Annotated in this window: 240 protein-coding genes, 1 tRNA gene and 1 pseudogene (1 of these 242 cut by a window edge); 207 read left to right on the forward strand and 35 right to left on the reverse strand. The window is 43.9% G+C overall.

The annotated features are described in order from the left end of the window. Window positions 1–4,081: PKD domain-containing protein (locus tag WC676_04960; GenBank protein MFA5059957.1), on the forward strand; the 4,081-nt coding region annotated here is incomplete at its 5' end. A gap of 17 nt (window positions 4,082–4,098) precedes the next feature. Here WC676_04960 and WC676_04965 read toward each other — a convergent pair. The 3 genes from WC676_04965 to WC676_04975 form a co-directional block, all read right to left on the reverse strand. Continuing rightward, window positions 4,099–5,073, reverse strand: a complete 975-nt coding sequence (locus WC676_04965) for a class I SAM-dependent methyltransferase (GenBank protein ID MFA5059958.1) — start codon at window positions 5,071–5,073, stop codon at window positions 4,099–4,101. Between the two features lie 18 nt (window positions 5,074–5,091). Further along, complete coding sequence (locus WC676_04970; GenBank protein ID MFA5059959.1) at window positions 5,092–5,466, reverse strand: carbonic anhydrase; 375 nt, start codon at window positions 5,464–5,466, stop codon at window positions 5,092–5,094. Window positions 5,467–5,685: 219 nt separating this feature from the next. Further along, window positions 5,686–5,761 (reverse strand) — tRNA-Asn (locus WC676_04975). A gap of 173 nt (window positions 5,762–5,934) precedes the next feature. Here WC676_04975 and WC676_04980 point away from each other — a divergent pair. The 45 genes from WC676_04980 to WC676_05200 all read left to right on the forward strand — a co-directional run bounded on the left by WC676_04980 (window position 5,935) and on the right by WC676_05200 (window position 45,630). After that, on the forward strand, window positions 5,935–6,909 hold the full coding sequence (locus WC676_04980; protein ID MFA5059960.1) for a hypothetical protein: 975 nt from the start codon (window positions 5,935–5,937) through the stop codon (window positions 6,907–6,909). Further along, window positions 6,909–7,709, forward strand: a complete 801-nt coding sequence (locus tag WC676_04985) for a M15 family metallopeptidase (protein ID MFA5059961.1) — start codon at window positions 6,909–6,911, stop codon at window positions 7,707–7,709. The genes WC676_04980 and WC676_04985 overlap by 1 nt, the downstream gene beginning before the upstream one ends. Beyond that, a complete protein-coding gene (locus WC676_04990; protein ID MFA5059962.1) occupies window positions 7,706–8,077 on the forward strand; it encodes a DUF2203 domain-containing protein in 372 nt (123 codons plus the stop codon). The genes WC676_04985 and WC676_04990 overlap by 4 nt, the downstream gene beginning before the upstream one ends. After that, the gene (locus WC676_04995) at window positions 8,074–9,321 is read left to right on the forward strand and encodes a dicarboxylate/amino acid:cation symporter (GenBank protein ID MFA5059963.1); all 1,248 of its coding nucleotides are present in this window, start codon (window positions 8,074–8,076) and stop codon (window positions 9,319–9,321) included. Before WC676_04990 ends, WC676_04995 begins: the two co-directional genes overlap by 4 nt. A 49-nt stretch (window positions 9,322–9,370) precedes the next feature. Then, the gene (truD, locus tag WC676_05000; protein MFA5059964.1) at window positions 9,371–10,549 is read left to right on the forward strand and encodes a tRNA pseudouridine(13) synthase TruD; all 1,179 of its coding nucleotides are present in this window, start codon (window positions 9,371–9,373) and stop codon (window positions 10,547–10,549) included. 42 nt (window positions 10,550–10,591) lie between these two features. Next, window positions 10,592–10,981 carry a MazG nucleotide pyrophosphohydrolase domain-containing protein gene (locus tag WC676_05005; protein MFA5059965.1) on the forward strand — a complete coding sequence of 130 codons (390 nt, stop codon included), beginning with the start codon at window positions 10,592–10,594 and terminating at the stop codon, window positions 10,979–10,981. Beyond that, entirely contained in the window at window positions 10,978–11,307 is a 330-nt protein-coding gene (locus tag WC676_05010; GenBank protein ID MFA5059966.1) for a DMT family protein, read from the forward strand. Before WC676_05005 ends, WC676_05010 begins: the two co-directional genes overlap by 4 nt. 57 nt (window positions 11,308–11,364) lie before the next feature. Then, the gene (locus tag WC676_05015; protein MFA5059967.1) at window positions 11,365–11,838 is read left to right on the forward strand and encodes a peptidylprolyl isomerase; all 474 of its coding nucleotides are present in this window, start codon (window positions 11,365–11,367) and stop codon (window positions 11,836–11,838) included. A gap of 23 nt (window positions 11,839–11,861) precedes the next feature. Continuing rightward, window positions 11,862–12,632, forward strand: a complete 771-nt coding sequence (uppP, locus tag WC676_05020; GenBank protein ID MFA5059968.1) for an undecaprenyl-diphosphatase UppP — start codon at window positions 11,862–11,864, stop codon at window positions 12,630–12,632. A gap of 53 nt (window positions 12,633–12,685) precedes the next feature. Further along, window positions 12,686–13,645 carry a zinc metalloprotease HtpX gene (locus WC676_05025; protein MFA5059969.1) on the forward strand — a complete coding sequence of 320 codons (960 nt, stop codon included), beginning with the start codon at window positions 12,686–12,688 and terminating at the stop codon, window positions 13,643–13,645. Between the two features lie 4 nt (window positions 13,646–13,649). Then, the gene (locus WC676_05030; protein ID MFA5059970.1) at window positions 13,650–14,144 is read left to right on the forward strand and encodes a YajQ family cyclic di-GMP-binding protein; all 495 of its coding nucleotides are present in this window, start codon (window positions 13,650–13,652) and stop codon (window positions 14,142–14,144) included. Between the two features lie 426 nt (window positions 14,145–14,570). Further along, on the forward strand, window positions 14,571–15,029 hold the full coding sequence (locus WC676_05035; GenBank protein MFA5059971.1) for a peptidoglycan-binding domain-containing protein: 459 nt from the start codon (window positions 14,571–14,573) through the stop codon (window positions 15,027–15,029). 195 nt (window positions 15,030–15,224) lie between these two features. Next, complete coding sequence (locus WC676_05040; GenBank protein ID MFA5059972.1) at window positions 15,225–15,638, forward strand: peptidoglycan-binding protein; 414 nt, start codon at window positions 15,225–15,227, stop codon at window positions 15,636–15,638. Between the two features lie 42 nt (window positions 15,639–15,680). Next, a complete protein-coding gene (locus WC676_05045; GenBank protein ID MFA5059973.1) occupies window positions 15,681–17,414 on the forward strand; it encodes a cation:proton antiporter in 1,734 nt (577 codons plus the stop codon). Between the two features lie 117 nt (window positions 17,415–17,531). Next, window positions 17,532–18,161, forward strand: coding sequence for a DUF47 family protein (locus WC676_05050; GenBank protein ID MFA5059974.1), 630 nt, complete (start codon window positions 17,532–17,534; stop codon window positions 18,159–18,161). 3 nt (window positions 18,162–18,164) lie between these two features. Beyond that, window positions 18,165–19,157: an inorganic phosphate transporter gene (locus WC676_05055; protein MFA5059975.1), complete on the forward strand. Its 993-nt coding sequence runs from the start codon at window positions 18,165–18,167 to the stop codon at window positions 19,155–19,157. A 20-nt stretch (window positions 19,158–19,177) separates the two neighbouring features. Next, window positions 19,178–20,149: a quinone oxidoreductase gene (locus tag WC676_05060; protein ID MFA5059976.1), complete on the forward strand. Its 972-nt coding sequence runs from the start codon at window positions 19,178–19,180 to the stop codon at window positions 20,147–20,149. A 19-nt stretch (window positions 20,150–20,168) separates the two neighbouring features. Next, on the forward strand, window positions 20,169–20,477 hold the full coding sequence (locus WC676_05065; protein ID MFA5059977.1) for a non-heme iron oxygenase ferredoxin subunit: 309 nt from the start codon (window positions 20,169–20,171) through the stop codon (window positions 20,475–20,477). 67 nt (window positions 20,478–20,544) lie between these two features. Further along, entirely contained in the window at window positions 20,545–21,213 is a 669-nt protein-coding gene (locus WC676_05070) for an HAD family phosphatase (GenBank protein ID MFA5059978.1), read from the forward strand. Window positions 21,214–21,375: 162 nt separating this feature from the next. Then, the gene (locus tag WC676_05075; protein ID MFA5059979.1) at window positions 21,376–22,155 is read left to right on the forward strand and encodes an NAD(+)/NADH kinase; all 780 of its coding nucleotides are present in this window, start codon (window positions 21,376–21,378) and stop codon (window positions 22,153–22,155) included. 1 nt (window position 22,156) lies between these two features. Further along, entirely contained in the window at window positions 22,157–22,531 is a 375-nt protein-coding gene (locus WC676_05080; protein MFA5059980.1) for a CbiX/SirB N-terminal domain-containing protein, read from the forward strand. 7 nt (window positions 22,532–22,538) lie between these two features. Next, a complete protein-coding gene (gene mutY, locus WC676_05085) occupies window positions 22,539–23,600 on the forward strand; it encodes an A/G-specific adenine glycosylase (protein MFA5059981.1) in 1,062 nt (353 codons plus the stop codon). 82 nt (window positions 23,601–23,682) lie between these two features. Then, window positions 23,683–24,699, forward strand: a complete 1,017-nt coding sequence (locus tag WC676_05090) for a sulfate ABC transporter substrate-binding protein (GenBank protein MFA5059982.1) — start codon at window positions 23,683–23,685, stop codon at window positions 24,697–24,699. Window positions 24,700–24,701: 2 nt separating this feature from the next. After that, a complete protein-coding gene (gene cysT / locus WC676_05095) occupies window positions 24,702–25,538 on the forward strand; it encodes a sulfate ABC transporter permease subunit CysT (GenBank protein ID MFA5059983.1) in 837 nt (278 codons plus the stop codon). A 1-nt stretch (window position 25,539) separates the two neighbouring features. Then, entirely contained in the window at window positions 25,540–26,385 is an 846-nt protein-coding gene (gene cysW, locus WC676_05100) for a sulfate ABC transporter permease subunit CysW (GenBank protein MFA5059984.1), read from the forward strand. Continuing rightward, window positions 26,382–27,404, forward strand: coding sequence for a sulfate ABC transporter ATP-binding protein (locus WC676_05105; GenBank protein ID MFA5059985.1), 1,023 nt, complete (start codon window positions 26,382–26,384; stop codon window positions 27,402–27,404). The genes cysW and WC676_05105 overlap by 4 nt, the downstream gene beginning before the upstream one ends. Window positions 27,405–27,437: 33 nt before the next feature. Continuing rightward, window positions 27,438–28,364 (forward strand): cysteine synthase A, encoded by a 927-nt coding sequence (gene cysK / locus WC676_05110; protein MFA5059986.1) that lies wholly within the window; start codon window positions 27,438–27,440, stop codon window positions 28,362–28,364. A gap of 56 nt (window positions 28,365–28,420) precedes the next feature. Beyond that, the gene (locus tag WC676_05115; GenBank protein MFA5059987.1) at window positions 28,421–28,852 is read left to right on the forward strand and encodes an Rrf2 family transcriptional regulator; all 432 of its coding nucleotides are present in this window, start codon (window positions 28,421–28,423) and stop codon (window positions 28,850–28,852) included. Between the two features lie 8 nt (window positions 28,853–28,860). After that, window positions 28,861–29,589, forward strand: coding sequence for a phosphoadenylyl-sulfate reductase (locus tag WC676_05120; protein ID MFA5059988.1), 729 nt, complete (start codon window positions 28,861–28,863; stop codon window positions 29,587–29,589). Window positions 29,590–29,607: 18 nt separating this feature from the next. Then, complete coding sequence (cysD, locus tag WC676_05125) at window positions 29,608–30,489, forward strand: sulfate adenylyltransferase subunit CysD (GenBank protein MFA5059989.1); 882 nt, start codon at window positions 29,608–29,610, stop codon at window positions 30,487–30,489. A 1-nt stretch (window position 30,490) separates the two neighbouring features. After that, window positions 30,491–32,308 (forward strand): GTP-binding protein, encoded by a 1,818-nt coding sequence (locus WC676_05130; protein ID MFA5059990.1) that lies wholly within the window; start codon window positions 30,491–30,493, stop codon window positions 32,306–32,308. 121 nt (window positions 32,309–32,429) lie between these two features. After that, window positions 32,430–33,182, forward strand: coding sequence for a 5'/3'-nucleotidase SurE (gene surE / locus WC676_05135; GenBank protein ID MFA5059991.1), 753 nt, complete (start codon window positions 32,430–32,432; stop codon window positions 33,180–33,182). An 86-nt stretch (window positions 33,183–33,268) separates the two neighbouring features. Beyond that, complete coding sequence (locus WC676_05140) at window positions 33,269–34,327, forward strand: HD domain-containing phosphohydrolase (GenBank protein MFA5059992.1); 1,059 nt, start codon at window positions 33,269–33,271, stop codon at window positions 34,325–34,327. Window position 34,328: 1 nt separating this feature from the next. Next, window positions 34,329–36,224, forward strand: a complete 1,896-nt coding sequence (locus WC676_05145) for an ATP-binding protein (protein MFA5059993.1) — start codon at window positions 34,329–34,331, stop codon at window positions 36,222–36,224. A gap of 19 nt (window positions 36,225–36,243) precedes the next feature. Then, the gene (locus WC676_05150; GenBank protein ID MFA5059994.1) at window positions 36,244–36,621 is read left to right on the forward strand and encodes a response regulator; all 378 of its coding nucleotides are present in this window, start codon (window positions 36,244–36,246) and stop codon (window positions 36,619–36,621) included. A gap of 34 nt (window positions 36,622–36,655) precedes the next feature. After that, entirely contained in the window at window positions 36,656–37,231 is a 576-nt protein-coding gene (locus WC676_05155) for a hypothetical protein (GenBank protein ID MFA5059995.1), read from the forward strand. Window positions 37,232–37,246: 15 nt separating this feature from the next. Then, window positions 37,247–37,597, forward strand: a complete 351-nt coding sequence (locus tag WC676_05160) for an Hpt domain-containing protein (GenBank protein ID MFA5059996.1) — start codon at window positions 37,247–37,249, stop codon at window positions 37,595–37,597. A 3-nt stretch (window positions 37,598–37,600) separates the two neighbouring features. Then, window positions 37,601–37,999 (forward strand): response regulator, encoded by a 399-nt coding sequence (locus WC676_05165; protein ID MFA5059997.1) that lies wholly within the window; start codon window positions 37,601–37,603, stop codon window positions 37,997–37,999. A gap of 50 nt (window positions 38,000–38,049) precedes the next feature. Further along, entirely contained in the window at window positions 38,050–39,342 is a 1,293-nt protein-coding gene (locus WC676_05170; GenBank protein ID MFA5059998.1) for a citrate synthase, read from the forward strand. A 37-nt stretch (window positions 39,343–39,379) separates the two neighbouring features. Next, complete coding sequence (locus tag WC676_05175) at window positions 39,380–40,816, forward strand: leucyl aminopeptidase (protein MFA5059999.1); 1,437 nt, start codon at window positions 39,380–39,382, stop codon at window positions 40,814–40,816. Between the two features lie 194 nt (window positions 40,817–41,010). After that, on the forward strand, window positions 41,011–41,412 hold the full coding sequence (locus WC676_05180) for an ACT domain-containing protein (protein MFA5060000.1): 402 nt from the start codon (window positions 41,011–41,013) through the stop codon (window positions 41,410–41,412). 13 nt (window positions 41,413–41,425) lie between these two features. Then, window positions 41,426–42,850: a nodulation protein NfeD gene (locus tag WC676_05185; GenBank protein ID MFA5060001.1), complete on the forward strand. Its 1,425-nt coding sequence runs from the start codon at window positions 41,426–41,428 to the stop codon at window positions 42,848–42,850. 13 nt (window positions 42,851–42,863) lie between these two features. Beyond that, on the forward strand, window positions 42,864–43,616 hold the full coding sequence (locus WC676_05190; GenBank protein ID MFA5060002.1) for a slipin family protein: 753 nt from the start codon (window positions 42,864–42,866) through the stop codon (window positions 43,614–43,616). 145 nt (window positions 43,617–43,761) lie between these two features. After that, on the forward strand, window positions 43,762–45,153 hold the full coding sequence (fumC, locus tag WC676_05195; GenBank protein MFA5060003.1) for a class II fumarate hydratase: 1,392 nt from the start codon (window positions 43,762–43,764) through the stop codon (window positions 45,151–45,153). A gap of 138 nt (window positions 45,154–45,291) precedes the next feature. After that, window positions 45,292–45,630, forward strand: a complete 339-nt coding sequence (locus WC676_05200) for a PilZ domain-containing protein (GenBank protein MFA5060004.1) — start codon at window positions 45,292–45,294, stop codon at window positions 45,628–45,630. A 196-nt stretch (window positions 45,631–45,826) separates the two neighbouring features. Here WC676_05200 and WC676_05205 read toward each other — a convergent pair whose 3' ends face one another. From WC676_05205 to WC676_05215, 3 genes are read right to left on the reverse strand one after another with little or no spacing between them, the layout of a single operon-like run. Continuing rightward, window positions 45,827–47,209, reverse strand: coding sequence for an NAD(P)(+) transhydrogenase (Re/Si-specific) subunit beta (locus tag WC676_05205; GenBank protein MFA5060005.1), 1,383 nt, complete (start codon window positions 47,207–47,209; stop codon window positions 45,827–45,829). Continuing rightward, on the reverse strand, window positions 47,206–47,523 hold the full coding sequence (locus WC676_05210) for an NAD(P) transhydrogenase subunit alpha (protein ID MFA5060006.1): 318 nt from the start codon (window positions 47,521–47,523) through the stop codon (window positions 47,206–47,208). The genes WC676_05205 and WC676_05210 overlap by 4 nt, the downstream gene beginning before the upstream one ends. Before the next feature lie 12 nt (window positions 47,524–47,535). Beyond that, window positions 47,536–48,663: a Re/Si-specific NAD(P)(+) transhydrogenase subunit alpha gene (locus WC676_05215; GenBank protein ID MFA5060007.1), complete on the reverse strand. Its 1,128-nt coding sequence runs from the start codon at window positions 48,661–48,663 to the stop codon at window positions 47,536–47,538. A 175-nt stretch (window positions 48,664–48,838) separates the two neighbouring features. Between WC676_05215 and WC676_05220 the strand changes: the two genes are divergently transcribed. Genes WC676_05220 through WC676_05245 form a run of 6 tightly spaced genes read left to right on the forward strand, consistent with a single transcriptional unit; the run spans window position 48,839 to window position 53,731 of the window. After that, entirely contained in the window at window positions 48,839–48,994 is a 156-nt protein-coding gene (locus WC676_05220) for a hypothetical protein (GenBank protein MFA5060008.1), read from the forward strand. Between the two features lie 3 nt (window positions 48,995–48,997). Then, window positions 48,998–49,489: a DUF2062 domain-containing protein gene (locus WC676_05225; protein MFA5060009.1), complete on the forward strand. Its 492-nt coding sequence runs from the start codon at window positions 48,998–49,000 to the stop codon at window positions 49,487–49,489. Continuing rightward, window positions 49,477–50,805, forward strand: a complete 1,329-nt coding sequence (locus WC676_05230) for a sodium:alanine symporter family protein (protein MFA5060010.1) — start codon at window positions 49,477–49,479, stop codon at window positions 50,803–50,805. Before WC676_05225 ends, WC676_05230 begins: the two co-directional genes overlap by 13 nt. A gap of 44 nt (window positions 50,806–50,849) precedes the next feature. Continuing rightward, entirely contained in the window at window positions 50,850–52,118 is a 1,269-nt protein-coding gene (locus tag WC676_05235) for a hypothetical protein (protein ID MFA5060011.1), read from the forward strand. A 5-nt stretch (window positions 52,119–52,123) separates the two neighbouring features. Beyond that, entirely contained in the window at window positions 52,124–53,125 is a 1,002-nt protein-coding gene (locus tag WC676_05240) for a YhdH/YhfP family quinone oxidoreductase (GenBank protein ID MFA5060012.1), read from the forward strand. Window positions 53,126–53,140: 15 nt separating this feature from the next. Continuing rightward, the gene (locus tag WC676_05245; GenBank protein ID MFA5060013.1) at window positions 53,141–53,731 is read left to right on the forward strand and encodes a DedA family protein; all 591 of its coding nucleotides are present in this window, start codon (window positions 53,141–53,143) and stop codon (window positions 53,729–53,731) included. On the opposite strand, the gene WC676_05250 is transcribed toward WC676_05245, so the two are convergent. Next, window positions 53,709–55,526 carry a nitrite/sulfite reductase gene (locus WC676_05250; protein MFA5060014.1) on the reverse strand — a complete coding sequence of 606 codons (1,818 nt, stop codon included), beginning with the start codon at window positions 55,524–55,526 and terminating at the stop codon, window positions 53,709–53,711. The genes WC676_05245 and WC676_05250 overlap by 23 nt on opposite strands. A 110-nt stretch (window positions 55,527–55,636) precedes the next feature. Between WC676_05250 and amrS the strand changes: the two genes are divergently transcribed. The 22 genes from amrS (at window position 55,637) to ppk2 (ending at window position 75,092) form a co-directional block, all read left to right on the forward strand. Beyond that, window positions 55,637–56,713: an AmmeMemoRadiSam system radical SAM enzyme gene (gene amrS, locus WC676_05255; protein ID MFA5060015.1), complete on the forward strand. Its 1,077-nt coding sequence runs from the start codon at window positions 55,637–55,639 to the stop codon at window positions 56,711–56,713. 24 nt (window positions 56,714–56,737) lie between these two features. Then, entirely contained in the window at window positions 56,738–57,496 is a 759-nt protein-coding gene (locus tag WC676_05260) for an exodeoxyribonuclease III (protein ID MFA5060016.1), read from the forward strand. Window positions 57,497–57,520: 24 nt separating this feature from the next. Continuing rightward, window positions 57,521–57,880, forward strand: coding sequence for a response regulator (locus WC676_05265; GenBank protein ID MFA5060017.1), 360 nt, complete (start codon window positions 57,521–57,523; stop codon window positions 57,878–57,880). A gap of 31 nt (window positions 57,881–57,911) precedes the next feature. After that, window positions 57,912–58,475, forward strand: coding sequence for a superoxide dismutase family protein (locus WC676_05270; protein ID MFA5060018.1), 564 nt, complete (start codon window positions 57,912–57,914; stop codon window positions 58,473–58,475). Window positions 58,476–58,544: 69 nt separating this feature from the next. After that, on the forward strand, window positions 58,545–59,084 hold the full coding sequence (locus WC676_05275; protein ID MFA5060019.1) for a hydrolase: 540 nt from the start codon (window positions 58,545–58,547) through the stop codon (window positions 59,082–59,084). Window positions 59,085–59,090: 6 nt separating this feature from the next. Beyond that, complete coding sequence (locus WC676_05280) at window positions 59,091–59,600, forward strand: O-acetyl-ADP-ribose deacetylase (GenBank protein ID MFA5060020.1); 510 nt, start codon at window positions 59,091–59,093, stop codon at window positions 59,598–59,600. 15 nt (window positions 59,601–59,615) lie between these two features. After that, on the forward strand, window positions 59,616–60,056 hold the full coding sequence (locus WC676_05285) for a YbhB/YbcL family Raf kinase inhibitor-like protein (GenBank protein MFA5060021.1): 441 nt from the start codon (window positions 59,616–59,618) through the stop codon (window positions 60,054–60,056). Then, window positions 60,056–60,178, forward strand: a complete 123-nt coding sequence (locus WC676_05290; protein MFA5060022.1) for a hypothetical protein — start codon at window positions 60,056–60,058, stop codon at window positions 60,176–60,178. Before WC676_05285 ends, WC676_05290 begins: the two co-directional genes overlap by 1 nt. Before the next feature lie 56 nt (window positions 60,179–60,234). After that, window positions 60,235–60,921 (forward strand): succinate dehydrogenase cytochrome b subunit, encoded by a 687-nt coding sequence (locus WC676_05295; GenBank protein ID MFA5060023.1) that lies wholly within the window; start codon window positions 60,235–60,237, stop codon window positions 60,919–60,921. 2 nt (window positions 60,922–60,923) lie between these two features. Beyond that, the gene (locus WC676_05300) at window positions 60,924–62,840 is read left to right on the forward strand and encodes a fumarate reductase/succinate dehydrogenase flavoprotein subunit (protein MFA5060024.1); all 1,917 of its coding nucleotides are present in this window, start codon (window positions 60,924–60,926) and stop codon (window positions 62,838–62,840) included. Continuing rightward, window positions 62,840–63,583, forward strand: a complete 744-nt coding sequence (locus WC676_05305) for a succinate dehydrogenase/fumarate reductase iron-sulfur subunit (protein ID MFA5060025.1) — start codon at window positions 62,840–62,842, stop codon at window positions 63,581–63,583. Before WC676_05300 ends, WC676_05305 begins: the two co-directional genes overlap by 1 nt. A gap of 28 nt (window positions 63,584–63,611) precedes the next feature. Next, complete coding sequence (gene hemN / locus WC676_05310) at window positions 63,612–64,988, forward strand: oxygen-independent coproporphyrinogen III oxidase (GenBank protein ID MFA5060026.1); 1,377 nt, start codon at window positions 63,612–63,614, stop codon at window positions 64,986–64,988. A 12-nt stretch (window positions 64,989–65,000) separates the two neighbouring features. Beyond that, on the forward strand, window positions 65,001–65,543 hold the full coding sequence (locus WC676_05315) for a YbhB/YbcL family Raf kinase inhibitor-like protein (protein MFA5060027.1): 543 nt from the start codon (window positions 65,001–65,003) through the stop codon (window positions 65,541–65,543). A gap of 106 nt (window positions 65,544–65,649) precedes the next feature. After that, entirely contained in the window at window positions 65,650–66,225 is a 576-nt protein-coding gene (locus tag WC676_05320) for a hypothetical protein (protein ID MFA5060028.1), read from the forward strand. Beyond that, complete coding sequence (locus WC676_05325) at window positions 66,222–66,728, forward strand: DNA-deoxyinosine glycosylase (protein ID MFA5060029.1); 507 nt, start codon at window positions 66,222–66,224, stop codon at window positions 66,726–66,728. The genes WC676_05320 and WC676_05325 overlap by 4 nt, the downstream gene beginning before the upstream one ends. Before the next feature lie 53 nt (window positions 66,729–66,781). Further along, the gene (locus tag WC676_05330; GenBank protein MFA5060030.1) at window positions 66,782–67,792 is read left to right on the forward strand and encodes a Fic family protein; all 1,011 of its coding nucleotides are present in this window, start codon (window positions 66,782–66,784) and stop codon (window positions 67,790–67,792) included. Between the two features lie 290 nt (window positions 67,793–68,082). Then, window positions 68,083–68,562 (forward strand): hypothetical protein, encoded by a 480-nt coding sequence (locus WC676_05335; protein MFA5060031.1) that lies wholly within the window; start codon window positions 68,083–68,085, stop codon window positions 68,560–68,562. 14 nt (window positions 68,563–68,576) lie between these two features. Further along, window positions 68,577–69,215: a hypothetical protein gene (locus tag WC676_05340; GenBank protein MFA5060032.1), complete on the forward strand. Its 639-nt coding sequence runs from the start codon at window positions 68,577–68,579 to the stop codon at window positions 69,213–69,215. A 9-nt stretch (window positions 69,216–69,224) separates the two neighbouring features. Beyond that, window positions 69,225–70,952, forward strand: coding sequence for a site-specific DNA-methyltransferase (locus tag WC676_05345; protein MFA5060033.1), 1,728 nt, complete (start codon window positions 69,225–69,227; stop codon window positions 70,950–70,952). Window position 70,953: 1 nt separating this feature from the next. Next, window positions 70,954–73,191, forward strand: a complete 2,238-nt coding sequence (locus tag WC676_05350) for a DEAD/DEAH box helicase family protein (GenBank protein MFA5060034.1) — start codon at window positions 70,954–70,956, stop codon at window positions 73,189–73,191. Between the two features lie 4 nt (window positions 73,192–73,195). Beyond that, window positions 73,196–74,170: a Shedu immune nuclease family protein gene (locus tag WC676_05355; GenBank protein ID MFA5060035.1), complete on the forward strand. Its 975-nt coding sequence runs from the start codon at window positions 73,196–73,198 to the stop codon at window positions 74,168–74,170. Between the two features lie 112 nt (window positions 74,171–74,282). Continuing rightward, the gene (ppk2, locus tag WC676_05360; protein MFA5060036.1) at window positions 74,283–75,092 is read left to right on the forward strand and encodes a polyphosphate kinase 2; all 810 of its coding nucleotides are present in this window, start codon (window positions 74,283–74,285) and stop codon (window positions 75,090–75,092) included. 92 nt (window positions 75,093–75,184) lie between these two features. Here the strand turns inward: ppk2 and WC676_05365 are convergent, their stop codons facing one another. Next, window positions 75,185–75,757 carry a hypothetical protein gene (locus WC676_05365; protein ID MFA5060037.1) on the reverse strand — a complete coding sequence of 191 codons (573 nt, stop codon included), beginning with the start codon at window positions 75,755–75,757 and terminating at the stop codon, window positions 75,185–75,187. Between the two features lie 179 nt (window positions 75,758–75,936). Here WC676_05365 and WC676_05370 point away from each other — a divergent pair, with 179 nt between their 5' ends. From WC676_05370 to WC676_05580, 43 genes are all read left to right on the forward strand, one after another. After that, window positions 75,937–77,553: an ATP-binding cassette domain-containing protein gene (locus tag WC676_05370; GenBank protein MFA5060038.1), complete on the forward strand. Its 1,617-nt coding sequence runs from the start codon at window positions 75,937–75,939 to the stop codon at window positions 77,551–77,553. Continuing rightward, window positions 77,553–77,786, forward strand: coding sequence for a hypothetical protein (locus WC676_05375; GenBank protein ID MFA5060039.1), 234 nt, complete (start codon window positions 77,553–77,555; stop codon window positions 77,784–77,786). Before WC676_05370 ends, WC676_05375 begins: the two co-directional genes overlap by 1 nt. 46 nt (window positions 77,787–77,832) lie before the next feature. Then, on the forward strand, window positions 77,833–79,752 hold the full coding sequence (locus WC676_05380; protein MFA5060040.1) for an ATP-binding cassette domain-containing protein: 1,920 nt from the start codon (window positions 77,833–77,835) through the stop codon (window positions 79,750–79,752). 63 nt (window positions 79,753–79,815) lie between these two features. Next, window positions 79,816–80,334, forward strand: coding sequence for a paraquat-inducible protein A (locus tag WC676_05385; protein MFA5060041.1), 519 nt, complete (start codon window positions 79,816–79,818; stop codon window positions 80,332–80,334). Continuing rightward, window positions 80,324–81,883 (forward strand): SDR family oxidoreductase, encoded by a 1,560-nt coding sequence (locus WC676_05390; GenBank protein ID MFA5060042.1) that lies wholly within the window; start codon window positions 80,324–80,326, stop codon window positions 81,881–81,883. Before WC676_05385 ends, WC676_05390 begins: the two co-directional genes overlap by 11 nt. A 263-nt stretch (window positions 81,884–82,146) precedes the next feature. After that, window positions 82,147–82,347: a cold-shock protein gene (locus WC676_05395; GenBank protein MFA5060043.1), complete on the forward strand. Its 201-nt coding sequence runs from the start codon at window positions 82,147–82,149 to the stop codon at window positions 82,345–82,347. Between the two features lie 233 nt (window positions 82,348–82,580). Next, window positions 82,581–83,843: a CDC27 family protein gene (locus tag WC676_05400; protein MFA5060044.1), complete on the forward strand. Its 1,263-nt coding sequence runs from the start codon at window positions 82,581–82,583 to the stop codon at window positions 83,841–83,843. Between the two features lie 43 nt (window positions 83,844–83,886). After that, a complete protein-coding gene (locus WC676_05405) occupies window positions 83,887–84,228 on the forward strand; it encodes a hypothetical protein (GenBank protein ID MFA5060045.1) in 342 nt (113 codons plus the stop codon). Continuing rightward, complete coding sequence (gene hemE, locus WC676_05410; protein ID MFA5060046.1) at window positions 84,225–85,235, forward strand: uroporphyrinogen decarboxylase; 1,011 nt, start codon at window positions 84,225–84,227, stop codon at window positions 85,233–85,235. The genes WC676_05405 and hemE overlap by 4 nt, the downstream gene beginning before the upstream one ends. Before the next feature lie 26 nt (window positions 85,236–85,261). After that, the gene (hemG, locus tag WC676_05415; protein ID MFA5060047.1) at window positions 85,262–86,623 is read left to right on the forward strand and encodes a protoporphyrinogen oxidase; all 1,362 of its coding nucleotides are present in this window, start codon (window positions 85,262–85,264) and stop codon (window positions 86,621–86,623) included. A 63-nt stretch (window positions 86,624–86,686) separates the two neighbouring features. Continuing rightward, window positions 86,687–87,382, forward strand: a complete 696-nt coding sequence (locus WC676_05420; protein ID MFA5060048.1) for a hypothetical protein — start codon at window positions 86,687–86,689, stop codon at window positions 87,380–87,382. 5 nt (window positions 87,383–87,387) lie between these two features. Next, window positions 87,388–88,512 (forward strand): cytochrome c biogenesis protein ResB, encoded by a 1,125-nt coding sequence (locus WC676_05425; GenBank protein MFA5060049.1) that lies wholly within the window; start codon window positions 87,388–87,390, stop codon window positions 88,510–88,512. Then, a complete protein-coding gene (gene ccsA / locus WC676_05430; protein ID MFA5060050.1) occupies window positions 88,509–90,386 on the forward strand; it encodes a cytochrome c biogenesis protein CcsA in 1,878 nt (625 codons plus the stop codon). Before WC676_05425 ends, ccsA begins: the two co-directional genes overlap by 4 nt. A gap of 53 nt (window positions 90,387–90,439) precedes the next feature. Beyond that, complete coding sequence (gene hemA / locus WC676_05435; GenBank protein MFA5060051.1) at window positions 90,440–91,504, forward strand: glutamyl-tRNA reductase; 1,065 nt, start codon at window positions 90,440–90,442, stop codon at window positions 91,502–91,504. Window positions 91,505–91,519: 15 nt separating this feature from the next. Further along, window positions 91,520–92,149, forward strand: a complete 630-nt coding sequence (nrfH, locus tag WC676_05440; GenBank protein ID MFA5060052.1) for a cytochrome c nitrite reductase small subunit — start codon at window positions 91,520–91,522, stop codon at window positions 92,147–92,149. A 9-nt stretch (window positions 92,150–92,158) separates the two neighbouring features. Further along, the gene (gene nrfA / locus WC676_05445) at window positions 92,159–93,631 is read left to right on the forward strand and encodes an ammonia-forming cytochrome c nitrite reductase (protein ID MFA5060053.1); all 1,473 of its coding nucleotides are present in this window, start codon (window positions 92,159–92,161) and stop codon (window positions 93,629–93,631) included. After that, window positions 93,631–94,962 carry a ferrochelatase gene (gene hemH, locus WC676_05450; GenBank protein ID MFA5060054.1) on the forward strand — a complete coding sequence of 444 codons (1,332 nt, stop codon included), beginning with the start codon at window positions 93,631–93,633 and terminating at the stop codon, window positions 94,960–94,962. Before nrfA ends, hemH begins: the two co-directional genes overlap by 1 nt. A gap of 15 nt (window positions 94,963–94,977) precedes the next feature. After that, entirely contained in the window at window positions 94,978–95,295 is a 318-nt protein-coding gene (locus WC676_05455) for a TMEM14 family protein (GenBank protein ID MFA5060055.1), read from the forward strand. After that, window positions 95,295–95,513, forward strand: a complete 219-nt coding sequence (locus WC676_05460) for an AtpZ/AtpI family protein (GenBank protein MFA5060056.1) — start codon at window positions 95,295–95,297, stop codon at window positions 95,511–95,513. Before WC676_05455 ends, WC676_05460 begins: the two co-directional genes overlap by 1 nt. Next, window positions 95,513–96,280, forward strand: a complete 768-nt coding sequence (gene atpB / locus WC676_05465) for a F0F1 ATP synthase subunit A (protein MFA5060057.1) — start codon at window positions 95,513–95,515, stop codon at window positions 96,278–96,280. Before WC676_05460 ends, atpB begins: the two co-directional genes overlap by 1 nt. Before the next feature lie 105 nt (window positions 96,281–96,385). Then, window positions 96,386–96,601, forward strand: a complete 216-nt coding sequence (atpE, locus tag WC676_05470; protein MFA5060058.1) for an ATP synthase F0 subunit C — start codon at window positions 96,386–96,388, stop codon at window positions 96,599–96,601. 17 nt (window positions 96,602–96,618) lie between these two features. Beyond that, window positions 96,619–97,152 (forward strand): F0F1 ATP synthase subunit B, encoded by a 534-nt coding sequence (atpF, locus tag WC676_05475; GenBank protein MFA5060059.1) that lies wholly within the window; start codon window positions 96,619–96,621, stop codon window positions 97,150–97,152. A 3-nt stretch (window positions 97,153–97,155) separates the two neighbouring features. Then, on the forward strand, window positions 97,156–97,692 hold the full coding sequence (atpH, locus tag WC676_05480; GenBank protein ID MFA5060060.1) for an ATP synthase F1 subunit delta: 537 nt from the start codon (window positions 97,156–97,158) through the stop codon (window positions 97,690–97,692). A gap of 5 nt (window positions 97,693–97,697) precedes the next feature. Next, window positions 97,698–99,212, forward strand: coding sequence for a F0F1 ATP synthase subunit alpha (atpA, locus tag WC676_05485; protein ID MFA5060061.1), 1,515 nt, complete (start codon window positions 97,698–97,700; stop codon window positions 99,210–99,212). Then, window positions 99,212–100,081 (forward strand): ATP synthase F1 subunit gamma, encoded by an 870-nt coding sequence (gene atpG, locus WC676_05490; protein ID MFA5060062.1) that lies wholly within the window; start codon window positions 99,212–99,214, stop codon window positions 100,079–100,081. Before atpA ends, atpG begins: the two co-directional genes overlap by 1 nt. Before the next feature lie 14 nt (window positions 100,082–100,095). Then, entirely contained in the window at window positions 100,096–101,520 is a 1,425-nt protein-coding gene (atpD, locus tag WC676_05495) for a F0F1 ATP synthase subunit beta (protein MFA5060063.1), read from the forward strand. Window position 101,521: 1 nt separating this feature from the next. Further along, complete coding sequence (gene atpC, locus WC676_05500) at window positions 101,522–101,821, forward strand: ATP synthase F1 subunit epsilon (protein ID MFA5060064.1); 300 nt, start codon at window positions 101,522–101,524, stop codon at window positions 101,819–101,821. Between the two features lie 39 nt (window positions 101,822–101,860). After that, window positions 101,861–102,739 carry a HEAT repeat domain-containing protein gene (locus WC676_05505; protein MFA5060065.1) on the forward strand — a complete coding sequence of 293 codons (879 nt, stop codon included), beginning with the start codon at window positions 101,861–101,863 and terminating at the stop codon, window positions 102,737–102,739. 9 nt (window positions 102,740–102,748) lie between these two features. Then, window positions 102,749–103,288, forward strand: a complete 540-nt coding sequence (locus tag WC676_05510) for a ubiquinol-cytochrome c reductase iron-sulfur subunit (protein ID MFA5060066.1) — start codon at window positions 102,749–102,751, stop codon at window positions 103,286–103,288. A 23-nt stretch (window positions 103,289–103,311) separates the two neighbouring features. Next, the gene (locus tag WC676_05515) at window positions 103,312–104,112 is read left to right on the forward strand and encodes a cytochrome b N-terminal domain-containing protein (protein ID MFA5060067.1); all 801 of its coding nucleotides are present in this window, start codon (window positions 103,312–103,314) and stop codon (window positions 104,110–104,112) included. Between the two features lie 20 nt (window positions 104,113–104,132). Further along, window positions 104,133–105,248 (forward strand): cytochrome C, encoded by a 1,116-nt coding sequence (locus WC676_05520; protein ID MFA5060068.1) that lies wholly within the window; start codon window positions 104,133–104,135, stop codon window positions 105,246–105,248. 2 nt (window positions 105,249–105,250) lie between these two features. Then, the gene (locus tag WC676_05525; GenBank protein MFA5060069.1) at window positions 105,251–108,190 is read left to right on the forward strand and encodes a c-type cytochrome; all 2,940 of its coding nucleotides are present in this window, start codon (window positions 105,251–105,253) and stop codon (window positions 108,188–108,190) included. A gap of 149 nt (window positions 108,191–108,339) precedes the next feature. Further along, window positions 108,340–109,050 carry a carboxypeptidase regulatory-like domain-containing protein gene (locus WC676_05530; protein MFA5060070.1) on the forward strand — a complete coding sequence of 237 codons (711 nt, stop codon included), beginning with the start codon at window positions 108,340–108,342 and terminating at the stop codon, window positions 109,048–109,050. Window positions 109,051–109,055: 5 nt separating this feature from the next. Further along, entirely contained in the window at window positions 109,056–110,792 is a 1,737-nt protein-coding gene (locus tag WC676_05535) for a cbb3-type cytochrome c oxidase subunit I (GenBank protein MFA5060071.1), read from the forward strand. Further along, the gene (locus WC676_05540) at window positions 110,792–111,391 is read left to right on the forward strand and encodes a heme-copper oxidase subunit III (GenBank protein MFA5060072.1); all 600 of its coding nucleotides are present in this window, start codon (window positions 110,792–110,794) and stop codon (window positions 111,389–111,391) included. Before WC676_05535 ends, WC676_05540 begins: the two co-directional genes overlap by 1 nt. Window positions 111,392–111,399: 8 nt before the next feature. After that, window positions 111,400–111,720: a cytochrome C oxidase subunit IV family protein gene (locus WC676_05545; protein ID MFA5060073.1), complete on the forward strand. Its 321-nt coding sequence runs from the start codon at window positions 111,400–111,402 to the stop codon at window positions 111,718–111,720. Then, on the forward strand, window positions 111,710–111,910 hold the full coding sequence (locus WC676_05550; GenBank protein ID MFA5060074.1) for a hypothetical protein: 201 nt from the start codon (window positions 111,710–111,712) through the stop codon (window positions 111,908–111,910). The genes WC676_05545 and WC676_05550 overlap by 11 nt, the downstream gene beginning before the upstream one ends. After that, window positions 111,907–112,140: a hypothetical protein gene (locus tag WC676_05555; GenBank protein ID MFA5060075.1), complete on the forward strand. Its 234-nt coding sequence runs from the start codon at window positions 111,907–111,909 to the stop codon at window positions 112,138–112,140. Before WC676_05550 ends, WC676_05555 begins: the two co-directional genes overlap by 4 nt. A gap of 11 nt (window positions 112,141–112,151) precedes the next feature. Continuing rightward, complete coding sequence (locus WC676_05560; protein MFA5060076.1) at window positions 112,152–112,928, forward strand: cytochrome c oxidase subunit II transmembrane domain-containing protein; 777 nt, start codon at window positions 112,152–112,154, stop codon at window positions 112,926–112,928. A 26-nt stretch (window positions 112,929–112,954) separates the two neighbouring features. After that, window positions 112,955–113,953 (forward strand): COX15/CtaA family protein, encoded by a 999-nt coding sequence (locus tag WC676_05565; GenBank protein MFA5060077.1) that lies wholly within the window; start codon window positions 112,955–112,957, stop codon window positions 113,951–113,953. Beyond that, on the forward strand, window positions 113,950–114,846 hold the full coding sequence (gene cyoE / locus WC676_05570) for a heme o synthase (GenBank protein MFA5060078.1): 897 nt from the start codon (window positions 113,950–113,952) through the stop codon (window positions 114,844–114,846). Before WC676_05565 ends, cyoE begins: the two co-directional genes overlap by 4 nt. Continuing rightward, window positions 114,847–115,431 carry an SCO family protein gene (locus WC676_05575; GenBank protein MFA5060079.1) on the forward strand — a complete coding sequence of 195 codons (585 nt, stop codon included), beginning with the start codon at window positions 114,847–114,849 and terminating at the stop codon, window positions 115,429–115,431. Beyond that, the gene (locus tag WC676_05580; protein ID MFA5060080.1) at window positions 115,431–115,844 is read left to right on the forward strand and encodes a DUF420 domain-containing protein; all 414 of its coding nucleotides are present in this window, start codon (window positions 115,431–115,433) and stop codon (window positions 115,842–115,844) included. The genes WC676_05575 and WC676_05580 overlap by 1 nt, the downstream gene beginning before the upstream one ends. Here WC676_05580 and WC676_05585 read toward each other — a convergent pair. The 5 genes from WC676_05585 to WC676_05605 form a co-directional block, all read right to left on the reverse strand. Then, the gene (locus WC676_05585) at window positions 115,824–116,162 is read right to left on the reverse strand and encodes a DUF6787 family protein (protein MFA5060081.1); all 339 of its coding nucleotides are present in this window, start codon (window positions 116,160–116,162) and stop codon (window positions 115,824–115,826) included. The two genes, WC676_05580 and WC676_05585, sit on opposite strands and share 21 nt — an antisense overlap. A gap of 142 nt (window positions 116,163–116,304) precedes the next feature. After that, window positions 116,305–116,469 carry a hypothetical protein gene (locus WC676_05590; GenBank protein MFA5060082.1) on the reverse strand — a complete coding sequence of 55 codons (165 nt, stop codon included), beginning with the start codon at window positions 116,467–116,469 and terminating at the stop codon, window positions 116,305–116,307. Between the two features lie 6 nt (window positions 116,470–116,475). Then, entirely contained in the window at window positions 116,476–116,964 is a 489-nt protein-coding gene (locus WC676_05595; protein ID MFA5060083.1) for a hypothetical protein, read from the reverse strand. Window positions 116,965–117,065: 101 nt separating this feature from the next. Next, window positions 117,066–117,350, reverse strand: coding sequence for a ferredoxin family protein (locus tag WC676_05600; GenBank protein ID MFA5060084.1), 285 nt, complete (start codon window positions 117,348–117,350; stop codon window positions 117,066–117,068). Between the two features lie 95 nt (window positions 117,351–117,445). Continuing rightward, window positions 117,446–118,948 (reverse strand): radical SAM protein, encoded by a 1,503-nt coding sequence (locus WC676_05605; GenBank protein MFA5060085.1) that lies wholly within the window; start codon window positions 118,946–118,948, stop codon window positions 117,446–117,448. A 177-nt stretch (window positions 118,949–119,125) separates the two neighbouring features. Between WC676_05605 and acnA the strand changes: the two genes are divergently transcribed. From acnA to WC676_05635, 6 genes are all read left to right on the forward strand, one after another. Then, a complete protein-coding gene (gene acnA / locus WC676_05610) occupies window positions 119,126–121,831 on the forward strand; it encodes an aconitate hydratase AcnA (protein ID MFA5060086.1) in 2,706 nt (901 codons plus the stop codon). An 85-nt stretch (window positions 121,832–121,916) separates the two neighbouring features. Continuing rightward, window positions 121,917–123,320, forward strand: coding sequence for a 3-isopropylmalate dehydratase large subunit (gene leuC, locus WC676_05615; GenBank protein MFA5060087.1), 1,404 nt, complete (start codon window positions 121,917–121,919; stop codon window positions 123,318–123,320). 1 nt (window position 123,321) lies between these two features. Then, complete coding sequence (gene leuD / locus WC676_05620) at window positions 123,322–123,945, forward strand: 3-isopropylmalate dehydratase small subunit (GenBank protein MFA5060088.1); 624 nt, start codon at window positions 123,322–123,324, stop codon at window positions 123,943–123,945. A gap of 15 nt (window positions 123,946–123,960) precedes the next feature. Further along, window positions 123,961–125,676, forward strand: coding sequence for a dihydroxy-acid dehydratase (gene ilvD / locus WC676_05625; protein ID MFA5060089.1), 1,716 nt, complete (start codon window positions 123,961–123,963; stop codon window positions 125,674–125,676). A gap of 3 nt (window positions 125,677–125,679) precedes the next feature. Further along, on the forward strand, window positions 125,680–126,747 hold the full coding sequence (gene aroC, locus WC676_05630) for a chorismate synthase (protein ID MFA5060090.1): 1,068 nt from the start codon (window positions 125,680–125,682) through the stop codon (window positions 126,745–126,747). Between the two features lie 33 nt (window positions 126,748–126,780). Then, a complete protein-coding gene (locus tag WC676_05635) occupies window positions 126,781–127,668 on the forward strand; it encodes an SDR family NAD(P)-dependent oxidoreductase (protein MFA5060091.1) in 888 nt (295 codons plus the stop codon). Here WC676_05635 and WC676_05640 read toward each other — a convergent pair. Next, the gene (locus WC676_05640; GenBank protein ID MFA5060092.1) at window positions 127,665–128,321 is read right to left on the reverse strand and encodes an MBL fold metallo-hydrolase; all 657 of its coding nucleotides are present in this window, start codon (window positions 128,319–128,321) and stop codon (window positions 127,665–127,667) included. The genes WC676_05635 and WC676_05640 overlap by 4 nt on opposite strands. A gap of 148 nt (window positions 128,322–128,469) precedes the next feature. On the opposite strand from WC676_05640, the gene WC676_05645 reads away from it, so the two are divergent. The 5 genes from WC676_05645 (at window position 128,470) to thiC (ending at window position 133,066) form a co-directional block, all read left to right on the forward strand. Continuing rightward, window positions 128,470–129,024: a thioredoxin family protein gene (locus WC676_05645; GenBank protein MFA5060093.1), complete on the forward strand. Its 555-nt coding sequence runs from the start codon at window positions 128,470–128,472 to the stop codon at window positions 129,022–129,024. 7 nt (window positions 129,025–129,031) lie between these two features. Continuing rightward, window positions 129,032–130,375: an Nramp family divalent metal transporter gene (locus tag WC676_05650; protein MFA5060094.1), complete on the forward strand. Its 1,344-nt coding sequence runs from the start codon at window positions 129,032–129,034 to the stop codon at window positions 130,373–130,375. A 16-nt stretch (window positions 130,376–130,391) separates the two neighbouring features. Next, window positions 130,392–130,820 (forward strand): universal stress protein, encoded by a 429-nt coding sequence (locus tag WC676_05655; GenBank protein ID MFA5060095.1) that lies wholly within the window; start codon window positions 130,392–130,394, stop codon window positions 130,818–130,820. Window positions 130,821–130,882: 62 nt separating this feature from the next. Next, a complete protein-coding gene (locus WC676_05660) occupies window positions 130,883–131,239 on the forward strand; it encodes an iron-sulfur cluster assembly accessory protein (protein MFA5060096.1) in 357 nt (118 codons plus the stop codon). A 6-nt stretch (window positions 131,240–131,245) separates the two neighbouring features. Beyond that, entirely contained in the window at window positions 131,246–133,066 is a 1,821-nt protein-coding gene (thiC, locus tag WC676_05665) for a phosphomethylpyrimidine synthase ThiC (protein MFA5060097.1), read from the forward strand. 93 nt (window positions 133,067–133,159) lie between these two features. On the opposite strand, the gene WC676_05670 is transcribed toward thiC, so the two are convergent. Beyond that, window positions 133,160–134,992, reverse strand: a complete 1,833-nt coding sequence (locus tag WC676_05670; GenBank protein ID MFA5060098.1) for a hypothetical protein — start codon at window positions 134,990–134,992, stop codon at window positions 133,160–133,162. A gap of 244 nt (window positions 134,993–135,236) precedes the next feature. Between WC676_05670 and bioB the strand changes: the two genes are divergently transcribed. The 18 genes and pseudogenes from bioB to WC676_05760 all read left to right on the forward strand — a co-directional run bounded on the left by bioB (window position 135,237) and on the right by WC676_05760 (window position 154,144). Then, window positions 135,237–136,340, forward strand: coding sequence for a biotin synthase BioB (gene bioB / locus WC676_05675; protein MFA5060099.1), 1,104 nt, complete (start codon window positions 135,237–135,239; stop codon window positions 136,338–136,340). Between the two features lie 110 nt (window positions 136,341–136,450). Beyond that, entirely contained in the window at window positions 136,451–138,268 is a 1,818-nt protein-coding gene (locus WC676_05680; GenBank protein ID MFA5060100.1) for a 2-oxoacid:acceptor oxidoreductase family protein, read from the forward strand. Further along, window positions 138,265–139,182, forward strand: a complete 918-nt coding sequence (locus WC676_05685; protein ID MFA5060101.1) for a thiamine pyrophosphate-dependent enzyme — start codon at window positions 138,265–138,267, stop codon at window positions 139,180–139,182. Before WC676_05680 ends, WC676_05685 begins: the two co-directional genes overlap by 4 nt. A gap of 15 nt (window positions 139,183–139,197) precedes the next feature. Further along, window positions 139,198–140,139, forward strand: a complete 942-nt coding sequence (gene trxB / locus WC676_05690) for a thioredoxin-disulfide reductase (GenBank protein MFA5060102.1) — start codon at window positions 139,198–139,200, stop codon at window positions 140,137–140,139. A gap of 109 nt (window positions 140,140–140,248) precedes the next feature. Further along, a complete protein-coding gene (gene ubiE / locus WC676_05695) occupies window positions 140,249–140,962 on the forward strand; it encodes a bifunctional demethylmenaquinone methyltransferase/2-methoxy-6-polyprenyl-1,4-benzoquinol methylase UbiE (protein ID MFA5060103.1) in 714 nt (237 codons plus the stop codon). A gap of 3 nt (window positions 140,963–140,965) precedes the next feature. Beyond that, on the forward strand, window positions 140,966–142,378 hold the full coding sequence (locus WC676_05700; protein ID MFA5060104.1) for an isochorismate synthase: 1,413 nt from the start codon (window positions 140,966–140,968) through the stop codon (window positions 142,376–142,378). Next, window positions 142,378–144,033, forward strand: a complete 1,656-nt coding sequence (gene menD / locus WC676_05705; GenBank protein MFA5060105.1) for a 2-succinyl-5-enolpyruvyl-6-hydroxy-3-cyclohexene-1-carboxylic-acid synthase — start codon at window positions 142,378–142,380, stop codon at window positions 144,031–144,033. The genes WC676_05700 and menD overlap by 1 nt, the downstream gene beginning before the upstream one ends. Then, the gene (locus WC676_05710; GenBank protein ID MFA5060106.1) at window positions 144,023–144,310 is read left to right on the forward strand and encodes a hypothetical protein; all 288 of its coding nucleotides are present in this window, start codon (window positions 144,023–144,025) and stop codon (window positions 144,308–144,310) included. Before menD ends, WC676_05710 begins: the two co-directional genes overlap by 11 nt. Window positions 144,311–144,333: 23 nt before the next feature. Next, window positions 144,334–145,008, forward strand: a pseudogene (locus tag WC676_05715) (class I SAM-dependent methyltransferase). Window positions 145,009–145,068: 60 nt separating this feature from the next. Further along, complete coding sequence (locus WC676_05720; GenBank protein ID MFA5060107.1) at window positions 145,069–145,923, forward strand: nucleotide-binding protein; 855 nt, start codon at window positions 145,069–145,071, stop codon at window positions 145,921–145,923. Window positions 145,924–145,992: 69 nt separating this feature from the next. Further along, window positions 145,993–147,606, forward strand: a complete 1,614-nt coding sequence (locus WC676_05725; GenBank protein ID MFA5060108.1) for a funZ protein — start codon at window positions 145,993–145,995, stop codon at window positions 147,604–147,606. A 74-nt stretch (window positions 147,607–147,680) separates the two neighbouring features. Continuing rightward, window positions 147,681–148,286, forward strand: a complete 606-nt coding sequence (locus WC676_05730; protein MFA5060109.1) for a hypothetical protein — start codon at window positions 147,681–147,683, stop codon at window positions 148,284–148,286. A 77-nt stretch (window positions 148,287–148,363) separates the two neighbouring features. Then, the gene (locus tag WC676_05735) at window positions 148,364–148,699 is read left to right on the forward strand and encodes a hypothetical protein (GenBank protein MFA5060110.1); all 336 of its coding nucleotides are present in this window, start codon (window positions 148,364–148,366) and stop codon (window positions 148,697–148,699) included. A 163-nt stretch (window positions 148,700–148,862) separates the two neighbouring features. Beyond that, a complete protein-coding gene (locus WC676_05740) occupies window positions 148,863–149,828 on the forward strand; it encodes a permease (protein ID MFA5060111.1) in 966 nt (321 codons plus the stop codon). A 22-nt stretch (window positions 149,829–149,850) separates the two neighbouring features. Continuing rightward, window positions 149,851–150,663: a 1,4-dihydroxy-2-naphthoyl-CoA synthase gene (menB, locus tag WC676_05745; protein MFA5060112.1), complete on the forward strand. Its 813-nt coding sequence runs from the start codon at window positions 149,851–149,853 to the stop codon at window positions 150,661–150,663. A 141-nt stretch (window positions 150,664–150,804) separates the two neighbouring features. Further along, window positions 150,805–151,689 carry a 1,4-dihydroxy-2-naphthoate polyprenyltransferase gene (locus WC676_05750; GenBank protein MFA5060113.1) on the forward strand — a complete coding sequence of 295 codons (885 nt, stop codon included), beginning with the start codon at window positions 150,805–150,807 and terminating at the stop codon, window positions 151,687–151,689. After that, on the forward strand, window positions 151,686–152,651 hold the full coding sequence (gene menC / locus WC676_05755) for an o-succinylbenzoate synthase (protein MFA5060114.1): 966 nt from the start codon (window positions 151,686–151,688) through the stop codon (window positions 152,649–152,651). The genes WC676_05750 and menC overlap by 4 nt, the downstream gene beginning before the upstream one ends. Beyond that, complete coding sequence (locus tag WC676_05760; GenBank protein MFA5060115.1) at window positions 152,648–154,144, forward strand: AMP-binding protein; 1,497 nt, start codon at window positions 152,648–152,650, stop codon at window positions 154,142–154,144. The genes menC and WC676_05760 overlap by 4 nt, the downstream gene beginning before the upstream one ends. On the opposite strand, the gene WC676_05765 is transcribed toward WC676_05760, so the two are convergent. Continuing rightward, window positions 154,122–154,529: a thioesterase family protein gene (locus tag WC676_05765; protein MFA5060116.1), complete on the reverse strand. Its 408-nt coding sequence runs from the start codon at window positions 154,527–154,529 to the stop codon at window positions 154,122–154,124. The two genes, WC676_05760 and WC676_05765, sit on opposite strands and share 23 nt — an antisense overlap. Before the next feature lie 116 nt (window positions 154,530–154,645). On the opposite strand from WC676_05765, the gene WC676_05770 reads away from it, so the two are divergent. From WC676_05770 to WC676_05795, 6 genes are all read left to right on the forward strand, one after another. After that, on the forward strand, window positions 154,646–155,311 hold the full coding sequence (locus WC676_05770) for an MIP/aquaporin family protein (GenBank protein MFA5060117.1): 666 nt from the start codon (window positions 154,646–154,648) through the stop codon (window positions 155,309–155,311). A gap of 28 nt (window positions 155,312–155,339) precedes the next feature. Next, the gene (gene tpx, locus WC676_05775) at window positions 155,340–155,855 is read left to right on the forward strand and encodes a thiol peroxidase (GenBank protein ID MFA5060118.1); all 516 of its coding nucleotides are present in this window, start codon (window positions 155,340–155,342) and stop codon (window positions 155,853–155,855) included. A 29-nt stretch (window positions 155,856–155,884) separates the two neighbouring features. Then, a complete protein-coding gene (locus WC676_05780; protein MFA5060119.1) occupies window positions 155,885–156,499 on the forward strand; it encodes a superoxide dismutase in 615 nt (204 codons plus the stop codon). Window positions 156,500–156,855: 356 nt separating this feature from the next. Continuing rightward, a complete protein-coding gene (locus tag WC676_05785; protein ID MFA5060120.1) occupies window positions 156,856–159,999 on the forward strand; it encodes a ribonucleoside-diphosphate reductase subunit alpha in 3,144 nt (1,047 codons plus the stop codon). Window positions 160,000–160,213: 214 nt separating this feature from the next. Further along, the gene (locus tag WC676_05790; protein MFA5060121.1) at window positions 160,214–161,260 is read left to right on the forward strand and encodes a ribonucleotide-diphosphate reductase subunit beta; all 1,047 of its coding nucleotides are present in this window, start codon (window positions 160,214–160,216) and stop codon (window positions 161,258–161,260) included. A gap of 62 nt (window positions 161,261–161,322) precedes the next feature. Continuing rightward, window positions 161,323–161,733 carry an iron-sulfur cluster assembly scaffold protein gene (locus WC676_05795; protein MFA5060122.1) on the forward strand — a complete coding sequence of 137 codons (411 nt, stop codon included), beginning with the start codon at window positions 161,323–161,325 and terminating at the stop codon, window positions 161,731–161,733. Between the two features lie 25 nt (window positions 161,734–161,758). On the opposite strand, the gene ilvN is transcribed toward WC676_05795, so the two are convergent. After that, window positions 161,759–162,283 (reverse strand): acetolactate synthase small subunit, encoded by a 525-nt coding sequence (gene ilvN / locus WC676_05800; GenBank protein MFA5060123.1) that lies wholly within the window; start codon window positions 162,281–162,283, stop codon window positions 161,759–161,761. Next, entirely contained in the window at window positions 162,283–164,010 is a 1,728-nt protein-coding gene (gene ilvB / locus WC676_05805) for a biosynthetic-type acetolactate synthase large subunit (protein ID MFA5060124.1), read from the reverse strand. Before ilvB ends, ilvN begins: the two co-directional genes overlap by 1 nt. Window positions 164,011–164,182: 172 nt before the next feature. On the opposite strand from ilvB, the gene WC676_05810 reads away from it, so the two are divergent. The 5 genes from WC676_05810 to WC676_05830 are packed head-to-tail and all read left to right on the forward strand — an operon-like array spanning window position 164,183 to window position 169,944. Continuing rightward, complete coding sequence (locus WC676_05810; protein MFA5060125.1) at window positions 164,183–165,202, forward strand: tRNA 4-thiouridine(8) synthase ThiI; 1,020 nt, start codon at window positions 164,183–164,185, stop codon at window positions 165,200–165,202. 1 nt (window position 165,203) lies between these two features. Further along, the gene (gene nadA / locus WC676_05815; GenBank protein ID MFA5060126.1) at window positions 165,204–166,250 is read left to right on the forward strand and encodes a quinolinate synthase NadA; all 1,047 of its coding nucleotides are present in this window, start codon (window positions 165,204–165,206) and stop codon (window positions 166,248–166,250) included. Window positions 166,251–166,256: 6 nt separating this feature from the next. Beyond that, entirely contained in the window at window positions 166,257–167,603 is a 1,347-nt protein-coding gene (locus WC676_05820) for a cytochrome ubiquinol oxidase subunit I (GenBank protein MFA5060127.1), read from the forward strand. 3 nt (window positions 167,604–167,606) lie between these two features. Beyond that, window positions 167,607–168,629, forward strand: a complete 1,023-nt coding sequence (gene cydB / locus WC676_05825; GenBank protein ID MFA5060128.1) for a cytochrome d ubiquinol oxidase subunit II — start codon at window positions 167,607–167,609, stop codon at window positions 168,627–168,629. Between the two features lies 1 nt (window position 168,630). Next, on the forward strand, window positions 168,631–169,944 hold the full coding sequence (locus WC676_05830; GenBank protein ID MFA5060129.1) for a P-loop NTPase: 1,314 nt from the start codon (window positions 168,631–168,633) through the stop codon (window positions 169,942–169,944). 6 nt (window positions 169,945–169,950) lie between these two features. Here WC676_05830 and grxD read toward each other — a convergent pair whose 3' ends face one another. The 5 genes from grxD to gshA are packed head-to-tail and all read right to left on the reverse strand — an operon-like array spanning window position 169,951 to window position 172,988. Then, entirely contained in the window at window positions 169,951–170,271 is a 321-nt protein-coding gene (gene grxD, locus WC676_05835) for a Grx4 family monothiol glutaredoxin (protein MFA5060130.1), read from the reverse strand. Next, complete coding sequence (locus WC676_05840; protein MFA5060131.1) at window positions 170,261–170,554, reverse strand: BolA/IbaG family iron-sulfur metabolism protein; 294 nt, start codon at window positions 170,552–170,554, stop codon at window positions 170,261–170,263. The genes grxD and WC676_05840 overlap by 11 nt, the downstream gene beginning before the upstream one ends. Then, on the reverse strand, window positions 170,547–170,789 hold the full coding sequence (locus tag WC676_05845) for a glutathione S-transferase N-terminal domain-containing protein (GenBank protein ID MFA5060132.1): 243 nt from the start codon (window positions 170,787–170,789) through the stop codon (window positions 170,547–170,549). Before WC676_05845 ends, WC676_05840 begins: the two co-directional genes overlap by 8 nt. A gap of 7 nt (window positions 170,790–170,796) precedes the next feature. Then, window positions 170,797–171,735, reverse strand: a complete 939-nt coding sequence (gene gshB / locus WC676_05850; GenBank protein ID MFA5060133.1) for a glutathione synthase — start codon at window positions 171,733–171,735, stop codon at window positions 170,797–170,799. After that, window positions 171,732–172,988, reverse strand: coding sequence for a glutamate--cysteine ligase (gene gshA, locus WC676_05855; protein ID MFA5060134.1), 1,257 nt, complete (start codon window positions 172,986–172,988; stop codon window positions 171,732–171,734). The genes gshB and gshA overlap by 4 nt, the downstream gene beginning before the upstream one ends. Window positions 172,989–173,086: 98 nt before the next feature. Here gshA and WC676_05860 point away from each other — a divergent pair, with 98 nt between their 5' ends. Further along, window positions 173,087–174,709, forward strand: coding sequence for an SUMF1/EgtB/PvdO family nonheme iron enzyme (locus tag WC676_05860; protein ID MFA5060135.1), 1,623 nt, complete (start codon window positions 173,087–173,089; stop codon window positions 174,707–174,709). A gap of 3 nt (window positions 174,710–174,712) precedes the next feature. On the opposite strand, the gene WC676_05865 is transcribed toward WC676_05860, so the two are convergent. Genes WC676_05865 through dusB form a run of 4 tightly spaced genes read right to left on the reverse strand, consistent with a single transcriptional unit; the run spans window position 174,713 to window position 178,687 of the window. Further along, window positions 174,713–175,510, reverse strand: a complete 798-nt coding sequence (locus WC676_05865; GenBank protein ID MFA5060136.1) for an ABC transporter permease — start codon at window positions 175,508–175,510, stop codon at window positions 174,713–174,715. Next, window positions 175,500–176,267: an ABC transporter ATP-binding protein gene (locus tag WC676_05870; protein MFA5060137.1), complete on the reverse strand. Its 768-nt coding sequence runs from the start codon at window positions 176,265–176,267 to the stop codon at window positions 175,500–175,502. Before WC676_05870 ends, WC676_05865 begins: the two co-directional genes overlap by 11 nt. 54 nt (window positions 176,268–176,321) lie before the next feature. Beyond that, window positions 176,322–177,692 (reverse strand): dihydrolipoyl dehydrogenase, encoded by a 1,371-nt coding sequence (locus tag WC676_05875; GenBank protein ID MFA5060138.1) that lies wholly within the window; start codon window positions 177,690–177,692, stop codon window positions 176,322–176,324. 14 nt (window positions 177,693–177,706) lie between these two features. Next, the gene (gene dusB, locus WC676_05880; protein MFA5060139.1) at window positions 177,707–178,687 is read right to left on the reverse strand and encodes a tRNA dihydrouridine synthase DusB; all 981 of its coding nucleotides are present in this window, start codon (window positions 178,685–178,687) and stop codon (window positions 177,707–177,709) included. 126 nt (window positions 178,688–178,813) lie between these two features. On the opposite strand from dusB, the gene WC676_05885 reads away from it, so the two are divergent. The 39 genes from WC676_05885 to moaA all read left to right on the forward strand — a co-directional run bounded on the left by WC676_05885 (window position 178,814) and on the right by moaA (window position 218,261). Then, window positions 178,814–180,076 (forward strand): anthranilate phosphoribosyltransferase, encoded by a 1,263-nt coding sequence (locus tag WC676_05885; GenBank protein MFA5060140.1) that lies wholly within the window; start codon window positions 178,814–178,816, stop codon window positions 180,074–180,076. Beyond that, window positions 180,077–181,357, forward strand: a complete 1,281-nt coding sequence (gene mtaB, locus WC676_05890; GenBank protein MFA5060141.1) for a tRNA (N(6)-L-threonylcarbamoyladenosine(37)-C(2))-methylthiotransferase MtaB — start codon at window positions 180,077–180,079, stop codon at window positions 181,355–181,357. 79 nt (window positions 181,358–181,436) lie between these two features. After that, complete coding sequence (locus WC676_05895) at window positions 181,437–182,174, forward strand: hypothetical protein (protein ID MFA5060142.1); 738 nt, start codon at window positions 181,437–181,439, stop codon at window positions 182,172–182,174. Window positions 182,175–182,177: 3 nt separating this feature from the next. Then, the gene (locus tag WC676_05900; protein ID MFA5060143.1) at window positions 182,178–183,428 is read left to right on the forward strand and encodes a hypothetical protein; all 1,251 of its coding nucleotides are present in this window, start codon (window positions 182,178–182,180) and stop codon (window positions 183,426–183,428) included. Between the two features lie 95 nt (window positions 183,429–183,523). Then, window positions 183,524–184,072 (forward strand): RNA polymerase sigma factor, encoded by a 549-nt coding sequence (locus WC676_05905; GenBank protein MFA5060144.1) that lies wholly within the window; start codon window positions 183,524–183,526, stop codon window positions 184,070–184,072. Then, entirely contained in the window at window positions 184,069–186,243 is a 2,175-nt protein-coding gene (locus tag WC676_05910) for a von Willebrand factor type A domain-containing protein (protein MFA5060145.1), read from the forward strand. Before WC676_05905 ends, WC676_05910 begins: the two co-directional genes overlap by 4 nt. 120 nt (window positions 186,244–186,363) lie before the next feature. Continuing rightward, on the forward strand, window positions 186,364–187,866 hold the full coding sequence (gene glpK, locus WC676_05915; protein MFA5060146.1) for a glycerol kinase GlpK: 1,503 nt from the start codon (window positions 186,364–186,366) through the stop codon (window positions 187,864–187,866). Then, window positions 187,863–189,365 carry a glycerol-3-phosphate dehydrogenase gene (glpD, locus tag WC676_05920; protein ID MFA5060147.1) on the forward strand — a complete coding sequence of 501 codons (1,503 nt, stop codon included), beginning with the start codon at window positions 187,863–187,865 and terminating at the stop codon, window positions 189,363–189,365. The genes glpK and glpD overlap by 4 nt, the downstream gene beginning before the upstream one ends. A 42-nt stretch (window positions 189,366–189,407) precedes the next feature. Beyond that, window positions 189,408–189,764 (forward strand): GIY-YIG nuclease family protein, encoded by a 357-nt coding sequence (locus WC676_05925; GenBank protein ID MFA5060148.1) that lies wholly within the window; start codon window positions 189,408–189,410, stop codon window positions 189,762–189,764. Continuing rightward, on the forward strand, window positions 189,730–190,179 hold the full coding sequence (locus WC676_05930; protein MFA5060149.1) for a cyclic nucleotide-binding domain-containing protein: 450 nt from the start codon (window positions 189,730–189,732) through the stop codon (window positions 190,177–190,179). The genes WC676_05925 and WC676_05930 overlap by 35 nt, the downstream gene beginning before the upstream one ends. Window positions 190,180–190,279: 100 nt before the next feature. Beyond that, window positions 190,280–191,752, forward strand: coding sequence for a potassium/proton antiporter (locus WC676_05935; protein MFA5060150.1), 1,473 nt, complete (start codon window positions 190,280–190,282; stop codon window positions 191,750–191,752). A gap of 51 nt (window positions 191,753–191,803) precedes the next feature. Continuing rightward, on the forward strand, window positions 191,804–192,208 hold the full coding sequence (locus WC676_05940) for a DoxX family protein (GenBank protein MFA5060151.1): 405 nt from the start codon (window positions 191,804–191,806) through the stop codon (window positions 192,206–192,208). 27 nt (window positions 192,209–192,235) lie between these two features. Continuing rightward, a complete protein-coding gene (locus tag WC676_05945; protein MFA5060152.1) occupies window positions 192,236–192,892 on the forward strand; it encodes a glutathione S-transferase family protein in 657 nt (218 codons plus the stop codon). Window positions 192,893–192,904: 12 nt separating this feature from the next. After that, the gene (locus WC676_05950; GenBank protein MFA5060153.1) at window positions 192,905–193,822 is read left to right on the forward strand and encodes an ABC transporter ATP-binding protein; all 918 of its coding nucleotides are present in this window, start codon (window positions 192,905–192,907) and stop codon (window positions 193,820–193,822) included. A 2-nt stretch (window positions 193,823–193,824) separates the two neighbouring features. Continuing rightward, complete coding sequence (locus WC676_05955; GenBank protein MFA5060154.1) at window positions 193,825–194,586, forward strand: ABC transporter permease; 762 nt, start codon at window positions 193,825–193,827, stop codon at window positions 194,584–194,586. A 103-nt stretch (window positions 194,587–194,689) separates the two neighbouring features. Continuing rightward, complete coding sequence (locus tag WC676_05960) at window positions 194,690–195,379, forward strand: hypothetical protein (GenBank protein ID MFA5060155.1); 690 nt, start codon at window positions 194,690–194,692, stop codon at window positions 195,377–195,379. Window positions 195,380–195,473: 94 nt separating this feature from the next. Continuing rightward, window positions 195,474–195,758: a YHS domain-containing protein gene (locus WC676_05965; protein ID MFA5060156.1), complete on the forward strand. Its 285-nt coding sequence runs from the start codon at window positions 195,474–195,476 to the stop codon at window positions 195,756–195,758. Between the two features lie 347 nt (window positions 195,759–196,105). Beyond that, complete coding sequence (locus WC676_05970) at window positions 196,106–196,396, forward strand: hypothetical protein (GenBank protein ID MFA5060157.1); 291 nt, start codon at window positions 196,106–196,108, stop codon at window positions 196,394–196,396. 194 nt (window positions 196,397–196,590) lie between these two features. Next, the gene (locus tag WC676_05975) at window positions 196,591–197,481 is read left to right on the forward strand and encodes a hypothetical protein (GenBank protein MFA5060158.1); all 891 of its coding nucleotides are present in this window, start codon (window positions 196,591–196,593) and stop codon (window positions 197,479–197,481) included. Between the two features lie 545 nt (window positions 197,482–198,026). Beyond that, on the forward strand, window positions 198,027–198,545 hold the full coding sequence (locus WC676_05980; GenBank protein ID MFA5060159.1) for a cupin domain-containing protein: 519 nt from the start codon (window positions 198,027–198,029) through the stop codon (window positions 198,543–198,545). A gap of 67 nt (window positions 198,546–198,612) precedes the next feature. Continuing rightward, window positions 198,613–199,374 carry a class I SAM-dependent methyltransferase gene (locus tag WC676_05985; GenBank protein ID MFA5060160.1) on the forward strand — a complete coding sequence of 254 codons (762 nt, stop codon included), beginning with the start codon at window positions 198,613–198,615 and terminating at the stop codon, window positions 199,372–199,374. 36 nt (window positions 199,375–199,410) lie between these two features. After that, window positions 199,411–199,731 (forward strand): DsrE family protein, encoded by a 321-nt coding sequence (locus WC676_05990; GenBank protein ID MFA5060161.1) that lies wholly within the window; start codon window positions 199,411–199,413, stop codon window positions 199,729–199,731. 22 nt (window positions 199,732–199,753) lie between these two features. Further along, window positions 199,754–200,536: a TSUP family transporter gene (locus WC676_05995; GenBank protein MFA5060162.1), complete on the forward strand. Its 783-nt coding sequence runs from the start codon at window positions 199,754–199,756 to the stop codon at window positions 200,534–200,536. A 219-nt stretch (window positions 200,537–200,755) separates the two neighbouring features. After that, window positions 200,756–202,108 (forward strand): tRNA (N6-isopentenyl adenosine(37)-C2)-methylthiotransferase MiaB, encoded by a 1,353-nt coding sequence (gene miaB, locus WC676_06000; protein MFA5060163.1) that lies wholly within the window; start codon window positions 200,756–200,758, stop codon window positions 202,106–202,108. A 94-nt stretch (window positions 202,109–202,202) separates the two neighbouring features. Further along, complete coding sequence (gene queG, locus WC676_06005) at window positions 202,203–203,105, forward strand: tRNA epoxyqueuosine(34) reductase QueG (protein MFA5060164.1); 903 nt, start codon at window positions 202,203–202,205, stop codon at window positions 203,103–203,105. 16 nt (window positions 203,106–203,121) lie between these two features. Then, window positions 203,122–206,817 carry a methionine synthase gene (gene metH, locus WC676_06010; protein ID MFA5060165.1) on the forward strand — a complete coding sequence of 1,232 codons (3,696 nt, stop codon included), beginning with the start codon at window positions 203,122–203,124 and terminating at the stop codon, window positions 206,815–206,817. An 85-nt stretch (window positions 206,818–206,902) separates the two neighbouring features. Continuing rightward, a complete protein-coding gene (locus WC676_06015; GenBank protein ID MFA5060166.1) occupies window positions 206,903–208,069 on the forward strand; it encodes a homoserine O-acetyltransferase in 1,167 nt (388 codons plus the stop codon). Beyond that, a complete protein-coding gene (gene metW, locus WC676_06020; GenBank protein MFA5060167.1) occupies window positions 208,066–208,671 on the forward strand; it encodes a methionine biosynthesis protein MetW in 606 nt (201 codons plus the stop codon). The genes WC676_06015 and metW overlap by 4 nt, the downstream gene beginning before the upstream one ends. Window position 208,672: 1 nt before the next feature. After that, window positions 208,673–209,215 carry a molybdopterin adenylyltransferase gene (gene mog / locus WC676_06025; GenBank protein MFA5060168.1) on the forward strand — a complete coding sequence of 181 codons (543 nt, stop codon included), beginning with the start codon at window positions 208,673–208,675 and terminating at the stop codon, window positions 209,213–209,215. Then, on the forward strand, window positions 209,212–210,411 hold the full coding sequence (gene lhgO, locus WC676_06030) for an L-2-hydroxyglutarate oxidase (protein MFA5060169.1): 1,200 nt from the start codon (window positions 209,212–209,214) through the stop codon (window positions 210,409–210,411). The genes mog and lhgO overlap by 4 nt, the downstream gene beginning before the upstream one ends. Before the next feature lie 117 nt (window positions 210,412–210,528). After that, window positions 210,529–211,077 (forward strand): NifU family protein, encoded by a 549-nt coding sequence (locus WC676_06035; protein MFA5060170.1) that lies wholly within the window; start codon window positions 210,529–210,531, stop codon window positions 211,075–211,077. A gap of 3 nt (window positions 211,078–211,080) precedes the next feature. Further along, window positions 211,081–211,422, forward strand: coding sequence for a 4a-hydroxytetrahydrobiopterin dehydratase (locus WC676_06040; protein MFA5060171.1), 342 nt, complete (start codon window positions 211,081–211,083; stop codon window positions 211,420–211,422). An 8-nt stretch (window positions 211,423–211,430) separates the two neighbouring features. Then, window positions 211,431–211,898 carry an Rrf2 family transcriptional regulator gene (locus WC676_06045; GenBank protein ID MFA5060172.1) on the forward strand — a complete coding sequence of 156 codons (468 nt, stop codon included), beginning with the start codon at window positions 211,431–211,433 and terminating at the stop codon, window positions 211,896–211,898. 21 nt (window positions 211,899–211,919) lie between these two features. Next, complete coding sequence (gene sufB, locus WC676_06050; protein ID MFA5060173.1) at window positions 211,920–213,359, forward strand: Fe-S cluster assembly protein SufB; 1,440 nt, start codon at window positions 211,920–211,922, stop codon at window positions 213,357–213,359. 37 nt (window positions 213,360–213,396) lie between these two features. Beyond that, window positions 213,397–214,146: a Fe-S cluster assembly ATPase SufC gene (gene sufC / locus WC676_06055; GenBank protein ID MFA5060174.1), complete on the forward strand. Its 750-nt coding sequence runs from the start codon at window positions 213,397–213,399 to the stop codon at window positions 214,144–214,146. After that, complete coding sequence (gene sufD / locus WC676_06060) at window positions 214,146–215,459, forward strand: Fe-S cluster assembly protein SufD (GenBank protein ID MFA5060175.1); 1,314 nt, start codon at window positions 214,146–214,148, stop codon at window positions 215,457–215,459. The genes sufC and sufD overlap by 1 nt, the downstream gene beginning before the upstream one ends. A gap of 9 nt (window positions 215,460–215,468) precedes the next feature. Continuing rightward, window positions 215,469–216,698: a cysteine desulfurase gene (locus WC676_06065; GenBank protein ID MFA5060176.1), complete on the forward strand. Its 1,230-nt coding sequence runs from the start codon at window positions 215,469–215,471 to the stop codon at window positions 216,696–216,698. After that, complete coding sequence (locus WC676_06070) at window positions 216,691–217,152, forward strand: SUF system NifU family Fe-S cluster assembly protein (GenBank protein ID MFA5060177.1); 462 nt, start codon at window positions 216,691–216,693, stop codon at window positions 217,150–217,152. Before WC676_06065 ends, WC676_06070 begins: the two co-directional genes overlap by 8 nt. Then, window positions 217,149–218,261, forward strand: a complete 1,113-nt coding sequence (gene moaA, locus WC676_06075) for a GTP 3',8-cyclase MoaA (protein ID MFA5060178.1) — start codon at window positions 217,149–217,151, stop codon at window positions 218,259–218,261. Before WC676_06070 ends, moaA begins: the two co-directional genes overlap by 4 nt. Here moaA and murB read toward each other — a convergent pair whose 3' ends face one another. From murB to ispH, 5 genes are read right to left on the reverse strand one after another with little or no spacing between them, the layout of a single operon-like run. Beyond that, window positions 218,262–219,224 (reverse strand): UDP-N-acetylmuramate dehydrogenase, encoded by a 963-nt coding sequence (murB, locus tag WC676_06080; protein MFA5060179.1) that lies wholly within the window; start codon window positions 219,222–219,224, stop codon window positions 218,262–218,264. After that, on the reverse strand, window positions 219,217–219,756 hold the full coding sequence (locus tag WC676_06085) for a cob(I)yrinic acid a,c-diamide adenosyltransferase (protein ID MFA5060180.1): 540 nt from the start codon (window positions 219,754–219,756) through the stop codon (window positions 219,217–219,219). Before WC676_06085 ends, murB begins: the two co-directional genes overlap by 8 nt. Then, a complete protein-coding gene (locus tag WC676_06090; GenBank protein MFA5060181.1) occupies window positions 219,756–220,145 on the reverse strand; it encodes a molybdenum cofactor biosynthesis protein MoaE in 390 nt (129 codons plus the stop codon). Before WC676_06090 ends, WC676_06085 begins: the two co-directional genes overlap by 1 nt. 5 nt (window positions 220,146–220,150) lie before the next feature. Then, window positions 220,151–220,405: a 2Fe-2S iron-sulfur cluster-binding protein gene (locus WC676_06095; GenBank protein ID MFA5060182.1), complete on the reverse strand. Its 255-nt coding sequence runs from the start codon at window positions 220,403–220,405 to the stop codon at window positions 220,151–220,153. Window positions 220,406–220,425: 20 nt separating this feature from the next. Then, window positions 220,426–221,346, reverse strand: a complete 921-nt coding sequence (ispH, locus tag WC676_06100; protein MFA5060183.1) for a 4-hydroxy-3-methylbut-2-enyl diphosphate reductase — start codon at window positions 221,344–221,346, stop codon at window positions 220,426–220,428. Between the two features lie 190 nt (window positions 221,347–221,536). On the opposite strand from ispH, the gene ispG reads away from it, so the two are divergent. Then, window positions 221,537–222,754 (forward strand): flavodoxin-dependent (E)-4-hydroxy-3-methylbut-2-enyl-diphosphate synthase, encoded by a 1,218-nt coding sequence (gene ispG / locus WC676_06105; GenBank protein MFA5060184.1) that lies wholly within the window; start codon window positions 221,537–221,539, stop codon window positions 222,752–222,754. 2 nt (window positions 222,755–222,756) lie between these two features. Here ispG and bcp read toward each other — a convergent pair whose 3' ends face one another. From bcp to hisJ, 3 genes are read right to left on the reverse strand one after another with little or no spacing between them, the layout of a single operon-like run. Continuing rightward, window positions 222,757–223,227: a thioredoxin-dependent thiol peroxidase gene (gene bcp / locus WC676_06110; protein MFA5060185.1), complete on the reverse strand. Its 471-nt coding sequence runs from the start codon at window positions 223,225–223,227 to the stop codon at window positions 222,757–222,759. Between the two features lie 18 nt (window positions 223,228–223,245). After that, complete coding sequence (locus WC676_06115; GenBank protein MFA5060186.1) at window positions 223,246–223,707, reverse strand: VOC family protein; 462 nt, start codon at window positions 223,705–223,707, stop codon at window positions 223,246–223,248. Further along, window positions 223,704–224,510 carry a histidinol-phosphatase HisJ gene (hisJ, locus tag WC676_06120; GenBank protein ID MFA5060187.1) on the reverse strand — a complete coding sequence of 269 codons (807 nt, stop codon included), beginning with the start codon at window positions 224,508–224,510 and terminating at the stop codon, window positions 223,704–223,706. The genes WC676_06115 and hisJ overlap by 4 nt, the downstream gene beginning before the upstream one ends. 132 nt (window positions 224,511–224,642) lie before the next feature. On the opposite strand from hisJ, the gene folE reads away from it, so the two are divergent. From folE to WC676_06165, 9 genes are all read left to right on the forward strand, one after another. After that, complete coding sequence (gene folE, locus WC676_06125; GenBank protein ID MFA5060188.1) at window positions 224,643–225,218, forward strand: GTP cyclohydrolase I FolE; 576 nt, start codon at window positions 224,643–224,645, stop codon at window positions 225,216–225,218. Between the two features lie 19 nt (window positions 225,219–225,237). Next, window positions 225,238–225,957 carry an SDR family oxidoreductase gene (locus WC676_06130; GenBank protein ID MFA5060189.1) on the forward strand — a complete coding sequence of 240 codons (720 nt, stop codon included), beginning with the start codon at window positions 225,238–225,240 and terminating at the stop codon, window positions 225,955–225,957. Between the two features lie 5 nt (window positions 225,958–225,962). After that, on the forward strand, window positions 225,963–226,316 hold the full coding sequence (locus WC676_06135) for a dihydroneopterin aldolase (protein ID MFA5060190.1): 354 nt from the start codon (window positions 225,963–225,965) through the stop codon (window positions 226,314–226,316). A 183-nt stretch (window positions 226,317–226,499) separates the two neighbouring features. Further along, entirely contained in the window at window positions 226,500–226,913 is a 414-nt protein-coding gene (locus WC676_06140; GenBank protein ID MFA5060191.1) for a septal ring lytic transglycosylase RlpA family protein, read from the forward strand. A gap of 142 nt (window positions 226,914–227,055) precedes the next feature. Next, window positions 227,056–227,796 (forward strand): 3-oxoacyl-[acyl-carrier-protein] reductase, encoded by a 741-nt coding sequence (gene fabG, locus WC676_06145; protein ID MFA5060192.1) that lies wholly within the window; start codon window positions 227,056–227,058, stop codon window positions 227,794–227,796. A 33-nt stretch (window positions 227,797–227,829) separates the two neighbouring features. Further along, the gene (gene acpP, locus WC676_06150; protein MFA5060193.1) at window positions 227,830–228,069 is read left to right on the forward strand and encodes an acyl carrier protein; all 240 of its coding nucleotides are present in this window, start codon (window positions 227,830–227,832) and stop codon (window positions 228,067–228,069) included. Window positions 228,070–228,139: 70 nt separating this feature from the next. Beyond that, on the forward strand, window positions 228,140–229,384 hold the full coding sequence (gene fabF, locus WC676_06155) for a beta-ketoacyl-ACP synthase II (protein MFA5060194.1): 1,245 nt from the start codon (window positions 228,140–228,142) through the stop codon (window positions 229,382–229,384). Window positions 229,385–229,392: 8 nt separating this feature from the next. Beyond that, on the forward strand, window positions 229,393–230,463 hold the full coding sequence (locus WC676_06160; GenBank protein ID MFA5060195.1) for a 3-isopropylmalate dehydrogenase: 1,071 nt from the start codon (window positions 229,393–229,395) through the stop codon (window positions 230,461–230,463). A gap of 26 nt (window positions 230,464–230,489) precedes the next feature. Continuing rightward, window positions 230,490–230,686, forward strand: the 5' portion of a protein-coding gene (locus WC676_06165; protein MFA5060196.1) for an aspartate-semialdehyde dehydrogenase. The gene runs 820 nt beyond the window's last position; 197 of the gene's 1,017 nt are visible here — the first part of the coding sequence; the start codon lies at window positions 230,490–230,492; its stop codon lies beyond the right edge, outside the window.

Genomic DNA, 230,686 nt, shown 5'->3' on the forward strand with positions numbered 1-230,686 from the left:
CAATAATAACAATCCAAGATTTGACAGTTCCACGAATACGGTCAAGCGGCAAATAGGGTTTAATTTTAATCCGATTTACGTAGACGATGATAACACGACCGGCACAGAGGACGGCAGCGTTGAGTATCCGTTTAATACGATCAATGAAGCGTTAACCTTTCTCTATCAAAATCCGGCAGGGGATAATGCCGTTAGAATGATCTATGTCATGGAAGGGCATTATCAAGCGGGCGGTCAAATAGGAATATCGCCCGGCAGTGTCCCCATATACGTTAAAGGCATTGGAAATGCAGAAGATGTTATTATAGGCGACAGTGTTAACATTAACAGTTCGAGCACGGACAATGTCACTTTTGAGAATGTTACTTTTGACAGGAATTATCAATGGCCTACTTTGACTATGAGATACGGAAATATTATTGGGTGTGTCTTTCGTCACAATTTTGTCGGGGCGGTTGCTCGATCTGGCTATTTTGATCGTAATATATTTTATGAAAATCAATCTGCTGTTAAGCTAATGGGGGCAGGCTACTTGACCAACAATACTATCGTTGACAACGATGCCTCGTTTTATGCTTTGCTGGGACCGTTCGAGTGGGGTAGCGGCCTAAGCTCGGCGTTACTGCGCAATAATATCATTTGGGGAAACGGTCTTGCTCAGAATACTGAATATATGAAGGTTCAGGGGGATTACAATGTTTCGGATGACAGTTTTATTTTAGGATTAGGAGCCACTAATTTCTCTGCTGATCCTTTATTTGAAGATAGAGTCAACGCTGATTATCATATCATTCAGCAATCTCCGGCGGTGGATGCCGGGAATCCGGATGCCGCTTATAACGATCCTGACGGTTCTCGTAATGATATCGGTGCTTTTTATTTAGGCCATGTTGAGCCGGCTATTGAAATTCTTGCGCCGGTGGAAGGGGAGAGCGTATCTCAGCGGCGGGTGACGGTGAGCGGCTGGGCGATGTTTAATTTCGGGGCAAATATTAAAATTAACGGCGTTCCGGCCGTTACGACATCAATAGGAAACTCGCTTTATAATTTCAGCGCAGAAAATGTTCCGCTTCACTATATTAATTCGACCACAGGTCAGTTGACGGCGAGACTTGCCGATAGCGTACTGGTTATCGATGTAAAAGAAGTGAATTATGATTGGCCATTAATAGAGATTTTATCTCCGCAAGACCAGGATGTCGTTGGGAATTCTATTGTTGTTAGCGGTTTTGCTGTTGGCCCGCTTCCTAGCTCCGTAGCAGTCAATGGAGTTAACGCGTCTGTTGCTCCGACAGGATCAATCGACGAATACGCGTTTAACGCGCCAATCGATTTGAATTTTATTAACGGCAGTGCTGCTATTCAGGTTATTTCTCGTCAGGGCAATGACATATTGGAAACTCTCACGATCACAGTTTTCGAAGAACAAGAACAAGAGAGCGTGCCGCCAACAGCGAGCGCTTCTGCGGAACCTAATCCGGCTATGGAGGGGCAATCGGTTACCTTAACCGGAGCAGGTTCTGACCCGGACGGAGGATCCGTTTCATATCATTGGACAGTGCCACAAGGAATTACGGTTAATAATCCTGATATTGCGAGAATAACTTTTGATGTGCCGCAGGTTTCCGTAGATCAGGTCTACAATTTTATTTTAACTGTAACCGATGATGAAAATCAGACTGCAACCGCAGATCTTTCGCTTGTCGTTGAGAATAATTTGCTTGCCCCCAGCGTTGAAATAACTGCAGACTCTAATCCTGTTTCCGAGGGAGCCATGGTCACAGTTTATGCGGCGGTAAACGATGACGGCAATATTGTTTCTTACGATTGGCAGGCTTCCGAAGGAATTGTCTTGCAAGTTGTTGATGATTTAACGGTAACCTTTGTTGCTCCGCAGGTAGATCAAGATGCCAATTACACGATCAGCTTAACCGTAACCGACAATGATAATTTGACCGCGACTGACAGTGTTAGGGTAACGGTTAAAGATATACCCGAATCTAATCGGCCTCCGGTTGCCCAGTTTACAGCGACTCCTAATCCGCTTGATGAAAACACCCGATCGCTTTTAGATGCTTCCGCAAGTACGGATCCGGACGGTACCATTGCCCGCTACGAATGGAGCGCTTCCGGCGGAACGATTGTTGTAGAGCCGATGGATCGCAACAAAGCACATTTTATCGCTCCTAGTGTAACAAAAAGTACTGATTACATGATCACCCTAAAGGTTATTGATGACGCAGGTCTAACCGATTCTAAGTCAATAACTATAACGGTGAAAGATGTTCCTGTGCCCAATCTTCCCCCGGTCGCTCAATTCACGGTCAATCCGAATCCCATCAATGAAAAAGAATTCGGGCTTTTAGATGCTTCTTTGAGTTCTGACCCGGACGGAGCCATCGCTCGTTATGAATGGACCGCCTCGAAAGGAATGACGATCACTGGGCAAAGGAATGCTTCCGCAAATTTTATGGCTCCGGAAGTTGATCAAGACACTGATTACGTTATCACTTTGAAAGTCATTGATAGTGAGGGCTTAACCGCTGAAGCCAGCATGACCGTTACCGTTAAAAATGTTGTGGTCTTTGTGCCTCAGCCTCCGGTGGCAGTTATTTCAGCGCCAAGTCTTATTGATGAAGGGCAAATGATCATTTTAGACGGCTCTTCAAGTTTTGACCCTGATGGCAACATTGTGTCGTATACGTGGGTTAGCAAAGAAGGGCTTCCAGTTATTCGTGACCCGTTAATGCCTGCGGTAGTGCAAGTGATCGCTCCCAAGGTGAGTGAAAATACGGGTTTTACCTTTACTCTTAAAGTGGTTGATAATGATGGGTTGGGTTTTAGTGCGAATGCCGTTGTTGTGATCAGGCATGTGGATGAAATTGATTTTGTTCATGAGATGAATAATGCGCCAGTTGCTGACAACTTAAGCCTGTTAACGCAAAAGAATATGGCGCTTAACATTACGTTAACTGCGAGCGATCCAGATGACGATCTTCTGACATTTGCCGTTATTAGCCAGCCCGCTCACGGAGTTGTGAGCGGAGTGGCGCCAAACTTAATTTATATGCCAAGCTCTAATTATGTTGGGGCAGATAGTTTTACATTTAAGGCGAATGACGGAATTTTGGATAGCAACATAGCGGTGGTTTCGATCGCGGTCAATGACAGCATTGGCTCTATGCCCGTTGATGTTGATTTGCCGGAGTCAGGTGGCGGCGATAATTCTGTCCCCATTTTAGGTCAAGATAATCAGAACTCCTCAGGAGACCTTGGAATTTATTTCGGCGGCAACAACACCTCTTTTCTAAATCCTAAGGATGAAACTTCTCAAATGAAAAAGAGAAGCAGCTCTTTGTTGATCAAGAAATATTCACCAATTGATAGTTCGCTTCGAATTGAAGAAGGGCAGAGCATTAGTTTTTCCATTGATCCCAACGATCGAGATCAGATTGAGAAACTTCTTAGTGATGCCATTAAGGCTGAAAAAGACAAGTTTAAGATCGACCGCCGTTTAGTGTTTCAATGGTTTCTAGACGGAAATTTGGTGGAGGGTGCCGATGGATCCAGTTGGACTTACATATCTTCTATGGGAGACATTGGAGAACACAGTATTTTTGTTGAAGCATCTTATGGCGCAATTTATACCGATCGTTCGCTAAGCTGGGATGTTCAAGTTATTTCTTCTGACCGTTCTGGGCCGTTAGTTTTGGGGGCAAGGGCAGATGATTACGGATCTTTTGTACGTATTCAGGCTTTAATTGATGATAGCCTGACCGGTGGTTCACAAGTTGCCAATGCGAGCTTAGAGCTTACGGCAGGAAATAGGATTATTAAATTAGGCAGCATAAAGCCCGTTGATACAAAATTTGATAGGGTCAAAGAATATGTTTCTTACGACTATATTTTACCAGAGAAAAAGTTTAAAACCTTAGCTTTCCGCCTTACAGCCAAAGATGTTTTGGGCAACGAGACTTCTTATCCTCTTAATGTTGATTTACCCCCAGAGCAAAATCAAAAAGAAAATACACAAGCTAATAACCAGCCAGAGAAGCCCACCAAAGAGAAGAGCAAGCACTAAGAAATAATATTATCGACTTAAAGAGCTGTTATTTGCCAACAGCGGTGGATCTTTTTATTGCGGTAATCTTCGGGAATTGTTTTCGGGGTAAGTTCTGTGATGTCGCGGACCTTAAGGTCAAGAAAACGCGGCTCAAATCTTTGATGATTTGTTGAGAAGAAAACTGCTGCGCCTGGGGATGTTACTTTTAAAACGCTCTGGATAAGCGCAGGGTGGTCTCTGTTGATATCGAACGCAGCGCCTTGACTGACATCTTTAGAGAAAGACGGCGGGTCGACAAAAATGAGATTGAACTGTCTTTTTTGACGATAAGCTAATTCCAAATATTTTCCGACATCCGATTGGATGAATGTATGTTGTGGGCCTGAAAGTCCGTTAAGCTTTAAATTATCTTGCGCCCATTTGACATATGTTGCGGAACGATCCACAGTGACGCTTGATTTTGCGCGACCGGCTGCGGCGGCGCAGGTGAAAGCTCCGGTGTAGGCGAATAAATTCAAGAAATCTTTTCCTTGCGCAAGTTTCTTAATTATAACGCGCGTATCACGATGATCCGAGTAAAGCCCCGTATCTAAAAAATCATCTAAATTGATCCAAAAACGCAAATCACGTTCGTGAACTTCAAAGCGCTTATCCTTAGTATCTAATTTTCCGTAACGAGTTTTTCCTTCGCTGGCGGTGCGTCGCCGTTTTGTGTGAACGCGTTCCGGTGGGATATTAAGCACCTGCGCGACAGCTTGCGCCATTTGGGGAAGCCAGTTGGGGCCGGTTTGCAGCCTCTCATATTCGGCAACAACGATATGCTCGGCATACCAATCCACGACGGCACGTACTTCCGGAATATCCCAATCGTAAAGACGGAAACAGTCAATTCCTTCGCGCTTAAATCGTTTTGACAAATGACGAAAACGGTTTTTGACCCGGTTAGATAATATTTCCGCGTGGTGTTTTGTTTTTTCGGGGGTGATGAAATTCTTTGGTTTATATTCCATGAGGAAAAAGTGAGCTGGTCATATTTTTGAAGCGAGTTCAACTTGCCAGTTTTTATTGACCCAAAGCCCGATGATCTCATGGTTAGGCCAATAGCTTTTGAGGCGGTTGACGGCATTGTTGATCTGTTGGCGGTGTATCGCTTCTTCGACAGGATTTCCTCGGCAATCATAGTGGCCGACGACAAAAAATCGAGTAGATTTATTAGCATCGACAGAAATGCGGATACTGCGTAATATTTCACTGACATCTTCTTGGTTAGACAAGACGCAATCCATACCGGCTTCGGTAATGACATCTACAAAATCGACATTGTAGTTTTGCTTGATCCAGTTTAAGACAGGGAACTGCACTCGTCCATCCATACAATTTAGACATGTCGCTCGTGTGTCCATAGGCGCTATTCTACTTAAAAATTATTAAACTTTCAATAAATGTCAAATAAAAATGGGCCGCCCGAAGGCGGCCCATTTACAAAAAAGATCCCCACTGCCGACATATTATATTGCAAGAATTATCTCCCCATCTGCTGATTTGCTCGGCGGAGCTCACAAATCAAAACGCAGAGGGTCGCCATCTAAACAAAACGCCCATCTATTGATGGGCGTTTTAAATGGCTCCCCCGCGAGGACTCGAACCTCGGACCCAGTGGTTAACAGCCACTTGCTCTACCAGCTGAGCTACAGGGGAATGGAAAGCGCTATTAGTTTATAAAGAACAACTTTAAAGAACAGTGGAATTATACTCAAAAATATTAAAAAGTCAACAGGGCAAAGGGGATGTTTTTCATTTCGGTGTTTGACACCCGTTGTTTTTGATAATAGACTATTGCTGTTCATAAGAAAAATAAAAAAGGAGGCGGGATGAAAAATACAAATTGGAAAAAAATTATTATCATTGTTGTTGTCGTTCTTCTGTGTCTGACGGTCGTAAAAGATTTTCTCATTAAAACAACAATAACAACCGTTGGCTCAGCTGTGTTGGGCGCGCCGATTAAAATCGGATATTTCTCTTTAGGGCTTTTTACGCAGGGTGTCGCTATTAACAATCTGAAAGTTTATAATCCTCCGGGTTTTCCAAAAGAAATCATGATCAATGCTCCGCAGATCCGGGTTAAATATGATCTTTGGAAGCTTTTCCAAGGGAAGATCCGCCTACCGTTAATTGTGTTCAACTTAAAAGAAATGATCGTGATTAAAAATAAGGAAGGGAAGCTGAATGTTGACGCGCTAAAAGTTGTGGAAGAGCAAAAATCAAAAACAGAAAAGAAAAAAGAAGGGTCAAAGCCCGCAAAAGAAATGGCGCTTGAAATTGACCTTTTAAAGCTTAATGTTGAGCGTGTTGTTTTGAAAGATTTTACCAAGGGTGAGCCCTTTGGTGTTTATAGCTATGAGATCGCGCTTAAAAATAAAGAGTTTAGGAATATCAAAAGTGTGGAGCAAATGGCGACTTTGATCATGGTTCAGGCTATGGGGCCTACGGCTATTCAAGGCGCGGGCGTGTATGCAGCGGCAACTGTTCTGGGTGTTGGGTTCTTGCCAGCCGGTATCGTGGGCGCTTTGGTTGCTAAAGATTCCGAAACGGCCGAATTTAGCGCCAGCGTTGGAAAGACATATGAAATCGCGCTAAATCTTATAAAGAAAATGGGCGAAGTAAAAAGTGAAGACAAAACTACTGGCATTGTTAAAGGAAAAGTAGATGTGGCGGATGTGACGGTAAAGGTTGAAAAGAATGAAAAAAGAAAAACTCAGGTGACCGTGTCCGCGCGCCAGCTTGTTTTGCCAAAACCGGAAATTGCCGCAGGGATCATTTATCAGCTTAAACAAAAAATTAGATAATGACAAAAACCGTAAGAGGAATCTTTTTAGGTGCGCTTGTGGCTGCTATTTTGTTTGCCACAAGCGCGCCTTCTTTTGCGCTTGATTTTGACAAGCTTTCAGCTTCTGATATTAAAAAAGCGCAAAATCTGATCAATAAGTTAGCGCCTCTTATTGAGGAGCGAGACAAAAAGCAAAATTTGGCGACACTAACCTTTGATGAGCTTTACGCGCCATTAAGCGCCAAAGAACGCCGATTCTTAAAGAAATTCCAGAGCCTAGACGCAAAAAAGCTGAATGTGAAAATCCCTTTTCGAGGGATAGCCACCGGCAAGGAAGAGCTCGTCGTTATCAAGAATCAGAAAATAAAAACGAAAGAAGGGAAAGACAAATATTTATCACCACAATTTCTTCCGCCAAATGTTTACGAGCAATATCTGGTGATGATGAAAGCTATGAAAAAAGATCTAAAAAAACAGCTTTATATTGAGTCCGGCTATCGTTCCAGCGCTTATCAGGTATATCTATTCGTTTATTATTTAAGAAATCACGAATATTCTATTCGCGAAACAGTAAAATTCGTAGCGCTCCCGGGTTTTAGCGAACATGGATCAGTCAAGCACCAAGCCATTGATTTTATCAATGAGAATAATATTAATGGGGAAGATGACCCAAAAGAATTTGAAGATTTGCCGGAATACAAATGGCTTCTAGAACACGCTAAAGAATTTAATTTTGTTTTATCGTACCCTAAAAATGCGGGCAAGGGCATTACCTTCGAGCCATGGCATTGGCGCTATGAAAAACAGGAGAGCCGATGACAAAAAAGATCTTCACGCCACAAGAGGCGAACAAACGTCTTCCGCTGGTTAAGCAGATCGTCGAAGATATTTTATCAAAGGGACGAAAACTGAAAGCGCTGGGCTTGCTTGAGCCGACATCATCGGTTCGCGCGGAATCCCAAGCGCTGATTGATGACATTGAAACACTAATGCTTGAGCTGCAGGAATTAGGATGCTCATTTAAGGACTGGAACTTTGAAATCGGCTTAGTTGATTTTCCCGCGTTGATCGATGAAAAAGAAGTTTTACTTTGCTGGCGAAGCGATGAAAGATCGGTAGAATGGTACCACGGATTTGATGACGGATATATCGGGCGAAAGAAAATTCCTCAACATCTACTGCAATGAAGCCAAATTTCTTCCAAAATACATTTTTTAAAAACTACGGTTTCTCGCTTTTATTGATCGTCTCTATTTTGATCGGATCGCTTTTAGGGATTTTTCTTGAAGAAGGGGCGATTGCGCTTAAGCCTTTCGGTGATATTTTCTTAAACCTTCTTTTTACCGTTGTGACTCCCTTGGTTTTCTTTTCCATTTCTTCGGCGGTGGCAGGCATGTCGGATGCCAAACGTTTAGGAAAAATATTGGGGTCCATGCTGGTAGTTTTTGTGGTAACCGGGATCATTGCTTCCATCATAATGACGATCGGTGTTTTGATCTATCCGCCGGCCCAAGGCGTGCAAATTCCTCTGAGCTCTAACGCTAACATGGAACAAGTTAAAATCAGTGAGCAGATCGTTAAAGCTTTAACTGTTTCGGATTTCGTGAACATTTTCTCCAAGAAAAATATGTTGGCCTTGATCATTTTCTCTCTTTTGATCGGCCTGGCGGCATTGCGGTTAAAAGAAAAGGCAAAGGTCTTTACTCAGTTTCTCGTTGCGGGTAATGACGTTATGATGAAGGTTATCAGTTATGTTATGTTTTACGCGCCCATCGGACTTTGCGCTTATTTTGCTTACTTGGTCGGTGTTTTTGGGCCGCAGCTTTTAGGTTCCTATGTGCGTGTGGTTGTTGTATATTATCCGATTGCTATTCTTTATTTTTTTATCGGATTTTCGTTTTACGCGTATTTTTCCGGACGTGCCCTTGGTGTTAAAACATTTTGGACAAACATTGTTCCGACTTCCTTAACGGCGCTGGCAACCGGGAGCAGTGTTGCCACGATTCCCTCCAATCTAGAGGCAGCCAATAAAAATGGAGTTCCTAAAGATATCAGTGAAGTTGTTATCCCGATTGGCGCTACTATTCATATGGATGGTTCGTGCTTAGCGGCGATCGTCAAGATTGCTCTTTTATTTGGATTGTTCCAGATGGATTTTTCCGGCGCCGCAACGATCATGACGGCTATTGGCATTGCGCTTTTAGCCGGTATTGTGATGGCGGGAATTCCCGGCGGTGGATTTATCGCCGAAGTTTTGATCGTTACTATTTACGGATTTCCCTTAGAAGCTCTTCCTATTATTTCCATGGTCGGGGTTTTAGTTGATCCGCCGGCGACGATGGTCAACGCGGTTGGTGATAATGTTGCCAGCATGATGGTCGCCAGGATCTTGGGCGGGAAAAAGTGGATGGGCGGACACGAGCAAGCGTAATTTAGGAAGAGCAAAAACCGGCATCGCATAGACGATGCCTTTTAATTTTATGAAATTAACGATTAAATCTAGGCCGGAAGATTTTATTGTCGAGGAAGTGGCGCCTTTGCCTTTAACAAAAAAGGGAACGCATGGCGTTTATCTTTTGACAAAAAAAGGATGGAATACTCTTGATGTTTTACGCGACATTGCTAAAAAGCTGCGGATCCATTTTGAAAACCTTTCCTACGGAGGAAAAAAAGACCGGCACGCGCTGACAACGCAGTATATAACGATCGCCGGAGCGCGCATCGGTGATTTTGAAGAGAAGAATTATATCTTGCGGTTTGCCGGTTTTATGGACAGGCCGATGGGCCCGGATCTGATCGCGGGTAATAAATTTGAGATCACACTGCGTAAATTAAAAACGGCTGATATTGAAAGCGCGAAACAGGAAATGGCCGTTGTTGGGCAATTCGGTTTTCCAAATTTTTTCGATGATCAGCGCTTCGGAAGTTTTGACTTGATCCAAGGGTTTTTTGCCGAAAAGATATTAAAAGGGCATTTTAATGGAGCGCTTAAAATTTATTTAACGGCGATTCATTCTGATGACAAAAAAGAAGAGAAAGACCGTAAGAAATTTTTCATCGAACACTGGAAAGATTGGGCGGTGTGCAAGACTTGTGCTAAAACTGAGTGGGAGCAAAAGGCATTTGATTTCTTAGCCCAGAGCAAAAGTGATTTCTTGCCGCTTTTAAGGCAAATTCCCGATGAGGTTTTATCGCTTTATATCAGCGCCTATCAGTCTTTTATATGGAATGAGGTTTTGCGTCGTGTTCTTGCGGCGCGAAAGGTCTCTCCGCTAAAAGCTTACAAAGGCATTGCCGGAGATTATCTTTTCTTTGGGGAGTTAAATGCGGATGATGACAAATATTTTCGAGAGCTCATCATTTCCGGTATGTCAGGAAAAACTAAAATGCCCGATTCGGCCTGCGAAGAAATTTATGCGCAAATTCTTAAAGAGCAGGGGATAACTCACGCGATGTTCAATAAGCTTAAGCTACGGCAAGGCTACTTCAAATCTACCGATCGCAGTGCGGTGATAAAACCGGAAAATCTTTCCTTTGAGGTTGGCGACGATGAGCTTAATCATTCGGCTCAAAAGATGATCTTAAAGTTCATTCTTCCCAGAGGAAGCTATGCGACAATGTTAGTCAAAAGGCTTTTCAGCCATAAATTGAGTAATTAATTTTTTTATTTGCAAAAATCACGCCTACGATATAATACCCCAATGCCAAAAAAGACAAAATTTATTCGCCTGAAGGAAATCTTTAATATTTTGCATGGGCCCAAGGGTTGCCCGTGGGACAGAAAGCAAACCTTTGATTCGGTTATCCGTCATTTGCGGGAAGAGACGCGCGAATATATTCAGGCAGTCAAATCGCGCAATTACCGTCATATGAAAGAAGAATTGGGCGATATTCTTCTTCTCGTTATGTTCAATGCTCAAATGGCGCAAAAGAAAAAGAAGTTTGATATTGAAGATGTGATCGATGGGCTTAGTAAAAAGTTAGTTCGCCGTCATCCGCATGTTTTTGGAAAATTGAAGCTAAGATCAGCGCGTCAGGTTATTATGAATTGGAACAAGATCAAGAAGTCCGAGGGAAAAAGGAAAAAATGAGAACTATTGCGCTATTGACGGTTTCAAATATTTTCATGACAATTGCCTGGTACGGGCATCTTAAGTATAAAAGCGCGCCGCTTTTCACCGTTATCATTATCAGCTGGCTCATCGCTTTTGTGGAATATTGTTTTCAGGTTCCGGCCAATCGGTTTGGACATGGTCAATATACGGCCGCTCAGCTCAAAACGATCCAAGAAGTCGTTACCTTGGTTGTTTTTTGTGTCTTTTCTGTTGTCTACTTAAAAGAAGAAGTCCGCTGGAATTATATTGTCGGATTTCTTTTTATGATCGCGGCGGTATTTTTTATTTTCAAAAAGTGGTAAAGATCATCGGATGAATGAAGGTTAATTTAAACCAGTGCCTATATAAAGGAAAGTGGCATGTCTAAACAAGTGATCAGCTTTAATTATGTCTTAACCGATAAAAACGGACAAATGATCGATGCGTCTCCGGCGGGAAGCCCGCTTGTTTTCTTGGAAGGCGCGGGGCAGATCATCCAGGCCCTAGAAGATATTTTGGTAACGCTTAAAGCGGGAGAAAAAAGCCAAACGACGATTTTAGCCAAAGACGCCTACGGTATTTATGATCAAAATCAGATCTATCGTTTGCCGAAGAATAAATTTCCGGAAGATGCCAAGGCGGGAGATGTTTTTCGTGTCGGCACCGAGCAAGATAATCGGGTCGTTAACGTAATTGAAGTGACCGAAACAGAAGTGGTTTGTGACGCGAATCACCCCCTGGCGGGGCAAGATTTGAGCTTTGCTGTTGAAGTTGTTGATCGGCGCGATGCAACGGCCGAAGAATTAGCTCATGGCCATGCGCACGGCGCCGGCGGCCATCACCATCATCATTGATCCTTTTATTGTAGAGGGAATTCATGGATTTCTTTCACGCCATCATTTTAGGAATTGTTGAGGGAATTACGGAGTTTTTGCCGATTTCTTCTACCGGGCATTTGATATTAGCCCAACGCCTTTTAGGCCTTGCGTCAACGGATTTTATCAAAAGCTTTGAGATTTCTATTCAGCTTGGCGCAATCTTAGCGGTAGTTGTTTTGTACTGGCGCCTTCTTTTGACCAATGTGGTCATTGTCAAAAAGGTCTTAGCGGCGTTTATTCCGACCGCGGTTTTGGGATTGATTTTTTACAAGCTAATCAAGAAAGTTCTTCTGGGCAATGAACAAGTTGTTATTTGGTCTTTGCTTTTAGGAGGGATTTTCTTGATCGTTTTTGAACTTTTTCACCGAGAAAAAGAGGGAAGCCTTGATAATATTTCTGCCATATCGTATCGCCAGGCTGTCTTGATCGGAGTTTTTCAATCGATCGCTATTGTTCCCGGCGTTTCCCGGGCGGCGGCAACGATTATCGGCGGGCTTATTTTGGGATTAAAAAGAAAAACGATCGTTGAATTTTCATTTTTATTAGCTATCCCGACGATGGCGGCGGCAACGGCGCTGGATCTTTTAAAAAGCGCTTCAGCGTTTTCTTTCGAGCAAGTCGGATTGATCAGCGTGGGATTTTTTGTTTCTTTTGGCGTGGCAATTCTTGGGATCAAATTCCTGCTTCACTTTATCAAGAATAATAACTTCATCGGTTTTGGCATTTACCGAATTGTCGTTGCCATCCTGTTTTGGTTGCTTGTTAAATAATTTTTGGTATAATTCCACGTTGATAATACGAGATATTCACAAGGAGGATTAAAATGTTTTCTTTGCATATGAGAATGGGTTTATTATTGGCGGCATTATTTGCCATCATTTATGCCGTGATCACTATGGCCGGAACGATGATGGGTGTGACAAATTTCTATGTTTATTTTGCCATTGCGATCGGAATGATGCTGATCCAGTACATGATCGGCCCGAAAATTGTCGAATGGACCATGCGTGTTCGATATGTTAAAAAAGAACAAGAGCCTCAGCTTTACCGAATGGTTGAAGAATTAGCTGAGAAGGCCGGTGTTCCTGTTCCGAGAGTATGTATTTCGGATGTTAATATTCCGAATGCCTTTGCGTTCGGGCGAGGAGTTAAAGACGGACGTGTTTGCGTGACGCAGGGTATTCGCAAGTTACTGAATGAAGAAGAATTACGTGCTGTTGTCGGGCATGAGTTGGCGCATATAAAAAACCGCGATGTCTTAACGATCACGCTTTTGTCGGTTATTCCAATGATTATGTATCGTATTGCTTGGCATTTTATGTTCATGGGAAGGCGGCGCGATGACCGCGGGAATACCATTTTAATAGGAGTGGCGGCATTCTTTTTTTATTTTATAACTAACCTTTTAGTTTTGTATGCATCTCGGGTTCGGGAATATTTTGCCGACAAAGGTTCTATTGAAATGGGCAATCGGCCGGAGGCTTTAGCGTCGGCGCTTTATAAGCTTGTTTATGGGTCTGCGCGCATGGACCGAGAATCTCTCAAGGAAGCCGAAGGCTTAAAAGCTTTCTTTGTCAATGATCCGTCGAGAGCTCTTCATGAGATCCGTGACTTGGCTCAACTTGATCTAGATCGTAGCGGCACCATTGATTCATCTGAGCTTGCTGTTTTACGCAATAAAAAGATCGCTCTTAATCTTGGCGACCGGTTGATGGAAGCTTTGAGCACGCATCCGAATATGCTTAAGCGTATTCGGCATCTTTCCGAATATACTAATAACTAATTTTATGGCGAATTTTTCCTTTGATATTGTTTCCGAAGTTGACCTGCAGGAAGTTGATAATGCGGTCAATCAGGCTAAAAAAGAATTAGCACAGCGCTATGATTTTAAGGGAAGCAAAGCGTCCATTGATTATAATCGCGCGGAAAATAAAATTACGCTGGTCGGGGATGATGATTACAAATTGCGCGCCTTGTCGGATATTTTAGCCGGAAAAATGACAAAGAGAAGTATTTCACTTAAGGCGCTTGATTTTAAGGAAGCACAGCAGGCGTTTGAAGGCACGTTGCGCCAGGTGATCGAAATTACGAGCGGGATCCCAAAAGAGAAAGCAAAAGATTTAGTTAAGATCATTAAGGATCTAGGTTTAAAAGTTCAGTCGCAAATTGATGGGGACAAGATAAGAGTATCCTCACCTAAGAAAGATGATCTGCAGTCGGTGATCGCGCATTTACGCAGCATTGATTTTCCACTGGCGTTGAGCTTTAATAATTTTCGATAAAAATTTTTTAAAATCACATTGGACATTTTTAGTAATCTGCCTTCAAAAATATCCAATAAAGACGTTGACACGCCCAGACAGCAGCGATAACATTAAATTGTATCCGATTGAAATCACCTGATTATTGTTGGTTTGATAAGTAGATTAAAAGGTTGGTTTTGGCCTTTTTAAAGCGGGATTTTTCTACCCTAGGAGGGGCAAAGATGTTGGTAAATATTATTTTATTCTTCTTGGTGGCCAAGTTGATGTTTTCAGTTTTTGGCCTTCGGGAAGAGCAGGATTATGAGGATTAAAAATTTAAAATTTATTTAAGAATTTAGGAAAGGAGCACAGCCAGGGAAGGCAAGAAAAAATTTTGTTTTGGATTTGGAAAAGAAGTTTAAACCGGATTTATTCATACATATTTTAAGAAAGAGAAGGGGTACCGTGAGAAAAATTTTAGTTGTTCTTTTTGTTGCAGGTATTTTTGTGTACGGTTGCGAGCAGAAAAAAGAGTTGACCGAATCACCATTTGAAAGCCAAGTGATCACCAATGATGCTATTTCATCCAATGAAGTCATTTCTTTAGTGGAAAGTGGACAAGGTGTTATTGAACCGGTGCCTAGCATACCAGAAGAAGCACCGATGGGAGTAATTGAGCCGGACATGTCTGTTATCGGCAAACCCACATCTCAGCAGATCCAGCAGGCATTAAAGAATGCCGGGCTGTATGAGGGCGATGTTGATGGCAAGATTGGCCCCAAGAGCAAAAAAGCTATTCAGGATTTTCAAACACAGAATAATTTAAAAGCTGATGGCAAAGTTGGGCCCAAGACGTGGCAAAAACTTCAGCCATTTTTGAGTATGTCGGCAGCAGGGGCAACAACAGGCGCAATTTCCAATTAATGATGTAGCCGATGTTTTGAAGGATACGCCCTATTAGAAAAGCTGATAGGGCGTATTCATTTAGGGAGCAATTGTATTTTGTGTTAATTGAAGCGGGAAAAGTTCAAGATTTTCTGGAAATATTCAGAAAATGTGTATAATAATGTTTAACATTAGGGTTTTTAGGTGCTTAAGATAACTAAACAGGAGGAGAGAATGCAAAGAGTTATAGGTTTAATGGCTGTTGCTGTTCTATTTCTGGCAGGGTGCGCAACAACACAAAAAGCTCAAGAGTCACAAATGCAGCAGCTTCAAGATCGAATTACCTATCTTGAGTCTGAATTGGATAAGACACATCAGCAAGTTCAGGGGCTTGAATCAGAGCTCGTTAAAACTCAAGAAGCGAGCGTGGTTGCTGCGCCAAAAACAACGCACAAAAATATTCGCGTTGAAGGCGTTTCGGTCAGCGACGTCCAGGCAGCTTTAAAAAATGCCGGACATTATTCCGGGAACATTGACGGAAAAATGGGCCCGCAAACCAAAGAAGCGGTTAAAGCCTTCCAAGCGGCCAATGATCTTAATCCTGACGGTGTTGTGGGAAAAAAGACATGGTCTCTATTAAATAAATAGCTTTGAACACGTTTTAAATCCTTTGCTGCACATCTTTTGTCTATGCACTACTTGACCGAGCAAAACATCTTTATTTTTCTAGTTCAAGTTTTTCTTTTGCTCGGTTTTGCGCGCGGGCTTGGCGAGTTGTCGCGCTTTTGGAAACAGCCTCCTATTACGGCTGAAATTCTCGTTGGTATCATCCTCGGGCCGACGATTTTCGGCCGCTTCCTTCCTGCACTGCATCAATCTCTTTTTCCTGCTGATCCGATCCAAGAAGGTATGTTGGAAACCATTTCCTGGCTTGGAGTTCTTTTCCTGCTTCTTGAGGCAGGGCTAGAGACGGATTTCTCCAGTGCGTGGCGTCATCGTGGAAATGCCCTAAAGATCGCCCTCGCCGATACGATCATTCCGATGGCGATCTCATTTACCTTGTGTTTTTACCTTTCCGATAAATACCTTGCCGATCCCGAACGTCGCTTAACATTTAATCTTTTTATGGCAACGGTCATGACCATCAGCGCCATGCCGGTTGCGGTAAGAGTTTTGCATGATCTGCATCTTACGAAAACCGACTTAGGCTTTCTTATTATTTCCGCGCTCTCCGTTAATGACATTATTGGATGGTTAGTTTTTACGCTCGTCTTGGGGCTTTTCACGCAATCTAATCTTGAGATTTATCGGGTTATCTTGATTTTTGTTATAACGATCGGCTTTACCGTATTTTGTTTAACCGCCGGCAGGAATTTTGCCAATACCGTTATTTCCAAGATCAAAGAAAAAAATATGCCCGAACCGGGCACGTCACTTACCTTTATTTGCCTATTGGGATTACTTGTCGGTGCTATTACACAAAAGCTGGGAATTCACGCATTGTTTGGGTTTTTCATTGCCGGGATCATGGCGGGCCAGGCGCGGGCGCTTTCAGAGAAAACGCGGCAAGTTATTTCGCAAATGGTTTATGCTATTTTTGTCCCCTTATTCTTTGCCAGCATTGGTTTGAAGGTTGATTTCATTGCCAACTTTGATATCTATTTGATTTTGTTTGTAAGCGGCGTTGGGATCGTCGGGCGATTTTTGGGCGCCTATTTTGGTGTTATGTTGACACAGCTTTCAACCGCTAATCGCTTATCGGTAGCTATTGCTCATATTCCGGGTGGTGCCATGGAAATTGTTATTGCCGCGTTTGCATTGAAGCATCAGCTGATCACGGCTCCTGTGTTCGTGGCTGTTGTTTTTGCGGCTGTTATTTCCTCGCTTTTGGTTGGTCCGTGGCTTAGTTTCTCGGTTAAACGCCGCAGGGAAGTCAGCGCGTTGGAATATTTCTCGCCTCGCGCCATTGTTTCTAATTTAAAATCGATCGAACGCAGCCGCGCTATTGAAGAGATTTGCCGGATCACCGCTGATCAAGAAAGTTTCTTGGATGCGGAAAATCTTTACGGCATGGTTATGGCGCGTGAAAATAATATGGGAACGGCCATTGAAGAAGGAGTTGCTATTCCGCACGCGCGCTTACCGCTTTTAAAGCGGCCCATTATTGCCTTTGGGCGTTCGGTGTCAGGAATAGAATGGAACTCTCCGGACGGAAAACCGACACAATTCATCTTTTTAATTCTTACGCCTCGGGCTGACGACGAATTCCAGGTACAGATCTTAACGCTCATCGCAAAAATGATGAGTCGTGTTGAAGTTAGAGAGGTTCTTTTGCAGGCGGCCGACGAGGATACGATTTGGCGTCTTTTGCAGAAAGAATTGACTGCAGAGCGCATTGTTCGACAAAAAACAAACGGCCGATAAAAAATAAAAGACTTCAATTTTAATATGCCGACTGATTTAATAACTTTCCAATTCAAAAATAAATCGTTATAATGTGGTGTTTTTAAAATCAGGGAACCATCATCCAAGGAGAGCGAAATGTTGTTTAATTTTATTCCTCAAGAATTCAATTTTTTTGATATGTTTGAACGCCAGGTTGGTTATGCGGTCGAGGCTTCCGATTATTTCTCCGATCTTGTTAAGGGAGGAAAATTCGACGAAGCAGCGCTTAAGCGAATTCAGATCCTGGAGCATCAGGGTGATGATTGCGCTCATGCGATCATCGAACAGCTCAATAAGACTTTTATCACTCCCTTTGACCGTGAAGACATTTATGCCCTAACTAAGGAGATAGACGATATCATTGACATGATGAATACCATTGTCAATCGCCTGGTTGTTTATAAGATCTCTGGTGTTGATAAAAATCTCGTTGAATTTTCTAGGGTTATTAAAGACTCAGTTTCCGGTATTTCCGCGGCAGTTAAGGCGCTACGTAATAGCAAAAAATCCAAAGTCGCTTTAGAATCGTGCGTTGAAGTTCATCGTTTGGAAAATGTTGGTGACGCGATGAGAGATAAAGTTTTGGCGGAATTGTTTGAAACTCAAAAAAATGACCCCATTGCGGTTATTAAATGGAAAGAAATTTACGAGGATTCTGAAACCCTTTTGGATATTTGCGAAGATGTTGCTCATGTTGTTGAATCGATCCTCGTTAAGCAGGCCTAAACTATGACACCTGAGATCCTTTTGCTTATTGCCTTAGCGTTGGCATTTGATTTTTTGAACGGTTTTCATGATTCCGCCAATTCCATCGCGACGGTTGTCTCGACCAGGGTTTTGTCGCCCAAATTTGCCGTTATGTGGGCAGCTTTCTTTAATTTCGTTGCGTTTCTTTTCTTTGGTGTCCATGTGGCTAATACGATAGGGAAAGGAATCATTGATATCGCCATTGTTGATAAGGCGATAATTTTTTCGACGCTTATGGGAGCTTGTATTTGGAATATCATCACATGGTATTTTGGGCTTCCAACGAGTTCTTCGCACGCTCTTATCGGAGGAATGATCGGTGCTGGCTTGGTTAAAGCGGGATCATCGGCGCTTGTCATGAAAGGGATCCAAAAAACAGTCGTATTTATTTTTGTTTCACCGATTGCCGGGCTTATTCTTGGTTTAAGTATCGGTATTTTGGTTTATTGGCTGTTTCGGCGCAGTAACCCGACCAGGGTTGATCACTTATTTCGTAAAGGGCAATTATTTTCAGCTGCTCTTTATAGTATTGGGCATGGCGGAAACGATGCGCAGAAGACCATGGGAATTATCGCAAGCCTTTTGTTTAGCGCCGGCCTTCTGGGAGATAAATTCTATGTTCCGATGTGGGTTGCGCTTTTGTGTTATGGAGCTATTTCAATGGGAACTATGTTTGGTGGTTGGAGAATTGTTAAAACCATGGGGCAAAAGGTCGCAAAATTAAAGCCGGTTGACGGTTTTTGTGCCGAAACAGGGGCTGCTATTACTCTTTTTACTGCTTCATCATTTGGTATTCCGGTCAGCACGACACATACCATTACCGGTTCAATTATGGGCATTGGATCATTGAAACGTTTAAGCGCTGTCCGTTGGGGTGTTGCCGGACGCATTATTTGGGCCTGGATATTGACGATCCCTTGTTCTGCCGGTATTTCTGCTACTGCGTATTTCTTAAGCCGCTCTTGGATTCATTAAAAATAAAATTAATTTAGGAAATGATGAAAGCAATTCGAATCCATAAAACCGGTGGCCCGGAAGTTTTGACGGTGGAAGAAATTCCGGATCCCGTTGTTGGGCCCAAAGATGTTTTAGTCGAAATTACGGCTAGCGGGTTGAATTTTATCGATGTCTACTTTCGCGAAGGGATCTACCCGATCCCGCTTCCGACAACGCTTGGCTTTGAAGGCGCCGGAGTTGTTGTCGCGATAGGTAAAGAGGTCAAAGATTTTAAAGTTAATGATTTCGTTGCGTACGTTGGCATTCTAGGATCGTATGCAAAACGCAGCATTGTTCCCGAAAGCCGCCTGGTAAAAGTTCCGAAAAAAATTCCTCTCAAAAAAGCAGCGGCGATGATGGTTCAGGGAATTACGGCGCAATATCTGACAATGTCAACCTTTCCGCTAAAAAAGGGCGATGTCTGCCTTGTCCATGCGGCGGCCGGAGGCGTTGGGCTTTTACTTTGCCAGATTGCCAAGTTGTTGGGCGCAAAAGTTATCGGAACGGTTTCGACCGAGGAAAAAGCGAAACTGGCCAAAGACGCCGGATGCGATCACGTGATCTTGTATTCAAAGGCAGACTTTGTTCCCGAAGTAAAACAAATAACAAAAGGTATTGGTGTTAATGTCGTTTATGACGGCGTAGGTAAGGCGACTTTCGAAAAAAGTTTAGATTGCCTAAAGCCGCGCGGCATGATGGTTTTATTTGGCCAAGCAAGCGGCGTTGTTCCTCCGATGGATTTAGGGATTTTGAACCGTAAAGGGTCATTGTTTGTGACGAGGCCCGGTATGAATTCATACATTGAGACAACACAAGAATTGCGTGCGCGGGCAGGGCAAGTTTTTGATTGGGTATTAAAAGGCCAGCTTAATGTGCATATTAGCCGTGAATTTTCTTTTGAGCAAATTAGCGAAGCGCACAAAATGCTGGAAGGGCGTAAAACAACAGGAAAAGTTCTAATTATTCCTTAATGATAAGTGGAGGAAGGTTATGAGCAAAACAATTATTATTGGTAAGAAAAGCGATATTCCGATCGGTAAATCTATATCGGTTGACATAGAAGGAAAAAAGGTTGCCGTTTTTAATGTCGGTGGGAAATATTACGCGATCGGCGATGAGTGTACTCATGCCGGAGCGTCTTTATCCGAAGGCTCTTGCGAGGGGGAGGTTGTTACCTGTCCTTGGCATGGGGCAAAATTCAGCTTAACCAATGGCGCGGCCTTGGAAGCGCCGGCTTTTGAAGGTGTTGCGACATATAGAATTGTTTTAAATGGCGATGATGTTGCCGTAGAAGTTTAAATGTTTTATGGCCTTCACTTAGCCCATATTTATTATGGGCTATTTTATTTTCTTAGGTTTTAAAAAAATGAAAAAAATCATCATTAAGACAAAAGTTGTTATTTTTGACATGGATGGGGTGATTACCGATACTATGCCGGATCACTTTAAAGCATGGAAAATAATCTTTGCCCAGGAAGGTATTCATGTCAGTCACGAAGATGTTTACCGTCGGGAAGGGCAAAGGGGAATTGATAGCGTGAGGGAAATATTTGCCGCGCATGGAAAATCGGTGAGTCGTCAGCAGGCAACGAATATCTTAAAGAGAAAAGAAAAATTATTTAAGAAAATTGTGCGGGTACGCTTTATAAAAGGCTCCCGAAAATTCTTAAAAGATCTTTATCGGCATAATTTTCTTTTGGCGTTAGTGACCGGGACGGCCCGGCATGAAGTTGTTAAAATACTTCCCGTTCATTTAAGCAAGCTGTTCAATGTGATGATAACCGGAAGCGATGTGAAAGAAGGCAAGCCGCATCCGGAACCGTTCCAAAGGGCTTTAAAACTTTTAAATATTAAGCCAGCTGATGCTGTTGTTGTTGAGAACGCGCCTTTTGGAATACGTTCGGCGAAAGCCGCGCGGTTGCGCTGCATTGCCATTGAAACATCTTTGCCGCGTTCGTTTCTAAACGAAGCAGACTATATTTTCTCTTCCGTGGGAGACTTAGAGAAGAAAACTTCTTTCATCTTGCGTGCCTAAGGCGATCGATCAGCCTTTACGGAAGAATATTTTCGTATATAATAGGCACGAGGCTTACAGGAGACCGTTTCAACCGTGCGAAACATACTACTTTTCTATAAAAATAGCGTTTATCGAAATTATTTTTTAAGTCGCTCAAGCTCCTATTTCGGAAAGCAGTATTTGTTTGACCAAAAGGAGCTCAAGCGGTTTAAAGATGCCCACCTTCAACACTACAAGACTCTTAAAGCGGTTGAGGCGATCTTAAAAAGATTGAAATTACCTTATCAGAAGTGCTCCCGAGGATCTTCGGTCAATTATTCGAAGTATGATTTGGTTATTACGATCGGAGGCGACGGGACATTTCTGGAAGCGGCACGGCATGTGCGAAAGCAGATCATGCTCGGAGTAAACTCTGATCCTAAAAGAAGCGTGGGGCGTTTTTCTTGCGCAACGGCAAAAGATTTCAAGTTTGTTTTTCTGAGGATGTTGAATGGAAAAGCGAAGATCAAGAATTTAAACCGGCTTCAACTTGAATTAAGTGATAATCCAAAAACAAAGATAGAAGTTCTCAATGATGTTTTAGTCTGCCATGAAAGCCCGGCGGCGTTAAGCCGGTATTACATTACGGTTAATGGCGCCACCGAAGAACAGCGGGGCTCGGGAGTTTGGGTTTCAACAGCGATTGGATCGACGGGCGCAATTTATTCGGCGGGAGGTAAGCCGCTTGCGCGCACTGATAAACGCGTTCAATATTTGGCTCGTGAACTATTAAGAAGTAATAATGTGAAATATCGCCTGAGGGGAGGCGTTGTGGCCATAAAATCTCCGATCATCATTAAATCGAGAATGAGACTCGGAAAGATCTTCATTGATGGCGCCCACATTAGTCTTCCTCTTTCCTTTGGAAATTTTGCAAAAATCTCTATCTCACCGTATCCTTTAAAAGTAATTACAAAGTAAAATGAAAGCCATTCTTTTAGTAACGCACGGTAGTTTTTCTTCCCAAGCAAAGCGGGAAGTTGTTGCGCTCGCTCGAAAACTCAAGAAAAAAAGTAAATTTCCGATCCTTTGTTATGCATTTTTGGAGATTAACAAACCGTCCATTCCTAAGGGAATCGATCTGTGCGTTGAAAAAGGCGCAAGCCGCATCGTTATTCTGCTCAATTTTCTAAATTCCGGAAAACATGTTTTACGCGATATTTCCGGAATTGTGAAAAGCGCAAAGAAGCGTCATCCAGGTGTTGTTTTTCAAATAACATCTCCCGTTGGCCAACATCCTAGAATTCCAGATTTATTTCTAGAAATCCTCCACAAGGCAAGCAAACCCCGCGAATAAAGTCCATATGAAAACTCAGTTGGAATTTTCTAAACGCCTCATCTCTTGGTACAAAAAAGAATCTCGAGATCTGCCGTGGCGTCACACATCTGATCCGTACAAGATCTGGATTTCTGAGATCATGTTGCAACAAACAGTCGTTAATGCGGTTATTCCTTATTATAAGCGCTGGATCAAAGAATTTCCTTCCGTGGAAGATGTTGCCAAGGCATCTTTGCAGAAAATATTAAAATCCTGGCAGGGGCTGGGATACTATTCTCGCGCGAGAAATATTCATAAGACAGCTAAGATAATTTGCGAAAAATTTAAAGGCCGAATCCCGGATACTTACGATCAATTGCGCAGTCTCCCGGGATTCGGCCCATATACAACCGGAGCTGTTTTAAGCATTGCGTTTAATAAACGCTTTCCTATTATTGATGCTAATGTCCGCCGAGTTATCATGCGGCAATTAGCTTTGAAAGGTTTTGCGGATACTTCTCATGATAAAAAGATCCTTAGGTTTTTAGAAGAAATTATGCCTCAGCGTGAAATGAACATCTTTAATCAGGCTTTAATGGAATTGGGAGCTTTAGTTTGCCGCTCAAAAGAGGTTTTGTGCAATGTCTGTCCGGTCAAAGAGCAATGTCGCGCCTATAAAAAAGGAATTCAGGAAATCATTCCGACTCCAAAATTGAAAAACATTAAAAAGATCGATGTCGCCGTGGCCATTATCAAGCGAGGAGATAAATATTTTATTCAAAAACGGCCCTCCAAAGGTCTTTTGGCTGACCTTTGGGAATTTCCAGGAGGAAAGATCGAAAAGGGGGAAACTCCCTCGATCGCTTTGATCCGCGAGATGAAAGAGGAGCTAAGTTTATCCGTTCGCTCAACAAAGTATCTTTTTAAGGTTGCGCATTTTTATACGCAATTTCGAGTTCGTCTACATGTTTTCTTATGCCATCCAGAAGCTTTTCCGCGGGGTGATTCTACGCATAAGTGGGTGAGTAGCTCGCAATTCCAGCAGTTTCCCATGCCTTCCGGCAGTGCTAAGATCGTCGATAAATTACACAAAAAGATAGCCGCCTAAATTCTCTAAAATAATTCTTGACAAAATCGGTTTTGATTGTATCATTACATTGTTTATAATGTTAGTAATGATTGGAGTTCTTATGAATGCAAGTGCTTTCTCAAAAACAATATTGCCTCTATCCCTTATAGTCTTGCTTGCCACAACGTCTTTTGCGGCCGGCAAGAGCGTTAGATTGCTCAACGTTTCTTACGATCCTACGCGTGAACTGTACGAAGATTATAACCAAGTTTTTGCGCAATATTGGAAAGACAAAACAGGCGAAGATGTTGTTGTTAATCAATCGCATGGTGGAGCGGGAAAACAGGCACGCGCGGTTATTGACGGGCTGGAAGCGGATGTTGTGACACTTGCTTTAGCCTATGACATTGATTCTATTTCAGAAAAGGCGGGGCTTTTTCCAGGAAACTGGCAATCTCGTTTACCGGATAATAGCTCGCCCTATACGTCAACGATCGTATTTTTGGTACGGAAGGGAAATCCGAAAAACATAAAAGATTGGGATGATCTTGTTAAGCCTGGAGTTTCGGTGATTACGCCAAATCCAAAAACATCCGGTGGAGCGCGCTGGAATTATTTGGCGGCCTGGGGTTATGCTTTGAAGAAATGGGATAATGATGAGGGGAAGGCGAAAGAATTTGTAACTTCGCTTTATAAAAATGTGCCTGTTCTTGATTCCGGAGCGCGAGGCTCAACAACAACATTTGTTGAAAGAGGAATAGGTGATGTTTATATTTCTTGGGAAAATGAAGCCTTTCTGGCGATCAAGGAATTAGGCCCGGAGAAATTTGAGATCATTATTCCATCGTTCAGTATTTTAGCCGAACCGCCCGTAACGCTAGTTGATCGAAACGCGGACAGGCATGGAACACGAAAAGTTGCCGAGGAATATTTGAAATTTCTTTATACCGAGCAAGGGCAGGAAATAGCCGCGAAGCATTATTTTCGGCCGCGCCTGGAATCAGTAGCCAAGAAATACTCTGGTCAGTTTCCCGAAATTAGCTTGTTTACGATCGATGAAGTTTTCGGTGGTTGGCAAAAAGCACAAAAGACGCATTTTGCCGACAAGGGAGTTTTTGATCAAATTTATGGAAATTAATTATGTTTAAAATCCTAAAGCAAAAGTCAACACTACCCGGGTTTCATCTTTCTTTAGGATATACGGTTTTTTATTTAAGCCTTATTGTCCTCATCCCATTGTCGACGCTTTTTTTGAGAACGTCGACAATGGGCTGGGGAGATTTCTGGAGCGCTGTAACATCTCCTCGGACACTGGCGTCTTACCGCTTAAGCTTCTTGGCGAGTTTTATTGCCGGGCTGGTTAATCTGGTTTTTGGATTTCTTATTGCCTGGGTTTTGGCGCGCTACAGTTTTCCGGGCAAGAAAATCGTTGATGCTTTAGTCGATTTTCCGTTTGCTTTGCCGACGGCGGTAGCCGGGATAACGCTGGCATCGCTTTATTCTCAAAACGGATGGGTTGGAAAATATTTATACGCCTGGGGAATTCCGTCCGCCTATAACTTTCTAGGGATCACGTTAGCGCTCATTTTCATTGGATTGCCGTTTGTCGTTAGAACCGTTGAACCGGTCTTACAAGACCTAGATGCCGAATTGGAAGATGCGGCCGCGAGCCTTGGCGCGAATCGCTGGCAAACTTTTGCTAAAGTTATTTTTCCAAATGCTTTGCCGGCGTTGATCACGGGATTTACATTGGCTTTTGCCAGGGCTATCGGTGAGTATGGTTCGGTTATTTTTATCGCTGGAAATATGCCCGGCAAAACAGAGATAGCGCCACTTTTAATTATTACAAAGCTGGAGCAATACGATTACAGCGGGGCGGCGGCGATCGCGGTGGTGATGTTGATCGTTTCGTTCGCGCTTCTGGCATTTACGAATTTTTTGCAATGGGTATTTTCTAAAAGAATTGGAATGAGTTGATATGACACGAGGCGAAAATCCATTAATTCGGCGTTTATTGATCGCGGCGGCTTTAGCGTATTTAGCGCTATTTATTTTTCTGCCTCTTTTGACGGTTTTCATGAACGCTTTTTCTAAAGGAATTGTGGTTTATTTAAAAGCGCTTAATGATCCGGTGGGTTTAGCGGCTGTTCGGTTGACGGTTATTACGGCGCTTATTGCCGTTCCGCTCAATTTGATCTTTGGGATCGCGGCATCTTGGGCGATCGCGAAATTTAATTTTCCGGGAAAAAATCTTTTGATCACACTCATTGATCTGCCGCTGTCCGTTTCACCGGTTATTTCGGGTTTGATCTTTATCCTTTTGTTTGGCGCTCAGGGAATATTCGGCCCTTGGTTCATTCAGCATGGAATACGAATTATCTTTGCCGTTCCGGCCATTATTTTAGCGACGATCTTTGTGACGTTTCCCATGGTGGCGCGAGAACTTATTCCCGTTATGAAAGCTCAAGGCAGCGAAGAAGAAGAGGCGGCCATGACTTTGGGTGCGAGCGGATTTCAAACATTTTGGCGGGTGACTTTACCTAATATCAAGTGGGGGCTTCTCTACGGTGTTATTTTGTCAAACGCGCGGGCCATGGGAGAATTTGGTGCTGTTTCGGTTGTCTCCGGGCATATCCGCGGGCAAACCAATACATTACCGCTTCACATCGAAATTCTCTACAATGAATATAATTTTACCGCGGCTTTCGCGGCGGCTTCTTTGTTAGCGATGTTGGCGCTGGTAACGCTTGTTTTAAAATCTATTGTTGAATTTAAATATCGGGCGGAATTAAAAGCGGCGGTCAGAACGGATGGATCATTATGAGCATTGAAGTTAAGCAGATCACCAAAAACTTTGGCTCGTTTACAGCCATTAATGACATTAACCTAAAAGTTGAAACGGGTGAGCTTATCGCGCTTTTGGGACCATCGGGTTCAGGAAAAACAACATTGCTTCGTATCATTGCAGGGTTAGAAGCGGCGGATAAAGGCGATATTCTTTTTCATGGGGAAGACACAAAAGAGAAAAAGGCAAAAGACCGCAGTGTCGGTTTTGTGTTCCAGCATTATGCGCTTTTTCGTCACATGACTGTTTTTGATAATATCGCGTTTGGGTTAAGGGTTAAGCCAAAAGCGGTTCGCCCGACTGAAGACCAGATCAAAGAGAAAGTTTTGGAACTTTTAAGGCTGGTTCAGCTCGAGTGGGTGGCGGCGCGCTATCCGTCTCAGCTTTCCGGCGGACAGCGTCAAAGGATTGCCTTGGCCAGGGCGTTGGCGATCGAACCGAAGGTTTTACTTTTAGACGAACCCTTCGGGTCTTTGGACGCGCAGGTGCGCAAAGAACTTCGTCAATGGCTTAGGCGCTTTCACGACGATCTTCACATTACAACTCTTTTTGTTACCCATGATCAAGAAGAAGCCCTGGAAGTCGCCGATAAGATCGTGGTGATGAATAAAGGAACCATTGAACAAGTCGGCAGCCCCGAAGAGGTTTATCATAATCCCGCATCGGTTTTCGTATTGAATTTCTTAGGTAATGTGAATATCTTTCATGCTCGATCGGAAAAAGGCAGTCCTTCAAGCTCCGGAAAATCCAAAAAGATGTACGTTCGTCCTCATCAGCTTTCTGTAACGCGGCAAGTGGTTTCGGAAAGTTCGGTAAAAGCGAAAATCCTTTTTATTAACCCGGCAGGTTCCATTGTCAAGATTGATGCAAAATCCGAGGACGGAAATATTTTCCAAGTGGAAATATCCCAAGAGGAATACAGGGCGTTAAGACTTATGAAAAGTGACGATGTTTTCTTAACGCCCCAAAATATCATTTATTCAGAATACGAAATTTAAACAAAAGCGTTAACAGTGAAAGGAGATGGTCAAATGGCGAGGATCTTTAGTGATATTACCAAAACGATCGGCAACACACCTTTAGTGAGGTTGAACCGGCTTACCAAAGGTATTGACGCGACCGTTGTCGCGAAGCTGGAGTCGTTTAATCCGGTTTCAAGCGTGAAAGATAGGATCGGTGTCGCAATGATCGAAGCGGCTGAGCGGGCAGGCGCTATCAAGGAAGATACGGTTCTTGTTGAGCCGACCAGCGGGAATACCGGCATTGCCTTAGCTTTTGTCGCGGCGGCAAAAGGATATAAACTGATCTTAACCATGCCGGAAACCATGAGCGTGGAACGCCGCCAGCTTTTAACGATTTTTGGGGCTCAGCTTGTCTTAACACCCGGACCGGAAGGAATGAAAGGCGCTATTGCAAAGGCGGAAGAAATTGTTAAAACAACACCGAATGCGATCATTCTTCAACAATTTAAAAATTTGGCTAATCCGGAAATCCATCGCAAAACAACGGCCGAAGAGATTTGGAATGATACCGACGGAAAAGTTGATATCTTGGTGGCTGGTGTTGGAACCGGCGGAACGATCACTGGTGTTGCGGAAGTGATCAAGAAGCGCAAAAAAGATTTTAAAGCCATTGCGGTTGAGCCGGCAGATTCTCCGGTTCTTTCCGGCGGAAAACCTGGCCCGCATAAGATCCAAGGTTTAGGAGCGGGTTTTGTTCCGGATATCCTTAATGTCGGTATTATTGACGAAGTTGTAAAAGTTACCAATGAAGATGCCGGAAAATTTGCTCGTTTACTTTGCAAGGAAGAAGGAATTCTTTCCGGGATCTCCTGCGGAGCGGCTGTTTGCGCGGCTTTAGAAGTTGCGAAACGTCCGGAAAATAAAGGAAAATTGATCGTTGTTGTTCTTCCCGATACCGGAGAACGGTATTTAAGTACTTGGCTTTTCCAGCAATAAAAGTTAAACTTATTTATTATTTTGCGTAAGATTTTGCAATTTAATATTAAGGAGCCATGATGAAAGTTTCCGCAAAAATTGATTATGCGTGCCGAGCGCTTTTGGAGCTCGCAGTTCACTGGCCTGACGCGACACCGTTACAGATCAGCGCAATTGCGAAGCGCCAGAAAATTCCGATGAAATATTTGGTGCATATCTTGATCGCTCTTAAAGAACTTGGCTATGTAGAAAGTACTCGCGGGAAAAGCGGCGGTTATATATTAACGAAGCCGCCGAAAGAAATTAAGCTGGGGGCTATTGTCAAGAATTTCGGCGGGTTAGGTTATTCGGAAAATGAAACATTAAAAATCCGGAAATCAACCCATGTGATCGATAGCGTATGGAAAGAAGTTGAAGAAAGTATTTTTTCGTCCATTGATATGATCAATTTTGAGGTACTCTGCAACCGGCACCGGATCGCCGGACAAACATTGACTTATGAGATCTAAGAATAAAAATGAAAGATCTTAAAATAACGATAGAGCAGCTTAAGGCGAAAATCGAAGGGCTAGATGCGCAAAAAATTCTTCAAATTGTTTTTGATGAATTTGGGACGCGCCTAACTTTTGCTTCTAGTTTGGGCGAAGAAGATCAGGTGCTAACCGATATGATCGCGAAAATCGCTCCAAAGATAGAAGTTTTTACGTTAGATACCGGGCGCCTTTTTCCGGAAACCTATGAATTAATCGCCAAAACCCAAAAACGATATTCGCTGGATTTTAAGATCTATTATCCCGAAACCAAGACGGTTGAAGTGATGGTTAAAGAAAAAGGGATCAATCTTTTTTACGAAAGTGTAGAAAACCGCAAACTTTGCTGCCATGTTCGCAAAGTGGAACCGTTAAGCCGCGCGTTAAGAAATAAAGATGCGTGGATCACCGGGATCAGGCGCGCGCAGGCTTTGACGCGCACGCAAACAGAAGTTGTCGAGTGGGACGAAGCAAATAAAAAAATAAAAATCAATCCGCTCGCGAATTGGTCTTTGGATGATGTTCGAAAATATATCCAGGAAAACGGAGTAGATATCAATCCGCTTCATTCAAAAGGTTTTGTGAGCATTGGTTGCGCTCCGTGTACGCGGGCGATCAATCCCGGAGAAGATGTTCGTGCCGGGCGTTGGTGGTGGGAACAGCCCGAACAAAAAGAGTGCGGCTTGCATAATAATCCCCGCAGGCCAAAGAAATAAATTATGAATAATAAATCCATGAATAAATTAGACAGCCTTGAATCGCAAAGCGTTTATATTTTGCGCGAAGCTTATCGCGAGTTTAAAAGCCTTGCCATGTTATGGTCTATCGGCAAAGACAGCACGGTTTTGCTTTGGTTGGCGCGTAAGGCGTTTTTTGGCCACGTTCCGTTTCCGCTTGTCCATATTGATACTAGTTTTAAGATTCCCGAGATGATCAAGTATCGGGATGAATTAGCTCTTAAGTGGAAGCTGAATATGGTTTACGGGCAGAATAAAGCTGCGTTGGAAGCCAGAAAGACTTATCCTGACGGCGCTATTGACCGTATTAGCTGCTGCAAGGCGCTTAAGACCGATGCGCTTCGAAATACGTTGGCGGGAACATGGCCGCGTTATCGCATTAATCACCAGATCGGAAAATACGAATTAGATTCCAACACCGAACCGTATACAGGCGTGATCGTCGGTGTTCGCGCGGATGAAGAGGGAAGCCGTTCCAAGGAAAGATATTTCTCTCCGCGCGACCGCAATAATGATTGGGATGTTGGCGATCAACCCCCCGAATTATGGAACCAATTCAAAACAGATTTTGCGCCGGGAACGCATTTGCGCATTCATCCGCTTTTGGATTGGACTGAACTGGATATCTGGGAATATATCGCCCGGGAAAATATTCCGGTCGTTCCGCTTTACTTTGATCAGGGAACCGGCAAGCGCTATCGTTCTTTAGGATGTTATCCTTGCACTTCTCCGGTTGAGTCAACCGCGAAGAATATCCTTGAAATTATCGAAGAATTAAAAAGTGGAAAATTTAAAAATATTGCCGAGCGTGCGGGACGCGCCCAAGACAAAGATGATGGCGGCGGCCTGGAAACACTTCGGCGTGATGGGTATATGTAAAATGAAAACTCCTAACTTAGAAAATTTACGCGAACAGATGAATATTGTGATTGTCGGTCATGTCGATCACGGGAAAAGCACTTTGGTCGGTCGTTTGCTGGCGGATACGGGCTCTCTTCCTCAAGGAAAACTTGAAGAAGTTAAAGCGCGTTGCGCCCGTAACGCCAAACCTTTTGAATACGCCTTTCTTTTAGATGCTTTAAAAGATGAGCAATCTCAAGGGATCACCATTGACACCGCGCGCAGTTTCTTTAAATCTAAGAAACGCGACTACATTATTATTGACGCGCCCGGCCATATTGAATTCTTGAAAAATATGATCACCGGAGCGGCGCGCGCGCAAGCGGCGCTTTTAGTGATCGATGCGGATGAAGGGATCAAAGAAAATTCCAAGCGTCACGGTTATATGATGTCGTTTTTAGGAATAAAAAATCTTACCGTTTGCGTCAATAAAATGGATTTAGCCGGCTATGACCAGAAAGTTTTTGAGAAAATCAAAACTGATTATTCTAAATTTCTTAAAGAAGTTAATTTAGAAGCGGTAAGTTTTATTCCGATCGCGGCACGCGAAGGGGATAATATTGTTTCTCTGTCTAAAAATATGCCTTGGTATCAAGGGGTGTGTGCCTTAGAGGCTCTGGATGCTTTTAAGAAAGCTTTACCTAAAGACGAACAGCCATTTCGGATGCCGGTTCAAGATGTCTATAAGTTTACGGCTCAAGACGATGACCGCCGTATTTTTGCCGGACGGATCGAATCAGGAACAATTGAATCCGGAGCCGAAGTTATTTTCTTGCCTTCATTGAAAAAGAGCCGCATCAAAAGCATCGAAAGCTTTAATACTTCGCAAAAAGAAAAAGTTTTTGCCGGACAAAGCGCCGGGTTTTGCTTGGAAACGCAGGTGTATATCCGCCCAGGTGAAATTATGTGTAAGGTGAGCGATAAGCTACCCGACGTGAGCCTTAAGATAAAGGCGAATGTTTTCTGGATGGGAAAACAACCGTTCGTTGAAGGAAAGACGTATAAATTAAAAATTGCCACACAACATGTTCCGGTTGTCTTGTCCGAAATTGTAAGCGTGATGAACGCTTCGGAGTTGTCTTTCGCCGCCAAGCCTCACGTGGACCGCCACGAAGTTGCGGAGTGCATTTTGGAAACAATGAAGCCGGTAGCTTTTGATAAGGCTTTGGATATTCCTGAAACCGGCCGTTTCGTTATTGTAGATAATTACGAAATTTCCGGAGGAGGAGTGATCCTTTCGGCGGTTGCGGACCAGGCAACATCTTTAAATGAACATATTCGTAAACGAGAATTTGATTGGGAGCGTAGCCATATCACTCCCGAGAAGCGCGCGCATAAATACGAACATAAATCGGCATTAATTGTTTTAGCGGGACAGATCGATACCGGTAAACAGCGTATTGCCAAAGCCCTAGAGGAGGAATTGTTTCGTCTTGGGAAATTCACGTACTTTTTAGGAATTTCTAATCGTCTTGCCTTGGCGAGCGCGGATGTCAAAGATAAAACACTTAGCCGGTTTGAACATATTCAACAACTCGGAGAACTCGCTCATATTTTAACTGATACCGGACTTATTCTTATCACCAGCATTACCGACATCGACGAATATGAATTGAATATGCTTAAATCGCTCAATCATCCCAATAAAACTTTGGTTGTTAATGTTGGGGAAAATAATTTTTCAGATCAGGGCGTTGATCTATTGCTGACCGAGAACGAAGATCCGAAAATAGCCGTGAAAAAGATCACTGATCTTCTTATTCGCGCGGTTGTTCTTGATCCGGAGTATTATATTTAAGCGTAAAGATTTTTTGGGTGAAGAAATTAAAATCAGTCGTTTGACTTTTATGAACCTTACGCTAGAATAAAAAATGACACCGTTTATGGTGTCATTTTTTTATTGAGGAAAAAAGCGATCAATGCATATTCTATTAACGAACGATGACGGTATTTATGCTCCTGGAATTTTGGCTTTGCACGCGCAGCTTGCAAAAATTGCCAAAGTGACGGTTGTCGCGCCGGATTCTGAACGCAGTTCCATAGGGCACGCGATCACATTAGCTCATCCGTTATTCGCGCGAAAGATCAACCGCCAGAAGAAATTCTTTGGCTATGGTCTTTCGGGGACTCCGGCGGATTGTGTAAAATTCGCGGTTGGTGTTTTGTTAAAGCGGAAACCGGATCTGGTGATCTCCGGAATTAATCTAGGCCCCAATGACGGATGCAGTGTTTTTTATTCCGGGACTGTCGCCGGAGCAAGGGAAGGAGCGATCTCAGGCATTCCTTCCATTGCGGTTTCTCTGGGGACGTTTACGAATCCAACCTTTGATGCGGCCGCGCGATTTACCGCTAAGCTTGCCAAAATAGTTATCAAAAACAAACTTCCCAAGAATACATTTCTGAACGTTAACGTTCCCAATCAAAAAATGTCCGCCATTAAAGGTGTTCGTATTGCTCGGCAAGGAAAAGTCCCTATCCATGGACAATTCAAGAAAAACACCGACCCGAGTGGGCGCGCCCATTATTGGATGTTTGGCGAAGTGCGCGGAATTGAAAAGAATTTAGATGTGGATACTTACGCTCTTTCCAAGAATTTTGTATCGGTTGTGCCTATTCAATGCGATTCAACAGATCATGGATTCTTGCCTCAACTTAAAAGTTGGAAATTTTAACTTTCTTGCCATTTGCTGCGTGTTTAATTTATTTATTTTTTATATACAAAATTGATAGTTTCGCTTTAAAATAGCTATATCAATTTATGGCAACAAACGACAAGATCCTTAACGCAAAAATCCTGATCATCGACGACCAGCAGATCCATGCTCTTTTGCTGGAAAAGATCATTAAAACAGCCGGTTACGAAAGAGTTTTAAGCATTACGGATCCGCGTCAGGCGATCAGAGTTTTAACAGATTTTCAGCCTGACCTTGTCTTACTTGATCTGAATATGCCGGGAGTTGACGGTTTTCAGATCATGAATGATCTAAAAGAATATCGCAAAGAACAATATCTGCCGATTTTGGTCATTTCGATGGAAAAGGGGCAAGAGATCCGTTTACGCGCGTTGGAAGCAGGCGCGACGGACTTTTTAAGTAAGCCCTATGAAAATGTAGAAGTTTTGGTACGTATCCGTAATATGGTCGAGATGCGGATCTTAGACCGTCAGGTTAGAGAGCAAAACAAGATCCTTGAGGCGCGTGTTTTAGAGCGAACCAGAGAATTACGTGATACGCGGCTTGATATAATCCATCGGCTTGCGCGCGCCGCAGAATACCGGGACAATGATACCGGAATTCACATTATTCGGATGAGCCGGTTTTGTTCGAAATTGGGTGCTGTGGCCGGATTAAGCGAGGCCCAGTGTGAGCTTTTGTTGACGGCAAGCCCGTTGCATGATATTGGCAAGATCGGTATTCCCGACCATATTCTTCTTAAGCCTGGAAAACTTACGCCGGAAGAATGGGAAGTGATGAAAAGTCATACCATTATCGGCGCGGAATTATTATCCGGAAGCACATCACCTTTGATGAAAATGGCAGAAGTGATCGCCATGACCCATCACGAGCGCTGGGACGGAAAAGGTTATCCTCGCGGATTAAAAGATGAGGACATTCCTTTGGTTGGGAGGATTTGCGGGATCTGCGATGTCTTTGACGCTTTGACATCAAAACGGCCCTATAAAGAGGCTTGGTCGGTGGACGATACGGTTGCCGAGATCAAAAAAGGAAGCGGGCAACATTTTGATCCGCAATTGGTCGAAGGCCTTTTAAAGATCTTGCCGGAATTGCTAGTGATCAAAAACGAGTTCAAAGAATAATATGAGCGAGCCAAAAGAAAAATCTACTCTACAACCGCCGAAGCTTGACCTGGTAAGAAACTCGGTAATGTACGCCGAGTTTGTTGACGAGTCATTGCGGTATTTGGTTTCGGCGCAAAATTCGTTAGCGATGCTTGAGCGTGCCGCGGGTGATCGAGAAGCACAGGATAATCTTTTTAAAATATTCTATGCCATTGCCGGTTTGGCAGATTTTCTTCAACTAACGGATATTCACCTGCTATCTGAAGAGGCGGGTAATGTTTTAGAAAAAGTTCGCAAAGGGCTTATCGTCTTTGATGATGACACAGCGGCGATCTTGCTTAATGCGATCAGCGCGCTTTATAAGCTTTTGAGCCTTCTGAATGAGCAAGTCAGCAATGCGGGACATTTAAGCAGTCCTTACTTTGATGTGAGGCCTGCCGTCAGCGCTTTGCAAAATGTCAAGAACCAGGAGGCCTCATCAGGAAAAATCCCAACATCGAAAAACTTTTCGGCGGACTTGGATTCTGCGGTAGGGAAATATCAGGAATTAGAAAGCCAGTTGCGCTCTGCCTCGGGAGATATTTTGATCAATGCCGATCTATTGCGCGGGGTTCTCGGCGATCTAAGTCAACTTGAAAAACAAATGCAGGGAATGTACGGGCGATTGCTTTCTCGTCAGCGGGAGCTTGCGGCCGAACGTGATCTGGCGCTCGAGTTAAGCCAGCAGGCTTTAGATACCGCCAAAACCAAAGGTGATTTTCTGGCGAGCATGGCTCATGAAATTCGAACGCTTATCAGCGCTATTTTAGGATTTTCTGAGCTTCTGTTAAAAAGCCTGGCCAGTGATAAACATAAAACTCAGCTGCGAACGATCATCTCCAGTGGTAAGTTGCTTTTGCATATCGTTAATAATATTCTCGATTTCTCTAAGATCGAGAAAGGAAAGCTCATCTTGGAGCATATCAATTTCGACCTTAACAATCTTGTTGAAGACGTTTTAAAGATCGTCCGGGCAAAAGTTGAAGGAAAGCCGGTGAAGCTCTCATTTCACATTGACAAGGATGTTCCTCAGCAGATTTTTGGCGACCCGACCAGGCTGAAGCAGATCCTTATTAATCTTTTGGATAATGCGATCAAGTTCACCGACCAAGGTGAAGTTTCTCTTTCGATCATTCAGAAAGAAATAACTTTAAGCACGCATGAGGTAATTCTAGAATTTACCGTCAAAGATACGGGGCCCGGAATTCCGGCCGACAAGCGCAGTCTTATCTTTCAGTCGTTTACGCAAGCTGACGGAACGGTAACGCGTAAATACGGCGGAACAGGTTTAGGCTTATCAATTTGTAAAAGCTATGTGGAGGCAATGGGCGGAAAGATCTGGGTTGAATCGACCGAAGGAAAAGGAAGCAGTTTTATTTTTACTATGAAAGCGAAGGTTAAGAGTTTCGAAGGCACAGCGGCTTCGTCGGATGAGGTTTTCTCAAGGGATGCCGGATTTGAAGAATCAACCCAAGAAGACGATCTTAAAGATTCCTGCAAGGGCTTACGTGTTTTTGTGGTGGATGACAGCGTTTCTAACCAGGAATTGATCCAGGCTTATTTTGAATATTTAGGCTGTACGGGTGATTTTGCCGTCAACGGGCGTGAGGCGATCGAAAAAATTAAAACGAATAAATATGACGTTTGCTTCATGGATGTTCAAATGCCGTTTATGGGCGGATTTGAGGCGACACGCTTGATCCGAGAAAATGTTAATCAACACCTTCCGATCATTGCTTTAACGGCAACAAAGATGTCTGAGGAGCGCGAGCAGTATTTAAAATCCGGGATGACGGATTATCTGGAAAAACCTTTTGATATGGCTCAAATGAAAGAGAAGATTTTACGCCATTCAAAAAAAGTGTATAATCAATAAAGGCAGGATAGGAAGCGCTATGAAAATTCTTATTATTGATGATTCGGATCTTGAGCGGGAGCTGTTGACGGAAGTCCTTAAGGGCTCAGGTGTAAAAAATGAATTTCTGCACGCGAAAAGCGGCGAAGAAGCTATTCAGATCCTGGGGACCAAATTCAAGGAGATCGGTCTAATTCTCTTGGATTGGCAGATGCCGGAAATGTCGGGAATGGAATTTATGGAAGGCGTCGTGAAAGTCCCGGCTGTTTCCGCAATCCCCATCATCATGGTTACCGCATCGGGTACCGAAGAAAACAAAAAGAAGGCGCACGATGTTAATCCGCATTTAGGCGGATACGTCGTTAAGCCGTATGATCCGGAATCGCTCGTTAAAGTGATACAGCCTTTTTTAAAATAACTTTTTATCAACTAAAAGTCGAAGGAAAAAAACAATGGCAGGGCATGAAAATGATTTAGAAAGCTTGGCGATAACATTGTCAAAGTCGGTTGCGAGCATCCTTAGGGAAAAGGCTGAGCTAAAGCTTTCTAAAGAGCCGGAAGTAAAGAAGAAATATATCATCGAATACAACGGTCGCATGCGGGCCGACGGTATGGAGAAGTTCAATGATCCTACCTTTGTTTCGGTCGTAAATTATTTTGCGACCGCAAAGGACATGGAAAAGAAAAATATCCTGGGTGCATTGATCGTTTATGTCCAACAAGAGTACATCGCAACGTTATTACGGTTGTTAAAATATCCGCCCGTTGATGATGAAAATGAAAACGCTATGCTAGATGCTTGCGGCACTTTATGCAATATTGTTGCCGGCCGTTTTAAGTCAGAGATTTCGACGCTGGGGTTTATTGAGCTTGAAATGTCTCCGTTCTCAAATTATAAAAATAGTGCTTCCAATGGCGTCGGTTTTTGCTATAAAGAATATGACAAATATGAGCTGACTTTTTACTTGGAAAATAAAAAAAGGCTGGTCGTTGAGATGACCATGGGGCCTATTCCTAAACGAAAATAAATCAAAAGGAAAAATATGGGAACCGAAAATTTTGAATATGATGCGATCGCTGTCAGTCAGCAGTTACATGTGCGTCCTGAGGTTTTGAAGCGTATCGTTATTAGTTTTTCGAAAACTCTTCAAGAAAAAATCGCCGGGCTGCAAGAGGCTTTTAATAATGGGGATGTCTTGAAAATGCGGGCTTTACTGCATGAAATTCGCGGAACGTCGGGCAACTTGCGCTTAGAGAAGGTCTATTCGACGGCTCGCGTAATGCATGAGGCGGTCAAATCAGGTGAAGATAAAAACAATGTTGCTCAATATTTTGAAGGATTAAAGTCGTCGGCAGCGCAGTTATTTGAGTTTGCGAAGCGAGAGGAGACTTAAAAGATGTGGAAGATTTTAGTCGTTGAAGATAATGTTGAAAGCAGGGAATTGCTTGCTGAGATCTTGCGCGATATCGCCCAATGTGATAAAGCCGCAAGTGGCAAGGAAGCCATTGAAAAATATAATGCCGCTCTTCAAAAAGATCCCTATCATCTGATTTTGCTGGATATTGAAATGCCTGAAATGGATGGGCTTGAAGCTTTGCGCATGATCCGGGAAATTGAAAAAACTAAAGGCATTGCCTTAGGAGAAGGTGTTCCGATCATCATGGTCACGGCTCATAAAAAACCGTTTCTTAACGCGTTTTATCAAGGTTGCACCGATTATGTTTTAAAGCCTATCGACACAGATAAGCTGCTAGCAAAAATCACCGAGAAAATTGAGAAACCGAACAAGTTTTGATTTTGCGTAGTCGAAGTGTCCTTTATCAAAAACTCTAATTTGAGGTTGCCATGGACAAAACAGCAAAGCTAGTTATCGAAGGAAAAACCTATGAACTTCCGGTTGTTGTCGGAAGTGAAAACGATAAAGCTATTGATATTTCTAAGTTGTTAAGCGAAACGTCTCATATTACGATCGATCATGGATTTGGAAATACCGGATCATGTTTAAGCGCGATCACTTATCTCGATGGTGAAAATGGAATTCTTCGTTACCGCGGTATTCCCATCGAGCAGATCGCCGAACAATCTACTTTTGTTGAAACAGCCTATTTGCTTATTTACGGCCAGCTTCCCGGAAAAAGTGAATTGGAACGTTTTTCTAATTCCTTTACGCGTTATTCCATGATCCACGAGGATATGAAAAACTTTTTTAACGGTTATCCTTCATCGGGCCATCCGATGGCGATTTTATCGGCGATGGTTTGTTCGCTTTCGGGTTATTATCCGGAGCTGACCAAAACTACACCGAGCAAAGAAGATATCGATGTCATCGCCATTGAACTACTTTCAAAAGTCAGGACCATTGCCGCGTTTTCTTATAAAAAATCAATTGGCGAACCATTTGTTTATCCTCGGGCAGATCTTAAGTATGAAGCAAATTTTCTGCATATGATGTTTTCGTCGCCAACGCGTGAGTATGCCATTAATGAAGAAATGGTAAGGGCTTTGCGTACGCTTCTTATTCTTCATGCAGATCATGAGCAGAATTGTAGTACCTCAACGGTGCGCATGGTGGGCAGTTCTCGCGCTAACCTTTTTGCTTCGGTTGCCGCGGGCATTTGCGCGCTGTGGGGGCCTTTGCATGGAGGAGCGAATCAGGAAGTTATCGAAATGCTTCAAAAGATCCACGCGGACGGCGGCAATATTAAGAAATATGTCGATTTGGCGAAAACTCCGGAAAAGAAATTTCGACTAATGGGTTTTGGCCATCGGGTGTATAAGCATTTTGATCCTCGAGCCAAGATCATTAAAAAAAGGGCCGATGAGCTTCTTAAGAAATTAGGGATCAGTGACCCGCTTTTGGATATTGCTCTTAAGCTTGAAGAAATTGCCCTTAAGGATGAATATTTCATCGAGCGAAAACTTTATCCGAACGTTGACTTCTATAGCGGTATTATTTACCGCGCTATCGGCATTCCGCTTAATATGTTCCCGGTCATGTTCGCGATCGGGCGTATGCCGGGTTGGATCGCCCACTGGAAAGAAATGATCGAGAGTCCGGCGACAAAGATCGGGCGTCCGCGGCAGATCTATACGGGGCCGCTTAAGCGCGACTACATTCCTCTCAAAGAACGAAAATAATCAATCTTTAACTTTAATTTCTAAAAAGGAGTTTTAAGTGATTACCTTTAGGCCTCAATCTAAGCTTGATAAGCAAGCGGCTATTGTCCTCATCTCAAAAGTGCAATTGCTAAAAGGAAAGATCAATCCGCAAATTAAAAACAGAGTCAGTTCTCTGTACCGCGGCGGACAATTTTCAGGAGAAAACGGCGAAATTTTTCCTCTCGATAATAAAGGAAAGATCATTCTTTTAGCAGGCGTAGGCGATGAGGGAGCATCTTTAACAGCGCTTCGCGCGACGGTCCGCAAGGCTTTGCTTTCAACATTCTTAAAGAAAGTCAAAGACGTTGAGATCATTACCCATGAGCAGGGCGATGATGTTGTCCAGGCGGTCATTGAGGCGGCTTTGATCGGAACTTATTCTTGGAAGAAATATCTCAACCAGGATAAGTCGGATAAGACAGTTGAACAAAAAGATATTTGGATCACGGCAAAAGAAAAAAAGAATCTTTCCGATGCGATAACGATCTGTGAGGGTGTCAATTTTTCCAGAAATTTGATCAATGATAATGCGGATATTGTTACGTCGAGCTTTATCGAGGCGGCTATCCGTGATCTTACCGGAAAAAATAAGAAGATCTCCCTAGAAGTTTTAGGCCGCGATGAAATGGCCAATAAAGGCCTCAATCTTCATCTGGCCGTTAACCAGGGAAGCCCTAATGATCCCAAATTGATCATTGTAAAATATCAGGGTGCCCCAAGAGGTGAAAAATATACCGCGCTGATCGGTAAGGGCATCACGTTTGATACCGGAGGATTGAATTTAAAGCCGACCGGTTACATTGAAACGATGCGTACCGATATGAGCGGCGCGGCGGCTGTCATGGGAACGCTTAAAAACATTCTTGCGTTGGACATAAAGAAAAATATTATTTTTGCCGTTGCCGTTGCCGAAAACGTCATCGGGTCGCGCGCGTTTAAGCCCGGTGATGTGTTTAGGGGATATAGCGGCAAAACCGTTGAGATCGGTAATACCGATGCCGAGGGGCGTTTGGTTTTGGCGGACGCTATTTCGTATGTTGTTAAAAATTATAAACCGGAAAAGATCGTTGATATCGCGACATTGACCGGGGCTTGCGTTGTAGCTTTGGGCCATGAATATTCGGGCTTGATGAGTAACGACGATGATTTCGCTAAGAAGCTTTTGGTGTCGGCGCAAAAGACGGATGACCGCGCTTGGCAGCTTCCGATCTTTCCTGAATTGAAAGATCATATCAAATCTCAAGTCGCTGATATTAAAAATACCGGCGCTAAGGGTGCCGCGGGCGCTCTTTCAGCCGGAGAGTTCTTGCGTCAATTTACGGATGATACAAAATGGGCGCATTTGGATATTGCCGGAACAGCTTTTGTCCAGGAAGCAGGCCGGCTCTATTATGGCCATGGCGCCACAGGTGCCGGTGTTAGGCTTTTGACGGATTTTATCAAGAATTCGTAAAATAAAATTGGGACATTTTCTTGCTTATTGCTTCCGTTCTTCTTTTTATGATTGGCATTCCCTTGAGTTAATATGTTGACAGGCGTGATTCGCGGAGCTAATCTAAAACCGAAGGGTGAGCAAAAAGCGTTAAAATAAATGTTTCGTTACGGCGCGCAGAAGATGACTTTATCCCGTCTAAAAAGGAGGGGGTTATGATCAAAGCTAAAATGGCAACGCAGTTGATGGTAACCGTTGATAATAAGATCGGGGCTTTATCGGAGGTGTCAGGTTTATTAGCCGAAAACGGAATTAATCTTTTGGCCGCGTGCGGGTATATAACCGGACCTAAGGGGTGGCTTATGTTTGTTTGTGAAGACGCGCAAAAAGCCAAAGATCTTTTGCTAGCCAAGCAAATTGAAGTGCGCGAAGAAGAAGTTATTCTTGCAACCCTTGATAATAAACCGGGAGCTCTTTCGGATGTCGCCGAAAAAATTGCCACCGCCGGAATTGATATTACGCTTTTATATGCCAGTGCTGAAAAGAGCGCGAGATCAAGCACGGTCATTCTGATCACCGAAAACAATAAGCTTGCCTTAGCGGTTCTTAAGCAATAACTTTGTTCATTCTATGAAACGATCAATCATTCTGCCCTTTGTTTTCTGCTGGATATTTTCTTCAGCCGCGAGCTGTTCCAGTCTCCCTGATCCTCAAGATTCAAAAACTTCACCAGCCCAATCTGTCGATATATTGCCCAAGGAAGTTCACATCATTCGTCTTGATGATGCGACGATCAATCCCGTAACGGCGGATTATATTATGGACGCCATTGACAGGGCTGTTTTGTCGAATGCGCAATGTTTGATCATTGAATTGGATACACCGGGCGGCTTACTTTCATCAACCAGGATGATCGTTAAAAAGATCCTTTCTTCGGAAATTCCGGTTGTCGTCTATGTCTATCCCGGAGGGTCGCGTGCCGGCTCGGCAGGTGTTTTTATCACCTACGCAAGCCACGTTGCGGTTATGGCTCCATCGACAAATATCGGAGCGGCGCATCCGGTTGAATTGGGCGGAGGTGTTTTGCGCGGGAAGAAAAACTTAGAGGATATCTCGAGGACAGAAGAGTCAAAAAAAGGAAGCGGTGACCAAGCGAGCGAATCGTCTCAAGATCCTTTGAGTGATAAAATCCTCAACGACACGGTTGCTTTTATTAGGACCATGGCAGAAAAAAGAGGCCGGAATGCCGAGTGGGCGCAAGACGCGGTCGTGAAAAGCCTTTCCATCGGAGAACAAGAGGCTTTGACAAAGAAAGTTGTTGAGATGATCGCTCGCGATGAGGCAGATCTACTTGCGCAGCTTCATGGGCGGCAGGTCAAGATTGGCGAGAGAAATGTTGTCATCCAAACGCAAAATGCTTCTGTTAAACGAGCAAATATGGATTTTCGCCAAAGATTTTTAAATGTTTTAGCGAATCCTAATATTGCCTATATTTTTATGATTCTTGGTTTTTACGGCCTTCTATATGAAATTACTCATCCCGGGATCGGTTTTCCCGGAGTAGCGGGGGCTGTTCTTTTGATCTTGGCATTTTTTAGCATGCAAACATTGCCGACAAATTATGCCGGTGTCGCGCTGATCGCTTTGGCAATTGTACTTTTTATTGCGGAGGTTAAGGTAATTAGCTTTGGTCTTTTAGCATTAGGAGGGATCATTTGCATGGTTTTAGGGTCAATGCTTTTATTTGATTCAGCGCTTCCGATGATGAAAGTTTCAACATCATTGATCCTTTCGGCATCTGCAGCAACGGCGGCGATAACGATTTTCTTGGTGCGCAATGTCATTTTGGCGCATCAGCGTAAGTCGGTAACCGGGCAAGAAGGATTAATTGGAGAACAAGGGTATGTTTTTAGTGATTTTTCTGATCAAAAAGAAGGAAAAATTTTTGTGCATGGAGAAATTTGGGATGCTGTCAGCAAAGATATTCTTAAGCGAAGCGACAAGGTGAGTGTCTTGGAAGTTAACGGAATGATCTTGAAAGTTCAAAAGATTTAGAAAGGAGCAGGGAATGGAAAACAGGTTTTTGCTTTTTGGTGTCATTTTAGTTGTGTTTTGGCTATTAAATAGCGTAAGAATTTTAAATGAATATGAACGCGCGGTTATTTTCCGCTTGGGACGAGTTTTGGGAAAACCCAAAGGGCCGGGAATTATTTTTGCTTTTTGGCCGATCGATCGTCCGGTTGTTATTAGCTTGCGCCTTGTCACTTTGGATGTTCCGGCGCAAGATATTATCACGAAAGACAATGTCTCGGTTAAGGTTAACGCGGTTATCTATTTTCGAGTTATGGATCCGACGAAAGCAATCATTGAAGTACAAAATTATGAATATGCGACATCGCAGATGGCGCAAACCACTCTTCGAAGTGTTATCGGACAGATGGAATTGGATGATCTTCTGTCGCAACGTGATAAGATCAATGTGCGTTTGCAAACGATCCTTGATCATCAATCTGATCCGTGGGGCATTAAGGTTTCCAATGTGGAAGTTAAGCACGTCGACCTCTCTGAAGACCTAAGGAAGGCGATGGCGCGTCAAGCGGAAGCGGAGCGGGAGCGCCGAGCTAAGATTATCGCCGCCGAGGGCGAATATCAGGCGGCTGAAAAAATTTGTCAAGCCGCGGAATTGATGCAAAAATCTCCGTATTCGCTTCAATTGCGTTATTTGCAAACGCTTGTTGAAATCGGAAAAGAAAATAACACGACAACGATATTCCCGATCCCTATCGATATCATTAAAAATTTGTTAGGGCCGAAAGCATAGAAAAAGAATTTGTTTGAAGGCAGCCCCGACATTTTGTCGGGGCTGCCTTTTTTATTTTTAAGATACTCTATAAAATAATTGATAACGAAAAAGCGAGGGTGTAAGATAAAGCGTCCTTGATCATAAAACTTGAAGGAGAACCTTTATGAATTATCGTATTGAAACTGACAGCATGGGGTCCGTGAAAGTTCCGGCTGATCGGTATTATGGCGCGCAGACCGCCCGTTCGCTTAAAAATTTTAAAATAGGGCAGGAACATTTTCCGCCGTCTCTTATTCGGGCGTTGGGGATCCTAAAAAAAGCATCAGCGCTGACAAATCAGGAATTAAAACTTCTTTCGGCTTCAAAAGCCCGCTTGATCGCAAAAGCGGCCGATGAGGTCATTGCGGGTAAATTAAATGACCATTTCCCATTGGTCGTTTGGCAAACGGGAAGCGGAACGCAAACCAATATGAATGCCAATGAAGTCATTGCCAATCGCGCCATTAAGTTTGCCGGAGGGAAATTGGGGTCAAAAACCCCCATTCACCCCAATGACGATGTCAATAAGTCCCAGTCATCCAATGATGTGTTTCCGGCCGCAATGCATGTTGCGACCGTTGAAGAAATTCATCTTAAGCTGATCCCGGCGCTTACCCAATTACGTAATGCCTTAAAAAAGAAATCAACTGAGTTTGATAAAATCATAAAAATTGGGCGCACGCATTTAATGGATGCCGTTCCGCTCACCTTGGGCCAGGAATTCTCAGGCTATACCCAGCAATTAACCAATGATCTAAAAAGAATTGATGCGTGTTTGCCGCGCCTATATGAATTAGCGCTTGGCGCAACCGCCGTTGGAACGGGAATAAACACACATCCGCAATTTGCCAAGAAAGTTGCCCGAAAAATTTCTCAAATAACAAAAAAGTCTTTTGTCAGCGCTCCAAATAAATTTGAATCTTTAGCGGCGCATGATACTTTAGTTGAGGCAAGCGGCGCATTGAAAACGATCGCGGCTTCTTTGATGAAAATTGCCAATGATATCCGATGGCTGGGATCCGGGCCGCGCTGCGGTATTGGTGAAATTTCTCTTCCTGAAAATGAACCGGGAAGCTCCATTATGCCGGGGAAGGTTAATCCGACGCAATCGGAGGCGATGACTATGGTTTGCGCCCAAGTTTTTGGCAATGACGTAACGGTTACGATCGCGGGAGCAAGCGGGAATTTTGAGCTTAACGTGTTTAAACCGGTCATTATTTATAATGTCCTGCAATCCATACAACTTTTATCGGATGCGTGTGTTAGCTTTACCGACAACTGTGTTGTCGGCATTAAAGCCAATAAAGCGAACATTGATCGCCATTTGCAAAATTCCCTGATGCTGGTAACGGCGCTTAATCCGCATATCGGATATGATAAGGCCGCTCAAGTCGCTAAAAAAGCCCTTCGAGAAAACTTAACGCTCAAAGAAGCGGCTGTTGCTCTCAAGTTTTTAACGGCACAGCAGTTTGAAAAAATCGTTCGTCCGGAACGAATGATTAAGCCTTCGCTGTAACCCTTCGGTGAAAACCCCGTATTTGTTGCAAAATGCCCAACAATTAGGCAGAAATTTAATTTCTTGACCAAACGGCTGTTTCCATATATATTATCTTTCCCTTTTCGGTAGCAGTGCAATGACAAAACGAAAGAGAAAATGATGATAAAACAAAAAACAGCTGAACGGCGAGAATTTATTCGCGCAAAGAGGATCTTGAGTATTCAGCATCGCCTGTATCAACGCAAGGGAAAGCATGCGGTTGATGTGTGGCGCACGTCCGCAACCCAAGATATGAGTTGGAGCGGGCTTTTGTTTGCTTCAGAAGTAGCTTATTTGATGGGAGATACACTTGAGCTGCAAGTTGTTTTGATGGGAGCCCTAGATGTTTTTAAGTGTTTCGGAAAAGTTGTTCGTTGCGACAGAAAGAAAACCGGCGTTGTTTACACAGTCGCCGTCCAATTGATTTCCCAGCCACGGAAACCTCAAAGAAGTTGAGGTTTTCAGAATAAAGGGCCCCTGTGCCGTTCGGCGCAGGGGCCCTTTTCTTCGCCTTCGTTATAAAACCACGACCGTCCGCCTTGCTGAACAGGCGCGACCGTAAATCCATAAGGCGAATCCCGATGAGCGCGGCGAAATTCTCTTCGATAATTTCGCCGCAAGATGCGAATCGGGTTAACTTCCTAAATTCTTCCTAATGGCTTCCTTTAAATTCCGCAACTAAGGTTTGAATGGTTGCTTTCGCGTCCCCGAAAACCATCCGTGTATTTTCAAAATAGAATAACTCATTTTCAATTCCCGCAAAACCCGTTGCCATAGAACGCTTTAAAACGAAAACCGTCTTAGCTTTATCCACATTAATGATGGGCATGCCGTAAATAGGGCTCGATTTGTCATGGCGCGCGGCGGGATTAACAACATCGTTGGCGCCAATAACAACACAAACATCAACTGTTTCCATGATAGGGTTGATACTGTCCATTTCAACGAGTTGCTCGTAGGGAACATTGGCTTCAGCCAAAAGGATGTTCATGTGTCCCGGCATGCGGCCTGCCACAGGATGAATAGCAAAGCGAACCTCTGCGCCGTTTTTCTCGAGCAGTTCGCCTAATTCACGGACCGCATGTTGTGCCTGAGCAACTGCAAGTCCATATCCGGGAACAAAAACAACCGAACGCGCGGCTTCCAGGACAAGATACGCATCGGCCGGCGAAATCGGCCTAACTTCGCCTTTAACGCTGGTGCCTTTTTTTGCGACCGCTGAACCAAAACCGCTGAACAATACGTTTGTTAATGACCTATTCATGGCTTTGCACATGATTTTTGTCAGAATAATTCCACTCGCACCAACCAATGATCCGGCCACAATAAGCATATTGTTGATGATAACAAAACCCGTTGCCGCACCGGCCATCCCTGAATAGCTATTTAAAAGGGAAATAACAACCGGCATATCTGCGCCACCAATAGGAATAACCACCATAACGCCTAAAATAAGCGAAAGGACCATAATAGCGATGAAAATGGGATAGTTGCCGGCAGGATCAATGCAAAAAATAATACCGCCCAACACAAGCGCTCCTAAAAGAAGCGAGTTGATAATTTTTTGCCCCGCAAAAAGGATCGGCTTTCCTGTCACAAATTTTTCTTCCAGTTTTGCCCAGGCAATAACGCTTCCGGTAAAAGTAACGCCGCCGATGAGAACGGCTAAGTAAGTACTCACGGTTGTTAAAAGCGAGGAATTGGGCGCAAAATGATAAGATGACCAACCAACCAGAAAACTGGCTAACCCACCAGAGCCGTTTAAAAGCCCCACCATTTGTGGCATCTTGGTCATGGCGACTTTAAATGCAATGAAAACTCCAATGATCGATCCGATAGCAAGGCCTAAAACGATCCATTGCCATTCCAGAATTCCCTTGGTTAAAAGCGTTGCGACAATAGCGATGAGCATGCCGATGGCGGAAAGAAGGTTGGCTCGCCGGGCAGTTACTGGAGAGCTGAGCTGCTTTAATCCGATGATAAATAAAACGGAAGCGATGATGTAAGCGCTATTGATCAAGATTTCCCGGCTCACGGCTTGCCTCCGGGAGATTTAGTTTTAAACATTTTGAGCATGCGATCTGTAACCGTGTATCCTCCGACAACGTTGATCATAGCAAAGGCAACAGCTAAAGTTCCGATGACCGTACAAAAAGTGCTTCCAGGCGTTAAACCGACAGCCAGAAGGGCACCCACAATGGTAATTCCGGAAATAGCATTAGACCCCGACATAAGCGGTGTGTGCAAAGTAGACGGAACTTTCGCAATAAGTTCAACGCCTAAGAAAATAGCAATGACGAAAATAAAAATAAGGTCGATCAACATTGCCGCACTGAGATTGGTTTCCATTTAAGCCTCGCTTTAGTTCTTCAATAAAGCCGCATTAACAACTTTACCTTGATGAGTAATAAGACAGCCCGTGATGATATCGTCATCAAGTTTCAGATCAAATTTTTTTGTATCCGCATTCCAATATTCTTCAACAAGGCTGCAAATATTGCTTGAGTACATTTGACTGGCATGGATGCTGACGCGGCCGGGCAGATTTCCTAAGCCTAAGATCAAAACACCGTTAACCGTGACTTCTTCGTTAAGTTTTGAACCTTCCACGTTGCCGCCGCTTTCAACAGCCATATCGACAATGATGCTTCCCGGTTTCATTTGCGCGGCCGTCTCTTTCGTGATCACGATCGGAGCACGGCGTCCGAAGAGTTGCGCGGTGGTAATGACAACATCGGATTGCGCGCAAACTTTTGCCATGCCTTGTCTTTGTTTTTCTAATTGTTCGGTCGTGAGCGCCTTGGCGTAACCATCTTTGGTTTGACCGGTTTCGCCTAAATCAATTTCGACGAATTTCGCGCCCAACGACTGAACCTGCTCTTTAACAACGGGGCGGGTGTCAAAGGCTTCAACGCGCGCGCCAAGCCTCTTGGCGGTCGCGATAGCTTGTAATCCGGCAACACCGGCGCCGATCACAAAAACGCGAGCCGGCGTAATTGTCCCGGCGGGTGTCATTAACATCGGGAAAATTTTAGCCGATCGCTCAGCCGCTAAGATAACAGCGACGTAGCCGGCTAAATTAGCTTGAGAGCTAAGGGCGTCCATTTTTTGCGCGCGGGTAGTGCGTGGGATCATTTCCATACTGATGGCGCTAATTTGATTTCTGGAAAATTCATCAACTAAAACTTTTTCGTTAAAGGGATCGAGGAAGCTTATATGAATAGACCCTTTTTTGAGAAGGCCGATCTCTTCAAGAGGCGGTTTGCGTAGGCGTAAAATGAGATCAGATGAAGACAAGAGGCGTTTGCGGTCAGTTTCGACGGATGCGCCGGATTTCTTATATTCGTCATCGCGAATTCCGATGCTAACGCCTAAGCCTGTTTCAATGATGACTTGCGCGCCTTTTTTTGTTAGGCGTTCGACACTAGAGGGGATCACGCAAACACGTTTTTCTTCGGGATAAACTTCCTTTGGAATGCCGATGATCATGAAATACTTTTCCTCAAATTTGGTCAAAAATATTTATTGTAAATGAATAACCTTAAGATATCAAAACACCCTGCAAAGTCAAGAGAAATGACAAAGCTTTTTCTTGTTTTTGACTCTTGGCTCAAGTAAAATGGACATAACATTTTCTAGTTAACGTTTACCTAAGGAGGATGCAATGGATTGGAAAGCGATTTTAGGAGCAGTTCTGATTTTAGGGGCCGTTATGTATCTTTTGTCGAAAAAGGGCGGATCTTGCTGCGGGACAAAATCCGAAAAAGACGAGAGCGGTAAAAAAGACGATTCCAAAGGCTGCTGCGGGCATAATCATTAATTGATGGCGTTTGCCGAAAGAATAAAAAGATGGCTGCGCATCATTTGCCATAAATTATTTGAGATCAATGATACGCCGCATCGTAAAGCGCTGGGTTTAGGACTGGGAGTTTTTTTGGGGATTTTTCCGGGAGCCGGTCCTATCGCTGCTTTAACGGCGGCTTTTGTTTTTCGCGCGAATCGTGCCGCCGCGCTTTTAGGCAGTATTCTGACTAATACTTGGCTTAGCGTCGCTGTCTTTGCGTCGGCGGTTAAAATGGGTTCATTTTTGAATAAGCAAGACGCCCAATTTATTACTTCTGAGTGGAATAAATTGTTAGGTGATTTTTCTTGGGATAAATTAACACAAAAACCTTTTCTGGATGCGGCATTCGCTGTTTTCTTAGGGTTTTTTCTGATCAGTTTTACGCTTGGGCTCATCGTTTACGGATGTTCACTTTTCTTTTTTATCAAGCATCAAAAATTTCAACAGAAAGATAAGTTATGCAAGGGTTAGAGAAAATTCTTAATGAGCTAAGCAATATTGCTTGGGGCCCGGTGATGTTGTGTTTGCTTTTCGGGACGCATCTTTTTTTAACCGTTCGCACGGGATTTATTCAGCGCCATATTTTTAAAGCGATAAAACTTTCTTTGGAGCGAAAAAAAGAAGGCGATGGCGACATTAGCCACTTTGGCGCGCTGACGACAGCCTTGGCGGCAACGATCGGCACCGGAAATATTGTTGGGGTTGCGACCGCCATCGCCGCCGGAGGCCCGGGCGCGGTTTTATGGATGTGGTTGACGGGCGTTTTTGGGATCGCGACCAAATATTCTGAAGCGCTATTATCGGTCAAATACAGAACAAAAAATGCGCAAGGTTTTATGGCCGGCGGGCCGATGTATGTTTTAGAACGCGCGATGAATAATAAGCCCCTGGCTGTTCTATTCGCTTTTTTTACCGTTGTTGCGTCGTTTGGGATAGGGAATATGGTTCAAGCCAATTCGATCTCATCTCTAGCCAAAGAAACGTTTCATATTGCGCCATGGATCACCGGTATTATTATCACCAGTTTTACCGCTTTCGTCATTATCGGCGGAATTAGATCCATCGCAAAATGCTGCGAGAAATTAATTCCGTTCATGGCCGTATTTTATGTTTTAGGCTGTCTTATCTTGCTAGCGATGAAATGGCAGACAATTCCGCAAACAATTTCTTTGATTTTTTCTAGCGCCTTTACGGGGCAAGCGGCTGTCGGAGGTTTCTTAGGCGCCGGGATGAAAGAGGCTATGCGTTTTGGTATTGCGCGCGGACTTTTTTCAAATGAATCAGGATTAGGGAGCGCGCCCATTGTTGCGGCGGCGGCGCAGACGAAAAACGCAGTTCGCCAAGCTCTTGTTTCATCTACCGGAACATTCTGGGATACGGTTGTGGTGTGCGCGATGACTGGATTGGTTTTAGTTAATTCCGGCGAATGGATGCAAGGCTTAGGCGGCGCGGCTTTGACAAAAAAAGCATTTGAAGATTTTCCTGTTATTGGCCCGGCTCTTCTAACGGTCGGGCTTTTAACATTTGTTTTCTCGACGATATTAGGCTGGTCTTATTACGGCGAAAAAGCCGCTGAGTATTTATGGGGTACGGGCTCCATAAAAATATACCGCTGGATATGGGTTGCGGCGGTGATGGTCGGTTCTGTTGCAACGCTTCCGATCGTCTGGTCATTTGCCGATATTGCCAATGCCTGTATGGCTATTCCCAATTTGATCTCTCTAATCGTATTAAACGGTATTATCGCGCAAGAGACAAGGCAGTTTGCGTTTTTAGAAACCCGGTGATCCGCAAGAGAACTATTTCTTTCGGATACAATGAGGAAATCTTGATGAGAGCAGGACTAAAAATCTTTATTTTATTCGCTGTTCCATTTTTAGCTTTTGCGCGACCGGCATCAGCGGCAACCATTATTTTTAAGTCCGGAGAAAAAGTAGTCGGGACAATTATGGAGCGCTCCGATCAGTATGTAGAATTTGAAACAAGCGGAACAACGAAGTTGTATTTCTTAGAAGATATTGCGACTATCGAAGAGGACGCGGCGCTTGTCGTTGAAAAGAAAAAAGAAGAACCTGCTATGCTCAAAGGTCCAAATCCTGCCGGTGCTTTGGCTGTAAATGAAAAAAAGGCTCCGGAGAAACAAAACAGCTTTTCGGATCAGGCTTTGATGCTTTATGGTAATCGGCGCGGAGACATCAACATTCGGCATCCGCAAGGGTGGCATATTATGGAGAAAAAATATGCTTATCCGTATCAGATCTATATTTCCCGCGAAAGAATTAAATCCCCCAATGATGTTTTTGAAGCCGGGATCACGATCTTCAAATATTATCATCAGTCATGGTATTTGAATCTTAATAAAGACAACGTTGAGCAATCTTTGCTGACGATGGCGCAGGCTTCTGAACAAGCGCCGCCGGGGGTTACCAAGACTCTGGTCAAAAGAAAATCTATTTTGCTGGACGGTGCGTCCGGAATTATGGATGAGGCCATTCTTAAAGCGGATTCCGGACGAGAGGCCAGAGTTTATCATGTGTTCGCGATGAAGGATGATGTTTTCGTTCAGTTCATTTTGGAAGCAAAGCCGGCGGAATTTGAAAACTATCGCGGCCGCTTTGAAGAAATACTTAAAACTGCGCGGATCTTTAATTTAGCCGGACGCGAACCCGACAATAAAACACTTGATAAAGAAATTGAACAATATGTTCTTAATGATGCGGTGAAATCGGGCAGTTCAGATTTTCGTCAGGTTGCCGAAGTTTTTGAAAAAGCGGTGGCAATGAATCCCTCTAACGCTAAAACCAGATTTTTACGCGCCGGATTTCTAATGGACGTAGCGAAGGGCGCGGACCAGAAAAATCAAGGCCTTTTCTTAAAGGAAGCAGAGGCAGATTTTATGATGGCGGCTGAGCTGTATATGAAATTCCCGCAAGATTATGATCAAAGAGACCGCCATGTGAATTTAGGGCAAATATATTTTCTTCTGGGAGATATGTATTATTTTCCGTATGGACAAAAAGATAACGCGAAAGAATTTTATAAAAAATCGGTCGAATTTGGAGACCCGAGAGCTTCGGAAGCCCTCAAGAAACAATTTTAATTCTTATGGATAAAAATTCATTTAATGCTTTGGTGGTACGCGAAGTTTCCGAAGGAAAATTTATTCGAGAAATTGCGCAACGGCAGATCAGCGATCTGCCTGTGGGAGAAGTTTTGATCCGCGTAAAATATTCATCGCTAAATTATAAGGATGCGCTTTCGGCGAGCGGGCATAAGGGTGTTACAAAAAAATATCCGCATACGCCGGGTGTCGACGCGGCAGGGATTGTTGAAGAAAGCCGATCATCCGAATTCAAGCTAGGCGAAGAAGTCATTGTGACCGGATTTGATCTGGGAATGAATACATCCGGCGGGTTTGGGCAGTATATTCGCGTGCCGGCAGGGTGGGTTATAAAGCGTCCGGAAAAACTTTCTCTTAAAGAATGTATGATCTATGGGACGGCGGGTTTCACGGCGGCGCTTTCTTTGTGGAAATTGGAGAAAAATGATCTAAATTCATCAAAGGGTGATGTTTTGGTGACCGGAGCGACGGGTGGCGTGGGCAGTATGGCGGTGGCGATTTTATCAAAAGCCGGATACAGCGTTTCGGCGGTAACGGGAAAAGCTCACGAACGAGATTATTTATTAAGACTTGGCGCAAAAGAAGTTATTTCTCGCGAGGAGATGGATGACAAAAGCGGAAAAGTTTTCTTAAAAGAACGCTGGGCGGCGGTTATTGATACGGTGGGTGGTAATATTCTGACAACGGCGCTTAAGTCGACAAAATTCGGCGGCAGCGTTACCTGTTGCGGAATGATCACTTCTAATGAATTAAAGACGGCGATCTTTCCCTTTATTTTAAAAGGCATCAATCTTTTAGGCATTGCCTCGGCAGAAACGCCTTTGGAAATAAAAAAGGAAATATGGGAAAGATTATCACGACAGTGGAAGATCGATTCTTTTCAAGAGAGCGCGCAAGAATGTTCTTTGGGCGAATTGAACCCAAAGATAGACATGATTTTAAAGGGCCAGATCAGAGGAAGAGTTTTTGTTGATTTAGAAAACTAAGGAAAGGAAAAGCAATTGCTTAACGAGCATGAATTAGCGAATAAAATTATTGATATGATGCGTAATCTAGGAGACATGGGTGTTTTTATCGGGATGTTTCTTGAATCCAGCATTGTTCCTATTCCATCGGAAGTTGTAGTGGTGGGTGCAGGAGCCATTGGGATTTCAATTTCATCCATTGTTATTTTTGGAGCTTTGGGTTCGACACTGGGTGCTATGGTTGGTTACGCCCTGGGCCGGTATGCGGCGATGCCGATCATATTAAAATTTGGAAAATATATTCTGATCAAACCGCATCACATTGAAAAAGCGGAAGCCTTTGTCAAAAAATATGGAATTTATAGTGTTTTGATAGGAAGAGTTTTGCCGGTTGTTCCGTTCAAGGTTTTTTCTATTGCGGCGGGGATAACGAAATTACCGTGGGTTCCGTTCGTTATTTGCACATTGATTGGTGTTGTTCCGCGGCTGTTTCTTTTGTCGATTTTTGGGATGAGTTTGGTGAAATATACTAGACCATCTTTACTTGCCTTAGGCGGAGTGATCTTGATCTTTGTGGCGTATAAATTATCGAGAAGGTTTTACGCTAATCCATCACGCAATCGGTAGGGGAAGTTTGCTTCATCAGATCTGCCGTTGCCGCATTTTCTTTTAAATGGGCGATGAGCGCATCAGCGCCGATGCGTCGATGGAAGGCGCCGAGTGTTTCACCGGGCTTAGCAGTTGTCTTGTAGAATTTAAAGAGCGTATTTAAAAGGGCCGCAACTTTTTCCCTCGAAATAGAACGCAGATACATTGTTGTTCCATCACCTGACATAAGCGGTGTTCCTTGAAAACGTCCGTCTTCGCTGGCAAAAAGTTTTAATTGATAGCGGTCCACGCCGGAACCGATCAAACCGATCGTTTTTGTGGCGGGACGAAAACATTGCCGCTCGCATCCGGTGATCCCGATCGATTCTGCCAGATCACCCCAGCCCAAAGTTTCTAATTCATCAATAAGAAATGGTTCGAATTTTTCCGAGTCGGTATAAGTCAATCGGCACGTATCGCGTCCGACGCAAGCGCCGGAATGCAATCGAAGCGCGGAATAGGCTTTCCCATTTCTTTTTCCAAAACCATAGCTTGCTAGATCATTTTCAAAATCCGCTTTAGACTTTTCGGGAATATTGACAAACAGCACATCTTGATTGGGCGTGATCATGAGTTCTATTGGATATTTGTTCATCACGCTTCGGATCATGGTTTTTAGTTTTCCGTTGGGGCTATGATCGGTTACGCGTCCGTTTTCAATAAACGCACCAAAAGCCCATAATCCGTTTGAGGGTTGTTTGGTCCATCCAAAATGTAAATGTCTTGCGCCGTAATCCAAGGAAAGGTCTGGCTTTTCAAGCGGAAAACCGACTTTCATGGAAACCTGTTCGCGATACCAATCGGTTCCCATTTTTTTGATCACATATTTCAGGCGCGCCCAAAAACGGTTTTGCCGGTCACCAAATTCTGCGTGAACTTTGACAATGGCGTCTAAAACGGGCATTAATTGCTCTTCGCTGACCTGGCACAGCGGTCGCCCTAGGGAGGCCATGCTGGGTTTTCCGTTGCGTTCACCTTGGCCGCCGCCGGCATAAATTTGGAATTTTGCAACTTTACCATTTTCAATGATGGGCGCGACTCCGACGTCATTGGTCAAGAATTCGGTGCAATTATCGGGAATTAATTTCTTCGTTTTTTCATCGCGGTGAACGGCGGAAAACGCGATCTTAAATTTTCTATTTAGCAAATTGGGCCCATAAGAAAATGATTCATCCGGCTGGCGAACATATTTGGGGTCGATCGCGAATATTTCAATGAACGGTGCTAGGGGAAGTTGAAAATAAAGCGCGACTTTTTTGGCCCAGGCATTGGCGTTAAAAATATCCGAGTAGCACGATAAAGGGCAGGCCATAACATTGCGCGTATTATCGCCACAGCCGTTTAGCGTATTGAATCCTGATTCGGCAATGCGTTTTACGATCTCAAGGATGGCCGGTTTTTTGACCCAATGGAATTGGATATTCTGACGATTGGTGAATCGCAGGGATGTATGGCCGTCGCTATCGGCGGTGAACTTTTCTGAAAGTTCATCTAAGATCTGCCATTGCTTTCGATTGATCGGCCCGCCGCCGGGAATGCTGACACGAATAAGGTACATCCAGTCTTTTTCATTTCCCGTTTTGGCGCGGTTGAATTCCAGGTAAAATCCGTAGGATTTGGCGAGTTGCTCAGATTCCCAAATAATGTCGGGCTTATCGTCGCGCAGATCTTGGTAGAGAGTGCCGCGCAATCCCTTCGAATTGAGTTTATTAAGCTCTTCTTTGGAGAATTGTTCTTGCGGAGTTTTAAAATTAGGATTGAATTCTTTTTTCATCTGCGTTAATATGTTTTTGAGTTAATTCCGTCTGGAAAAGACGTATATCATAATATCCTATGGTCTTTGAAAGTCAATAATTTTTCTCCTGTTTCTTAAGAAAAAATATCGTGTCTGCTACCCAAAATAATTATGTTGGACGATTTTATAAAGAAGTTGAAAACGGACGGATCCTCTGTGATCTGTGTCCAAGGAATTGTGTCTTGTCCGACGGTCAACGTGGGTTTTGCTTTGTTCGTCAGAACATAAACGGGCAAATGATCCTGACGACATACGGGCGCAGCAGCGGTTTTTGCATTGACCCCATTGAAAAGAAACCGCTGAATCACTTCTTTCCGGGGACAAGTATCTTTTCTTTTGGGACGGCCGGATGCAATTTGGGATGTAAATTCTGCCAAAATTGGGATATTAGCAAATCGAAGGAATTTGAACGATTATCTGAAGAAGCAACGCCGGAAAGAATTGCTCAAACAGCAAAAAAGTTAGATTGCCGTAGCGTTGCGTTCACCTACAATGATCCGGTCATTTTTGCCGAATACGCGATGGATACGGCGGATGCCTGTCGGGCTTTAGGGATCTATGCGGTTGCTAAAACTGCAGGGTACATTACCGATGAAGCTCGTCCGGAATTCTTTAAGCATATGGATGCGGCCAATGTTGACCTAAAAGCTTTTACTGAAAAATTCTATCGGAATTTAACTCTTTCCGGGCTAAGGCCCGTTCTCGACACGCTCACTTTTCTAAAAGAAAAAACAAAAGTTTGGCTGGAGATCACGAATTTGATCATTCCCGGTGAAAATGATTCGCCGGAAGAATTTCTTGAAATGTGCAAGTGGATCGTTAAAAATCTTGGGGCGGATGTTCCTGTGCATTTTACGGCGTTCCATCCTGATTTTAAGATGAACGATCATCCGGCGACGTCGGCGAGTACATTGCGTAAAGCGCGCGAGATCGCTTTGGCGCAGGGAATACATTTTGTTTACACCGGGAATGTCAGTGATGTTAAAACACAAAGCACGTATTGCCACGGATGCGGAAAACTCCTCATTGAACGTAATTGGTACGAATTAGGCGCGTATCATATTAAAGGCGGAAAATGCCGGTATTGTCAAACAGTTTGCCCCGGATATTTTGAAGATAGCGCCGGCCGTTGGGGTTCAAAACGTGTGCCGGTAAGTATGAACTAATATCAATGATCAAAAGGAGATCTTATGAAGCTGTTGTGTTGGAATGTGAACGGGATCCGCGCGGTTGAAAAAAAAGGATTTGTGGAGTGGTTAAGAAAAGAATCGCCGGATATTTTATGTATCCAGGAAACGAAAGCCCATCCCAGCCAGTTGACAGAAGGCCTTTTGCGTCCGGGCCCGTATAAAACATATTGGTCGTCCGCCGAAAAGAAAGGTTATAGCGGCGTTGGGATCTTTTCTAAAAAAGACGCGGATGTTCAAGAGGGCCTGGGGATAAAGAAGTTTGATTGCGAAGGGCGCGTGCTTGAGGCGGACTATGGAGACTTTGTTCTGTTCAATATCTATTTTCCTAACGGCGGTGCCGGCAATAAACGTGTTCCATTTAAGATGGAATTCTATGACGCCTTCCTAAAAACAGCTTTAAATTTGCAAAAAAAGGGAAAAGGGATCATTGTCTGCGGCGATGTTAACACGGCGCATGAAGAAATTGATCTGGCGCGCCCCAAAGAAAATCAAAAGAATACCGGTTTTCTCCCTGAGGAGCGGGCCTGGGTCACCAAATTTATTTCGCACGGGTTTATCGACACATTCCGTCATTTTGAAAAAGGCGCGCAGCATTATACCTGGTGGGATTATAAAACGGGAGCGCGCGCCAGGAATATCGGCTGGAGAATAGATTATTTTTTTATTTCAGAAAATCTATTGCCAAAACTCAAAAACGCGTTTATTTTAAAAGATGTGATGGGGTCCGATCATTGCCCCATTGGAATTGAAATTAAATAAGTTCCTGAAAACTGAGAGGGTGCGATGTCAAAAAAGGTTCTAGTCGTTGATGACGATCCGGTCGTTCTAAAGTTAGTAAAATCCCGCCTGGAAGCTAACCAATATGAAGTTACGACGGCTAGCGATGGCGATGAGGGTTTGCAAAAGCTTAAAACCCAAAAACCGGATCTGATCATTTTAGATGTCGAGATGCCTCGGATGGATGGCTATACGTTTGTTGTCGAATTAAAAAAGCACGATGATCTTAAAAATATTCCTATCATTATTTTGACGGCGAAGGAGCATCTGAAAGACCTCTTTAAGTTGGAAGGTATTCGGGACTATATCGTCAAGCCGTTCAAGGCCGAAAAATTCCTCGAAACTGTAAAAAAATATCTCGCCTAGAATTACGACTTATCAAACAAAGGAGGATCGCGTGAATATCTTTTGTTCACTTTTCATTGTTTTTTCATTGGGATTTTTATGCGCGGCTCCTATTAATGCCGCAGAGGCTGTCGCGGAAATTAAACCGACATTGGCAGGCTCTCCTATAGCCGGAGAGGCGGTCTTCGAGGAAAAAAACGGCGGATTAGATGTTGCGGTTACGCTTGTTAATGTGACGCCGGGCAAGCACGGATTTCATATTCACGAAAATGGAAGCTGTGATGACGAAGGGAAAGCCGCCGGAAGCCATTTTAATCCTGACGCGGTGGCGCATGGCATGGCCTCAAAGGATGGTTTTGAACATGCGCATGCCGGTGATTTCGGAAATATTGAAATAGACGCGGATGGTTTCGGGACGCTTGATTTTTTTATGCCCGGACTAACTTTGACCGATATGAATTCGAAATATAATGTGGTAGGCCGAGCGGTTATCGTGCACGAAAAAGAAGATGATTTTGGCCAGCCTCTAGGAAACGCCGGCGGAAGAATTGCCTGCGGGATCATTGGGCTGGTGGATATGAGCGCGCAAACAACCATCGGAGAACCTGCGCAGTAAAATTTACCAATGCGGCAAGCAATGGGTGTAAGGGGTTTTTAAAATATTCCCGACGAGATTTTTGCCGATATGCTGACAACTCAAAATACGTTCGTTCTTCTCATTGATGTACAAGAGCGCCTGATGGCCCACATCCATAGGGTTGAGGAGTTTAATAAAAATCTCGTTAACTTCCTTAAAGGTGTCCGCATCTTAGAAGTTCCTTTCATTTTGACCGAGCATGTTCCCGAAAAACTCGGGAAAACCACTTCTCCTATTCTTGAAATCATGCCCGAAACAATTCCCATTGTTAAAAATACTTTTAGCTGCTGGGGGAACCGGGATTTTAAAAAGTCCGTTAAGAAACTTGGCCGCAAGAAGATCTTGGTTGCCGGTGTTGAAACCCATGTCTGCGTTTATCAAACCGTTGCCGATCTTGTGCAGGCCGGCTTTGAAGTTCAAGTGGTCAGCGATTGCGTTTCTTCCCGCACCCTTGACAATAAAAACATCGGCCTTGAGCGCATCAAACATGTCGGCGCGAGCGTTACCAGCGTTGAAACAGCTCTTTGCGAATTACTTAAGATCGCTCAAGGAGAAAAATTTAAGAAAATCATCCAGCTTATCAAGTAGGCGAATATGGGGAAAATCATCATCAAGCAAAACGATATTACCAAAGAAGACGTTGATGTGATTGTGAACGCGGCGAATACAACACTTCGTGGCGGCGGGGGTGTTGACGGCGCTATTCACCGCGCGGCCGGAAGAAGCGTTTTAGAAGAATGCATTAAGATCGGCGGCTGTAAAACCGGTGATTGTGCCATGACCAATGCCGGAAAACTAAAAGCCAAACGTATTATTCACACCGTTGGACCGGTTTATTACAACGGAAAAAGAAATGAGGCGAGTTTTCTTAGGCGTTGTTATCATAACTCTTTTGCGTTGGCCAAAGAACAGCAGCTTAAAACAATAGCTTTTCCGGCGATCAGTACCGGAGCGTATGGATATCCTATTGAGGAAGCAACACGCATTGCTTTGCAAGAAGGCTTAAAAGCGCAAAATGATTTTGATGAAATTCGTTACGTGTGCTTTTCCGTGGAAGACTTAGAAATTTATGAGCGGATTTACGGTGAAATGACGCAAGTTTGAGATCGGAGGAGTTCAATGAAACTAACGAGTCCGGCATTTAGCCACAATCAATCTATTCCAAAGAAATATACCTGCCAAGGCGAGAATATCAGTCCGCCGCTAAAAGTAGAGGGCATTCCTCCGGAAACAAAAAGCTTAAGTTTGATCATTGACGATCCCGACGCGCCCGGAGGAAATTTTGACCATTGGATCGTTTTTAATATTCCGGTAGTAAGCGAGATCAAAGAAGACGCGATTCCCGGCTTACAGGGAAGTAATGATTTTGGAAAGTTGGATTACGGCGGCCCGTGTCCGCCTAGTGGTACGCATCGTTATTTTCATAAGGTTTATGCGCTGGATACCATGTTGAAACTCAACGAAGGTGTTTCCAAGAAACAAGTTGAAAAAGCGATGGAAGGGCATATTCTGGAAATGGCTGAATTGATCGGCTTGTACAAAAAGGAAAGAAGCTTCTAATGGTGAAAGCACAATTTACTAATCGGCAAAAGAATATTTCCCGCGTGATCAAGGAAAAGCGAAGCTTGCAAAATGATAAAAATAAAACTCGCGGCGGATTTCGCCTGAATCGCGAAAAGTAGTAAATTTAGATACTTTATAGTTTGTAAGATATTCGATTGTGATATAATCAAAACCAATGTGTATCGCTAAATATATTCAATCTTCCATCGGCAGAAAGCAAATTGTCGCCGTCACGGGCCTTTGCCTTGTTTTATTTATTATCGGGCATTTGGTGGGGAATTTGTTCATTTACGGCGGCCCCGATGCCTATAATTGGTACGCCGCAAAATTGATGCATTTAAGGCCAGGCCTTTATATTGTTGAATTCGGCCTGGCCCTTATCTTTTTTATCCATATTTATTTTACCAGTGTTTTGGTGGCCGAAAATGTCCGCGCTCGAAAAGTGCGTTATGCCGTTAATCAACCCGTCGGAAAACGTTCTTTGGCAACAAAGCTTATGCCGTATACGGCGACGTATTTACTGATCTTTCTTATTTGGCATCTTCTTGACTTTACGTTCACCGACCATAGCGCCCAGAAGTATTTTCTTAACGGCGTTGATCTGGGGCTTTACGGCGTTGTTTATCATGCTTTTGTCGATCCTTGGCATAGTTTTGGTTATATTGTCGCTATGTTTTGCTTAGGATTTCATTTAGCGCACGGCATCCAAAGCACGGTTCAAACATTTGGCTATAATCACCCAACGTTTACGCCGCTTATTCAAAATGTCAGCAATGCTTTCGGTATTTTGATCGCTTTCGGCTATAGCACGATCCCGATCCTTATCATGGCGCATAACGGACGCTATCATCTTTTAGGATAATAATGACGACACTGAATTCTAAAATTCCACCGGGGCCTTTAAAAGATAAATGGACGAAATTTCGTACCAATGTCAAGCTCATTAATCCTGCCAATAAACGTAAATATTCTATTATTGTCGTCGGAACCGGTTTAGCCGGCGCTTCGGCGGCGGCATCTTTGGCTGAGCTTGGATACAAGGTCAAAGTTTTTTGTTTGAATGATAGTCCGCGCCGCGCCCATAGCATTGCCGCGCAAGGCGGAATCAATGCCGCCAAAAATTATCCCAATGACGGCGATAGTGTTGAGCGTTTGTTTTACGATACCATTAAAGGCGGAGATTTTCGCGCCCGTGAAGCCAATGTGTATCGTTTAGCGGAGATCAGCAATTCCATCATTGACCAATGTGTGGCGCAAGGAGTTCCTTTCGCGCGCGAATATAGCGGTTATTTAGAGAATCGTTCTTTCGGCGGGGCACAAGTGTCGCGCACCTTTTACGCGCGCGGACAAACCGGACAACAGCTTTTACTCGGCGCTTACAGCGCTTTGATGAAAGAGATCGGCAAAAAAACCATTGAGTTTTATTCGCGCCGGGAAATGCTGGATCTAGTCGTAGTGAACGGCAAGGCGCGCGGCATTGTGGCGCGCGATCTTGTATCGGGAAAAATCGAATCTCATAGTGCCGATGCGGTTATTTTAGCCACCGGTGGTTACAGCAATGTGTATTATCTTTCTACAAACGCTAAATCGCCCAATGTCACTGCCGCTTGGCGCGCGCATAAAAAAGGTGCGTTTTTTGCCAATCCTTGCTATACGCAAATTCATCCCACCTGTATCCCGACGCACGGCGATTATCAATCCAAATTGACTTTAATGAGCGAAAGCCTTCGTAATGACGGACGCGTCTGGGTTCCTAAGAAAAAAGGTGATGCTCGAAAACCTTCCGACATTCCTGAAAATGAACGCGACTATTATTTGGAACGAAAATATCCCAGTTTCGGAAATCTTGTTCCGCGCGACATCGCTTCGCGCGCCGCCAAAGAGCAATGCGACAAAGGTTTTGGCGTCGGATCGACGGGGCTGGCGGTTTATTTGGATTTCGCCGATTCTATTAAACGGCTGGGAAAAAATGTCATTAAAGAACGCTACGGAAATTTGTTCGATATGTATGAAAAGATTATGGGCACCAGCGGCTATGATCAGCCGATGATGATCTATCCGGCTATTCATTACGCCATGGGCGGGCTGTGGGTGGATTATCATTTGATGAGCAATTTGCCCGGACTTTTTGTTTTAGGCGAGGCGAATTTTTCCGATCATGGCGCCAATCGATTAGGCGCCAGCGCCTTGATGCAAGGTTTGGCTGATGGATATTTCGTTATTCCCAATACCATTTGCGAATATTTTGCTACCAATTCATTTGAAAAAATAAGTCCCGACGCGCCGGAATTTAAGATCTCGGAAAGGGAAGTTTCCGACAAAATTTCTAAACTGCTTTCCATCAAAGGCAAAAAAACCGTCGATGAATTTCATAAAGAATTAGGGCTTTTGCTTTGGGAAAAATGCGGTATGGCGCGCACGGAACAAGGATTAAAAGATGCGCTTAAAGAAATTGCGCGCATTCGCGATGAATTTTGGAGCAATGTTAATGTCTTAGGTTCGGCACAAGATCTTAATCAGGCGCTTGAGCGCGCGGGACGTGTCGCCGACTTTTTAGAATTCGCCGAAACCTTGGTGCGCGATGCGCTTCATCGAAAGGAATCTTGCGGCGGGCATTTTAGAGAAGAATTTCAAACTCCTGAGGGCGAAGCTAAGCGCGACGATGAGAATTTTTCCTACGTTGCGGCTTGGGAATTTAAAGGCGTTGGCGCTGAACCTGTTTTGCACAAAGAAATACTGAATTTTGAAGAAGTTCATTTGGCTCAAAGGAACTATAAGTAATGAGCAAAAAATTAAATATTACTCTAAAGATTTGGCGACAGAAAAACGCTGATGCGCCCGGTAAGCTGGAAACGATCAAAGCCGATGCCATTGATTCGGATATGTCGTTTTTGGAAATGTTAGATGTCGTCAATGAACGCCTCACAAAATCCGGCTTAGAACCGATCGCCTTCGACCATGATTGCCGTGAAGGCATTTGTGGCGCATGCGGTGCGGTCGTTAACGGCCAAGCACATGGGCCTTTAAGAGGAACAACGCTTTGCCAGCTTCATATGAGACATTTTAAAGACGGTGACACCATTGTCGTTGAGCCGTGGCGTTCTCGCGCGTTTAAAGTGATCAAAGATTTAGTTGTTGATCGCGGCGCTTTTGATCGCATTATTTCCGCCGGAGGATTCGTTTCTGTGCGCACGGGAAGCGCGCCTGAAGCTAACACAATTCCTGTCGCGAAAAAGACATCCGACCTTGCCATGGATGCGGCCGCTTGCATTGGCTGTGGCGCTTGTGTGGCGGCGTGTCCTAACGCTTCGGCGATGCTTTTTGTGGCGGCCAAGGTTTCGCACTTAGCGCTTTTACCGCAAGGGCAAATAGAAAAGAAAGAGCGCGTTTTGAACATGGTCAAACAAATGGATAAAGAGGGTTTTGGAAATTGCTCCAACGAATACGAATGCGAAGCCGCTTGCCCTAAAGAAATTAGCGTTGCCAATATCGCTCGGATGAATAAGGAATTCTTATCCGCGTAGCTCCATAGAAGTTGTTTAAGCCATCCTCATGAGCCTATCAATCGAAAAATCCACCATTCAAAAGTTCGACACTCCGGGTCCGCGTTACACCAGCTATCCGACGGCGCCCGAATGGGATAAAACCTTTGATCCACAAGTTTATATTCAAAAATTAAAAGAGTTCGGCCGTAGTCAAAAAAGCCTATCGATCTATGTTCACATCCCGTTTTGCCAATCGCTTTGTTATTTTTGCGCTTGCACAGTGGCTATTCGTAAGCAAGAAGATAAATTCGGCGATGAATATCTAGATTATTTATGTAAGGAAGTGGATTTGGTGCGTGCCGCGATTGGACGGCGCGCAGCTGTTAAACAGTTCCATTTAGGCGGTGGAACGCCGACTTTTTTAACTGAAAAACAACTGGAGCGGCTCTATCATAAGATCGCCGAAAATTTTCTCATTGAAAAAGATGCCGAGATCTCCATCGAAGTTGATCCGCGCACCATTGATGAATCGAAGGTCAAAAAACTTCGCCAACTTGGATTTAACCGCATGTCGATGGGTGTACAGGATTTTAATGAAGAAGTGCAAAGGCAAGTCAATCGCATTCAACCCTTTGAAATGGTGAAGGAATTTTCCCGTTGGTGTAGGGAATTAAAGTTTGCTTCTATGAATTATGATCTCATTTATGGTTTGCCGGGCCAGACAAGAGCAAGTTTTTTTGACACGGTTGAAAAAGTGATCAAGCTTAAACCCGACCGCATCGCGCTTTATAGTTTCGCGCACGTGCCGTGGCTTAAGAAACATCAGGGAAAATTAGACGAAAAAGCTCTTCCCATAGCGGATGAAAAGTTGGATATTTTTCTGGAGGCCCGTCGGCAATTTCTGGAAAACGGCTATCAGGCGATCGCTATGGACCATTTTGCGCTTTCAACCGATGAAATGAGTAAGGCCTTTAACAAGGGAACGCTTTACCGTAATTTTATGGGCTACACCTTAAAGCCTTCCGATGATTTTTTAGGATTTGGCATGTCGGCCATTGGGTTTATCGAAAATACCTTTATTCATAATTTTAAAACCATTCCGGATTATTATGCGCCGCTTCAAAAGAATATTCTTCCTGTGGAGGCCGGCAAAGTTTTAAGCGAAGATGATTCAATGCGTCAATGGGCCATTAATTCGCTGATGTGCCGGTTTAAGTTGGATAAAAATGAGTTTAAAAATGTTTTCGCGCGTGATTTCAATGAATATTTTTCTTTTGAAGCGGCGCACATCTCCCAGTGTATTTCCGACGGGATTTTAACCGCGCAAGCGGATACGCTTATCGTGACCGATCTAGGAAAAATATTTATCCGTAATGTCTGTATGGGGTTTGACTGGTATTTGCGTCAAGAAAAAGGGCATAAAAAGTTTTCACGAACAGTTTAAAAGGAGGATGTTATGAAGAAAATATTTCTCGCATTATTTTTGACCTTGATCGCCACACCTTGCTTCGCCGAAGATTTTGCGGTCACCAGCGCGTCGTGGCAAGATGGCGCTATGATGGAGCGCCAATATGTTTTTAACAGCTTTGGCTGTACCGGAGAGAATACTTCGCCTCAGGTTTCCTGGCGCAATGCGCCTGAGGGAACAAAAAGCTTTGCCGTAACGGTTTACGATCCCGATGCGCCCACAGGCTCGGGCTGGTGGCACTGGACGATTTTTAATATTCCGACCGATGTCAGCGATCTTAATGAAGGGGCAAGCGCGAGCGGCGCTTTGCCGGCTTCGGCTGTTCAAGGAAAAACAGATTTTGGAACCGCGCAATATGGCGGCGCTTGTCCGCCATCGGGTGATAAACCGCATCGTTATATCTTGACCGTTTATGCGCTTGGCATTGATAAGCTTGACCTTACAAGCGATGCGTCGGGCGCGATGGTGGGGTATTATTTGAATGCCAATGCTTTAGGAAAAGCTTCGTTAATCGTAAATTATGGAAGATAATGAGACCCTGCTACATTTTTTCAAAATGTGACAGCGGGGTAAATTCGGTCAAACACTTTACGTTGCTGTCGCTACCGTAAAGCGTGACCTCACTTAGGAGGATCGTATGAAAAATATTTTTTTAAGAACAACTGGGTTGCTTTTGACGATCATTTTTATGTTTTCATTAATTATCATTTCAAGTGCCTTGGCGGAACCTTTAGGGTATGTTGCCTATTGGTATGGGAAAGTCAATCAGCATAAGATGATTAATGGAGCCTGGGAAACGGATCCCGATGGTGTCTCTGGAGCGGATATTTATCCCGACCTGTATTGTCAAAAGTGGTTCCCGGATTCCCTTGGTGTAAGAGATTTAGGGCCGCAGCTCATTGAAGGATGGAAAAACCAAGGCAATTCCGGAAATTATGCGGGTCAAGGCGTTGTTTATGAATGCACCACGCAAGCCGAAGCTAAAATTACAACGCCGGTTGTTGCCTGGGGAACTGGTTTTCCGACCTGGAAACGTCCCGGAGAACCGACAAATCCCTGCGACCTTGAACAACAAATGTTAGTTCAGGAAAAGCCTTGGAATGGGCCGCATTGCGAGAATGGCGTCATTGTGTCGCAGCCTAAGAATTCTGACGAGCCTGTGTTTATACCGCGCGCGTTAGATGGCTCTTATAAAGGCTCTTACGATCAATGATCTTAAAGAAGCACAGTAAGCGCATTGTCGGATTTGCGCCCATTGCGGATAAAAATTCCAAAGTGCTTATTTTAGGCTCCATGCCGGGCGTTAAAGCACTTCAAGTGCGAGAGTATTACGGAAATCCGCAAAATCATTTTTGGAAAGTAATGACAGCGCTTTTAGGCGCCAAAGCAAATTTAAGTTACGCGGATAAAAAGAAGTTGCTTGTTAAAAACAAAATAGCGCTTTGGGATGTCGTTTTTTCTTGTCAAAGGGCAGGTTCTGCCGATTCTGCGATGCGAAATATCCGCCCCAACAATTTTAGAAATTTTTTCAAGAAATACGCTAATATAAAGATGATCTGTTTTAACGGCCAAACGGCCGCCAAGATTTTTCAGCGGTTTAATTCGGATATTGATTTACCCAGCATTATTTTGCCGTCCACCAGCCCGGCGCATACGATCGGATTTAAAAGAAAGTTAAAAGGGTGGGGGAAAATATTGAACGGGCGCAGTTTTTAGTAACCCTATACAATTTCCTATACAATACCTATACGATATGCTATTCTTAGCTCATGTTTAAACCACATTATCGCACCACATCTTTTTTGATCAGTATTCTTGAGAATATGGCCGCGCAAACGGCACTTATTAAGAATTCCGGCATTAAGTTTCCGGCGCGTGTTTCTCTTGAAAAAGATGCGGTCAATCGCAGTGTTCATTCCTCAACGTCGATCGAAGGTAACAACTTATCTCTTAAGCAAGTAGCCGCTTTAAGCGACAGAAAAGACATCGATGCTGATCAAAAACAAAAACAGGAAGTTCAAAATTGTTTAGCGGCCTTGCGCTGGGTTTTAGCGCACAAGCACAGTGCTTTTACGGAAAGTCAGCTTTTGACACTTCATAAGATGATGACCAAGGGACTTTTGCCTGCTGCTGCGATCGGGCGATTTAGAAAAACTCAAAATTATGTGGTGAACGCTAAAAGAATCGTTATTTTTACTCCTCCGCCCCCCCAACAGGTAGCTCGTAAAGTAAAAGAACTTTTTCTATGGCTTAAAAATACTCCCCTGGAGCATAGCGTTATTCATAGCGCTATTTTTCATCATGAATTTGTTACCATTCATCCCTTTACTGATGGCAATGGCCGGGTTGCGCGAGCAGCCAGCCAGTGGATTCTGCTCAAAAAGAAATTTGATCCCGTCTATACCTTAGGACTGGATGACTATTTTGCGCATGACCGAAACAAATATTATGCGATGATCCAACAGGCGCGCGATTTGGATAATGACTATACACATTGGATCGAGTATGTTGCTCAAGGCCTTTTAGTGTCGATTGAAAATATTGCCGGACGTATAAAGGAAATGAAGCGCGTCTTAAAAGGAAAAAGGATCGAATTAACGCCCAAGCAGGAAGAGATCTTAAATCTCTTAAATGAGCATGGCGCGATCGGTTCAGCGCAAATTTCCAAGGCAATGGATATCAATCGTGCGCGGGTTAATCAGCTGGTGGCGCCGCTTGTTAAAGCGGGAATTGTAACCCAAGAAGGTAAAGCACGCGGCGTTAAATATGCTTTGAAGTAATTTGTGCAAAAATTGTCAGGAGCGGTAGAATAGAAGAAACAATTTTTGCACCAGGCCCAGCAGTTCAATGAATTTAAAATGAAAATCCTAAATCCTAATGTCGAAATACTAAACAAATTCCAAATTCGAATTTTAAAATACAAAACTGTTTTGATATTTGGATTTAGAAATTAGGGTTTGTTTAGGGTTTAGGATTTAGTGTTTAGGGTTTATAATAAATTTAACAGTTTGCGTCTTTGGTCTTGAATTGCGAAAGAGGGAGTGGGGAAGGTTTTGAAAGTGATCAGCATATGAAGAAAATAAATTCTATTCAAGCTGTCGCAATCCTGGCCACGCTTATAAGCGCAGCGACACTTTTTCGCCGGCAATTTGCGATCATGTTTGTACTTATTAATTTTGATACTTTCGTGAAAGAAAGCGGAAAACTCATTACAATAACAGGCTTGATCATTGATTTTCTACCTGTTTTGATTATTGTCGGAAGTTTGGGAGTTTTTCTGAGAAGACCGGGAAGTCTGCTCATCCTCAAATGGTGCTTTATTATCTCTTTAATCCTCAATTTATGGATTGGAATTATTCAATGCATCAATTTCTTTATTTTGCCTTCTATGGAAAATTATATTCCACCCGAAGGTTCCGTGGTTAGAAAAGCTAACTTCGTCGCTCCGTTTATCTGGAGCGTTGTTTATGGATCGTTTCTTTATGTTGTCACTCGCCCCAAAGCCAAATTCTTTGGCATCCGAGCTCCAGAAAAAGATGCGAGGGATTGAAGGAGCATTAAATAATGCGTATAATTTTTGCTATACATGGAATTCAAAGCGTCCAAAAGGATAATTGGGTTAATAAATTTGTTAACTATATTAACGAAGATGAACGATTTGATGGTGATATTAAAATACCGCATACTTATGGATATCTCCGGGCGCTTAATTCAGTAAACATGAAAACTAAATTTGATCATGTTAAAAGTGTCATGCGAGAGTTGAGATCTCTTACGACTCAATATCCCGATGCTGAATTAAACATTGTTGGACACAGTTATGGGACAGAATTGAGTTATCAGGCGATCAAAAGAAGCGAAGAAGATGGCAAGTCGCCAATCAAAGTTAATAAGTTGATTTTAGTAGCCAGTATCGTTTCTGCTCATAGAGAAATTCCGTATGATGATACTCTGCGTGCTGGAAAGTTGAATGAGCTACATTGTTATTGCAGCTATAATGATGAAGTTTGTAGATATAATCCTTTTGGTCATTCTGGCTGCTTTGGTTTTTTGCGGAGCGCCTATGACATGAAATGTTATCAAAAACCTTTTAAAGATCTAGAAATTTATAATCATCAACAAAAAACTTTAGAACATGGAGATTATTTTGAAGGAACTAAATTTTACAAAGAATGGCTTGATGTTATCGATCTAAGAAAGTAACTTAATGTTATGGTAAGAAAAATAAGCGGAAAAGAATATGAAGCTTGGTCAAAGGAGGATTTGATCAAGGAAATCGTGAAGATAAAAAGCACGACGTATGGGCTTGTTTGGCATCGCGATTTGCCAGAAGAAAAAATTGATATTTTAGTCAATCCGGATGCACGTACGCCAAGCGAGATGTTTCCCAACGAAATGGCGGGTAAGCCATTTCCTGTCTTGAAAGAAGTTAAGAATAAAGCAATTGAATCTGATAAATCAAAACTCGTAAATCTTTTGATTGAGGGGGATAACTACCATTCTCTAGCTGTCCTTAATTTCACGCACCGCGAAGCGGTCGATTTGATCTACATTGATCCGCCTTACAATACCGGCAATAATGATTTCATTTACAATGACAAACTTGTTGATAAAGAGGATAGTTTTCGACATAGCAAATGGCTTTCGTTTATGGAGAAGCGTCTCAAGCTGGCAAAAAATCTTTTGAAACAAAGCGGGGTCATTTTTTTAAGTATTGACGATAATGAGCTGGCGCCATTACGAATGCTTTGTGATGAAATATTCTCTTCAGAGAATTTCTTGGCAACGATAGTTTTGAAGAACAAAGCGGGTGCTGGAGCAAAACCAAAAGCATTAATCGAGGTGCACGAATATATTTTGATGTACGCAAAAAGTTCCAGTTTCATTAAATCAATAAGCGTTCCTTATATTGAATCAAACAACAAGTTATTTACAAAAAAAGATAAGCATTTTTCGATCAGGGGACCTTACGGGACTTGGGCATTGGGGACAACTAGCATGGCTGATAGGCCAAATCTACGATACCCGATTAACTATAATGGAGAAGAAATTTGGCCCGAAAAGCAATGGCTTTGGTCCAAAGAACGCGTAGAACAAGCAATGAAGAACGATGAACTTGTGTTCAATAAAATGAAAAACGGAAAATGGTCGGTTAGATTTAAACAATATTTAAAGGATAAAGATGGAATCTTGAGGAATTCAACCCCAACAACTCTTTTTGAGGGACCATATACACATGAAGGAACAAAAGAATTAGACGACATTCTAGGGAACCGTTTATTTATGTTTCCTAAGCCTGTTAACTTAATTAAGAAAATTCTAAAATTTAATTATAATGGGGAGAAAAACAAAAATCACGTCATTCTTGACTTTTTTGCTGGTTCAGGGACAACAGGTCATGCAGTTTTAGAGCTAAACAAAGAAGACGGCGGTTGCAGATCCTTTATTTTATGTACGAATAACGGGGATCAAAAATCAGAGCATAAAATCGCTTCAGATATTTGTTATCCTCGGGTTAAAAAAGTAATAAGTGGATACAAAAATCAGAAAGAAGAGAAAGTCGATGGACTTGGCGGAAATCTCAAATATTACGCAACCGATTTCGTAGAAGCTGAGCCAACAGATAAAAATAAGCGAAAGCTAGTAAAAGAATCAGCGGATATGCTGTGCATCTTAGAAAATGCTTTTGAGTTTGTCCAAGGAACGGACGAATTCAAGATTTTTAAGAATACGGATAAGTACATTGGGATTATTTTCTATGAGGAGGCAATAGAGGATTATAAAAAGATAATCAAAAAGATTGATGGGCGTTTTAACACTTACGTTTTCTCGATGGGTGATGATCCGCATGTGAGGAAATTTGCTGATGTTAAGAGTAAGGTGTCGCTTTGTGCAATTCCCGAAGTGATCCTAAAGGTATATCGGGAGATTTTTAAATAATATGATATTCGAATTTAAAGATTACCAAGAAAATGCTGTTGTAAAGTTGAAGCGAGAAATCAATGAGCTTTTGGACTCGGATGAGAGCAAAATTTGTATTTTTAAAGCGCCTACAGGATCTGGTAAAACGCTGATGATGGCAGAATTCTTAAAGCGCTTAGTCGACTCTCGCGCAGATGGTAAGAAATTCTCGTTTGCATGGATTGCTGTAAATAAATTGCATGACCAGAGCCGAAATAATCTTCGGAAATATTACGATGAAAACGGTGTAGGTATAAAATGCTCGTATTTTGAAGATTTGGATGATCGTAAAATTGGCGAAAACGAGATTTTATTTCTGAACTGGGCAAGTATCAATAAAAAAGACAATTTGTATGTTCGCGCAAATGAACGAGATAACAATTTGACAAGTATTGTCGCTCGAACGAAAGATGAGGGCAGAATAATTTTTCTCATCATTGATGAAAGCCATCACACAGCGAATAGTGAAAAATCAAAGGAACTGATACAAGATATTGGACCCAAAATTACGATTGAAGTTTCAGCTACTCCACAACTAAATAACGCAAGCAGAATTGTTGAAGTGGAACTTAAAGACGTAAAAGATGAAGAGATGATCAAGAAAGAAATTGTCATTAACCCTGGTTTTGAACATTACATCATTGATAAGAAGAAAAGTGACAAAACTGCAGATGAGCTTGTGCTAGAGACTGCGTTAAAAAAGCAGATTGAATTACAGAAGAAGCTTGAGATTGAAGGATCGGGTATTAATCCACTTTTGCTCATTCAATTACCGGATGCAGTGCAGGGTGTATCGGATAAAAAAGACGAGATTGTTACTTTACTCAAGAAATTTGGCTATACAACAGAAAACGGTCGACTCGCGATTTATCTTTCTGATAAAGACAACAAGGTAAACCTTACGAATATAGAGAAGAATGAGAACGAGGTTGAGGTGATGATATTCAAGCAAGCGATTGCGCTTGGCTGGGATTGTCCGCGCGCTTCAATTTTGGTTTTGTTTAGACAATGGCGCGAGGAAAACATTACTTTCTCTATCCAAACGCTTGGACGCATTATGCGTATGCCAGAGCAGAAACATTACGCCGATCAAGATTTGAACGTTGGCTATGTGTTCACGAGTTTACAGGACATCAATGTCGCCAAAGATTTATCGCGCGATTACATTACAACCTTTACTGGGTTTAGAATTAAGAATTACAAAAATCTTGATTTACTGGCCTATCACTCAAAGCGTTTCCGTGAGGAAACTCGCCTTTCCTCTGATTTTACGCCTCTTTTCGTCGAGGCAGGAAAGAAGCTGAAACTCAAAGAAAAGTTTTCATTCAAACATAGTATTTTAAAAACAAGTTTAATCGCGAGTGGTCGTGTTGTTGACAGTGATAAGGAAACAAAGGGCATAGATAGAAAAGGAACGCTTGATATTCCCAAGAATGAAGTTGAGTTGCAAAATGCGTTTGATATGTTTGCGCGAAACAATCTCGCACCATTCGCGCCAGAGCAACGATCAATTGGTCGTATAAAAAGTTCAATCTATTCACTTTTTGAAGCGTCGCGAAACGAAGACGAATGGCCAAAGATTCAAGCCGCTGTTCTTGCGGAGGAAAACCGCCAAATTATGATTGATACCATCAATTTTGCAAAAGAAATGTATCAAGAAGAAGTTGGAAAAGGTAAAAATGAGCTAGTGAAGAATGAGGAGCCCTGGAATGTTCCGAAAGTAATAAACTACACTCTTTCTTTTGCAAAGAAAGATTATAAAAAGTCGGTGATGCTTCCATATTACACAAGGAAGTCCGGTGGAGGCACAGCGAATATGTTTGAAGAAGATAGTAACCTTGAAGTTGATTTCATAGAATATTTGGAAAAATCAAAAGAAGTGGAGTGGTGGTTTAAAAATGGGAAAAGTGATGCGACGTATTTCGCCGTACCGCATATGGAGCATGGGGCTGAAAAGCCATTTTATGTTGATTTTATTGTAATGCAAAAAGATGGTCGCATTGGTTTATTTGATACAAAAGGCGGGCTGACTGCAGAAACGGCAAAATCACGCGCCGAGGGATTGGCAAAATATATCACTGAACAAAATAAAAACGGTAAAAAATTATATGGCGGAATTGTGCTGAAAGAAAGGAATAGCTGGCGCTATCGTGATGGTTTGAAATACGAATACAATCCAAGCAATCTCAAAGATTGGAAATTTTTGGATTTGAATTGAAAATATGACAACGATTAGAAAAACTGAAGGTGGGATAGAATACTTATTTGGATTGCTAAAAGAAAAAGCAAAAACTGTTACTCGTGCTGCTTTTTGGAAAATCCCACATAAAAACTCACAACAAGAGGATATTTGCCTAAAAATTGGCAGATATAACAAGAATGGCTTCGCGCCTGAAACACTTGAAAATACAAATCCAAAAAGTGAACTTACTTTGGATAATGAGGAATTTCAGAAATTACTTGAGTTTTTATCGGATAACTACGAACCCTTTAAAAAGGGAGTAAAAGAGTATATCCCAATTGATGAGAAATTTGACCATCAAAAGGTTAAACATTTAAGGGCAATTTTTGCGGATCCAGACAAACAGAAAGTTTTGGATTTTATTGCAAAGAACAATATCTTGCCAGAAGACATGATTGCGGGATTGCAACATCAGGCAAGAATGGGGGCGGTTAGAGAATTTGAAAATATGCTTGACCAAAATTTGCTTGAGCAGAAATGGCAGGAATGGCTAAAGCGAAATGACTGGGTTCTTGGAAGTGAATTTGTGAAGATTTTAGAAGAACGAGAAATAGATACCGCAAATATCGCAGATTATTTAATGCAAGCGTATGATGGTTTTCTTGATATTGTTGAAATTAAGCGGCCCGAAGGGAACTTGCAATTTTGGGCCAATGGGCAGGATCATGGGAACTATGTGCCATCAGCCGACTTAACAAAAGCTGTTACACAAGCGACGAAATATATTTATGAAGTGGAACGTGAAGCAAACAGTGTGAAATTCTTAGAACGAGTCGCTAATGTAAAAACAATAAAACCGCGTTGTATATTGATTTTCGGTAGATCAAGCGACTGGAACAATGAGCAAAGAGAAGCATTTCGAATTTTAAATTCTAGCTATCATAATTTAACGATAATGACCTATGACCATGTTTTAAGTCGAGCCAAGCGGATTTTAGAAATTGATGAAAAATAATTTAAACCGTTTCTAAATAATTATTGTTGTTAAAAAAATAGCGTGCCAGGCACAAAGCGGGGACAGGGTTGCCCCTACTGATTTGAGAATAATCAACGAGGAAGGATATCCAATGAAAAGCGGCAAAGATAAAGACAAGCAGGAAAAGAAACTTGGCAAAAAACTTTACGAACGCGAACTTAAAAAACTACAAATAGAGCTGGTAAAACTCCAAGAGTGGATCAAGCGCAAAAACTTAAGAGCGATCGTTCTCTTTGAGGGCCGCGATGCCGCCGGCAAGGGCGGGGTTATCAAGCGTATTACTCAGCGTACCAGCCCGCGCATTTGCCGGGTGGTGGCTTTGAGCGTTCCGACAGAAAAAGAAAAAACCCAGTGGTATTTTCAGCGTTATATCGCCCATCTTCCGTCGGCCGGAGAAGTGGTTTTATTCGACCGCACCTGGTATAATCGCGCCGGGGTAGAACGGGTGATGGGGTTTTGTACCGATGAGGAATATAAGGAATTTTTACGCTCGGTTCCGGAATTTGAACGGATGCTCATCCGCTCCGGCATTATCCTCATCAAATATTGGTTTTCGGTAAGCGACGAGGTTCAGGAAAAACGGTTTCAAAAGAGGCTGCAAGATCCCCGACGGCGCTGGAAGCTAAGCCCCATGGATTTGGACGCCCGCACCAGATGGGTGGAATATTCCAAAGCCAAGGATACCATGTTTGAGTGCGCCGACACAAAAGAGTCGCCCTGGTATGTGGTCAATGCCGACAATAAACGCCGCGCACGGCGTAAGTGGATTCATCATCTTTTAAGCAAGATGTCCTACAAAGACCTAACACCTAAACCCATCAAGCTGCCGCCGCGCCAAAAAGATAAGGGCTATGTGCGCCCACCGCTTACGAAACAACATTTTGTGCCGGAAGTGTATTGAAATAGCGCTTACCCCTGCTGATTTGTTTTCAAAAGCAAAACAAATCAAAACGTAGGGGCTGCTTATTTCCTGCGGAAATAAGCAGGGGTTGATTATTTTCCGCGGGAATTTGTATCGAAAGAGTTTTGAATGTCGTTTCCGACATCATCGATTGTATCATCTTCGTCTTGGGGCGCAATGACCCGAATAACCGTTCTTGCCCTGACTTCGGCCTCTGTGCCGGCAATATTCAAGGGAAGTGTTGCTTTGACAAAATACGGACCCGGATCGACCGGAGATAAAGGCCCTGCGGGATTTCCATACGGAGGAACAGATAAGACCATGCTTCCATAGGCTACAGAAGCGCGACTTTTGGAATAGGCGCCGTCATTGGAGGGGTGATTGGTCCCGTTGACTTCGCTGTGATGGTTACGCGTGCGGCCGTACACGTCGGTTGCCAGATCAAACCTTACAGTGATAACATTGTTGTCTGCGCCGCCAACAGCCACGTATCCGTCCGATTCATTATTGATCTCAATTTGATAGTAGATCGTCTCACCCGGCGCGTAAACGGCTTTGTCTGTTTTGATCTCAACGCTGACCGGTTCTTCGATGGCATAGCTCAAAGCGCTTAACCCGACCACAAACGATAATGCTGTTAACATGACCAATGATCTTTTTTTCATGCAAGGATCTCCTTTTGGGATTAAATTTTAGTATCCACAATATAGCATACCGAACGGCCATTAGCAAACTTGGGGGATTTTTAATGTTCTTCTGATAACTAATCTGGTTTTTTCTCCTCGATTGTGGTACACTCCTTTTTCGCTATAAGACGCTAAAAATTAAATAAGGTGGATTTAATATGATCTCAGTCAGTAATGTTTCTTTGCAATATGGCCAGCGCAAGCTTTTCTCCGGCGCGAATATTTTGTTCACAGCGGGGAATTGTTATGGGCTTATTGGCGCCAACGGTTCCGGAAAATCCACCTTCCTTAAGATCCTTTCCGGCGAAGTGGACACAACCTCCGGAGAAGTTTCCGTGACGCCGGGCAAGCGTATTTCGGTTTTAAAACAAGACCAATTTGCTTTTGATGAATTTTCGGTCCTCACCACCGTTATTATGGGCCACAAAAAGCTTTACGATATTATCGCTGAAAAAGACGCGCTTTACGCCAAGCCGGATTTTTCCGATGCTGATGGGATGCGCATGGCGGACTTAGACCACGAATTTTCCGCGCTGGACGGCTGGAACGCCGAATCGGAAGCCGCTAAACTCTTAAATAGTCTCGGCATCGGCGAAGAGCTTTGCCAGCTTTCCATGAAACAGCTAAAGGCCGGACAAAAAGTGCGTGTTCTTTTAGCGCAAGCCTTATTCGGCAATCCGGATATTTTACTGTTAGACGAACCCACCAATCACTTAGACATCAATACCTGTATGTGGCTGGAAGAATTTTTGTGTGATTTTGAAAATGTGGCCATCGTCGTTTCTCACGACCGCCATTTTTTAGATAAGGTTTGCACGCATATTGCCGATATTGATTTTGGAAAGATACAACTTTATCCGGGTAATTATACATTTTGGCAGGAATCAAGCCAATTGGCGCTTCGTCAGCGCAGTGAGGACAATCGAAAAACAGAAGAAAAGCGCAAAGAATTGCAAGATTTTATCGCGCGTTTTAGCGCCAATGCTTCAAAATCCAGGCAAGCCACCAGCCGAAAAAAGATCTTAGAAAAACTCACCATTGAAGAAATTCGCCCCTCCTCACGCAAATATCCGTATTTAGGTTTTGAGCCCGAGCGCGAAGCCGGCAATGATCTTTTAACCATCAAAGATCTTTCTAAGTCTTTAGACGGACAAGTGATGTTTGAGAAGCTCAATATCACCATTGAAAAAGGCGATAAAGTGGCTTTTGTGGGGCCAAACGATCTGGCGCGCACCATGCTTTTTCAAATCTTAACCGATGAATTAAAGCCGGACGAGGGAAGTTTTAAATGGGGATTTTCTACGCGGCGTGCGTATTTTCCCAAAGATAATGTTAAATATTTTCAAAGTGAGCTGAATATCATTGATTGGCTTCGTCAATTTTCGGATAATAAGGATGAAAATTTCGTGCGCGGATTTTTAGGGCGCATGTTGTTTTCGGGCGAAGAAACATTTAAACCCGTGAACGTTCTCTCCGGAGGGGAAAAGGTGCGCTGTATGTTGGCGCGCGCCATGCTTATAAAACCCAATGTTCTTATTTTAGACGAACCCACCAATCATTTGGATCTGGAATCTTTAACCGCGCTAAACCGGGGATTACAAAAATTCAACGGAACCATTCTTTTTTCTTCGCATGACCATCAACTGGTGCAAACCGTCGCCAATCGCATTATCGAAATTACGCCCAAAGGTTACGTGGATATGATCGCCACTACCTTTGATGAATATTTGGCGGACGAACGCACCAAAGAACGTTTGAAGGAATTTTATTTATAATGGAAGACGAGCTTAAACCCCAGCCGTTAGACGCCTTGATGATCCGTTTAAAATTATCCAATCACGATCTGGTGGCGGCATCCACCGAACAGCTGACGCATAAAATGGTGGCGAAGGGAAGAAAAGGAAAAAAACTTACCCCCAATGTTCAGCGCAAGATCCTTTTAAGCCTGCAAACACTTTTCCCGGAAGAAAAGCTTAATCTAAAAAAAGTTTTTGAATTTTCAGAATAAACTCTTTTCCTTTGAGATTTTTTCATAAGGATACGATCGTTCACTTATGGCACTTATTAGCTTACAGGAAATATCGCTCGCTTTCGGCGGGCCAAAGATCTTCGAGAATTTAAGCTTTCAGCTTGAAGTGGGCGAACGCGTCGCTTTGCTGGGCCGTAATGGGACAGGCAAAACCACTTTAATGAAGGTGATCGCCGGCCAAGTGAGCATTGATATCGGCCAAGTTGTTCGGCAACAAGGAATTGAAATAACGCATTTACCGCAAGAGATCCCATCGGATATTAAGGGAACCGTTTTTGATATTGTCGCCTCCGGCTTAGGCAAGCGCGGCGAACTGCTTAAAGATTATTATCACGTCAGCCATCGCTTGCACGCCGAACACACTCCCGAACTGATGAAACAGCTCGACCGTTTGCAAGGCGAGCTTGACCGCACCCAAAGCTGGGACACCAACAACAAGGTTGATGAAGTCATTTCGCATATGAAGCTTGATCCGGAAAGTGATTTTTCCGAGCTTTCCGGCGGACAGAAGCGCCGAACGCTTTTGGCGCGCGCGCTGGTTATTGAGCCCGATATTTTACTTTTAGACGAACCGACCAATCATTTAGACATTGATTCCATTGATTGGTTGGAAGAATTCTTAAAAAAGTTCAAAGGGACATTGTTATTTGTGACGCACGACCGGATGTTCATGCGCCATTTGGCGACGCGTATCGTTGAGCTTGACCGGGGAAGTATTTTTAGCTGGGAATGTGATTATGAAACATTTTTAACCAGAAAACAGCTGGCTTTAGAAAATGAAGCGGCGCAGCGTTTTGAATTTGATAAAAGATTAGCGGAAGAAGAAGTGTGGATCCGTCAGGGCGTTAAAGCCCGTCGGGTGCGCAATGAAGGCCGGGTGAAAGCTCTGGAGCGTATGCGCGAAGAGAAAAAAGCTCAGCGCCAGCAAATAGGCTTAGTGAAGATGAAGGCGCAAGAGGCCGAACGCTCGGGGCATTTGGTCGCCAAAATTTCTAATTTAGGTTTTAGTTATCCCGGAAAATGTCTCATCAAAGATTTTTCCACGCAAATCATGCGCGGGGATAAAATTGGAGTGATCGGCGCCAATGGTTCCGGCAAAACAACATTACTGCGTTTGCTTTTAGGAAAAATGACGCCGGAAAAAGGCAAAGTACGCCTGGGAACAAATTTAGAAGTTGCTTATTATGATCAGTTGCGCGAACAATTAGACGAAGAAAAAACCGTTTGCGAAAATGTGACCGGCGGCGGAGATATGATCGAGATCAACGGCAAGCCTCGGCATATCATGGGATATTTGGCGGATTTTCTTTTTTCTCCTGAACGGGCGCGAACACCTGTTAAGGTGCTTTCGGGCGGGGAACGCAATCGGCTTTTTCTGGCAAGACTTTTTACCAAGCCGTCGAATGTTCTGGTGATGGATGAGCCTACCAATGATCTGGATATGGAAACGCTGGAGCTTTTAGAAGAACTTCTTTCGGAATATTCCGGCACGCTTCTTTTGGTGAGCCATGACCGGGCTTTTTTAAATAATGTGGTGACAGGTACATTCGTTTTGGAAGGCGACGGCGCGGTGAATGAATACGTCGGCGGATATGATGATTGGCTCGCGCAGAGAAAGCCCGTTGCTGATACAGAAAAGAAAGATGTGGGCGCCCCTGAAGAAAAAATCGTTAGGGCGCCCCAACCCTCCCAAGCCTATAACGGCCCCAGAAAACTTTCTTATAAGGAAGAGCGTGAGCTTGCCGCACTTCCGGTAAAAATTGAGAAATTGGAAGCCGAGCAAGATAAACTTTATACGCTTTTATCGGATCCCAATTTTTTTCAAAAAGATCCCGCGCAATTTGCCAAAACGAAATCCAGATTAGAAGAAGTAGAAGACGAGCTTTTAGCCGCTTTTGAACGTTGGGAAGTCTTAGAAGGCTCTTCAGACGAGCAAACGGCGTAGCATTTTTTGTTTTGCGCTGGACAAAACGGAGTTCAGGGGTGATAATCTGTTGGGTAAAATCTTATGAAAAATAATCAGAAAAAATCTTTGCAGGAGATGTTTCCTCGGCGATTCGATATCCCGGTCCTGATCATTTTTTGCGCCGGGCTATTTTGCGCCGGGCTTTCTTTGCCGCTTTTAGAGGTTAAGAATTTTATTTTCTGGAAAGACGAATATTCGGTCATGTCGGGCGTGGTCGGGTTGTTCCATGACAGAGAATATTTCCTATCTTTTGTTATTTTTGCATTTTCGATCATATTTCCGGTCATAAAATTATCTACTCTTTGGATCCTTTGGAAAGTGCGTTTTAGCGCGGAAAAGCGCCAAAAAGTATTATTTTGGTTGGAACAATTAGGCAAATGGTCCATGCTGGACGTATTTGTGGTGGCGATCATGATCGTGGCGGTCAAGTTGGGGCCGCTGACAAATATTCGCCCGCGACTAGGTGTTTACGTATTTGCCGCCGCTATTTTAGCGGCGATGCTAACGACGAAGTGGATCGAGAAATTTGCCGCGCGCGTGGCGAACAAAAATGATCAATAAACCCGCAAAAACCTTAGAACCGAAATTCTCTGAACAAGAGATGGACGATTGCATCGCGCTTTTGAATGCCTTCATTGAAGACAGCGAGCAATTATTCTTGATCAGCAAAGAACAGCGCATTGCCCTTGTTACCGCCGCCGGAAAACTTTCCCGCCCGGATAAGCTTGAGATCATTAAACGTCAGCGCGACCGCAAAAGAATTCAAAAACAAAAGATCATCAATTATGAAAAGAAAGTGCGCGCCGCAACCGGTATTCGCAGCGCCCGAGAGGCGGCTGTTTTTAGCGCTCCGGCGCTGATCGCGCATGAGGATTCTTTAAAGCAGGAAAGGCCTGAGCTTTTAACGCCGCGCGATTGTTATATTTGCAAGGCTCCTTTTACCCGCGTTCATTTCTTTTATGATTCTATGTGTCCGAAATGTGCCGAATTCAATTATCAAAAACGTTTCCAAATGGCGTCATTGGAAGGGCAAACTGCGCTTATTACCGGATCGCGGTTAAAGATAGGTTATCAGGCGACTTTAATGATGCTTCGCGCCGGAGCCAGGGTTATTGCCACCACGCGTTTTCCGGTTGATTCAGCGCTGCGATTTTCTCGTGAAGAAGATTTTAAAAAATGGGGCGGGCGGCTTCATATTTATGGATTAGATCTACGGCATACGCCTAGTGTTGAGATCTTCTGTAATTTTATCGAACAGCAATATGACCGCTTGGATATTTTGATCAATAATGCGGCGCAAACCGTGCGTCGTCCACCGGGTTTTTACGCGCATTTATTAGAGAATGAAGCTAAAAGCTTTGAAACGTTGCCGCCTGAGGTTCAGGCGCTTTTGCGTCCCTTTGAACAGTGCAAGCAAAAGCTTTCGGATGCGACGGGTCAAAATCAATTAGCGGCGAGCGCGAACTTGCCGGTCGCCTGGAACGCAAAAGCGCCGGGCTTAGGGCTTTTTGCGTCGGCTAAGTTATCTCAAGTTCCGTATTCGCACGATCATAGCTTATCGGCCGAAAAAGTTTTTCCGAAGGGCAAACTGGATGCCGATCTTCAACAAGTGGATTTGCGCGAAGTCAATAGCTGGCGGCTTCGTTTGGGCGATATTCCTACCGCCGAGATGATCGAAATCCAATTGGTCAATGCGATCGCGCCTTTTGTGTTATGCAATCGTCTTTCTAAAATGATGAAGCGGGACAATACGGGTAAAAAACATATTGTGAATGTTTCGGCGATGGAAGGGAAGTTTTTGCGTTTTGTAAAGACCGATCGCCATCCGCATACCAATATGGCCAAGGCGGCGCTCAATATGCTAACGCATACATCCGCTAGCGACTTGGCTAAAAGCGGGATTTTTATGAATTCGGTTGATACCGGATGGGTCACCGATGAAGATCCCATCGCGCTTTCTTTGCGCAAACAAGATGTGCATGATTTTCAACCCCCCTTGGATATTGTCGACGGTGCCGCGCGGGTTTGCGATCCGTTCTTTGACGGGATCATCACCGGCAAACATTGGAACGGGCAATTCCTCAAAGATTATTTCCCCATTGATTGGTAAAAAGCGGCTGCCTTGCGGAACAATAATAAATAATTATTTACATTGACAAAGTTATATTCGTCGTCTATAGTTACGTTGCAGTAAATAGTGGAAAAGATTCTGAAGACCGTAAGGAACAGGATTAACTGCCTTACGGTTTTTGTTTCTGCAGTATGTTGTCTTCGAAGTTTAAGAGAACCAGTGCTTTGTAAACCTTGATAAGGTCACAGAAGTTAGCATTGCCAATATTTACTCAATTCTAGTGAAAGGAGGACAGTAAATACATGGCACAAGGTAAAGTAAAATGGTTCAATGACCAAAAAGGTTTTGGATTTATTACTCCCGAAAACGGCAACGATGTATTTGTTCACCACAGCGCTATTCAAGGCGATGGTTACAAATCATTAGCCGAAGGTCAGGCGGTTTCTTTTGATATCACCACCGGCCCTAAAGGAGAACAAGCTCAAAACGTTGTTAAATTGTAATTGAACAACAAGTAAAAAGGCCCGATGACCGCTAAGGTCATCGGGCCTTTTTATTTTCCAGCCGTTTTAAATATTAATCTAAATTATCAAAATTCATCTTGATTTTAAAATGGGTGGGGAGTAAAGTAAGACAAGTGATTTGGTTAAGTCCCGAGTTGAAGGGGGAACCCGGACTCTAAAAAAGTAAAACCTTCGTTCAATAAAATTTATTCGAACGGAGGATTTTTTATTTTATGAATATGACCCAACTCTTAGCCCTTAGTCTTAGCATTTTCCTCGCTTCAGCTTCTTTCTCTTTCGCTCTCCAGGCAGCACCGGATCAGGAAAAATATCAAAAAGACATGGTCAATGTGTTCGATGGTAATTTTTCTGCCGCACAAGAAGTGCGCGATGACATTCGGGCTATTGAAGAAGCCATTGACGAAAGCCCGGGAGACCCGTCTCTTTATTATGAGCTTGCACTCATTTATGGCAGTGTAAAGAACTATTCCAAGACCATAGAATTTCTTAAAAAGACTATTGCCTATTCGTCGGACGATCAAAAGCTGCTTATTGCTCTTCACTGCATTTTGGCCAAGCAGTATATGTGGATAAAGGATTTTAATAAAGCCAGAGAAGCGATCGATAAGATCCGAGGGCATGACCCTGAGAATTTATTTGTTTACACAGTGGATACGGAATATTTTATTCTTAAGAAAGACTGGGTTAAAGCAGCCAAGAAGCTAAAAGAAGCAGAAGGGGCCTGTGCGGCCGAAAATATCGATTGCTATTGGGATGCCTGGAACTTTTGCTTGAAGAAAGTAAAGAGCAAAAAAGATATTATCGAACTTTTTCGGCTCGGGGTTGAAGAAAATCCAAACTCTGCCAAGGCGCATAGGGCGTATGCGGCGGCTTTAAGGGGGAGCTTTGAGACGATCCAGGAGGATTTCCCGATCGTTATGCAGGAACTTCAAAAAGCGTACGAACTCGATCCCAAATATGTTCCGACGATGTTAATGATCGCCAATACGCATATGTTCCTGGGGATCTCTTCAAAAGATAAAAGCCATTTTAAGGATGCTCTTTCATGGTTCAGTAAAGCGCGAAGCGCGGATCCTAAAAATTTGCGTTCACTTTATGCCTTAGGCTATTTTTATTATTTGACGGGCGATAATCTAAAAGCGATCAAAAAACTGGAATATTTGCTCAAGAAAAATCCCGACGATGAAGACGTGACAGAGATCTTGGCGTACTCTTATAATAACCAAGCATTTCACGCACATTATGAAACTGGAAAAAACTTATCCCGGGGCCTTAGGCTTATTGAGAAGGCGATCAAGTTGCTTCCTTATAGCGCGGTGATCCTCAGCACGAAAGCCGAGCTTCTCTATAAAATGGGAAAGCTTTCGGAAGCTAAGAAGGTGATCAATCAAGCTGCGGTTTTTGCGCCGAGCCATCCCTCTGTCAAAAAGGACATTTTTGTGATTGAAGAAGCGCTTAAAAGTCGCGGACAATAACGCTGGGAAAATTTATTTTGACTGCTATAATAGGCGCAAGTCTATGACGAAACGATCGATTCCTTTTATCTTTGTTGTCGCTTTACTTTTTACCGGTGCAATTTCTTTTGCGCAGCAAGAGGTGACATTGCCGCCGGCCAGTAGCGTCAATCAGCCGGTTCCCGAAGGGATGGAAGCGGTGCAGATCGGCGCCAGCGCGGTGTTGATCATCCCCAAAGGAGCTAAAACACGTAAAGTCGGCGCGCAAATCATCGTGGAAGGCACGAAAGAATACATGGCGCGCAAAACTTTCGAGATCGAAGAGCGCCTTTTAGAGATCGAAAAACGTCAATCAGATATGGCCAAAGATATCGAATCTCTTAAAAACGCCAGAGAAATCAAATGAAACCCTTATTTCTTCAAGCTTTTGAAGGGACGAATAAAACTGTCCCTGTTTGGTTTATGCGCCAGGCCGGGCGCTTCCTGCCGCAATATCGTGCTTTAAAGGAAAAATATTCTTTAAACGAGATGTTCCAAACGCCTGAATTGGCATCGGAGATCACGGTTCAACCTATTGATGCCTTGGGCGTGGATGCGGCTATTTTATTCGCGGATATCTTAACGCTTCCTTCGGCAATGGGTTTTAACATCAAATTTTCTAATACTGATGGGCCGGTCATCGATAATTCCTTAGGAAATGCTGCCAATTTCAAAAATATTCACGATCTTGACGATCTGTCTTTCGTTGAAAAGACGATCAAACTTGTTAACGCGCGTTTGCCGGACAATATCCCGCTTATTGGTTTTGCGGGCAGTCCTTTTACGGTTTTAAGCTATTTGGTCGAAGGCGGCTCCTCGCTTAGCTTCGCCAAGCTTTTTAAGTTCTTGGCCGAAGAACCGCAGCAATTCCATCGTCTTATGGAAATCTTGACGAAAAATACGATCGATTATCTTAATTTGCAGAAGAAAGCTGGTATTAAAGCATTTCAGATCTTTGATACCTGGGGCGGTATTTTGCGGCCTAGCGACTACGCCCATTTTGTTTTGCCTTACGTAAAAGAGATCTTTGAAAAAGTTGATTTGCCGTCGATCTATTACGTGAAAAATTGCAGCCATTTGCTGGCGCTGATGGAGCAAACGGACGCAGATTTCCTATCGGTCTGCCATACGGTGGTTTTAGGGCATAATTCTATTTTGGAGAAAACCCAAAAAGGCGTTCAGGGAAATTTGTTTAACGGGATTTTTTATGCGCCGAGCAAAAATCTGGAAAAAGAAGTCCGGGATGTTTTGCTCGGCGCACAACATTATAAAAAATATATTTTTAATTTAAGTCACGGCATTTTACCTGACACGGATGTTTCAAAAGTAAAGTCAGTGGTGGAGCTGGTACACAAGTTCAAATGGCAACCGTAAAGATCTTCCGGTCATAATTTTATCTCATGGCAAAAATCTGTATCATTGGCGGCGGAATAAGCGGTTTGGCAGTTTTGCATTATTTAAAACAGAAATATGCCTCGCGCGCTGATATTGATATTCAATTGTTGGAAAAGAATGATACGCTTGGCGGAACCATTAAAAGCATTCGCCACGATGACGTTTTATTCGAGACCGGCCCCAACGGTTTTCTTTCCTCGAAGCCCCGCACCTTAGAATTTATCAAAGAATTAGGATTATCGGACGAACTCGTCAGCGCGGATAAACAATCCGAAGAGCGCTTTTTGCTTTCCAAAGGAAAACTCCACGCGCTTCCTAAAAATCCGGCCACTTTTTTGAAATTCAAACTTCTATCTTCGTTAGAAAAACTTCGTATTCCCTTGGAATATTTTATCGCCAAAGGAGCTGATCCGGTTGAAAGCGTTTATGATTTCGGAAAAAGGCGTTTGGGAAAACGTTTTGCGCAAGTTTTTCTGGACCCGATGTGCGCCGGGATCTTCGGCGGGGAAGCGCAAAATCTAAATTTGAAACTCGCCTTTCCGCGTATTTATGAGATCGAACAAACCTACGGTTCTTTGATCAAGGGGATGATCGCTTTAAAAAAGAAAAAAAGCGAAAAGCATTACAATGTTGAGCCCAAAGGAACCTTAACTTCCTTTCGCCGCGGAATGTCGCAGCTCATTGAGGTTTTGAGCGCGCGCTATCAAAATTCCATTGTGACGGGTTGCGAAATCGATTTTATTAATAAGGTTGGCGGCAGTTTTGTTATTCGCGCAAAAAACCAGAATCTTTTAGCTGACGAAGTTTATATGTCCGTACCCGCCGCGGCCGCGGCGAAGATGGCCAATTCTTTAAGCCCGTCTTTGGCGGGCAGTTTGCGTTGTGTTTTTTACGCGCCGATGACGGTTGCGGGGTTGGTGTACAGGCGTTCGGATTTTGAAATCCTGCCATTTGGTTTTGGTTATTTAACTTCTTCTTTGGAACGTCGCGATATTTTGGGGGTTTTATTCGATAGCAATATTTTCCCCAATCGCGCCGGAAGTGAATATTTTTCCTGCCGGGTGATGATGGGCGGAGCGAGAAATCCGTCGATGATCAGTGAGTCAAAAGAAAAGTTGCTCAACCTGGCCAAAGAGGAAATAAAGAATATTCTTAAAGTCCGCCAAGAACCGGTCAAAGAATTTTTTGCAAGTTTTCCCAGCGCCATTCCTCAATACGATAAAGCGTATGTTCAGGTCAGGGAAAACATCATCAATGAATCGTTAAAAATAAGCCGCTTACATCTTGCCGCTAATTATTTGGGCGGGATTTCTCTTAATGACTGCGTTGAAAATGCGTATCAAACGGTTCAACAAAGTAAGTTTTAAATAATAAATTAATCTTTGTTTCTTTTTAAGTTTTTGCTATGATGGCTCGAATTTAAAAACACCATGAAACCACATTTCCTTATTATTCTATTCTTTGTCTTGATCGCAGCCTGTGAACCGGCCGCGCCTAAAGAACGCCGCTATACGGAAATAACTGTTTCTCCGGAAATTTCCATGGCGCAGGATCCGCACGCGTTTTTAAACGAAATGCCTGAAGATCCGCACGCGTTTCTCAAAAACATGCCGCAGGATCAAGATCCGCACGCTTTTTTAAATCAAATGCCGATGGGCGATCTGCCGGTAGCTGATCCTAAGCAAGATGATCTAAGCTGGGATGTTCCCGACGGCTGGAGTGAAAAACCGGCCAGCGGTATGCGGCTTGCGACATTGGTTGATGCGGATACAAAAGATCCTATTGATTGCAGCATTGTTTCCTTAGGCGGACAGGCCGGCGGCCTTCAGGCTAATGTCCAGCGTTGGATGAAACAGATCAATGTCTCGGTGTCTTCACCGGAAGAATTAGATAAATTTTTAGCGAAAAGTGAAACGGTAAAAGGCGCAGAATTATCCGCGAGCGTCATTGACCTTACTTTATTGCAATCCTCGGGTGATGCGGCTTTACCCTCAATGATCGCCGCGATCGTTACCACAAACGAAAAAACTTATTTTGTCAAAATGGCCGGATCAAAATCGGCTGTCGAAAAAAACAAAAGCGCATTTACAGCGCTTCTTAAATCCCTCAAGCTCAAAGCAAAGTAGTTTCTATGTTGGACAAAATTAAATCACTGCGCATCATGCGAACATTAAGTTCTGTTAAGTGGGCGGTTTTCTGCCTGCTGGCGCTTTTTATTTTAGTTTTTGCCGGGACAGTTTATCAGGCCGAATACGGGCTTTACTTAGCCCAAGAACGGTTTTTTAATTCCTTTGTGTTTTTGTTGTTCGGATTTTTGCCGTTTCCGGGCGCTCAGTTGGTTTTATGGATCTTGTTCGTTAACCTAACCGCCGCGGCCATTACGCGTTTTCAATACAAATGGTCCAAAATCGGATTAACGGTCATTCATGGCGGTATATTATTGTTTTTTATTTCGGCGTTCGTCACATTTTATTATTCTTTTGAATCAAATCTGACTTTAAATGAAGGTGAGTCGTCCAACGTTTCGGCGGCCTATCACAATTGGGAAATATCGGCCTGGGAAAAAGCCACAGGAAAGAAAAGCGTTATCGCTTATGATGCCGATCATTTAAATTCAAACGCGGTTTTGCGCTTTGATGATCTTGGTTTTTCGCTGACGGTAAAAAATTATTATCCGAATAGCGCCGCTTTTAGCGAATCGGATAAAAAAGATGCTGTGCGAAATAGTTCGGGGATCAGTATTTTAGAAGAGCGTCCCGTTGATCATGATCCGGTAAAAAATATTCCAAGCGGCAAGTTTGTTTTAACACAGGCGAATTCGCCAAGCCAAGATATTATTTTGTTTGGCGGCGACATGTTACCGACGCAGATCACCGCTGGCGCAAAGCACTATGAACTTGTGCTTCGCCGGAAGCGATTTGAATTGCCGTTCGCTGTCAAGTTAGTCGACTTTCGCATGACCAAACATCCCAATACCGAAATGGCAAAAAGCTTTGAAAGCACGGTTGAGGTTCAAACGCCTTTAGCGTCGCGGGAGGTCATAATTTCTATGAATAATCCTTTGAGGCATAATGATTTTACTTTTTATCAGGCGTCGTATTCTATCGGGCGTAACGGCGAAGAAACATCAACCTTAGCCGTTGTCAAAAATAAAGGGCGTGTTTTGCCGTATATCGCAACGATCGTTACATTTTTAGGATTAGTTTTTCATTTTTCTGTTTCTTTGTATCGCATGCGCGCAAAGGATCCGGCATGAAAAAAAATATTATCGCGTGTGTTTTGACCGTGGTGGCTGTTCTTAGCTTCTCTGTGTTTGCCAGCGCCGAAGAAGGGAAATTTCCGCTTCAGCAGTTCGGACGCATGGCAATTTTAGAAAGCGGACGGATCAAGCCGATCGACACATACGCGCGCCATGTTTTATTGCAATTCTCCGGAAAGACAACCTACGAGCGAAAACCTGCCTTAGCTTGGTTGGCGCGGGTTATCTTTACGCCGACACAAACGCGTGATGACAAAGTCTTCCTTATTAATAATGCCGAGATCGCACATGCTTTGGGTGTTACGGCGGAATCAAAACGCCGGTATAGTTTTGCGCAGTTGGAAAAAGGGTTTCATCAGCTTGAAATGTTGGCGGCTTCCGCTAACCAGATTGAACCAAAATCACGCAGTGTTGTTGAAAACGAGATCCTTCGCACTTTTGAAAATCTGGTGCTTTACTTAGGCCTGACGGACAGTTTCAGTTTTGCCGTACCTCACGTTGATTTTTCCATTTCCTCTGGTAATGTTGTGCGGATGCTGCAACTTCCGGAAACACAAAAAGAATTTACTTTTCTTGAGATCGCGCTTCATTCGGATTTGATCCGTCCGGTGGCAGATAGTTTAACCGCAAAGAATTCTTCTGATTGGACCGAGGATGAGCGGGAGATCTTCCGGATTTTGTCGAATATGTATCAATGGTCGCAGTATTTTCGTCATCTTCCGCTGATGGTTATTCCGTCGGAAGGAAACCACGAACAAAATTGGCTAAGCCCCTGGGATGCGATGGCCCAAGAATTTCACAGCGAAAAAATCAAAAAAGAGATCATATTTTTAGCCGAGTTGACGCGTGGCTATCAGGACAAACAGCCGATCGTCTTTGATCTGGCGGCGAAGAAATTTTCTGACTCGGTGCGGCAGCGCACCAGTGATGTGCGTAGCATGCGTTATATTGACTTGGAATTATCATATAATCGCGCCGGATATTTTGTTTTTTCTCATATCTTTTATTGGTTATCGTTTTTGGCGTTTATTGCTTTTGCGGTTAATGGAAAGCTGAATTTACGCTTCGCGAGTTTCATGTTTTTGATCCTAGGATTTATTCCGCATACAGCGGGTTTGATTTTCCGTATCATTATTCTGGGGCGTCCGCCGGTCACCAGCCTCTATGAAACCTTTGTTTTTGTTGCCTGGATGAGCGTTTTGCTCGGCATCATTATCGAGAAAGTGAATCGCAAGTGGCTCGGGAACATTGTCGGCAGTATTGCCGGTGTTTTGCTTTTGATCATTGCCGGAAAATTCAGCAGTGACGGGGACACCATGAAAATGTTAGTCGCTGTTTTAAATTCTAATTTTTGGTTAGGCATTCATGTTCCTACCATTACCATGGGCTATGCGGCGTGTTGTGTCGCCGGGATCATTGGGCACGCCTACATTATTCAAGCGATCGCGCATCCGCAAGATACCGCACAGCTGCGTGCGACCTACAAAACACTTCTCATGTCTTTAGGGCTTGGTTTGACATTGTCTTTTTTTGGAACGATGTTAGGCGGCATTTGGGCGGATCAATCCTGGGGAAGGTTTTGGGGCTGGGACCCCAAAGAGAATGGCGCGCTTTTGATCGTTATCTGGTGCATTATTATCTTTCACGCGCGGATTGCGAATATGTTAGACGAGTTAGGCGTGGCGGCGGCCAGCATTTTTGGCATTGTTATTGTGGCGTGGGCCTGGTTTGGCGTCAATTTATTAAGCGTTGGCCTTCATTCTTATGGGTTTACATCCGGTGTTGCGGCAGGGCTTATTGGCTATGTGGCGGCACAAGTCGTATTTTTGATCGCAGGTGTTTTCTGGGCAAGAAAAAGGTTAAAAATTTAGGAATAAGTGATATAATTGGGACATTTATTAGCACTTTTTAAGTCAATTCGACTATGCAGATCGTTACACTCGGAATTAACCACAAAACAGCCCCTATTGAAGTCCGCGAGAAATTTTGCTGCTCACCACAACAGCAAGAATTGCTTTTAAGCGAACTGCGCAATAATCCTTCTGTCGCCGAAGCCTTCATCCTATCCACTTGTAATCGTCTCGAAATTTACGCGTACACCGTTAGCGCCCAGGATGCTCAGACGATCCTTAAAACGCTTTTCTCGGTCAAAAAGATCAAGTTTTCAGATATTTTGCAAAAACACTTTTACATTTATGCGGATGAAGTGGCGGTGGATCATTTCTTGCGTGTCGCGGCAGGCTTGGATTCTTTAGTGTTGGGTGAAAAGCAGATCTTAGGCCAGGTTAAGGAAGGTGTTAAGCTTGCGGCATCAAAAGGGATGCTGGGAAAATATTTTAACATTTTAACCAATATTGCCGTGCGCACCGGGAAAAAAGCCCAAAGTGAAACGCAGATAAGCTATGGCGGCTCGTCCATTAGTTGGGCGGCGGTTGCTTTAGGTGAAAAGATCTTAGGAAGTTTTTCCGAAAAGTCTGTCCTGATGATCGGCGCTGGAAAAATGGGCGAATTGACTGCGCAGCAAATTAAAAATAAAGGCGCTAAAAATTTGTTTTTTATGAACCGTACGCAATCTTGTGCTAGCGCCTTGGCATCTCAGTGTCGCGGGCAAGAGGCGGCATTTTGCGATATGGAAAGAATTCTTTCAGAAATAGACATTTGTTTTTGTTCGGTGGGCGCGCCGCATTTTATTTTGGAAAAAAGCACGGTTTTTAAAGCGATGCAAAAACGAGAGAGTCGTCCGCTTGTTTTTATCGATATTTCCGTTCCGCGCAACATCGACCCGGCTTGCGGCGAGGTGAGCGGTGTTGATCTTTATCATGTGGACGACCTTGAACGCGTCGTGGATGAAAATATTCAACGTCGGACAGCGGCCGTTGATTTGGTTGAGAAAATTATCCGGCAAAAACATGCCGAGTTTTACCGCAAGATCGAGAAAATAACATCGCGGCAGTACAGCGATTATTACGAGCCCGCACGTGTTAAGTAAAAAAGTTCTTAATTGATGATGGATTTCTTTCGGCGGCTGATATCCGCAATAAGCGCGTTTGTGCATTTTGTTATTCCTCCGCGCGAGTGGCGATTTGTTGTTATCGTTCTTTTGGGAATTTTTGCTGGATTGGGTTTTTATACACTGCGGATCTCGAATGCGGTTTCTTATCTTTCAGATCAGCCCGAAACGTGCATGAATTGCCACGTGATGTCACCGGAATATGCGACGTGGGCGCATGGCAGCCACCGCCAGCGGGCGGTTTGTACCGATTGCCATGTTCCGCATGATAACGTGATCCATAAATATTTTTTTAAAGCAAAAGACGGATTGCGGCACGCGACGATCTTTACAATGCGTACTGAGCCGCAGGTGATCGTGATGAAGCCGGACGGAGTTACGGCGGTGCAGGAAAATTGCATTCGTTGCCACGCAAATTTACTTGATGGTGTTTCGGCTCGTGATGTGACCGGAAAGAATTATTTACACGGAGAGGGTAAGCTATGCTGGGATTGTCATCGGGAAACGCCTCATGGAACGGTTCGTAGCTTGTCATCTGTGCCGTATGCGCGTGTTCCTCAATTACCCAGCGTTATTCCGTCGTGGTTAGATGAATTCTTGCGAAAATCTCAAAATATAAAATAAAGGGCGGCTATGAAAAAAATCAATGATTTGATCAGCGAAAAACCTTGGATCGGATGGGTTATTTTCTTGGTGACGATTGCGGTTGTTTTCGCGCTCGGGCTTTTGGCATCCTCCATTATGGAGCGGCGCACCGAAGCTAAGCTCGCGTTTCAAGTTGCAAAGCCGATTCCCGAATGGGAACCGCGTAATGAAATTTGGGGTGAAAATTTTCCTCGTCAATTTGAGCGTTATCAAAGTACGAAGGAAAGCGATTTTGCCAGCCGTCACGGCGGAAGCGTTGAAATCGACAGTTTAGAACGCGATCCACGTATGATCGTTTTATGGGCGGGATATGCGTTCGCGCGCGACTATAATCAAGGCCGAGGACATTATAATGCCATTACAGATATTCGAAAAACTTTAAGAACCGGTGTCGCTCAGCCCGGAACATGCTGGACATGTAAAAGCACCGATGTTCCGCGCCTCATGAAAGATTTGGGTGTGGCACAATTTTACAAAAAGAAATGGTCGGATCTTGGCTCCGAAGTTGTGAATCCTATCGGCTGTCAGGATTGTCATGATCCCAAAACGATGAATTTGCGCATCACACGCCCGGCCTTGGCGGAAGCGCTTGAGCGGCAAGGAAAAGATGTAAAAAAAGCAACGCATCAAGAAATGCGTTCGCTTGTTTGCGCGCAGTGTCATGTGGAATATTATTTTAAAGGTGATGAAAAATATTTAACCTTTCCTTGGGATCAGGGACTGACCGCTGAAAATATTGAAAAATATTACGACCAGTACGATCATGTGGATTGGGTTCATGCGCTTAGCAAAACGCCAATGCTAAAAGCTCAACATCCGGATTACGAATTATGGGCGTTAGGCGTGCATGCTCAGCGCGGTGTTGCGTGCGCCGATTGTCATATGCCGTATCGCAGTGAAGGCGGCGTGAAATTCACTGATCACAAAATTCAAAGCCCTCTTAATAATATCGCGAATTCTTGCCAAGTTTGTCATCGGGAAAGCGAAGAAACGCTTCGTCAGAATGTTTTTGAACGCCAGGATAAGGTTTTAGAATTGCGGCTCCAGGCGGAAGATGCGTTGGTGAACGCGCATATCGAGGCTAAAGCGGCTTGGGAAAGCGGCGCGACCGAAGAAGAGATGAAGCCGATCTTAAAGCTTATTCGCCAGGCGCAGTGGCGTTGGGATTATGCGACCGCAAGCCATGGCGCGAGTTTTCACGCGCCTTTGGAGGTTTCGCGGATCTTAGGCGGAGCGACGCAAAAAGCGGGTGAGGCGCGTGTCTTATTGGCGCGTGTCTTAGCGGCGCACGGAATTCAAACGCCGATTGCAATGCCGGATATTTCTACAAAAGAAAAGGCGCAATCGTTTATTGGCCTGGACATGAGTAAGCTTAAAGCTGAAAAAGAAGAATTTATGAAAAATGTTTTGCCCGAGTGGGACCAAAAAGCCAAAGAACGGCAAGAAAAGATGACGCCATAATGTTGCCAGAAATTATTTACCAATATCCGTATTTTTTTATTGGCGTAATTGCTATTTTAGTCAATATTCCGATGGGTTATCTTCGGGAAGGCTGCGCAAAATTCTCGCTGGCGTGGTTTTTCTGGATCCATGCCTCTATTCCGATCCTTATCTATTTGCGTTGGACGCTTCACACGTCAAAGCTTTTTATCCCTGTTGCCATTATGTTTGCCATCGTCGGGCAGATCGTCGGTAGCCGTTATCGGCGCAAAAAAATGCCGCAGGCCGAGCATGACGCTCTCGAGCAAATCTCTGATCTGCGTCTTATGAAAAATGCCGGTTGTTCGGCGGGGGATGCGGATATTCAAGTTGTCTTGCTTAACATGGGCGGGCCGCAGGAAAATAAAGATGTTCCGGATTTCTTAAAAAGGCTTTTTTTGGATGTGCGGCTTATCCGATTTCCGCTGGCGTTTTTATTACAGCCTTTGTTCGCAAATTTACTTGTATTCTTTAGAGCCAAAGCCGCGCAACATCGTTATCAGTTGATCGGCGGCGGAAGCCCGATTCTAAGATCAACCATGCAGCAGGCGGCGGCGCTGCAGGCTGAATTGAAGAAACGCGGGCGAAATTTGAATGTCACGATCTGTTTTAACTATAGCTATCCGCTTCCATCCGATACAGTGGAAGAAATAAAGCTTTCAAATAAGAAATTTGTTTTACCGGTGAGTTTGTATCCGCATTATTCCGAGGCAACGACCGGTTCCAGCGTTTATTTCCTACAAAAGGAAGCGGCACAGAAAATTCCGGATGTTCGGTTTTTAGATGCGGATTCTTATTATTTAAACGATTCCTACATTCAGGCATTTGCCGATCGTATCCGTCAGCAAATAAAGCCGAATGAATCTTTAAGTGATTTTTATCTTTTGTTTTCGGCGCACGGGTTACCGCTTTATTTTCTAAAGGAAGGCGATGTTTATCCTTTTCAAATCGCTCAAACGGTCGCTAAAGTTATAAATTCTTTAGGCCGGCAAGACGCGTGGAGCATTTCCTATCAAAGCGCGGTTGGGCCGCTTGTTTGGTTAAAGCCATCGACGGAAAGCATGATTTCCGCTTTGGCTAAGCGCGGTGTGAAGAAGCTTCTGGTTGTTCCTATTTCTTTTGTGACGGATCATATCGAAACTCTTTGCGAGATCGATATAGAATATCGAACAATGGCTAAAGAATTAGGGATCAAAGATTTCCGGATGAGCAAGGCTTTAGAGTCGCATCCGGGATTTATATCCGCTTTAGCGGATAGTGCGGAATCGGCGTTACGTTATCAACAAAAACAACGCGAGTGTTCTCGCGTTTGAAATAAAGGAGCTGTGATGAAGCCAATCAATGTCGCGTTTTTAATTTACGGGATCCTCATGTTTGTGGGCGGATTTATCGGTTTCGCCAAAGCCGGAAGCAAAATGTCTTTGATCATGGGCATTGTTTCCGGGCTTATTATTATTCTCGGCGTTTTAATTTCCTTGAACAATCCGCAAACCGGATACCTTGTTTTAACAGTGACAACAACGTTGTTGTCGGCTGTTTTTATAAGCCGTTTGATCAAAACACAAAGTTTTATGCCGTCGGGAATGCTCTTGATCTTTAGCCTCGCGGCCTTAGCAGTTTGCGTTGTTCAATTAATAAAAAAATAGTGACTCCTAAGATTGATAAAAGTAATTTTCAGCATGTTTCCATCGGCCTTAATGTCGCCACCGGAATGTTCGTTTTTTCCTATTTGGGATTTTTAGCCGATAAAAAATGGGGCGGGCAAGCCTGGACATTGGTAGGGATTCTCTTAGGATTGGTGTATAGCGCTTATGAGATCTGGAAACTTATTCGTCAGCTGAACGATCAGGATAAAAAAACGTAATGGCAAATCCCGGATTTAATTTAGAACAGTACATTATGCATCATGTGACGAATGCGCACCAGTGGCGTTTGCCGTTTTTACCGCCTTTGGAATTGCCATCGTTTTTAAGCCTCCATGCCTTAATGCTGTTTTTTTGCGCGGCATTTTTGATCGTTCTTTTTGTGTTTTGTTTTAACAAAAAAGACCGTGTTCCTCACGGTATGACAAACCTTTTGGAAGCGTTCGTTGTTTTTATCCGTGATGATATTGCCGTTAACTGCTTAGGTGAAAAAGACGGACGGAAAATGACACCGCTTTTTTGCACGTTTTTCTTCTTTATCTTGGGTTTGAATTTGATGGGGCTTATTCCGCTGTTTTCTACTGCAACCGCGAATGTTAATGTAACGGCCGCGCTGGCGCTTGTTACCCTAAGCTTTATGATATTTGGCGCTATCTACAAAAATGGATTCATGGGGTTTGTTAAGGCGCTTGTTCCATCAGGAGTTCCTGCTCCCATTTTGATCATTTTGGTTCCCATTGAGGTTTTAGGGCTTTTTATTAAAACGTTCGCCTTAACGATCCGTTTATTCGCCAATATGCTAGCAGGGCATATTGTGATTTTTGCGCTTTTAGGTTTGGTTGTTCTGTTGGGCTTTGCGGCGCTTCCGGCAGTTGTTCTGGCCCTTTTTATTTATGTTGTTGAGATATTAGTTTGCTTTTTGCAGGCGTACATTTTTACGCTTTTATCGGCGATGTTCATCGGTCAAATGTATCATCCGGCGCATTAAGATAAATTTAGAGAATTACTTTACTAATTTTCGAGGTTCAGTATAATACGGGTATTCAAAAAGACGATTTTTAAGCAATATAACGATAAACGAAAGGACTTAAATATGACTCCAGCAGTATTTGCCGCCTTAGGCGCAGGTTTAGTGACCATTGGCGTTGGATTCGGGATCGGAAAGCTCGCTGCCGCTGCCGTAGAGGGCATTGCCCGTCAACCGGAAGCGACCAATAAGATCCAAACAGCCATGTTGATCGCGGCTGCTTTGATCGAAGGGGTTGCTTTGTTTTGCGCGGTTATTTGCTTTTTAGCCCTTAACAAATAATTAAACCAGGGAAAATCATGACGCCTGATAGCGCATTAGAACATGTTTCTGGGGCCGCTGAGCACGCGCCGGGAGTTTTTACACCCGATGTGATGATGGCTGTTTTGACTTGGGTGACTTTCTTTGCGCTTTTGCTCGTCCTTTATAAGTTCGCCTGGAAACCTATTTTAAACGCTTTAGAATCGCGCGAAGAATTGATCCGCCGCTCAGTTGAAAACGCGGAAAAGGCGAACCGCCAACTGGCGGATATCGAAAAATCACGCGATGAGATCATCGCGCAGGCGCACGAAAAAGCCAAAGATGTTGTGGATCAAGCACGTAAAGCGGCTATTGAAGCGGCTGGCGTGATCCAGCAGAAAACCAGAGACGACGCGCATATCATTTTAGAAAATGCCCGTCGTGAGATCAACGCCGAAAAAGAAAAAGCACAAGCCGAGCTCAAAAGCACCAGTGCGCATATTGCCGTTCAGCTGGCCGAAAAACTTATTAACGAAAATTTAGATTCAGAAAAGAATCAGAAAATCGTTCGAGATTTTATTAAGGATATTTAGCCTGTGAAAAAGCTTCCCGTAAGATCTTACACTCAAATGCTTCTTGAGCTGTCCAAAGAGCAAAATAGTCTTGAGACAGTCGCTGGGGACATGGTTGCGCTAAAATCGCTTATTGGCGATTCAAAAGAGTTCGATGATTTTTTAAATAACCCTTCGATCTCGTCTTCGGTGCGTCAGGGGATGGTCGAGGAGCTGTTTAAGACTCGTGTTCATGCAACGACGTTTCAGTTCTTAAATTTTCTTTCTGAAAAAGGACGATTGCCCCTTCTTTTTGATATTTGCCTTTTATTTGAGGGAAAATATAAAGACATTAAAGGCATTGTCGACGTGACTATTTTCACCTCATTTGAGTCAAACACTGCGGAGATCAAAGACATTTGCCGTCAACTCAAAGAAAAACTGCATAAAGATATTGAGCCTAAAGTGGTGGTCGACCGTCACTTGTTAGGCGGGATCAAAATTAAGGTAAAAGATTTTGTTTACGATTTGAGCCTGCGCAACCAACTTGTTAAATTTCAAAAAGGAATTTTTACAGCCTAAAGCCTATGTCTACAACGATCCGTCCGGATGAAATATCCGCCATCTTAAAAAAGCAAATCGCCGGTTTTGAAAAGAAACTTGATTCCTATGAAATCGGGACCGTTTTAAATGTCGGTGACGGCATTGCCCGTGTTTATGGGCTAAGCAATGTTATGGCCGGGGAATTAGTGGAATTTTCTTGCGGGTTGCGAGGCATGGTTTTAAACCTGGAAGAAGATAATGTCGGCGTTGCGGTTTTCGGCGAAGATAAGCATATCCGCGAAGGGGATGAAGTGAAGCGAACACAAAAAATCGCTTCTGTTCCCGTCGGTGAGAAACTCATTGGGCGCATTGTGGATGCCTTAGGCGTTGCCATTGACGGACAAGCGCCGATCGAGGCAAAGGAATTCCGCCAAATTGAAGTGAAAGCCCCCGGAATCATCCAGCGCCAAAATGTTCACGAGCCGCTTCAAACCGGAATAAAAGTTATCGATGCCTTAACGCCTATTGGCCGCGGTCAGCGCGAATTAATTATCGGCGATCGCAAAACCGGCAAGACAACCATTGCCATTGACACCATCGTTAATCAGCGCGGCCAGGGAGTTTTTTGTTTTTATGTGGCGATCGGCCAAAAGCGTTCCACGGTTGCTCAAGTTTATGAAGTATTGAAAAAACACGGTGCCATGGAATATACCACCATTGTTGCCGCGACCGCTTCTGATCCGGCGCCGATGCAATTTTTAGCGCCTTATTCGGGTTGCGCCATGGCGGAATATTACCGTGATTCCGGCCGGCACGCCTTGATCATTTATGATGATTTAACCAAGCAAGCCCAGTCGTATCGCCAAATTTCACTTTTGCTTCGTCGTCCTCCGGGCCGAGAAGCGTATCCGGGAGATATTTTCTACTTGCATAGCCGTCTTTTGGAACGCGCCGCAAAAATGAGCAAGCAACAGGGAGCGGGAAGCTTAACGGCTCTTCCTATTATTGAAACACAAGCGGGCGATGTGTCGGCCTACATTCCCACCAACGTTATTTCTATTACCGATGGACAAATTTATTTAGATACCGATCTATTTAATGCCGGGCAAAGACCGGCGGTCAATGCGGGGCTTTCGGTTTCCCGCGTCGGGGGCGATGCTCAAGTTAAAGCGATGAAGCAAACCGCTGGAACGCTTCGGCTTGACTTAGCACAATATCGCGAGCTCGAAGCTTTTTCTCAATTTGCATCTGACCTTGATCCGGCGACCCGCAAGCAACTTGAGCGCGGACATCGTTTGATGAATGTGATCAAACAGGGCATTCAACATCCTCTGCCAGTTGTTAAACAGGTTGCGATCATTTACGCAGGCGTAAACGGGTTTTTAGATGATATTCTACCCAAGGACATTGCGCGTTTTGAAGCTGAATTAAACAACGCTCTTGATTCGCATTATGCCGATTTTGTTAAGCTTTTTGATAGCGTGCGGCAATTAACACCCGAGATCAGGGCCGCCTTAGATGAACTTTTAACCGCAGTTAAAAAAGGTTTTAAACTGTAATGGCAGGAATAAAAGTTTTTAATACAAAGATTCGCAGTCTTAAAAATACGCGGAAAATCACCAAGACCATGAAAATGGTTTCGGCCAGTAAATTGCGCAAGGCCCAAGAGGCTCAGGCGAACGCTAAATCTTACGCGCAAAAGATCACATCCTTGGTGTCACGGATCTCGGCGTCGGTTGATACGGATATTCATCCGCTTTTAAAGCGCCGTCCGGAAAATCATAAAGCGCTAATTTTGATTATTACGTCGGATAGAGGGCTTTGCGGCGCGTTCAATAATAATGCCAATCGCATGGTCAATCAATGGATCATTGAAAATCATAATGATTATCCTCGCATTGATGTCAGCTGCTGCGGAAAACGAGGTTATTTGTATTTTCGCAAACGCATTCCCATCCAGGCATATTATGAGAAAGTAACGATCAATCCAAAATTCTCTGATGCGGTTCGCATCGGGGAAGATTTAAGCCGGTTGTTTATATCAGGTGAGTATGACGAAATATATTTGACCTATAATCAGTTTTTCAGCCCTTTATCGCAAAAAACAATTTTTGAAAAAATTCTTCCTATAGACCCAAAGGCTCTTATAGCGGAAAGGGAAGCTCAAAAAACCGACTATATTTTTGAGCCGGCCGTGCCGGAAATGTTGTCATTTTTAGTTCCGCATTTTCTTTATTTTACGATCTATTTTGCTTTACTGGAGAATTCCGCCGGAGAACACGGCGCGCGTATGTCGGCGATGGACAATGCGACTAATAATGCCGGAGATCTTATCGATCGCTACACATTATTGCGTAACCGTGCGCGACAAGCGGCGATCACCACCGAATTAACCGAAATTATTAGCGGCGCGCAGGCGCTTAATTAACCAAAGAGGATAAGATGTCAACGCAAGAGACCGAAGTTTTTGGAAAAGTAACTCAAGTGTTTGGCGCGGTCATTGATGTTTCGTTTCCCGCCAACCAATTGCCAAAGATTTTTACCGCGCTAAAAGTGACCAATCCGTCCATTAATAATGAGAAGTGGAATCTGGTCCTGGAAGTGGCGCAGCACTTAGGTGACAATATGGTGCGCACCATCGCCATGAATACCACCGATGGGCTTAGCCGTGGAATGGAAGTTATGGATACGCATGAACAGCTTTCTATGCCGGTGGGCGAGGGAACTTTAGGGCGTGTTTTAAATCTTTTAGGCGAACCTATTGATGAGGCAGGACCGGTCAAATTTAAAAAGCGAATGCCCATTCATCGTGCGGCGCCGGTTTTTAAAGATCAAGATACCCAAACGAGTATTTTAGTGACCGGAATTAAAGTTGTGGACCTTTTAGCGCCATATCGGCGGGGCGGTAAGATCGGGCTTTTTGGCGGCGCCGGTGTTGGGAAAACAGTTTTGATTCAGGAGCTCATCAACAATATTGCCAAAGAACACGGCGGATATTCGGTTTTTGCCGGTGTGGGTGAACGTACGCGCGAAGGAACAGCGCTTTATAAAGAAATGATCGAGGCGGGTGTTATTGATAAAACCGCGCTTATCTTCGGTCAAATGAATGAACCGCCCGGCGCGCGCGCTCGCGTGGCTTTATCGGCTTTAACGGTTGCCGAATATTTTCGCGACGAAATGAACCAAGATGTTCTTTTGTTCATCGATAATATTTTCCGCTTTACTCAGGCAGGCTCCGAAGTTTCCGCTCTCTTAGGGCGAATTCCATCGGCTGTCGGTTATCAACCGACTTTAGGAACGGATATGGGCGAGCTTCAAGAGCGTATTACCTCGACAAAGTCAGGCTCGATTACTTCCATTCAAGCCATTTATGTTCCGGCGGACGATTATACTGATCCGGCGCCGGCGGCAACCTTCGCCCATTTGGACGCAACGACCGAGCTTTCCCGTTCTATTGTTGAATTGGGAATTTATCCGGCAGTTGATCCCTTAGCGTCAACCTCAACGATCCTCACTCCGGAGATCGTCGGAGAAGAGCATTACAAGGTCGCGCGCGGTGTTCAGGAAATTTTACAGCGCTACAAGGAACTGCAGGATATTATCGCTATTTTAGGGATGGAAGAATTGTCCGAAGAGGACCGTTTAACGGTTTCGCGCGCCAGAAAAATTCAGAAATTCTTATCGCAACCGTTTCATGTGGCGGAACAATTTACGGGGCTTAAAGGTGCTTATGTTCCGTTGGGAGATACGATCCGTTCATTCAAAGAGATATTGGATGGCAAGCATGATCACATTCCGGAGCAAGCTTTTTATATGGCCGGGGCTATCGATCAAGTGTTAGAAAAAGCAAAAACCTTTATGAAATAATATGAGCGCTTATCCATTCTCTTTTGTTACGGTTCACGGAAAAATATTTGACGGAAAAGTAGATTCTGTTATCGCGCCCGGCGTTGAAGGCTATTTTGGTGTCTTAAGCCAGCACGCGCCGATGGTGGCGATGCTCACCAGGGGAGTCGTGTCTTTGCGTCAAGAAGGCGTAGAAAAGCATTTTGCTGTTAACCAGGGAATTTTAGAAGTTGACGGCAGCGGCCAAGTTGTTTTATTGGCGCAAGAAGGTGTTGCGGCGGATAGTATCAATCAGGCAAAAGAAAAAGCCGCCGCATTTTAATTAATATTAACATTGTTTTTTAACCATTGGCTTTTTTCAATGGAAAATTATATAAATAAAAACCAACCTGAAGCGAGTGCGCCTGAAGAGAAATCTTTTATCGGCGTCATTTTCCATTCTTTTTTTATCATTCCGTTTATTATCGCTGTTTTTATGCTGCTTTTGTTCTGGGGCGTGCGCGCTTTGACGACAGAGCAGAAAACCGCTTTTGATTATCTGGAAGATGTCAAAACCGGCGGCTTAACCAAACGTTGGCAATCGGCGTTTGAGCTGTCAAAGTTGCTGGCGAGCCCTCAGTTAAAACCTTCAAGCGAGAAATTCTATTCCGAACTTAAAAAAACATTCCTAAATTCTTCCCATGATGACAGCCGCGTGCAGCAATATTTGGCTCTGGCGATGGGGAAGACCGAAAATGTGATTTTTGCCGAAACGCTTTTATCCGCCTTGAAAAGCGCCAATCCGGATGCGGCCGCGTCCATCATTTACGCGTTGGGGATGTTAAAGGAGACTAAAGATTCTCCGGTTGCTATTTATCCGTTCTTAGAGAATCCCGATCCTCAAATCCGGTTAGCGTCTGTTATCGCTTTAGGGAATATCGGCCAGTCTGAATCCGTACCGTATATAAGGAAAGCATTATTTGACGCGGAACCAAATATTAAATGGGATGCGGCCGTCGCTTTGGCCAAATTACAAGACGAGTCAGGGAAAGAAGTTTTGTTGAATTTGTTGGATCGTCAGTATCTTTCCGGTTTTCCACAGGTTGACGCGAATGAACAAATTCAAATTATGATCGTTGCCATGAGAGCGTCGGCACTCTTGAAAGACGCGCAATTGCAAAATGCGCTCGTTGATTTGGCTAAGAATGACCCCAATATTGATGTTCGAAAAACTGCTTTGGAACTAACAAGATCAGAATAGGTGAGCACAATGAGTGATAAAGATAAGTCTAATTCCACGCCTTTGAAATCCTTGACCGAAACGCCCATTGACCGTCGGACATTTATCAAGTGGTCGGCGGTCGGCTGGATCGCTTTTGCCGGTGTGGTGGGCGGATACGCGTCCATGATCATGCGGTATTTATTTCCCAATGTTTTGTTTGAGCCGGTTCAGACGTTTAAGGCGGGTTTTCCGGATGAATATCAGATCAATGAGGTTTCCGAGCGCTGGAAAGATAAATTTGGCGTGTGGATCGTTCGTGATGATGAAAAAATTTACGCCCTATCGACCGTATGCACACATTTAGGTTGCACGCCAAATTGGTCGCCAAATGAAGGAAAATTCAAATGTCCATGTCACGGCAGCGGATTTTATAAAACCGGGATCAATTATGAAGGCCCGGCGCCGCGTCCTTTAGAGCGGTTTAAGATCACTTTAGCCGATGACGGACAGATCTTGATCGACAAAACGAAGAAATTCCAGCAAGAAAAAGGCGAGTGGAAAGACTCTGAATCTTTTCTTGCTGTTTGATATGAGATTTTAAGGAGGCTTAAATGTCTGTACCGCAGCAAAAAAATAAAAAGAATCTGCTAGAACGATTTACAGAAACCCAGGTGTATCGTTCCATTTTTCGTACCGGCATTCCGGTAAATCGCCGTCAGCGAATGATGGTTGTTTTAAATAATGTCTTTCTTCATTTACATCCCGTGCGGCTTCCTAAGCATGCGGTGAAATTAACATATACCTGGTGCATGGGCGGGCTTTCATTCTTCATCTTTCTCGTTTTGACAGTGACGGGCATTTTGCTGATGTTTTATTATCGCCCAACGGTGGAATATGCTTACGGCGACGTGACGGATTTGGCCCAACAAGTACCGCTCGGTATTATGCGCGAAATTCACCGTTGGTCGGCGCATTTAATGGTCATCACGGTTTGGCTGCATATGTTTCGGGTTTTTATGACCGGGGCTTATAAACCGCCGCGCGAATTTAATTGGGTGGTTGGCGTTATTTTACTTGTCTTAACAATGCTCATGAGCTTTACCGGATATTTATTGCCGTGGGATCAGTTGGCGATTTGGGCCATTACCGTTGGTTCGAATATGGCCGGCGCGACACCTTTTGTCGGTTCTGCCGGGCCTGGCGCGTCGCTTTTGGCCATCGGCGATGTAAATTTTGTCCATGCGGGAAGTGACGCGCGTTTTGCCATGCTGGCGGGACGTTTTGTCGGCGAAGGGGCTTTACTTCGTTTTTATGTTTTACACTGTATCGGTTTGCCTTTTGTCATCATGATTTTTATGATCATTCATTTTTGGAGAATTAGAAAAGACGGCGGTATTTCCGGCCCAACATAATTCGCCAGGAGCAAATATTTATGGAAACCATCAAAAATATTATCAATTATATCGCCGCACCAAAGATCATGTTCACGGTGATCTTGCTGTGCTTTTTCTTTGTATTTCCTCCCACGAATTTCTTCGAAAGAATTAACCGCCGGCTTAAGCTGTATTTGATCTGGACAAAAAAAGGCGGCATTATTTTATTCGCAACTTTATTCTCATTTTTTATTTTTGGGTTGATGGATGAAAATTTTCGTTTGATCGTTTTAAAGCCCGATAATGTTCCCATCGTCGGATTGCTTTTCTTGGTCGTATTTTTCTTATGGCTCAGCATGTATCAGGCAACCATCAATGATCAAAGATTGTCGGAAGGCAAGAAACCTACCGAATATCATGATCCCAATGATAAAGTTTTGGTTTGGCCCGACCTTGTTTACATTGAATTGATCGCGCTCATCGTTTGTTCCGCCTTGATCATTGCCTGGGCAATTCTTCTTCCTGCACCCTTAGAAGAACCGGCCAATCCGACGGTTTCGCCAAATCCTTCCAAAGCGCCGTGGTATTTCTTAGGCTTGCAGGAAATGTTGGTCTATTTTGACCCGTGGATCGCCGGTGTTTTGTTTCCGACGATCATTTTGCTGGGGCTGATGGCTATTCCGTATATTGATACCAATCGCGAGGGGGCGGGATATTATTCATTCTCTCGAAGAAAGATGGCGGTCTCTATCTTTTTGTTTTTCTGGTTAGCGCTGTGGATCTTTTTGATCTCTACGGGAACGTTTTTGCGCGGGCCGAATTGGAATTTCTTCGGGCCTTTTGAAAAATGGGATATCGCGAAATTAACACCGCTTAACAACATTAATCTCTCGGAATTTGTTTACATGATCGTTTTACAGCGGCGTTTACCGGAAAATATTTTGCTTCGCGAAGCGTGGGGATTTTTAGCGCTGGGTGGATATTTTCTGGTTTTGCCGATCCTTTTAGCGAAAACACTTTTAAAGGATGTTTACAAACGTTTGGGAAGTTTTCGTTATAGCATTTTTGTTATTTTTCTTCTGATCGCTTTATTATTGCCGCTTAAGATGTATTTACGGTGGATCTTCAACTTAAAATATATTATCGCCATCCCGGAATTCTTTTTTAATATCTAATTATGGCTGACAATCAAGAACGTTATTACAACATCAACAAGCTCAACAAGATCTTCGCGTTTGTAAGTATTCTGCTTCTCGCGGCGCTTGTTTTTCTTTTTGTTGATGATTACAAGAGGGAATGGAAAGATCATCAAAAGAAGTTCCGCGAACTCGAAATTGAAAAAACCCGTCAGCGTTACGCGGATGAATCTGCGAAATTAGGCGATAATGCGCAATATCAGTCGCTTCTTAAGGATCTTGACGCCGCGAAAACCCAGCACAAAGAAAAATCCGGCGAAATTGCATCAGAACAAAGCAAGTTTTCCCAGTTAACCACGAAATACGATATTGAGAAGCAAAAGTATCAATTCAAAAAAGCTGAGTTTGACGCGGCTAAATATGCTTTTGAAAATGCCAGTTCTCATAATTCATCGGACGTAACTCATCTTAAAACACAATTAGAAAAAGTTGAGCAGGAAACAAATGTTCTGTTTAAGCTAACGGAAGAGCTTAATGCGGGCGTTGTTGCTCAACAAGGCGTTATGGATCAGCAAACTCGTCAGCTGCGCGATATGGAAAAGAAAAGAGATTCTTTAGCGCGCCAAGCCAATATTTTAGCGAGAAAACTTAACCTCATTGATCCGCAAAAAATGTCTTTTGCGAATAAAATTGCTAATTTCATCCGCGATCTTCCGGTGCTTGATTTTATGAATCCGAATTACCGAATTCAACAAGTTGTCTTAAAGGACATTACAGAGGATGTTAATTTCGCCCATATTCCTAAAGTCGATCGCTGCATGACATGTCATTTAGGCATTGCTAATCCTGATTTTAAAGATGCGCCGCAACCTTTCACAACACATCCTAATTTAGAGCTTTATTTAACCAGCAAATCTCCGCATCCGTTTGAGGAATTTGGTTGTACGGTTTGTCATCAGGGGCGCGGGCGGGGAACTGATTTTTATTCAGCTGTCCACACTCCTTCCTCTTTGGAGCAGCAAAAAGAATGGGAGCAAAAAAAAGGATGGAAAAAATATGAACTTTGGGAAGCGCCGATGTATTCCAAGGAGCATATTCAAGCCGGATGTTATAAATGTCATTCTGACCAAACGGTGATCAAAGGTGCCGAGCGGCTTAATATCGGGTTAAATCTGATCGAAAAATCCGGCTGTTACGGCTGTCATTATATCGAGCGCTACACAGATTGGGTTAAAGTTGGCCCGGATTTAACGTTTATCAGTTCCAAGTTAACGCCGCAATGGGCGTATCGCTGGATCGAAGACCCAAAATCATTCCGGCACAATACCTGGATGCCCGCATTTTTTGATCAATCTAATACGAACGATCCCGAATCTAAAAAACGCGGACAGCAGGAAATTCATTCAATTGTTCACTATCTTTTCGCGAAAAGTTCTGAGTTCTCTCTGAGTGATGTTGCGGTGAGCGCGGACGCCAAAAAAGGAGAAGAGCTTGTTTCTTCTTTGGGCTGTTTCGGTTGTCATCAAATTGAGCCAAAACCTGTTTCGAAAACAATGACATTGCAATCGTTGCGCCGTGAACACGGGCCAAACCTTATCGGCATGGGGTCGAAATCTTCAAAAAAATGGCTTTTCGATTGGCTCAAAAATCCCAAGCGCTATCATCCGCAGACCAGAATGCCCAATTTGCGGCTTTCGGATGAAGAGGCCGCGAATATCACGGAGTATCTTTCGGCAGATAAAAATAATGACTTTATGAATGTCAAAGTGCCGGAAATTGATCCCGTTATTTTGAATGAAATTGTTAAAGACTTTTTAAAGAAAGAAAATACTTCTGCGCAGATGGAAGAAAAATTAACAAAGATGAACAGTGAAGAAAAGCTTCAATTCGCCGGAGAAAAACTTATCCGTCATTACGGGTGTTTTGGCTGTCACACAATTCCTGGATTTGAAAATGAAAAACCTATCGGAACCGACTTAACAGAAGAAGGCAGTAAATCTGCGCATCGTTTGGATTTTGGTTTTGTCCATATGGAACATTCGCCGCAAGCGTGGTTTGAGCAAAAATTAAAAGACCCGAGGATCTTTGATCAAAATCGCATTAAAACTCCTGATGAAAAATTAAAAATGCCGAATTTCTGTTTTACGGAAGATCAGGCTAAAGCGATCACGACAGCGCTTTTAGGTTTTGTCAAAGATAAGCCGGAAGAATCAAAATTGCCAAAGAAGACAATGCGTCGCCAAATGGTCAATAGCGGTCAAAGGCTTGTTCGTGAATTCAATTGTCAGGGTTGCCATGTGATCGAAGGCGACGGCAGCGCCATCGGACCAAGCATTCATGATTGGCTGGTCAAATATCAGAATAAGTCTGACGCAGAAGCCGAGGCCTTGATCAAAAGTTTTGGCCCTCCGGATCTCATTGGGGAAGGTAAGAAAGTTCATGCCGAGTGGCTTTTTAATTTTATCCATAGCCCTGAAGTTATTCGCCCTTGGCTTACCGTGAGAATGCCAAGCTTTGGTTTATCTGCAAAAGAAAATAATGATTTTGTAAAATACTTTAATGCTTTGGATGATCAAGATTTTCCGTTTACCCAGCGATCGGTTGGCGAAATTACCGAAGACGAACGAAAAGCGGCGGAGATACTTTTTTCAAAGAATTATTTTGACTGCACCAGCTGCCATATCGTCGGCGATAAAATGCCCAGCGGCACGCCGGATAAATGGGCGCCGGACTTTGCTTTAGCTAAAACCAGACTAAAGCCCGAATGGATCGCGCAATGGATCAAAGATCCGCAAAGCTTGCTTCCGGGGACAAAAATGCCGACATATTTTGATCCTAAATATTTTGACCAAAGCGGGCCGGATGATGTTTTAGGCGGCGATGAAAACAAGCAAATTCATGTTTTGCGGGATTATATTTTGACTTTGACCGGGCAGCCGTCGAGTGAGAGCAAGGCTGATCAGCCTTCCGTTCAGCAATAGGTTCAGACGGATTTGCATAAAATCTTTTTGCAAAGCTTGACAAGGAAAAGTAGCTGTAGTAGTCTGACAGCAAATTAGCCAGGACTTTGCTTTTAAGTAGGCAAATTAAGTTAATCTAGTCGCTAGTTATTAAGGAAAGGTGGATATCAATGAGAAGCAAATCACTTTTATGGTCTTTATGTTTTATGTTTGCTGCAAGCACTCTTCTTGTTGCGGCATCATGGGCAGGAACGGTTACCGGAACCGTAAAATATGAAGGGGAAGTTCCAAAATTTGCGGAACTAAAAATGGATGCCGATCCGATCTGTCTTGCGAAACATAGCGGTCCGGCGTATCCTGATACGCTTGTTTTAGGCGATGGAAATACCATGGCTAATGTCTTCGTTTATGTAAAAAGCGGTTTAGCGAAGAAAGACTATCCGGTGCCGCAAGAACCGGTGGTTATTGATCAGCAAGGCTGCCAATATTCTCCTCATGTGTTTGGTGTTCGCGTTGGCCAGCCATTAAAGATCCTCAATCCCGACGGCACTTTGCACAATGTTCATGCTTTATCAAAAGTTAATCCCGAATTTAACATCGCAATGCCGCAATTCCGCAAAGAGATCATTCAGACATTCGACAAAGAAGAGTTCATGTTTCCTTTAAAATGCGATGTTCACCCGTGGATGGCGGCTTGGGGCGCAGTTATGTCACATCCTTTCTTTACTGTAACAGGGAAAGACGGAAAATTTACCATTCCCGGGCTTGATGCCGGAACTTACGAAGTAGAAGCGTGGCATGAGAAATTAGGAACGCAAACGGCGACCTTGACTGTCACTGCCGACGCACAAACATTAACGGATTTTACCTTTAAAAGATAATATTCATGTCTGACACAAACCACAGTTCGCACAAACAAAGTTTTTGGCGAACCTATATTTTTTCAACTGATCACAAAATGATCGGCCTGCAATACGGCTTTACCAGCCTTATTTTTCTTTTCTTTGGGTTTTGTCTCGTCATGTTAATGCGTTGGCAACTGGCATTTCCAGGACAGCCGGTTCCTTTTATAGGGAAATTTTTTGGAGAAGCCAATATGCCTGGTGGCGTTATGCTTCCGGAATTCTATAATCAGCTAGGTGCGATGCATGGAACTATTATGGTTTTCTTAGGAGTTGTCCCGCTGGCGGTGGGCGCTTTTGGAAATTATATTGTTCCTTTGCAGATCGGTGCCCCGGATATGGCATTTCCAAAGCTTAATATGGCTAGCTATTGGGCTTACTTTTTAGGCGGAGTGACAATGCTGGTCAGTTTTTTTGCTCCCGGTGGCGCGGCTAATTCGGGATGGACTTCTTATCCACCGCTTTCCAATATCGCAACCATGGGCCAGACGATGTGGCTTTTCGGAATGGTTTTGCTGATCACTTCATCTCTTCTTGGCGCGGTTAATTTTATTGTGACGATCATTCAGTTGCGAACCAAGGGAATGACGTTTATGCGTATGCCATTTTTTGTTTGGGCGCAGTTGGTTACGGCTTTTATTTTGCTTCTAGCATTTCCTCCTTTGGAAGCGGCAGGTGTTTTGCAGTTGATGGACAGACTTGCCGGAACGAGTTTTTTTATGCCGAGCGGACTTGTTATTAGCGGACAACCGCTCACAATCAGCGGAGGCGGAAGCCCGCTTCTTTGGCAGCATCTTTTCTGGTTTTTGGCACATCCGGAAGTTTATGTTTTGATCTTACCGGCGATGGGAATTGTTGCGGAAGTCATTGCCAATAACACGCGTAAGCCTCTTTGGGGATTGCGCATGATGATCGCCTCTATTTTGATCTTGGGATTTTTATCCTTTATTGTTTGGGCGCATCATATGTATTTAACCGGAATGGGGACAGTGATCAGCGCGTTTTTCCAAACGACGACGATGATGATCTCTATCCCATCTGTTATTATCCTATCCTCGCTTTTTATAACGTTATGGGGAGGGTCCATACGCTTTAATGCACCGATGCTTTTCGCGCTCGCTTTTTTGCCGATGTTCGGTATTGGCGGACTAACTGGGCTTCCTTTGGGTTTGGCGATTGCGGATATTCATCTTCATGATACCTATTATGTGATCGGGCATTTTCATTATGTGGTGGCGCCGGGGACGATCTTCGCGCTTTTTGCCGGAGTTTATTATTGGTTTCCGAAAGTAACGGGACGAAAACTTAATGAAGCGCTGGGACGTTTGCATTTTTGGCCGTCTTTGATCGCGATGAATTTTATCTTTATGCCCATGATGATCCAAGGCTTGGCAGGGGTTTCTCGCCGACTTTATGACGGAGGGGCATCGTATGCGCATGCGCAAGGTGTTTTGCATCTTAATGTTGTTATGTCGGTAGCGGCCTGGGCTTTGGCGATTGCCCAAATCCCATTTATTATTAATTTGTTTTGGAGTATTAAAAGCGGGGAAAGAGTAAAATCCGATAATCCATGGGAGGCGACAACTTTAGAATGGTCAACGCCGACACCGCCACCGCATGGAAATTTCTCGACTCCTGTGGAAGTTTACCGCGGGCCGTATGAATATAGCGTTCCAGGGGCACAAAAAGACTTTACGCCGCAAGATCAACCAAAGGTTTGATGATGCCAGACACAATTCCATACACAACGCACGAACGGCCTGATACGGGACTTTATAATGCCAAGATTGGTATTTGGCTTTTTTTAGCTTCGGAAGTGATGCTATTTGGTGCTTTGTTTTCGTCGTATGTTCTTTTGCGCGTCGGGTCGACCAACTGGCCGTTAGGGCATACGATTCTCAATGTTCCGATCGCCACTTTTAATACCATGGTTCTTATTTCCTCCAGCGTGACAATGGTGATGGCATGGGCATCATTAAAGCTGAATAATTTCAAAAAATATCGATTGTATTTAGGATTGACCGTCTTGTGCGGGCTTATTTTTCTCGTCGTCAAAGGCTTTGAATATAACGCCAAATTCGAACATCATCTTTTTCCGTCCACCAGTACGTTTATGGCTGTTTATTTTACCTTAACTGGTTTGCATGGCCTTCATGTGATCGGTGGGATCATAGTTAACGCTTATTTCCTGGGGCCGGGTTCAAAAATGTGGTTTAAAGAACCCGAACGTTTGACAAATCGCATTGAAGTTTCCGGGCTTTATTGGCATTTTGTGGATCTGGTTTGGATCTTTTTGTTTCCGGTTTTGTATTTACTATAAAAAGGACGATGATGAGTGAACATCATATTGATGAAGTAAAAAAATCAGTCCGTATTTATATTACGGTTTTTGTGGCTTTAGCGGCTTTGACGGTTGTGACCGTCGCGGTTAGTTATTTTCATTTAAGCCTTGTGGCGGGGATCGCGGTGGCGCTTTTTATCGCAACCATCAAAGGGTCTTTGGTCGCGTGCTATTTTATGCATTTGATCTCTGAGAAAAAATTGATCTATGCTGTTTTGGCCCTCACCGTTGTGTTCTTTTTTTCTTTACTTTTATTAACGTTGTCAGGGCATCACAATACAATCACAGGAACGCAAATTGTCTCTTAAAATATTCCATATTGTTTTCATCATTTGCTCTGTGGCGCTTTCTGTCAGCTTTGGATTTTGGTCAGGGCAGTTTTATCATGAAACACGAGAAGCTTCTTACTTGACCATGTCCGTTTTGGCGTTTGTTTTTGCCGTGATCTTGATCGTTTACGGCGCGCGCAAATTCAGCCAGCTTGGGCAATCCAAATGATGATAAAACAGATCTTCTTGCTGTTGTGGGCGATCACAGCGGCAGGAGCCATGTTTCCTGACGCTTCCTTGGCGTGTTCGGTCTGCTATGGTGCGCCGGGGTCGTTGCTAACAAAAGGCCTCAATTTTGCGATTTTTTGTTTATTAGGCGTGGTATTTAGTGTTTTAGCAAGTTTTGCCATTTTCTTTTTAACTCTTCGAAAGAAATCAAAAGAAGCAGCAACCCACTGATCTAAATTTACATGATCGAAAAAATATTAGGCTTGCCGATGAATGCCTCGGCGCACGGAGGAGAAGTTGATCAGGCGATGTTTTTTATCCACATCCTGATGCTGGTGCTTTTTATTGGCTGGGGTGTTTACTTTATTTATGCGATCATTCGATTCCGACGCTCCAAAAACCCTAAAGCCGACTACGGCGGTGTTAAAAGCCACACATCCAGTTATCTGGAGATCGTTGTTGCGATCATTGAAGCTGTTTTACTGATCGCGATATCAATTCCGTTTTGGGCTAAGCAGATCAATGCCTTTCCGGACCCCAAGACAGCGGTTCATGTCAAGATCATTGCGGAACAATTCGCCTGGAATGTCCACTATCCGGGAGCTGACGGGATTTTCGGGCGTACTGATATAAAACTGATGAATTCGGCCAATAACCCAATTGGGCTTGATCGCTCTGATGAAGCCGCGAAAGACGATATTGTAATGATCAACCAGCTTCATCTTCCGGTCAATAAACCGGTGATCATCAATCTTTCCACAAAGGACGTTATTCATTCTTTCGCTCTTCCTCTGATGCGTGTCAAACAAGATGTTATTCCGGGAATGAGCATTCCTGTTTGGTTTACTCCTACAAAAACCGGCCAATTTGAGATCGCTTGCGCGCAGTTGTGCGGCTTGGGGCATTATCGGATGAAAGGATATTTGACCGTTCATTCGAAAGCCGATTATGAAGCGTGGCTTACTCAGCAAGCATCCGCTGCCCAAGAGGCGCCTCAGGTCGATGATTTTTGGAATTAATCCATCCAATCAAAGTGAGAGCGACTATGACAAATAAAAATCAAATTTTACTGAGATGCTTTTCAAAATTTGTTTGCGCGGCAACGCTTTTTCTTATTTTTGCCGGGGGAATGGTGACGAGTACCGGATCGGGCCTTTCTGTTCCGGATTGGCCGCTTTCTTATGGTGGATTTTTTCCTCCGATGGTGGGCGGGATCTTTTACGAGCATGGACATCGAATGATCGCATCCGTGGTTGGCCTTTTGATGGTCATTCTTGCTGTTTGGATCGCACGCGTGGAAACTCGTCGCTGGGTTAAAATGCTAAGCTTTGCGGCATTAGGAACGGTTATCGCTCAAGGTATTTTGGGCGGGGTGACTGTTTTGCTTTTTTTGCCACCGCAGGTTTCTGTCGCGCACGCGGTTTTGGGGCAAACATTTTTTATTTTGACGATCATTTTAGCCTATAGCCAATCGGAAGAGCGGCGTTTGCGTGAAAGCGAAACATATTTACCAGGAAATCCTAATCAAGTTGAACTCGCTTTAGGATTCGTTCTTTTAATTTACATTCAGCTTATGGTTGGCGCGGTGATGCGCCATACCGGTTCCGGGCTTGCAATTCCTGATTTTCCAAAAATGGGAGGCCAGTGGATCCCGGTTTTTGACACGAATATGCTTAACCTGATTAATGATTGGCGTTTTGAGATGAACTTACCTAGCGTGAAATTGCAGCAAGTTTTAATTCATTTTATGCATCGAATTGGAGCCGTTTTTATTATAATGATGGTTGCTTATTTAACGTATTGTTTCTGGGATCATGCCAAGAAAAACAAAAAAGTTTTTGATTCTTTAGTGACTATCAATATTTTACTCATATTGCAGGTTATTTTGGGGATCTATACCGTACTGACACAAAAATCTCCTCATGTAACAAGCCTCCATGTCGCTCTGGGAGCGGCATTTTTAGGCATGAGTGTTCTAATAGCACTTCGCATTCTTCCTTTAAGCATTAACGGGTGTAATACCTCGTTAAAGAAATCGAAATGAGTACAGAATTCTTATCCTTCCGAGCTTTTAAGGCGACCTCGCGTTTTAATGCCTATCTTGAACTTTCAAAGATCCGCATCTTAAGCATGGTGCTAGTAACAACAGCGATCGGATTTTTCTTAGGAAAAAAAGGATTTTCAGATCCCGGAAAATTGCTAGCAACGCTTTTAGGTACCGCGCTTGTTTGCGCCGGTGCTTCCGCCTTAAATCATTATCTGGAACGAGATAGCGATAGCAAAATGTTGCGTACGAGAAATCGGCCTATCCCGGCGGGAATAATCCCTGCGCAAAACGCAATGCTGTTTGGGATCGTAGCGGTTTTACTTGGCGTGGGGTTTTTGTATTGGCAGGTTAATTTATTGGTTTCGTTTTTGGGGCTATTGACCGCATTTTTGTATGTTTTGGTTTATACGCCGATGAAAAAGGTAAGCTGGCTGAATACAACGATCGGCGCTATTCCCGGAGCGCTTCCTCCCGTTGGGGGATGGGCTGCGGCAGCAGGGCAAATTGATCTGGGTGCTTGGGTTTTATTTTTGATCTTGTTTATTTGGCAGCATCCTCATTTTTATGCGATCGCCTGGATGTTGAAGGAAGATTATGCCAGGGGTGGATTTAAAATGCTTCCGGTCTTAGAAAAAGATGGGCACCGCACGATGTTCCAGGTAGTGGCATTTTCCATCCTTTTGATCCCGGCATCTGTTTTGCCGGTTGTCCTTGGCATTTCGGGATCGGCGTACTTTTTTGGCGCGCTTATTCTTGGCGTTGGTTTTTTGGCTTTTGGAATTTTCTTTGCGGTTTCAAGGTCGGACGCGGACGCCCACAAGCTTTTGCGTGCTTCCATTATTTACTTACCGGTCATTTTGTCTCTGATCATTGCCGACGCCCACTTTTAAATGATAAAACTCGCACAGAATAAAATATTCATCTTTTTTTCAATCTTTAGCGTTTTGGTAATTGCCGTAGTTTATCAATTGTCTCCGCAGAAAAAACTTCCGGTTTTAGGGAATGTCGTTGATTTTTCCTTGCTCGATTCAACTCAAAAACAAGTTTCGCTAAGCAACTTTAAGAATAAGGTTTGGGTTGCCAATTTCTTTTTTACAACCTGTGGAAGCATTTGTCCGATGATGACGCAGAATATGATGAAGGTCTACAAGAGATTCCTTGATGATCCCGATGTTCACTATGTTTCTATATCGGTCAATCCCGAATTTGATTCTCCCGAGATCCTCACGCGCTACGCTCAAAAATATGGGGCAGATCCGTTAAAATGGCATTTTTTGACCGGGCCGCGGGAATCCATTCAAGAGTTGGCTGTTAAAGGCTTTAAAGTCGGGACAGTTGATGAGCCTGTTTTCCATAGCAGTTATTTTATCCTCATCGACAAAAACGCCAATATCCGCGGGTATTATGACGGCATCACCCAAAAGGGCGTTGATCAATTGACAGCTGATATTGCTTTGCTTTTAAAGGAAAAATAATGACTGTGCATCTTCCAACAATTAATGCGAGCCTGAATGCCTTGGCGGGCATTTTTTTGTTTTTGGGGTGGAGAGCTATTCGAAAAGGCGACCAAGCCGGCCATAAGAAATTCATGATCTGTGCTTTGATAACCTCAATGGTATTTCTGGTGTCTTATATAACCTATCATGCTTTATCGTCGGGGCCGACACGCTATCACGGGCAAGGGATTTTGCGCTGGATCTATTTCTTTATTTTAGGGACGCATACGCCGCTGGCGGCTTTGGTTGTTCCGTGCAGTATTGCGGCGGTTTGGCAGGCGATCCGCGGGAATTTAACGTTGCATACAAAGATCACAAAGTGGCTTTTACCGGTATGGATGTATGTTTCGGTGACAGGAGTGATTATTTATTTAATGCTTTACGTGTTTTAATTTCGAAACGAGCTTTTGGCAACCTGCCCAAATCAGTAGAAACAACGTTTTTTGTCTTCCAATAAAAAACTTCGATTGTCCCAAAAGAATCCCATAAATTAAAAGCAAAACTTGGTAAATCGGTAAAAATATCCCAATATAAATAAATATCCTAAGCCCCAGCGCCACTTTTGATAGCGGGGCAAGGAAATCATGTAAAAGTGGTTTTAAGACCATGGCTTCCGTTGATCCGGCCAAAGAGAAGGCGGCAAGGATCGCCAGAATATCGGAAGATTTCTTAATATCCCATTTTGTTTTAAGGCGTTCGATAAATTTCATAAGAGCCGCAATCTTTAGGTTGGTTTATAAACGCGTAGTAAAAAATAGATCCCCGCTCCCAATAGGATTACTGCAAAGATGGCAAGGGTCGCAATTGCTATTTTAAGGCTGTCTAAATTAGTTTTAATTTCTGGCTTAGTATTCATTTGCTTCTCAAAAGTAGTCTTTCCGTCAAATAACCACCGCCAAAAAAGATCGTTCCGCCCAGCAAGATTTTCATATTGATAAGCTCAGGGAAAGCGGTGATAAAGCCTATTCCGATAACGGCAAGTCCGGCTGCTTGAAGGATTTTTGCGAATAGGTACATGTGCTTTTAAGGCTCGCCAAGTTTTAATCCGGACAATTCTAGGAATATTTTTGTACTTTCCCGAAAGCTCGCGTGCTCAACAGATATTATTTTAATAAAGTGGATAAAAGCAGCCAAGAAAAGCAATCCGTGAAGCCATCCGGGAAAGCGGTTGGTATCGACCGCGCCGCCGGTGATAAAAACGCACGACACAAGCAAGATGTTGAGCATAACCGGCGGATAGATCTTTTTTTTGATTGTCAGAGCTCTTTGATAGAGATTTTTATCGGAGGTGGCATCTTTCGCGATGTGCTCTTTAATGGTCATTCCGTTTCCCACAAAAAAGAAAATGATGATCGTTTGTGTAAAGAGGTAAATGATCAAAGTAAAGATGGCAAAGGCAGGGTGGCCGACTTGAAAAATGGAAAATTGCAAAAGCCCTTGAAGCCCGGTGAGAAAAAGCAAAAGGGCGGTAATGGCGGTCATCAAGTAGCAAAGGTACATAAAAGACCACATAGAGGTGTCCTTTTAAAACGGTTTCATTTCTTAGGCCAGCGACACCAAAAAGAGCGCAAAGCGCGCTCTTTTTGGAGAAAACATTTTTCTTGCGTTGATCCTTACTTTGTTGGCGGCCCTAAGGGCTCTTTTTTTTCCGTTATGACTGGAAGAGTTTTTGATTTTTGAATGTTGATTTCAGTGTAATTCTTCCATTTTTCGGGAAGGTCGTCCTGGGTAAAGATAGCTTGGACGGGGCATTCCGGGATGCAAGCGCCGCAGTCAATGCAAACTTCCGGGTCTATGACCAGCATTTCGGCGTCTTCATGGAAACAGTCCACGGGGCAAACCGCAACGCAGTCAGTGTATTTACATTTAACACAGGGTTCAGCAACAATGTGAGCCATACAATTTCCTCCTCTTTAATGAATGATCAAAAGTTGTTTTATATGCTATCAAATGCTGACTTTTCTGTCAATCGGCAAAATCAAAACTTTTATCGCTAAAGCGAGACGGTATCGTTCTGGGTGATGGCGTTGATAAGGCTTTTTTCAGGGGCGGCCTTTTTAACTTGGCCGGTGATTTTCTTAAAGAAATAATCAAGGAACGCTTTAAATCCGTGAAGTTTTCTAAGTAAATCTCCGACATTGCGGATGGAAATGAACATTTTCCACATTTGTTTTGGGCGAAGATAAAATTCCTTTAAGCCCGTATCGATCATCTCGTCGATCTCTTTATAGGATAATTGCGGATAATTAAGCAAAGTGCGTTGTTCATGTTGTGGGGTAAGCCACTCGCGCCAGTCTTTCGCAAGAAGATATCCTTTTTCTTTAGCCCATTTATAAAGGCTTGTTCCCGGGTAAGCCGCAACGCCGGTAATTTGAATGGTGTCCATCGGAAGGGATTTGGCGAAGTCAATTGTTTTTCGGGCGCTGTCGCGTGTTTCTCCGGGAGCGCCGATCATAAAGCACCCGTGAACGGTAAAGCCCAGTTCGCTGGCGCGATTGGCATAACGGCGGGCCATATCAGTGCTAACACCGCCTTTGTGGACAGCGCGCAGTGCTTCATTAGTGCCGAATTCAAATCCGGTCATCAACATGCGGCATCCGGCCTTACGCATAAGGGGAAGCAGTTCTAAGTCGGTATTAACGCGCATATTACAAGACCAAGTGATTTTTTTATTGATGCCGCGCTTCATGATCTCTTCGCAGACTTCCGTGACGTGCTTTTTATCGGCGGCAAAGGTGTCGGTTTCGAACATGATCTCTCGGATCTGCGGATGAGTTTTTATGTCGTATTCCATCTCGTCCACAACGAGCTGGGCGTGGCGATTGCGCAGTCGATAACCATACATGAGTTGCGGATCGCGGCAAAAAGAACAGGCATTATTGCAGCCTCGTCCGGTGATAAGAGTTAAAAACGGGAATTTTTTTCCGCCATCGGGATACCATTCCGGTTTAATGAGCTGCCAAGCCGGAAAGGGAAGTTCATTTACATCAATGGTGGGGCGTTCGGGATTATGAACAACGGCTGTTTTATCCCACCAGGACATCCCTAAAATAGATTTTGGATCCATTCTGTCGGCGAGTTCGCGTAAGGAATAGTCGTATTCGCGATGTAAAACATAATCTACGGTGCCGCGGCCGATCTCAAAGGTATTATCGGGCTCGGCGGTGACATGTTGTCCGACGAAAGCAACTTTGCAACCGGTTGCTTCTTTGATCGTTTTTGCTTGCTCAATGTCGGCATAAATAGACGGAGTTGTGGCATGAATGACTAAAAGTTCCGGATTGAATTCTTTGGCGCGGCGAAAGGATTCTTCGACGGAAAGGTTTTGAGCGGCTGCTTCTAAGAATTCAACTTTGTGCCCGCGGTCAATAAGGATCTGGGCAGCGATGAGCAGAAACTCGGGGTGGCGCTGAACGCGTCCGCGCGACTTAGCGGCCCAGCGGGCAACGCGAACAAAATCTTCGCCGTAAGATGGATTTAAAAGGAGGACATTCATAGGTTAACTAAGTAATTTTAGTACGTATATAATCTAACCGTAAAAGTTGATTATTGCAAGGTAATTCTCATAAACAATACTTAAGAAAAACTAACAACTTTCGCAAACTATCAATTGACGCTCCGAAGAGCTTTCTATATAATGCACCTGTTTATCGACAATTTTAAGGATGTGCTTATGAGTAAAAAATTTGACCCAAAAAGTGTTTTAAAATCGATCAAAACTAAAGCGGGAAAGGCTTTTTATTTTTCTCTTATAGAATTGGAAAAATCCGGCTTTAAGAATGTTTCGCGCCTTCCATTTTCTATCCGCGTGCTTTTAGAAAGCGCCGTTCGTAATTTCGACAACTACCAAATTACCATCAACGATATCAATCGCCTGGCGAATTGGCAAGAACATTTTTCAAATCCTCAGGAAGTCGCTTTTAAACCGGGCCGTGTTATTTTGCAGGATTTTACCGGCGTGCCGTGCGTGGTTGATCTTGCGGCGATGCGTTCGGCTTTAAAACGCCTTGGCGGAGATTTTCGTAAAATAAATCCGCAAGTTTCCTGTGATCTGGTCATTGATCATTCTGTGCAAGTGGATGCCTTTGGCGCCAAAGATTCCTTTTCGTTAAATGTCGAAAAAGAATTTGAGCGCAATCAGGAACGGTATGAATTTTTAAAATGGGGGCAAAATGCGTTTAAGAATTTCCGCGTTGTTCCTCCGGCGACCGGCATTGTGCATCAAGTCAATTTAGAATATTTAGCCCAGGGGGTTCTCAAGAAAAAATCGTCGCAAGGAACAATCCTTTATCCGGACAGCCTCGTCGGAACAGATAGCCATACGACCATGATCAATGGGCTTGGGATCGTCGGCTGGGGCGTAGGCGGCATTGAAGCCGAAGCGGTTATGTTGGGTGAGCCGATCTATATGCTTCTTCCGGGCGTTCTTGGTGTTCGACTGACCGGAAAACTTAAAGACGGAATTACCGCGACCGATCTGGTTTTGACAGTGACGCAGCTTTTGCGAAAAAAAGGTGTTGTCGGAAAGTTTGTTGAGTTTTTCGGAGACGGACTTAAAGCATTAAGCTTGCCGGACCGGGCCACCATTAGCAATATGGCGCCGGAATATGGTGCGACGATGGGCTATTTTCCGGTTGATGACCAGGCATTGCGTTACTATCGAATAACCGGACGAGCCAAGACAGATGTTGATCTTGTTGAGCGTTACATGAAAGAGCAAGAAATGTTTTATACGCCCGGATCTAATGACCCGCACTTTCCGGACGTTTTAGAATTAGATCTTGCCACGATCGAGCCGAGTTTAGCCGGCCCCAAGCGGCCGCAAGACCGTGTTGTTGTCCAGGAGATGAAAAATGTTTTCAAGAAATCTTTAACCGCGCCTGTTGCCGAGCGTGGATACGGGCTTTTACCCGAGCAGCTTTCTAAAAAGATTTCTATGTCTGATGGGCAAAATGAAACACTTTCACACGGATCGGTCGTGATCGCGGCTATTACGAGCTGCACCAATACATCAAATCCTTCTGTGATGATCGGAGCCGCTTTGTTGGCTAAAAAAGCTTTTGAGCGCGGCTTGGTAATGCCTAAATTTGTTAAAACAAGTTTTGCGCCGGGCTCGCGCGTGGTTATCGAGTATTTGAAGAATTCCGGCTTGATGATGTATTTAGAAAAATTTGGTTTTCATTTAGTAGGCTATGGATGCACGACGTGCATTGGCAATAGCGGCCCATTGCCGGAAAATATTTCCAAAGTGATCAAAGAGGGAAATTTGGTCGCGGCCAGTGTTTTGAGTGGAAACCGTAATTTTGAAGGCCGTATTAATCCGTCAACAAAAGCAAATTATTTAGCAAGCCCGCCCTTGGTGGTCGCCTATGCTTTAGCCGGGCGCGTTGATATTGATCTGACGAAAGAACCAATCGGCAAAGATAAAAAGGGAAAAGATGTTTTCTTAAAAGATATTTGGCCGGCGCAAGCAGAAATTGATTTGGTTGTATCAAAAGTTATTACGGCAAAAATGTTTAGCGCGCGTTACAAGGATGTTTTTAAGGGAAACCGTGATTGGAATAAGATCAAGACGGTTAAATCCGATCTCTATTCCTGGCGGGAGAAAAGTACTTATATCCAGGAGCCTCCGTTTTTTATTGATCTAAAGCAAGACGTTGATCCGGTTGGTGACATCAAAGCGGCTCGTGTTTTGGTGATGGTTGGTGATTCGATCACAACCGATCATATTTCTCCGGCGGGAGCTATTGCAAAGGGAAGCCCGGCTGGCGTTTATTTGGAAAGCCTGGGCGTTGAGCCTATCGATTTTAACAGCTATGGGTCACGACGGGGAAATGACCGGGTGATGACCAGAGGAACCTTTGCTAATATTCGTTTGCGGAATTTATTAGTTCCTGACTCAGAAGGCCCATGGACAAATTATTTTCCAAAGAATAGCAAGATGACGATCTTTGATGCGTCTTTAGCTTATAATAAAGACAAAACACCACTACTGGTTTTGGCCGGAAAAGAATATGGGACCGGTTCCAGCCGCGATTGGGCGGCAAAAGGAGCGGCCTTGCTCGGTGTTCGTGTCGTTCTTGCAGAAAGTTACGAACGCATTCATCGCAGTAATTTGGTTGGCATGGGTGTTTTGCCTCTAGAATACAAAGTAGGTGATTCTCGTCAAACACTTGGGCTGGATGGCACGGAAGTTTTTGATTTTTGCGGCATTGATGATCAATTAAAGCCTCGGCAGGAAATTTTAGTTCGCGCGCGCGGCACAAATGGTGCGATCAAGGAATTTAAGGCCATTGCCCGCCTTGATACGCCCGTCGACGTTGACTATTATCGAAACGGTGGTATACTTCCAACAGTTTTGCGAAAACTTGCAAAATAATTCCGCGTTGTCTTCGAAATGCCTATTGACAGCCCGAACCGATTCCGATAAAATCGTCTATATTTTTCTTAACATAAGGTAAATGATGCCAAAAACAATGTATCAAAAAATTTGGGATGATCATTTGGTCTACGAAAATCCGCAGACCACGTCGATCATTTATGTTGATAAGCACTTGGTCCATGAAGTGACTTCTCCTCAGGCTTTTGAAGGATTACGATCATCGAAGCGAAAGATCCATTCTCCCGAAAAGACCGTTGCGACCATGGACCACAATGTTCCGACGAGAACAAAAGATCTGTCTTTAGCCGAAGAAACTTCACGCATTCAAATTAGCACCTTAGAGCGCAACTGTAAGGAATTTGACGTCAAATTATTTGATTTCGCCGATCCCGATCAGGGCATTGTGCACATTATCGGCCCGGAAATGGGAATGACGCAGCCCGGCATGATCATTGTTTGCGGTGACTCTCATACGTCCACGCACGGCGCTTTTGGCGCCTTGGCGTTTGGCATTGGAACGTCAGAAGTTGAACATGTTTTAGCGACGCAAACCTTACAACAAAATAAAGCACAATCCATGTTGATCAGTATCGACGGAACATTGCCGTTTGGTGCCACCGCCAAAGATATCATTTTGTATATTATCGGGCAGATCGGCACCGCCGGTGCGACGGGCTATGTTGTTGAGTACGGCGGAAGCGCGATTCGTGCTTTGAGCATGGAAGGCCGCATGACGATCTGCAATATGAGCATTGAAGCAGGTGCGCGCGCGGGGATGGTCGCTCCCGATGAAACAACATTTGCTTATTTAAAGGACCGTGATTTTTCTCCCAAGGGAGCGGATTGGGAAAAGGCAGTCGCGTTCTGGAAAACACTTCCCAGCGATCCCAATGCTAAGTTTGACCGCGTGATCAAAATCAAAGCCGAAGATATTTTACCGCAAGTTACTTGGGGAACAAGCCCGGGACAAGTGACGTCGATCGAGGGAAAAGTTCCTGATCCAAGTTCTTTTTCAAATCCGGTTGATCAACAAGGAGCCAGCGACGCGTTGAAGTATATGGATTTAAAACCGGGAACGCCGATGCAACAAATTCCCATTGATAAAGTGTTTATCGGTTCTTGTACCAATGCGCGTATTGAAGACTTACGCCTGGCCGCGAAAATGGCAAAGGGTAAGAAAATTTCCTCAAAGGTAAAAGCGATCGTCGTTCCGGGTTCCGGACGGGTGCGCCGTCAGGCGGAAAAAGAAGGTTTGGATAAAATTTTCATTGAAGCCGGCTTTGAATGGCGATTTGCCGGATGCTCCATGTGTTTAGGGATGAACGATGACCGTTTAAATCCGGGGGAGCGATGTGCTTCAACAAGTAATCGTAATTTTGAAGGCCGTCAAGGGCGCGGCGGGCGTACGCATTTGATGAGCCCGGAAATGGCTGTTGTCGCGGCCATGGAAGGACGCATTGCCGACGTCAGAAAGTATTTAAAATAATATGAAGCCATTCGAAACTCATACAGGAATTATTGCGCCGCTCGACCGTGTTAATGTTGATACCGACGCCATTATCCCAAAGCAATTCTTGCGCAAAGTGGATAAGATCGGCTTTGGAAAACATCTTTTTCACGAATGGCGCTATACGGATATTGACGGGAAAGTAGAAAACCCCGAATTCATTCTGAATAAAGGCGTTTTTCGTAAAGCGACAGTTTTGCTGGCGCGCGCCAATTTCGGCTGCGGTTCTAGCCGGGAACATGCGCCGTGGGCTTTGGAAGATTTTGGTTTTCGCGTTATTGTCGCGCCGAGCTTTGCGGAGATCTTCTATAATAATTGTTTTAAAAACGGTATCTTGCCCGTTATTTTAACGGCCAAGGAAGTTGATGAATTATTTGTACAAGTTTTAGCAAGTCCGGGTGTAGAATTAAAAGCAGATTTGGTCGCGCAGAAAATAAATGGGCCTAAAAACCAAACATATTCGTTTTCTATTAATTCATTCGCTAAGGAATGTTTATTGAAAGGGTTAGACAGCATCGGTTGGACGCAGCAATTTAACGATAAGATCGCCGCTTACGAAAAAACCAAATCGGCCGAAAAGCCCTGGTTGTTTGCCCGCAAGTAAGGAGTTTTTAAAGCCATGAAGAACGATAAGAAAACAAGTCAAAACGCGCATCGCCAATTTTCCGCGATCGTAACTGACGGAAGCCATCGAGCGCCGAACCGTTCTATGCTTCGCGCGGTTGGATTTAAAGATGATGATTTTAAAAAATCCCAGATCGGCGTTGTTTCAACCTGGAGTATGTTAACGCCGTGCAATATGCATATTGACAAATTAGCGCTCGAAGCGGTTAGCGGTATCGATGCGGCAGGCGGTAAAGGAATTATTTTCGGAACGATCACCGTTTCCGACGGTATTTCGATGGGAACAGAAGGAATGAAATATTCTTTAGTTTCCCGGGAAGTTATTGCGGATTCGGTGGAAACGGTCGCGGGATGCGAAGGCTTTGACGGCCTGGTAGCCATCGGCGGCTGCGATAAGAATATGCCGGGATGCATCATGGCGATTGCGCGGCTCAATCGTCCGGCTGTCTTTGTTTATGGCGGAACGATCCTTCCTGGCTGCTACAAAGGAAAAGATGTTGATATTGTTTCTGTTTTTGAAGCAGTGGGCGCGCATGCCAATCAGAAAATTGGCGATGCGGAATTAACGGCGATCGAATCCTGCGCAATCCCTGGGCCCGGTTCTTGCGGTGGAATGTATACGGCTAATACCATGGCGAGCGCCATTGAAGCGCTGGGCATGAGCCTTCCCAATAGTTCCGCGCAAGCTGCTATTTCTCCGGAAAAAAATCAGGATTGCCAAAGAGCTGGTGAAGCGGTTTTAAATTTGATCAAACTTGGTATTCGTCCGAAAGACATTATGACGCGTAAAGCTTTTGAAAATGCGATCACCGTTGTAACAGCTTTAGGCGGGTCAACCAATGCGGTTTTGCATCTTTTAGCCATTGCGCATACGGTTGGCGTTAAATTAACTATTGATGATTTTGCGAAGATCTGTAAAAAAGCTCCTGTCTTGGCGGATCTAAAACCAAGCGGTAAGCACGTCGTCGCGGATTTAGTGAAGATTGGCGGTTTAACGCCGCTTCTTCGTTTATTGCTTGAGGCCGGTCTTCTTCATGGGGATTGCCTGACCGTAACAGGAAAAACACTCGCTGAGAATTTAGTTGATGTGAACCCGTATCCCAAAGGACAAACCGTTGTCCGTCCTTTAAGTGATCCTATAAAACGCGAAGGACACATTGTTATTTTATACGGTAATTTAGCGTCCGAAGGCGCTGTCGCGAAGATTTCCGGAAAAGAAGGAAGTGTTTTTTCCGGCTCGGCCAAAGTTTTTAATTCAGAAGAAGAAGCCTTAGAAAAAATTCTGGACAATACGGTTAAAAAAGGCGATGTGATCGTTATTCGCTACGAAGGCCCAAAAGGCGGGCCCGGCATGCGGGAGATGCTGGCGCCGACTTCGGCGGTTATGGGAAAAGGCTTAGGAAAAGATGTCGCGCTTATTACCGACGGACGGTTTTCCGGCGGAAGCCATGGATTTGTAGTTGGACATATTACCCCTGAAGCTTACGTTGGCGGATTGTTAGCTATCGTAAAAGACGGCGATAAGATCACGATTGATGCCGAAAAACGCCAGATCAATTTGGCCGTTCCTGCCGCGGAAATAAAGAAGCGATTCAAGGAATGGAAGCAACCAAAGCCTCGCTATACACGCGGCGTTTTAAGTAAATACGTAAAACTTGTCAATTCAGCTTCTTTAGGCGCGGTAACAGACGCTTTTAAAAACGGAGAATAAAAAATGCCAGGAAATTCCTTTGGTCAAGTTTTTAGAGTGATGACGTTCGGTGAAAGCCACGGCCCGGCGATCGGCGCTGTGGTGGATGGAGTTATTCCTCTTTTACCGCTTTCGGCAGCTGATATTCAAGTCGAACTTGACCGTCGACGTCCTGGGCAAAGCAATATCACAACTCAGCGTAAGGAAAGTGACACAGTTGAGATCCTTTCTGGGGTTTTTGAAGGAAAAACGACCGGCGCGCCGATCGCTTTATTAATTCGCAATGAAGACGCGAAATCAAAAGATTATGAAAAATTTAAAGATGCTTTTCGCCCCGGCCATGCCGATTTTACCTATGATGCCAAGTTTGGTATTCGTGATTGGCGCGGCGGCGGACGTTCATCAGGAAGAGAAACGGCGGCGCGTGTTGCCGTGGGTGCCATTGCGAAAAAGATCCTTCTGGAAAAAAATATCAAAGTCATTGCTTATACGCTGGCCGTTGGCGATATTTATGCGAAAAAAATTGATCTGAGCATCATTGAATCAAACGCGGTTCGCTGTCCGGATGCGGGGCAAGCCGAAGCCATGATCCAAAAAATACAGGAAGTCCGCAAAAATGGAGATTCTATCGGCGGCATTGTGGAAGCTGTTGTGCGGGGGTGTCCGCCGGGACTCGGCGATCCGGTTTTCGATAAGCTTAACGCGAAACTTGCGGCGGCGGTTATGTCAATTGGAACTATTCGCGGTGTTGAATTCGGTTCGGGATTTGCCAGCGCTAAAATGAATGGTTCCGAATCTAATGATGTTTTCTTTGTTCAAGACGGGCAAATTAAAACCAAAACAAATCATGCCGGAGGGATCTTAGGCGGAATATCTACCGGAGCAGATATTGTTTTGCGTGTCGCGGTTAAGCCTCCGTCATCTATTTCCATAAAGCAGCAAACGGTAACAAAAGCAAAAGAAAATGTTGAAATTCAGGTGACCGGGCGCCATGATCCGTGCATTTGTCCGCGCGTTGTTCCGGTTGTTGAAGCCATGGTCGCCATGACACTGGTCGACTGCCTGATGCTTCAGGGAATAATTAAGCGTTAAGAAGTCTCTCATCTATTCCTCCGACTAACCCGCATGAATCCATCAGAAAATAAAAAAGTTATTCTCATTACCGGATGCTCCAGTGGTTTTGGGCTTCTAACCGCGGCGCGCTTGTCTGGCTTAGGCCACCATGTTTTTGCCACGATGCGAAATCTCCAAAAGAAAGACGCCTTGCTCGCCGAAGTAAAGAAACGCGGCGGCACGGTCAATCTTTTGGAACTCGATGTTAATAATGTGAAAACTATTGAAATTGTCGTTCAGAAAATCGAAAAAGAATTCGGGCGAATTGATGTCTTGGTCAATAATGCTGGTTTTGGCGTCGGGGGTTTTTTTGAGGACTTAAGTGAAACAGATATCCGTCAGCAAATGGATACGAATTTTTTCGGCGTACAAAGCGTAACTCGGGCGGTCATTCCGCTGATGAGAAAGAATCACTCTGGAAAGATCATTAATCTCTCTAGCATTGCCGGGCTTTATGCCTTACCGGCGTTTAGTGCTTACAATGCTAGCAAATGGGCGGTGGAAGGATTCTCGGAAAGTTTGTTGTACGAATTAAAACCGTTTGGCATTTCAGTTTGCTTGATCGAGCCGGGAACTTACCGGACAACCATTTTCTTTGAAAATAGGCGTTGCGCGAAGGATTTTGATAATCCCAAAAGCCCATATTATGGATCATCTCAAGCATTAAAGAAACGTGTTGATCAATTTGTGGCTAACGACAAGAAAGATCCTGAAGATATTGCGATCTTAATTGAGAAGCTCATCAACTCGCCGCGTCCGCCGTTTCGAAACATCCCGGATCGCCGCAGTAAGATTTTGTATTTTCTGCGCCGATTCCTGCCTTTTGGCCTTTTTAGTTTTATATTGTATACGTTATTATTTTTTGGAACTTCAAAGAAGGCAAGCGGTCAAACGAGTTAAAATCCTATCCCCATTCTTTCCGTTAAGAATTCTTCGAGGCTTTTACACTGCAGGTAAGCATTGGTTTTCTTCAAGGTTTTTAATGGCGCGAAAGGAAAACGTCCATAATCATGTCCGGGGTAAACAATTGTTTCTTCGGGAAGTTTTAAGATCACTTCATGGAGGGAATGATACATGGCCTTTGGGTCGCTTCCGGGAAGGTCACAGCGCCCGCATCCGTCGATAAAAAGCGTATCGCCGGCAATCAAAATATTTTCGGATAAGAAACATTGGCACCCCGAACTGTGTCCGGGCGTATGCAGGCAAAGCCACTCAATGTTTCCGGTTTTTAATTTTTCATTGGGTTTGATATGCTTGATGTTTTTGTGTTTTGGCATAAAAAGAGCGGCTTCATGTTGAGATATATAAACCGGGACGTCATGTTTGCTTAAAAACTTATCTAGTCCGTTGACGTGGTCAGGATGTCCGTGTGTGAGAAAAACAGATGTAACTTTAAGATCTTGCTCAGCTGCTTTCTTTATCAAAAAGGGAACATCCCATGCTGGGTCAACCAGGGCGACTTCTCGGGTTTTTGCATCGCCGATAAAGTAAAGAAAATTTTCCATCGGGCCCAGCGGCATTTGCGTTACAATAATGTTTGATTTTTCAGGCATAAGTTTTTCCTTTGATGCGCATTCATTATATTTTCTCTTCAAGGAAGACGCAAACAAAAATTAACTTTCCTTTAAAGCCTTGACATCTCAAGGTCGGTACGTATAATAAAGTTGCAAAACAACTTATTTAAATGGAGGTTTAGTAAAAATGGCTTTACTTGAATCTGTCCACATCCCCTTAGGCACAAAAATGCCGGAATTTACCATTAAAGACCCCAACGGAAAAAGTTTTAAAGGCGCCGAGCTTTACGGAAAACGAGGATTGCTGATTGCTTTTACCTGTAATCATTGTCCTTATGCCTTGGCGGTTTGGCCGCGGCTTATCCGTCTGGCGCGCTATGCCCAGAAAGCCGGGATCAACGCGGTGGCTGTTAATCCAAACATAAATCCCGATTATCCCGAAGATGCCCCCGCTAAAATGATCGACAAGATCAAAGAGTGGGGCATTGATTTTCCGTATTTAGTCGACGAGACGCAAAAAGTTGCCGATGCGTTCAAAGCCCAGTGCACGCCGGATATTTACCTTTTTAACGGTGAGTATCAATTGGTCTATCACGGACGCATTGACGATAATTGGCAAGACGAAACAAAAGTGACACGTGAAGAGCTTAAAGAAGCGATCAATTGTTTAGCGAGCGGAAAACCAATGGTAACGGATCAAAAACCATCCATGGGCTGCTCGATCAAATGGAGACAAAAATAAATTTCTAATGAATACCGCTAAAGCTAAACCCGCTTGGCGCCGGGAAGCCAAGATGCCAAGCCTTCCGGAAGTTTTTTCGTCCATTCCGATCGCGACCAACGCTAGTATTTTTCGTAAAATGCTGGCTTTTTCCGGGCCCGGGCTTATGGTGGCTGTCGGATATATGGATCCCGGAAATTGGGCAACGGACTTGGCTGGTGGCGCGCGTTTTGGATATACGCTTCTGTCGGTCATCCTCATCTCTAATATTATGGCCATTTTGCTTCAACATTTGGCCTTAAAACTTGGAATTGTAACGGGGCGCGACCTTGCTCAGGCCTGCCGAGATCATTTTTCCAAACCCGTTGCAATGTTCTTATGGGTTCTATGTGAAATTGCCATTGCCGCATGTGATTTGGCAGAAGTCATTGGCTCAGCCATCGCTTTAAATCTGCTTTTTGGAATTCCTCTTGTCGTGGGTGTTATCTTAACAGCTTGCGATGTCATGATCGTTCTACTTTTGCAAAGTAAAGGTTTCCGTATTTTGGAATGTTTGGTAGCCGGCTTGATCTTTATGATCGGCGGATGTTTTGCCTATGAGCTTGCTGTCTCACACCCGTCCTTGCCCTTGATCTTTCAAAACCTTTTGCCGAAACCGGAAATCGTGATGAATCCCGAAATGCTTTATATCGCCATTGGTATTTTGGGCGCGACAGTCATGCCGCATAATCTCTATTTGCATTCCAGCATTGTGCAGACCAGGGCTTTTGAGCGCAATGATGCGGGGCGCAAGATGGCGATCAAATATGCGACGATTGACTCTACCACAGCTCTTTTGTTCGCGTTTTTTATTAATGCGGCTATTTTAATTGTAAGCGCGGCGGCTTTTCATGGAACGCCGCACGAAAACGTTGCCGATATTAACGATGCGCATCGTCTCTTATCGCCGGTTTTGGGTGCGCCATTGGCTAGCGTTGCTTTTGCCGTTGCTCTTTTGGCATCCGGACAAAATTCAACATTAACCGGAACTTTGGCCGGGCAGATCGTTATGGAAGGCTTTCTTGAGATCCGTTTGCGGCCGTGGATGCGCCGGCTCATAACGAGACTTGTGGCGATCGTTCCGGCTGTCATTGTGGCGGGGATGTTCGGCGAAAAAGGTGTTGGCGACCTGCTTATTTTAAGCCAGGTTGTTTTGTCGCTGCAGTTAAGCTTTGCGGTTGTTCCGCTGGTTTGGTTTACCAGTGACCGCGCAAAGATGGGAAAATTTACGAATGCCTTATGGTTAAAAATAATTTGTTGGACCATTGCTGTTATTATTGGCGGGCTAAATCTCTATCTTCTCTATCAAACCGTTTACGGATGGTTTGTATAAAAAACTGAGGTGACTTATGTATAAAAAAATTCTTATCCCCTTGGATCATACGGACAGCGACAAAACCATCCTTGAACATATTCGCCCTCTCGCTCGGACATTTGGCGCCGAGTTAATTTTGATCCATGTTGCCGATGGTTATGCGGCGCGCCTTCAGGATACGCTCAACTTGCAGGATTCGGAAGAAATTAAATCGGATAAGCGCTATCTGGAGAAGCAAAGAGATGTCCTTATCAGCGAAGGATTCAAGGCGCAGGCTCATCTATTCAAAGGAGAGCCAGCCGATGAGATCTTAGCTGTCGTGAAAAAAGAGCAGTGTGATTTGATCGCCATGTCCACCCATGGGCATCGATTTTTGAAAGATATTCTTTTTGGAAGTGTTGCTGAGAATATTCGGCATCGGACGGATGTTCCGGTTCTAATGATCCGCGCGAAGCATCGCTAATCCCTTGACTTGAGTTTTTTTGTGTGTTATATCAAAATGTCTTTTTAAGAACAGGCGACCCTATGACGACGGATATTAAATCAAATTCATCTGATAGAATCGTAATTTTGACCGACGCGGCCGTTATTAAAATAAGATCCATGATGGAAAAAGACGGCAAGCAAGGTTATGGGCTGCGCTTTGGCGTTGTGACCGGCGGTTGCGCGGGGCTTTCCTATGAAATGAGCTTCCAGAAAAATCATTACGATAATGACAGCGTTGTTGAGGCGGGCGATATTAAGATCTTTGTGAATAAAGAAAGTGTTCCGTTCATTCAAGGAACAAAGATCGACTTTGTAGATACCCTTAAAGAAAGCGGATTTAAATATTACAATCCTAACGCGAAAAGTAGCTGCGGTTGCGGCACTTCCTTTAGCTAAAAGATCATGATCGTCCAAACAAAAAAATCCCGTCGGAAAATCCCTGTTGTCAAAAAACAAAAAGCCCTTTCGGATTTTACGCTTAAGTATAAACCCTTGCCAGGCTCTAAAAAAGTTTATGTTAAAGGTAAGGCCTTTGAAGGCATTCAGGTCCCTTTTAGGGAGATTTCCCAGGCACCAAGCGTAACAGTAGAAAATAAAAAAGTTTCTAATCCACCTCTTCGTTTATATGACACTTCCGGCCCGTACACGGACCCGGCTGTTAAAATTGATATTCGCCATGGATTGCCCGAACTTCGCAAGAAATGGATCCTGGATCGCGGTGATGTTCAAGTGTTGTCCTCACCGACGTCTCAGTACCGCAATGAACGCGAAGCCGACGCGCGCCTTTCCGATATTCGATTTCCCATCGTAAAGAAACCTTTGCGAGCTAAGAAAAATAGCAATGTTACCCAAATGCATTATGCCAAAAAGGGAATTGTGACCGCGGAAATGGAATTTATCGCGATCCGCGAAAATTGCCAGCCCGAATTTGTCCGCGATGAAGTTGCCCGCGGGCGCGCTATTATTCCGGTGAATATCAATCACCCCGAGAGCGAACCCGTTATTATCGGAAGAAATTTCTTAGTGAAGATTAATGCCAATCTCGGTAATTCCGCGTTGAGTTCAAGCATCATTGAAGAAGTTGAAAAAATGACTTGGGCCATTCGTTGGGGCGGTGATACGGTGATGGATCTGTCGACCGGAAAAAATATCCACGAAACACGAGAATGGATATTGCGCAATTCTCCGACTCCTATCGGGACTGTCCCTATTTATCAAGCCTTGGAAAAAGTAGACGGTAAAGCTGAAGAGTTGACTTGGGAGATCTACCGGGACACTTTAATTGAACAAGCCGAGCAGGGTGTTGATTACTTTACGGTTCATGCGGGGGTTTTACTTCGCTATATTCCGCTGACCGCACAACGGAAAACCGGAATTGTTTCTCGCGGCGGTTCGATTTTAGCTAAATGGTGTTTGGCGCATCATAAAGAAAATTTTCTTTATACGCATTTTGATGAGATCTGTCAGATCATGAAACAATATGATGTAAGCTTTAGTTTAGGAGACGGCTTGCGTCCGGGAAGCATTGCCGATGCCAATGATAAGGCGCAATTTGCCGAACTTGAAACTTTAGGAGAGCTCACGAAAATTGCTTGGAGCCATGATGTGCAGACTATGATCGAAGGCCCGGGCCATGTTCCGATGCATTTGATCAAAGAGAATATGGATAAACAGCTTTCTATTTGTCAAGAAGCGCCGTTTTATACATTAGGGCCTTTAACAACTGATGTTGCTCCGGGATATGACCATATTACATCCGCTATTGGCGCGGCGATGATCGGCTGGTTTGGCACGGCGATGCTGTGTTATGTGACGCCCAAAGAACATTTAGGGCTTCCCAATAAAAAGGATGTGAAAGACGGAATCATTGCTTATAAAATCGCGGCGCACGCGGCCGATCTGGCCAAGGGGCATCCGGGCGCGAAACTATGGGACGATACGCTTTCGCAGGCCAGGTTTGAATTTCGCTGGAAAGATCAGTTCCATTTAAGCCTTGATCCGGAAACAGCCGAAGAATTTCACGATGAAACTCTTCCGGCCGAAGGGGCAAAATTGGCTCATTTCTGCTCGATGTGCGGACCGAATTTTTGTTCGATGAAGATCACGCAGGATGTCCGCGATTACGCCAAAGAACATGCCTTAGATGAAAAAAACGCGGTTGATCAAGGCATGAAGGAAAAATCGGAAGAATTTAAAAAAGGCGGCAATAAGATCTATAAATAAAATTTAAAGTTAAGCTGGAAATTTGGGAGAAATAGAGAAGCGCCCGCCAAGAATCTTGGCGGGCGCTTCTCTTATTATTGTTATCTTGCTGAATTATGCGGCCGGAATAAAAGCGGAGTGGCCGGAAAAAACTTCGGTGTATTTCGCGATCAGATTCTCTAAATCCTTGTAGAGCGCTTCAAGTTCTTCGAGCATTTTGGTTCTGAACTTTTCCGCTTCACCGCACATCTTTGGAAAAAGTTCCCGGTAATAATTGATGCCCTTGATCAAATTCGCTCTAAATTCCAATAAGTATTCGATCTGCTTTTCGGTCGGTTTAGGTAAGAACTTTTTAATTTCACCTTCAAAGAATTTAATATTGATCTGTAATTCTTTAATGAACATATGCGGGCGATAGGTTGAATTTAAGAAATTCGCTCGTCCGTAAATATGACTGACCATATCGGCTAAAGTCATGATCTTGGAGAAATAGGCAATGTTCGGCCCGGGGCAAACGGCCGGAAAAAGTTTTCGCCGGACGGCAATGCTATTCTTTAAAAGAGCGCCTTCGCCCAGGTCATTACAGATACACGCTTTTTTTGTGACCTGGTCATAAATTCTTTGGAAAGTCGTGCTTTCTAAATTCAGCGTTCGCAGATGATCGATCTTGAATTTTTGGTAAAGCCGCGATGCTGTGCAAATCGGTAAAGGCGTAAATTCGGTATTGGAAACCAGATGTCCCTTAGGGCAGCTGCTTCCGGGGCGCCCTTTTTCGTTACGCTGATCTTTTTCGGCATCGCTTAAAGAACCACGCAGGTTATTGAACGGAACGCCCAAAGGTGAAACTTCGCTGGTATAAATGTCATTTTCGCCCGCGTTGGCAAGTTTTTGAAGTGTTTCTTCATCGACATTGGTTGCTTCCGGAACTAAAAGAAAAGGCGAGCCCCAGCCGGTGGAATCAATTTGATAATTCTCGCGGACAAATTTATCTTCGGTTGCCGTCCCGATGCCGCCTTGTGCTGTGATGCGCACCGGATGCGGCTTAGGGAAACTAATTTTATTTTTAAGCTTTAAAGCCTGATCATACATATCGTGAAGAGTTGTGATCAGTTCCTGCCTTTTTACCTTGAATTCTTCCATAATGGGCCCCATCAGCTCGCCGGCCGCCGGAAAAACGTGCCCGCCGCAATTTAAACCGGACTCAATGCGGTATTCGGAAACCCATAAGCCTTTTTTGGCGAAGAATTTTCCCTGAGTTAAGGCAGAGCGAAAATCGCTTACTTTAAGGACAATTTTCTTCTTGATCTCACCGGCCGCATCGGCATAAAAATCTTTAAAATTTTCCGCGTAGGTGTAAAGCCGGCGGTTAATTCCGGCCGAAAAAACAATAGCAGAATCAAGCGTGCTCATGGCGTATCCGCGCAGCGCCGACAAAGCATCAGAAAATTCAACGGGAAGTTCTTTTTCGTTTTTGTCAAAATTGATCCGGTCAACCTTGGTCATGATGTTGACATTGATCTTTCCGGTGGTAATTTCACTGCGAAGCTCATTTTGAAGCGTAAGCTTTAACTTTGGATTGACTTCCTGAAGCATTTTTCCATATTTTGCTTTTAAAGGAGCGCTGTCAGGAAGAAGCTCGAAGTATTTGGTGATTTCGGTCCCGGGTTCAAAGGCGGATGCCTTTAATTCTTCAAATTGTTTTTTAACGATACGGTCGATCAGGTTTAAATATGCGGTAATGCGGCGCGCGCGGTAATCTTCCTCGTCTTTGGCGATGGGGATATACGGCTCTTTTAAAAGCGTGCAGTAATATTCCCGCATCTGCTCAATGAGAGTGTCATCAACCAGGGAAATGACCGAGGAGATTCCGTACCTTGCTACTTTAACGGGGGTGTCAATGGAAAATCCCGTCCCCATGACAGGGATATGGAAAGTGTGTTGGCTCATTTTATATATACGCGCGTTTTAGGCCTCGCGCGATAAGGGGCACTTTTCTGGGTGTATTATATACGAACAATGCCGTTTTCCAAAGGAATATATTTCGCATCAGCGGTTCTTTTAGAAACTCTTTGGAGGTTTCCGGCGCTTCTTAGATCATTAAAAGATTGCTTTATTAAAAGTTCTATACTAAAATACCCCCCAATTGTACTGGATGAAATGTTTTCCTCAAAGCGAAATTTGGAATAATTTTATGGATAGAACGTTTTACGCAACACTGGCCCAAAAAAGCATAAGCGGCGAATCTCTTTCGCGTCAAACAGCCTTAGAAATATTGGAGTCGGGCGAGATAGAATTACTGCCGCTTTTGGATGCCGCCTTTGAAGTGCGCAAGAAATTCACCGGAAAAGAAGTCAAGATCCATATTATCAATAACGCGCAAAACGGCGCGTGCCCTGAAGACTGCCACTACTGCGCCCAATCAAAAAATTCCAAAGCCCCCATTGAAAAATACCGCATTAAAAGCGACGAAGAGATCTTAGCCGAAGCCAAAGAAGCGTATGAGTCCGGCGCCTACCGTTATTGCATGGTTTTTGCCGGACGCGGGCCCTCAGATGCGCGCATCGAGCATCTGTCACGACTGATCCGCGAGATTAAATCAAAATATCCCGTTCAGGTTTGCGTTTCCGCGGGACTTTTGGATTCCCAGGATAAAGCTCAAAAACTAAAAGATGCCGGCCTCGACCGACTCAATCATAATTTAAATACTTCCGAAGATAATTATGCGAATGTTTGCTCAACGCATACCTTCGATGATCGCCTGAATACTTTAAAACTCGCGCAGAATGTGGGCTTAGAAATTTGTTCGGGCGTGATCGTCGGGATGGGTGAACAGCGCAAAGATATTGTTGACCTGGCGTTTAAATTTCGCGAACTTAATGCGCCGTCTATTCCGGTCAACTTTTTGATTCCCATCGACGGAAATATTTTAACGGCAAAAAATGCCTTAACGCCTGAGTATTGTTTGCGTGTCTTATGCCTCTTTCGTTTTTTAAATCCAAAAGCAGAAGTGCGCGTTGCCGCCGGTCGGGAAGGGCATTTACGAAGCATGGAAGTGATGTCGCTTTATCCGGCAAACTCTTTATTTATGGATGGATATTTGAACACCAAAGGCTCAAGGCGTACCAAGACGTTACGGATGATCAAAGACGCCGGATTTACCATTAATTCCACCCGCCAGCTCGAGGAACTTTTAAAACAAGAATCCGCATCAGAAGAAGACTTTATCGTCGAGGATCAGCAGGCTATTTTAAAAGATCTAAACGACCTAAGGCCGCTTTTACCCGCTAAAAAATAGCCGATCTTTTTCCGCACGAAAGTTATGATTTTTATTGCCAAAGTTAAGCAAAATGTTATAGTAAGCCCTAGCCTGCAGTATCCAAATTTACGAGAAGGAAAAGGACATTCATGGTTACAAAAACTGTAGAGAAAAAACGCATTTCGCGTTTTGAAATTTTGATGGATGCCGGTTTTGGCGCGCAAAGCGCCGGCGATATTTTGATCAAGGCCTTTGCCAGAACAGGCAAGTTCGTTTACATCGAGCCGATGATCCCCGCCGAGATCAGCCCGCCGCCACGCACGCGTCCGGCTTTGTCGGGTGCGATCATCCGTGTTGCGGATTTCGATATTACCAATATCGGAAATAATACCGACCTCATCTTAGCCGCGCATGAAATTGTGTTAGACCGCCGTTTTGATGATGGGGAAAGCAATCCGCAAGCAAAAATACTTCTAGATGTCGGCGACCAGTCCGCCAATAAAGATTCCTACGAAAAAGTCTTAAAGCGCGTTAAAGACGCTGGGCTTACCGTTATTCCGTTTGAGTTAGACGCCGAATCTAACGCCATTATCCGCAGTCTGGGAAATTCCGGAAAAAATATGTATTATATCGGCATGCTGGCAGCGATCTACAACACGCCGCATGATGCCATCATTACTGAGATTAAAAGAACATTTGGTAAAAAACTCTCCGAAGAAGTCTTAAATAAAAATATCAGCCTTTTTCATAACGGCTATAAATACGCGGAAGACAACATTGCACTTTCCTATGAAGTTGCCGGAACTGTGCGCAGCACCGAAAAGATCTTGATCGACGGCAATACTTCGCTTGCCATGGGTATTATTGACGCGGGAATAAAAATTTTCGCCGGTTATCCCATTACACCGGCTTCATCCATTATGCACACCTTAGCAAAAGTTTTTCCGTCCTACGGCGGCATGGTGCATCAGGCAGAAGATGAAATTAGCGCGATCGGTTCCGCCATCGGTTCTTATTTTGGCGGTGTTCCGTCTATTACCGCGACGTCCGGGCCGGGGCTTTCTTTAAAACAAGAATTTATCGGTTTTGCTTCTTCAGCGGAAATTCCTTTGATCGTTATTGACGCCCAGCGCGGCGGGCCGTCCACCGGACTGCCGACGAAAACGGAACAATCCGATCTTTTAGCGGCGGCATTTGGCTCGCACGGCGACGCACCCAAAGTTGTTTTGAGCGTTGCCAACGTCATTGATTGTTTTTACGCTCCGACCGTGGCCCGATATATCGCCGAAAAGTTGAGAATTCCGGTTATGCTGATGACGGATTTCCAAACAGCCAATAGTTATAAGGTCATTGATAAACTTCCCGTGACCCAACTTGACGATATTAACAAGATCCCGGATTTTGTTTTAGAACGTTTTCATATGAAAAGACTGCCGGATACTATTGAAATGGTTTGCGCCAATCAGGCAGACCCCGGAACGCCGGAAATGATGCGCCGGGTCACCGGGCTTAACACTGACGCGAAAGGCGTTGTGAGTCATTCCGGCGCTACTAGTCTTCGTTCTCATCAAATCCGCGGCGAAAAAGTTCATCATGTGCAACGCGCTTTGACCAAGCCGGAAATGTTCGGCAAAGAAAGCGGAGATCTCTTGGTGGTTGGCTGGGGAAGTACTCGCGGTGTTATTGAAGAAGCCATTGATATGTGCAAAGGCGAAAATCTTTCCGCTTCAGGAATGCATTTAAAGATCGTCCACCCGCTACCTTTGATGCTCAAAGACATTTTCACGAATTTTAAAAAGGTTGTTACCGTAGAAGTGGCTTACGGCGACGAATTAGCGCCGCCACCATTAGCGCTTTTGTTGCGCAGTGCGACATTAGCGGATGTTCAGCCGGCTTTAGCCCGTCCGACGGGTCGCCCCATCACGCCGCGCGGTATTTTGTCTAAAATTAAGGAGATCTTAAAATGAGCGCTCCTGCTGAAAATAAATTACCACAACCTGTAACCATTAAAGACTTAAACACCGATAATCCGCGTTGGTGCGTTGCCTGCGGCGATTTCGGTATTCTTATGGGAATAAAGCGATTTATCGTTGATGCCGCTCTTCGTCCGGAAAAAACAGTGAACATTTCCGGCATTGGCTGTTCCGGCCGCGCGCCGAACTACATCAACACCTACGGTATTCATGGTATTCATGGGCGCCCCATTACTCTTGCCATGGGGCTGGCTTTAGCGCGCCCTGATCTAAATCTTTTTGTGGAATCCGGCGACGGCGATGCCTTAAGTATCGGCGGAAATCATCTCATTCACGGCATCAATAAGAATTTCAAATGCGTTTTTCTTCTTTTTGATAATGAACTTTACGCCTTAACGAAAAGCCAGACTTCTCCTACAACTCGAAAAGGGCACAAAACCAATACACAACCTTTCGGAACGTATCTCGAGCCGCTTAATCCGGTTCGCCTTGCGCTAGGCATCGGCGCGTCTTTTGTGGCGAGCACCACCGACTGGATGCCGGATCATTTGGCCAGCACGTTAAAAGCGGCGTTCGCCCATCCGGGTTTTGCCTTTGTTCATATTTCTCAGCGCTGTCCGCATTATGACGAAGCGAATTTTGATCATAAAACCAGTTCTTGGTTTTCTTTCTTGACGCATGAAAATGGAATTGCCGCCGACAAACGCCTTTCGGATAAAACCGAAGTGATCGTTCACGACCCAAGCCAGATCACCAAAGCGTTCGAATATGCTGAAAGTCCTCGTCGGCATTACGGGCTTTTTTATCAAGACGCTAAAAAAGCTCGCTACGATGCAATTCTGCAAAATCAAACGAAGAGTGCAGAACAAAAACCTCGCGATAAAATTCTCGACCGATTTCTTTTATAAAATAGGAAGATCCTGATGGCAAATATTGAAAATGTGGTGATCGTCGGTTCCGGCCCGGCCGCTCATGCGGCCGCCATTTATACCGGACGCGCTAAGCTTGACCCTTTGCTTTATGAAGGATTTTTAGCGGGCGGAATTGCCGCCGGCGGACAGCTCACCACCACCACCGAAGTAGAAAATTATCCCGGATTTCCCGAAGGGATCAGCGGCCCGGAACTGATGCAAAGAATGCGTGAACAATCCATTAAGTGCGCCACGCGTATCAAAACCCAAACCGTTACCAAAGTTGACCTCACAGCAAAACCTTTCAAAGTTTTCATTGATTCCGAAGTTGTTTTAACCAAAACCTTGATCATTGCGACCGGCGCCACCGCCAAACGCATGCATGTTCCGGGCGAAGAACAGCTTTGGCAGCGGGGAATTTCCGCCTGCGCGGTTTGCGACGGCGCGCTTCCCATTTTTCGTAATAAAGTCTTAGCGGTGGTGGGCGGCGGCGATTCGGCGGCGGAAGAATCCACCTATTTAACGAAATTCGCCAGCAAAATAGTTCTTTTGGTGCGCCGCGATGTTTTACGCGCGTCCAAAGCCATGCAAGAACGCGTTTTATCCGATAAAAAAATAGAAGTTCTCTGGAATACCGTTTTAGTTGATGTTGTTGGCGATAAAGCCCTTTCCGGCGTGAAGATCAAAAACGTCAAAACCAACCAAGAAAGCACGCTGGAAGTCGGCGGGCTTTTTTACGCCATCGGCCATCAACCCAATACCGCGTTTTTAGAAGGTCAACTCCAGCTAGACGAAACAGGCTACATTTTAACCAAACCGGGAACCACTCAAACCAATATTCCCGGTGTTTTCGCCTGTGGCGATGTGCAAGACAAGGCCTATCGCCAAGCCATTACCGCGGCCGGTTCGGGCTGTATGGCGGCTTTGGAAGCCGAACGCCTGCTTAATCATTAAGATTTTTCTCGCCCAGTCCTCCCGTCATTTCCATTGTCATCTTTTCAAGAATATGTTAGTATAACCCCGTAATTCACAACAACTTAAAGCGAAACTGCGCAAGAAACCTATGGACAATCTCCCTTACTCTAAGTCAGAATCCTGGAAAATGTTCGATAAGATCTCCGGCCGATATGATCTGCTCAATCGGCTTTTATCATTTGGGCTGGATATCGGCTGGCGCAAGAAAATCGTCTCCTTTCTGCCCCCAAAAAACGATTTAACCATTCTTGATCTTGCCACCGGAACCGGGGATGTTCTGCTTTATCTTTTTGAGCAGACAAAATCCATCAAAATAGCTTACGGCATTGATCTTTCGGAAAAAATGCTTCTGATTGGCCAAGAAAAGATAAAGACGCGCAAGTTAGAAGCACAGATCATCTTAAAAAACGGCGACATTAATCAAATCCCGTTTGAAGAAAATTATTTTGACGCGGCAACCATTGCGTTCGGAATTCGTAACGTGGTCAATCCAAAACAGGTTTTAAGTGAAATGTTGCGTGTTTTAAAGCCGGGCGGACGGGCGATCATATTAGAATTTGCTATTCCCGAAAACGCTTTAGTGCGCCCCATTTTTACCTTTTATTTGAGAAAAATTTTGCCCGCCGTCGGCGCGCTTATTTCCGGAAATCTTAAAGCCTATAAATATCTTAATCAAACGGTAGAAACGTTTATGTACGGCGAAGAATTTTGCCAAGCGATGGGTGCTTGCGGTTTTCTTAATGTCCGCGCTCACCCCCTGACGTTTCAAACGGCGATGATCTATACAGGTGAAAAACCCTAAGCGATGAGTCAGGCGATCGAAGAAAAACAAATTTTAACCTTTAATGAAGCGAAAGAGTTTTGCGCCGGAGAAATACGACGCCTTGCCGAAGAGCTTCCTTTAGGCAAAAACCGCATCATTCGTTTTGAAGTTAAAATTAATTCTGCCGATCTACCGCAGTTTTTAGCGTCTAACGCGTCAAATTCCAAAATTTACTGGTCCAGCCGTGAATCGTATTTGCCCGACCGGCAGGGAAGTTTTGAAACCGCGGGCTTAGGAATTTCTTACGCGCTTTCCGGAACCAGCATCATTGATTACGATGCCATCTTTCACGAATTGAACCGGTATCTGTCCGGCGATAACAAGAATGTTAAGTTTTTTGGCGGAATAGCGTTTAACCATACCTCAATCGATAAAAACTGGGAAGAATTTGGAAGTTATCGTTTTGTTTTGCCTCGTTTTGAAGTTCTTAAACGTAATCAGCAAACATTTTTTGCCTGTAATGTTTTCGGAAATGTTTTTAGCGCCCGGGAAGCCGAAAGAATTCTTCAAGAATTAGAAAGCCTAAAATGCCCAAATGAAAAAACATCTTTGATGTTTCCGCGGCTTATTTCCCGTAGCGATGAACCAAAGAAATCCGAATGGATAAAAAAAGTTGATGCGCTCATCAAACGTCTTAAGAATAAAACTTTAGAAAAAACGGTCTTAGCGCGCCAATCGGTCTTTGAATTTGCCGAAAATCCCGATCCCTGGGCTATTCTTAGAGAACTTAAAAGTATTTCTCCCGATTGTTTTCATTTTTGTTTTTCACCTATTGATGCGGCCGCTTTTATCGGCGCTTCGCCCGAAAGGCTTTATAAGCGCGACGGAAAAACGGTTCGAACCGAGGCTATTGCCGGAACGCGTCCGCGCGGGCGATCATCGGAAAGTGATTCAAAATTAAAACAGGAACTTCTTAATTCACCCAAAGAACTTAAAGAACATCAATTTGTGGCCGAAGCTATTGAAGATGCGCTAGAGCAGGTGTGCACGCGTTGGGATATGGAAACAAAATCCACTCTTTTGGCGCTTAAAAGCGGGCAACATCTTTTGACATCATTTAAAGGAAATCTTAAAAAAGATACCGATGATGCCGAAATTTTAAGTTTGCTGCATCCCACACCGGCGGTCGCGGGTTGTCCGACGGATAAAGCGCTTAAAGTTATCAAGCAATTTGAGCCGTTTAAGCGCGGTTGGTACGCGGCACCGGTCGGTTGGGTTGGTTTTGACAGTTGTGAATTTGCGGTCGGCATTCGTTCCGGGCTTATTTTAAATAATAAACTTTTCGTTTACGCCGGGGCAGGGATCGTGGAAGATTCAAATCCACAAGATGAGTGGGATGAAGTAGAAACAAAGATAGGAAGTTTTATTAAGATATTCGAAAGCAGTAAACTCTAATGACAAATTTAAATTCTATGTGGGCTGAGCTAATTATCGAAGAACTCATTCGAAACGGTGTCGATTATTTCTGCATCGCTCCGGGTTCGCGTTCGGCGCCTTTGACCATTGCCGCCGCGCGCAACAAACGTGCTAAAACTTTTGTTCATTTTGACGAAAGAGGATTGGCGTTTCACGCTTTAGGCTATACAAGTGCGACGCGAAAACCTTGTGTTTTGATCTGTACATCAGGCACGGCTGTGGGCAATTTTTTTCCCGCGATCATTGAAGCCTCGAAGAAAAAATTGCCCCTGATCGTCCTTACCGCCGATCGTCCGCCGGAACTTCAAAAAACCGGCGCTAATCAAACCATCGAACAAAATAATATTTTCGGAAAATACGCCAAATGGACTTTTGAATTTCCTTGTCCGACCCCGGAAATTAAGCCTGAATTTGTCTTGACCACAATCGATCAGGCGGTTTTTCAAGCCAAATCCGGAATGAAAGGCGTTGTGCATTTGAATTGCATGTTTCGCGAACCTTTGACGCCGAAAAAGACAGAAAAGCGTATAGCGTATAGCGTTGAGCGTTTAGGGCCATACACGACATATGAGAAACTAGACGCTATCCGCTACACGCTAGACGCTAAAACGCTCGATGCAATTAAATCGATTAAAAACGGTTTAATTGTCGTTGGCAAAATCCCCTTATCCGGTTCTCACGCGCAAGCTGTTTTACATTTAGCTGAAAAACTCCAATTTCCTATTTTTCCCGATGTAACGTCCGGTTTGCGCTTAGGGATTGATCATCCCAATCTTATTCATTATTACGACCTTCTCTTGGCTGAAAATAAGCTTAAAAACTTCAAGCCCGATGGAATTATCCATTTAGGCGGACGGATCACTTCTTCTCGCTATTACGAATTCATCAAATCCTTAAGCCCTAAAACCCTTAAGTCCTATATAACTGTTATAAGCCATCCCTTACGAAACGATCCCTTGCACATTGTTACGCATCGCATTCAATCTTGCGTAGGGCAGTTCTGCATGACAGTAAATGAAAAAATCCCTTCGCGGCCCCAATCCGCTCAGCTTTTGTCACTTAAGAAGCTTTCAGAAAGCACCAACTCGAAACTGACAAAACTGGAAAACTCGAAAACTTTAAGCGAAGAAGCCGTTGCTCGTCTTATTTCTCGTCTTATTCTCAAAAATTCCGGCCTATTTTTATCCAGCAGCTTGCCCGTGCGCCACATGGACACTTACGCCGCTTACGACGGAAATCCGGTCATCGTCGGCTCTAATCGGGGAGCAAGTGGCATTGATGGTACGATTGCCAGCGCGATTGGATTTGCAAAAGGATTAAATAACCCGACAACGCTTTTAATCGGCGACTTAGCATTTCTACATGATCTAAACTCTCTAGCAATGCTTAAAGATTTGAAAGTTCCGCTTACGATCGTCGTTCTTAATAATAACGGCGGGGGAATATTCCATAAACTTCCCGTATCGCAAGTCAAAGACGCGTTTATAAAATATTTTAAAACTCCGCATAACTTGAATTTTAAGCAAATAGGAAATGTTTTTAATTTAGAGAATTATGCGGTAAAATCGATGAAGGATTTTGCGCGAGCTTATAAAAACAAGGGAAAGAAAATAATAGTTTGCAATGGATGCTAAACCAATACGCTATTCAATTCTTGAAATCGTTGCTATCTTTGCCGCAGGAATTCTGCTTTGCGTTGCAATTCCTAAAGGCTTCTTGAATGATAAGCCGTTTCTTCTGTGGGCTTCGCTAACGTTATCGCTGTATCTTCTATTAAAAATCCTCCACCGAAAAAATAAAAACATTTTAAAAATGCAACCGGGATTTAAAATTGTTGCAAATATATTATTGATTGTATGGGCGCTATGCGGAGCGATGTTCTTTTTTCTCACAGTATTTTGTAATTTTTAAAACAAACAGCGACTGGCACGTTTTTAGAAGATCAAAAAAAGGAATTATTGTTATCAATGGATAAGAACAACCCAACAACGAAAAAGCGGGATTTTGATAAAGAAGCGGCCACCTGGGACACCGCGCAAAAGATCACTTTAGCCAAAAATATCGCCGGGGCTATTTTAAGCCAAGTCAAATTGACAAAAGAAATGGATGTTATGGATTTTGGCTGCGGCACCGGGCTTTTGGCTTTCCATATTCAGCCCCTGGTCCGCTCGGTCGTCGGTGTCGACAGCTCAAAGGGAATGTTGGATGCTTTTAATACCAAGATCCGCCAGAAGGATATCAAAAACGCCAAAACTTCTTTTGTGGATTTAAGCGCGGGAGATGTTTTAAACGGACGCTATCAGGCTATTATTAGCGGTATGACGCTTCATCATATTGAAGATGTTCCGGCGCTTTTGAAACGTTTCTTTGAAATTTTAACCAAAGGCGGACAACTCGCGCTGGTAGACTTAGATGAAGAGGGCGGCCTTTTTCATGAAAACAAAGACGGCGTTTTTCACAACGGGTTTAACCGGGAAAAATTGAAAGGCTTGTTAACGGATGCGGGCTTTGCCGATATCCGCGACACAACGGCCGCCCAAATGACCAAGTCCGCCGCTAACGGCGCGCTTAGAACATTTTCGATTTTTTTAATAACGGGGAGAAAATGAAGGTGAGTGGCGCGTATTTAAAAAGGTACGTGTCCCGGGAAATTTGTAAAGGAGATATAAATGGCGCCCAAAAGAAAAGAAATTACTAATCCAATTCCACAGCCTCCTTCAGTAAACCCCGAAAAAGGAATTGAATTGATAAAAAAGCAAATAGATCGCGGCAAGGATTTGCTTGCTAAAAGACCACTAAGAAAAGATGACTATCTTTCATGGGAAAATATTACACAGGCATGTCTCGAGAAATCGTTTGGTTTAAATTCACCAAATGTAAATAAGGTATTAGATATTGGCAAATACGGTGCTTTTCCTATGGGGGCAAGCGAAGATTATTGGGAAAATAGTAGGTCTGAGGATCTTTCGTCGCAAATCTCAATGTTAATAAGTCAAATTGAATTGCTTGAAATGGAGATATCGCTTTCTTCGGATACTAAGAGTGGACCAGTCATTCCTAGTCATTTGCCAGCAATTTCACGGAAAATATTCCTTGTCCATGGACATGATGATGGTATCAAAGAAGCGACAGCAAGATTTTTAGAGAAGTTGGGTTTAGCGCCAATAATCTTGCATGAGAAGCCAAATCAAGGAAGAACAATCATCGAGAAAATTTCTGATTATTCCGATGTAGGCTTTGCAGTTGTGCTGTTAACAGGCGATGATGTTGGCAGAATAAATGATGCAAAATGTGAGAACCTTCTTCCGCGTGCTCGCCAAAATGTAGTCCTTGAACTCGGGTATTTTTTAGGAAGAATTGGTCGGCAACGAGTATGTGCTCTCTATCAAAAAGGAGTTGAAATTCCATCAGATTATTCCGGCGTTCTGTTTATTCCTTTAGATGAGAGTGGTGCCTGGCGTGTGCAGTTGGCTAAGGAAATCAAAGCAACAGGTATTGACTTAGACATGAACAGCGCCATTTGAAATACTTGCAGAAAACAACTGACGCTATTTTTAAATTTAATTGAATTAAAAAATTTCGATGGAGAAGAAATGAAAAAAATAACTGAATTAAAATTAGGGTTTAGCGATGCGGAAAATTACAAACGCAAGGAAAATAAAGAGTTGTTTAATGCTATTTTTGTGAAAAATGTTTTTCTCGAGCAGCTAATGAGCCCTAGTTCATTTTTCTTGATTGGTGAAAAAGGTACGGGAAAAACCGCATATGCCGTCTACTTATCTAATAGTGTTTATCAAGGGAACAAGTCAGAGTTAAAATATATCAGAGAAACTGATTATCAAAAATTTGTCAACCTAAAACAAAAGCACCACCTTTTGCTATCGGATTATGAAAGCATATGGAAAGTTATTATCTTGTTACTACTAGCAAAGAGTATTAATGTCGAAGAATTAGAAGGCAACCCTTTTAGTAAGAACAAGAAATTTAAGATTATATTAGAAGCAATTGATGAATATTATAATCACGCATTCTCACCAGAGATATTAGCAGCTTTGAATTTGATTGAAAATTCAAAGATAGCGGCAGAACTGGTGTCAAAGCATTTAAAGGCAGGAGGCGAGCAGACTGCCCAAACTTCATTTCAAGAATCACGTTTTCAAGTGAACTTACTTTACTTGCAGCGTGAATTCGAAAGAGCCCTTAGCGACATAAAAACAAAAACACATCATATACTCTTCATCGATGGAATAGATATAAGGCCTGGATCAATTCCTTACGATGAATATCTGGAATGCATCAAGGGCTTAGGCAATGCTATTTGGAACCTGAACAATGATTTTTTTTCTCAATTAAAATACTCCAATGGTAGGTTTCGTGCAGTATTATTAATACGGCCAGACATATTTAATTCGATCGGTTTGCAAAATTCTACGAACAAGATATTAGATAATTCAGTTTTTCTTGATTGGAAAACCACATACCCAGATTACCGCCATTCACAAATCTTCGGACTTATTGATAGATTATTAAATGCTCAGCAAGGGAAAAAGTTCGAACATGGAGAGGCTTGGGATTTTTATTTCCCTTGGAAATCGCCTACCACAAGTCCAAGCAGAGGTCATGACCCATCGTTTTACAAATTACTACGTCTCTCTTATTCAAGACCGCGAGACTTAGTTACAATATTGAAAATTCTTCAACAGGTTGCAATTGAAGATAAAACCCAAGAAAATACGTTTTTCTCACTAGAGAACTTTGACAGTGACAAATTTCAAAATCGATATTCTGAATATCTTATGGGAGGAATAAAAGATCAGCTATCGTTTTACTATACAGACAAAGATTACGAATTCTTTTTAAAATTCTTTAATCATTTTGAAGGTAAAGGTAGATTTGATTACAATGAATATCTATCGGCTTACAAGAAATTTACTGAGGACATATTAAATTACCATACAGGAATTCCAGAATTTGTTGATAATCCGGATAAATTCTTACAATTTTTGTATGACACCAATATTCTTTGCTACATTGAGAATTCAAGATCAAGCAACCCATCTTTTAGCTGGTGCTATCGAGACAGAAGCCCGGCCAATATATCTCCAAAGGTAAAGAGTAACGTAAGATATGAAATACATTATGGCCTGCTGAAGTCTCTTAATTTAGGATTTGGAAGCAAAAAAAGAAAGAAATATGAAAAAGGGTGAAAAGGGGGACAGCGCCCGTTAATTTAATAAATAAAATTCTCGCAAATCGTTATTGACGGAACGGACATAGTTAAATGCAAATATTTCTAAAATCAAAAATTATTTTTATTGCGGCCTTTTCTCTGGCTTTTTACGGCTGTGTCGGAATCGGAGCACCTATATTAGACCCTTGGACAAATTCTCAAAATGTTGATGGGTTGCTTGCACATAACCGGCCGCTTCCTGCTGAACTTCTTATTGAAGCTACGATGGAGAATTGCAAAAGGAAAAATGATGAGCTCGGTCTGGCTCTCGCCTATAAAATGTTTGCAAATTTTTTGGAATCATCAACTGTAAAAAATTGGGAATACCATTATCGAAGAGACGGATTTATAATCGATAAAACAGTGACTTTCGATAACCGCCTGGATAAAGCCCGCGAATACTGGTATAAATCGTTGCATCTTTATCAAAAAAATAATGCGCATGCCGAAGAGTCCAATATATATGTCAATATTGCCACCTCCGACTTTTTTATTAAGAATGATCCTCAAACTGCCTGTCAAAATCTCGACTTAAGCCTTGAGGCTCATGTAAAATTTAGGAAAGATCATCCTGACAAGCCCATTATAATGGACAAGAGATTTAAAGATTTTCCTGATTACATCAAAGCCGCAAAAGAACAATTTGAGTGCAAATAAAACAAAACGGGCACAGCCCGTCTCGTCCGCTAAATTGCGAAAGGGTCAGTCCTCGATAAGAAAATGAGGCGAATAAAATGAAAAAATTTTTTCTTATATTCGGCTGGTTTGAGATCATCCTTGGCGGTTGTTTAGGCGTGTTTGCGTTATCCATCAGCCTCTTTGATCTTTTCACGATGCGCGCTGAAGGAGTTTACATCCTTGTTGGAATCTTGTTTTTATTACCGCTTTCTTTATTGCTTTTGGTTTCCGGTTTTATGCTCAAAAAGGGAAGCATTATCGGAAAAGCGCTGTCGATCGCGTCGGTTTTGATCATTCTTTTTCTTGTTTTAAGCTATTCTGCTTTTCTGCAGGATAGGAAAGATCATAGGGAAAAAATAAACACGCGTATTGAAGAGCAGAAGAATAAATAACCAAGATGCAATAACCTATGAGTAATAATTAGGGAACTACGGTTGATAGGATGAGTTGTGCGTTGTGAGTCGAGTTGTGAGTTTTGGGCGTGGGTAAACCCAAAAACACACAACACAAAACCTGACACAAAACTCATAACGCATCCCAATAACCAATAAAAATATGTTAAAAACTACCATCGATTATCTTTTTTATAGTGTTTTAAAGCTGCCGCTCGACTCACCCTCGGTTGAAATGGCGAACTTTTTTATCTACGATTCCATCAAGATCCTTTTGCTTTTATTTTCCATGATCTGGGTGATCGGGATCTTGCGCACCTTTGTTTCGCAAGAGAAGATCAAAGGCTGGCTGGGCCGCAGTAAAGGCGTGGGGAATTTATTCGCCTCAATTTTTGGCGCTATTACACCGTTTTGTTCGTGCTCGTCCATTCCGCTTTTTATCAGCTTTTTGAAAGCCGGTGTTCCTTTGGGCGTGACATTTTCCTTTTTGATCACCTCACCTCTGGTCAATGAATATCTGGTCGTTTTGATGATCGGGTTTTTCGGTTGGAAAATAGCCATGCTTTACGCGTTTTTCGGGATTTTTATCGGCGTTATGGCGGGAATGGTTTTAGGAATGATGAAACTAGAAAAAAATCTGGCGGCCGATATTTTTAACGCGCAGTACGCCGAAACGCCCGCAGCAGTTGCGACATACAAAAACTTCAAAGCGCGAGTTTTGTTTGGTTCAGGCGAGGCTGTCACGATCGTGAAACAACTTTGGGGCTGGGTTTTAGTGGGTGTCGCCATGGGCGCGTGGATCCACAATTACATTCCGCAAGAAATGGTCAATACCGTGGTGAGCAAAGCCGGGATCTTAGGCGTTCCGGCGGCGGTTGCTTTAGGCGTTCCGATGTACGGCGGCTGCGCGGCCATTGTTCCGGTGGCGGTTGTTTTATTCCAAAAGGGTTTTCCGTTAGGGACGGCGCTTTCCTTTATGATGGCGGTTTCCGCCCTTAGTTTGCCGGAAGCCATTATGCTTCGCCGGGTGATGAATTTGCGATTAGTAATCATCTTTTTTGCCGTGACAACCTTAGGTATTATCATTACGGGATATTTGTTCAACTTTTTGCAGGGGATCATTGTTTAACAAATTAAAGAAAGAGCAAAATATGAATTGGAAGCCATCAGGAAAATTTACAGATATTAAATACGTTAAATCCGAGGGAATAGCGAAAATCACTATCAATCGCCCGCAAGTGCGAAATGCGTTTCGGCCCTTAACGGTTCAGGAAATTTCTCAAGCCTTAAATGACGCGCGCGATGATGAAAGAATCGGCGTTATCATTTTAGCGGGTGAAGGAAAGCTGGCGTTTTGTTCGGGCGGCGATCAAAGCGTGCGAGGAAATGCCGGATATAAAGATTCTAAAGGCGTTCATCGGCTTAATGTTTTAGACCTTCAGCGTCAGATCCGCAGCTGTCCAAAACCGGTGATCGCGATGGTGGCAGGATACGCTGTTGGCGGCGGGCAAATACTACAAATGCTCTGCGACTTGACCATTGCGGCCGACAATGCGATCTTTGGCCAAACCGGCCCTAAAGTGGGCTCATTTGACGGTGGTTATGGCGCCAGCTACATGGCGCGCATCGTCGGGCAAAAGAAAGCGCGCGAGATATGGTTTTTGTGCCGACAATATAACGCGAAACAAGCTTTGGAGATGGGTCTGGTGAATACAGTTGTTCCTTTAAAGAATTTGGAAACGGAAACAGTGAAATGGTGCAAAGAGATTTTAGCCAATTCACCGATGGCCATTCGCTGTTTAAAAGCCGCGCTTAACGCAGATTGCGATGGACAAGCGGGCTTGCAAGAACTTGCCGGAAACGCCACGATGTTATTTTATATGAGCGAAGAAGGGCAAGAAGGCAGAAACGCGTTTTTAGAAAAGAGAAAGCCGAATTTTAGTAAGTTTCCGAAAAGACCATAGCTTAAAATTCCAATAACCAAGCAACAATAACCAAATAATGTTCAAACCTCAATTTACAAATTCCAATATGTTTGGTGATTGGATTTTGATTATTGGAATTTATTTGTACCTTGTATCTTGGGATTTGGTTATTAAATTAACATGAATCTTTCTGAATTAAAAAATTGGCTTTTAGCGATTCGCCCCAAAACTCTTCCGGCGGCGATAGCGCCGGTTATTATCGGTACGGCGATGGCGGCTTCCGACCATCGTTTTCATTTCTTTTCTGCCTTGGCCGCTCTTTTGGGTGCGCTTCTTATTCAAATTTTAGCCAATCTTACAAACGATTATTTTGATTTTAAAAAAGGCGCGGATACCAACGAACGCATTGGCCCAACGCGGGTGATGCAGGCGGGATTGATCAACTCTAAACAGATGAAGATCGCCATTGCCATTGTTGTTGGATTGATCGGTCTTGTGACGGCATTTTTATTCTTTCGCGGCGGAATTCCCATCGCGATCATTGGAGTTCTCTCTATCATTTGCGCGTTTCTTTATACCGCCGGGCCTTTTTCTTTAGGATATTTAGGTTTAGGAGAAGTTTTTGTTTTTATTTTCTTTGGGCTGGTCGCGGTTACCGGAACATATTTTGTTCAAGCACTCACTATAAAACCTATTGTTTTGATCGCGGGAATTGCGCCGGGGCTTTTATCCGTCGCTATCTTGACAGTTAATAATTTGCGCGATCTTGACCAAGACCGAAAAGCAGGTAAAAAGACTTTAGCTGTTCGTTTTGGGCGTGCCTTTGCCATTATGGAATACTTTTATTCAATTGTGATCGCCGCGTTCGTTCCGCTCATTTTATTTTTTATCACTGTTAGCCATTCGTACGCGTTGACCTCAATGATCATCTTACTTTTAGCCGCTCCGGCCATGCGAACCGTTTTTACCAAAACCGACGGGCCTGTGCTTAATGAAACCTTGGCTTACACAGGGCAACTTCTTTTTATCTACAGCCTGCTTTTTTCTTTAGGATGGATCTTGTGAACATAAAACAGATCGAAATCCTCAAATACAAACTTCCGCTTAAAATTCCGCTTATTTTCAAGAAGCATAGACTACGATTTCGTGAAGGATTTGTGATTGAAATTGCCGACTTAGAAGGGAATTTTGGGTTGGGAGAAATTTCTCCTTTGCCGGGATTTAGCCGGGAAAGTTTATCGATGGTTAAAAGGGAATTGTTTTTACTTAAAAAGCGGCTCCTGGGCGAAGAGCTTTCAAAAGATTTCTTGAAACTTGAAGGACGTTTTTTTAAATGGCTTGATCGCTACAAGCTTTCCGCTTCCGTGCGCTGCGGTGTGGAAATGGCCGTTTTAGACCTTTTGGAAAATAAAAAGAAGAACGCGGTTTCGGCGACAGTTCCGGTTGCCGGGCTTTTAACGGGAACAAAAGAGGAAGTTTGCCGCCACACAAAAGAATTGTTGGCGCACAAGTTCAAGGTTTTTAAACTGAAAATTGGACGCGGAACGCTCAAAGAAGAGATCTTAAAAACGAAAACAGTTTTGTGGCTCTTGGCGGGCAGGGCGAGCTTGCGCCTTGATTGCAATCGTCAATTCAGTTTTAAAGAAGCGGTCGAATTCGCTTCGCATTTTAAAGCCAAGGATCTTGAATATATCGAAGAGCCATTTGCGGATTTTAAACACATTCCCGAATTCTTTAAGAAAACCGGGATCGGAGTTGCTCTAGATGAAACGCTTCTTGAGATCGATCCGGCTGATCTAAAAAAGTTTTCCGGTGTTAAAGCACTGGTTTTAAAACCGACCATTCTCGGCGGATTTGAGCGCTGTATGCAATTCATTCGCGTGGCGAAAAAGCTAGGAATTGAATCTGTTATTAGCTCAAGCTTTGAAACAACGATAGGCTTAATGGCTTTGGCGCGTTTTGCCGCGAAAATTGACAAAAAAATCGCCCATGGCCTTGATACAGAAAAATGGTTCAAAGAACAATGAAAACGATTCCGTGCCCCTGGAGTGCTGCCGCAAAGAAATTTCCTCATCAGCCGGCGTTTATTCTTAAAAGCCGGCATGTTTCTTATCAGCAATTCGATCAGATCTGCGCGAAAACATTATTGACGCTGAAGGAATCCGGAATAAAGCCAAATGAACACATTGCCATTGTTTCACCCAATTCTTTTGAATATGTTGTTTTATTAGTAGCGCTCTGGCGGTTAAAAGCGGTCGCGGTTCCCATAAACACGCGTTTACCGGAAAAGGGAATTGCGGCGGCGCTTAAAAAGATAAGTGGAAGAAAGATTTTTCTCGCGCAAAAGGCAAATTTGCCTTTTGCGCAGCAGTTCCTGATCAGAGATTTTATTTATCCGCCGTGTTGTTGTGAATGCGAAGCAAAAGCGCAAAAGATTTCTTACGATCAAGACGCGACCATTGTTTTTACGTCAGGAAGCTCCGGTGAACCGAAAGCTGTTTTACATTCATTCGCAAATCATTTTTATAATGCTCTAGGGTCCAATAAAAACATTTCTCTTAAAATCGGCGACAGCTGGCTTTTATCCTTACCGCTTTATCACGTCGGCGGCTTAGGAATTTTATTTCGCGCAGCTCTTAGCGGCGCGGCTGTCATTGTTCCCGAAGAAAATGAAACCCTGGAAAGATCGATCAAGCATTATAAACCAACCCATCTTTCCTTGGTGGCGACACAACTTTATCGTCTTTTGCTCCGACGTCCCGATAAAAATGTTGGGAGTCGGAGTTCCGACCTTCTTGATAATGCTTCGCAAAGCGTCGGAAAAAATATCATCAGGGATCTTCAAAGGATGAAAGCTGTTTTAATTGGCGGAAGCGCGATCCCTGAAAACCTTATCAAAGGATCTTTCCGTCAAAAAATTCCCATTTATTTAACCTATGGATTGACTGAAATGGCGTCGCAAGTCGCGACAACAAAAAAGGGCTCAATAGATTCAGCAAAACCGCTTCAATTTCGAAAACTTAAAATCGCGAAAGACGGCGAGATATTAGTCAAAGGCGAGACATTGTTCAGGGGATATGTTTCCGGAGCTAAGGTCGCCCGCGCATTGACGCGAGACGGATGGTTTCCAACCGGCGATCTGGGACGATTTGACAGATCCGGCGCTTTGCATATTTTGGGACGCAAAGATAATATGTTCATTTCCGGCGGGGAAAATATTCAGCCTGAAGAGATCGAAAGGTCACTCTTGAAGCTTCCCGGAATTTCGCAAACCGTAGTCGTTCCGGTAAAAAATAATGAGTTTGGGTTTCGCCCGGTTGCCTTTATCAAAACAACGCATCAAGCAAAGATCAATTCTGAAAGAATAAAAACAGTTTTGCGAAAAACCCTTCCGGGATTTAAGATCCCCGACGCCTTTTATCCCTGGCCCAAAGATCTAAAAGAAAATTTAAAAATGAAACGGCTAAGTTTCCTGCAGATGGTGGGAAGCTGTAAAGTTACTTTAAAGAAAACTTTTTAAGCGTTGTTTTGAGTTTTTCGGGTAAGGGGATCTTCTTGCGTTTTTTTCCATCCAAAGAAACATGGACCGTTTTCGCTGTTCCGGCTAGCTTTTTATTTTTTGTGAAGATCTGATAGTCTAATGTAAAGGATGATTGGCCGATGTTTTTAACAGCAACGTAAACGTCAAGTGTTTCGCCCACTATAAGAGGGGCGTGATAATCGGCCTCGGCATGAACGATGACCAGAAGGACTTTATTGGCGCGGATCATCGAGGCTATTTCAAAGCCGATGGAATCAAAGAACATTTCAAAAGCGTCATGAACGATCTTGAATTGATTAGCAAAGAAAAGAATTCCGGCGGCATCTGTATCGTGAAGCTTTACGGTCGCGCGATAGGTAAACATGGTTCCTCCAATAGAAAAGATTATAACACAGGCTTTAAGATTTTGTTGACATTGCTAGGAAAAATTGTATCATAAATAAGGCTTTTTTCTACCGATTAATTGTTCAAGGAGGCAATATGAATTTTCGAGCACTAGTTGCGGAATTTATCGGAACATTCGCGCTTATCTTTGTCGGCGTGGGAGCTATTGCGGCGGATGCCTTAACGGGAAACCGTTCGGGCTTAGTTGGCATTGCTTTGGCGCACGGACTGACGATCGCGGTCATGGTCAGCGCCACCGCGGCGATCAGCGGCGGACATCTTAATCCGGCCGTTACCATTGGACTTTTCTCGGCGCAAAAAATTGACCTGCAAAATACCATCGGCTATGTGATCGCGCAATGCTTAGGAGCGATCGCGGCGGCTTCTCTATTAAAGCTGGTTATTCCGGGATATGTTCTTTCCGGAATTAATATGGGAACGCCCGGGCTTGGCGCCGATATTACGCCAACGATGGGGCTTATTATGGAAATTGTTTTGACGTTTTTCCTTATTTTTGCCGTGTATGGCACGGCGGTTGATAAACGCGCGCCAAAGGTTGGCGGGCTTTTTATCGGACTTACGGTCACGCTGGATATTTTGATCGGCGGGCCCATCACCGGAGCGGCGATGAATCCGGCGCGTCATTTAGGGCCGGCGCTTTTAGGCGGCGGGCTGAACAATCTTTGGATCTACTGGGTAGGGCCGATCGTCGGCGGAATTTTAGCGGCGCTTGTTTACAAAAACGCATTAGAACAGAAATAATTCAGATACTCTTGAAAGGAGTTTTTTGATGGCTGATAAAATTGGCGCAGTAACGATGAAGGGAAATCCGATTACCTTGACCGGAAATGAAGTTGCGGTTGGACAAAAAGCGCCGGATGCAACTGTAAGCGCAAATGATCTTTCGGATGTCAAAATATCATCTTTTTTTGGAAAAAAATTGATCATTTCGGCGGTTCCGTCTTTGGATACGCCGACTTGTGACATTGAAACAAAGCGTTTTAATCAGGAAGCGGCCCAATTAGGCGCTGACGTTAAAATTCTAACCGTCAGCATGGACTTACCATTCGCTCAAAAACGTTGGTGCGGCGCGGCCGGTGTTACGGCTGTTCAAACCGTTTCCGATTACAGGGAAGCCTCGTTTGGAACTAATTATGGAATTCTCATTAAAGGTTTGAAGCTTTTAACGAGAGCCATTTTTGTTATCGACAGCAAAGGTGTTGTTCAATATATTCAACTGGTCAAAGAAGTTACCAGCGAACCGGATTACGCGGCTGTGTTAGAAGCTGTGAAGAAAATTTCGTAGCATCAAAACATCAATCTAAGGAGAAAGCAATGGCTCACTCATTACCCACATTACCGTACGCTTATGATGCGCTTGAACCGCATATTGACGCGAAGACGATGGAAATTCATCACACAAAGCATCATCAAACGTACATCACTAATCTTAACAATGCCTTAGCCGGAAAAGCAGCTTTAGAGGGCAAATCCGTTGAAGCGTTGATCGCCGATCTAAACGCGGTTCCGGAAGATATTCGCACAGCCGTTCGCAATAACGGCGGCGGACATGCCAATCATTCGCTTTTTTGGAAGTTGATGAAAAAAGGCGGCGGTGGCGAACCCAAGGGAGCGCTTCTGGAAGCTATCAATCAAGCGTTCGGAAGTCTCGCGGCATTTAAAGAAAAATTTGAAACAGCCGCCAAGACACGCTTTGGCAGCGGCTGGGCGTGGCTTTCGGTCGATAAAACCGGGAAGTTGGAGGTTTCTTCAACAGCAAACCAAGACAGCCCTATCATGGATGGCAAGAAACCTATTTTAGGTGTTGATGTCTGGGAACATGCCTATTATTTAAAATATCAAAATCGCCGCCCCGATTATTTGGCCGCATTTTGGAATGTTGTTAATTGGGATACGGTTGCGGAAAACTTTACGGCAGCATCAAAGTAAGCTTTTTAAGTAAGAGCAATAAAAAATCCCTAATATTTATTTATTAGGGATTTTTTATTGCTCTGTAAGCCTTTTGAGTACTTATTAGCTTGATTTTCTCGACGGAAATATTTTTCACAAAATAAATGTAAATTTATCGTAAATTTGCTTGACTTTGCTGGCGCAGTAAATATACTAACTGTTGATAGAGCAATTGACAAAAACACTACATATTGTGTATTTAATAAGCACAAAGTTAACTTAAAAAACGCCTCAAACGCATCCATGCGAACATATAAAACACTTACCCTTAAACAAATCTTTGGTTCCATTTAAAAATTTTTCGTTCAACATTTAATTTAAAAAAGGAGCTGTCTATGGCTCAGGAAATTTCATCGGTTGGCGCTCAGCTAAAAGTGCAAAAACGCAACAAACAGATCGTGGCGTTTAACATATCACGTATTCATCATGCCATCGCCAATGCTTTTAAGGAATCAAACGGTTTACCCAGAGAAACGGATCTGCCGGTAAAAAATATTTTAGAGATCGAGCAGGTTACGGGGTGCGTTTTTTCGGCTCTTAATGACCGTGGCGCGTCTAAAGAATATCTAACCGTTGAAGAAATTCAAGATGAAGTCATTCGCCAGCTCTATGAGAATGGTTTTAAGGAAATTGCAGAGCGGTATTCCAGCTATCGCAAACAGCATGCCGCTAAACGCGCCTTATTTGAACTTTATACCATTGCCAAACGTGACGGCAAAGTGGTTTCATTCAAGCCGGAAAAGATAACCATCGCCATTGCCAAGGCCTTTCAAGCGAACAATAACGGCGAACTCACCGACATTTCACTAGAAGAAGCCCGTAAGCTTTCCGAGCGGGTCGTTGTCGAGATCCGCCAACTTTGGCCGGACGGAAAAGCAGTCCAGATCGAAGAGATTCAAGACTTGGTCGAAAAAACACTGATGAACGCCGGACATTATGATGTGGCCCGGCGTTATATTTTATACCGAGAACAAAGAAACCGTGTGCGCCATCAAAAAGCGCAATCAACGCGGGAAAATATTTTTCAACAAGCCAAAGATATCAACATTGTCAAAGAAAACGGTGAAGTCCAGCCTCTTGATATCGACGGATTACGTTTTCAAATTGAAACATGCTGTCAGGGTTTAGATGATGTTTCGGCTGATAAAATTCTTTCGGAAGCCATCACCAGTTATTTTAATAACATTACCGAAAAACAGATTGCCACCGCAAATATTATGGCCGCGCGTTCTTTTATTGAAAGCGAGCCAAACTACAGTTTTGTCGCCGCGCGATTATTGCTTTTAAAAGCCTACTATGAAGCTTTGGGCCGCTGGGTCAGCTTTGAATCCATCAAAACCGAGTATCCTCGTTATTTTGCCGAATATATAAAGAAAGCGGTTGAGCTTGAGCTGTTAAGCCCAGATTTACTGCAGTTTGACCTTATAAAACTTGGCAATAAGATCGAGCCTAAGCGCGATCTTTTGTTCAAATATTTAGGCCTGCAGACGCTTTACGACCGTTACTTTATTCATTGGGATGAACGCCGCCTTGAATTACCGCAAATTTTCTGGATGCGCGTCGCGATGGGGCTGGCAAAAGCCGAAGGCGCCAATAAAAACGAACGCGCCGCGGAATTCTACGAAACGCTGTCCACATTTCGCTTTGTTTCTTCCACGCCAACGCTGTTTAATTCCGGAACGTTGCATTCGCAACTTTCTTCATGTTTCTTAACGACGGTTTATGATGATCTTCACCATATTTTTAAATGCATTCAAGACGATGCCATGCTTTCCAAGTGGAGCGGCGGGTTAGGTAATGACTGGACCAATGTCCGCGCCATGGGTTCGCGCATTAAAGGAACTAATGGAAAAAGCCAGGGTGTTATTCCATTTTTAAAAGTGGCTAACGATACAGCCGTTGCCGTTAATCAGGGCGGAAAACGCCAAGGAGCGATGTGCGCTTACCTTGAAGTCTGGCATTTGGATATTGAAGAATTCTTAGAATTACGGAAAAATACCGGCGATGAACGCCGCCGCACTCATGATATGCACACCGCCAATTGGATCCCGGATCTTTTTATGAAGCGGATCAAAACAAACGGCAACTGGACGCTTTTCACCTCCAGCGAAGCCCCGGACCTTCATGATCTTTACGGCCAGGCTTTCGAAAAACGTTACGAAGAATACGAACAGCTCGCCAAGGAAGGGAAGATCAGGCATTTCAAAACTATGCCGGCTATTCAGCTTTGGCGCAAAATGCTTAATATGCTTTTCGAAACCGGACACCCGTGGATCACCTGGAAAGATCCATCCAATATCCGTTCGCCTCAAGATCACACCGGCGTTGTTCACAGTTCAAACTTGTGCACGGAGATCCTTCTTAACACCTCAAAAGACGAAACTGCCGTTTGCAATCTCGGCTCTTTGAATTTAGCCGCGCACACAACCGCGCAAGGATTAAACCAGGAACTTTTGAAAAAGACCTTAAAGACTGCCATTCGCATGTTGGATAATGTTATTGATATTAATTATTATCCGACCGTTGAAGCCAGAAACGCCAACACAAAACATCGGCCTATTGGATTGGGGATTATGGGTTTTCAAGATGCAATCTGCGCGCAAAATATCAGTTATGCGTCACAACCGGCCGTTGAATTTGCCGATCGCAGTATGGAAGCTATTTCGTATTACGCGATTCTCGCCTCCATTGAGATCGCCAAGGAGCGCGGCGCTTACCAGAGTTATCGCGGTTCAAAATGGGATCGTGGCCTTCTTCCGATCGATACATTGGATCTCTTGGAAAAAGAGCGCGGCGGTTATTTGGATGTTGACCGTTCAGCCGCCATGGATTGGAGCATTGTCCGCGCGCAGTTGAAAAAATACGGAATTCGTAATAGCAATATTATGGCTATTGCGCCGACGGCAACGATCGCCAACATCATCGGCGTAACTGCTTCTATTGAGCCTTTCTATAAGAATATTTTTGTCAAAAGCAATTTGTCCGGAGAATTTACGGTCATCAATGAGTATCTTATCGCTGATCTTAAAAAATTAGGGATCTGGGATAAAGAAATGATCAATGACTTGAAGTATTTTGACGGAAGTGTTCAGGAAATTGCCCGTATCCCTCAGGATTTGAAAGCAAAATACGCGACCGCTTTTGAAGTTGATTACGAGTGGATGATCGAAGCTGCCAGCCGCCGGCAAAAATGGATCGATATGGGGCAATCCTTAAATCTCTATCAAGCCAAGCCTAGCGGGAAAAAGGTAAGCGACATGTATCTTTTTGCTTGGGAAAAAGGATTAAAAACAACTTACTACCTGCGATCGATGGGTGCCACGCGAATTGAGAAAAGCACACTGGATGTCACAAAATATGCGAATGTTGTCGGACAGCGCGAACGTGATGAACTTGGGCACGTGACCGTTACGGAAAAACCTGTTGCAGCTCAAGCGCTCAAAGCTGAACCGAAAGAAGATTGTGAAGCTTGCCAATAAATTAAATGAAGCCGCAACTTACGGAACAGATAAATTGTGAAGTGACGTAAGTTGCTGGCTGAAATTAACCCCGCACTAATTTTATCTAGCGTGTGGGCATTTGCAAAAGGAGAAGCATCATAAACCATTTTTATAAAATTAGTGCGGGGTTCAATTCGCACTCATCAGTTATGTTTTTCCATAACTGATGTGCTCATTGAAGGAGAAAACTTTCATGGCCGAATCATGCTTTAAGATGTCACACGAACGCGTTACCGCCGACAACAAGCGCGTTATCAATAATGACCGCACGGTTGATTGCAATCAACTTGTTCCTATTAAATACAAATGGGCGTGGAATTTTTATTTAGACGGTTGTGCCAATCACTGGATGCCGTCGGAAGTTTCCATGCAGCGCGACATCGAGCAATGGCGCGATCCCAAAGGATTTACCGAACAAGAACGGTTCGTCATTAAAAGAACTTTGGGATTTTTTGCCACCGCCGAAACGCTTGTTGGAAATAATTTAGTTTTGGCGATTTATCGCATGGTGGATAATTCCGAGTGCCGCCAGTATCTTTTGCGTCAAGCCTTTGAAGAGGCCATTCATGTCCACGCGTTCCAGTATATCGTTCAGTCGCTTTCTTTGGACGAAGGAGAGATGTTCAATATGTATCGCGAAGTGGAAGCGATCTACAATAAAGACCAATACGCTATGTCTTGCACCGATGGAATACTCGATGCCGGGATCGACACAAAAACAAAAGAAGGATTGCAGAAATTCTTAAAAAACTTGGTCGGATTTTACGCCATTACCGAGGGAATTTTCTTTTACAGCGGTTTTGTTACCATGCTATCCTTTGGGCGTCAGAACAGAATTCCGGGAACATGCGAACAGATCCAATACATTTTACGCGATGAAAGCATTCATATGAATTTTGGTATTGAATTGATCAATGCCATCCGCGATGAAAACCCAGGCGTTTGGGATGAAAAATTTGAAATTGAGATCATCGACTTTATTAAAACAGCTGTTGCCTTAGAACACAAGTACGCCGAGGAATGCTTGCCAAACGGGATCTTAGGCCTTAACACCGATCTTTTAAAAGAATATGTTCAATATATCGCTGACCGGCGTTTTGAAAGGCTTCGTTTACCGAAACAATACGGCTCATCTAATCCTTTTCCTTGGATGAGCGAAGTGATCGACTTAAAGAAAGAAAAGAACTTTTTCGAAACCCGCGTGACCGAATATCAAACCGGCGGGGCGTTGGAGTGGTAGAAATAAAAATTCTATTGTACTACGATTTCTGCATTGTATACTAAGCCCTACGGAGAAACACAATGCCTTGCCTTGAACCAGCCTCAAATATTGTCATTAGCCTAAGTGCCGATGGACGTTTGGCGAAATTCCGGTTCGTTAACCGCGGCTGCACCCGCGAACTTGCGTCCATCGAATCGCTGCATCGCTATTATGACGGCAAAACCCTCGATGACGTGATCAAGACGGATTTCTCAAAATTAACAGCAGATCTGAAAGTTGCGGATGAAGAGGAACAATTCAAGCTTTACTTAGAATGGGATATCCTTCGCACCGCGGCCGCGAAATATTTGGGAATAACGAAAATCGCCGAAGAAGATATTGATCAAGACCGCTGTCACATTGTCTCGCTGACACAAACTACCCAAGGCGTTGAGATCGTAGAAACAGTCCTGCCGCCTATTGATTTTCCTAAAATTGTCCGTCACGATTAATTAAAAAAGAGTTACAGAGAACTACTTAGGTAGGCTCATTGCCTCGGGCCACAACCACTTTTCCGGTTCTGACCATTTCGATGAGTTTGAACGATTTGAGTTTTTCTTCCAGTTCATCCACTTGCCAAGTGCTTCCGGTTTGCTCGATGATCATGGATTCATCGGTCGTATCAACCGCGTGGGCATGGAATTTTTTAATGAGATTTTGCAAGGCAGGTTTTTGCGCTGACTTATAACGGATCTTAAAAAGAGCCAGTTCTTTTTCAATCGCGTCCACATCCGTATGTTCTTCCACGTGCAAGACGTCAATTAATTTTCCGGTTTGTTTTATGATTTGCTCCAAGGTCGTCACGTCGCCTTTGGCGGTAATGGTCATCCGTGAAAAACGGGGATCGACCGTAGGAGACACCACCAAGGCATCAATATTGTATCCGCGCCGGGCAAACACCAGGGAAATGCGCACCAAGACACCGGGCTTATTAGCCACTAAAAGGCTAATGGTGTGCGTATTTTTTCTTTTCGCGCTCGTTATTTCGGCTGCTTTATTCATTACGTGCTTCCTGTTGGTTTTTCAAGTTTCACTTTTGGCGGCTCCACGATCATATGATAAGCCGATTTTCCTGCCGGAACCATGGGAAACACGTTATCTTCCTTAATAACTTCCGCATGGATAAGGCAGGGGCCTTTATAGTTCATTGCTTGAGTTAAGATCTTTCTGGCATTTTTAGGATGATCAATATGGAAGCCTTTTATTCCATAGGCTTGCGCCAGTTTCACAAAGTCAGGGTTTCCTTCCAAGTCCACACCGGAAAGGCGATTATCAAAAAATAATTCTTGCCATTGGCGCACCATTCCTAAATATTTATTGTCGATCACCACGATTTTCACGGGTAATTTATTAATGGCGGCCGTTGCTAATTCGGATAAGGTCATTTGAAAACCGCCGTCGCCCACAATAGCCACTACCAGGTCTTTCGGTTTGCCGAATTGCGCGCCCACAGCCGCAGGGAAACCAAAACCCATCGTGCCGGCGCCGCCTGATGTGATCCAATGATCGCGTTTATCGGTCAAGTAAAATTGTGCCGCCCACATTTGATGCTGACCCACATCGGTGGTCACGACCGCTTTTCCTTTGGTGACTTTATATAGTTCGCTGATCACATGCTGAGCCGTTAGGCCTTTTTTGTTCTCGTATTTTAAAGGATATAATTTGCGGTAATATGCCAATTCTTCCAGCCACTCTTTTGTATCCAGGGGAGTCACGTGCTTGATCAATTCTTCAATAATAAGCCGGGCATCGCCAATGGCGGATGCGTCGGGCAGGACGATCTTGTTTATTTCCGCCGGATCGATATCCACGTGAAGTTTTTTAGCGCCAACGCAAAATTCAGATGTGTTTCCGTTAATACGGTCATCCCAACGAGAGCCGATGGAGAAAATAAGGTCACAGCGGGTCAAAGCTTTGTTGGCATAGGCCGTTCCATGCATTCCCAACATTCCTAAAGATAAAGGATGGGTTTCAGGGAAAGCACCTTTTCCTAAAAGTGTATTGGTCACCGGGGCATTAAGTTTTTCGGCTAGCTTTTTCACAGCCGCGTCAGCCTTTGAGATCACCGCGCCGTGTCCAATAAGCAAAAGCGGTTTTTTTGATTCCTTGAGAAGCTTAGCTAATTTAAGAATATCTTTTCGCGGAGCAATGCTTGGGACTTTGTAGCCAGGTAGATCCATTTCCTGGTCAAACGATCCGGTAAAAGGACCCGCGGTAATATCTTTCGGCAGATCCAATAACACCGGGCCCGGACGGCCGGTATTGGTGATGTGAAACGCCTCGTTGACAATGCGGGGAATATCGTTTGTGTTTTTCAGCAAATAGCTGTGTTTGACCACCGGCATGGTAATTCCGGAAATATCGGCTTCTTGAAAAGCATCTTTGCCGAGCATCGGAGATATTACTTGTCCGCAAAGCACGATCATCGGCACAGAGTCCATATGCGCGGTCATAATTCCGGTAACTGCGTTGGTGGCTCCGGGGCCGCTGGTCACTAAGACCACGCCGGGTTTGCCGGTCGCGCGCGCGTAACCGTCCGCCATATGCGTGGCACCTTGTTCATGGCGCACTAAAATAAGCTTGATCTTGGAGTTCACCAGCGCGTCAAAGATGGGAATTGCCGCTCCGCCGGAAAGGCCAAAAATATACTCAACGCCGTGGCGCTCTAAACATTTAATGAGCGCTTCGCCGCCGGTCAACACTAGTTTTGTTTTAGATTTTGTTGTCATTTATTTCATCCTTAAAAAAGAGATTATATAATATCATGTCAAAAAGTTTTTGCAAGTTTTTTTCTTGCCGCTATCCGTCAGGAAAAGTTTAAAAATCCCGGAACAATCAGCTTGAATTTTGAACTGTTTTGGTATATCATCTTAACAATTCTTTTAACATTAAAAGGCTTTTATGACCGATACATCCTCTCCACTAAAACCGCAAACTAAAGCAGTCGGGCTTATTTCCGGCGGCCTTGACAGCGTTTTGGCCGCAAAGATCGTTTCCGATCTCGGCGTTGACGTTTACGGGCTGTATTTTTCTATGCCTTGGGGCTGTTGCGATAAAGATAAAGCAACGCAGGCCGCGCAAGCGCTAGGTATAAAATTCATGATCATGCAACTTAACGAGCGTTATTTAGAAATGATCAAAAATCCAAAATTCGGCTATGGAACAGCGCTTAATCCTTGCGTTGATTGCCGCATTCATATGTTTTCCCGCGCCAAAGAATATATGCAGGAAATCGGCGCCGATTTTGTATTTACCGGAGAAGTTTTAGGGCAGCGTCCGATGTCGCAAATGCGCCACAGCATGGCGTCCATTGAAAAACATTCGGGATTAGAAGGAAGGTTGCTTCGCCCTTTATGCGCGCTTCATCTGGAACCAACCATAGCCGAACAACAAAATCTTATCGACCGCACTAAGCTTCTTGATCTTTCCGGGCGGTCCCGAAAAGAACAGCTCGATCTTGCTAAGCGATACGATATTCATGATTTTCTTCCTCCGGCGGGCGGATGCTTGCTTACGGATGATAACTTTGCCAAACGCATGTCGGATACATTAAAATTTGGCTATAGGACTTTTCGCGAAACCATAAGTTTAAAATGGGGAAGGCACTTTAGATTATCTTCTGAGTTTAAGATCATTCTAGGCCGAGATGAATCTGAAAATAAATCCATCAAGGCGTACGCTCATGAAGACGACCATATTTTAGAGCTAGGAAACAGGCTGGGGCCGACGTCCGTCTTAAAAGGAAATAATCCTGATCCGGAAACGCTGATGACTGCCGCCGGATTAATGCAGTATTTTTCAAAATACCGAAACGAACCGGCCATTGAAGTGGACTATTGGCCGGCCAAACAAGCATCGCTTGTTAACCGTATCCAGGCAAAGCTATTGACCGAAGAGCAGGTTATGAGCATGAAAATATAATATGGCGACCTTAACAAAGAAAATGACGGCCCAAGAACTTTACGAACGGTTAAAAAATATCCGTGTGGGAATAACCGTTTGCCAATATTCGCTTAAAAAATGCGAAGAACTTGTTCCTATCATCAATGAGATCAATGAGCTCAAAGCACAAAAAAATGCCGTCATTTTGGCTCATTCTTATGTTGCCCCCGAGATCGTTTACGGCGTTGCCGATTTTGTCGGTGATTCCTATGCGCTGAGCAAAGACGCGATGTCTACAACCGCCTCCACAATTGTTTTTGCCGCTGTGCGGTTTATGGGCGAAACAGCCAAGATCTTAAATCCCCAAAAAGAAGTTTTAATTCCCGGAAGCCTCGACGGATGCAGCCTTGCCGATTCCATCAAAGCCCAAGACGTAGAAAAATTACGGAAACAATTTCCCGAACATACCTTTGTCTGCTACATCAATACCAGCGCCGAAGTTAAGGCGCTTTGCGATGTCTGCGTCACCTCGGCCAACGTCAATAAAGTTGTCGAACACTTGCCAAATGACAAGATCTACTTTCTTCCGGATAAATTTATGGGACAAAACTTGCGCGAAGAAATGACGCGTCGCGGTGTAAAAAAAGATATTCAATTTTACAGCGGAACTTGCTATGTTCATGAAGACTACGACGCGGAAATGATCCATAAGATCCGCTTGGAATATCCCGAAGCCAAGATCGTCAGTCATCCGGAATGCGCGCCGCAAGTTTGCCGGCATTCGGATTTTGTGGGTAGCACAAGCCAAATGCTGGATTATATGCTGGAAGCCAATGCCAGTGAATTTTTGATGCTGACAGAATGCGGATTATCATCGCGATTACAAGTTGAGATGCCGCAAAAAAAGCTTGTCGGATCTTGTACCATGTGCAAATATATGAAGTCCAATGACCTGGAAAGTATTTTGCGCGTTTTAAAAGATCCCGCCGCAAAAGATAGGGTTATTTTAAACGAAAAAGTTCGCCTGAGCGCGTTAAAAAGTATTCAGGCCATGTTTCACTACGCGGAAAAAACACAGAAAGATTAATTAACAATGGACGTTCTATTTTTATCCCGCCTTCAATTCGCTGTTACCATCGCTTTCCATTATCTTTATCCGCCTTTAAGTATCGGCCTTGGCATTATTCTCGTTATCATGGAAGGCCTTTATCTTAAAACAAAAAATCCGCTCTATCATCAAATGACAAAATTCTGGGTTAAAGTCTTTGGGCTTACATTCGCCCTCGGCGTTGCTACCGGTATTGTTATGGAGTTTGAGTTCGGAACGAATTGGTCAACGTATTCGCGTTATGTGGGCGATGTTTTTGGAAGCGCTTTAGCGGCGGAAGGGATTTTCGCGTTCTTTTTAGAATCAGGATTTTTAGCCATTTTGCTTTTTGGTTGGGACAAGGTCAGTCCGCGCATGCATTTTTTCTCAACCCTAATGGTTTGTTTGGGCGCGCATTTTAGCGCGATTTGGATCGTCGTTGCCAATTCCTGGATGCAAACACCGGCCGGATACACGATCGTTAGCGATGGAACGACCGCGCGCGCCGAAATCACAGATTTCTGGGCCATGGTCTTTAACCCATCTTCGATGGACCGGCTTAGCCATGTGGTGATGGGCTGTTGGCAGGCTGGAGCATTTTTGGTTTTAAGCGTTTCCGCATTCTATCTTTTAAAGAAAAAGCATATTGATTTTGCCAAGGCTTCTTTTAAAATCGCTTTGGTTGTCGCGGTCTTTGCGTCTTTGGGGCAATTAGTGACGGGGCATTCCAGCGCTATTGGTGTCAGCAAAAATCAACCCGAAAAACTTGCCGCTTTTGAAGGGCATTTCGAAAGTAAGGCGCCGGCCGCTATGTATATTGCCGGCTATGTTGATGAAAAAAACGAAAAAGTTCATGGGATAGGCATTCCCGGAATGCTAAGTTATTTTTTATCCGGAAACTTTCAAGCGCCGGTCACAGGGCTTCAAGCATTTAAAAAAGAAGATCGTCCTCCGGTCAACGTCACTTTTCAGGCATATCACATTATGGTCACCATTGGGATCTTCATGATCTTGTTGAGTTTAACGGGAGCATTTCTTTGGTGGAAAGGAAAGTTATTTGACAACGCGATTATCCTTAAGATCTTTGTTCTTTCAGTTTTGGGCCCGCAGATCGCCAATCAAGTAGGATGGATCGCCGCCGAAGTGGGGCGCCAGCCGTGGATCGTTTACCGGCTTTTGCGAACATCGGAAGGACTTTCCAAGATCGTAACAGCAAATTTAGTGCTTTCATCGCTGATCATGTTCTCGTTCATCTACATACTGTTATTCGCCTTGTTTATCTTTTTGTTAGACCAAAAGATCAAGCATGGGCCGGAAGAAGCAAAAGAATTGCCCGCGGGGCATCGCGCATAATTTATGAACATTGACTTAAATACAATTTGGTTTATCTTGATCGGTGTTTTATTTGCCGGTTATGCCATGCTGGACGGATTTGATCTGGGCGTTGGCGCGCTTCACCTTCTTGTTAAAAAAGATGAAGAGCGGCGCCTGATGATCAATTCTATCGGCCCGGTCTGGGACGGGAACGAGGTTTGGCTTGTTACCGGTGGTGGCGCGCTGTTTGCGGCATTTCCGGATGTTTACGCGACGCTGGCGTCCGGATTTTACTTGGCGGTTATGCTTCTTTTATGCGCGCTTATTTTCCGTGCCGTTGCCATCGAGTTTCGCAGTAAACAGCCGATGAAATGGTGGCGCCAGATGTGGGATGTCAGTTTTAGCGTTTCGAGTATTTTGGCGAGCTTGCTGATCGGCATTGCTTTAGGAAATCTGATATGGGGAATTCCTCTTGGCAGCGATAAAGAATTCGCCGGAACATTTCTAGGATTACTTAATCCCTACGCGCTTTTGGTCGGTGTTACGGTGGTGGCACTTTTTATGATGCACGGTTCTATTTATGTTGCCATGAAAACAGAAGGGGATATGCATAAAAAGATCCGAGGATGGATCAATAACTGCATTATCTTTTTTATCATTTGCTACGCCACCACAACGATGGCAACATTGCTCTATGTTCCTCATATGGCCGAACGTATTAAAGAAACACCCCTTTTATTCATCTTGCCTTTTATGAACATGTTAGCCATCGCCAATATTCCGCGCGAAATTTATCACGGAAGAGACTTGCGCGCCTTACTTTCTTCTTGCGCGGCTATGCTCGCTTTAATGACCTTGACCGGTGTTGGCATTTATCCAAACATTGTTTTATCAAATCCTGACCCGGCGCTTAGCCTTACCGTTTATAACGCGGCTTCATCACAAAAGACTTTATCCATCATGCTTACGATCGCCCTTATCGGCATTCCGTTTGTTTTAGCCTACACCGCATCCATTTATTGGGTTTTCCGCGGAAAAGTCAAACTAACCGAAGCAAGCTACTAATATGATCACTGAAAAAGATATTTTAAATGCTTTAAAAAGCATTATTGACCCAGATTTTCAAAAAGATATCGTTTCTTTGGGTTTTGTTAAGAACATTAAGATCGACGGAAATGATGTTTCTTGCGATATTGAATTAACCACGCCCGCTTGTCCTGTCAAATCCGAATTCCAGCAAAAAGCTCAAGATGCCATCAAATCCTTGGGAGCAAAAAAAATTCTGGTTCAGATGACCTCAAGCCCCAAAACCACTACGCAAAGCACGCAAAACTTTAAAACAACGCTTTCCTCCGTCAACGCCATTATTGCCGTTTCTTCCTGCAAGGGTGGTGTCGGCAAATCAACGGTCGCGGCATGCTTAGCTAAAGAACTTTCTCAGCGCGGATTTAAAGTTGGGCTTTTAGACGCGGATATTTACGGGCCGTCCATTCCCACATTGTTTAATTTAAAGAAACAAGATGTCCTTACAAACGAAAAGGACGAAATTATTCCCATCGAAGTTGATGGGCTTAAGATCATGTCTTTTGGATTTCTTTTAGGAGACTCGCCGGCCGTTTTACGCGGGCCCATTGTTTCCAGTTATATTCAACAGCTTTTACATAAAACAAATTGGGGAAAGCTTGATTATCTTTTTATTGATTTTCCGCCGGGAACAGGCGATATTCAGCTGACTATTACACAATCAGCTCGGTTGACGGGAGCGGTAATTGTCACCACCAAGCAAACACTTTCTCTTGTGGATGTGGCACGCGGGATCTTGATGTTTGAAAAGGTAAGTGTCCCGATGCTTGGCATTATTGAAAATATGTCTTATTTTGAATGCGCAAAATGCCAAACAAAACATTATATTTTTGGCGGAAGTGAAGAAGAGGAAATTAATACCCGTTTTGGGTTAGAAATCTTAGCGAAGCTTCCCATCATGCCGGACTTGACCGGGCAATTTGACCGAACAATAAAGAATTCCGCCATAAGCCACGCGGTTGACCGCGTCGTCATGAGCCTGGGCCGCAGTTTTCTTTCGCACAAAGTTATTCCTAAGGCAGAATTTGACAAAGAAAAAACAGTGCTTGTCTGGCCGGATGGAAAAAGCTTAAGCGTGGGGAATTTTGAATTGCGCTTAAATTGCCAGTGCGCGCTTTGCGTGAATGAATTTTCCGGGAAGAAAACCCTCACCGCAGACCACATTAAAAAAGACATCATGCCTCAGAGCATAATTCCACTTGGAAATTATGCCATTAACGTCATCTGGAATGACGGGCATTCGTCCAGCATTTATCCTTACGCGGATATCGAGAAACTCGCCTCAGCAAAAGCTTAAGTCAAATTACGATTTGCCGATAAGCTTTGCCAACTCGCCGTTTTGATGCAATTCCGAAATAATATCACATCCGCCGACAAATTCTCCGTTAATGAAAATTTGAGGGATGGTGGGCCAGTCGGTATAATCTTTGATCCCTTGACGTAAATCCGGATCACTTAAAACATTCTTGGCTTCCAGCGGCACATTGTAAGAGCGCAAAACCGAAATGACCTGCGCGGAAAATCCGCATTGCGGAGCGTCCGGCGTGCCTTTCATATAAACCATGACTTTATTATTTTTTATATCAGTCGCGATCTGCTCGCGAATAGATTCACTAGACTCCATGTAACCCTCCTTGAAAACTATTTGGATTGTGATTTGACTTTTCCTTTTCCCACTGCTCTGGCGTCAATGTTTTAAGAGACAGCGCGTGTACTGACTGCGCAAAAGCTTCCTTTAAGGCTTTCATGACCATCTGATGCTGTTTGACCAACATCATTCCTTCAAAAACAGGGCTTACGACAATGGCCTGAAAATGTTCTCCGTCGCAATTTGGATCGCTCACATGCGCGATCGATTGCGGCACGGCTTGCTCAATGATCTTTTTTATTTCGTCTGTTTTAACCATTTTTCCAGTTTTTCTTAAACCATTCAATGATATCGAGAGATTCGTAAAGAGCTTTACCGTCGATCACTAGGCAGGGAACTTGAGATTTCCCGCCGATCTTCACAAGCTCATCTTTTGCGTTTGGGTCTTTAAGGGTGTCTTTTATGGAAAGAGTAATATTATTCTGCTTTAAATAATTTGTCACCCGAGAGCAATAGGGGCATCCTTCGAAATGATAGAGTGTTAAGTTTTTCACAGTTTTTCTATTTCTTTGTCAATTTTTCCGCAAACGCGATAACTTTTTCTTCCAGATTTTGATCATAAAGCTGATTCATTTCCTGCAGACATGTCGGCGATGTCACGTTGACCTCAATAAGATATTTTCCGATAATATCGATCCCGACAAAATACAAGCCCAGTTCTTTCAAGAAAGGTTTCAGCATTTTAATGATCTGACGGTCGCGCGCGGTCAAAGTTGCCGCTTGCGGTTTTCCGCCGGCAAAGAAATTATTGCGATGGTCGTCGGACGCATGTACGCGTAAAACCGCGCCCAAGGGCTCGCCGTTTAAAAGCAGAATACGCTTATCTCCGGATTTCGCGTCCGAAATATATTGCTGAACTATGATATCTTTGGTCCAATTCGCGCTCACTGTTTCAAAAATAACGTGGGCATTTTTGTCGGTAGATTCGATATAAAAAACTGATGAGCCGCCGTATCCGTTTACGGGTTTTACAATAACTTTCTTTTCTTTCAGAAAGAAATTTAGGATGTCTTGTTTATTGCGTCCTAAATAGGTTCGGGGAATAATATTCGCAAACTGAGTTGCCCAGATCTTTTCATTGACGGCTCGCACACCGGCTGAGCGGTTAATGACCGCGATACTTTTAGGAAGCCGGTCTAAAAGCCAGGTATTCATCAGGTATTTTTCATTAAACGGTGGATCGGTACGGATAAAAACCGCATCAACCTGCTTTTGCGAAAGCTCGGCTGTCTCTTTACGCACAAACGGCAGGAAAGTGCCCCTCTGAGGAACAACGCGTAAAACCCGAAAATAAACCAAATTATTCTTTAAAGAAATTCCTCCATCGGGCAAATAATAAACCGCATGGCCGCGTTTATGCGCCGCGAGCATAAGCATAAACGTTGTGTCTTTTTTGACATTGATCGTTTCAAGCGGGTCCATCAGAAAAAGAAAATTCATTTTATGCTTGCCTCCAGTTGAATAATTTCTTTTTGCGCGGCAATACCGGCCACTCGCGCGAGGATTTGATATAAGCTAAAGATATTATCATCGTAATTTGTTCCGCAGGATTTAAAATGCTCATGGTCGGGGCAAAGCGGCCTAAACTCCATTCCGGGAGAGTTTAGATTTTCATAAACCGTTTTTTCGCCGTGTAAGCGATAAAATGCTCCAATAAAACGATTGTCTACTTGGTAAAGGCAGGGCTCGCTTACTTTCCCATCGATCTTACAAGTTGTCGGAACTCCTTCTTGTAAAAGATAGCGGGCGATAACCTGAGAACCTTTTCCCTTGTAAAGTTTGTTACGATTGCGGCGGTTTAAAGCCGCAATGTCGGCTGGGTCACGAATAGGCAAAACGCCCATACCATATGTTCCGGAATCCGCTTTAATAAAAATGAACGGGGTTTCTTTGATGTTATGTTGTTTGTATTTTTCTCTGATTTTTTCAAAAATATTTTCAGTGGCATCAGTTAATTTGCGGCGGTCGTCGTCCAAATTAATATTGACGCTATCGACGGTCGTGTTTAAGCAGGAAATAAGCCAAGGGTCAATGTCAATTACGCTTGCAAGCTCGGTGAGTAGTTCGTTGGCATAGCGAAAATGATCGGACTTAAGGCGAGAATGCCACCCGGCTTGCATGGGCGGATAAATAGGCGCGTCCGCGTATTTCAATAGTTCGGGAATTCCTTCGGTCAGGTCATTATTCATGATGATCAGATCAAAATGGATCTTTCCGGCTTTCATATCTTTAAGGATTTTCTGAAAACAAAAAATGGTAAGCGGCTGGCCGGTGGCTGTTGTCAGCTCAATATAAGTCGCATCTTCGCAGAAAACCGGTTGAATATAAAGAAAAGTGGTCGTTCGCGCCGTGAATCCGGCTTGTTCAATGAGCGATTGCAGAGTGCGGATATTTTCAAGATACCAGGTGTTACGCGTATGTTCTTCCGCCACGATAAGGATATTTTTGCAGTGCGGAACACGTTTTAAAATAGCGCTTTTAAGCGCCGCGACCGATACAGACGTTCCGTGTTCGCAGAGATTATTAAATCCGGCAGGAAAAAGATTTGTGTCAACAATGGCGGTCTTAAATCCGGCGTCACGAATGTCAACCGATGAGTACAAGGGAAGTTCGCCCAGCTCTTTTTCTTTTAAAGAAAGCCAGTTGTTAATCTCTTTATTTTTTGCTATGATTTGTTCGGTAAACTTTTGCATATGTTCCTTGAGGCTCAAAGTAAGTCTAATTCCTACTGAAATAACGAACGTTATCTTACAACAAATTGCTAACTTTTTGTAGCTTTAATTCATTGCCTATGAGAATTCGTTCAATCACTTCGCTTTTCTGCCTTTGGTCTTTAGCCTTTAGTTTTTGGGCTATCGCTCCTGCCTTCGCTAATAATTTACAAATCACAGGATTTTCCGACTATTCAACCGACACCAGCGCTAACACCACAACCTTTACCTTTAATGTCACGCAAGATAATAGCTGGAGAAACGCCACCAATCATGATGCGGTGTGGATCTTTCTAAAATATTCCACCGATGGTGGAGCCAGCTGGAACCATGGCAGTATGTCCGGCTCCGGCACTAATCCAACAGGCTTTAACGCGCCAACCGGATTTGAAATAAAAGTCCCCGCGGATGAAAAAGGATTTTTCTTGCAAAGAACCGATCTTGCCGCGGGAAGCATTTCCGCCTCAGGCGTTCGCGTGGTTTGGGATTACGGCCAAGACGGGCTTTCGGATACAACCGCACAAGCCGGAAACACTACCCTTAAGATCTTTGGGCTAGAAATGGTCTATATTCCTGAAGGTGCATTTTATGCGGGGGATGGAAGCACTAACAATTCTTCTTTTCGCCAGGGCAGTTCTGATGCTGACCCTTGGTATGTTGAGAGCGAAAATGCCATTAGCGTAACTAATGCAACAGCGAACGGTTATTATTACACGTCCAGCGGTGTTTCGGGTGAAAACGGAACTGCCACTACTTTTCTTATTCCCGCCCAATTTCCCAAAGGCTACCAGGCGTTTTATTTAATGAAATATGAATTGACCGAAGGCCAATGGGTCTCATTTTTTAATACGCTAACAACCGACCAGAAAACAATCCGTGATATTACCAGTTCTGATCAAGCTGGGAAAAACTCTGATGCCGTCATAAGAAGAAATACGGTGAACTGGGATTCAGCTTCGCCGCTAAAAAACGCAAAAACTTCTCGTCCTGATAGGCCGGTCAGCTATGTTTCTTGGCCGGATATTTGCGCCTATGCGGACTGGGCGGCGCTTCGCCCGATTACAGAACTTGAGTTTGAGAAAGCTGCCCGCGGTGCTGGCATAACAGCTGTTTCGGGTGAATACGCTTGGGGTACAACCTCCGGAACAATAGCTGTAACTTTTTCCACAACACCGGAAAACGGAACGGAAGTCTTTATAACAGCTGGGCCAGCAAACCATGTTGGCAATCAAACATTTAGCCGCGGCGATGATTATTTAGGCGCACAATATGCCCAAGGCCCAGCGCGTGCCGGAATCTTTGCAACCAGTACCTCTACGCGTATTACAAGCGGTGCCGGCTATTACGGAAATATGGAGCTCACTGGAAATTTGGCAGAGCCGGCGGTAACCGTCGGGCGCTCTCAGGGACGTGTTTTCCTGGGGACTCATGGAGATGGGGCTTTGACCACCACAACGACCAATGAAGGTAACGCGACGAATTTAGATTGGCCGGGAATAAATGCAGTTAATTCAACGCGCGGGGTAACGGCAACCCCGGGCATGGGATATCGCGGCTATGACTGGCTTAATGCCATCGAAGGTTTTACTTCTTTGAGAGTTTACGCCTCATATGACCCAGATAGCGTTGGCGATGTGGGGCAGCGATTTGGCGATACCGTTGATGTGAGTTTTGGCGGACGGTTAGGTCGCACGGCAGAATAACATTTAGGTTCTTAACTTATATCCGATCCGGAACAAATGGACCGTGAAGAAAAATGAAGCGGTCGCGGCAACAAAAGCAAATCCAGAGCAAAGAAGAATAGGCGCATCAGAGATCCCCGTAATACTAAACCGCATTCCGTTCACCAAATAATACATCGGATTAAACGCCGTAAAATACTGAAAGAATTTCGGTAAAATACTTACAGGATGAAAAACCCCTCCTAAAAAAACGCTCGGTAAAATAAAATACGTATTCCACATGCTGAGCATATTAAAATCTTCCGCCCATAAAGCCGCCATCATCCCCAAGCAAGAAAAGATCGTAGAAATGGCCATAACAAAATAAATCGTCAGAAACGGGTGCATGATCGGAATGGGTTCAAATACAAGCGAGATCATAAAAACACCGAGCACCACAACACATCCGCGCGCCACACCTCCCGCCAAAAGCCCTAAAACCATTTCAAAATACGATAAAGGCGATAAAAGCATTTCTTGGATATGATTATGCCAGCGCGCGATAAAAAGCGACGAGCAGGTATTTTCGTAGGAACTTGTGATCAGGTGCATTGTCATCAGGCCCGGAATGATGAAGCTCAGGTAAGACATGTTCATGTCACCAAGGTCGATCTTTTTTCCAAGCGCTAAGCCAAAGATGCAAATAAAAAGTGTCGAGGAAATGATAGGCGGAAAAATTGTTTGCGTCGCCACGGAAAAAAATCTTAAAATTTCCCGACGCGCTAGCGTAATAACACCAACCGTGTTTTGAACCATTTTCTCAACCTTGGGTTTAATGGCCATTGCCGGAGCCATTCTTATAAACAGGTGTTTCGTCTTTGACCGTTACTTCCAAAAATACCGTTTCCAGTGACCGGTCTTGAAGAACAGATTTCTTTTCGCCAATGCGGACAATTTCGCCGTGGTGGACAATGCCGATGGTTTTGCAAAGTTTTTCGGCTTCTTCCATATAATGCGTCGTTAAAAAAATGGTTTTTCCTTCTTTGTTGAGTTGTGTCAAGTATTCCCAAATGCGGAATTTTAACTCCAAGTCGCAACCAGCGGTCGGCTCATCGAGAATAAGGATTTCCGGATCATGAATAAGGGCGCGACAAATCAAAAGCCGTTTTTTCATCCCGCCGGAAAGTGCGCGGTGTTTAACATTACGTTTTTCCGTTAATTGAAAGCGTTCCAAAAGTTCATCAGCGCGGCGCGCGGCTTCTTTTTCCGGAATACCAAAATATCCGGCTTGATATACCAATAAGCGATGAATGGTCAAAAAAGGATCAAAATTAAATTCCTGAGCGCACAAACCAATAAGCGGGCGGGTTTGACGGTATTCTTTAGTGACATCATATCCGAAAACTTTTACATCGCCTTCATTGTAATTCGATAGCCCGGTTAAAACGTTGATGGTAGTTGTCTTTCCGGCACCGTTAGGCCCCAAAAACGCGAAAAAATCCCCGCGCTTAACATTAAAGGCAATCTTATTAAGCGCCCGGAGTTTTCCGTAAAATTTCGTCAAACCGTCTATAGAAATGGCGATCTCTGAATTTTTCATGTTGGTGTATTATAGGTTTTCGAATTTTTTATGTCAAAGGGTAATTCGAATTCTCTAAAGCGCCGCTTTGGCTTTGCGTGCGGCATTGCGGACAATTTCCGGTAAGGCAGGGTGGATATAGATCATACTCAGTAGATCATCAAGTGTGCCGTGTTTATATATGAGCGCAATGACCATATGGATCATGTTGGATGCTTCCGGGCCGATGATATGCGCTCCCAGGATTTTTCTTGTTTTTCGTTCAATGAGGATCTTAACAAACCCGTGATCGGATAAAAGCGCCATGCCCATCGCGCTATTTTTATAATGATTCAATCCGACGACATAGTCAACACCTTCAGCCTTAAGTTCTTCTTCGGTTTTTCCCACGCCGGCAACTTGCGGATGACTGAATACAGCGTGAGGAACGGGGCCGTAATCTAGCGGTTTCCCGGTTCTTTTACCAAAAACCTCTTCAAATAAATATTCGCCTTCCCAGTTTACACTGTGGCGAAAAAGATAGTTACCGATGCAATCGCCCAAGGCATAAACACCATCAACCGATGTTTTTAGAAATCCGTCGGTTTCAATAAATCCACCGGATTTTGTTTTTATATTTGTGTTTCTTAAATCGAGAGTATCAGTGTTTGGAATAACGCCTGTTGCAACCAAAAGGGCATCAGCCTGAATTTGTTTTTCGCCGGAATTGTCACGATAAAAAACAGTAAAGACGCTTCCTTGATGAGTGATCTTTGTCGGAACGGCACCTAAATGAACATGATAAATCGTGGAGAAAACTTTATTGAATTCATCCGAAACTTGCCCGTCTTCTTTGCGCAAAAGTTTACTGCGCACCAAAAAATGAACTTCCGTTCCGAGGGCGCCATAGGCGTGGCCGAGCTCAACAGCGATATATCCGCCGCCTAAAACGATCATCTTTTTTGGGAGTTCTTTGTTACGAAGCGCTTCGGTGCTGGTCATAAACGGAACGCTTTCTATCCCAGGAATATTGGGAATATGCGGACGCGCGCCAACCGCGATAAAAATTTTATCCGCTGTCATTTCTTCACCATTAATGGAAATAACTTTATCCGAAACAAATTTTGCGCAACCTCGATAAAAAGTGATGTTGGGATTTTTTTCGTAACCGGCTTCGATGCTTTGCGCGTCGTGATCGACCGTTGCTGAAATTCGCTCGATCAAGTTGGAAAAGTTGACTTCAAAACGAGAATCGATATGAATATCAAATTTAGACGCTTCTTTAATAGAAACCGCGACATCGGCAGGGTGAATCAGCATTTTGGAAGGAATACATCCGCGGTTAAGGCAAGTTCCGCCGAGCGCGTCTTTTTCGATAACGGCAACTTTAAGCCCAAGGCGCGCGGCCGGAGAGGTAATCTTAGCACCGCCACCGGAGCCAATAACGATCACATCAAATTTTTTCATAATTTATATAAGTGTTATGCGGTTGGTGTCAGAGCAGAATTTTGCTCGCAAAATTTCCACAGCCTACTGATGATCTCATCTAAATTCATGATGGAGCATAACTCCGCGCGCAATTGTGCCACATGGGGAAAGCCATGAAGATAACCGGGATAATGCTTTCTAAAAGAAACGATCCCATCGCCTGGGCCTCTATACTTAACGGATAACCGTAAATGCTCAATGCACAGTTCGATTTTTTCGGAAAGAGGGCATTCGGCAAGGTGCGTTCCGGTCGATACAAAATGTTTTATTTGCTTAAAAATAAAAGGATTGGCAATAGCACCGCGCCCGATCATGACACCGTCGCATCCGGTTTCAAACATTCGCCTCGCATCATCGGCGCAAACAATATCGCCGTTTCCGATCAAGGGAATTGAAATGACTTTTTTGATCCTTTCCAACCAAGACCAGTCGGCATTTCCGCTGTGGCCTTGATCGCGGGTTCGGCAATGAACCGTTAAGGCTTTGGCGCCGCACTGCTCAATCATTTTAGCAACATCTAGAATAACGATATTTTTTGAATCCCACCCCAAACGGGTTTTAACCGTAACGGGAAGTTTTGTCGCGCGCACCGCCGCTTTTACGACCGCTTCAAAGCGCGGCAGATCTTTTAAAAGCCCAGCTCCTTCGCCGCGCATGGCAAAATTCTTAACCCAGCATCCGCAATTAATATCGATAAAATCCGGCGAGGCTTGCTCGGCGATTCGCGTGGCTTCTTCGATGGCTTCAGGGCGGCCGCCAAAGATCTGGATCGCGATCGGACGCTCTTCATCGGTCACTTGGATCTTGTGAAGAGTTTTGCGCACATCCCGAACCATTGCTTCGCTGCTGGCAAATTCGGTAAAAAGCAAGTCAGCCCCTAAGCGCTTACAGATAAGACGAAACGACGTGTCTGAAACGTCTTCCATGGGCGCCAGAGCAATCGGTTTATCAAGTTGTATGTGTCCGATTTTCATAGGAATAGTTTTTGAGCGAACCAATTATAACGTATTTTCCTAAATATGCAAATGGGTTGATTTTTCCGTCTAAACCGCTATACTTGTTAGCGCAAAAACAATCCTGTCTTTTACGTCCCAATTCTTATGGAAACAATTTACGAAAAAAAAGAAGCGGCCATTATCCGCGCCATTAAAACTGCTGGTGTCGGAAAAAAAGGAAGCCGTCCGCTGGAGCCAGAACTCATTAATGAGCTTTTAGATGATCTTAGGGAAAACCGCGTTCACCCCATTTCTAAAGCCGCTTTTTTTGGAGCACTTTTCATTAAAGGGTTAACGCCGGAAGAAAAAAATCTAGCTCTTGCGTTTGCGAAAGCTGAAACGCTTTTAGACCCGGCGCTTTTAGCGTCGGAATTAGCCCCAGACGCGCCTTCCTTTGTTCAGGAAATTTGTTCCTTGCTCCTTAAAGGCGAAACACTCAATAAAGAATCCGCTTATAGACTTGGAAAATTTCTATTTTCCGATGCGCCCGGTGATGGTGCGCGCGGGCTTGTTGCCAGTATTTTGCGCGTTCGCTACGAAACTCCCGATGAGTATCACGGACTTTGGGGCGCCATGCAGGACGCATTAGAGAAACCTTCCACCGAAAATATTCCCGCCGGAAAACCGGTCGTTCAACTTGCCGAACCTTTTGACGGCGTGGATAATTCTTACCTGATCACGCCTTTATTGGCTGATTTTATTCAAAGCTTAAATTATCGCGTTGTTAGTTTAGTCGGGCGAAACAGCGGGCCAAAATTCGGCAATAACCTTCTTGATCTGGCAAAGTCACTTCAAGCAAAGTTTCTTCTTGATAATCAAAAATTCACTGATGTGCGTCAGGATTTTGGATGGTACGCTCATCAGGCGGATCTATCCAGCGCCATTGACCGATGGGTTGAAATTCGCCGTCTAACCATCAAACGTCCGTTTCTTTCCACTTTAGAAAAATTCCTCAATCCGGTCAAGGCGCAGATCCTCATCACGTCTGCTTTTCATCCGCCTTATGCCGAAAAAATGATAACCATTGCCGAACGAGCGGGTTTTCCGGCGGTTATTGTGATGCGTAATGGGCTGGAAGGGACATTAAGCTTTCCATTAAATCGTCCAGTCAAGATACTTTGCAGTGTTCAAAAATGTGAAGGGGAATATTTTCGCAAGGAATTTGAAATTAATCCTCCCGAAATATTAGGCCACGAAATAAAAATAGATGAGAAACTTCAAAATCCGCCTCTAGAAGAAAATGCCCGGCTTATTCGTGACTTTCATCAAAACGGAAAAACAGACAATACGCTTTTTAATGATCGCATCAAGGTGAGTTGTTTGGGGCTAAAAACCGCGCTTGATTGGATCGATCAAAATAAATTTTAAATGATGAATCGAATTTCTTTTTATACATTCGGCTGCCGACTTAATCAATCGGAAACGGCAACCATCGAAAAAACCTTTGAAGCCAAGGGGTATAAGGTCGTTGACTTTAAAGATCCCGCGGATATCGTCGTCGTTAACACGTGTACCGTTACTGAAAACGGCGATGCCGATACTCGTCGCTTGGTTAACAAAATTAGCCGTTCCAATCCTCAAGCGCGCATTGCTTTGGTTGGCTGCCAGGCGCAAATGCAAAAAGAAAATTTACTCACCATGCCAAGCGTGCACTGGGTAGTGGGAAACGAGCGGAAAATGGAATTAGCCGCGATCATTGATGAGCATAAAACATCCGATCAACCCGTCGTTATTACGCCAACCATCTCCAGAAAAAGTTTTACAGTTCCCATTGCGGCCTTAAGCTCGCATCACACACGTGCTAACCTAAAGATCCAGGACGGTTGTGATTTTTTCTGCAGTTTTTGTGAAATTCCTTTCGCGCGCGGCCGGGCGCGCAGCCGTGTTTTTGATGATATTTTAAAAGAAGCCAACGAGCTGGCCAAAGCGGGGCGCAAAGAAATTGTTTTAACCGGAATTAATATCGGAACATACGATTTCGAAAATAAAACGATCCTTGATGTGCTAGACGCACTTGAGAGAATTGAAGATCTTAAACGCATTCGAATTTCCTCCATTGAGCCAACAACTATTCCTTTTGAAGTTATCAAGCGGATGGGAAAAACCAAGCTCTGCCGGCATCTTCATATTCCGTTGCAAAGCGCCAGCAATAAGATCTTAAAATTGATGAAACGAAAATACACTGCGGAAGAATTTTCGCAGTTTATTCTTAAGGCGCACAAAACTGTTTCCGAAATCTGCATCGGGACCGATATTATCGTCGGATTTCCCGGTGAAACAGATGAGCTTTTTGAAGAAACATTGAGTTTTGTGCGTGATCTGCCCATTTCCTATTTTCATGTTTTCAGCTATTCCGAGCGCACCATGAACAAAAGCAATCAGTTCACCGATAAGGTTCCGGCGAAAACAATTCAAAAAAGAAGCGAGGCTTTGCGCGCCCTAAGTAGTCGCAAACGCCAACTTTTCCTAAAAAGTTTATCCGGAACAACTCAAAACGTTCTCTTCGAAGCTAAGAAAAACGGATCTTGGCCCGGCTGGACGGATAATTATGTGCGCTTAAAAATTAAATCTGATGAGAATCTACGCAATAAGCTCATTCCAGTAAAGATTGGATCGGCGCAAGAACTTGCAGGGCAAACAGCTTGGTAAAATCTAAAAGAATGCTTTGATTGAATTCAGAGAAGAACATACAATAGCTGTTGAGGGTATTTTTTAGTAAAGGAAAATCATGCGAAAATTAATTTTATTTTTTATGTGTTGCGCTTTTTGGGGCCAAACAGTTCCGGTTTATGCCGGCGCGGCCATTCAACAGCAAAAAATGAAGGAGCAAATGAAAACACAGCGTCCGCGTGTCAATATTCGGCCGCAAATAACCAGCCAATCTCCTCCCGGAAGCCCCGGCGCTCCCGGCTCCTGGCCGGAAGTTTGGAGCCAAAAACCGGAAGGGCATAAAACCGCCGATGAAGCATCTCGTCCGTCCCCATACGAATACGAGAACGTCGACCGAGCAACACAGGAAAAAGCCTTGCGTGAAGCCTTGAAATCCCGCTCTAGCTCGGCGGAATATGAATCAAGCACGGTTTTGGAATCATCCGACCCGGAAGTGATCAGCGAAATTAACTTAAGCGACATCATAGCCGCCCTGCAAACATCCAGCCAATCATGGAATCAGATAATAGATGTTGAAGCAAAGGCCTTGATCGTCTTGGAATTCATAAAGCTTTATGAAAAACACGGCGTCACCATTTCTCAGCCTCCAGCCTATTATGCTTTTGTGATCGATACGATCGCCGGACAAAGTCCGGAAATATTGGACAATTCTTTTGATAGAGTTCTGCAACTGGCGGCCGTCATGGATTATGATTTTGATAACGGGCAGGATAAAGATATGCTCGCCCAACAACTCTTAGGCGAGCGGGGATATCTGGCCAATAAACAACGCCTTCAAGCCGCGCGGCAACAATAAAAAATGATACGAAATTTTGTCGATCGATTTAAAACAACTTTATTTTTTGCCTGCGTTCCGCTTTTGCCATGGCACAATTATTGCATTCCGATCACTGATATGACCCGGATTGAAGCAAATTATGTTTTGGCTTGCCAATATATGAATTCCGCATCACCAGCCTACGGCGCTATCAATGACATCACCGGAGATCCGACATTTGTTGTTCCCAGGGAAAATGGAATGGCAATTCTTGGGCTAAAAATGGCAGCAGAAATTTTACGCGACAATTCTTATATTGAGCGCGCGCAATTAGCGGCAGATTATTTAACGCTTATTCAAGACCAAAGCGATGGCTCATGGTTTGATCAATATGATTTTACAACGCCTGTTGCGAATGGAAAATCGCCTACTCAAACCGCTGAAGTTATGATCGCGTTTTATAAGTTGGGTTTTCGGCCCGAACGTTATGTCAGCATGCGCGCCGGCGCGCAATATCTTTTGGATTGTCAAAATCCTGCCAATAAAGGAGGCATTGATGATGGGCTTTTAGGCGGCGGAAAATATCGGCAAAATGATCAGTGGCTCTACCATTCTCACCGTTGGGCGTCGGATAATTCTTACGCGTATTGGGCGCTCAAAGCCGCGCAGCATTGGGCTATTTTAGAAAATGAATTGGATTTCGCACAAACCTGCCAAATCGCCGCGCAAAATATTCTTAACGGAATCAATCAATATCTTTACGTGAATGACCCTAGCGATCCCGATCATGGCGTTTGGCGGGCAAAAATTGATAGCCAAGGCCAGCCGGTCGACCCCAATTTTCACGAATGGATCAATTACGCGCCGCAAATGCTTGATTTACCGGCTGTCGGCGTTGGCTCAGCACGCGTCGGGACGTGGATACATCAAAATCTACAAAATACCGATGGCGCCTGCGTTCAAGATAACGGCGATTTACAGAACCACAAATCGCCGGGGTTTTCTTTTCAGGCTTCGTTGTGTTGGCTTGATTTAAGGCAAAGGAATTATTCTGCTTCTGCGCTCGGATGGACCTATCGAAGCGGATTATGGCAACGCACACCGGATCCGAACGGAATTGCCGGCGGATGGGTGGATTGGATCGCCGATGGCGTGCCTGAGAATTGGTGGTGGCGATTCATCGACACTTCTTTTTATGCCATCGCGGCGTATAATGGTGGATATGATTTTCGAACCTATACGGATACTGATCTTATTCCCGCCTCTTTTTCTCGCAGATCTTCCGCCAATTGATTTAATAAAAAACTTTGTAACTTTTTTGATGTTTCCTCGTTTAATCTAGTGGGAGAGACAAAAGAGAGATGAGAAAAGAGGACGAGGAAATACTCATGAAGTTGCAAGCCGGAGATGCCGCGGCGATAGAAGAGGTTTTTGCGCAGTATAAAAAGCCGCTTTTCAACTACGCTCTTCGAGTCGCAGGTAACCGCGCTGATGCCGAAGATGTGGTTAGCGAAGTTTTCCTCGCCCTTTCTTCTCATAAATATTCTCCGCGTCCTGATATCAAATTTTCCACATGGGCCTATGCTGTCGCGCATAATTTTGCTATTTCGATAATCCGAAAACGTAAAACAACTGTTTCATTCTGGTTTCAAAACCAAGACGACGAAACTGAAGAGCTTCAGATCGCCGATACGAGTAATTTACCTAATGCGGTAGCACAAGAAAGAGAAAATGCCGTGCTGGTCAAAAGAGCCATCGGACACCTTAATCTTGCACAAAAAGAAGCCATTATTCTAAGAGAATACCATAGCCTCAGTTACGACGAGATCAGTCAAGTCATGAATATTACGCTTGAAAAAGTCAAAATCCTTATTTTTCGCGCCAGGGAACAATTAAAAAAAGAACTCCTGTCTTTCCTAAGGGAGGAATTGCCATGATAGAACACAAAAAAATACAAGAACTTATCTCGTCCTATGTTGACGGGGAAGTTTCCGGTCAAGAAAAAACACTCGTTGAAGAGCATATTAAGAACTGCTCTATGTGCATGAAGCAATACAACCAGCTCAAGCGAATCTCTCACTCGCTTAAAAGCTGGCCAGACGAAAACATCTCTCCCGATCTCGAACAGAAGATCCAAAAGAATCTTCTCGATAAAAAAGAAAGGGAGGGCAGTATCATGCGTAATAATAAAAGATGGGCTAGCATCGCCAGCACAGTTACCATTGTTTTGGTTTTGCTTTTTTCTGCACAGCTTTATACTAAGCGAGGAATACAGGGTCGGTTAGAACTTGCGCAAATTACACCTAATACAGTGTCGATAATGAAAGGAACTCAGGGAGTCTTGAGAAGTGCGACAGACAATATAGGTGGCCAATATTCGCCCCAGCTAGCGTTTAATCAAAACAAATCGCTCAGCCGTAGCACGGAGCCGGAGCTCCTCAGCAAGAATTATCCTATCAGCAATGGTATTGCACGGTCCGAGCATGGAACGAACGTTTTTTTCGGAGGACGGTCAGACATAACACGAGACGCGGGTGGCTATCAATCCTATTCCTCGTCCGAAAGCTTATATCCTCATCCAAATTACTATGTTCCAGCTTACCCCGCTTATCCCGAACAAAATACGGAAGGATACGACAATATCCAGGACAATGGGTTTTTGGAAGCGCAGAACAATCCTTTATCAACATTTTCCATTGACGTGGATACAGCTTCCTACAGCAACATCCGCCGCTTCATCACTAATAATCAACTTCCTCCGGCTGATGCGGTCCGCATTGAAGAGATGATCAATTATTTTGAGTACGACTATCCTCAACCAACCGATGAGCATCCGTTTTCCGTTAATACAGAAATATCAGCTTGTCCTTGGAATACTCAACATAATCTCGTTTTGATCGGGCTCCAGGGCAAAGAAATTCCGACAAACAATTTACCGCCAAGCAATTTGGTCTTCCTGATCGATGTTTCTGGGTCTATGGCAAACGCGAATAAACTGCCACTCGTGCAGCAAGCTATGGCACTTTTGGTTGAACGTTTACGCCCGCAGGATAGAGTAGCCATTGTTGTGTATGCTGGGACATCCGGCCTCGTTTTGAACTCAACGTCAGGTGCTGAAAAATCAACCATTTTGAATGCGGTCTACTCATTACGTGCCGGCGGGAGCACCGCGGGCGCGGCAGGAATTCAGCTTGCTTACCGTGTTGCCGAAGAAAATTTTGTCCAGGACGCCAATAATCGCGTTATTTTGGCAACAGATGGTGATTTTAACGTCGGTGTTTCCAATGATATCGAGCTTGTTAAGATCATTGAAGAAAAACGCAATAAAGGGATCTTTTTAACCATTCTTGGTTTTGGGTCGGGAAATTATAAAGATTCTAAAATGGAAAAGCTCGCCGATAAAGGAAACGGAAACTACGCGTACGTGGACACACTCGCCGAGGCCAAGAAGGTATTTGTTGATGACCTAACGTCAACACTATATACAATTGCCAAAGATGTTAAATTGCAAATTGAATTTAATCCGGCTCAGGTGAAAGCCTACCGTCTTATCGGATATGAAAATAGGCTTCTCAATAAAGAGGATTTCAATGATGACAAAAAAGATGCCGGTGAGTTAGGGGCAGGACACACCGTAACCGCGCTTTACGAGATTGTTCTGAGCGGTTCAGGTGAAAATTTTCCAACGGTAGATCCGCTCAAATATCAGGAAACGGTAACAAGGCCCAGCAACGATCTATTAACAGTGAAGCTGCGATATAAAAATCCTAAGGAGGATGCCAGCAAGCTTCTTTCAAAAACATTAACAAAAGACGCTCTTGGAGAAAAGGGTGTTTCGGATAACTTTCAATTTGCGTCGGCTGTTGCTGAATTCGGCCTTCTCTTGAGAAATTCTCCGCATAAGGCGAACGCGTCTTTTGAACAAGTCTTGCAACGCGCACGCGCCGCGATAGGAGAAGACCCTCAAGGTTACCGATTAGAATTTGCAGCCTTGGTTGAGAAGGCAAGAATTATCAAGAACAATCTGCCAATAATCATTCCCTATCAACTAGAAAATAATGTTGATCATCTGAACCTGCCTGATCATTATCAGCGTTATGAGAAATAAATAGGCTTATTTTAAGAACCTGCGGGCGGCCCCTTAAAGGGGCCGCCCGCACTTTTTATCTTAAATATTCTATTTTCCCGTAGCAGGTTAATAAAATGATGTTAGAATTACGTTAGCACTATGATAAAAAAATACATCCTTGCCATAGACCAGGGAACGACAGGCTCAAGAGCGTTTGTTTTTGATGTGAAGGGACGAATTATCGCGAACTCTTACAAAGAGTTCAAGCAGTTCTTCCCAAAGCCCGGCTGGGTGGAGCACGATGCGGATGAAATTTGGAATTCGTGCGCGGCCGTTATCAAGCAGGCTTTGAGAAAAGGAAACGTTAAGCCCCAGCAAATCCTTACCATCGGTATCACCAATCAAAGAGAAACAACGGTCATTTGGGACAGAAAAACTTCTAAACCTGTTTCGCGCGCTATCGTCTGGCAATGCCGGCGCACCGCGAAAACCTGTGAAGAACTTAAAGCAAAAGGCCTCCAGGATGTTTTCCGCAAGAAAACCGGGCTCGTCTTAGATCCTTATTTTTCCGGAACAAAAATAAAATGGCTTTTAGACAATGTTCCCGGGCTTCGCCGCCGCGCGCAAAACGGGGAAGTTTGCTTTGGAACTATCGATAGCTGGCTCATCTGGAAGCTCACCGGTGGAAAATCGCATATAACGGATTTTACCAACGCCTCTCGCACGCTTTTGTTCGACATTAAAGCATTTCATTTTGACGCCGAGCTTTTGAAAATTTTAAATATTCCCCGCGAGATATTGCCGCAAGTTCAAAATTCCGGTTCATTATTCGGAAAAACTTACGGCGCCGCTCTCGGCGGCGCCGGGCTCATCAGCGGAATTCCCATTACCGGTGTTATGGGCGACCAGCAAGCCGCGCTTTTCGGGCAAGGCTGTTATCTTCCCGGAACTGTCAAAAATACTTATGGAACGGGATGTTTTATCGTTTTAAACACCGGACACAAGTTGATCTATTCTAAGAACGGATTATTAACAACGCTTGCTTGCGACGATCAAGGAAAACCGGTTTACGCCTTGGAGGGCTCTATTTTTATCGGCGGCGCCGTTATTCAATGGTTACGCGATCAACTCGGCGCTATCAAAAACTCTTCCGAAACGGAAAATGCCATCAAAGGGATTTTGGATACCAACGGAGTTTATTTTGTCCCGGCTTTTGTTGGACTTGGCGCACCGTACTGGAACGCGCAAGCGCGTGGCATTATCGTCGGATTAACGCGCGGCGCGAACAGAAAACATATTATCCGCGCCGCGCTCGAATCCATCGCTTATCAAACCAAAGATGTCTTTGATCTGATGCAGAATGAATCCGGGCAAACGATCACGGAGATAAAAGTGGACGGCGGCGCGTGCCGAAATAACTTCCTTATGCAGTTTCAGGCGGATATCTTGCCCTGCAAAGTCATCCGGCCAAAAACCATCGAATCAACCGCGCAAGGCGTCGCGCACTTAGCCGGGGTCGCGGTCGGATTATGGAAAGGGAAAGAAGATTTAAAAAAACTTTATGTTCCCGAAAAAGTTTTTTGCCCTAAAATGAAGTCCGCACAAAGAAACCAACTCTATTACGGCTGGCAAAAGGCAGTCCGGCAAACGCTTAGCGTATGAACGAAAATTTGAGCCAGCAATTTAATCAAGAATTTGACCTGCTTATTATCGGCGGCGGAATTAACGGCGCTGCCATCGCTAACATGGCCGCCGGCTGTAATCTTAAAGTCGCCTTAATAGAAAAAAATGATTTCGCCGCAGGGACATCCAGCAAATCCACCAAGCTTGTCCATGGTGGCATTCGCTATTTAGAAAATTTAGAACTCGACCTGGTTTATGAATCGCTTCATGAACGCTTTCGCCAAGTCCAATGCGCCCCGCATCTGGTTAAACCCATTCCTTTTTTAATTCCGGTTTACAAAAACGACGCGCGCCCTTTATGGATGATGAAGCTGGGCGTCTTTCTTTACGATGCTTTGGCCGGACGATTTACTCTGGGGAAACATAAAACGCTAAGCGTGGGAGAAACCGAACTTCTCGAACCATCTTTAAATAAGGAAAATCTTTTAGGTTCCGTTATGTATTATGACGCGCAAATGGATGATGCGCGCCTTTGCTTAGAAAATATCCTGGAAGCGAAACGCAAAGGCGCCATCGTTGCCAACTATACGGAAGCCGCCGCCTTTTTAAAAGAAAATGATAAAATCGTCGGGGTACGCGCGCGTAACAGCTTTAACCACGATTCATTTGATATTCGCGCTAAGAAAATTATTTCCGCAACGGGGCCTTGGTCTAACAGCCTCATCCGGCTCGACAAAACTCACGAAAAAAAACGCGTTCGAACGACTAAAGGCGTTCATATTGTTTACAAAGGAAAGCTTGTTAATACAGCTATCTTGATCACCTCGCACAGCGATAAAAGAATATTTTTCGCCATTCCGTTTTTGAACAACACATTAATAGGAACGACGGACACCGACTATATCGGTAATCCCGACAAGGTCACCGTTAACGAAAAAGACATTGCTTACCTGATGAACGAAGCCAAGAGAGTTCTTCCCGGCCTGGAGTTTAAAAATGAGAATATCCTAACATCATTTGCCGGCTTGCGGCCTTTGGTGCGTAGCGGCGGCGTGCTACCCTCAAAAGCAACGCGCAAACACGATATTTTCACAACACCGTCGGGCGTCACCTTTGTGATCGGCGGAAAATACACAACGTATCGCGCCATTGCCGAAGATTGCTTAAAGAGAGTTTTAAAAATTAGATCAAAAGAAGAATTTCGTGTTTACGGAAGCGGTGTTGTGATCGAAAAGCCGGAAGAGATCGCTAAAAAATTTCGCATTGAGCTTGAATCCGCTCAAGCCTTGGTCAATAAATACGGAACCCGCTATAAAGACGTTTTAAAATTGACCGAAACAAACTCATCGCTTAAGGAACGGTTTTGCAGCTGTAATCCGTTCATTAAAGCCCAGGTTATTTATTCGATCAAAAATGAATTAGCCCAAACGCCGGAAGACATTATTGAACGCCGGCTGGGATTATGTTTTTATCAATGCGCGACAAAAGATTGCGAAAAGTTCATTCATCATTTCACGCATTCCAACGGGCGCTACTAACAAAACTTTAAAGATTTAAATCCATTTTCAACGTTTGATTTTATGCCCAAAGGGATGTATAATTCTCACGCGAAAAATAAAAGAGTCCCCAAGCGCATCAGCAAATATTTTGTTTACATTGTTGAGTGCAAAGGCCAAACCTTTTATACCGGCTACACGCACAATTTAGAAAAACGCCTTAAACGCCACAACAACAAAACGGGGTCAAAATACTTAAGAGGGAAGCTTCCGGTCCGATTGGTATACGCGAAAAAATACCGGTACTACAAAAGTGTTTTACGCGCCGAGCGCGATATAAAGAAATTATCACGCAAACAAAAAGAAGATCTTGTAAAAAGTTATTCTAAAAGAAAGGGAAAGACCAATGACGCCAGATCTAAAAGATCATCCGTTCTTTAAAGGATTAAAACCGGAATATTTAGACCTTATTGCGGGATACACGGCTTACGATTCTTTTAAGCCCGGCGAATATATTTTTAAGGAAGGCGACGCGGCGGCAAAATTTTATATTGTCTCAACCGGAAAAGTGAACGTCGAAGTCCGCGTTCCCGACAGCCACCCTTTTGCTATTCAAACATTAAAAGATGGAGATATCTTAGGCTGGTCTTGGTTCATTGCCCCTAACCAGTGGCGGTTTAGCGCGCACGCGATTGAAAAAACCGAACTGATCGTTATAAACGGTAAAGCCCTCAAAGATGCCTGTGAAAAAAATCATGACCTAGGTTATGAAATATACAAACGCTTGGCCGATGTTTTTGTCCAGCGTTTAGAAGCAACGCGTCATCAGTTGCTTGAAATGTATACGCACCGATAGGTTCTTTTAAGAGATTGCTCTTGCTGCTGGGCAGTCCCGCCGATCTGCGGCGGGACTGCCCAGTTTACTGTTCTATTTCTAAAAAAATCCGCTTAAAAAAATGACATTCACTTTAGAAATATTCTTGCTTTTGGCCGCGGTCCTTACGCTGATCAGCGTATTAGCGAGCAAGTTATCCGACCGATTCGCGGTTCCCGCGCTTTTACTTTTCCTCATCATCGGAATGATCGCCGGATCGGAAGGCCTCGGTGGAATCTATTTTGACAATTATCAAGCCGCCAAATCCATCGGTATCATCGCCTTGATCTTTATCATCTTTTTAGGCGGCATTGATACCTCCTGGAATGCCGTAAAACCCTTATTTGCCCCCGGAATAATTTTATCGACAGCCGGTGTTCTCCTCACCGCCCTTATCGTTGGTTTTTTTGCTGTTCTGGTATTAAAATTCACTCTTATCGAAGGATTATTGCTCGGCGCGATCGTATCATCCACGGATGCCGCGGCAGTTTTTAGCGTACTTCGCTCCAAGAAAATATCTTTAAAAGGCAGCTTAAAGCCGTTACTTGAATTTGAATCGGGTAGCAATGACCCTATGGCCGTCTTTCTTACCATAGGGCTATTGAATATCTTGTCAAATTCCGGCGCAACATTGTTAGGTATGGCCTGGCTATTTACCCTCAATATGGGTGTAGGGGCAGTCATGGGTTATCTCATGGCGCGCCTAACCATTATCTGTGTCAATCGGATCAAGCTTGAATACGACGGGCTATATCCTGTTTTAACGATTTCATTGGTGCTTTTAACGTACGCGCTCACAACATTGATTTCCGGGAACGGATTTTTAGCGGTATACATCTTGGGCCTTTTATTAAGCCGAAGTGATTTTTCTAACAAAAAGATGCTCATCCGGTTTCACGAGGGAATAGCCTGGTTAATGCAGATCATTATGTTCTTAGCGCTTGGGCTTTTGGTTTTTCCTTCTCAAATCGTTCCGATCGTGGGAAGCGGCTTGTTAATTGCAATGATCCTTATTTTTCTCGCGCGTCCGATCAGTATTTTCTTATGCTTGATCCCGTTTAAATTCAGCCTTCCTGAAAAATTAATGATCTCCTGGGTTGGATTACGCGGCGCGGTCCCGATCATTCTGGCAACGTTTCCTCTATTGGCAGGCACAGCCCAATCCCATGCGATTTTTAATATTGTCTTTTTTGTTGTCGTCACCTCTGTTCTCATTCAGGGAACATCTATTCCGCTGGCCGCTAAAATGCTTGGAGTTCAAGCCCCATTTGACGCGAAAATAAAATTTCCTATTGAGCTTGGGCAAGCGGAAGGCATTGACGCAACACTTACGGATCTGATCGTGCCATACGGCTCAGCTGCGGCCGGCCAGACCATTTCGCAGCTACGGATACCTGCAACAGCGCTTATTATTCTTGTCTCCCGCGCGGAAAAGTTTATCGTTCCCGGAGGTAGCACCGCGATCGAAGACGGCGATGTGCTTTTAGTTCTAGCAAATATTGAGGATATTAAGACCATTCAGCGAACACTCGCAACTCCCAAAAGCAGCGCTTAAAAAAACAATGTCGAACCAAAAACAAAAACAACCAAAACGAAAGGAGCTCAAATGATAACGCTTCGGGAAAATAAGGATCTAGGATTGCTTATTCTGCGCGTTGGAATAGGGCTGATGTTTTTTTTAACACATGGATTGCCGAAATTAATGGCCGGGCCGGATATGTGGACACAAATAGGCGCCGCTTTAAGCCGATACGGAATAACTTTCTTGCCCGTTTTCTGGGGATTATTAGCGGCCTTGTCAGAAGGCTTAGGCGGGCTTTTATTGGTTCTTGGGATCGGAACACGCACCGCCGCAACGTTCATGGCTTTTACTATGCTCATTGCCGCCATGCATCATTTATTAGGCGGAGACGGAATCGGAAAAGCATCGCATGCCATTGAAGTCGGTATTTTATTTTTATCCCTTATTTGGCTGGGATCAGGAAAATACGCCTTAAGGCCCAGTAAGTAGCCGTTCGTCTGATAAAAAGGAGCTGTCATGATCAAGCTTTACGGAGCAGCGCTTTCTAATAATGTCAACAAGGTGCGCTATTGTTTAGATTATTTAGAACTGCCTTATGAGTTCGTTTCGATCGATCCAATGAAAGGTGAAAATCAAACCGCCGAATTTGCAAAGATCACTCCGACGCGAAAAATTCCCGCTTTGGAGGATGACGGTTTTACGATCTTTGAAAGCAATGCCATTGTTCGCTACCTGGCAAAAAAAGAGAGATCCGCAATTTACCCTCAGGACATCAAAAAAGCAGCCATCGTCGACGCCTGGATCGATTTTTCATCCATTCACATAGGTAACGCCATAGGCCGGATCACGTTCAACCGTGTCCTGGCTCCCATGTTTAAAAAGGAAGTGGATGCAAAATCACTGCAATTTGGCCTGGAAATGATGGATAAATATTTGCCGATCATGGACAAACAATTAAGCCTTGGCAAATTTATCACGGGAACTGAGTTTTCTATTGCCGATATTGCTTTGCTGGCCGCCTTAGATCCCTGTGAGATCGCGCGCATTGACCTGACAGCTTATCGGGATATTGTGCGTTGGAGAAATTATCTTAAAGCGCAGGATTTTTATCAGAAAGCTTTTAAAGACCTTAACGAATCTCTTCAGTTGATGAGGACAGAAAAGACAGCTTAACTCTTGCTATTTATGGACTCCATCCTTTCTATCCACAATTTAACTAAAGTTTACCGCGGCGGCCTTACAGCGTTAAAAAACATCGATCTTGAGATCCGCCGAGGAGAAATCTTTGCTCTTTTAGGGCCCAACGGCGCGGGCAAGACCACTCTTATTAACATCATTTGTGGAATTGTTAACCCCACCAGCGGAGAAGTCTTGGTCGACGGCCATGACATTATCCGGGATTTTCGCCACACCCGTTCTTTGATCGGGCTCGTTCCCCAAGAGTTATCAACCGACGCTTTCGAAACCGTTTGGGACACCGTCAGCTTTAGCCGGGGGCTGTTCGGTAAGCCTACAAATCCTGCCTTCATTGAAAAAACTCTCAAGCAACTTTCACTTTGGGATAAGAAAAGCAATATGATCCGCACTCTCTCCGGTGGCATGAAACGCCGAGTCATGATCGCCAAGGCCTTATCACACGAACCTAAGATATTATTTCTAGATGAACCGACGGCCGGTGTTGATGTTAATTTAAGAAAAGATATGTGGGAGCAAGTCCGAAAGCTCCAGCAAACCGGAGTCACGATCATCCTGACGACGCACTACCTCGATGAAGCCGAAGAAATGGCCGAACGGATCGGCGTTATCAACAAAGGGGAGATCATTATCACCGAGAATAAGCAGGAACTGATGAAAAAACTTGGACGCAAAGAATTGGTCGTGGAACTAAAAGATCCGCTTGCCGCGATCCCTGATCTATTAGCGCCTTGGAAATTGGGCCTCAATGCCGATAGAACGCAACTTGTTTACACCTACGATTCTACCAAGGATGATAACGGGATCGCTGACCTTTTAGCCAAGCTTTCCCAGTCAGGCATTGTTTATAAAGATATTCATACCGATCAACATTCGCTGGAAGAGATTTTCATCGAGCTGGTAAAATAAAAATGAACCTCTACTCCGTTTACGCTATTTACAAATTTGAAATGCATCGATGGTTTCGAACGGTCGGGCAGAGCATTGCCTCGCCGGTGATCTCCACAAGTTTATATTTTGTGGTCTTCGGATCAGCCATTGGTTCGCGCATCACCCAAATCGACGGGATCAGTTACGGATCATTTATCGTGCCCGGTTTAATTATGCTCGCGGTTTTGACAGAAAGCATATCCAACGCGTCGTTTGGGATCTATTTCCCGAAATTTACCGGAACCATTTACGAGCTTCTTTCCGCGCCCATTTCTTATGTTGAGATCCTTTTAGGCTATGTGGGAGCCGCCGCGACCAAATCGATCTTGCTGGGCATTTTGATCCTGATCACCGCGTTTTTTTTCGTTCCCTTACAGATCGCTCATCCTTTCTTCGTACTTTTCTTTTTAGTCTTAACATCCGTTACGTTCAGCTTGTTCGGTTTTATTATCGGTATCTGGGCGGACGGATTTGAAAAACTACAGATCATTCCGATCTTGATCATCACACCTCTTACATTTTTAGGAGGAAGTTTTTACGCGATCAATATGCTGCCGGATTTTTGGCAAAAGATTTCCTTATTTAATCCGGTCGTGTATCTTATCAGTGGTTTTCGTTGGAGTTTCTACGAAAAGTCCGATGTCGGATTGACGCTTAGCCTATTGATGATATTTGTTTTTCTAGCTGTCTGTATAGCTTTTGTCCAGTGGATCTTTAAAACCGGCTATCGGATAAAGAATTAGCGCTTTGTTTGAAAAACTCGCGCATAGCGCTGGCGAGTGTTTTTTGGCTTGATGTTTCATTATAAAAGAGATACGCTAATCATTAGTTAAAATAAAAACGACGATGACAATAACCGAATTACCCTCAATTTTCCAAAAAGAAGACTTTACTAAAGAAGGCCTTTATTTGCTTTTTCCCGACGGCCAAAAGGTCAAGATCGTGCGCGATGAAATTGAGGCGCTTTCCGAGGAATTTTGGCAAGATCCTAAAAAGATCCACCCTAATATCAAAGAAATGCCCGAATTTCAACCTTGCGGACATTGCCCTCATCATGGCGAAGACATTTTGTGTTTAGCTCTTCGGCCCATTTTGCCATATCTAAAAAACGTCGATCGGTACATGTCTTACCAGGAAGTGACGGCGGTTTTTTCTGCCGGGGACGCATCCAACGTTAAGGTTTCCAAGACAACAACCCAGCAGGCGCTTAAATATGTAGCGATCTTAAGTCTCATTTATTATTGCGAAATGGGCAATCGCTATTGCGGGTTTTTAAAAGATATTAGCCCTCTAACACCGCCTAAGGAAATGGCCGATCATCTTTTAAGCAATATCAAAGAGATCTACGGCGAGGATAAAGCAAAGATCAACGAAGAAATTGCCAAATTTCAAAAGGAAGTTTTAGAATCCGCACAATGCCTGACCAAGCGCTTGCGCTTGATCTGTGAAAATGACGCGTTTTTAAACGCGTTCGTTAACGCCCAAACCGCGCTGGACTTCCTGCTTTTAAAGAACCGAAAACAGTCGGCGGGATAAAAGTTCATTTCACTTTCGTCGCAGAAAATAAGGAAATAGTGAAATTAAGATCTTTAAAAAGCAAAACAACCAACTAATCGAAAGGAGTCATGCAATGCGTTTTATAATTGCATTTTTTGTTGCGGCGTTTGTTTTCGGAATTAATTCAAGTGTTTTTGCCCATTGCGGAAAATGTGGAGTGGGTGAAGCCGCGGAAGGTGAGGCTACGCACATGATGGAAAATAAGGTCTGCATGTGCGGAATGGAACTTGATAAAAAAACCTCCGTCCATGAAGAATACGAAGGAAAGACCTATCATTTTTGCCACACGGATTGTGCGGCGAAGTTTAAGGCAAATCCGGCCGAAGGCGTGAAAATGATTTCTGAAAAGAACATGTAATTGATCCGCTTATGTCTGGGCGCCAAAAACGCAATAGCGTTTTTGGCGCCCTTCGCTTTTACCCACCTTTTCTCTCCACAATTGCACTTCGACGGCGCCCTGACGTATCATTAAGGCGCCGCTCAGCACAACCCTGAGCCCCTCGACTTCCGCTCGGGATGGTGAGCAAGAGTCGAACCACAAGAGAAACGCGTCGAAGGGTTGATTTTCCGAAGGAAAAATTGTATAATTCCGAAGCATGAAGATGAATTAAGTAATGCCCTCTAACTCCCAAGAAAGGAGGCAGAAGTTTCTTCTTTTAACCGTAATCACAATGACTTGCTTTAAAACAAAAGGAGAGTGCTTCAATGTTTAGAAAGTTATTAATTTTAGTTGGAATTTTATTAATTTGCAGCCCAATTTATGCAGATACGTACGTTGATGGATACTACCGCAAAGATGGCACATATGTTCAACCACATTACAGAAGCTCGCCTAATAGCACTGAATACGACAATTATTCGACAAAAGGAAACTACAATCCCTATACGGGCAAAGAGGGAACCAAGAATCCCGATAATGACGGATACAGCGGATCATATAATCCTTATGGATCATCCTCAAAGAAGAATAATAATGAAAACAATGGGGGATGGTGAATAAGCAATGTTTATATTTCAATCTGAGATTCAATTGGGAGAATAGATAGTTCTCACTAGGCGCAATCTTGCATCCGCACATCTCGCGGCGAAGCCGCGGGCCGAAGGCGAATGACGAGTGTTCCCGGAATTCATGGAATTCAAATAGGGGAAAGCGGGAAACGGTTTAAAGGACTCTCAATAAAAGGAGTAAAATGTTTAAAAAAATATTAATAGCAAGCAGTTTTATTGTTTTGATAGTGATGGGATCATTGGAAGCTGAAGCCGTCAACTCTACGAAGGCTAATGCCAAGAGTCCGATTGCTAATAATGTTCAATCTAGTATTCATGCCATGACTGAATCCAAGGCGTATGAGTTATTATACAACAATTCTAAGGAATCAAATGATAGGCTAATGTCAACCACACAATGGGCTTGTGGTTTTGTAGCAGGATTTATTCTATTAGTCCTCGGTACTCAAATATTTTTTAATTATCGTATAGGAAAACAGGAAATAGATAACATAAAAAATGAATTAGAAAAAAGGCTAACCGCAGACAAGTCAAATTTATTAGAAAATATTAACAAAGCTAACAAAGAAAACGAACGTATTGTTCAACAGTTATCAGAGAAGGCAAAAAGCGATCTAAAAGAGATTATAGATTCTAGGTTTACAGAGAAAATAAAACTGCTAGAAACGGAAAAAGAAATCTATAAAAAAGATATAGAATTGATCGAGAGCAGGATCAGTACAAAAATAAGCAATTTAGCTATTGATCTTGAGGGTGTTCAAGGGCACGTGTGGAATTTGAGGGGGGTTAAATCAAATGCGATTACTAGGTTTATTGATAAGGCTTTGCTGCAAATTAAAGAAAAAATAGATGTTAAGTACACGTTAAAGGAAATTCATGAAACCTTAGAAAACCTTTCTGAAATACACGAATCTGATTTTCATTCGCTTGAAGACTTAATGAAGAATATACCTGAGAAATATGATGCTCTAAGGAAGTCCATTGACTTCTTATTTAAAAAAATGCCTATTTATAAATTCGTAGATGATCCAAAAAACCCTGAGAATTCTCTTAAAACGTATGTTAAGAAATAAAAAAGTATTTAGACTGAGTCAACAAAAACGGTGCCAGGCACCACTTAATTTGTTAAATCTCAATATTTGATATGGGAATTCTAACCGACATATTGAAAGTGCTGCCGCTTGCAAGCACTGCCATTGGATCTTACTTCTGGATTCGACGCAACGTTTGGTCTTCACATATTTCAATTGCAAAGATAGCTATACCCGGATATGACTACAATGAAGAACTCATAAGAGAGCTATCCGCACAGCGAGCTGATAGTTTAATAGCATGGATTTATATTGTTTTATCCGTGTTCAGCCAGACCATTTTAAATTTTATTCCTATTCCAACCACCTGGGATTACTCAATAACTTTTGAACCTCAGCATTTATTTCTTTTTTTACTGTGCTGCTTATCTTTCTACTTATTTGGGAATCGTGTGTCGCGGTATACGGAGGAAAGAACTTTTAAGAGAGCTATGAAAATCATCTCAAATCCCAAAAAAGGGGCAGTTCCCGGATAGCACGCAAAAGAAAGTGCCAGGCACCGTTTATAAATTCTAAGGAGATTCACAATGCCCAAACCCATTATAAATATTTCTGATATTAAATTGCAGTCTCGTCCCGCGGCCTTTGCGCCAACAGGCAAGTCCGCCGAAAAGTTCGACGCGAAAATGGGGCCGATCGCGCCACTGATCGGTGCGCAAAAGCTGGGTTACAATATTACGTCCGTTCCTCCCGGCAAACGCGCTTTTCCGTTTCACAATCACCGCGTGAATGAAGAAATGTTTTTTATTCTGGAAGGAAAAGGCGAGCTTCGGATCGGCAAAGAAACCTATCCGGTCCGTCAAGGCGATTTTATCGCCTGTCCGCCGGGCGGAAAAGAAACCGCCCATCAAATCATCAATACCGGAACTGAAGAATTAAAATATCTTGCCGTCAGTACTAAAATGTACCCGGAGATTTGTGATTATCCGGATTCGAATAAATTCGGCATCCTCGCCGAATATCCGGCTGGTTCCGATGGCAAGCCCAATCGCTTTATGTTCGTCGGCCGCGAGAATATCAACGTTAATTATTGGGATGGGGAATAGGTAGCAGATTTTTATAAAAAGGTTTTGAAGCCCGCGAGCCCGGGGTACCGCAAACGAAAGATAAAAAATGAAACAATGGTATGAAGCATTATTCGAGAATTACGGGCGCAAATACGATAATGAGCCTTTTGTTCAAGGAACTTCAGGTGAATGCGACTTTATTGAAGCTGAGATAGGCCGTAATAGATCTTTGACGATCATAGATATTGGCTGCGGCACCGGGCGGCATTCCATTGAATTGGCCAAAAGAGGTTATCAGGTCAAAGGTATTGATTTATCCGAGTCACAGCTCGCAAGGGCGAAGGAAAAAGCCAAAGAAGCCGGGGTAACGATCGACTTTCAGAAACATGACGCGCGCGATCTTCCTTTTGAACACGAGTTTGATCTGGCAATTATGCTCTGCGAAGGCGGATTTTCCTTGATGGAAACCGATGAAATGAATTTTGATATCCTCAAAAGTGCTACCAAAGCACTTAAAAGTAAAGGCAAGTTCATTTTCACCACATTAAACGGATTATTCCCGCTGTTTCATTCTGTCAGTGACTTCTATAAATCGGCCGAGAAAGAAGGCCAGTCACAGTGCAAAGAATGTTCCTTTGATCTGATGACTTTCCGTGATCATAACACTGCTGTTTTTGAGGACGATTCCGGAAATAAACAAGAGCTCAAGTGTAACGAGCGTTATTACGTGCCTAGCGAGATAATGTGGCTTTTAAAGACGCTTGAGTTTAAGAAGGTCGACATCTTTGGCGCGAAGCTTGGAGCATATTCAAGAAACGATAAGCTGACAAATGAAGATTTTGAAATGCTCGTGATCGCGCAGAAATAGCTATAAAAATGTGCTGATGGAAAGGCAGGTAGAGCTATGAAAATCGGAGTGATTATCTCAAGCAATGACGCGGAGACCTGCTGGAACGCGATTCGTTATGCTAATTTTGCGCTCGGACAAAAAGATGAAGTCAAAATTTTCTTCATGGGCAAAGGAGTGGAGTATCAAAAAGTCAGCACGGATAAATTCAACACGATTGAGCAAGCAGAGAAATTCATGGCGGACGGCGGAAAGATATACGCCTGCGGAACCTGCATCAAAAGCAGAGAGCAAGAAGGCTCCAAAATGTGCCCGATCTCAACGATGAAAGACATGTATGAAATTATTAAGGAAAGCGATAAGGTTGTGACGTTTTAGATAGTTTTAACAGGAGAACAAGATGGAATACATCGTTGTCTGCTTAGTTGCCTTACTGGCTTCAGGGCTGACTTTCTTTTCAGGATTTGGGCTCGGCACGATCCTGATGCCGGTTTTGGCGATATTTTTTCCTGTTCCCATCGCGGTCGCGGCAACAGCTTTGGCGCACTTCGCGAATAATTTATTTAAATTGTTCCTCGTTGGCCGCCGCGCGAATAAAAGTATTGTGATCCAGTTTGGCGTTCCGGCAATCTTTGCGGCAGTACTCGGCGCATTCTTTTTGACATCTGCTTCTTCAATTCCGGCAATGGCGTCCTATCAAATTGGCGGACATACTTGCGAAATCACGACCGTTAAGCTTGTAGTCGGGTTGCTTATCGTGTTTTTTTCCGGCCTTGAATTCGTTCCGGCATTCGCAAAAATTTCGATCGATCCAAAATATCTGCCTATTGGAGGAATCATCTCCGGGTTTTTTGGCGGATTGTCCGGCAATCAAGGAGCATTTCGCTCAATGTTCCTTATCAAGGCAGGCCTCGCCAAGGAAGAATTTATCGGGACAAACGTTGTCTTAGCCGTCATTGTCGATTGCGGACGATTAACTGTTTACGGCATCGGGCTTTCTTCCGTTTTATCGACGACAATGGCCAATTTGGGTGGATTGATATTAGCCGCTACAATTTCAGCTTTTGCCGGAGCTTACCTTGGAAAAATGATATTAAAAACAGTAACCTTACGGGCAATACAGGTCATTGTTGGGGTAACGCTGATCCTTCTGGGAATAGCGTTAAGCATTGGTATTCTTTAAGGAAAACAATGAAGATATTTTGGAATAAAATAAATTCTAATGGATAAAAATACAAATCTTACACCGAATTTAAAGCAGCCGAAAAATTTTCGGCATGTGAACTTACTCCGAATTCTACGCGGCGGAAAAATCTTTCGGCAGGAAACGCCTCAACATTTTTCTCGCCAGAATTCGGAGTTTGACACCCATGAACAGGTTTCACCAAAGCGAGGATTCTAAATGAAGGTCTTTCTTGAAACCTATGGGTGTCAAATGAACGAGTATGATTCGGAGTTGATTCGTTCCATTCTGACTAAAGCTAATTATTCTTTCGTCAAAACCGAATCGGAAGCTGATGTGATCATGCTCAATACCTGCGCGGTGCGGGAAAACGCGCATCGAAAAGTTTATGGGCGCATTCATGACATCCGCCACGATTTAAACGGAAAGACACCGCTCATTGGCATTTTAGGTTGCATGGCGACAAACTTGCGTAAAGAACTTTTGGAAAGCCGCAATTTAAAGATCGATTTTATCGCCGGGCCGGACAGCTACAAAAAACTTCCCGATCTTATTCGCGCGGCCGGTGAAACCGGCGACAAGCCGTTTGACCTAACTCTTTCCGAATTTGAAACTTATTCGGACGTTTATCCGACGCGTGAAAAAGGTGTTAACGCCTGGATCGCGGTTATGCGCGGATGCAATAATTTCTGCTCATTTTGCGTGGTTCCGTACACACGAGGGCGCGAGCGAAGCCGAGCGCCCGAAAATGTCCTGTCGGAAGTGCGGCGTTTGGCAGATGAAGGTTTTAAACAAGTCACGCTTTTAGGGCAAAATGTGAACTCTTACAATTACGAGGGAAGTGACTTTGCCGACCTTTTGGATAAAGTAAGCACAGTGAAGGGAATTGAGCGCATTCGATTCACCTCGCCGCATCCAAAAGATTTTCCGGAAAGGCTTTTAAAAGTGGTCGCGCAAAATCCCAAGGTGTGCAAACACATTCATTTTCCGCTTCAGGCCGGCAATGATCGCATTTTGGATATGATGATCCGCACCTATACAAAAGAAGAATATTTAGGATTAGTGGATAAAATCCGCTCCCTTTGCCCAGACGTCGCGCTCACCACCGATATTATCGTCGGATTTCCGACGGAAACCGATAGTGATTTTCAAGATACGGTGGATGTGGTCAAAAAAGTTCAATACGATGCCGCGTTCATTTTTAAATATTCCGTCCGAAAAAACACCATCGCCGAGAATAAATATCCGGATGATGTCCCCGATGCCATCAAAGCCGAACGCACCGTTTTACTTAATGATCTGCAAAAAGAGATCTCTTTGATAAAAAACCGTTCGTACGTCGGCCAAACCCATTCCATCCTTATCGAAGAAGAAAGAACAACCCGTTCTGACGAGCATTTTCAAGGCCGCACCGACACTAATATTATCGTTATTATTCCCAAAGGCCCTTATAAGATCGGCGACTTTGTCGATGTGAAAATCACAAGCGCCACACCGCATGTTTTAAAAGGGCAGATATTCAATAACCAATCACCAAATCACAATAACCAAATAATTTCCAATATACAATAACCAATGACCAAACAGCATAGAGATTGTTTATTGAAACATTGGTCATTGATTATTATTTGGAGATTGTAGCTTGGTTATTGGAATTTAATTTCAAATGGAAACTTTAAAAAGCAAAATTTTCCACTTCGCCACCCAAACCCTTGGTTTTGACGACTGCCGATTTACCACACCCGAGCTAAGCGATGCGCTGGTTATCTATAAAGAGTGGCTCGATCACGGCTATCACGGCGAAATGGATTACCTGAAAAAACATTTCAAATTCAAAGAAAACCCCGAGCTTCTTTTAGGCGGCGTAAAATCCGCCATTGTCCTTATAAAAAATTATAGAAACACCCTTGAGCCTAAAATTAACACGCGTACAAAACTCGCTCGATACGCCGTTGGGAAAGATTATCATTTTGTCATTGGAGAAAAACTAAAAGAATTGGAAAATTTCATCAAAAATCAAAATGCTGATATAAAATGTTATGCGGGTGTTGACAGCCGCCCTATTGCCGAGCGAAGCCTGGCGCTAAAAGCGGGAATTGGTTTCTTAGGAAAAAATTCCATGGTCATCCGCCCCGGGCTTGGTTCATATTTTTTTATCGGTGTTGTTTTAACGACACACACCTTCGAACCTGATGACGTTTTAAAATGGGATTGTGGCAGCTGCCGGCTTTGCATTGACGCCTGCCCGACGCAGGCGATCAATAATGATTCAACGCTGAATGCGGTTAAATGCATCAGTTATCAAACGATCGAGCGAAAAGATCCTCTTAGCGCGGATGAAATAAAACAGGCAAAGGGTTGGCTTTTCGGCTGTGATATTTGCCAGGAAGTTTGTCCATACAATACCACGGCGCCTTTAACAAATTGGAAAGAATTTTTACCGGAATCAGGAATAGGATTTGATTTCTTCGAAAAAAGAAAATTAGAAATAATTCCAAAGGATTCCGCCGTTTATCGCTCCCGCGCGCGGATCATACAAAATCATAAATTAGCCAATGAACTTATTTAATTTCTTCCGGAAAAGTGTGCAAAATAAAACAGAGCAAGTCTTGCGAGAACTGCTCTCAAAGCGCATCTTAGTTTTAGACGGCGCCATGGGAACCATGATCCAGGAGCACAAGCTCACCGAAAAAGATTTCCGTTCAAAACGCTTTAGCGATCATCCCTGTGACGTAAAAGGGAACAATGACCTTTTGACCTTGACCCAGCCGCGCATTATCAAAGAGATCCACGAGAAATATCTGGAAGCCGGCGCCGACATCATCGAAACCAATACATTCAACAGCAATCTTTTTTCCATGTCGGATTACCAAATGGAATCCTTGGTTTACGAGCTAAATTTCGCCGGCGCGAAACTTGCGAAAGAAGCCGCCGTAAGTTTTTCCAGAAAGAATTCTAAAAAACCACGTTTTGTTGCGGGCGCTATCGGGCCGACCAATAAAACCGCGTCACTCTCGCCGGATGTCAATAATCCGGGATTTCGCGCCGTTACTTTTGACCAATTAGTTGCCGCTTACGCCGAACAAATTCGCGGGCTCATAGAGGGCGGTGTTGATCTTTTATTGGTGGAAACAGTTTTTGACACGCTTAATTGCAAGGCGGCGCTTTTTGCCATTGAAGATTATTTTGAAAAAATAGGCCGCCGAATTCCGGTGATGGTTTCGGTGACGATTACCGACGCGTCGGGGCGGACACTTTCCGGGCAAACGGCGGAAGCGTTTTGGATCTCCATTGCTCACGTTAGGCCATTTTCCGTCGGGCTCAACTGTGCCTTAGGCGCACCCGAAATGAAACCTTACTTAGAAGATTTGTCTCGAAATGCTGATGTTTTCATCAGCTGCTATCCTAATGCAGGGCTTCCTAACGCGTTCGGACAATACGATCATACGCCGGAATTCATGGCGCAAGTTTTAGGAAATTTTGCTAAGCAAAAATTATTGAATATCATCGGTGGCTGTTGCGGAACAACGCCTCGCCATATTCACGCGATCGCTCGCGCGGTTGAACATATAGAACCGCGGCCGATCCCTTCCGTCGAGAAATATTCTCGTCTAAGCGGGCTGGAGCCTTTGGTTATTCGCCCGGAAACAAATTTTGTTAATGTTGGAGAGCGCACCAATGTCACCGGATCTCCAAAATTCGCCAAGCTCATCAAAGACGGGAATTTTGATGAAGCGCTGTCTATCGCGCGCCAACAAGTCGAAAACGGCGCGCAGATCATCGACATCAATATGGACGAAGCGCTTTTAGATTCTGAAAAGTCCATTACGACTTTTCTGCATTTGATCGCCGCCGAACCGGATATCGCGCGCGTTCCTATTATGATCGATTCATCCAAATGGTCGGTCATCGAAGCCGGATTAAAATGTATTCAAGGAAAAGGGGTTGTCAATTCCATTAGCCTTAAAGAAGGCGAAGAAGTTTTTAAAAACCAAGCTCGGCTTCTTAAGCGTTTTGGCGCCATGGCCGTTGTTATGGCGTTTGACGAACGAGGGCAAGCGGACAGCGCCGAGCGAAAGATCGAAGTCTGCAAACGCTCTTATGACATCCTCACAAAAGAGATCCATTTTCCTCCGGAAGATATTATTTTCGACCCGAATATTTTAACCATCGCCACCGGCATGGAAGAGCACAATAATTACGCCGTTGACTTCATTGAAACGATCAAGCAAATTAAATCAGGCTTACCACACGCGCTGGTGAGCGGCGGGGTCAGCAACATCTCATTTTCTTTTCGCGGTAATGATACAGCACGAGAAGCCATGCACGCAGCGTTTCTTTATCACGCCATTAAAGCCGGGCTTGATATGGGCATTGTCAACGCCGGAAAGATCGCCATTTATGAAGAAATTCCCAAAGACCTTTTAAAACTGGTTGAAGATGTTTTATTTAACCGCGATCCCGACGCGACCCAACGCTTGATTGATTTTGCCGAAACGGTCAAGAAAACCGGTATGACCATTGCCGTCGAAGACAAAAAATGGCGGAAAACCAGCGTCGAAGAGCGGCTATCTCACGCTCTGGTCAACGGCATCGTTGATTTCATTGATGAAGATACAGAGGAAGCGCGGCAAAAACTGGGCAAACCATTAAACGTTATTGAAGGCCCGCTGATGGCGGGAATGAATATCGTAGGCGACTTATTCGGTTCCGGAAAGATGTTTTTGCCTCAAGTTGTCAAAAGCGCGCGCGTTATGAAAAAATCCGTTGCTTATTTAACGCCGTTTATGGAAAAAGAACGCGCCAAGGGCGTTACCGGACATCAATACGCCGGAACAATTCTTTTAGCGACGGTCAAAGGCGATGTTCATGATATTGGAAAAAATATCGTCGGTGTTGTTTTAGCCTGTAATAACTACAAGATCATTGACCTCGGCGTTATGACGCCCGCTTCAAAAATCTTAAAAATCGCGCGAGAAGAAAAGGTTGATCTGATCGGATTGAGCGGGCTTATTACGCCATCATTAGAAGAAATGGTCCACGTAGCGCAAGAATTATCCCGTGAAGGTTTTTCGGTCCCGCTTTTGATCGGCGGTGCGACAACGTCGAAAATGCACACCGCCGTTAAAATAACTCCGGAATATAAACCGGGCGTTGTGCATGTTTTAGACGCTTCCCGAAGCGTGGGTGTTGCCGGGCAGCTTTTAGGCAAGCAAACAAAAGAAAAATTCTTGAACGATACAAAAGCCGAATACGATTCTTTACGTTTGCATTATTTAGGGCAAAAGAAAGAAACCGCGCTTTTATCCATTGAAGAAGCCCGCAACCGAAAACTGCCATTTGATTGGAAAAAATATCAGCCCGTCAAGCCGGCATTTTTCGGCAATAAAGCATTTGCGGGATTTTCTTTGGAAGAGATCGTCAAGCACATTGACTGGTCTCCTTTTTTTCTAACTTGGGAAATGAAGGGAACGTACCCAAAGATCTTTGATGACCCTAAGATCGGCAAAGAGTCTCGAAAACTTTTTTCGGACGCGCAAAAACTTCTTCAAAAGATCATTAAAGAAAAACTCTTAACCGCGAACGCCGTCATTGGTTTTTATCCGGCTAATGCCATCCACGATGACATCGAGTTATATTCGGATGACCATCGCACAAAGCCTATCGCTGTTCTTCATACTTTGCGGCAACAATCCGAAAAAACATCGCGCCAGCCAAATTTCGCGCTTGCCGATTTTATTGCGCCTAAGGAATCAGGAATAAAAGATTATATCGGCTGTTTCGCCGTTACAACCGGCATTGATCTAGAAAAGCTTGTCGCAACATTCGAGAAAGAACATGACGATTACTATAGCATTATGGCAAAGGCTTTGGCCGATCGGTTAGCGGAAGCGTTTGCGGAACATATCCACGCTTTAACGCGAAAAGACCTTTGGGGCTATGCCCGTGACGAAAAATTAACCGATGAAGAAATTATCAAAGAGAAATATCAAGGAATTCGCCCGGCACCGGGTTATCCGGCTTGCCCGGATCACACAGAAAAACAAATAATTTTTGATTTACTTGAAGCTCCTCAGGCAACAGGGATGAAACTGACCGAAAGTTTTGCCATGCTTCCGGCGGCTTCTGTGTGCGGATTGTATTTTTCACATCCCGAAGCAAAGTATTTCGGCGTTGGGAAGATCGGCAAAGACCAGGTGCTTGACTATGCCAAGCGCAAAGGAATGAGCCTTAAGGTAATTGAAAAGTGGCTATCGCCCAATTTGGGATACACCTCGTAATAACAAACTTACGGCCATTTGACATCCATAAACGCCTGTGATATTATTCCTCGTATTTCATTATTTCCGACGAAAGTAAAAAACAATGAGCGCAAAACCAAACATTAAATCCACAGCCGAAAATTCGATCGGGCCGGTCGAAACCAAATTCTACACCTTTGCCCAGCCGCCTCATGAATTTCCTTTGGAAAGCGGAGCAAGTTTAGGGCCCATTACACTCGCTTACGAAACTTATGGCACGCTTAATAAAGACAAATCTAACGCCATCATCATTTTTCATACCCTGACGATGGATGCCCATGCCGCCGGAACAAGCAAAGACGACAAGAAACCCGGCTGGTGGGACCCGATGATCGGACCCGGAAAAGCCTTTGACACAAATAAATATTTTATGATCAGCGTCAATGTCTTGGGTGGATGCAAGGGATCGACCGGCCCATCTTCAATAGATCCAAAAACCGGCAAACCTTATGGATTGAATTTTCCGGTCATCACCATTAAAGATATGGTGGAAACGCAAAGAATTTTGATCCGAGAGCATTTGGGGATCAAAAAGATCCTTTGTTTGGCAGGAGGCTCTATGGGCGGGCTTCAAGCGCTTCAATGGGGTGTCAGCTATCCGGATGAAATTGCTTCCGTTATTGCGATCGCCGCCAATGCCCGTCAGACGGCTCAACAGATCGCTTTGCACGAAGTCGGCCGGCAAGCCATCATGAAAGATCCAGACTGGCAAGGGGGAAACTACTACGGAAAAACTATTCCAGGCCGCGGGCTTGGCATCGCGCGCATGATGGGGCATATTACCTACATGAGCGATAAAAGCATGGAAGAAAAATTCGGACGAAAACTTTTCTCGAAGGAAAAATTCGGATACGATTTTTCCCATGAATTTGAAGTCGAAAATTACTTGAAGTATCGAAGCGACAGCTTTATTCAACGCTTTGATGCCAACTCATATCTTTATATCTCAAAGGCCTTGGATTATTTCGACCTTGCTCCCGATGGAGATTTGGCAAAAGCATTTCGTAATATCAAGGCAAGCTTCTTGGTCATTGCCTTTACATCTGATTGGCTTTATCCGCCTTACCAATCCAAGGATATGGTCAAGGCTCTTAAAACCAACGATATCGATGTTTCTTATTGTGAAGTCGAATCTGATTATGGCCACGACGCGTTTTTAGTCGAGGTTGACGGACAATCACGTTTGATCGAACACTATTTAAAACGAATTCAAAAAGAGATCAGTCGATGACAGAACCCGAAATAAAAAAAGTCCGAATTGACCATAAGGTTATCTTAAGCCTTATTGAACCAAATTCCCGCGTCTTGGACCTAGGTTGCGGCGACGGGGAACTGCTATCTCTTTTGATCCAGGAAAAAGGATGCAAGGCGACCGGAATTGAAATCGACGAAAAGGCTGTCTACAAATGCATGGAGCGGGGATTGACCATTTCTCACGGCGACATTGATTCGGAGCTGGTCGATTACGCAACCAAACGTTTTGATTACGTCATCCTAAACGAAAGCTTACAGCAGGTTTTGCACCCGCAAAAAGTTATTTTTGAATCTTTGCGTGTTGGAAAGAAAGTTATTGTCGGTATTCCGAACTTTTGTCAAGTAAACGCGCGCTTTCAGCTTTTTTTTCGCGGACAAGTTCCTATTACAAAAGAACTGCCTTATGAATGGTACGATACGCCGAACTTGCGTTTCTTAAGCCTTAAGGATTTTCGCCGGTTTTGCCGCGTTAACAGCATTCAAATCGTGAACGAGCGCCCCATTGGGCTCACAAGCGAGATCAGCATCCTGCCGAATCTTTTCGCCCGCGTCGGTATTTACCTTCTTGAAAAAGCCTAAGATGACCCAATCAAAAGAAATCCGCATCGGAGTCTTAACCATATCCGACCGAGCCAGCCGGGGAATTTACAAAGATATTTCCGGGCAAGAGATCATTCGACTGCTTAAGGGCTATTTAACAAATCCGTGGACACCCGTCTATAAGGTCATTGCCGATGAACAAAAGCTCATCACAAAAACACTTTGCCAAATGTCAGACAAACTTGGATGTTGTTTGATCCTAACGACCGGCGGAACGGGACCGGCGCCGCGCGATGTGACGCCGGAGGCAACACAAAAAGCATGTAAAAAAATTCTGCCCGGCTTTGGAGAGCTGATGCGCGCCGTATCGTTAAAATATGTTCCGACGGCAATTTTGTCGCGCCAGACGGCAGGCATTCGCAATAAAACACTTATTATTAATCTTCCCGGAAAACCTAGATCAATAGAGCAATGTTTAGAGGCTGTTTTTCCGGCTGTTCCATATTGCATTGACCTGGTCGGTGGGCCCTATTTAACTGTTAACGAGCGCAAAATAAAAGCCTTTCGCCCAAAACCATCATGAATAAAAAATACGACTACATCATTATTGGTGCCGGAATCGTTGGGCTTACGATCGCTTACGCCCTGAAGAAGAAAAATCCTTCAAACGATATCCTCGTCATTGAAAAAGAACCGGCAATCGCCCGGCATGCTTCGGGGCGAAATAGCGGGGTTCTTCACGCCGGATTTTATTACACCGCCGATTCGCTTAAAGCGCGCTTTACCATTCTTGGTAACCGCGCCATGAAAGAATATTGCCGCAGTAAAAATATCCCTATAAATGAGTGCGGTAAGTTGGTGGTCGCGCAAAACGAAGCAGAACTTGAACAGCTTTACGAATTAGAACGCCGCGGGATAAAAAATGGTTCTTCTGTCCGCCTTATCGAAAGCGCGAAGGCTGAAGAAATCGAACCCAATATCCACACATTTAGAAAAGCACTGCATTCGCCGCTCACCGCAAGCGTTGACCCAAAAGAAGTTTGTCGATCCCTGCAAGCGGATCTTCAAAACATGCAAGTTCAGTTTTCTTTTAATGCCGGGTATTTATCCAGAAAAGGCAACACCATTCAAACCAACCAGGGCGATTTCTCGGCGGAAAAGATCATTAATTGCGCCGGACTTTATGCCGACAAGATCGCGCATGATTTTGGATTTGGAAAGCAATACACCATTGTTCCTTTCAAGGGAATATATTTAGAATACAGCAAGAACAAAACCGACATAAAGACAAATATTTACCCGGTCCCGAATTTAAAAAATCCATTTTTGGGCGTTCATTTCACAAAAACCTCAACCGGAAAAATTAAGATCGGCCCCACCGCAATCCCCGCCTTTTGGAGAGAAAATTATGGCGGAGTTGAAAACTTCAAATTGAGTGAATTGTTTTCGATCGGGTTCCACGAAGCAAAACTTTTTCTGACGAATTCCTTCGGATTTCGGAATCTCGCGTTTGATGAGATCAAGAAATATAACAGGGGGCATTTCATCCAGCTAGCAACCTCTCTGGTAAAGGATATTGACCCAAAAGGTTTTGGCCAATTTTTGGCTCCCGGCATTCGCGCGCAACTTTTACACAAAAAAACCCTCAAACTTCTTCAAGATTTTGTTGTGGAGAGTGACGGCTCAAGCGTTCATGTTCTTAACGCTGTTTCTCCCGCGTTTACCTGCGCTTTTCCGTTTGCCGATTTCGTCGTCAAGAACCACATTGACCCTTCCTAAAAGAGCTTGAAAAATACTTCAAAGTCGTGTAAAGTTTAAATAAGTCGTCTTACGAAGTATTTCTTGACATTCCACTCATTTTCAGTAAAATACCCTCACAATAAAAAGGAGTCTTCTATGGACATACAAATTCATGTGCAAAGTACGCCAAATCCAAACGCGCTTAAGTTCATTCTAAATACGCCGGTAAAAACCGAAGGGAAAGCCGCTTACAAAACGGCCGAAGAGTGCCACGCCAATCCTTTGGCGCGCTATCTATTCGCTATCCCAAATGTTTCAGAGGTTTACTTCTTTGATAATGTTATTACCGTTACGCAGGATGGCAATGCCGATTGGGACGGTCTAGAACTGCAGGTAAAAAATACGATCTTGGAAAAGATCTCAGAACATAATCCAAATTTTACCGTTGATTCCGAGAAAAAAAAACCAGCCCCAACCTCACCGGATCTTGTTAAGATCGAAGAGATCTTGGATCGGACCATACGCCCGGCTCTTCAAGGTGACGGCGGTGATCTACAGGTTATGGGCTTAGAGGGAAACGTTTTGACCGTTAACTATCAGGGAGCCTGCGGTTCTTGCCCTAGCTCTACAATGGGAACGCTCAAGGCCATCGAAGGAATTCTGCGCGAAGAATTCAAGCCGGATCTGGTTGTTCAGGCTGTATAACCCATGGACACATCCGATCTGATCCAAAAAAAGTGCCAGCCTTGCGAAGGAAAGGCAAGCGCCTTTGATACAAACAAAGCCGCTCAATATCTTCCGGCAATTATCGGATGGCAACTGCGCGAGGACGGAAAAACGATTTACCGGGATTTTCAAATGAAGAATTTCTTAGATGCCGTTGATTTGATCAATGACATCGCTGAACTGGCAGAAGCTGAAAATCATCACCCTGATCTGCATTTGACCGGTTATCGAAAACTTTGCGTGGAGTTGAGCACGCACGCCATAAAGGGATTATCCGAGAACGATTTTATTTTAGCCGCAAAAATAAACAAGCTGCTACCCTAAGGAGAAAAATGTTTAAGATCAACCGAAAAGTCGAATACGCGCTTATCTCGCTACGCTACATCAACCACGCTCCCAAAGGGCAATTAGTTTCAGCAAAAGAAATCTGCGAAGCTTACAAAACACCGTTTGATCCCACATCGCGCGTTTTACAGATCATGGCGCAAAACGGAATTTTAAAAGCTGAACACGGCGCTTACGGCGGCTACCAGATCATTAAAAACCTTTCTAAAGTCACGTTTTCACAACTGTCTGAAATGATCGTCGGGCCCATCCAGATCGCGAATTGTTTTCATGGAAACTACGCCCATTGCGACTTGGCGTCCTGCTGCAACATCATCGGGCCAATGCTTAACCTCAATGAACGAATGAGCAAGCTTTTTCGAATGATCACCATTGAAGAGCTGATCGGAGCAAAGCATCAAAATGCGCAAACCGTAAAAGCAAAGAGTCGCACTAACAGCGCTATCACCAAGTAAAAATAAAAGTGACGGAATAAAATGTCTAAAATATTAGATGAAAAATTAAATAGCGATTATAAATACGGATTTATCACCGATATCGAATCGGACACAATTCCTAAAGGGCTGAGTGAAGATGTCGTGCGCATGATCTCGCAAAAAAAGAACGAGCCTGCCTTCATGCTCGAGTGGCGCCTTAAGGCCTACCGGCATTGGACAACCATGACAGAGCCGCATTGGCCTAATTTTCACTATCCGCCCATTAATTATCAAGACGCGACCTATTATTCGGCGCCGAAGAAAAATAAAGATAAGTTAAAAAGCTTAGATGAGGTTGACCAAGAGCTCGTTAAGACATTTGAAAAACTTGGAATTCCTTTAAGCGAACAAAAACGCCTTTCAGGAGTAGCCGTTGACGCCGTTTTTGACAGTGTTTCGGTGGCGACAACCCACAAAGATATTCTCGCCAAAGAGGGTGTTATCTTTTGCTCTATGTCTGAGGCTATTTCAAACCATCCGGATTTAGTAAAGAAATATTTGGGTTCGGTCGTCCCGTATACGGATAATTTCTTTGCCGCTTTAAATGCCGCGGTGTTTAGCGATGGTTCATTTTGCTATATCCCGAAAGGCGTCAAATGTCCGCTTGAGCTTTCAACATATTTTCGAATTAATGCCGCTGAATCAGGGCAATTCGAACGAACGCTTATTGTGGCCGAAGATAATAGTTATGTCAGCTATTTAGAAGGATGTACCGCGCCTATTCGCGACACCAACCAACTTCATGCGGCCGTTGTGGAATTGGTCACATTGGATAATGCGGAAATCAAATATTCTACGGTGCAAAACTGGTATTCCGGCGACAAAGAAGGCAAGGGCGGTATTTATAACTTTGTGACCAAACGCGGACACTGCATCGGAAAGAATTCAAAGATCTCTTGGACCCAGGTTGAGGCAGGGGCCGCCATCACCTGGAAATATCCGAGCGTTATTTTGCAAGGCGACGGTTCAATAGGGAAATTTTATTCGGTCGCCTTGACCAATAATCGTATGCAGGCCGACACCGGAACCAAGATGATCCATATTGGAAAAAATACCAAAAGCACCATTATCTCAAAGGGAATTTCCAGTGATTATTCAAACAATAATTACCGCGGGCTCGTAAAAATATCTCCGCAGGCATCCGGCGCGCGTAATTTTTCTCAGTGCGATTCCATGCTGATCGGAAATAACTGCAGCGCGAATACATTTCCTTATATTGAAGTGAGGAACAACACGGCAACGCTAGAGCATGAGGCATCGACCTCAAAGATCAATGCCGAGCAGATTTTTTATCTAAAATCACGCGGCCTTGATGCCGAGGGAGCCGTTTCTCTGATCATCAATGGCTTTTGCAAAGAAGTTTTTAAAGAACTGCCTCTGGAGTTTTCCGTTGAAGCGGTAAAGCTTTTAGAGCTTAAACTTGAAGGCAGTGTGGGATAATCACACGAACAATAAATAAAAAGGATGGATGAGAGCAATGTTAGATATTAAAGATTTACATGTTTCGGTCAATGAAACACCGATCCTCAAAGGATTAAACCTAAAAGTTAATCCGGGGGAGATCCATGCCATTATGGGGCCCAATGGTTCCGGAAAAAGCACTTTAGCCAAGATCATCGCGGGGCATCCGGAATACAAGGTCACCAAAGGACGGATGGATTACGAAGTGAACTTGAAGAAGATCAACCTCGCAGAGCTTGAACCGGAAGAACGCGCCAAAGAAGGAATTTTCCTGGCGTTTCAATATCCCGTAGAGATTCCCGGCGTATCGGGATCTGTTTTTTTACGCGCCGCGTTCAATGAGATCTGCAAGCACCAAGGCGTCGATGAAATGGACCCGTTGGAGTTTGATGAATTTCTTCGCGAAAAAATGAAACTTTTAGAAATGAACGAAAAGTTCATCGACCGTCCGGTCAATGTGGATTTTTCCGGCGGCGAGAAAAAGCGTAATGAGATATTACAAATGGCAATTTTGTCTCCGCGATTAGCCGTCCTTGACGAAACCGACTCAGGCCTTGATATCGATTCCATGCGCATTGTCGCTGACGGTGTCAATAAACTGAAAAATAAAAACATGGGGATCATTGTCATTACCCATTATCAACGCCTTTTGAATTATATTATCCCGGATTTTGTCCACATTCTTTACGACGGGCGCATTGTTAAATCTGAAGGAAAAGAACTCGCGCTTAAGGTTGAAGAACGAGGGTACGACTGGATCACCTAATGAAAACGCCCGAATTAAACTCTATGAATTTTCTTCCGGAAGCAAAAGATTTTGAGCAGTCATCTGCTAACAATCTTGCCTGGCTTAGTCCGTTACGCCAAAACGCCGCAAAGCATTTTTTGGAGCTGGGAATTCCAACGATAAAAAATGAAGAGTGGAAATATACCGATACCCGCGGCATCTTAGAAAGGAAATTTTATTTTCCGAAAGAAAGCCAGCTGCAAAACAAGGAATTGTTACAACGCCATTTAAATCCCCAGGACATTAATATTGTTTTTGTGAACGGACATTTTTCCTCCGAATTATCGGAGACAAAAGACCTGCCTAAGGGAATTAGTATTGTTAATATCGGCAATATAGCCGCTCAAAAAGACCAAGACCTAGCTTCTTTGATCAATAAATATGATCTTCGCCAAGACGACGCATTTTGCGCGTTAAATAATGCTTTTTTAAAAGACGGCACCTTTATTAAAGTCAGTGAGAATGTTATCGAAGGAAGGCTCATCCACATCATCCATTTGACTGATACGCTCTCTAAAGATTCGGTGATTTTCCCTCGCACACTTATCCTTGCCGGAAAATCAAGCGAAACCAAGATCATCGAGACCTATGCTTCCTCTTCCGAGAAAAGCTATTTAACCGGAGCTGTTTCAGACGTGTTCTTAGCGGCGAACGCCAAATTGCATCACTACAAGATCCAAAGCGAAGGGAAGAATGCTTTTCATATCGGGGCAACCCGCGCTTTTCAAGAACGCGACAGCCACTTTGAATCTTTTTCTTTATCGGTCGGCGGAAAATTAGTACGCAATAATCTTTCCATTGTCTTAAATGGCGAAGGCGCCGATGCCGTCCTTAACGGCCTTTATTCCGTAACTGACCATCAACACATTGATAATCACACATCAGTCGATCATCGTCCACCAAATTGCACCAGTAATCAACTTTATAAAGGTATTTTAGACGGCCATGCCCGCGCTGTTTTTAACGGAAAGATCTTTGTGCGCCGAGAAGCGCAAAAAACAAACTCCTACCAACTTAATAAAAATCTTCTCTTGGGCGCGGGATGCCAAGTTGACACAAAGCCGCAGCTAGAAATATTTGCCGACGATGTCAAGTGTACACACGGAGCCACTATCGGACAGCTCGATGAAGACGAACTTTTTTATCTTGAAACACGCGCCATCCCAAAAAAATTAGCAACAAAAATGCTTTCCAGGGGCTTTGTTAATGATATCTTAGATAGAGTGGAATCTTCGGATGTCAAAGGCCGGTTGGACAGCGTCTTGACATCCGCATCAACAATCTTACAGTGAGCGCATCCGATGCTTACGCATTTTGACGTAAACCAAATACGCAAAGATTTTCCTATTCTCAGCCGTAAAGTCCACGGAAAACCTTTGGTCTACTTTGATAATGCCGCTACAACCCTAAAACCGCAAAGGGTTATTGATGCCCTCACGCATCACTATGTAGCCGAAACTTCCAATGTTCATCGCGGTGTTCATCACTTAAGCGAGCTAGCCACGGCCGCATTTCAAGGATCACGCCAAAAAATCAAGAACTTCCTTAATGCTTCAAAGGCTTCCGAGATAATTTTTACCCGAGGAACGACGGATTCCATCAATCTCGTTTCCCAAAGCTATGGAAAAAAATTCCTTAAAAAAGGCGATGAGATCATCCTTTCGCACATGGAACATCATTCCAACATTGTTCCGTGGCAAATTCTTTGCGAAGAGAAGGGGTGTTCTTTAAAAATAATTCCTATTGATGATACCGGCACTTTGATCCTTCCGGAATTTGAAAAATTGATCAATGAACGCACCAAATTTATTTCCATTGTTTACGCGTCAAATTCTTTAGGAACGATCAATCCGGTCAAAAAAATCATTGCGACGGCAAAAAAACACAATATCCCGGTCCTCATTGACGCGGCGCAAGCCGTCAGCCATATGAAAATAGATGTCCAAGACCTTGATTGTGATTTTTTGGCATTTTCAGGGCATAAGTTGTTTGGCCCAACGGGAGTCGGCGTTCTTTACGGAAAAGAGAGGCTTCTTGACGAAATGCCACCGGTCCAAGGCGGCGGAGATATGATCGCCTCCGTAACATTTGAAAAAACAACCTACAATGCCTTGCCTTATAAATTTGAAGCAGGAACTCCTCATATTGCCGGCGTTATCGGTTTAGGCGCGGCGGTCGATTATCTCCAATCTTTGGGAATTGAGAAAACATCCGTCCAGGAACAAGACCTGCTTAACTACGGGACAAAAGCTCTTTTAACGATCCCCGGTCTTCGTTTGATCGGAACTGCTAAAGAAAAAGTTTCTGTGCTTTCATTTGTTTTAAACAATATTCATCCGCACGATCTTGGAACTTTGATCGACGAAGAGGGAATTGCCATTCGTACCGGACATCACTGCACCATGCCTTTGATGCAGCGGTTTAACGTACCCGCCACAGCCCGGGCATCGCTTTCGTTTTATAATACAACCGAAGAGATCGATAAACTTGTTTCCGCTATTCATAAAGCAAAGGAAGTTTTTCATGAGTGATGCCGCGCGCCACGAACTTTACCAGCAAGTCATCTTGGAACATAATAAAAATCCGCGTAATTTTAAAAAGCTGGAAAACCCAACGCATTTTGCCGAAGGATATAATCCGCTTTGCGGCGATCATTTGATGGTTTACATGAAGATTAATTCAGGCAATATTATCGAGGATGTTTCTTTTGAAGGATCAGGCTGTGCTATCTCAAAGGCATCCGCATCCATGATGACAGCCAGCTTGAAGGGCAAGACAGCCGATGAGGCTAAAAAGACCTTTGCGGAATTCCATAAGCTTGTCACGGGAGAACTAAACCCAACAAAAGACCCGAACACTCTCGGAAAACTTTCTATATTTTCCGGAATATGGCAATATCCATCACGCGTTAAATGCGCTGTTCTTTCCTGGCATACAATGAACGGTGCTTTAAATAAGATCCAAACTGTCTCTACGGAAAAATGAACGCTTCCCACAGCCCTCATTATTCAACGCTGACTGATGCGGTCGATGGATTAGGTACGATACCTTCTATCGCTGATCCGGCCATTTTTAAAAACGCTACCGTCGATCAACATCGCCGCCCACTAAATGATCTGCGGATTTCTGTTATCGACCGCTGCAATTTTCGCTGTCCTTACTGTATGCCCGGCGAAGAAGGCGGGCACCAGTATCATTTTCTTAAAAAAGAAGAGTGGCTAACATTTGAGGAGATAAGGAAATTAACGCAAGTTTTCGTTAATTTAGGTGTTTCTAAGGTGCGCATTACCGGTGGCGAACCGCTTTTACGGGAAAACCTTCCCAGCCTTATTGAGAAAATTCGAAGTATTAAAGGTGTTTCTGATCTAGCGCTGACAACAAACGGTATTTTTCTTAAAAACCACGCGAAATCTTTACGCGATGCCGGACTCTCGCGAATTACCATAAGTCTTGATACGCTGGACGAGAATACCTTTCGTGTCATGAGCGGCGGTAAAGGCGAGTTAACCCAAGTTTTGGAAGGCATTACGGCCGCGCAACAATGCGGTTTTGGAAATTTAAAAATTAATGCCGTCATCCAAAGAAACTTGAACGATAAAAACATCCTGCAATTAGCCGAATATTTTAGAGGAACAAAACACATCATCCGTTTTATAGAATATATGGATGTAGGAAACCAAAACGGCTGGCGCTGTGACCTTGTTGTCCCGTCCGCGCAAGTTTTAAAAATAATCGACGAGCGTTTTCCTCTTGAAGCTATGGAACCAAATTATCAGGGAGAAGTTGCCGCGCGTTATCGATACAAAGACGGGCAGGGAGAAATTGGATTCATCTCGTCAATTACGCAGCCTTTTTGTGGAACATGCACGCGCGCACGGCTATCGACCGATGGAAAATTTTATACATGCCTTTTCGCCGGTTCCGGGTTAGACCTGCGTTCACAGCTGCGCCGCGGCGCGACAGAACAAGAATTGCTGCAAGCAATTAGTAATACTTGGAAAAATCGTAGTGACCGCTATTCCGAAGAACGCTTTACACTCTCCCAAAAAAATTTCCATTCTAAGAAAGTTGAAATGTACCAAATAGGCGGGTAATTACTTAATTATCTGGCAGGATCCATCTAAGCAGCCGCTAAATTCTCCCACAAGTCGAACTTCTCGTGTTAAAGAAAATCCAAATTGTTTTTGAACAACCTCGGCCATCTTTCTTGATAGATCATAAACATTTTGAGACGTGCATCCCGACGATTTAACAATAATATTGGCGTGCTTTTCATAAACAACAGCACCGCCGACTTTCATTTCCTTTGCGCCGGCTTGCTCCAAAAACCAACCCGCGGCTTGACGACGGCCGGCCGCTGATGTTGGCTCAATATTTTTAAAAAAGCTTCCGGCGCACGGATAGTGCATCAAATCAGGATGTTTTTCATGGCGGATCTTAAGGATTTCTTGCCGCTCAGATAATAACTTTTCTTTATCACCACGGATAAGTTTAAAACATGCCGACAAAACAATTTTATTGGCTTCCTTAAGATTTGAATGTCGGTATTGGAAATCCAGAGAAGAAGGGAAAACGGTTTGTTTAATTCCACCCTCATCTAAGAGCTCGATGGATTCTAGGCAATCACTTATTTGTTTTCCAAAGGCACCCGCATTGCCGACAATCGCACCGCCAACCGTTCCGGGAATTCCGGTCGTGCAGTTTAATCCTTCCAGGGAATGTTGCGCGGCAAAAAGCGCCAGGTCGTCCAAAAGCGTACTTGACGAAACAAGGATTTTCTCTCCCGAAAGCTCGATCAGTGGTTTTTCGCTTACAAAACGAACCACAACGCAATCTAATCCGGAGTCGGAAACAAGTAAATTAGAACCACTGCCGATAAGGATAAACTTCAGTTTTCTATTCAGAAGTTCACGAATTGTTTGCTCAAGCTGTTGAGGTGTTTGGCAAGAAACAAGACAGGGGCAAGGGCCGCCAAGCTGAAACGTGGTGAATTTTTCTAAGCGAACGTTAGCGGCAACTTCACAGCCAGCCTTTTCTAAAAACTTATAATCATTCATTATCTTTAACCAAAAGAGATTTAGGTTCCTCGCGGCGCGCTAACAAATACAGATAATCCGAAAGGCGGTTGAACCAGATAAGCAAAACTTTATTTTGAATGGTTTTATTCTTTAAAAGCGTAACTATTTTTCGCTCGCATCGACGGGAAACCGCACGAGCATAATCAAGATAGGCCGCTGAAAGAGTACTTGCGGGAACAATAAACCCTTTTGGAATCTTTGTTTTAGCTTCTAGGCAGGAACGCTTTTCATCTAATACGCTTAACATGCGCTCATCTAAACGCTGTGGCAAACGGGAAAGTTTCTTTGCGGTCGTCGCCAGCTCTGACGCCGCGACAAAGAGGCTTTTTTGAATATATAAAATATCTTTTTTTGCTTCTTTATTTTTTACATAATTCCGGGCGATGCCTAACAGGGAAACTAATTCATCAATATCGCCATACGCGTCCAATCGAGGAGAATTTTTCAAGACCTTTTCTCCGGAAAAAAGCCTGCTAAAGCCTTCATCGCCTTGTTTCGTTGTAATGCTCATCAATAGTCGCTCACGTAAATTTCTTTTTTTAAAATAGGGAGGCGCTTTTTTAATTCTTCGATTACATAACGGCATGCCTTAAACGCTTCATCGCGATGCGCGCTAAGAGCAGCGATCCAAATCGTTCTATCGCCGACTTTTAAGCGTCCGATACGATGAACGCAGCGCAGCTCATAAACATCAAATTTTTTTTTTGCTTCTTTTAAGATCGTTCTGCCAATTCGCAAAGTCCGCGGCCCGGTACTGCGATATTCAAGCCCGGAAATCTTATGGCCCATGCTATTGTTTCGCACAAAACCTTCAAAGGAAACCAAAGCGCCGGCCTTAGAAGATTTTGGCGTATTTTTTTGAATGAAGCTCTTTAAAGATTTTCCTGAAATGGCGAACATGAGAACTAATATTTCAATTTAACGGTACCGCTTTTAATAGAACACTGGCAAGAGAGGCGATTATCGCGATCCATCCCGAGATCTAATTCCTCTTGGTTCAATTCGCTTAAATTTTCCGCGCCTTCCAAAACTTTCACCTGACACGTCGCGCAAACTCCGGAATTACAGCTAAAGGGAATTCCTGATTTCTCGCAAACTTCCGCAATTGACGATCCGTCGGGAATTTCATGTTCAGCATTATCGATGATCAATTTAGCCATTTTAGATCTTGCCTTTACCCTTAAATTTTTGGAAGCGCGAACGCGATATTCTTTTCCGGATTCTCAAATTCATGAACAACCGTTTTGGGATATTTATTTTTTATCCGACTGATCAATTCATCAACGATCAAGCGAGGAACGGATGCGCCGGAACTGATCCCGATCTTTCTTTGCCCGGATAAGATATTTAAGTCTAATTCATTGGCATTGTCAATAATAAAACTCTGGCATCCGGCCTTTTCTCCGGTCTCGCGCAAACGATTGCTATTCGAACTATTAGGTGAGCCGCAAATGATGATCAAATCGCAGATCTTAGCTAATTCTTTAACCGCATCTTGACGGTTTTGCGTGGCATAACAAAGGTCAGAACGCGGCGGGCCGATCAAATTGGGGAATTTTTGCCGAAGTTTTGCGATCATCACCTCCGTATCATCAACGGAAAGGGTTGTTTGGGTAATGTAGGCAACTTCCTTGTTAGGATCAATTTTAAGATTATCAATATCATGTTCATTTTCGACAACGTGCAATAATTTCGGGTTAACATGCCCGGATGTTCCGATCAGCTCTTGGTGGCCGCGGTGGCCGATCAAAACGGTTTCATAATTCAGCTGTGAAAATTTAACCGCCTCATGATGAACCTTTGTCACCAGCGGACAGGTGGCATCAACAAAATTTAAACCGCGCGCTTTGGCTTTTTGAACAACGCTCGGAGGAACACCGTGCGCGCTAAAGATGATCCTGGCTCCTTGCGGAACACTATCAATATCTTCCACAAAAATAACACCTTTTCCACGAAAACTTTCCACGACATAAGTATTGTGAACGATTTCGTGATAAACATAGAGGGGGGCGCCGTATTTTTGCAAAGCTTCCTCTACAATATCTATCGCAAAAGATACCCCCGCGCAAAACCCTTGTGTTTTCGCTAAAAATATTTCCACGTTTGAAGCCTTCCTTAAAATATAACTGTAGAAGAGGCGAAAACGCCCCGAGCTTTGCCTCTTAAAAGCGAGGGGTTGCCTCTGTTGAAATTATTAGATTGAATTGACCGACCTTGTCGACTATAATTGGTGCTAATTATATCACGCGTTCAAATCTTATTGAAGGCAATTTTTAGCGGATTTAATAAAAATGTCTCAAATGAAACGTCGAAAAACTCCTCTCGTTAAAATCGGTTCCGTCACACTAGGAAGCGGTTATCCTATCGTCATTCAATCTATGACGGATACGCCAACCGCCGATATTGAGAAGACTCTCGTGCAAACAATTGAATTGACCGAAGCCGGCTCCGAATTGGTGCGCTGGACCATTAATGATGATGAAGCCGCGCGCGGTGCCGTTACGATCATCAAAATGCTTCGCGACAAAGGCTATCGGACTCCTATTGTCGGTGATTTTCATTTCAACGGACACACGCTTTTAGCCAAACATCCCGATTGCGCGAAAGCGCTTGATAAATATCGCATCAATCCCGGCAATGTCGGAAAAGGTGACCGTCATGATGAAAATTTCTCAAGCATTGTAAAAATTGCGGTTGAGTATGATAAGCCCGTTCGGATCGGTGTTAACTGGGGGTCACTAGATCAAGAGCTCTTGACCGACCTTATGGATGAAAACGCGAAGTTAAAAAATCCTAAAGACGCCAAGGAAGTCACCTATGACGCCATGATCAAAAGCGCGCTTCAAAGCGCTCAACTTGCGCAAAAGATCGGCCTTAAAAAAGATAAAATCGTTTTAAGCGTTAAGATGTCTGTTTTGCAAGATATGGTTACAGTTTATGAACGTTTAGCCGAACAATGTGATTACGCTCTACATTTGGGGCTAACGGAAGCAGGAAGCGATGTGCGCGGAATATCTTCAAGCGCCGCCGCATTAAGCATTTTACTGCAAAAGGGAATTGGTGATACAATTCGTGTTTCTTTAACGCCACAGCCCGGAATCAAACGTTCACGCGAAGTAGAAGTTTGCAAAAATCTGCTTCAGGCAATGGGATTTCGATATTTCGCGCCAAGCGTGACCAGTTGCCCTGGATGCGGACGCACTTCAAGTGATTATTTTCAATTTCTGGCGAAAGACATTAATGAACATATTGAACGTAGAATGCCCGCATGGAAAAAACAATATCCCGGCGTGGAAGAATTAAAAATCGCGGTGATGGGTTGCGTGGTGAACGGCCCAGGAGAAAGCCGTCACGCCGATATCGGAATAAGCTTGCCCGGAACATCGGAAAAACCGATCGCGCCGGTTTACGTAGATGGAAAAGAATTTAAAACACTAAAAGGCGAGAACATCAAAGAAGAATTTATTACGATTTTAGAAGAATATTTAAAGAAGAAATTTTTGCCGTAACCTTACACTTCCTTTAACGTCGCAATAACTTCTGCTTCATGGCCTTCCGGCTTGACCTTTTCAAAAACCTTCACAACTTTTCCGTCTTTACCGATAATAAATGTTGTGCGCGCAACGCCCATATACTTTCGTCCATACATACTTTTTCCCACCCAAACACCATAATCTTGGCAAATTTTCTTATCAACATCGCTTAAAAGAATAAAAGGAAGCTTAAATTTCTGGATAAACTTCTTATGGGAATCCACCGGATCCGGGCTCACGCCTAAAACGACCGCATCAATGCCTGCGATAGATTTGATTTGGTCGCGAAATCCGCACGCCTCAACCGTGCAGCCCGGTGTGTCATCCTTAGGATAAAAATACAAGACAACGCTTTTCTTTCCCTTAAAATCTTTTAAGGCTATATTCTCGCCATTACTTCCCGGAACATTAAATTCGGGCGCTTTGTCGCCGACATTTATTTTAGGCATAATAATCCTCCGATAAAATTAATAAGGATTCCAGGTTTTGCGATAGGGATCGTAAATAACTTTTTGCAGATTTTGAGCAGGAATTCCGTCTTCCAGGGGCCAAGCCGTCACTTCCAGCTTATTGCCGTCAAGATCATAAAAATAAAGCGACCAGCTTTTTTCGCGCTTTTTGGCAAATTCGATTCGCACCTGATGATCCTCCAGGCGCTTGATCATCTCGTCGAAATCCTGCGCATGGACGCGGAAAGAAAAGTGATTTGCGCCCAAACCATCATTGGCAAACTGGTGTTCGCTCGTAAGGTCTTTTGCTTGAATGATACCGATCAGGGAAGGACCGCAATCAAGAAAATATTCAATGCCGGGTTTCGATGGTTCGCGCTTGGTAACGTTCAGTCCAAAAACTTCTGTGTAAAACTCAAGTGCTTTATCGAGATCCCGAACATTGATCGCGACATGATCAATGCCAAGAATTTTAATCATAATTTAATGACTTTTTTTATTTTTCGCTTTTCAAAGATACCATATTGTTTAAATCCGGCGTCTTTGGCTAATTTAAGGCTTTTATCAAAATCTTTCCCGACATGTTGCGGCTCGTGCGCATCCGATCCAAAGATCAGCGGAATCCCGGCCTGAGCATAAATTCGTAAATTCCACAGGGAAGGATAGATCTCTTTACAGGGTTTACGTAAACCGGAGCTATTGATCTCAATAGCAACGCCATAATCTTTAAAAACCTCGGCGGTTTTTCTAACCTCATGCGCCATGTCTTCCGCGGGGCGATTGCCAAATTTTTTGACCAAATCAACGTGCGCCATAATATCAAACAGGCCGGACTGCGCCGAACGGCGCAACAGATCATAATAATCATGATAAACGCAGTTAATATCTTCTTCCTTCCAGCGAACACGCTCATCGGGATTATCAAAACCCCATTTCCCGATAAAATGCACGGAACCGTATACATAATCAAACGGGTAAGAATTTAAAATAGCTTTTGTTTTCGACTCATATCCCGGAAGAAAATCAGCTTCAATGCCGACTTTGATCTTGATCTTTTTGGCGTAGCGCTTCTTAACATCTTCGATCATTTCTAAATAAAGTGGAAGTTGTTCCATATTCATAGTGATCTTGGGATCAAGGTGGGACACCAAAGGCGCGTGATCGGAAAACCCCATTTCTTTAAGGCCGATCTTTATAGCATGTTCAACATATTGGCTCGGCAAGCCAACAGCGTGGCCGCAAAGCGGAGTATGCATATGATAATCAGAAACAATACGCGACATAAATCCTTCCTTCGTTTTTATGTTAAGAAAAATTAATGGGCGTATTATAGCATAATCGTTTCAGATGGGAAAAATTTTTAGCGTATTCTTGTGTTTGACAGAGAAAAACACGTGTGATATAGTTCTGACGCTATGAAAACAAACAAAACAGCAAAATCAACACCTGATGTTGCCAAACTATACCGAGAGCTTCTTTCAAGCATCGGAGAAGATACAAGCCGCGAAGGATTAAGGGAGACGCCCGAACGCGCGGCGCGCGCCTTTCATTATTTAACACAAGGATACACCTACAACATCGCCGAAGTTGTCAATAGCGCTATTTTTGAATCCGATACTGATGAGATGGTGATCGTTAAGGATATTGAGCTTTATTCTTTATGCGAGCATCATCTTTTGCCGTTTTTTGGCAAATGCCATGTAGGCTACTTGCCCAAAGGAAAGATCATCGGGCTTTCAAAGATCGCCCGGATCGTTGATGTCTTCGCGCGCCGGCTTCAAGTGCAAGAAAATCTAACAAAGCAAATTGCCGAAACGATCATGAAACACACCGGCGCAGCAGGCGTTGGCGTTGTTATGGAAGCTCAGCATCTTTGCATGATGATGCGCGGCGTTGAAAAACAAAATTCCGTCATGAAAACATCATGCATGCTTGGAGCATTTCGCAAATACAGCTCAACGCGTGCGGAATTCTTGAGCCTTATCCGATAATCTTACCGAGGAAATCCTTTTGCCCAAACCAGCCGCATTAATTACGGGAGGCGCAAAACGCATTGGGCAGGCTATTTCGCTAAGCCTTGCTCAATTGGGATTTGACATCGCGCTTCACTATAATAGGTCCCGCAAAGAAGCCGAGAATACAGCTTCCCAAATACGCAAAACTGGCGTTCACTGCGAGATTTTTAAGGCGGATTTAGAGAATGGGCGCGAAACTTTGGCGCTTATCGCCAAAGTTTCGCGCCGTTTTCCTAAATTAAGCCTGCTTGTCAATAGTGCTTCCATTTTTAAGAAATCCAAACTCACGACAGACAATCTCAAGTTATTCAACATGCACTTTTCCATCAATTTTAAAGCGCCTTATATCTTGTCCTGTGATTTCGCTAAAATCTGCAAGAGCGGTCAGATCATCAATATCCTTGATACACACATCACAACTTCTAAAACCACGTATCCAGCCTATCTTTTATCAAAAAAGCTTCTGGGCGAATTCACCAGTTTAGCGGCTCTTCAATTTGCCCCAAAAATTCGCGTGAACGCCATCGCTCCGGGATTGATCCTTGCGCCAGCCGCCAAAGACGAAACATATTTAAAGCGGCTGGCGCAAAACATTCCCCTTAAAAAAAGAGGGAATCCGACTAATATTACCCACGCTATCCAATTTCTCCTTGAAAACGGCTATGTAAGCGGGCAAACCATTTTTATCGATGGCGGAGAACACCTGCTATCCTAAATCCTATGCTGACCACGATCCGAATCACCGACCTCAAAGTTAAAGCGATCATCGGGATCAATCCATGGGAACGTAAAATCAAACAGAACATCCTTCTTAACATCACCCTTCAATACAATGCATCCAAAGCCATCAAAAACGACAATATAGTAGAGGCCATTGATTACAAAACCCTAACTAAGCATATTATTAGGGAAGTATCTACATCGCGCTTCTTTCTACTGGAGAAACTGGCCCAATTTACTCTGGATATTGTTCTAAGCGATTCCAGAATCAAATCGGCCAGCGTTCGTATCGACAAACCCCTAGCTCTACGCTTTGCAAAGTCAGTTTCTGCCGAAGTTTTTGGCAAGAGATAGAAAACCCCGCGCTAATTTCTCATAAGTCAGATATTTTTAAGTCAATTTTATTCATTTTGGAGGAATAAAAATCATTTTTTATTTTCTTGATTGTATCTTATTTAATATCAATATGTTACAATTGCTGTGAACAAAATTTATTCTTGCCGAACCAAGAAACCTGTGTTATCCTTTCTTCAACTTATGAAAAAATCTATCAAGAGAATTACATTCATTCTAACATTTGCATTCGCCCTCGGGCTTTTTCCGCGCGCTATGGAGCCCAAGTTAACCGCTATGCCCAGCCCCAAATATACGCGTTTAGGAAAAGCATCCTGGTATTCCAAGAAATCTCCCGGCATTAACCGCCATACAGCGAATAACGAGATCTTTGATGATACCGACTTAACCTGCGCGATGTGGGGCGTTCCGTTCAACCAAAGAATTCGTGTTACTAACTTATCCAACGGCAAGTCCATCATTGTCCGCGTCAATGACCGCGGCCCGCATAAACGTTTTGTCCGCCAGGGAAGGATCATCGATCTCACCCGAGCCGCTTTCTCCCTGATCGAATCTCCAAAATCAGGCCTCACGAACGTTGAAATCGAATTTCTCTAAAGACCCCTCGATCAAACCGCTTTTGATAACCTTCCATCTATAATAAAAAATAAATTTATTTTTTTCTTGCAAAAAGAAATACTATTGTTATGATGACTAACGCATTTGAGGATGTTGGCCATTAACAAAAAAGAAAAGTGATATGAGATTAAAAAATGAAATAGCGCTTATCACCGGTTCGGCCCGAGGCATCGGCAAAGAGATAGCGAAAACTTTCGCCAAAGAAGGCGCTACCGTTATCATTTCCGACATTAATGCCGAATCTGCCGGGGCAACTGCCGCCGAGCTTAAAAGCGCCGGCTTTCAATCCGACCATTTCTCTTGCAATGTCACCGATGGGAAAAGTGTCGAAGAAATGGTCAATAAAATTCTTGACAAATATAGTCGCATTGATATATTAATTAACAACGCAGGCATCACGAAAGACAATTTGCTCTTAAGAATGTCGGAAGGCGACTGGGATGCAGTTCTAGCCGTGAATCTCAAAGGCACGTTCAATTGCACCAAGGCCGTCACACGGTCAATGCTCAAGGCTAAAAAAGGCAAGATCATTAGTATTGCTTCCGTGATCGGGATATTAGGAAATGCCGGGCAGGCGAATTACGCCGCCAGCAAAGCAGGCATTATCGGATTTACAAAGTCTATCGCCAGGGAACTTGCTTCAAGAAGCATCACAGTTAACGCGGTCGCCCCGGGATATATCCAAACCGAAATGACCGACAAATTGAGCGAAAAAGTCAAAGAGCAGATCTTAAAAACCGTTCCCTTAGAAAAGTTAGGAACCCCCCAGGATGTTGCCGGGGTTTGCTTATTTCTTGCATCCAAAGACGCCGATTACATCACCGGACAAACAATTTCCGTTGATGGTGGCATGGCGATGTAATATAACAGGTGAAAATAAAAAGGAGGCTGGTACATGGCAGTCGAAGATAAGATCAAGTCAATTATCGCAGAGCAATTAGGTGTAAAACCCGAAGAAGTTACGCCGCAAGCGTCCTTTGTTGATGATCTAGGTGCTGATTCTTTAGATACCGTTGAGCTCGTTATGGCTCTGGAAGAGGAATTCAGTGTTGAAATCCCGGATGAAGACGCCGAGAAAATGGCAACTGTTGGCGATGCGATCAAATATATTGAAAGCAAAACAGCGAATAAATAATTTCCCATTGCGCTAACCCACTTAAAAAATTGCCCCGACTTTACTGTTCGGGGCAAACTTATATCCGCCCATGAATAAAAAACGCGTTGTTATCACTGGCTTAGGAACAGTTTCTCCGGTTGGAACGGGAACTGAGAAGTTTTGGAAATCGCTTGTGGAAGGAAAAAGCGGCATACGTCCCATCACTCATTTTGATGCCAGCCAATTCGATTCGCAGATCTGCGGCCACGTCATTGATTATAACCCCGATGATCATTTTTCCAGCAAAGAAGCGCGCCACTTGGCGCGTTTTGTTCAATTTGCTGTTGTAGCGGCAAAAGAGGCAATGGCGCAGGCCAATCTGGACATGAAAAATGTCAACGCCGAACGCATGGGTGTTTTGATCGGATCCGGAATCGGAAGCTTAAAAACAATGGAAGAGGAATACGATACCTATCTTAAAAAAGGCCCCGGAAGAATTTCGCCTTTTCTTATTCCAAAACTTATTGTGAATGAAGCGGCGGGGCAAGTTTCCATCAATACTGGCGCCAAAGGGCCAACAACTTGTGTCACGACCGCTTGCGCCACCGCAACGAATGCCGTTGGCGATGCTTTTAGGCTTATCCAATATAATGAAGCGGACATCATGATCGCCGGAGGAACCGAAAGCGCGACAACCATTTTAGGTGTCGGTGGATTTGCGGCGCTTAAAGCTCTTTCCAAAAGAAACAGCGAACCGGAACGCGCCAGCCGTCCGTTCGATCTTAATCGCGACGGATTTGTCATGGCAGAAGGTGCCGGGGTTGTTATCGTAGAATCCTTGGATCATGCCAAGGCACGCGGTGCAAAAATTTTAGCAGAAGTGGTCGGATATGGAAGAACTTCCGATGCTTATCACGTAACAGCGCCTGATGAAACCGGATACGGAGCTGCTAAGGCTATGGAATTAGCTGTTCATGATGCCGGATTGCAGCCTCAGGATGTTTCCTATATAAACGCGCACGGAACATCAACTAAGCTTAATGATGCTGTTGAAACAAAAGCCATTAAAAGCTTCTTTAAAGAATTCGCCAAGAAAATCCCCGTTAGTTCAACGAAATCTATGACCGGACATCTTCTAGGAGCCGCCGGTGGCGTTGAGATCATTGCTTGTATTATGGCTATTAGAGACGGGATTGTTCCGCCAACGATCAACTATGAAACACCTGATCCGGAATGCGATTTGGATTATGTTCCAAATAAAGCCCGGCATTTAACGGTTAATGTTGCTATTTCAAACTCTTTAGGGTTTGGCGGGCACAACGCGACTGTTGCCGTTAAGAAATTCAAAGCGTAAATTAAAATATGTCTGAGAAAAATACAAAAAACTATAAAATTGCGGTTATCGCTGGTGACGGCACAGGGCCGGAAGTTGTCCGCGAAGGCTTAAAAGTCCTCGAAGCGGCCGCTCAAAAATGCCAGTTCAAATTTACGGCAACGCCTTTTGATTTTGGCGGCGAGCGTTATTTGCGGACTAAAGAAGTTTTGCCGAGCTCGGCTGTTAGCGATTTAAAGAAATTTGACGCTATTTTCTTAGGCGCCATTGGACATCCGGATGTTAAGCCAGGAATATTAGAAAAGGGGATTCTGCTTCGCCTTCGTTTTGACCTTGATCAATATATTAATTTGCGTCCCGTCGGGCTTTACGATGAACGCTTTTGCCCTTTAAAAAATAAAAAACCCGAAGATATCAATTTTACGGTTATTCGAGAAAATTCTGAAGGACTTTACAAGGGATTAGGGGAGTTTCAGAACAAGGGAACAAAAGACGAAGTCGCCATTCAAATTTCGCACAATACGCGTAAAGGTGTCGAGCGTTGTCTGCGCTATGCCTTTGAATACACCAGAAAATTTGGAAAAGCAAAAAAACTCACTCTTTGCGGAAAAACAAATGTCCTGACATTTGCCTGGGATCTCTGGGAAAGAACATTTTACGAAATTGCCAAAGAATATCCTGAAATCAAAACCGATTACACACACGTCGATGCCACCACCATGTGGTTTGTTAAAAATCCGGAATGGTTTGATGTCATCGTGACTGATAATATGTTTGGTGATATCATTACCGATCTCGGCGCCATGATCCAAGGCGGAATGGGAATTGCCGCCGGAGGAAATATCAACCCCGAAGGTGTCTCGATGTTTGAACCTATCGGCGGTTCAGCCCCAAAATACACCGGAAAAAATGTCATCAATCCATTGGCTGCCATTTGCGCGGGAGCAATGCTCTTACAGCAAATTGGCGAAAGCAAAGCCGCCGTGATGATCGAAAATTCCGTAAAAAAAGTTGTCCGTGAAAAATTAAAAGACTTAGCCGCAGGAAAAATGGGTTACTCCACAACCGAAGTCGGCGATTTAGTCGTTAAGCTGCTATAAAAAATCTCAAAAACAAGAGGGCTCTGATGAAAAAGTACAATGTGGCCGTTGTCGGTGTTGGCGTTGTTGGCATTGAAATGCTTCGTTGTTTAAAACAGCGCAATTTTCCTGTTGGCGAATTACGCGTTTTAGCGCGCTCCGCCAGAACCATTGACGTTGACGGACAGTCCTACAACGTTTCCGCTATTTCTCCGGAAGGATTTAATGGCATTGATATCGCGCT

This window comes from Candidatus Omnitrophota bacterium (assembly GCA_041649175.1).
Lineage (GTDB): Bacteria > Omnitrophota > Gorgyraeia > Zapsychrales > JBAZNR01 > JBAZNR01.

Excerpts from the sequence above, each read along its gene's own strand:
- WC676_04965 (MFA5059958.1), bottom strand. The coding sequence starts at position 5,073 with ATGGAATATAAACCAAAGAATTTCATCACCCCCGAAAAAACAAAACAC.
- WC676_04970 (MFA5059959.1), bottom strand. The coding sequence starts at position 5,466 with ATGGACACACGAGCGACATGTCTAAATTGTATGGATGGACGAGTGCAG.
- WC676_04980 (MFA5059960.1), top strand. The coding sequence starts at position 5,935 with ATGAAAAATACAAATTGGAAAAAAATTATTATCATTGTTGTTGTCGTT.
- WC676_04985 (MFA5059961.1), top strand. The coding sequence starts at position 6,909 with ATGACAAAAACCGTAAGAGGAATCTTTTTAGGTGCGCTTGTGGCTGCT.
- WC676_04990 (MFA5059962.1), top strand. The coding sequence starts at position 7,706 with ATGACAAAAAAGATCTTCACGCCACAAGAGGCGAACAAACGTCTTCCG.
- WC676_04995 (MFA5059963.1), top strand. The coding sequence starts at position 8,074 with ATGAAGCCAAATTTCTTCCAAAATACATTTTTTAAAAACTACGGTTTC.
- truD (MFA5059964.1), top strand. The coding sequence starts at position 9,371 with ATGAAATTAACGATTAAATCTAGGCCGGAAGATTTTATTGTCGAGGAA.
- WC676_05005 (MFA5059965.1), top strand. The coding sequence starts at position 10,592 with ATGCCAAAAAAGACAAAATTTATTCGCCTGAAGGAAATCTTTAATATT.
- WC676_05010 (MFA5059966.1), top strand. The coding sequence starts at position 10,978 with ATGAGAACTATTGCGCTATTGACGGTTTCAAATATTTTCATGACAATT.
- WC676_05015 (MFA5059967.1), top strand. The coding sequence starts at position 11,365 with ATGTCTAAACAAGTGATCAGCTTTAATTATGTCTTAACCGATAAAAAC.
- uppP (MFA5059968.1), top strand. The coding sequence starts at position 11,862 with ATGGATTTCTTTCACGCCATCATTTTAGGAATTGTTGAGGGAATTACG.
- WC676_05025 (MFA5059969.1), top strand. The coding sequence starts at position 12,686 with ATGTTTTCTTTGCATATGAGAATGGGTTTATTATTGGCGGCATTATTT.
- WC676_05030 (MFA5059970.1), top strand. The coding sequence starts at position 13,650 with ATGGCGAATTTTTCCTTTGATATTGTTTCCGAAGTTGACCTGCAGGAA.
- WC676_05040 (MFA5059972.1), top strand. The coding sequence starts at position 15,225 with ATGCAAAGAGTTATAGGTTTAATGGCTGTTGCTGTTCTATTTCTGGCA.
- WC676_05045 (MFA5059973.1), top strand. The coding sequence starts at position 15,681 with ATGCACTACTTGACCGAGCAAAACATCTTTATTTTTCTAGTTCAAGTT.
- WC676_05050 (MFA5059974.1), top strand. The coding sequence starts at position 17,532 with ATGTTGTTTAATTTTATTCCTCAAGAATTCAATTTTTTTGATATGTTT.
- WC676_05055 (MFA5059975.1), top strand. The coding sequence starts at position 18,165 with ATGACACCTGAGATCCTTTTGCTTATTGCCTTAGCGTTGGCATTTGAT.
- WC676_05060 (MFA5059976.1), top strand. The coding sequence starts at position 19,178 with ATGATGAAAGCAATTCGAATCCATAAAACCGGTGGCCCGGAAGTTTTG.
- WC676_05065 (MFA5059977.1), top strand. The coding sequence starts at position 20,169 with ATGAGCAAAACAATTATTATTGGTAAGAAAAGCGATATTCCGATCGGT.
- WC676_05070 (MFA5059978.1), top strand. The coding sequence starts at position 20,545 with ATGAAAAAAATCATCATTAAGACAAAAGTTGTTATTTTTGACATGGAT.
- WC676_05080 (MFA5059980.1), top strand. The coding sequence starts at position 22,157 with ATGAAAGCCATTCTTTTAGTAACGCACGGTAGTTTTTCTTCCCAAGCA.
- mutY (MFA5059981.1), top strand. The coding sequence starts at position 22,539 with ATGAAAACTCAGTTGGAATTTTCTAAACGCCTCATCTCTTGGTACAAA.
- WC676_05090 (MFA5059982.1), top strand. The coding sequence starts at position 23,683 with ATGAATGCAAGTGCTTTCTCAAAAACAATATTGCCTCTATCCCTTATA.
- cysT (MFA5059983.1), top strand. The coding sequence starts at position 24,702 with ATGTTTAAAATCCTAAAGCAAAAGTCAACACTACCCGGGTTTCATCTT.
- cysW (MFA5059984.1), top strand. The coding sequence starts at position 25,540 with ATGACACGAGGCGAAAATCCATTAATTCGGCGTTTATTGATCGCGGCG.
- WC676_05105 (MFA5059985.1), top strand. The coding sequence starts at position 26,382 with ATGAGCATTGAAGTTAAGCAGATCACCAAAAACTTTGGCTCGTTTACA.
- cysK (MFA5059986.1), top strand. The coding sequence starts at position 27,438 with ATGGCGAGGATCTTTAGTGATATTACCAAAACGATCGGCAACACACCT.
- WC676_05115 (MFA5059987.1), top strand. The coding sequence starts at position 28,421 with ATGATGAAAGTTTCCGCAAAAATTGATTATGCGTGCCGAGCGCTTTTG.
- WC676_05120 (MFA5059988.1), top strand. The coding sequence starts at position 28,861 with ATGAAAGATCTTAAAATAACGATAGAGCAGCTTAAGGCGAAAATCGAA.
- cysD (MFA5059989.1), top strand. The coding sequence starts at position 29,608 with ATGAATAAATTAGACAGCCTTGAATCGCAAAGCGTTTATATTTTGCGC.
- WC676_05130 (MFA5059990.1), top strand. The coding sequence starts at position 30,491 with ATGAAAACTCCTAACTTAGAAAATTTACGCGAACAGATGAATATTGTG.
- surE (MFA5059991.1), top strand. The coding sequence starts at position 32,430 with ATGCATATTCTATTAACGAACGATGACGGTATTTATGCTCCTGGAATT.
- WC676_05140 (MFA5059992.1), top strand. The coding sequence starts at position 33,269 with ATGGCAACAAACGACAAGATCCTTAACGCAAAAATCCTGATCATCGAC.
- WC676_05145 (MFA5059993.1), top strand. The coding sequence starts at position 34,329 with ATGAGCGAGCCAAAAGAAAAATCTACTCTACAACCGCCGAAGCTTGAC.
- WC676_05150 (MFA5059994.1), top strand. The coding sequence starts at position 36,244 with ATGAAAATTCTTATTATTGATGATTCGGATCTTGAGCGGGAGCTGTTG.
- WC676_05155 (MFA5059995.1), top strand. The coding sequence starts at position 36,656 with ATGGCAGGGCATGAAAATGATTTAGAAAGCTTGGCGATAACATTGTCA.
- WC676_05160 (MFA5059996.1), top strand. The coding sequence starts at position 37,247 with ATGGGAACCGAAAATTTTGAATATGATGCGATCGCTGTCAGTCAGCAG.
- WC676_05165 (MFA5059997.1), top strand. The coding sequence starts at position 37,601 with ATGTGGAAGATTTTAGTCGTTGAAGATAATGTTGAAAGCAGGGAATTG.
- WC676_05170 (MFA5059998.1), top strand. The coding sequence starts at position 38,050 with ATGGACAAAACAGCAAAGCTAGTTATCGAAGGAAAAACCTATGAACTT.
- WC676_05180 (MFA5060000.1), top strand. The coding sequence starts at position 41,011 with ATGATCAAAGCTAAAATGGCAACGCAGTTGATGGTAACCGTTGATAAT.
- WC676_05185 (MFA5060001.1), top strand. The coding sequence starts at position 41,426 with ATGAAACGATCAATCATTCTGCCCTTTGTTTTCTGCTGGATATTTTCT.
- WC676_05190 (MFA5060002.1), top strand. The coding sequence starts at position 42,864 with ATGGAAAACAGGTTTTTGCTTTTTGGTGTCATTTTAGTTGTGTTTTGG.
- fumC (MFA5060003.1), top strand. The coding sequence starts at position 43,762 with ATGAATTATCGTATTGAAACTGACAGCATGGGGTCCGTGAAAGTTCCG.
- WC676_05200 (MFA5060004.1), top strand. The coding sequence starts at position 45,292 with ATGATGATAAAACAAAAAACAGCTGAACGGCGAGAATTTATTCGCGCA.
- WC676_05210 (MFA5060006.1), bottom strand. The coding sequence starts at position 47,523 with ATGGAAACCAATCTCAGTGCGGCAATGTTGATCGACCTTATTTTTATT.
- WC676_05215 (MFA5060007.1), bottom strand. The coding sequence starts at position 48,663 with ATGATCATCGGCATTCCAAAGGAAGTTTATCCCGAAGAAAAACGTGTT.
- WC676_05220 (MFA5060008.1), top strand. The coding sequence starts at position 48,839 with ATGGATTGGAAAGCGATTTTAGGAGCAGTTCTGATTTTAGGGGCCGTT.
- WC676_05225 (MFA5060009.1), top strand. The coding sequence starts at position 48,998 with ATGGCGTTTGCCGAAAGAATAAAAAGATGGCTGCGCATCATTTGCCAT.
- WC676_05230 (MFA5060010.1), top strand. The coding sequence starts at position 49,477 with ATGCAAGGGTTAGAGAAAATTCTTAATGAGCTAAGCAATATTGCTTGG.
- WC676_05235 (MFA5060011.1), top strand. The coding sequence starts at position 50,850 with ATGAGAGCAGGACTAAAAATCTTTATTTTATTCGCTGTTCCATTTTTA.
- WC676_05240 (MFA5060012.1), top strand. The coding sequence starts at position 52,124 with ATGGATAAAAATTCATTTAATGCTTTGGTGGTACGCGAAGTTTCCGAA.
- WC676_05250 (MFA5060014.1), bottom strand. The coding sequence starts at position 55,526 with ATGAAAAAAGAATTCAATCCTAATTTTAAAACTCCGCAAGAACAATTC.
- WC676_05260 (MFA5060016.1), top strand. The coding sequence starts at position 56,738 with ATGAAGCTGTTGTGTTGGAATGTGAACGGGATCCGCGCGGTTGAAAAA.
- WC676_05265 (MFA5060017.1), top strand. The coding sequence starts at position 57,521 with ATGTCAAAAAAGGTTCTAGTCGTTGATGACGATCCGGTCGTTCTAAAG.
- WC676_05275 (MFA5060019.1), top strand. The coding sequence starts at position 58,545 with ATGCTGACAACTCAAAATACGTTCGTTCTTCTCATTGATGTACAAGAG.
- WC676_05280 (MFA5060020.1), top strand. The coding sequence starts at position 59,091 with ATGGGGAAAATCATCATCAAGCAAAACGATATTACCAAAGAAGACGTT.
- WC676_05285 (MFA5060021.1), top strand. The coding sequence starts at position 59,616 with ATGAAACTAACGAGTCCGGCATTTAGCCACAATCAATCTATTCCAAAG.
- WC676_05290 (MFA5060022.1), top strand. The coding sequence starts at position 60,056 with ATGGTGAAAGCACAATTTACTAATCGGCAAAAGAATATTTCCCGCGTG.
- WC676_05295 (MFA5060023.1), top strand. The coding sequence starts at position 60,235 with ATGTGTATCGCTAAATATATTCAATCTTCCATCGGCAGAAAGCAAATT.
- WC676_05300 (MFA5060024.1), top strand. The coding sequence starts at position 60,924 with ATGACGACACTGAATTCTAAAATTCCACCGGGGCCTTTAAAAGATAAA.
- WC676_05305 (MFA5060025.1), top strand. The coding sequence starts at position 62,840 with ATGAGCAAAAAATTAAATATTACTCTAAAGATTTGGCGACAGAAAAAC.
- hemN (MFA5060026.1), top strand. The coding sequence starts at position 63,612 with ATGAGCCTATCAATCGAAAAATCCACCATTCAAAAGTTCGACACTCCG.
- WC676_05315 (MFA5060027.1), top strand. The coding sequence starts at position 65,001 with ATGAAGAAAATATTTCTCGCATTATTTTTGACCTTGATCGCCACACCT.
- WC676_05320 (MFA5060028.1), top strand. The coding sequence starts at position 65,650 with ATGAAAAATATTTTTTTAAGAACAACTGGGTTGCTTTTGACGATCATT.
- WC676_05325 (MFA5060029.1), top strand. The coding sequence starts at position 66,222 with ATGATCTTAAAGAAGCACAGTAAGCGCATTGTCGGATTTGCGCCCATT.
- WC676_05330 (MFA5060030.1), top strand. The coding sequence starts at position 66,782 with ATGTTTAAACCACATTATCGCACCACATCTTTTTTGATCAGTATTCTT.
- WC676_05335 (MFA5060031.1), top strand. The coding sequence starts at position 68,083 with ATGAAGAAAATAAATTCTATTCAAGCTGTCGCAATCCTGGCCACGCTT.
- WC676_05340 (MFA5060032.1), top strand. The coding sequence starts at position 68,577 with ATGCGTATAATTTTTGCTATACATGGAATTCAAAGCGTCCAAAAGGAT.
- WC676_05345 (MFA5060033.1), top strand. The coding sequence starts at position 69,225 with ATGGTAAGAAAAATAAGCGGAAAAGAATATGAAGCTTGGTCAAAGGAG.
- WC676_05350 (MFA5060034.1), top strand. The coding sequence starts at position 70,954 with ATGATATTCGAATTTAAAGATTACCAAGAAAATGCTGTTGTAAAGTTG.
- WC676_05355 (MFA5060035.1), top strand. The coding sequence starts at position 73,196 with ATGACAACGATTAGAAAAACTGAAGGTGGGATAGAATACTTATTTGGA.
- ppk2 (MFA5060036.1), top strand. The coding sequence starts at position 74,283 with ATGAAAAGCGGCAAAGATAAAGACAAGCAGGAAAAGAAACTTGGCAAA.
- WC676_05365 (MFA5060037.1), bottom strand. The coding sequence starts at position 75,757 with ATGAAAAAAAGATCATTGGTCATGTTAACAGCATTATCGTTTGTGGTC.
- WC676_05370 (MFA5060038.1), top strand. The coding sequence starts at position 75,937 with ATGATCTCAGTCAGTAATGTTTCTTTGCAATATGGCCAGCGCAAGCTT.
- WC676_05375 (MFA5060039.1), top strand. The coding sequence starts at position 77,553 with ATGGAAGACGAGCTTAAACCCCAGCCGTTAGACGCCTTGATGATCCGT.
- WC676_05380 (MFA5060040.1), top strand. The coding sequence starts at position 77,833 with ATGGCACTTATTAGCTTACAGGAAATATCGCTCGCTTTCGGCGGGCCA.
- WC676_05385 (MFA5060041.1), top strand. The coding sequence starts at position 79,816 with ATGAAAAATAATCAGAAAAAATCTTTGCAGGAGATGTTTCCTCGGCGA.
- WC676_05390 (MFA5060042.1), top strand. The coding sequence starts at position 80,324 with ATGATCAATAAACCCGCAAAAACCTTAGAACCGAAATTCTCTGAACAA.
- WC676_05395 (MFA5060043.1), top strand. The coding sequence starts at position 82,147 with ATGGCACAAGGTAAAGTAAAATGGTTCAATGACCAAAAAGGTTTTGGA.
- WC676_05400 (MFA5060044.1), top strand. The coding sequence starts at position 82,581 with ATGAATATGACCCAACTCTTAGCCCTTAGTCTTAGCATTTTCCTCGCT.
- WC676_05405 (MFA5060045.1), top strand. The coding sequence starts at position 83,887 with ATGACGAAACGATCGATTCCTTTTATCTTTGTTGTCGCTTTACTTTTT.
- hemE (MFA5060046.1), top strand. The coding sequence starts at position 84,225 with ATGAAACCCTTATTTCTTCAAGCTTTTGAAGGGACGAATAAAACTGTC.
- hemG (MFA5060047.1), top strand. The coding sequence starts at position 85,262 with ATGGCAAAAATCTGTATCATTGGCGGCGGAATAAGCGGTTTGGCAGTT.
- WC676_05420 (MFA5060048.1), top strand. The coding sequence starts at position 86,687 with ATGAAACCACATTTCCTTATTATTCTATTCTTTGTCTTGATCGCAGCC.
- WC676_05425 (MFA5060049.1), top strand. The coding sequence starts at position 87,388 with ATGTTGGACAAAATTAAATCACTGCGCATCATGCGAACATTAAGTTCT.
- ccsA (MFA5060050.1), top strand. The coding sequence starts at position 88,509 with ATGAAAAAAAATATTATCGCGTGTGTTTTGACCGTGGTGGCTGTTCTT.
- hemA (MFA5060051.1), top strand. The coding sequence starts at position 90,440 with ATGCAGATCGTTACACTCGGAATTAACCACAAAACAGCCCCTATTGAA.
- nrfH (MFA5060052.1), top strand. The coding sequence starts at position 91,520 with ATGATGGATTTCTTTCGGCGGCTGATATCCGCAATAAGCGCGTTTGTG.
- nrfA (MFA5060053.1), top strand. The coding sequence starts at position 92,159 with ATGAAAAAAATCAATGATTTGATCAGCGAAAAACCTTGGATCGGATGG.
- hemH (MFA5060054.1), top strand. The coding sequence starts at position 93,631 with ATGTTGCCAGAAATTATTTACCAATATCCGTATTTTTTTATTGGCGTA.
- WC676_05455 (MFA5060055.1), top strand. The coding sequence starts at position 94,978 with ATGAAGCCAATCAATGTCGCGTTTTTAATTTACGGGATCCTCATGTTT.
- atpB (MFA5060057.1), top strand. The coding sequence starts at position 95,513 with ATGGCAAATCCCGGATTTAATTTAGAACAGTACATTATGCATCATGTG.
- atpE (MFA5060058.1), top strand. The coding sequence starts at position 96,386 with ATGACTCCAGCAGTATTTGCCGCCTTAGGCGCAGGTTTAGTGACCATT.
- atpF (MFA5060059.1), top strand. The coding sequence starts at position 96,619 with ATGACGCCTGATAGCGCATTAGAACATGTTTCTGGGGCCGCTGAGCAC.
- atpA (MFA5060061.1), top strand. The coding sequence starts at position 97,698 with ATGTCTACAACGATCCGTCCGGATGAAATATCCGCCATCTTAAAAAAG.
- atpG (MFA5060062.1), top strand. The coding sequence starts at position 99,212 with ATGGCAGGAATAAAAGTTTTTAATACAAAGATTCGCAGTCTTAAAAAT.
- atpD (MFA5060063.1), top strand. The coding sequence starts at position 100,096 with ATGTCAACGCAAGAGACCGAAGTTTTTGGAAAAGTAACTCAAGTGTTT.
- atpC (MFA5060064.1), top strand. The coding sequence starts at position 101,522 with ATGAGCGCTTATCCATTCTCTTTTGTTACGGTTCACGGAAAAATATTT.
- WC676_05505 (MFA5060065.1), top strand. The coding sequence starts at position 101,861 with ATGGAAAATTATATAAATAAAAACCAACCTGAAGCGAGTGCGCCTGAA.
- WC676_05510 (MFA5060066.1), top strand. The coding sequence starts at position 102,749 with ATGAGTGATAAAGATAAGTCTAATTCCACGCCTTTGAAATCCTTGACC.
- WC676_05515 (MFA5060067.1), top strand. The coding sequence starts at position 103,312 with ATGTCTGTACCGCAGCAAAAAAATAAAAAGAATCTGCTAGAACGATTT.
- WC676_05520 (MFA5060068.1), top strand. The coding sequence starts at position 104,133 with ATGGAAACCATCAAAAATATTATCAATTATATCGCCGCACCAAAGATC.
- WC676_05525 (MFA5060069.1), top strand. The coding sequence starts at position 105,251 with ATGGCTGACAATCAAGAACGTTATTACAACATCAACAAGCTCAACAAG.
- WC676_05530 (MFA5060070.1), top strand. The coding sequence starts at position 108,340 with ATGAGAAGCAAATCACTTTTATGGTCTTTATGTTTTATGTTTGCTGCA.
- WC676_05535 (MFA5060071.1), top strand. The coding sequence starts at position 109,056 with ATGTCTGACACAAACCACAGTTCGCACAAACAAAGTTTTTGGCGAACC.
- WC676_05540 (MFA5060072.1), top strand. The coding sequence starts at position 110,792 with ATGATGCCAGACACAATTCCATACACAACGCACGAACGGCCTGATACG.
- WC676_05545 (MFA5060073.1), top strand. The coding sequence starts at position 111,400 with ATGATGAGTGAACATCATATTGATGAAGTAAAAAAATCAGTCCGTATT.
- WC676_05555 (MFA5060075.1), top strand. The coding sequence starts at position 111,907 with ATGATGATAAAACAGATCTTCTTGCTGTTGTGGGCGATCACAGCGGCA.
- WC676_05560 (MFA5060076.1), top strand. The coding sequence starts at position 112,152 with ATGATCGAAAAAATATTAGGCTTGCCGATGAATGCCTCGGCGCACGGA.
- WC676_05565 (MFA5060077.1), top strand. The coding sequence starts at position 112,955 with ATGACAAATAAAAATCAAATTTTACTGAGATGCTTTTCAAAATTTGTT.
- cyoE (MFA5060078.1), top strand. The coding sequence starts at position 113,950 with ATGAGTACAGAATTCTTATCCTTCCGAGCTTTTAAGGCGACCTCGCGT.
- WC676_05575 (MFA5060079.1), top strand. The coding sequence starts at position 114,847 with ATGATAAAACTCGCACAGAATAAAATATTCATCTTTTTTTCAATCTTT.
- WC676_05580 (MFA5060080.1), top strand. The coding sequence starts at position 115,431 with ATGACTGTGCATCTTCCAACAATTAATGCGAGCCTGAATGCCTTGGCG.
- WC676_05585 (MFA5060081.1), bottom strand. The coding sequence starts at position 116,162 with ATGAAATTTATCGAACGCCTTAAAACAAAATGGGATATTAAGAAATCT.
- WC676_05590 (MFA5060082.1), bottom strand. The coding sequence starts at position 116,469 with ATGTACCTATTCGCAAAAATCCTTCAAGCAGCCGGACTTGCCGTTATC.
- WC676_05595 (MFA5060083.1), bottom strand. The coding sequence starts at position 116,964 with ATGTGGTCTTTTATGTACCTTTGCTACTTGATGACCGCCATTACCGCC.
- WC676_05600 (MFA5060084.1), bottom strand. The coding sequence starts at position 117,350 with ATGGCTCACATTGTTGCTGAACCCTGTGTTAAATGTAAATACACTGAC.
- WC676_05605 (MFA5060085.1), bottom strand. The coding sequence starts at position 118,948 with ATGAATGTCCTCCTTTTAAATCCATCTTACGGCGAAGATTTTGTTCGC.
- acnA (MFA5060086.1), top strand. The coding sequence starts at position 119,126 with ATGAGTAAAAAATTTGACCCAAAAAGTGTTTTAAAATCGATCAAAACT.
- leuC (MFA5060087.1), top strand. The coding sequence starts at position 121,917 with ATGCCAAAAACAATGTATCAAAAAATTTGGGATGATCATTTGGTCTAC.
- leuD (MFA5060088.1), top strand. The coding sequence starts at position 123,322 with ATGAAGCCATTCGAAACTCATACAGGAATTATTGCGCCGCTCGACCGT.
- ilvD (MFA5060089.1), top strand. The coding sequence starts at position 123,961 with ATGAAGAACGATAAGAAAACAAGTCAAAACGCGCATCGCCAATTTTCC.
- aroC (MFA5060090.1), top strand. The coding sequence starts at position 125,680 with ATGCCAGGAAATTCCTTTGGTCAAGTTTTTAGAGTGATGACGTTCGGT.
- WC676_05635 (MFA5060091.1), top strand. The coding sequence starts at position 126,781 with ATGAATCCATCAGAAAATAAAAAAGTTATTCTCATTACCGGATGCTCC.
- WC676_05640 (MFA5060092.1), bottom strand. The coding sequence starts at position 128,321 with ATGCCTGAAAAATCAAACATTATTGTAACGCAAATGCCGCTGGGCCCG.
- WC676_05645 (MFA5060093.1), top strand. The coding sequence starts at position 128,470 with ATGGCTTTACTTGAATCTGTCCACATCCCCTTAGGCACAAAAATGCCG.
- WC676_05650 (MFA5060094.1), top strand. The coding sequence starts at position 129,032 with ATGAATACCGCTAAAGCTAAACCCGCTTGGCGCCGGGAAGCCAAGATG.
- WC676_05655 (MFA5060095.1), top strand. The coding sequence starts at position 130,392 with ATGTATAAAAAAATTCTTATCCCCTTGGATCATACGGACAGCGACAAA.
- WC676_05660 (MFA5060096.1), top strand. The coding sequence starts at position 130,883 with ATGACGACGGATATTAAATCAAATTCATCTGATAGAATCGTAATTTTG.
- thiC (MFA5060097.1), top strand. The coding sequence starts at position 131,246 with ATGATCGTCCAAACAAAAAAATCCCGTCGGAAAATCCCTGTTGTCAAA.
- WC676_05670 (MFA5060098.1), bottom strand. The coding sequence starts at position 134,992 with ATGAGCCAACACACTTTCCATATCCCTGTCATGGGGACGGGATTTTCC.
- bioB (MFA5060099.1), top strand. The coding sequence starts at position 135,237 with ATGGATAGAACGTTTTACGCAACACTGGCCCAAAAAAGCATAAGCGGC.
- WC676_05680 (MFA5060100.1), top strand. The coding sequence starts at position 136,451 with ATGGTTACAAAAACTGTAGAGAAAAAACGCATTTCGCGTTTTGAAATT.
- WC676_05685 (MFA5060101.1), top strand. The coding sequence starts at position 138,265 with ATGAGCGCTCCTGCTGAAAATAAATTACCACAACCTGTAACCATTAAA.
- trxB (MFA5060102.1), top strand. The coding sequence starts at position 139,198 with ATGGCAAATATTGAAAATGTGGTGATCGTCGGTTCCGGCCCGGCCGCT.
- ubiE (MFA5060103.1), top strand. The coding sequence starts at position 140,249 with ATGGACAATCTCCCTTACTCTAAGTCAGAATCCTGGAAAATGTTCGAT.
- WC676_05700 (MFA5060104.1), top strand. The coding sequence starts at position 140,966 with ATGAGTCAGGCGATCGAAGAAAAACAAATTTTAACCTTTAATGAAGCG.
- menD (MFA5060105.1), top strand. The coding sequence starts at position 142,378 with ATGACAAATTTAAATTCTATGTGGGCTGAGCTAATTATCGAAGAACTC.
- WC676_05710 (MFA5060106.1), top strand. The coding sequence starts at position 144,023 with ATGGATGCTAAACCAATACGCTATTCAATTCTTGAAATCGTTGCTATC.
- WC676_05720 (MFA5060107.1), top strand. The coding sequence starts at position 145,069 with ATGGCGCCCAAAAGAAAAGAAATTACTAATCCAATTCCACAGCCTCCT.
- WC676_05725 (MFA5060108.1), top strand. The coding sequence starts at position 145,993 with ATGAAAAAAATAACTGAATTAAAATTAGGGTTTAGCGATGCGGAAAAT.
- WC676_05730 (MFA5060109.1), top strand. The coding sequence starts at position 147,681 with ATGCAAATATTTCTAAAATCAAAAATTATTTTTATTGCGGCCTTTTCT.
- WC676_05735 (MFA5060110.1), top strand. The coding sequence starts at position 148,364 with ATGAAAAAATTTTTTCTTATATTCGGCTGGTTTGAGATCATCCTTGGC.
- WC676_05740 (MFA5060111.1), top strand. The coding sequence starts at position 148,863 with ATGTTAAAAACTACCATCGATTATCTTTTTTATAGTGTTTTAAAGCTG.
- menB (MFA5060112.1), top strand. The coding sequence starts at position 149,851 with ATGAATTGGAAGCCATCAGGAAAATTTACAGATATTAAATACGTTAAA.
- WC676_05750 (MFA5060113.1), top strand. The coding sequence starts at position 150,805 with ATGAATCTTTCTGAATTAAAAAATTGGCTTTTAGCGATTCGCCCCAAA.
- WC676_05760 (MFA5060115.1), top strand. The coding sequence starts at position 152,648 with ATGAAAACGATTCCGTGCCCCTGGAGTGCTGCCGCAAAGAAATTTCCT.
- WC676_05765 (MFA5060116.1), bottom strand. The coding sequence starts at position 154,529 with ATGTTTACCTATCGCGCGACCGTAAAGCTTCACGATACAGATGCCGCC.
- WC676_05770 (MFA5060117.1), top strand. The coding sequence starts at position 154,646 with ATGAATTTTCGAGCACTAGTTGCGGAATTTATCGGAACATTCGCGCTT.
- tpx (MFA5060118.1), top strand. The coding sequence starts at position 155,340 with ATGGCTGATAAAATTGGCGCAGTAACGATGAAGGGAAATCCGATTACC.
- WC676_05780 (MFA5060119.1), top strand. The coding sequence starts at position 155,885 with ATGGCTCACTCATTACCCACATTACCGTACGCTTATGATGCGCTTGAA.
- WC676_05785 (MFA5060120.1), top strand. The coding sequence starts at position 156,856 with ATGGCTCAGGAAATTTCATCGGTTGGCGCTCAGCTAAAAGTGCAAAAA.
- WC676_05790 (MFA5060121.1), top strand. The coding sequence starts at position 160,214 with ATGGCCGAATCATGCTTTAAGATGTCACACGAACGCGTTACCGCCGAC.
- WC676_05795 (MFA5060122.1), top strand. The coding sequence starts at position 161,323 with ATGCCTTGCCTTGAACCAGCCTCAAATATTGTCATTAGCCTAAGTGCC.
- ilvN (MFA5060123.1), bottom strand. The coding sequence starts at position 162,283 with ATGAATAAAGCAGCCGAAATAACGAGCGCGAAAAGAAAAAATACGCAC.
- ilvB (MFA5060124.1), bottom strand. The coding sequence starts at position 164,010 with ATGACAACAAAATCTAAAACAAAACTAGTGTTGACCGGCGGCGAAGCG.
- WC676_05810 (MFA5060125.1), top strand. The coding sequence starts at position 164,183 with ATGACCGATACATCCTCTCCACTAAAACCGCAAACTAAAGCAGTCGGG.
- nadA (MFA5060126.1), top strand. The coding sequence starts at position 165,204 with ATGGCGACCTTAACAAAGAAAATGACGGCCCAAGAACTTTACGAACGG.
- WC676_05820 (MFA5060127.1), top strand. The coding sequence starts at position 166,257 with ATGGACGTTCTATTTTTATCCCGCCTTCAATTCGCTGTTACCATCGCT.
- cydB (MFA5060128.1), top strand. The coding sequence starts at position 167,607 with ATGAACATTGACTTAAATACAATTTGGTTTATCTTGATCGGTGTTTTA.
- WC676_05830 (MFA5060129.1), top strand. The coding sequence starts at position 168,631 with ATGATCACTGAAAAAGATATTTTAAATGCTTTAAAAAGCATTATTGAC.
- grxD (MFA5060130.1), bottom strand. The coding sequence starts at position 170,271 with ATGGAGTCTAGTGAATCTATTCGCGAGCAGATCGCGACTGATATAAAA.
- WC676_05840 (MFA5060131.1), bottom strand. The coding sequence starts at position 170,554 with ATGGTTAAAACAGACGAAATAAAAAAGATCATTGAGCAAGCCGTGCCG.
- gshB (MFA5060133.1), bottom strand. The coding sequence starts at position 171,735 with ATGAATTTTCTTTTTCTGATGGACCCGCTTGAAACGATCAATGTCAAA.
- gshA (MFA5060134.1), bottom strand. The coding sequence starts at position 172,988 with ATGCAAAAGTTTACCGAACAAATCATAGCAAAAAATAAAGAGATTAAC.
- WC676_05860 (MFA5060135.1), top strand. The coding sequence starts at position 173,087 with ATGAGAATTCGTTCAATCACTTCGCTTTTCTGCCTTTGGTCTTTAGCC.
- WC676_05865 (MFA5060136.1), bottom strand. The coding sequence starts at position 175,510 with ATGGCCATTAAACCCAAGGTTGAGAAAATGGTTCAAAACACGGTTGGT.
- WC676_05870 (MFA5060137.1), bottom strand. The coding sequence starts at position 176,267 with ATGAAAAATTCAGAGATCGCCATTTCTATAGACGGTTTGACGAAATTT.
- WC676_05875 (MFA5060138.1), bottom strand. The coding sequence starts at position 177,692 with ATGAAAAAATTTGATGTGATCGTTATTGGCTCCGGTGGCGGTGCTAAG.
- dusB (MFA5060139.1), bottom strand. The coding sequence starts at position 178,687 with ATGAAAATCGGACACATACAACTTGATAAACCGATTGCTCTGGCGCCC.
- WC676_05885 (MFA5060140.1), top strand. The coding sequence starts at position 178,814 with ATGGAAACAATTTACGAAAAAAAAGAAGCGGCCATTATCCGCGCCATT.
- mtaB (MFA5060141.1), top strand. The coding sequence starts at position 180,077 with ATGATGAATCGAATTTCTTTTTATACATTCGGCTGCCGACTTAATCAA.
- WC676_05895 (MFA5060142.1), top strand. The coding sequence starts at position 181,437 with ATGCGAAAATTAATTTTATTTTTTATGTGTTGCGCTTTTTGGGGCCAA.
- WC676_05900 (MFA5060143.1), top strand. The coding sequence starts at position 182,178 with ATGATACGAAATTTTGTCGATCGATTTAAAACAACTTTATTTTTTGCC.
- WC676_05905 (MFA5060144.1), top strand. The coding sequence starts at position 183,524 with ATGAAGTTGCAAGCCGGAGATGCCGCGGCGATAGAAGAGGTTTTTGCG.
- WC676_05910 (MFA5060145.1), top strand. The coding sequence starts at position 184,069 with ATGATAGAACACAAAAAAATACAAGAACTTATCTCGTCCTATGTTGAC.
- glpK (MFA5060146.1), top strand. The coding sequence starts at position 186,364 with ATGATAAAAAAATACATCCTTGCCATAGACCAGGGAACGACAGGCTCA.
- glpD (MFA5060147.1), top strand. The coding sequence starts at position 187,863 with ATGAACGAAAATTTGAGCCAGCAATTTAATCAAGAATTTGACCTGCTT.
- WC676_05925 (MFA5060148.1), top strand. The coding sequence starts at position 189,408 with ATGCCCAAAGGGATGTATAATTCTCACGCGAAAAATAAAAGAGTCCCC.
- WC676_05930 (MFA5060149.1), top strand. The coding sequence starts at position 189,730 with ATGACGCCAGATCTAAAAGATCATCCGTTCTTTAAAGGATTAAAACCG.
- WC676_05935 (MFA5060150.1), top strand. The coding sequence starts at position 190,280 with ATGACATTCACTTTAGAAATATTCTTGCTTTTGGCCGCGGTCCTTACG.
- WC676_05940 (MFA5060151.1), top strand. The coding sequence starts at position 191,804 with ATGATAACGCTTCGGGAAAATAAGGATCTAGGATTGCTTATTCTGCGC.
- WC676_05945 (MFA5060152.1), top strand. The coding sequence starts at position 192,236 with ATGATCAAGCTTTACGGAGCAGCGCTTTCTAATAATGTCAACAAGGTG.
- WC676_05950 (MFA5060153.1), top strand. The coding sequence starts at position 192,905 with ATGGACTCCATCCTTTCTATCCACAATTTAACTAAAGTTTACCGCGGC.
- WC676_05955 (MFA5060154.1), top strand. The coding sequence starts at position 193,825 with ATGAACCTCTACTCCGTTTACGCTATTTACAAATTTGAAATGCATCGA.
- WC676_05960 (MFA5060155.1), top strand. The coding sequence starts at position 194,690 with ATGACAATAACCGAATTACCCTCAATTTTCCAAAAAGAAGACTTTACT.
- WC676_05965 (MFA5060156.1), top strand. The coding sequence starts at position 195,474 with ATGCGTTTTATAATTGCATTTTTTGTTGCGGCGTTTGTTTTCGGAATT.
- WC676_05970 (MFA5060157.1), top strand. The coding sequence starts at position 196,106 with ATGTTTAGAAAGTTATTAATTTTAGTTGGAATTTTATTAATTTGCAGC.
- WC676_05975 (MFA5060158.1), top strand. The coding sequence starts at position 196,591 with ATGTTTAAAAAAATATTAATAGCAAGCAGTTTTATTGTTTTGATAGTG.
- WC676_05980 (MFA5060159.1), top strand. The coding sequence starts at position 198,027 with ATGCCCAAACCCATTATAAATATTTCTGATATTAAATTGCAGTCTCGT.
- WC676_05985 (MFA5060160.1), top strand. The coding sequence starts at position 198,613 with ATGAAACAATGGTATGAAGCATTATTCGAGAATTACGGGCGCAAATAC.
- WC676_05990 (MFA5060161.1), top strand. The coding sequence starts at position 199,411 with ATGAAAATCGGAGTGATTATCTCAAGCAATGACGCGGAGACCTGCTGG.
- WC676_05995 (MFA5060162.1), top strand. The coding sequence starts at position 199,754 with ATGGAATACATCGTTGTCTGCTTAGTTGCCTTACTGGCTTCAGGGCTG.
- miaB (MFA5060163.1), top strand. The coding sequence starts at position 200,756 with ATGAAGGTCTTTCTTGAAACCTATGGGTGTCAAATGAACGAGTATGAT.
- queG (MFA5060164.1), top strand. The coding sequence starts at position 202,203 with ATGGAAACTTTAAAAAGCAAAATTTTCCACTTCGCCACCCAAACCCTT.
- WC676_06015 (MFA5060166.1), top strand. The coding sequence starts at position 206,903 with ATGAGCGCAAAACCAAACATTAAATCCACAGCCGAAAATTCGATCGGG.
- metW (MFA5060167.1), top strand. The coding sequence starts at position 208,066 with ATGACAGAACCCGAAATAAAAAAAGTCCGAATTGACCATAAGGTTATC.
- mog (MFA5060168.1), top strand. The coding sequence starts at position 208,673 with ATGACCCAATCAAAAGAAATCCGCATCGGAGTCTTAACCATATCCGAC.
- lhgO (MFA5060169.1), top strand. The coding sequence starts at position 209,212 with ATGAATAAAAAATACGACTACATCATTATTGGTGCCGGAATCGTTGGG.
- WC676_06035 (MFA5060170.1), top strand. The coding sequence starts at position 210,529 with ATGGACATACAAATTCATGTGCAAAGTACGCCAAATCCAAACGCGCTT.
- WC676_06040 (MFA5060171.1), top strand. The coding sequence starts at position 211,081 with ATGGACACATCCGATCTGATCCAAAAAAAGTGCCAGCCTTGCGAAGGA.
- WC676_06045 (MFA5060172.1), top strand. The coding sequence starts at position 211,431 with ATGTTTAAGATCAACCGAAAAGTCGAATACGCGCTTATCTCGCTACGC.
- sufB (MFA5060173.1), top strand. The coding sequence starts at position 211,920 with ATGTCTAAAATATTAGATGAAAAATTAAATAGCGATTATAAATACGGA.
- sufC (MFA5060174.1), top strand. The coding sequence starts at position 213,397 with ATGTTAGATATTAAAGATTTACATGTTTCGGTCAATGAAACACCGATC.
- sufD (MFA5060175.1), top strand. The coding sequence starts at position 214,146 with ATGAAAACGCCCGAATTAAACTCTATGAATTTTCTTCCGGAAGCAAAA.
- WC676_06065 (MFA5060176.1), top strand. The coding sequence starts at position 215,469 with ATGCTTACGCATTTTGACGTAAACCAAATACGCAAAGATTTTCCTATT.
- WC676_06070 (MFA5060177.1), top strand. The coding sequence starts at position 216,691 with ATGAGTGATGCCGCGCGCCACGAACTTTACCAGCAAGTCATCTTGGAA.
- moaA (MFA5060178.1), top strand. The coding sequence starts at position 217,149 with ATGAACGCTTCCCACAGCCCTCATTATTCAACGCTGACTGATGCGGTC.
- murB (MFA5060179.1), bottom strand. The coding sequence starts at position 219,224 with ATGAATGATTATAAGTTTTTAGAAAAGGCTGGCTGTGAAGTTGCCGCT.
- WC676_06085 (MFA5060180.1), bottom strand. The coding sequence starts at position 219,756 with ATGAGCATTACAACGAAACAAGGCGATGAAGGCTTTAGCAGGCTTTTT.
- WC676_06090 (MFA5060181.1), bottom strand. The coding sequence starts at position 220,145 with ATGTTCGCCATTTCAGGAAAATCTTTAAAGAGCTTCATTCAAAAAAAT.
- WC676_06095 (MFA5060182.1), bottom strand. The coding sequence starts at position 220,405 with ATGGCTAAATTGATCATCGATAATGCTGAACATGAAATTCCCGACGGA.
- ispG (MFA5060184.1), top strand. The coding sequence starts at position 221,537 with ATGTCTCAAATGAAACGTCGAAAAACTCCTCTCGTTAAAATCGGTTCC.
- bcp (MFA5060185.1), bottom strand. The coding sequence starts at position 223,227 with ATGCCTAAAATAAATGTCGGCGACAAAGCGCCCGAATTTAATGTTCCG.
- WC676_06115 (MFA5060186.1), bottom strand. The coding sequence starts at position 223,707 with ATGATTAAAATTCTTGGCATTGATCATGTCGCGATCAATGTTCGGGAT.
- hisJ (MFA5060187.1), bottom strand. The coding sequence starts at position 224,510 with ATGTCGCGTATTGTTTCTGATTATCATATGCATACTCCGCTTTGCGGC.
- folE (MFA5060188.1), top strand. The coding sequence starts at position 224,643 with ATGAAAACAAACAAAACAGCAAAATCAACACCTGATGTTGCCAAACTA.
- WC676_06135 (MFA5060190.1), top strand. The coding sequence starts at position 225,963 with ATGCTGACCACGATCCGAATCACCGACCTCAAAGTTAAAGCGATCATC.
- WC676_06140 (MFA5060191.1), top strand. The coding sequence starts at position 226,500 with ATGAAAAAATCTATCAAGAGAATTACATTCATTCTAACATTTGCATTC.
- fabG (MFA5060192.1), top strand. The coding sequence starts at position 227,056 with ATGAGATTAAAAAATGAAATAGCGCTTATCACCGGTTCGGCCCGAGGC.
- acpP (MFA5060193.1), top strand. The coding sequence starts at position 227,830 with ATGGCAGTCGAAGATAAGATCAAGTCAATTATCGCAGAGCAATTAGGT.
- fabF (MFA5060194.1), top strand. The coding sequence starts at position 228,140 with ATGAATAAAAAACGCGTTGTTATCACTGGCTTAGGAACAGTTTCTCCG.
- WC676_06160 (MFA5060195.1), top strand. The coding sequence starts at position 229,393 with ATGTCTGAGAAAAATACAAAAAACTATAAAATTGCGGTTATCGCTGGT.